Source organism: Marinobacter fonticola (genome assembly GCF_008122265.1).
GTDB lineage: Bacteria > Pseudomonadota > Gammaproteobacteria > Pseudomonadales > Oleiphilaceae > Marinobacter_A > Marinobacter_A fonticola.
Map to the genome: position 1 here is coordinate 3,448,889 of NZ_CP043042.1, position 230,686 is coordinate 3,679,574.

A 230,686-nucleotide genomic window follows, 5' to 3' on the forward strand; every position below is an offset into this window, starting at 1 on the left:
GAGTTTCAGAGGAACCCGCCAATGGATAGACGCCAGTTACTGAAAGGACTTTGCGGTTTGCTGGCTGTGGCGGGGCTTGGTGGCTATGCCCTGCCCGGCATCAGCGCGGTCCGTAGTGGTCCGGTATTGTCGGATAAACTCAGGCACCAACTGGCGGAACTGGCCGATCCACGATTCGGCGAATACGCCCGCACTCTGGAGCTTGAGACGCTCGCGGACGCGCTGGCGGCCAAAGGCATTATCTCGCCGGAATACGGCGTGGACTATGAACGACTCAGATTAGTGGCGAACCAGGAGACCATGACAGTCTATCTGGGTTTCTATTACACCCCCACGGAACTGCAGCTCTATTCCCTGGCCTACCTGGCAGGCGGTGTCTGATTCGCGCCGGGTAAAACGTAAACGAGAGCCCGTAAACGAGAGCCCCTTGAGGCTCCCGTTCACGCCAAGCCGTTTACGTCACTCCGATGTACTAGAGCGATGGGCAGGCAGGCAAGCTCTCTCTGCCAACCGAAGCGGTATTGTCGGTGAAGCGACAGCCAAAGTCCTCTGCCGCGAGCTTTTCCGGATCCAGTATGTCAGCGTCGTCGCCGGCAGGCTTACTACCCCCGTTAACCCATCCCAGGAAATCGGTCATCGCAATCGTGATTTCAGCACCGGAGAAATCACAATGGCTCGGCGCCCGAATCGCGCGCTGAACCAGCAAGTTCTCGTTGTCGCTGGCGATGGCTGCCTCCCGGTATAGCTGCTGATGACGGAACGGCACGTAGAAATCGCCCAGTGTATGCAGCGTCATGACGGGCACGTCGAAGTCGCCCTGGACTAACGGTAACCAGCGTACGCCATCCTCCCGGACCGGATTCACCTCCGGATCGCGCTCGACCCGATCGATAGCCTCGTTAAAGGACTGCTCTTCCGCGGTGATTGCGCCCCCGGTCCAACGGTATTCACGCCCGGTATTGTCGTAGATATTGCGTGCCAGAATGCCGTTAATGGTGCCCGCGCGACCGCCCGTGCCCAATACAGCGCCTTGCCAGGTGCCGTTGCGGAAGCCGTATTCCTCAAATATCGGACGCTCACCGCCGGTCAGATTCATGGCGATGTCCCGCAGCCGCTCGCCGGCCTCGTTAGCTGGCACCCAGGCATTCTCCCCAGTTGTCGCGACGAACAAGTTCTCGGTGATCTGCGGTAACAGCGACTGGAACTCCTCATAGGGCATGTCGCCCAAGCCGGCAAGCTGCTGGGCTGCACGCGGATAGTCACCTAACCACTGGAATTGGTTTTGCTCAGCCTGGCAGAACGGCAAGGCCCCGGCATACTGCACCTGGAAACGGGCGCGTTCGATATTCTCGCGATCGACCGCCGCAGCCGCGGTATGGCCGCCCATGGAAAACCCTGAAATCAGGCGCTGGTCAGGCTCGTCGTATCCCACACTCCAGTCTCTTTCCAGGTAATCCATCAGCTCCAATGCGAGCTTATTGGTATCCTCGATGGCCGCTCTGACATCGTAGTAATTGGCAGAATACGAGGAACCCGCCCAGGCATAGCCAGCGGCGAGCACCGCTGCCCGCCATGCGGCGTTGGGCACCTGACCGCCCAGTGTTTCGCCCTCGCCCCCGTAGCCATGGGTATACATGATCAGGCGCCCATTCCAGCCGCTTTTCGGGAACTCTGCCGCATAAGCGGCTTCGCCCTGTAGCCCCTCGTAGGTTCCGTAGTACGCTGTGGAGGCTGCGGACATCGGCTCGAAAGCGAGCGTTTCGACTGGCGGGACGGAGAACGAACGCGAATCATGTTCTCGCGTGACTTCCGGCGTTTGTCCACCGGAACTTTCATCGTCGTTATCGTCGTCATTGCACCCCGCCAGTAGCAAAGCACTGACCATAACGACACTCAAGGCACTTTTCTTTCTTATCAGGTCCATAAAACACTCCACGTATTGTTGTTCTTAAACTTGGCAGTCTTTTTCGCATTGCAGAATTACATTCCGACTAAATGCGCAAATACAGTTAAGTTTCACGGCGCAGCCATGTCAATTCGTATTTGGGAACAGGTTCAACAAAAAAAGAAACCGTCGTTCGCTTAAACGCAGAAGTCTTTGATTGATTAAGGTTAATTCGATGGCAGGCGGACGCGCGTTAGACTAGCTTTAAATGACCGTTGATAAAGGAGCAAAGCCGATGGATCTATTGCGCGTTCTGATTGCTATTCTGTTGCCCCCACTGGGCGTATTCCTGCAGGTCGGCTTGGGTAAGCATTTCTGGCTCAATATCCTGCTGACCATACTGGGCTACATTCCCGGTATCGTGCATGCCGTCTGGATTATCGCCAAGAAGTAAAGCGCAAAGCCCGGCATCGAGCCGGGCTTCAACGGTTTGAAGTTTTCTCTGGTTAGGCCGTTGCTGCCCAGGCTAGAGCACGCCCTGAGCCTGCATGGCATCGGCCAGCTTAATGAAGGCGGCAATGTTGGCTCCCTTCACATAATCGGTGGCCCTGCCATTCGGGTCATCCTGGCTTTCCCCATAGCGCTGGCAGGCATGATGAATCGACACCATGATCTCATGCAGCTTTGCGTCGACCTCCCCCACGGACCAGTGCTGACGCGTCGAATTTTGCGTCATCTCCAGTCCGCTTACCGCCACGCCACCCGCATTGGCTGCTTTGCCGGGCGCGAAAAGCACATCCGCGCGACGAAACTGCTCAACGGCCCCCGCGGTTGACGGCATGTTGGCCCCCTCCGAAACGCATAGACAGCCGTTGTCGATGAGAGCGCCGGCATCTTCCTCGTCCAATTCGTTCTGCGTCGCGCAAGGCAAGGCAACGTCACAAGCAAAACGCCACGGTTTGGAGCCTTTTGCATACTCCAGGTCGAACTTTTCTGCCAGCTCCGAGACACGTCCGCGGCGTTCGTTCTTCAGTGCTACCAGGAAGTCCCATTGGTCACAGGTAAAACCGTCGGGGTTGTGTACCGTGCCATCGGAGTCCGACACCGTAACCACCTTCGCCTCAAGCTCCATTGCCTTATAGATGGTATGCTGTGCCACGTTGCCCGAACCCGATACCGCGACACGCAGATTATTCAGCGTCTTTTCACGCGCCTTGAGCATTTCTTCCACAAAATAGACCAGCCCATACCCCGTGGCTTCCGGCCTGATGTAACTGCCACCGTAGGCAACACCCTTGCCGGTAAAGGCCCCCGTGACCTGATTGCTCAGCTTACGGTACATGCCGTAGAGATAGCCGATCTCGCGAGGCCCCACCCCGATATCGCCTGCCGGCACGTCCACGTTCTCGCCAATATGGCGATACATCTCCGCCATAAACGCCTGGCAGAAGCGCATCACTTCGGCATCGCTCTTGCCTTTGGGGTCGAAATCGGACCCGCCCTTGGCGCCGCCTAACGGCAACGTCGTCAGAGCGTTCTTGAAAACCTGCTCGAAGGCGAGAAACTTGAGGATGCCCAGATTGACGGATGGATGGAAACGCAGGCCGCCTTTATAAGGACCAATGGCGCTATTCATTTGTACCCGGAAGCCCCGGTTGACCTGAACATTGCCATCATCGTCGACCCAGGCCACGCGAAACTGAATGACCCGCTCTGGTTCCAGCAAACGTTCCAGCAACCCTTGGGAATGGCAGTCGGGGTGCGATTCAATATAGGACGAGAGGCTCGTCAATACTTCTTCCACCGCCTGATGGAACTCCGGCTGGTGCGGATCACGCTCTCGCATACTTTCCAGCACTTTCTTGAGTGACTTGTCCATAAATCTCTCCTCAAACACGCATCGTCTGACTTTCCGTGTTCTACAGCTTTCCGCCCGCTCTCGAATTAACACAGGTTCAATGAGCTGACAGTACACCATGCCATACTGACCATATTGGACAATGGATCAGCCGCAGACAGGCTCGTTCATGAGCCCTGTTCCACGCTCTTTTAAGAAAATTATGCGGCGCAGGTCCAAGCTCTTTTGGTTGCACAAAGTTTTAGCGCAACCCAAAAAGTCCGGTTTCAGCCTTGAATTACGGATTTTCGGCTCCATATTAGATGCCGACGGTAGTTTAACAACTCAGGCTGGCGCTGAATTCTAAACCTGACTTTTTGCGCTCGATGTGTACTCGGCTAAAAATCATGGAAGAGGAAAGCATCATGGAGAACATCGAACAACCTGAAAAACGTTTTACGATTCCATCAGGACAGAACCTTCACCTGGACGGTGTCGCCTTTGCGCTTGCAGCGCTGACGGCTTTGTCCAGCATCGCCGCACTGTTTCTGATCAACCTTGAATACCTGTTACCGGAAATGGCCCGGTCACAGGGGCTGACACTGCCCTACGAGCACAAGCTTTGGCTGGCGCCGATAAGCATTGTCTATCTGCTGGCAAGTGTGGCCTGGACGATGAGCCATCTGACACGAAAAGAACACTAAGGAGGTCACTTGGAAAACGAACCCAGTATCCAACTACAACCCGCCACGGACCTTTGGATGGCCAAGCACAGCGGCCCCCACACCCGGGAACTCGTCGCTCTGTTCGGCAGCAACGTGCTCCCCACTGCCTTCGAAAGCTCCACGCCCAAGGAAAAAGTTATTGCGGCGTTGCGCAAGAGAAATCCGGGTTTTGAGATTTCCTAGCCTTCGAAACGCGGAGGCGTGGTTGCAACGGCATCAAACAAAAAGCCCGGCTCTTTTCAGCCGGGCTTTTTGCTGCCGGACGCTACCGAACAAGGCTGAAAAAAACAGCCTCATGTCCGGGCGACAGGCACCGCCATAGGCCGCGAGCGCCAGGATGACCAGGAGTAAAGCGCCAAGGCCGTCCAGATCAACGCAAAGCTCGCCAACTGAGCATGACTAAGCGGTTCGCCGAATATGAACAGGGCGATAAAGAACTGCAAGGTGGGGTTGATGTACATCAGAAAGCCGACCGTCGATAGACGCAAACGGCGGGCGGCACCGGCAAACGCCAGCAGCGGCAAGGCCGTGACTATACCGCTGGCGACGAGTAGCAATGTTGCCCGTCGATCCACTATAAAGTGGGACGCGCCTTCGACGTTCAGCCAGCTCAGAGCCAGCAAACCCACTGGCAGCAACAGCAGGGTTTCCACGAACAGCCCGGACAAACCATCCAGTTCGACCTGCTTGCGCAAGAGGCCGTAAGTACCAAAACTGACAGCCAGTACCAAGCTGATCCAGGGCACACTGCCCAGCAAGGCGAGCTGGACCAGGATCCCCACACCCGCCAAACCCACCGCCCATCCTTGCAGGCGGGCCATTTGCTCACGCAGCACCAGCATCCCCAAAGCCACATTGACCAGAGGTGTGAGGAAATAGCCCAAACTGGCCTGAAGCACATGGCGGGTTTCAACGGCATAGATATACACGCCCCAATTGGTCGCGATCAGCACCGCGCAGGCCAACACCCGCCACAACTTTCTCGGATGGGCGATCGCGATACGCACCGGCAACCAGCGGCGCAGCACGGTGATCACCACCGCCAGGAAGACGCTGGACCAGATAATGCGGTGGATCAGCACCTCATAGGCCGGCACGCCTTCAAATAGCGCGAAAAAGAGCGGGAAGCAGCCCCATAGCGTGTAGGCGGCCACCCCAAAGGCGACACCTTTGGTTATTTCGGGGGTATTACCAGTCATTGCGCTCTCGAAGATAAGGCTTTCGAACAAAAATAAGCATTGCGTGTCCCTGGAGAAAAGGTTGCCACCTGCTGGAACGCCCTCGTTTTAAGCAGACAAGGCACACTAGCACAGGCAAGCGCAGCACAACCGGGACAGATCGGCAGGGAAACACCGGCACAGATGGATGACGAACAGACTAATAAGTGTTTGGATGTATACGGCTTATTTCGAGTCCGTCTCAACCGCACGCGGCTGAGGCATCAGCTCGGGGCCAGGCATGCTGAAGTATTCGCCCTGGGAGAAGTCGATATCCAGCGCCTCCACCTGCGCCTGTACCGCTTCGCTGTGCACGAACTCGGCAACGGTCTTGATCCCGAGGCTGCGGGCAAACTGCACGATACCTTTGGTGACAAGGAAAGCCGTATGGTCTTGGGCGAGGTAGCGAATCAGACTGCCGTCGATCTTGATGATGTCGATATTGAGCTGCAACAGGTGCGAAAAATTGGAGTAGCCCGTGCCGAAATCGTCGATGGCAATCTGGCAGCCGTAAGGCTTGACCCGCTCGATAAAGCGAAACACCTCGTCGTAATTCTCGATACCGTCAGACTCGAGGATTTCGAAGATGACCCGCGGCCCGACGTCGTTAGCCTGTAGATGCTTGAGTATCAGTTCGAGAATATCCCGATCGACAATATCGGCATAGGTTAAATTAATCGCAAATTCGTAAGGCTCCCGGGCGAAGGCCGCAAAGGATTTTTCGATCATCAGGCGGGTGATCCGGCGATTCAGCCGTAATTTGTTCGCAACGCCGATGAACTGACCCGCGGCAATGACACCGTGCTCGTCGTCCCGCATCCTGACCAGGCATTCGTACTTGACGATACGCCGCCGCCGGTTGTCGTAGATCGGCTGGAAATGGGGCAGCAACTGATCGTTATCGAGCGCGTATTTCAAACGCTGAGCCCAGTAAAGATTTTGCTCGTAACCTTTTTCCACTTCCTGCATCTGGTCGTAGAAGAGGTAATGCCGCATCTGCTGACGCGCTTGATGCACTGCAATCGTGGCTTGGCTGAGCAATCGGTCCGGCGTCGCCTCACGCTCGTCCGCCGTTTGAAAGGCAATGCCGGCGCTGGCGTCGAGACTCAGGGATTGCTCCCGCCAAGAGACCTGCTCTTTGCGCAGCCACTCGGTCAGCCCAGCAGCCAATTCCCGAGCCCGGGGTTCAGGCATATCCGGGCCAAGAATCGCGAATTCGTCACTGGCTAAGCGGTATAGCTGAAGCTGGCTACCCGCATGAGTCTTGATATAGCGCTTAATCCTGCTCGCCAGTGTTAAAAGAATATGATCGCCGCATTCGTTACCGAACAGGCTGTTGATTTCCTTGAAACGGTCCAGGTTGAGGATGAAGAGGCAGGCGCTCTGCCGCTCGCCGGCGTCCTTGAGGAGACGCGTTCTGTTGGGAAGCCCCGTCAGCACATCGGTATATGACGCCTGCAGTTCGCGCATCAGCTGAATAATCCGATACAGCAAGTAAAGGCTCAACACCAGAAGCACGGAACCGATACCGATCAAGATGCGGTAGTTGGTATCGCGCATGGGAATCAGCACCTGATCGATTTCGTCCCGGGGCACCCCCGCGCCGTAGACCATTCCGGCCGGGGTCGCCGCGTAGTAAAGCTCGTAGGTTCGGCCTTGCACGTCAACGGAACGGGTCTGCAAACGCTGCTCCTGAGTTACTGAGCCGGCGATGGTGGATGGCGTGTGCTCTCCACCCACAGACAACTCTTCAGCCAGAATCGCATCGATAATCTTCTGTTCCAGCAACGGATCGGCGTTACCACTCAGGCTTGAGAGGTTGCGGTTGTTGCTGTCGTTGAGGAAGGCAAAGCTGCTTTCCGTCACTTCCACGTGACTGACCAGATCAACGATCTGGTCAGAGCTCCAGTCGGTGGTGACGACGCCCAGCAACCGGCCACCGTCGCTGAACATGGGGCGAGCCAGGGTGAGCATGGCCCGGCGTGTCGTCAAATCGAAATAGACCGGCGACCAGTAGATTCGCTCCGGCTGACCTGCATCCGCGGTCCAGTCCGCCCCCAGAGTCAGACCGAACCAGGGCTCCGCCTGATAGCCGGTGGAACGGGTGGCTTCGTCAACGGGACGGGCAATCAGCGTATTGTCGGCGCGAACCATATAGGGTGAATAGGTTTCTTGCGCCGTAGCAAGGACGCCCGGCTCGTACCAGATGCCCGCTCCGGAAACACCGTCGAAGTCACGTAGGTGTTCGCCCAAAGTCGCTTCAAGCTGCGCCCGCAGGACTTCACGGTCACGCTCAACAGGCTCGCCGCCCGCCTCCTGCGAAAGGCGATAAAACGTCTCGCCGATGATGGCCAGCGTGGAAATATGCCGTTGCAGTTCAATTTGGCGGGCATCGATACGGGTCAGGCTGGAGAAAAAAACGTCCTTGATCTGCTGGCGCCGCAACTCATACATGGCTTGCTGCGAATAGCTCAGGTTCAGGTGAGACAGCAGCAACATTCCCACAAAGAACAGCGCGGTGAGCACCAGCAATAGCACCATGATCGAGTGCATGGCGTAGTTGCTACCCCAGAAGCGAAGATGGGAACCGCTTACTTTAGGCCTGAAACGCCGAAGGAGTGACTTATTGAAGTTCATCACCGGCACTGATTTTCACCGAGTTATCCAGAGCGGCCTGGGCTCCGGCGTGCCCCAGACTAGCGGCTTGCTGATACCATGTTCTAGCCGCCTTCCGATTCGATGGCACGCCATGTCCGGCGGCATGCATCTCACCGAGCAGGTTCGCCGCATCGGCCGACTCCGGCGCTGCTCGGCGAGCCCAATCGTGGGCCGTGGCGTAATCCTGCAGCGCGTAGGCGATCGTCGCCATGTTGGTTTGGGCCTGGACGTTGCCGTTTTCCGCCGGCCCGCGGCAGGCTGCCAGCGCATCGCTGAAGTTGCGTATGGCCGTGAGCAGGTAACAGTCACTCAGCTGCTGAGACACCACTTTACGGCCAGGCTTGGGAGGGGTTTCTTCCGCGGCCTCGGCGACCGCGTCTGGGGGCTCGGCCTTAGCGGCTGCGCTCTCGGCAAGCTGCCGAGCGGCAATGTCCGCCTGTTGCTTTTCGAGCATCGTCGCGTAAGTCTCGACATCGTCAGAACAGGAAAAATTGTAGCCGCCGCGATAGCGCGCCAGCTTTTTCGACGTCGGCGGCTCGGCGCTATAGCGTTTGAAAATAACGTCGCAGCGGCGCTCTCGCTCCTGGCGCACCTCGGTCAAAAGCGCAGCTCGCGACACATCGGCCTCGAAGCGGTGTAGATATTCCGTCAGCGGATCGATGTAGGGCTGGTCAAACAAGGCCTGGCGTTCGGCTTCGTAGTCCACTTGAGGCGTAGGCTCGCCGATTTTGCGCAGGGCATCGCCGGTCCGGCTAAAGAAATCCGACGACGAGGCGAGTAAATTCCGGTCATTGAGACCCGCGCAGCCTGAAATCAATACGACACCCAACAACGTAAGGAGCATTCGGTACATCATCATTCCACCCAAACACCTTGATCCTCTGGCGGCAGCGCAGCCGGCCAACCGGTTTGCATAACGGCCCGTCCACATCCAAAAACAAACAATGCGGCTTATGACATCCAGCTTTGAGTCTTCGGATCGCCGATGCCTGATTTGCCGAACACCGGGAGCGTCCACCACCGTTCAAGCAGCAGAAATCAAGTTACAGTAGCGCCATGCCAGTGAGAATTAACATACAACGACGATAGGACAGGTTTTACTAGATTTTGCGTCCTTTCGACGGCTAGCTTGCAACGCCGCGTTTGTTGAATTGTTCTACGACGGACTTATCCGTAAAACCCTAACCGAGACCGTAACGAATGTCCGGATTAACTTTGTAACTTATTGAAAGCGGGGCATGAGCTGGGACGCGGGACAAGCGCCGCTCAGAAGAATTGCAGTACGCCGAATACGGCGAGCAGCGAGATAGGCATGCTGATTAGAATGACGGCGGCAATATCGTCCTTGGGCCCGTCATAGTGACTTGCCAGGATGTAGCTGATGACCGCGACCGGCATACTGGCCTGGATTAGCAACGTCTTAATGACAACCGGTTCCAAGGGCAGCACGGCCACGACCGCTAGCGCCGCTCCCATGCCCAGAGCAACCCGTGCCAGCGACAAGCCGACAATCCGCCCCAAGTGTCCCAGGTCACGAGGATTGATGGTGGATAACGAACGTCCCAGCAGCAACAACATGACCGGAATGGTCATGCCTGCCAGTATGTCCAGCGTCCGGATGACCGCCTCCGGTGCCTGCCAGCCGGTCGCCACCCATAGGATACCCACCAGCAAGGCGACGATAGAGGCATTGGACAGTATCGCCTTGAGCGAGAAACGCCCCGATAGTAGCCAAACGCCCAGTGTGAAATGGCTAATTTGCACCGCAGTTGAGATCACCACAGCGTGCACCAGAGCCTGCTCACCCAATAGCGAGAATACCAGCGGAATACCGAGGTTTCCGGTATTGGGATTGACCAGCATGGAGAGATAGCCACGAACCTCCAGCCCCGCCAATTTAAGCCCGACCGCACCGATAACCGCCGATAACGCCAATACCGCCAGAATGGCCATGAGCGTATCCGAGACCGACCAGATCGGCGTTTCCATACCCAGGATGGCGTTGAGGATCAGCGCCGGCAGGCCAATCATGGTGACCAGCTTGGCTAGCGCGGGCGAATCCAGCAGCGTTGTCGTTCGCGCCAGGCCGAGGCCCAGTGCCGCACAAAAAACGACGGGGAACAGCGCATTTAAATAAGCCGATAACACGACTGGAACCTCGGAGCGGACAAGCAGTGGATGGAGCAAATCCCGGGGATTGTAACTGTTTGCCGCGGCGGATGTGCGGACTGCGGCGGACGAACATGACCTGCGCGAGGGTAACGCCTCTTGCCGCTGCCTCTTGCCACTACTACAACCCCTCGCGCAGAGACTCCCTAGTCGTAGCTCTCCGTCCTGATCTGAAATCCCTGCGGGGCAAGCTGCCGCTCCACAACCTCGAGCATGCCAGAGTGACCGCAGGCGTAAACTAGCGTGGAGCCGCTCTCCAATGCGGCCTGCTGCAGGTAATCGGCAACCAGCGTATCGACGCGACCGGTGCGTCCGCCCCAGCCCTGGTTGGCTGGCTCTTGCGGACGGCTCACCGTGGACACGTAGCTCACGATCTGGGGATGGTCGGCAGCCATACGCTCAAGCTCGGCGCGGTAGCCGAACTCATCCTGGTAACTGGCGCCCTGCAATACGTGAAACCGATGATTTGAACCTCCGCGATGGAGGTGATCCCGCAGGATGCTGATAAACGGATTGATGCCCGTCACTGTCGAGATCATCAGATGGTTGGGGAAACCTTCGTCGAAGCGTAGACCGCCCTTCGGCGGGCCTAAGGTAACTGAGTCGCCAGCCTTCAGCCGACGCAACTGCTCCGACATCTGGCCGCCCGGAACCAGCTCGACAAAAAACTCCACCACGGGCTCGTGCGGTGCGGAAACAATCGAGAAGGAGCGCCGAACGCCCCCCACACCCACTTTCACCGACTGGCCCGCCACGAAATTAAAGTCTAGCGGCCGGGGCACGGTGAACCGCACGAGATCCGGAGTCACCTGACGGCAATCGAGCACGGCCACACCGTCGACGCCCGTCGCCGGGCGCGAAACCATTTCAGACGCTAACGCCTGCGGGTCTTCGTCGCCGGACGCCGCGGGCTGCTGTTGCGGTAGCGGTGTCCGGTCCTCCCGTTGGCGCGCCCAGTCCAGCAGACGCGCGGCCTGATCCGACCGGCGATGGCTGATTCCCGCCAACAGCGTGCGCAACTCGCCGTCGCTGCAGCTTTCCGACGCGTGGCTGAGAGACTCGAGGTCCACCAGGCTACCCTGCGCACCGCTACGGGCACGTCTTAGGTCTGACTCGCTGGCCATAGCTTAAGCCTTCTTGGCCAGCGTGCAAATCGCGCCAGGCTCTTCCACCTGCAATGCCAAGCTTTCACTAACAAACATCTGATGGTGAATGCCGTCATTGGTGGAATACCCGGTGATCAGGTCCTGGCCGACAATGATCCGCCCGACCCGCGCGTCTACCAGCACGGCGCCCTCGATATCGGCCTTGAACACGCCCAACTCGCACAGCCGCTTGAGATGCTCGAGCTGCAGCATGTCGGTTCCTTCGTAGCGGCGGAACAGGAGGTTATACCAAGCAGGGGAAATGGCCAGCGCGTAGGGACCGTGGAAGCCATTGTCGTCAAGGTGTGTAACCGCACCCAACACATCCTCCAGGGCCTGTTCGATCTTGCTCCAGTCGGCGCATTTTACCTCATTGCGGCCCTTGGCGGTGAGCAGCCCATCCAGGCCAAAGTCTGGCTGGCCGTAATAAATAAACTCTTCCTCACGACGCGCCACGGCCTCGGCAGCGTCTTCCACCGAGCGCAGATCAAGGGGCTGCCCCATGGACTCGTAGCCCTCAATACGGCGCACGCTAAGGCCAAAGCTCTTGCGTAACATGGGAATCGCACTGGCGCGGCTGAGTACGGCCCCGGCTTCGTCCGGCGCGGGTTGCCGGCAGTAGCCTTCCTCGCCGACTTCGATAGCCGTCAAACCGACCCCGTAGGGGCCATCCACTTCAAGAAACCGGCGTCCGGTCAGTACCTCGCGCGCTGCACCGACGGCAGCTTCGTCGATCCGGTCCCAAATCTCCCTGGAGAAGGAGGCATGTTCACGATTGAGATAGTTCATGATGCGTTACTTCCCTTTCAACGAACCAATGGTGAATTTGTTCAAAGGCTGGCTGGCGACTTTGCCTTCGGCTTCACTGATTTCACTGATGTCGCCATCCTCTTCCTCAGCGTCCAGGATCGGCTTATCGGTGAACAGGTAGATCCTCATCTGTTCGGCAAAGTCCGGGCTGTTGCGGCGCAGCCACTCCAACACCATGCAGGCGTGTTCGATCTCCTCCCGCATGTTGTGGAGCAACAGTCCCTTGAGTTCTTCATCGCTACTGGCATCTGCGCGCTGCTGATACCAGTCGACCGCCTCCAGTTCCTCTTGCACGGAAACCAGGGCGCGATGCATTTCCTTGGTCTTTTCCGACAACATCTCTATCGGTTCGTGGTAACTATCGCTTCCTCCGGCCATATCATTCTCCGAAACGAATGGATGATAAGTTCCTTTATAAAGCTCAAAACAGCTTAGCCGCTTTTACCTACCTTATGGCACATCAGTATGATTACAAGGTCGAAACTTCAGGCAGAGCGCTCTTGCTGGGCCAGGCTCCAGATCATTACGCGTTCTCCTGATTGCATCCGTTTGCGCTTGTTTTGAGGTAATAAAGCAAGCGTGCTTCACCAGGCAGACCAGACCGGAGTAATTACAAAAATAGCTCAATTAGGCAGTAGTGAGATTCTGTCAAAATCCGTTACCATCGATCACTATCATCTCTGGATCCGCCCTCTTTCAGGCTAGGTATTACTATGCGCCGCTACGCACGCCTCTGCATCTACTCCATTGGTTTGCTTGCTTTCAGTGCGTCTGCATTCGGCGCCATCGTTGCCACCGCAAGCAGTGACAACGGCTATGTCCCTGCCAATACACTCGATGGCAGTTTGGCGGGCTGGTCCAGATGGACCAGCAAGGGAGACGGCGAATGGATTCGCTTTGACCTGGGGGAAACGCGTGTACTCAAAGCTGTGGACCTCGCCTTCCAACGCGGTGATGTCCGGGAGTACTACTTCGATTTGCAGGCCTCCAGCGACGGTGAGAACTGGACACCGCTAATAGAAGATACGGCGAGCAGCGGCCAAACAAGGAATTTCGAACGTGTGGACGTACCGGACACGCAAACACGTTACGTACGCTATATCGGCTGGGGAAACAACGATAACCTGCTCAACAGCCTGACCGAGGTACGCTTCCAGAGCACCGCAGTTGAGCCGGTCGAACCGCCGGTAACTGGCGACTGGTGGCAGCCGCAGAGCGGGATGTCTTGGCAGTGGCAGCTCCAGGGCACCATTAATACCGGCTATAGCGTGCAGGTTTACGACATCGACCTGTTCGATACTCCGGTAGAAATGATCGAATCTTTGCAGCACTCCGGTCAAAAGGTGGTGTGCTACTTCTCTGCGGGCAGCTTCGAGGACTGGCGCCCGGACGCAGACCATTTCGCAGCCGGTGACCTGGGCGATCCCATGGGTGAGTGGGAAGGTGAAAACTGGCTGGATATCCGCACTCAGAATGTTCGCGACATCATGACCGACCGCATGCTTCTGGCCAAAGCGAAAGGCTGTGACGGCGTCGAACCGGACAACATCGATGGCTACACCAACGCTACCGGCCTGCCTCTAACCTATGCCGATCAGCTTGATTACAATCGTTTTCTCGCAGAGACGGCGCACCGACTGGAGCTAGCCATCGCCCTGAAGAACGATCTTTCCCAAGTGACCGACCTAGTGAGCCATTTCGACATGGCGATCAACGAGCAGTGCCACAAGTACAACGAATGTCACTTGCTTCAGCCTTTCATCGACGCTGGCAAGCCCGTATTTAACGCGGAGTACGGATCGAAATACGTTAACGATCCCGCCGCCCGCGATGCCCTGTGTGCCTCATCCCGTCTGTTCGGAATGCATACGCTGATTTTGCCACTGGCGCTGGACGACGGATTCCGATTGGACTGCGGGATCGATTAGCGTCCCGGGGCGGTACAGGCTTCGCAACAAACGTTTACCCCAACAGTGTCAGGCTAGCCGCCAGCATGCTGGCCACAGCCAGGCCGGTAAACGACAGCGCCAAGCTCCAACGCAATGAGGCATCCCGGGCGCGATAGCCGGTTAAGCGTTCCATGATCAGTGCGTTGGCGGCAAACGGGGTGCCGAACGCGGTAATCCCCCAGCCGGTGACCATCCCAACGCCCAGGCCTAGCAAGGCCTCACTCGGCCAGATGGAACCGAGAATACCGCCGATCAAGGTGCCGATAACGATCGGATTGATGCCAGACAATCCCGCCACGAAGAACGTCCAGGGGACTAGAGCCGCCAACAGCGGCCACGCCCAATCTGGCGGACTGACACTGCCCTGAATCTCACCGAGCACCACGCCACTGATGATCGCACCGATAAAGGCCGATCCGCCGACGATAGCCAGCTCGTTACTCACCCGGTCCATGCTGGCCATCGGAGGGTTTTCGCCTCGACTCCAAGCCAGCAAACGCGCGCCGATCACCACCGCCAGACAACTCAGCGTGACCGCATGGGCATAGCTGACGCCATAGGCGTGACTGAGTACAAAAACGCCGGTACAGATCGCGACAATCAGGCCGCCAAAACGCAGCCAGCTACCGATGTTCGCGGGTTCGTCGCGGATGACCGGCTGATCGGCGGCTTCCGGTTCCCGCCATATCACGCCGAGGAAGACCATAAGCACGGCAAAAGGCAGCGCCGCAGCAATCAGGTGACCGCTAGGTAGCCCGGGCAGAAGGGTTAGGGTAAGTACCACTGAAATCGACAGTGGCGAGAACGAGGGCGCCGTACCAAATCCACGAAGGACCGCCCGGGTGGCATTGCGGGTTGCGGGTGAATCGCCGCCCGCTCGGATCCGCTCGCCTACGAGACTGCCCACCACGGCAACGGAGCCGAAATTCAACGGGATCGAAACCAGCGCAGTACCAAACGCGAGACTCAGGTACCGGGTCAGCGGCTTGCCGCCAAACAAGCTGACGGAAATACGCTGCAGGTCTCGCGATCGCCCGAGCACGATGGACAGCAGCATCACCGCAAGTATCAACCCGGCTAGCCGCGTGACGTTTGCCGCCGCGTCGGGAATCAGCGAGACATCTCGCAACACCGCATAGACCAGGCCGCAGCATGCCACGAGAAAAACCCCTCGCGGCACATAACGCATCTCGCGCCACCCCAGTAGAACGATCACCGCGACCAGCAGCGAACCGGCGTAGGCGGCCCCCGGCAGGAAGGCAAACACCGCCAGTAGCAACGCCAGATAGGCAAGAGCAGAACGGCTAGCCAGGACCTTGCGCAGACCGGACTGTATGAATCGCCCCTGAAACATGAATGCTTCCAAAAAAAGAGTGAGGGGCCATTCTAAGCAAGCTACGTATAACCCGGTATGCGCAATTATGCGAGGTCATGCGTTTCTCTCGTCACGCACAAGCAGACAAATAAAATAAATACATTAAATTCAGTTATTTAAATAATTAGACCCAAGGCCGGTCCGTCAAGAAAGCAAAGCCGCACAAAATTTTTTAGGAAGAGAGGTGACAGGCGCCAAGGCCTTTGTTATTATTTGTAACAGTTCACGGACGATAAGGACGGGAATTGAGCCATAGAAGGCACCCCCGAAGGAACGGGGTCGAGCAAGGAAAAGGAAAAAAGCAGCTTCGGGATTTCCAAATTCCAAAAAACCGGATCGGTTAACGCCGATCCGGTTTTTTTATGCCCATACAATACGCAAACGCCTAGCACCCCGTTAGGGTAACCCGGTGTTCCTTAACACACGTGCCCCCTCCGGGTAATTCGCTATCGACACATCGAAGAATCCAAACGCCTGTGCCAGCAGCCTACGCCGACGATAACCATAAAACCAATCCCCGGCCCGACTGGCGGGTTCTCCTGACGTTATGGCCCTATCTGACCGAGTTTCGCGGGCGCGTCATTGCCGCTTCTGCCTGCCTGGTGCTGGCCAAGCTGGCTACCGTAGCGACGCCGCTTGTTCTCAAATACATCGTCGATTACCTCGACCAGGGCCGAGACGGCGAGAGGCTGCTCTGGATCCCCTTGCTGCTGGTAGCGGGCTACGGCTTGCTGCGATTCGGCAGCACTCTGTTCAATGAGCTACGCGACGCGATTTTCGCCCGCGTAGCCGAACGCGCCATGCGCCGGGTATCGCTACAGGTTTTCCGCCACCTGCACGAACGGGAACTGGCCTTCCACCTGGATCGCAAGACCGGGGGTCTGGCCCGGGACATGGAGCGCGGCACCAGCGGTATCAGCTTCCTGATTCGCTTTATGCTGTTCAACATCATCCCCACGGTGCTGGAAATCATTATGGTATCGGCCATCCTGCTGGCCGCATTCGACCCTGGCTACATGCTGGCCATCGTCCTTGCCGTTACCGTCTACGTGCTGTATTCCGTCAAAGTCACCGAGTGGCGCACCGCTTTCGTACGCGAAACCAACGCCCGGGATAACCAGTCCAACGCCCGTGCGCTGGACAGCCTGCTCAACTACGAAACCGTCAAGTACTTCAACAATGAGGCCCATGAGGCCGAGGTTTACGATCGCGACTTGGCGGAGTGGGAGAAAGCGCGCCTGAAAACCCGCCTATCTCTGGCCACCTTGAACATCGGCCAGGCACTGATTATCGGCGTAGCCATGATCGCGATTATGGGCATGGCAGTGAGCCAGGTCGCCAATGGCGACATCACGCTGGGGGATTTCACCATGATCAACGCTTACCTGATTCAGCTTTTCATTCCCCTCAATGCGCTCGGCTTCGTCTATCGTGAGATCCGCCAGGCATTAGTCAACGTTGAACGGCTTTTTGGTCTTCTGGGGTCGACGCCTCGGATCGTGGACGCTTCAGATGCCGGAGAACTGAACACCGAGGGTGCCGAAGTGCGCTTCGAAAACGTGCATTTCGCCTATCAGCCGAACCGTTCTATTCTGAAGGGCGTCAGCTTTACCGTACCTGCCGGCCATAAGGTTGCCATTGTCGGTGCCAGTGGCGCGGGCAAGTCGACCGTGGCCCGTCTGCTATTTCGTTTCTTCGATGTGAACGAAGGCCGCATTACCGTGGACGGCCAGGACATTCGGTCCGTGGCTCAAGACAGCCTGCGCCAAGCCATGGGTGTCGTTCCTCAGGACACCGTGCTCTTTAACGACACCCTCTACCGCAACCTGGCCTATGGTCACCCCGAGGCGGCTGAAGAAGAGGTCTATCGCGCCGCCAGACTAGCGCACCTGGACCACTTCATCGATGCGCTACCGGAAGGCTACGGCACAAAGGTCGGCGAACGCGGCCTGAAGCTCTCGGGTGGCGAAAAGCAGCGGGTTGCCATCGCCCGGGTGATCCTTAAAAACCCGCCGTTGCTGATCCTCGACGAGGCGACCTCCTCGCTGGATTCTCTATCGGAGCAGGCCATTCTGGGCGCTTTGAGCGAAGTCAGCCGCTCCCGCACCACCCTGGTGATCGCCCATCGCCTATCCACCATCCGGGACGCCGATACCATCCTCGTCATGGCCAATGGACAGATCGCGGAACAGGGCGACCATCAAGCCCTACTCGATGCCGGTGGGCGCTATGCCGAACTTTGGTGGCAGCAGCACCAGGGTTCGGCCTGAGTCGCCAACCCGGCGCTTTTCTGAGCATGACACGTCCTCCCCTGCTCGAACGCAACCCGGCCGCATTCTGGCAGGGCTTATCCGCGCTATTGGCCACCGTTGTCGTAATTCTGCTATTTGCTTAGCACGCGAACATGCCTTCATCGATTACAGAATCGAAATGACGCCCTGCGCCCCGACTTTGTTAAGTTGAATGGTGAACGAACGCCAAAACGCAAGACGTGCGAACGTAGGGCACCAGGCACCCTCGACAGCAACCGGCGTTCGCTCAAGGACCCCATTGACAAGGAAAAGAAGGAGTTAAGGATGCCAATGCAACTTTCAAAGACCTTCAAAATGTCGCTTCTGGCAAGCGGGCTGGCGCTGGGCGCTTCCGCTCACGCCGCCGAAGGGCTCTATTCTGCAGACGATCTGATGGATGCTGACGTTTACGACCAATCCGGTAAAGAAATCGGCGAAGTCGAAGACATCCTGATGGGCAACGGCATGGAGGTGCACTCGCTGGTGATCGAAACGGGTGGCGTGCTCGACATGGGCGGCCGCGAAGTCGTTGTGGAACGAGGCGATTTCACCGTGAAAACCGGCGATAGCAATCAAAGCTGGGACGAGATCGACTATGAAGTACACATCGACGCCTCCCCGGAGGAGATCAAAGGGCTGGACGAGTACAGCGAAAGCTGGTGGAACCAGACACGGCAGTCAATGAACCAAGCTTGGGAAAACACCCAGGAAGGTGCTGCCAGTGCCTGGGAAAACACGAAGGAAGCCTCCTCCCGTGCATGGCAAAATACCAAAGACGCCGTGGAAAACCTGGGCGATGAGGTAGAAAGCGAAACCGACGAGATGTAACCGGCACCCGGCCGTTCAAGTAGAACAAGCCAAGCAAGACAAGGTTGCCACTGGCAACCTTGTTGGCCAAACCGCGTATCTGGCTGGCGCTAAATCAGGCCGAAGTCGAATCGTGCCGGCTAAGCAATTCCTTCATTTTGCTGGCAGAGATAGCATAGCTGAATAGGAAGCCCTGCCCCCCATGACACCCCTTGGATTGCAGGAAGGCCAGTTGTTCGAACGTTTCGATGCCTTCTGCGATCACCTGAAGATCAAGTTCGAGCGCCAAGTTGACGATTGCCGCCGCAATAGCCGAATCGTGGCGATTATGCGGGAGGCCCTGAACGATACTCTGGTCAATCTTGATCGCATCTACCGGCAATCTCGCGAGTTGTCCCAAACCCGATAACCCCGCGCCGAAATCGTCGGCACAGATGCGTAGTCCCAGTCCCTTGAGTTCATGCAATACCGACAGCACCTCGTCCTGATGCTGGATAATTTCACCTTCGGTGACATCGATCTCGATACCGGCCGGATCAACCCCCGTCGACAGCAGCGCCTTGCTGACAAAATCGACGAAGCCAGGCTGCTTCAATTGTTTGAGTGAAAGATTGACACCCAAAACAAAACCCTCGAATCCTTGGGTCTGCCATTCCTTGGCTTGCCGAAAGGCGGCCGCAACGGCCCATTCGCCTAAGGGCACGATCAAGCCGGTTTCCTCCGCCAATGCCATAAAGCGGGAGGCGGGAATCAGCTGCATGTCCGCGTCTTCCAACCGAAGAAGTGCTTCCGCACCGACCGGTCGATTGCTGGTCAGGTCAAACACTGGCTGGTAGCTCAATTGCAGGGCGCCGTGTTGCAAGGCTTGTCGCAGCCCTTCTTCAAGGGTCTTTCGATCCTTCACTTCGTTGTAAAGGTCTTCGGTAAAGAAGCCGAAGGTTTGCCGACCGCTATCCTTGGCGCGGTACAGCGCTAAATCGGCGTGTTTGAACAGCGAAACGGGATCATCGGCATCGCCTGGATAGAGGGTGATACCTATGCTGGTGCCACTATGGATCACCGTGCCATCTAGCCAGTACGGACGCTGCAACTCTTCGACGATTTTCTCAGCGAGCTTAGCCGGAGAGTGGCTTGACGTCACATGGCTCTGGATCACCGCGAACTCATCGCCGCCCAGGCGTGACACCACATCGGTTTCGCGTACGGCGGCTTGAAGGCGCGAAGCCACTTCTTTAAGCAGCAAGTCACCCACATGATGCCCCAGACTATCGTTAACCAGCTTAAAGCGGTCGAGATCCAGCAGCATCAAGGCAAACTGGCCGTCATCTCGCTTGGCATGGGCAATCGCCTCATGGAGGCGATCGCTGAAAAAGGCACGGTTAGGAAGCCCGGTAAGCGTGTCGTGATTGGCCAGGTAGCGATTCCGCTCTTCTGCGGATTTACGCTTGGCAATATCTTCGACAATGGCAATGAAGTGCCGGGGGTTCCGATTACGATCGCGGATCAGCGAGACCGTTAGGTTGGCCCACACCCACGTGCCATCCTTACGTATATAACGCTTCTCCATATTGTAGGTGTCGATCTCGCCGCGCACGAGCTTGTTCAGACGGTCCAGATCGCCGGGCAGGTCTTCCGGATAAGTAATGTCCTGAAAGGTCATGCGACGAAGCTCGTCCCGGCTGTAGCCGAGAATGTCGCATAGCTTGTGGTTCACCCGGACCCACTGGCCTTCAAGTGCCACGTGGGCGACACCCACAGCCGCCTGCTCGAACGTCGCCCGGAACTGCAATTCGCTCTCGCGCAAAGCCGCTTCTGCCTGGGCGCGTTTGATTTGCTCATCCCGTTCGAGCAACAACCGCTTCAAGTCCAATGCGGAGCTTGCATCGAGGCGCGTCCAGCGCGTGGAGTGCCCGCGAACTTTTTCCAGCCAGTGATCGAACGATTTACGCGGATGGATGCGGGCATTGGGATCCTGCGTCACCGGCTTGTTGGGGTTGCCAGCCCAGAGGCGGGACTCAACTTGTTCGCGACGTATCGCGAGCAGCGCGTCGCCGCCCGGTGTCAACCGCACCAGCAAAGCCCCGCTGGCCTCGGCCGCCAGCGACTCAAACCGGGCGTCCAGCGCTGACAGGTTGCGGCTTTGTGCAACATCCTTCTCCACTGACTGATTCGTCATAACGTCAAACAGCACGTCGTCTGCACCCTCTGTCAGCGGCTGCCCGAGCACCGTTTGTCGCCCGCCCAGCCTTACGATGACGGTATCGGCCTGCAAATAGCGCAACAGATCGGGGCTGGCGTTTTCTAGACCTTCAACCACCTCCGACGATTTGGACAGATGTTCTTTGATTCGGCCTTCGCTAATCTTGCGGCTCTGTTCGGCATCGCTGGCAGCGCGTTTCTCCAGAGCGGAGACAGTGTAGGACGCCAGTTCACCCAATACCTTGCAGCGCAAACGAATCGAATGCGGCACATTCCGCGGTGAAGCGTGGTGGCAGGTCACCATGCCCCAAAGTTTGTCGTTGTCCAGCAACGAAATCGTCATCGACGCCGCGACACCCATATTCTCCAGGTATTCCAGGTGAATGGGCGACACGTTGCGCAGCATGGTGTAGGTCATGTCCAGCGGACGGCCGGTAAGCGGATTGTTCGTAGGAATCAGGGGGACCGGCCGATAACCGACATCGGGAATCATCCGCAGACGGGTCAGCGTAAACATGCGACGCGCTTGAGCGGGGATATCCGAAGCCGGGAAGTGGTGGTCGAGGTAGGTCTCGGGATAGCGATCGCTTTTAACCTCGGCGGTCACTTCGCCATGCCAGTCTTCATCGAATTTGTAGGCCAGCACCCGGTCGAAACCGGTCAGTCGCCGAACCTCGCGCACCAGCAACCGGCAAAGTCCTCCGGTATCCTTGCAGTTATTGATGTCCATAAAGGGCATTTCGCCCTCGCTCCAGAAGCCGCGGCTTTGCAAGGCTTTCTCTTGCCGCTGTTCGAACTCGGCAATCAAAAGCTCACCCTGGCTGACATAGAACACATTACAGGGCGTGCGACTTTCGGACAGATGAACCGTGCTCGGCGTCAGGACATGCAACTCGTTGGCGTTAAGCTCCTGTTCCAGTTGCATGAAGTTGGTCTTGCCAATTAACTCGTGCAGTTGACACTCAAGCACTTGGTCTATCGAGCGCCCCATCAACGCTTCGACGTTGGCGCTGGCCTGCATAACCTGAAAATCGGCAAGCCGCACCACGATCAGCGCGCCGAAGGACTGGATGGCACCGGGAATATGGATGGGCTCACGATCGCAATTGGACAGGTCGACAGCCTGGGGAGAGGACGTCTCCATGCTCACTCCTTGCTTATGAGCCAATGATCGAGACAACTGAACGTTTCGATAGCCGAGCTAGTCATCTTCAATGTTTGGGGAGCCCCCATCTCCAGATTCGCCAGCTGCTGACGAAAACAGCCCCACATGCGCCCATTGCCGGGGCCGTAGCCGTCGTAAAAGCGACCGCCCGTCTCCGGCGTAACGCCAAGAGTTGCATGGAGATGGCGTGAAATTAGCGTTCCGCCCATCGTGGCGCCTTCCAGCACATAAAGACAGCCAACGGCTTGGGGAAGATCTTCGATCTGCGGCGTCTCTGCGACTGAGGCGCGCGGAAGCTCGGCAATGGCCTGTTCGCTCAGCCCAAGAACGCTCAGGTCCTGACGCAACCAAGGCGTTTTCCAGCGTTCAGCGGTAGCTCGCTCAACGACGGAACGGTCAGCGACGGCAATACGGGACGGCAAATCGGCCAAGATGAATTCCACAGGCTCGTAAAATCCAAGCAGCCGGGCTAGGAGGTCGCGATAACGCGAGTGTGATAACCCGGGCTCGAACAGCCTGGCCAAACGGGGATTCCGCTCTATTTGCCGATGGCTCTTCAGTGTGGCGCTACGAAGCTGGGTCAACAACGGATTGGCACGAGTGGCCTGGGGCGCTGGGCGTGTTTCCATTGTCTGCATAACTACCGATTCCGTTGCTTAACCGCAGCCCATCGTGTTTTAAGAGACTGGGAACTCGACCGTTGAAGGTGAGCTTTGCAGGGAGATACCCCGCTGAGCGGTCAAGCGCACACCCCGCCGCACGAGATAATTATTCTACACACGGATCGGTCACCCAAAACCCATTAGTTTAGAGAAAGCATAGAGTTATAGAATAAACATAGGTTTAGATCGCGCGAAAATAGCGCACATTGAGGGGGCGGCCAGTTCCGCGGCCGGCAAGCATTGAGTAGTCGCACAATTTTGTGCGGGTTTATTCCAAATTCGCTAACTGGACACCGTGCCCTGCCCAGCCACGCCTTTTTCGGCGCTTCGCTTCAGCGTGAGCGAAGGGCCGGTTCACGCTTCAGCAACGCTCACTTCCAGATATTCCGGGTCGAAGCACGCAAACTGTTCCAACCGTTGCCAGTCTGGCACCTTCAGGTTGCCATGCTTGAGATCGAGAATGCCGTCTTTGCGGAGCTGGCGCGCGACGCGATTCATGTGGACGATGCTGATGCCCAGAGCCTCGGAAAGTTCGATCTGCGTCAGCGATACACTAAATGATGCCAGACTCTTCGCTTTCTCACCATGAGTGCGATAAACAAGCTCGCATAACAGGTGGGCGAGCCGTTGATCTGCCTGGAGGCTCACCAAGTTGACCAGCCACTGATGAGACATGCGCTTTCTCAGCACTTCCTGCTCGCGTACAAACTGCCGGGTCAAACGCCGCGTATCTGCCGCATCGTGCAGGTCGGCCAACGGTATTTTGTAAGCGACGAGAGGTCCCAGGGCCCGGACCGACATGGGCGCCTTGGGCAGCATAAACGTGGAAAGATTGCAGAGGTCTCCCGGCATGAAAAAATGAAGCGTCTGCATGGAGCCGTCAACCAGGAGCTTGTAGCCGCAGGCCAACCCTTTCTCAATCAGGAAGACATGATCAACATTGCTGGACTCGAGGATCAGGTTCTCACCTTTTTCGAGATGAACCTCATTCCCACAACAGCGTAAAAAGTCCGCATTCTTCTCTACGAATCGCTCAGCCAGCATGCCCTCATGAGGCTGCAAAGCTACATTGATCGTCTTCATTATTCGCCCTTGCCTATAACTTTTGTCATTTTATTGGCGTCCATCTTAACTCCGCCAATTAATCGTCACATTAACATACTTTAGCCATACATGACGGATTAGTCAGATTTATTTAATGAACGTCCAATAGAAATTTCAGGTCGTTATAGGAATGACCTAGCGGGCGGCGGGCCAAATACCGGGTTTTGGGCATCGAAGAATGATGCCGCAGTAATACCCCGTTAGAAAAAGTAGTAGCTGAGAATTTGCAGAACGATCAGCAACGCAATCAGCGGGAAGATGTAACGCGCCAGATGACTGTAGTCCTTGGGCTCGGTTTTGGAGGCGTACTTCTCCAAGAACGGCACGAGAACAATCAAGGTAACGAAGAGGATACCCAGTATCGCCAGCAGGGTGCCCATGGTAGCGGCTCCGGTATTAAAAATGATGACGGGGGCTGACCCAACACAAAGCTCCTTATGGTATTCCAGTATGACACCCCAGCAAGGTAAAGCCGACCGTTCCATTAACGCCATCAAATGACACCGTCATCCTGAAGCAAACCTTTGGTTTGGGTGAGATGGCCGAGGCTCTCAGCTATGAGGAGGCGGAACGTCACTTCGGGAAGATTTGTCTGGAATTACGAGCAATCCCGTGAGAAGAGCCTAGACTATAAATAAGGGGGCATAACTGCGGTATGCCCCAATAAATGCAGGGTACTTTTCGGGCAGTTATGCCGCCCTGTTTTTCAACTAGGCTCTTTTTACAGGAATGCGTCCGAAGCCGTTGAGCACCAGAATTCCGGACCCCGGTATCCGACAGCGTGGCGCCCGCAGCCCGCGTAGCGCAACCTGTCAACCAGGTCGGTGTAACCTGAGCCACATGGCGGGAGTAGCATCTCCATGTCCAACTATGAACAAGAGCGCCTGTACACCCTGCGCCAACTGAAGATCCTCGACACACCGCCCAGCGAAAGTTTTGATCGCATCACCCGGACCGCAGCCAAACTGTTTAATTTGCCAGTGTCCGCCATCTCGCTGACGGACGAGAATCGTCAATGGTTCAAATCCCGAGTCGGCACAGAATTCACGGAAGTCGCGCGAAGAAAATCACCTTGCAGCGATATATCCGCCAGTCCCGAGGTGCTGGTCATCGAGGACTTTCAGGCCAACGACTACTATCGAAATGCGCCCCAGGCCGAACTCGGCATGCGTTTTTACGCCGGAGCCCCATTAACGACCTACGACGGCTATACGCTCGGCACCCTTTGCGTGCTGGGACCCGAGCCACGAACAGCATCGAAGGAGGAGTTGGCGGGACTGGTCGACCTCAGTCATATGGTGATGGCCCAGATCGACCTGCAATACGCCTTGGGCCGGGTCGATCCAATCACCTTGCTACCCAACCGGATTCAATTCACCGAAGACCTGGCCGATCTCGCCATCGACTACGGCGGGGAGACACGGCATGCCATTTTTGTCGAGCTGGGCGACGCCCGGGAGCTCAATACACTGAACCGCGTGATGGGCGGCGGCAACACTGAAGAGCTCTCCAGAGAGGCGAGCCGGGCGTTACTGGCCCATCTACATGACGACGACACGCTATACAGCATTGCGCCCGGCCAGTTTATTGTTCTTTGCCGTCCTGGCGTGGAAAGCGAGATCGAGCGAAAAGTCAGCCGCCTACATGACAGGCTCGACTGGATGAACATCGGCTCCACCCGGAACATTATCGTGCGCCCCGCATTGGGTGTGGCGCCAATCCATCTCGGGCGTACCAGCGCCAACGACGCCATTCGCCACGCCCACAGCGCCAGTCACGATGCGCGTCAAAACGAAAGAAACTGGACCCACTACGACCCTCGTATCGATGCCGATCATCAAAGACGCTTCACACTACTGCGAGATATGCGAGAAGCGCTGGTTACCGGCGATGGCCTATGGCTTGTATTTCAGCCGAGGATCGACCTCAAGACCGGGCGCTGCACCGGGGCCGAGGCGTTGTTGCGTTGGAAACACCCCGCGCTGGGTGACGTTTCTCCGACCGAATTCATTCCTTTAATCGAAAACACGCCCCTGGCCCGGCACCTGACACAGTGGGTCTTGCACGCAGCGACCGCACAGGCGGCCCAGTGGTTCCAACAAGGCAAAATCCTCCGAGTGTCAGCGAATGTCATGGCATCGAATTTCGAGGAAGAGGGGTTTACCGATCTGCTGATGCAACGGATGCAACACCTCCAGCTGCCGGCGCAGGCGTTTGAACTGGAACTCACCGAAAGCGCCCTGGTCCGTAACCGAATGGCCGTCGCCAGTCAGCTCAATGCGTTGGCCAACGCGGGCATCCATCTGGCCATCGACGATTTCGGCACGGGCTATAGCAGCCTCGCGTACCTACTGGACATTCCGGCCCACGTCATCAAAATTGACCGAACCTTTACGACCAGTACGCCCACGGTCAGGCCCACCTCCCAGAAAACACTGCTAAAGGCCATGATCGATCTTGCACATGGCATGGGTTTCAGAACGGTTGCCGAGGGCTACGATCCTCCGGATATGCTAGAAACTCTAGGGCAATTTGGCTGTGACGAGGTGCAGAGCTTCGCGATTTCGAAGCCGCTCAGCCCCGATGGCTTTGAAGCGTGGCTACAGACCTTTGATAAGGAACCGAACCGATTCGCGTCGCGGTCTTCTCCATGACGCTCCCTCCCCCTAAACTCACCGTACCGTCCACCTAAATTCAAGTACCGTCCGGCCTTCGTCCGAGCCTTTCTAGAGAGTCCTGGTAACACGATTCCTACAAACCCGCTGATTCTCTCAAGCGGACAAAAGCTTATGATGGAATTGCGAAGGAGCCTCTGAATAACTCCTGAGAGGTTCCTTAAACTAAATAGCGCTGCCATAAAAAGAGCAATGAGAAACAAAAGAATACGCCTGACATCATCGCTGACCTGCCTTCTGCTGATATCGGCGCCGCTATGGGCCGACAGCGTCAAGCGCATCATGCATGCCGACGGGACGGTCGAGTACACCAACGTAAAGAGTGGAAGCCAGAAGCGGGCCTCCACCAAGAATGAGACCGTCTACCGCTACCGGGATAAAAACGGCGTGGTGGCGTTCAGCGAAATTCGTCCGGAAAACATCAATGTCGATGTGATCCACTTCCACTGTTACGCCTGTGACCCGAATTCGAAAGTCGACTGGTATAACACACCCCTATTTCTCAAGCCCTACCGTCAGGAAATAGCGAGCGCCGCGGAGCGGTACGGGGTTGACTCAGCGCTAGTGCGGGCGGTTATCCATGCCGAGTCGGCCTTCAATGCCCAAGCCCTATCCCCGAAAGGCGCCCAGGGTCTGATGCAGCTAATGCCCGCAACCGCGCAGGAACTGGGTGTCAAGAATGCCATGGTGGCCGCCCAGAATATCCAGGGTGGCGTGAACTACCTGGCGAAAATGCTGAGGCAGTTCAATGGCGACATTGGCCTCGCCACCGCCGCCTATAACGCCGGGCCAGGAGCGGTAAGTCGCTATGGCGGCATCCCACCCTACGCTGAAACCAAAGCCTATGTGGAACGGGTAGGCATTCTACGCAACCGCTACGCCGTCAATTCGGACGATTTCGCTGCCGCTAATTAGCCGCGCCTTCGTCAATCTCAAACGAGGCCCCTGGAACCTCAAAATAGGCATCGTAGCGCCCACTTTCCCGGAACTGACTCAACCGCTCATTGAACCGCTCAATCAGCGCTTTGCTTTGCGAGAGGCGAGATGGAAACAGCACAAAACTCTGGTTTTCGAGAATGGGTCTGGGGTGATGGGTAATCCGTTTCGCCTGCTTGGCCGGCAATGCCTGCTCCATTAGGTGATAGCCCACATTGATTTCTTCCGGAAAGGCATCGATGCGGTCGTAAATCAGCCGGTTAAAATTCAGCTTGGAGTATGAAACCCAATCGATGTTCAGCACGTTGTCAGCGACGGCTTGATCAAACTCGGAGCCGTAACTATAACCCAGCGTGCCGCCGAGCCGGAGCTTCGCCAAGTCCTGGATATCGAGCCAGTCGATGGGGTTACCCTTGCGGTAGAACAGGACAAACGTTTCACTCAACACCGCATCGCTGTAAAGAAAATCTTCGGTGCGCTCCGGGGCAAACATCCAGACGGCTGTCGCGTCATGCCGGCCCCGAGCCGCTTCACGATAAGCACGGTTCCACGGCAGGAAATGAAACTCGACGGAAAAGCCTTCTGCGGCAAAAATATCGCGGATCAGGCGGGCCAAAGAGCCTTGGTCCGGCGCCGAGCGATCAAGATAGGGCGGCCAGTCGCCCACACTGATCGAAAGCGACTTGCCAGCTTCCTTCGCGGCGATGGCCGAGGACCAGACAAGAACGAGCAGAGCAAGATAAAGAACAACAGCTTTCAAGGCTTTCCCCAACGCAACAGTATCGCGATCCGACAGTGCAAAGACCGCATGCACAGCAATGCAATGGCCCACCTCCGCCCTGGCTTCTGGGTTGATCTACTGCGCGTCGCTCCCCCGGTTCTCGGGGCTCGCTAGGCCAACGAATGTGCCAGACGGGCACTTGTGTTAAGGGACACTAGATACAGATTGGTAGGGTCTGAAGTAATAAGCAAGCCGAGAAGAGCCGGAGACAGGCAAGTAACGTTTGCGTTGATCAAAGATGCTCGCTCAATAAAGACGGCCCCAAAAAAACCGCCCGGCTGACGACCGGGCGGTTTTTGGTGGCGCTCTGTTGGGAAACGTCGCCGGAGGCTATTCGGACGCCGCGATCAGGCTCGCGTTGCCGCCCGCTGCCGTCGTATCGACGCACAGGTGGCGCTCAATGACGAAGCGTTGGTCGAGCGCCGGTTCGGTAATCAGCGGCAGCAACGCCCCCTCGCGTTTGGCAAGGGCAAGGCGGTACTGCTTCAGTAGATCGCGCTCCGCAACGCTGACGACACCGTCAAAGCCGGATACGGTGGCGAGCGCCTCGGGATCGATCAGTCCATCGATACCCGCGACCGGCAACCCCGCCTTGGCAGCCTCGGCCACTGTTTTTTCGACACCCGGCGCAACCATCACCACTTTGTTGCCTTGGGACAGAGCCACGCCAGCCTGTTTCAACGCCGATTCAGTGTCCGGCCCCAAACAAACGATGACACCGCGGGCGTAATCGGTAAGGCGGTTCAGCTCGCCGGTGGGCCCTGGCAGATCTTCCGAATGGCCGTCTAACGGCGCGGGAACCTCACCGAAAATCGGGTGCAGCAGCTCAGCCCTGGCCGCAGGCCTGGCAGCATGCAAGCCGTCTAGTTCACAGATAAGTTTCTGCAGCCGCTTGGTATCGACCGTCTTGGCGTCGGCGTCCGCCGGCTTCTCGATCACCTCTCCCTTCAGGAACCGGCGGACGTAGTGCGGGCCACCCGCTTTGGGGCCGGTGCCGGAGAGACCCTCGCCGCCGAACGGCTGGGAGCCGACGATGGCACCGATCTGATTGCGATTGACGTAGGTATTGCCCACTTTGATACGACCGGCAAGACGATCCACGCGGCGATCGACCCGGCTGTGAATACCGAATGTCAGGCCGTATCCTTTAGCGTTAATCGCATCCACGACCTTATCGATATTCTTCGCTTCGAAGGTCGCCACGTGCAGTACCGGCCCGAAGATTTCTTCTTCCATTTCTTCGATTCCGCTGACTTTCAGGACCACCGGCGACACGAACAGTCCGTTCTCCGGTACCGGCAGCTTCTTCAGTAGCCGGCCTTTCTGCTCGAACGCATTGCAGTGATCGACGATCTTCTTCTTGGCAGCCTCGTCGATCACCGGCCCGACGTCGGTTGCCAGGCTCCAGGGATCGCCGATGCCGAGTTCCTCCATTGCACCGTAGAGCATCTCCAATAGATGGTCGGCAATATCGCTTTGGACATACAACATGCGCAGCGCGGAACAGCGCTGGCCGGCACTCTGAAAAGAGGAGGCGATTACGTCGCGCACCACCTGTTCCGGCAACGCGGTGGAATCGACAATCATGGCATTCAGGCCGCCGGTTTCCGCCACCAACGGCGCGTCCGGATGCATATTCTCAGCCATGTTCTGGTTGATGCGATGGGCGGTTGCCGTAGAGCCAGTAAAACAGACACCGGCAATCCGCGAATCGGAGGTTAACGGCCCACCGACCGCCGCACCGGTGCCCGGCAGCAACTGCAAAACGTCCTTGGGAATGCCGGCCTCGTGCATCAATTGAACGGCCCGGTAGGCCAACAGCGAGGTCTGTTCTGCCGGCTTGGCGATGACCGCATTACCAGCCGCCAGGTTCGCCAGAATCTGGCCGGCGAAGATGGCCAGCGGGAAGTTCCAGGGCGAGATACAGACCATCACACCGCTCGCTTCACCGGCATCTTTATAACGCAGCCCCTCGTTGGCATAGAACTGGGAAAAATCGACGGCCTCACGAATCTCAGCCACGGCATCCAGCAGTGACTTCCCCGCCTCCCGGGTGGTGATGGCAAACAGCTCGTAGGTGTGCTCTTCGAACAGGTCGCCGACCTTGCGCACGCATGCCGCACGTTCTTCAGCTGGCAGGCGTGACCAGGTTTTGAAGCCATCCTGAGCCGCGACGACCGCAGCCTCGATATCGGCTTCGGATGTCTGAGTCACGTGCCCTACCGTGTCTTCCGGATCGGCTGGATTGCGCACGACCTGGACTTCAGTGCCCGCCGAATCAACCGCCATGACCGGCCCGCCCTTCCAGCGGTGTGTCTTGAATGCGCCGCGGCCTTGTTCAATTTGCTCAATGGTGACTGGATCGGTGATGTCCCAGCCCTTGGAGTTGCGGCGCCCCGCACCAAAAATATCCGCCGGACGCACGATGGCTTTGCTGGCGATGGTGTCACCTAGCGCCTCGACAATGGCGATGGGATCCTTTGCGATCTCTTCGGGAGTAATACGGGTATCGACGATCTGATTGACGAAGGAGCTGTTCGCCCCGTTTTCCAGCAGACGGCGCACGAGATAGGCTAACAGGTCCTGGTGAGCACCCACTGGCGCATAAATCCGGCAAGGAACGCCGCTGTCATGGATCACCTGATCGTGCAGGGATTCGCCCATGCCATGAAGCCGCTGGAACTCGAAGCGCTCCCGACTCACGTTCTTGGCCAATTCCAACACGGCCGAAACCGAGTGCGCGTTGTGAGTGGCGAATTGCGGGTAAATGCGGTCGGTCATGCCCAGAAGTTGTTTGGTGCACGCCAGATAAGACACGTCACTGCAGGCCTTGCGGGTGAACACCGGAAAGTCGCTCAGGCCCATCACTTGGGCGCGCTTGATCTCGGTATCCCAATAAGCACCTTTTACCAGCCGCACCATGATACGCCGATCGAGTCGCTCGGTCAGGGCGTAGAGCCAGTCCAACACGTGCGTTGCCCGCTTGCCGAAGGCCTGCACGACAACGCCAAAGCCCTCCCAGTTCGCCAGCTCCGGGTCGGACAGGATAGCTTCGATGACATCGAGGGACAGATCCAGGCGATCCGCCTCTTCGGCGTCGATGTTGAATCCCATATTCGCTGCCGCCGCCTTCTTGGCCAGCTTGAGGGCGCGGGGCATCAGTTCGTTCATTACCCGTTCCTTTTGCCCATACTCGTAACGGGCCAGTAACGCGGAAAGCTTGACTGAAATACCGGGATTGGTGCGTACATCGCCTTTGCAGTTCTTGGCAATGCTATCGATAGCGTCGGCATAGGACTGGTAATAGCGCAGGGCATCGGCATCCGTCCGCGCCGCCTCGCCCAGCATATCGTACGAATAGGTGTAACCGCGGGCCTCATTGCTCTTGCCCCGCTCCTGCGCCTCTTCGATGTCGCGGCCCAATACGAACTGGCGGCCCATTTCCTTCATCGCCTGACCCGCGACGGTGCGTACCACGGGCTCACCCATACGCTTGAGCATGTGCCGCAGAGTCTCACCAACGGTCTGGCGCTCGGACTCTTTAAGCAGATTGCTGGTCATCAGCAACGCCAACGTCGTGGAGTTAATCAGCGAAGACGAGGCCTTACCCATGTGGGCGCCCCAGTTGCCGGAGGTGATCTTGTCTTCAATCAGTGCGTGAATTGTCATGTTGTCCGGCACGCGCAGAAGCGCCTCGGCCAAACACATCAAGGCGACACCTTCCTTGGTCGTCAAGCCATATTCCGACAGGAACTTTTCCATGATAGAGGGCTTGGCGTTCTTGCGGACATCCCGCACTAAAGCGGCAGCGCGTTTGGAGATGGCATCGCGCTCGGTCTCGGAAAGCTGCGCCTCAGCAATCAGTTCACGAATCACTTTCAGCTCGTCGGCCAGGTAGTAATCGCGGATTGATTGCCGGCGTTCGATAAGTGCGGGGGCTACTGATTGCTGCGGTTTCATATCTATAACCTCGTCGTTGTTTGTCTTCCTCGCATTCTACCGAGACAGACAAAGACGTTTTTCCTATTAAAGCCGCCAGCGCCCAACATTTTGACTTTTTTTGGCCGTAAAAATTCTGTAAATTCCTAGCCTTCGGCCAAAAAACAGCTATTCAGACTTCGAATACTCCAGCACACCGTTTCATGGGCAAGCGTCCTAAGCGCCTTCAATGCGTCGTTTGCCGCGCCATGTACTCCATGGCCGACGGTCTATTCAATCTCCTACGTGGCAACGCCGAATGCAAGGAAAAGACCGAAACTGTCGTTGGCGTCGGCTACCTTTTAAAGTCATGTCGTCCCCATAACTTACTAATCGAAGTCGTTTTATTTACATTCCCCCACCTCCCTAAAGATTACGACTACTAGAGAGCTTAACTTATGGTCGAATTGGACCGCATAGATCACGCTATCATGCGTGAGCTACAGAAGGACGCCCGGCTAACCGTTACCAAACTCGCTTCACGAATCGGCCTTTCGAAAACGCCCTGCCAAGTGCGCATGCGCCGGCTTGAAGAGCAGGGCTATATCACTGGATACACCGCTCTGATCAATCAGACCAAGCTCGGCCTTAACCATATCGCCTTTGCCCAGGTCACCTTAAGTGACACCAGCAGCAAGGCGCTAGCGGCGTTCAATGACGCTATTCGGCAAATATCAGCGGTGGAACAGTGCCATATGATCGCGGGAAACTTCGATTACCTGCTGAAAGTACGGACCCGAAATATGGCGGAGTACCGTCAAGTGCTCGGCGAGCAGATTTCTGCCCTGCCCCACGTGCTACAAACGAGTACATTCGTGGTGATGGAAAACGTCAAGGATGGCGGACTCTAGTGTCCGTTAGCACAACTGTGCGGGCTAGGATTCGAAAGGATTTAAGGCCGTCGAGTCATTGGGAGGGGCAAACATGTCAACGCCTGGCGAAGCCGGAGCCGGGGGACCAAGCCCCCGACGCCTTGAAAAACTGAGTTCAAAGCGAACCCGCGGCCACTAAGATGCCTCCCACCGCAAAGGCGATAGGAATCAACGCAGCCAGTACTTCACCGAGATCTACCTTAGCGCCCCCATTTTCATTACGCTCACCCGCCATACAACAACTCCAATCAACAACGTACAACATGGTCGAAGCGCGCCACTTTAGGGCTCCGGGGGATGGCGCACAATAAGTAGGAAGCGAATATCGGCCAGTGTTTCGGGTATCCACTAGTGCTTTAAGAAAAATAGCTATTCGCCCGCGAATTTTGACCGACCCTGACGTGTTACATCCATAAAACACGAAAGTACGGCATCCGTTAACGCAGGTTAAAGAACGGTTGAAAACTATTCTGCCACCATCATGAAAGACGTAACGGCAGTTCAGATAAACCATTCAACGATCAGCGCACAAGGAGGCAGTCATGCAAGCGAGCATCGATACTGTTGAGCGCAATGTGAAAATGATGAATGTCTGGCTCAAGGAAACGTCCCAAGAACTGGGCGGCATAGATGAAGACGATGCCTGGCGTCGGCTGCGGGCCGTACTGCAAACGATTAGGGACCGGGTGACCATCGATGAAGCAGCGCATTTCGCTGCTCAGCTGCCTATTCTTGCCCGGGGATTGTTCTACGAGGATTGGCGGCCATCCGAATCACCGCAGAAATGGCGAGACCGGGGTGAATACCTCGAAGCGATCAACGCCAAGATCAGCAACGATGGAGCCGCCGACCCGGAAGAAACGCTCCGGGCAGTCCTCAAAGTCATCGAACGCCACATAGATGCAGGGGAGGTCGAAAAGGTCAAGGAGATGCATCCAAAGGAGATGTGGGATCTCTGGCCTTCGTGAACCGCGCATTAAAGTCCATCAATTGTTTTGAAGAAGCCCCGTTCGTATGAGAACGGGGCTTCTTCATTCTCATACTCGGCAAGCCCTATATTTTGGCGCCCTACCAAAACCACGTACGCAACAAACGGTTAATGCTTTGTAACCGAGCCTATTTCCATCCAAACTTTCATTTCCCAACGAGAGCCCGTTAGCTCTACTATTTTTCATGGTGTAGTCACGACTTTCACTATTTAGGACAATTGATGTAGGCACAACTGTCGATGTTGGCTGCCCCAATAAACACCGAAGCTTTTCCTCACGTTTAACACTTTCAGGGAACAGTCCCGTTATGGAAAACCTGTTTACCGCGGATATTGGCGGGAAAGACGCTGAGCTATTATTTCAGCGGCTCGGCGACGAATCGACCTATACGTTGGATGGCCCGTACGCCTCCATCGCCACCAATGGTCGGGTTGTCGAGGAGAGCGACAACGTTTTGGTCATTGTTGGCACGCCACTCCCGTCAGTTTCCCAAGTGCCGAAAAACTGGAGGGAAGCAAAAGAGCAACTCCCCGCCCATGATGGCGTCTTCAGTATGCTCTACTGGGATAGGGAAGCTAACAAGCTCGTTATCATCAGCGATTTCATGGGGTTTTATCCGCTATACGTCAAACGGGACCAAGGGCGCATCTATTTCAGCACCGCAACCCGTGCCTTTGAAGGGGACTTCGATGCCGCTGGCTGGGGCACTTTTATTACCCTCGGTCAAACACTCGGCAACGCCACCCTTACGGCCGGTGTCGAACGGGTCGCACCGGCGAGTCTCATGGTCATTGACCTGGCAACGAGAGAAATGGAAGTCACTCAATATTGGCGGCCCGAACCCCATTCCACTGTCCCGACTGTCGATCAGGTCCACGAGTCGCTACGTTCAAGCACCGACCAAATCATCGCTGCGCATAAGGACGACGACCACTTCGTTTTAATGAGTGGCGGATTCGACTCACGCCTTATCGCTTGCATGTTGACGCGCCAAAATCTCTCTTTTCGAGGTGTATTGGTCTCGCACTATGACGAGAATCTCGACGCCGAAACACGTTTCGGTAGGGCCATGGCAAAAAAGCTGGGTTTTTCCTGTGAGTACCGCACGGCTGATCGGGACTTTTTCTCCAGCGAGGAATTTCTGCACTATCTCTTCGCTTCAGACGCCGAGACGCCTAGCCTGTATCTGTTTATCTCACAAGTGCTGCAGTTTGTCCCACGCGGCGGCGTCGTCTGGGACGGTTTTATCCCAGGCACTTTGCTGAAAAACGCCATTACGGACGCGTCGCCGGCAGATCGAATCGAACTGGCGTTTCAAGACTACTTGAAGCGCCTCGGCACCCCATTCGATGGCAAAACCTGGAAAGCAGCAAGGCAGCTTTTTAAGCCTGAAATAGCCCGGCAGTTCGAGGATGCATTTCAGGCGCAATGGGAGTCGGTCACGTCCGAATATGCCAATGACGAGGACGGAATAAGCGATTTCCATTTCGATCACCGGAATAGGACCAGGACCCTTATCAACCCCTTCAAAGCATTCAGGACCCGCGCTAAAACGGTAACGCCGGGAACGACGAGAGACTTCGTAAATCTCGCCCGATCCGTCCCTGAGCAGGCCAAACGGGACAATGATTTCTACCGAAAACTGTACGAACACTATTATCCTGAAGCTTATACGGTGCCCTTGGTAAAACAAAACAAGCTTGTTCCACCAAAACACTTCAGCCCAAGCTTCGAAGCGTTCAGATTGCTCAATAAACTCCACGGACGACTGAGTGAGCGTCCCCGGCTAATGCGCTACTTGGGAATCGATCCCCATAAATACCGTTTCCGGAACTCCTCGTTCCTGGACGTTCCACAGCTGTATGACACACCAGACCCTGCACTTAATCAGGACTTCCTGAAGAAACTGCAAACCGGCGATGTCGTATCACCTGCGGCAGTGAGACTCCTATTCCATTGGCGGGCCTGGCGGTGGCTGCATGAGCAGCGTCTTTACCAGAATTTCAAAGGGTGATTAATGCAGTCCGTTACCTTATCCGCACGGAAACTCACTGAGCTTCCCAAGAGTTGATCCCCGGCGTGTACGGCACGCCGGACAAACCACAATCTGCACTACCCGACATTGGATCGTTTGAAGTGAGAGCCCGAGATCCGGGCCCAACCTATTTGCTCTGGAAAATAGTCGGTTAGCTCCACTAGCTCCACCCCGCGGATGACACGGCGAGCTTACGACTGATGGCCTAGCTGCCGGGTCGCGAAGTCTACAAAGGCGCGCAATTTAGGAGAGATGTGGCGCGACCGGGGGTATTGCAGGTTTACGCTGCCTTGGTACTTGCCGACCATCGACCAATCGTCCAGTACCGTTACCACGGTGCCCTGCTTGAGTTGGGCATTAACGGTAAAATCGGGAAAGAGCCCGATACCGAACCCCTGACGCACGGCATCCATCCTAATCTCGGTGTGATTGACGATATAGCGTCCGGAGGTTTCAACCGTAACGGTTTCATCGCCCTTTTTCAGCGTCCAGATGTGATCGGTGACGTTCTCGCCGAGCGATAGGCACTCCAAACGCTCAAGGTCCTTAGGATGTTCCGGTTTGCCGTATTCGGCAATGTACTGTGGCGACGCGCACAGCAGCGAGCGCACCACACCCAACCGGGCCGCCACCAATCCCTCTATCGGTTGATCGGTAATGGTGACGACAGCGTCGATATCGTCGTAATGCGGATCCAGCGTCCTGTCGGTAACCACCAATTGGACCTCCACCGTCGGGTGGGCCTTCAAAAAAGGCGGCACCACACGCCTCAACACCTGCGCGCCGTAGGCTTTTGGCACACCGATCGAGAGTCGCCCACTGGGTTCGCCCCGGGCCTGTTCGGCGATATCGAGCACGTCGTGGGCAGAGTCCAGCACTGACTTGCAGTGGGCAAACACTTTCTCCCCCGTCGCATTCAGGCGCAGGCTGCGGGTCGATCGCTCCAACAGCCGCAGCTCAAGCGCATCTTCCAGGCGTGAGACCTGGCGACTGACCGCGGAGGGCGTCGAGCCCAGCTTATGGGCGGCAGAAGTAAACGAGCCGGTTTCCACCACGGTCACGAAGACCACCACGTCTTGCATGATCGACATCAGTTGATTCGCACTCACTGCGCATAACTCCTTTGCTGCGATTCGGCCTAATCCAATTCTGTCTGGTTCGTTAGCATACGTGTATTCAATAAGGAGCCTCTGAATAAAGGCTTGATCGCATCGGGTTTCCAAAGCGATTCAGGCGTTATTCGGAGGCTCCATCATGATAGTTAAAAGGGAATGGATTGCGATGAAAAAGCTGCGTAGCGTGACGGATCTGGAGTTTGTGTGTGACCACGTCGACCACGTTGTCACCCTGTTCAGCGGCGGACTCGACAGTACCTACTTGCTCAAGTTGCTCAGCGAGCGTGGCGTGGAAGTCACCGCCGTTGCTGTCGACCTGGGTGACGAGCCCGACATTCCCGCTTTACATCGTGTGGCTTCGACATTCGGCGCCCATCTACGTGTCGTCGACCTGAAACACACCTTCGCCCGTGAGGCTGCGCTACCGGCTATTCGGGCTCAGGCCCGTTACCTGCACAACTTCCCCATTAGCGCCTCACTGTCACGGCCGTTCATGGCGCAGGCAGCCGTCGATATCGCCGAATCCCTGGGCTGCGGAGCCATTTTTCATACGGCGACCCAGTCGCAAAATAGTCTACGGCGCATTAACGGTGCTATCGAGCAACTAGGCTACGGCGGATTCTACGGGTCGCCGCACGAATATACCTCCGTTTCCCGAAGCGAGAAAATCCGGGCGCTCAAAGCGGCCGGTCTTGCTTCGTTCGAGCAGCGCATCGTCAGCGGAGACAGCAATCTGTGGTGTCGTGAGTTCGAGTCTGGCGTGATTGAGAACCCGGAAGGCTTCGTCATTCCCGAGAGCCTCTTTACCTGGTCGCGTCCGGATGCGGAGCGCCAAACCGATATACCGGGCCATAAATTCTCGATTACTTTTCAAGCCGGCGTTCCCGTGGCCGTCAACGACGGCTCCATGGAACCCGTGCCCTTGATCAATCATCTGAACCGGATTGTGGGCGCATATGGGATCGGACGATTTACCGGCCTCGAGCACCTTCAAGGTGGCGAGAAGGTGCTCGAGGTGCGCGAGGCGCCCGCCGCTCAGGCGTTGATGGACGCCTACCGGCATCTGGAAACCGCGGTCCATAGCTACGAACTAATACGCGAGAAAGCGGCGCTAGAACAGCTTTGGGTGCGTGAAGCGGTTGAAGGGCGCTGGTTTGGCACACTGCGGGATGCCATCGACCACTTTATTCTGAGAACCTCCCAGGAGGTTTCCGGGCGAGTCTGTTACGACGTATCGGGCGGACAATTGAACGTCGAATCGATTCAGGCAGGTTGCCCGCTGTATCTTAAAGAACGAGATCAATGGGAATCGCAAAAGGCCGCGTCCAGCAGCGCCCGGTCGCTGGTCGATATGTCTTCCAGCGAACAGCCTTCGGCCCCAGTGCCCGAACAACTGGCTCTGGGAGCGTAAAATGACTGCCCGGCAATTGCTACCTACGCCTCGCAGCCTATGCCCGACCTCTGAGGAGGCTGCCGCCAAATTGACCATAAATAAATACACGGCTATCTCCGGAAGAGCCCTTAGCAAGGTACTGGGCCTGGCCGCGCTCGACACTGCGGAAGCCGTGCGGAGGAACTACGCCTGGCAAGCCTTCGCCGGCTGCTGGGACCGCCTGACTCTGGATACTTACATGGGCGACAACGGACGCTATCGCTATCGGCGTTACGGTCAGTTCCGATACGACGCACTGACGTCTTCGCTCCACCTTCTGCCCCACGAACCGTACGTGCAACCACGGGCGATCAATCGGCTCAATGGCGATATCCAGCGCCATTTCGATCCGCTGGAAACGGCACTGACGGAAAGCCCTATCCTATTTAACCTGTTGCGGGAAATGGCAGCGATCTATTCGGCTGCGGATGGCTACACGTCGAACTGGCGGATTCGGCTTCACCCTTACCGCATCACCGGCTCGACCGGCGCCCCCGGCAAGCCGACCCCCGAAGGACTTCACCGCGACGGCGTGACCTATATCGCGTCATTGATGGTTGCCCGTCGCAATATTACCGGTGGCATTACCCGTGTCACCACTAACGACAGGCGAATGCTGACCTCCGTGAGACTCACCGAACCGCTTGACCTTCTCATCTCGGATGACGCAAGCACGATGCACGAAGTGTCGGAAGTCCGCTCCCTGGATGGCCACTCACCGTCTTTCCGCGACGTTCTGGTGATCGCCTTCGAACGCATGGATGCGTTCGGCTAACCCACTTCAAAGGCTTTTCCATGTTGATAAACAAACGAACATTCCCGGTCGCCGAGTGTCTTTTGCTGCTAGTCGCCGCCTTCTGGGGTACCAGCTACGGCCTTTCCAAGCAGGCATTGGCCTTCTACTCCGTGCTGGGTTTTATCGCCATCCGTTTTTTTATGGCCTTTCTCACCTTGCTGCCGGCCCTGGTCCGGGAATACCGCCGCGGCGCGGCGAGGGATTGGCGGGTGGGGCTGCCTACGGGCGCAATTCTCTTTGCCATTTTCGTCTGCGAAATCTACGGCGTGCTGCATACCACAGCGGCCAATGCTGCATTTCTGATCAGCCTGTGCGTCCTGTTTACGCCGTATACGGAATGGCTGATCTTCAAGCGCCCCCCGTCGATGGAGAATTTCGTCTTGGCCGGCCTCTCATTCGTCGGCGTAATACTTCTGACCACCGGGAGCACCGTTACGCTCAACATCGGCGATCTGCTGATCCTTGGGGCGGCCATATTGCGTGCTTTTATGGTCACGGTGACCAAGAAGGTCGCGTCGGACAAGGATCTTTCCACCTTGAGCCTGACCTGCATCCAGTCCGGCGTCGTTAGCCTCGGGGCCGCGTTCGTCATCATCCTGTTCCAGCCGGAAACGCTACGCGCACTACCGATGGATATGGAGTTCTGGTTAATTACCGTCTACCTTGTGCTGTTCTGTACTGTATTTGCGTTCTTTGCCCAGAACTACGGCGCTCGCAACATAGCGCCGACCCGGGTGTCGCTACTGATGGGTACAGAGCCTGCCTTCGGTGCGCTTTTCGCAGTCTGGTGGCTGGGTGAGGAGATCGGATTGACCGGCTGGATGGGCGGCGGACTGATCGTTTTTGCGGCGCTCTATTCGGTATTCCCTAAAACGGCGCGCGAAGTGCCGGCAGGTGTCAGAGAGCCGAAAAGTGCGGTTTGACGGCAACGCCGGTACTGTTCGAAGTAATGGGCGCTAGTGTACTCGCTAGTGCACTAACTAGTAGGAGGGTGCCGCGCAGAATGACGGCACCTCTATAGCCCCTTTGGCTGGACAGCACCAACATGCTTCAGCCCACAACACCTGCCTGACGTTGCGTTGAAGGTAGTTTTTCTGCCGCGCTTTGCGCTTTGGATCGCGACAACAGACGCTCCCGGAGGAGCGCTTCAAACTGATCGGCAGGTAACGCCTTGCTGAATAAGAATCCCTGCCATAGATCGCAGCCGTTCTCCCGCAAGAATTCAAGCTGCGCTTCAGTTTCGACGCCCTCGGCGATCACTTTCAGGTTGAGATTATGAGCCAGCACGATAATCGAGCTAACGATGGCGGCATCGTCCGGATCATCGATCACGCCCTGGCTGAAGGCACAGTCCACTTTGATGGTGTCGATCGGTAAACGCCGCAGCTGGCTTAACGAGGAGTAACCAGTGCCAAAGTCGTCGATGGAAATAATCACGCCGGCCTGTTTCAGTGACGTTAGCATGGCCCGGGCGCTTTCGACGTGGTGCAGAAAAACACCCTCCGTAAGCTCCAGTTCGAGCCACCGTGGTTCCAGCCCGGTTTCTTCCAGGATCTGCATGATGTCATCGGCGAGGTCGCTTTGTTCGAACTGGCGCATGGAGAGATTGACGGCAACGGGTATAGGCGCATAACCCGCCTCTTGCCAGGCCTTATTTTGGCTACAGGCTTCGCGGAGTACCCAATGACCGATATCTACAATCAATCCCGTCTCTTCTGCCAGCGGAATGAACTGCTCCAGCGGCATAAAGTGATTGCCCTCGTGCGGCCAGCGCAACAGGGCTTCCATGGACACGATCTTACCGGTGGAGCAATCAATCTGCGGCTGGTAATGCAGGCTGAGCTGTTCGTGCTTGACCGCTTTGCGCAAACTGTTTTCGAGGTCCAAGCGCGCCTTGGCCTGGGCGTTCATATCCGCAGAGTAGAATTGGTGATTGTTTCGCCCGAGCTTTTTGACCTCGTACATGGCCGTATCGGCATTCCGCAACAACAGGTCCACGGTGTGGCCGTCATCCGGATAGACTGCGATACCGATGCTGCTGCCGATATAGAATTCACGGCCGCCAACGAGAAAAGGCTGGGCGATACTTGTGAGGATATTGCGAGCCACCTCGGCCGCAACTTCCGGGTGGGCAATGTTCATCAGGGCCAGGGTAAACTCATCCCCGCCCAGACGCGCCACGGTGTCGCTCTTGCGCACACAGCCGAGCAGGCGCTCCGACACTTCGCGCAACAACTGGTCGCCTTCGGCGTGGCCCACCGTGTCGTTCACATTCTTAAAGTGATCGAGATCCAGAAACATCACCGCCAGCGTCTGCTGCTCGCGTTCGGCTCTCTCAATCGCCTGGGTTACGCGATCTTCAAAACAGGTTCGGTTAGGCAGCCCGGTGATAGCGTCATAGTTCGCCAGCCGCTGTTCGTGTTCGTGGGCTTTTGCCAGCTTGCGGTAGGCTTTCTCGAGCTCTCGGGCTTCCCGGCGTTCGACCTCTGCCACAGCGGCCGCTGCGGCTAGCTCCTTCTCGCGTTCCGCATGCAGTTTCACTTCATCCAGCAATGCGGTCAGCTCGTCGTTCCGTTGTTGCACTTCCTCGAGAAGTTCGGCTTTCGATAGCCTCACCAGACGCTCGCGCTGGTCGACAATAAATCGTTCGGATGGGTCAAAATCGCGGCTGGGTATACGCTTGACAACCGCAAACCCCTCAAGACCATTTTTCAGCTCAAGCGGATAGGCACGATCGAAGAGTTTGCCGGCGTCGTTAGAAGTTAACGGGTTACGCTGGCCCGAAAACACCATCTGCAGATTGAATGCCTGCTGGCTCTTGCCGATGCCGATGGTGATCGATGCCTCGTCACCCTGATGGTAGAGCGTGCGGCACAGGTTTGAGGTCATGGCCGCAAGCCGCGTCGCGGCAAAGACATCAAACTCCAGATCCTCCGCCAGAAACCGCACGCGATTTCGCGCTCCGGTAATGGCAGCCGTGCTATTTATCGGTAGCGTCGCCAGTTCAATCATTTAATTAACCTTGACGACAATACAGCTGCCGTCATCATCCTCTTTGCCGTAATCACGGAGAAGGCGCTCAGCCATCTGCTGCGCAGAGCTTTCATCGGGGCGCAGGGCCTCGCTTAAATCCAGATGCGCCGGTAGCCCATCGCTGTGTAAAACGAGCACCGTCCCGGGTGACAGAATCAGTGTTTCTTCACGGGGACGGCTCATAATGTAGCCCACGATACCATCACGCGGAACGAAGGTAATCGGATTGGGCGCATAGATCTTCACACTGATATTGCCAACGCCCACGTACTGAAGCATCCCGGTACTGGCATCGATGCGGCACAGTGCTACAACCGCGCCGAGTGAGCGACGAAGATGCTCGTGCAAGCCTTGCATCACATCGACCAGATTCAACTTTCGATAGGCCTGCGACAGGTACTTCTTAGCGCGGGACGCCACGTCATGGGCCGCTTGACCATGCCCGAGGCCATCGATCAGCGCGATGAACAGATCCTCGTCCACCGCATTGATTAGACCGGCATCGCCACAGACGCCAGGCTCTTCGTTGGCATGGGACTGCGTCACTAGAGCGTGATCGAGGCGTAGTCTCATCGCAGCCACTTCCGAGCCACAATCCGTGCCCCCGACGTTCGCTGAGCATCGAAAGTAAGCTCATCCATCAATCGCTGGACACCGGGTAGCCCAAGGCCCAACGTGCCGATGGTGCTGTAACCTTCCTGCAGAGCTCTGTCGATATCGTCGATACCGGGACCATTATCTTCAGCGACAACCTCGATGCCCACGCGTCCATCCTGCGTTACCGATCTCAGCGTTACCACACCGCCGCCGCCGTGTAGCGAGGCATTTCGGGCCAACTCGCTTACCGATGTAGCGACCATAAACTGGTCGGTCTTGCCAAATCCCATAGCTGCAGTCAGGTCGTGCGCCTCGTAAACCGCATAGGCGACATCGTTTTCCTGCACAATTTCCACACGCCGCTCGTCGCTATCCATGAACGCTGTTACCATCCGGGGCAAAGGAAGAATTAACCGCCGATTCGGCATCGCCTTCGAGCATCGACAGTGCCGCCTCTTCATCGATACTATCAACGCTGATACTATCAACGCTTCCATCAATACTGTCAGCGCCCCCCTCGATACTATTAGCGCCTTCAGGCTCAGGCATTTTGGGGCGGACAATCGGTTCCAACAACGACAATGCCTGCTCCAGCGTGACCGCCGTGCACATCCCCAGCGGTGGAGACTCCAGATCCATTAGCGCGCTGGCGACCGCTGGCCGAATGCCGACCACCACCGTACGCGCACCCAGCATGTCGGCCATTTGAACCGTCTTAGCGAGACTCTCGGCAATGTGCGCATCCATGAGCTCTACCATCGAGACGTCGAGGATCACGCCCCTGATGCGCGTCTGATGAACTTTGTCGAGAATACCCTGCTGAATCTCACTGATGACATCGTCATAAAGTTCGAGCTGGATCGATACAATCAGACAGCCGCCCATCACGTACATACCTGCCTGCGGAAACTTAGCACTATTGTCCATAGCAATTCTCCTGACAGGAAACCGGTGTTAGGGGATTACCGTACCGGCGCGTTGGCAGACTGACGAATATCCAGCCCGAGCTTTTGCAATGCAAAGTGCACCGCATCGCGCAGCGTCGCGCGGGTCACCACATCGGTCAATGGAATGCCTAGTTGCACCAGAGTTTGCGCAATATTGGGCGAAATGCCGGAAATAACACAGCTACAGCCCATCAACTGCGTTGCCTGGGTAATCTTGATCAGGTGATTCGCCACCGCGGTGTCCACGGTTTCGACACCTTCGATGTCAAGAATAACCACGCGGGCCTCAGTTTCCGATATACGTACCAGCATGGCATCCATAATGGACTGGGCGCGCTGGGAGTCGACGACGCCGACAATGGGAAGCATCAGAACACGGTCCCAAAGCAGCGTTACCGGGGTGTAAATTTCCATCGCTTTGTTGGCCTTGGATGTCATAGTTTCTCCGTACACATCTATTCAACGGTATCGTTGTTGATCTCGTTTTGCTCAATAGTGAGCATACTATTTTGGTCAATGGGTGAGCATATTAAGGGACGGAGGGAGAAAAGAGAACTTGCAGTTTTGGGCCTACCACAGATCAACCAACGCCCGTTAAAACATAAGAATTGATTCTCCTTTATTTGAGGCCGTGCGACGCCCTATGGCTCAAAAGTTTTGCTGCTCTCTCACAGATCTAAGGGGCTACCGGTGCTTCGTTTCGCGATCCATGTGCGGACGACGGCTTTTTATCAGACGGCGCATGTTTATCTTCGGTGCGTGAAACAATCGCCGTACCCACCAGATCTCCAGTGACATTCAGCCCCGTCGCACCCATACCCACGAGGGCATCGATGGACACGAGCAATGCAACGGTTTCAATCGGCAGTCCCACCTGCGCAAAGACAGTGGCGATCATGACAATTCCGGCGCCGGGTACGCCAGCCGTGCCGATCGACGTCAACGTGCCGATCAAAACGATCTCGACCATGGTGATCAGATCCAACGGTACGCCCACGACGTTAGCGGCAAAAACAGCCGAAATCGCGATGCGGATCGCAGCCCCGTCCATGTTGATCGTCGCCCCGAGCGGCAAGCTGAAACCATAGACACTCTTCGGGAACCCCAAACGCTGGGCAGCATCCAGGGTAAGCGGTAAAGTGCCCGAACTGCTCTGGGTTGCAAAAGCCGTCGCCATGGGCGTGCGCGCTTCGCGAAAGAAGCTTCTCAGCCGCACACCGAACAGACGCATCAGGCCGCAATAAACCATCAGATGCACCGCCAGCGCGATGTAAAGCACCAACACCATATCGCCCAACGCCAGGATCGTGTCGATACCCTGCTCACCCGCCGTCTTTGCAACGATGGCAAAAACACCGACCGGCACGTACTGAAGCACACCGGCCATGACCTTCAAGGTGACCGCGCTAAACGCTTCAATCACCCGGTAGAGATGCTGACCGAGCTCGGCATGCGCCTTGGATTCGCGCAGCTTGAGCAATGCGATGCCGAAGACAATCGCGGTAAAGATAATGCCCAGCAGGTTCGGCTCGGTGAAAGCGCCGAAAATATTCGTCGGCACAATGCTGAGCAACACGCTCACGAAGCCGGGATTGTCGGGCACCTCGACGTCGGCATTTTCATCCAGCGTCATGCCGCTTCCGGGCTCCAATAGCGTAGCGACAACCAACCCGACGACGATAGCCAGTGCGGAGGTGACTATATAGAAGCCCAGCAGCTTACGCCCGACTCTTCCCATGCTGCCGATGTTCGCCTGATTGATACCCACCATCAGGGTGAACAGCACAATGGGAACAATGAGAAATTTCAGCAGACGCAACAGCAAATCGCCAAACGGCGCCAGCCAGTCGGCAACGGGTTGGCCGCCCAAGAGGCCCACGACGATACCAAGCACGAGGGCGATCCCGACTCTCAAAATCAACGACGTATTCAAATAGGCGTTCAGCAGAGCTCTCATTCGGTTGTCCTCGTGATAATCGAACATAGAGATGCCATTACGCGGATCCCTGAACTAAGGAGCCTTTGATTGTGTTAGATATTATTGGAAGGGTAAACCGACCGGGCCCATGTTGAGGTAACGATTTCTTCATGTAGGACCGCGCCCAAACGCGGTGTCGACCCAAACGCGGTTTCGAACAGCTATCGCGTGACCACCCGCCAATGAGCCATTGGGCCGCTGAAGCGATGGCCGTAGCTCAACCCTTGAAGTACGCTATTTGATGCGTCGTGGCCAACAAGTCGCCGTCACTGCTCCAGAGCTCAGCGTCCTGATCGTAATAGTTACGGTAGTATCGGCCTCCCCGGGCCTCGGCGAGAATATCTCGATCACCCTGGCGTCGCAGCATCTCGCTATCGGCATGAAAGTAGGTGGTCATTGAAACCGTACCTGCCGGCATGCGTTGCTGACGGCGGATAAAAACTCGCGGAAAGAAGCTGTCGCTGATCGCCATCAGTGAGAGAAAATCCAACGGACGCGGCGGATGATCCCTAACCCACATTCGCGTTAGTGCATTGTCCTGCTCGCCTGTCTGGCCGGAAGGGTCGAAACCGCCCTGCACCATTCGCATTTGATAGTTCTGCACCCACGCCATATACCCCCGGGTGTCCAACGGTTCTATATGACTGGGCGATGGGACCTCCGGCATTGCGGTATCGGCGCCGGTCCAGGAGTCGCGGCGTACCGCCAAAAACACCGTCGCGGTGGCCACGACGGCCTCGTCCTGACATAGCTCCAGGGTCCAGTGCTGAGTTGACCGGTTGGTGCGACTGACCTTGGGAACGACCGCGTACGCCGCCTCGGCCATGGGTGCGGCGAAGTTGACCGTCATAGCCACGGGCTCGCCCTGCCGCTCGGGGTGAGTCAGCACCGCGTTCAAAAGCGTAGCGGCAATCACCCCGCCATAGGGACCGACCATATTGGCGTAAGCATAGGGAAACTGACCTCGCAAAGAGGATCCGTCCAGATTCTCCAAGGCCGTAGCCTGGTCGAGCGGATGCATGCTGGAACTGCCCGTCATGGTGATGCTCTACTCCGTGTGCTTGAATGTTTCTCGCTGCTGCCAGGCGCCTGCGCTCCCAGCTAGAAATTCGATAACTCTTCCTGCAAATCGCGCTTTAGTTCTTCCGGCTCGGTTATCCAAATCGTCTGGTCGAGGCCCGGGAAAACGCCGATATCCAGACCGTCTTTCGTCAGGCCCGGCACCCACTTCTTAAAGAAGTCCGGCAAAGCGATACTTTTCGGTGTCAGATCGCCCGTGTTTTTTGCGTACTCGGCCGCAAGGTCAGCACTGGGCCAAACCGGCAGATGCTCAAATTCGCCATCCTCCGAAGCGATTTTTAGGAAACGGCTTTCCGCATTGATCAGTATCCAGATCTCGCGCTCCTCGACCACCTGACTCAAAAAATAGTCGTACCGCTCCTCACCACTCAACTCGAGCACACGCTTCAATTCACCATCGTCCATAGTTCATCCTGCAATTCCATCCATTTAATAACATGCCAAGAATCGGACGATACCCCAATAACCCTCACGGCCACCATAGCGAATACCCAACCCGCCACACGCATCTATTTATGTATGGGTGCTCAATCCCTCCGGCCGCGTTATGATCACGGACTTTCAAGCCGACGGAGCCCCCATGGCACGCTTTACCGAAATTGGTTCAGCAACGATTCCCGGCAAGGGAACGCAGTTACGCCTGCTACAACGCAATGAGGAATTTTCGATCAAGATTGCCGGTACCACCGGCGAGCTGATGAATAGCCGGATTCACGGCTCCGAAGATGCGCTGGCGACGTTGGCCTGTGAACGTATTGCCGACCAGCCCGAACCTCACGTACTGATCGGCGGACTCGGTATGGGCTTCACGCTTGCCGCAGCGCTAACGTGCCTGAACGACTCGGCAACCGTGACTGTCGCTGAACTGGTCCCCGAAGTGGAGCGCTGGAACCGCGGACCGCTGGGCGCGGCTTCAGGCTATCCGCTGAACGACTCGCGCTCTCACGTTCATATCGGTGATGTAGCTGAGCTACTGAAGCTTGGCGACGGCACTTACGACGCAATCTTGCTCGACGTCGACAATGGTCCCGAAGGCCTTACGCGCAAAGAGAACAACTGGCTATATTCGCCCGCTGGCATCACGGCGGCACAACGAGCCCTCAAACCAGACGGCGTGCTGGCCTACTGGTCGGCGGGGCCGGAACCGGCTTTCACAGAGCGCCTGCGCCGCGCCGGATTTTCCGTGGAACCCGTCACCGTACGCGCCCTTCGGCCCGGCAAAGGCGCCCGCCATGTTATATGGCTGGCCTGGTAACCGCAGGCGCCTTGCAACTTAATCCTTCAGCTCCTCGGCCTTGGGCGGCAGACCGACCTTCACCTCGCTGAGATTCTCCTGACTCAACCCGCGCAGCAGTGCGAACATCATCGCAAAGACCAGGATAAACATTGGTAGGCCTACCACCGTAATGACCTGCTGAAGGGCAGTCAGCCCTGCTTCGCCGGCGAGAACGATCAACATCGCGGCCAAGACGCCTTCGGATACGCCCCAGAAAACCCGTTGATGCCAAGGGCCGGGGTCAGGCGTGCCGGTACACAGCATATCGACGACCAGTGAGGCCGAGTCCGACGAAGTAGCGAAAAATATAGCGACGATGACTACCGCCAACCCCTTAATCAAGGTTGCGGCCGGGAAGTTATCGAAAAACGCGAACATTGCCAGCGGCACGCTGTCTTCGACGGCAGAAGACAAAGAGCCCGCTTGAGCGCCCAGGGCCGCGCGAGCATCCTCGCCGATGCCATCGATCGCCATCGCCGACCAGCCGAAAATGGCGAACCAGATCAGGGTAAAGATGGACGGAGCGAACAGAACCCCAAGGACGAATTCGCGAATGGTGCGGCCACGGGAGATGCGCGCCACGAAAATACCGATAAAGGGCGACCAGGTGACTGTCCAGGCCCAATAAAAAACGGTCCAGGACCCCTGCCAGCCCCACCCACCCTCTTCATGGGTGTACTCTGCCAGCGCGTCGTTCCAGAACGCCATTGGCAGGATGTTGGAGATATAGATACCGAACGTCTCCACCAACGCGCGCAGCAAAAATACCGTAGATCCCGTGAAGAGCACGAAGAACATCAGGCCTACCGCCATACCGATATTAAGGTTGGACAGCCTTTTTACACCCTTATCCAAGCCGGCGACGATCGAGCTGACCGCGACGGCCGTGAGCACAACAATGATAACGACCTTAGTCGTTACCGAGTCAGAAACGCCAAGTAACTCGGTCAAGCCGGCGTTGATCTGCTGCGTACCCAGGCCGATCGATACGGCTACCCCAAACAACGTGCCGAGAATGGCTGCAACATCGAGCGTCTTCCCGAGAGGGCCATAGATCCGGTCGCCAATCAGCGAATAGAACACCGAACTGAAGCGCATCGGCAGATCATAGCGATAGATGAAATAGGCGAACGCGAGTCCCGGTAGGGTGAAGATCGCCCAGGTATGCAAACCCAGATGATAGATCGCGAAGCCTATGGCATCATCGGCGGCGTCCACGGAAAAAGGCTGGACCTCCGGCCGGGGTGGTTGCGAAAAGTGCGAAATCGGTTCGGCGACGCCCCAGAACATCAGCACCGTTCCAATGCCGCCAGCAAAGAGCATTGTGAACCAGGATACCCGCCCGTAGTCCGGGAGGGCGTCGTTGCCGCCCAATCGAATCGCGCCGTAGCGGCTCAGCGCGACCCATAGCAAAAATACGACCCAGGTCGTCACCCCGAAGATAAAGAACCAGCCGAGGTTGGTGACAACCCACGCCCGCCCGGCACCGAAGGCCTCACCTATGGGGCCGGGCGCCACCAGTAAGGCCACCAAGAAGACGACCATGATGCCCGCCGAAACGAAAAAAATGGTCGGATCGGTTCGTAGCCCGAGCTTGCGCGCAAGTTGTTCCATTAGCTATCTCCCTTTGGTCTCCCTAAAAGGTAGGCGCAATCAACGGAATGGGACAAATTACGTTACAATTTATTTGTGTGAGTGCCGTTTTGAATCGAACTGGCAGCACGCCGAGAAGCGTGGCAATCTCAAGAAAACGAGTTGGGCAGTATTCGTTTTTTCCTCAGCACCGTTTTTTATCAGCACCAGAGACCGTTTTCATCAGCACCAAGGAAGGAAAGGATGCTTATGCGCTCAAGCTATCTGCTAACACCGGTCAACGTACTAACCCCCATCAGCCTGGCACTCATGCTAACGGCCTGCGGCGACAAAGCGCAGCTCTCCGTTGAGCAAGGCACGGGTAAAGACCCACAGCTCCCTAGCCCAACCAAATCCTTTATCCCCACGGTCAATATCGCCGAGGCCACCGGCTGGCCTTCCGGCGACAAGCCCGATGCTGTCCAGGGCACCAAAGTGGTCGCCTTTGCCGATAACCTCAAACACCCCCGATGGCTCTATGTGCTGCCCAATGGCGACGTGCTGGTCGCGGAAACCAATGCCCAACCCAAGCCCGACAATAGCGACGACGGCTTCAGCATTCGCGGCTGGATTATGGGGATGCTCATGGAAGATGCAGGTGCCTCCGTGCCCAGCGCCGACCGCATCACCCTGCTCCGGGATAGCGATGGCGACGGGGTCGCGGACCAACGCTCGACACTGCTGGAAGACCTGACCTCGCCCTTCGGCATGGCGCTGGTCGAAAACAATCTTTACGTTGCCAATACCAACGCAGTCATGCGCTTCCCTTATGAAGAGGGCCAGACTCGGATTACCGCCGAGGGCTCCAAAGTCGCTGACCTCCCCGCCGGCCCGATCAATTATCACTGGACCAAAAGCCTGATCGCCAGTCCCGATGGCAGCAAACTCTACGTCGGCGTAGGCTCTAACAGCAACGTCGGCGAAAAGGGGCTGGACAAGGAAGAGGGACGCGCCGCGGTTTGGGAAATCGACTCCCAGACCGGCGAAAGCCGGACGTTTGCCACCGGTCTTCGTAACCCCGTCGGCATGGCCTGGGAAGCGGAGAGTGGCGAACTCTGGGTCGCAGTCAATGAGCGTGACGAGCTCGGCAGCGATCTGGTACCCGACTACATGACCTCCGTGCAGGAGGGCGGTTTTTACGGTTGGCCATACAGCTATTTCGGTCAGCACGTGGATGAGAGAGTGGAGCCCCAGGATCCGGACAAAGTCGCCAAGGCCATCGTACCCGATTATGCCCTAGGCCCTCACACGGCCTCTTTGGGCTTGACCTCAGCGGAGGGCAACGCATTGCCGGAACAGTTCCAGAACGGCATGTTCGTTGGCCAGCACGGCTCATGGAACCGTAAACCTCGCAGTGGTTACAAAGTGATCTTTGTACCCTTCGTCAATGGCGAGCCCGATGGCCGCCCCGTGGACGTCTTAACCGGATTCGTCAACGACGACGAGAAAGCTCAAGGCCGCCCGGTGGGCGTCATCATCGACAATAAGGGCGGATTGCTGGTCGCCGACGATGTGGGCAATGTTATTTGGCGAGTGAGTGGTGCCGAGTAGTGCACTACCTAATTAATAGAGTATGCGTGCTAATTAATGGAGTATGCGTGACCCCGGCTCGTCGCCTGTCAGCGGGACTGTGTGGCTGGCAAGGCGGCCGTCGCCAATTCAAGCGGATGTAACGCCGCTGGGAAGCCGAGAAAGCATGCTCGGAGGGAAACGCTGAGTCGACCGAGCCTTAAACATGTGTCGTTAATTACAACGCGCTAATGTGTCCGCAAAGCACGCACGTATTATCGATGGCAATACGAACTTAACCTAGGTTAATTCGTTTTAATAAATGAACGTTGCCTCATTTATCAAGTTACACCGCCAACCACTTGTTTAGTCTGAGTTTACCTATCTTGCCGCGTTTTCAATGCTGTAACACTACATCATAGTTTTAGCGCGTCCCTCTCCCCTATAATTTCCCCGCTATTAAGGAAGACAAGCTCTTAATAACTTAACACGGCATTAATACAAGTCACCCGCCAAACCGTGGAAGCGCTAGTGAATCATTCCCCCGTCGAATCCGCAATTGCCGAGTGGATCGCTGTTCTAGGCGAAACCGCCGTCGATACCAGTGGATCTGGAAATTTCGGCGCTTGCACTATGGGGACTTCACGCCATATTCCGGCGGTACTTCAACCAACGAACCATGAACAAATCGTAGCGGTGCTACAGATTGCGAACCGCTGGCGGGTAGCCCTTTACCCAATAAGCACAGGACATAATTGGGGCTACGGCAGCGCCAATCCGGTCGAAGATGGATGCGCCGTTCTCGATCTAAGCCGGCTTGACCGCATTTCCGATTTCGACCCCGATCTCGGTGTCGTCACTGTCGAACCCGGCGTCACGCAAGGCGATCTACGAAAGTTCCTCGATCGCCACGATGCCCGCTATCTTGTGCCGGTCACCGGTGCCGGGCCAACATGCAGCCTTCTTGGCAATGCCCTCGAGCGTGGTTACGGCATCACGCCAATTACGGATCACTTCGGGGCGGTGACTAACATCGAGGCGATCTTGCCCGACGGCAGTCTCTACCAGACTCCGCTCACCGAACTTGGCGGAAGAGAAGTAGACGGACTCTTCAAATGGGGCGTTGGCCCCTATATCGACGGCCTCTTTAGCCAAGGGAACTTCGGCGTGGTGGTGAAGATGACCATCGCCCTGGCCCCAGCCCCCGAAACAGTCACCGCCTTTTTCTTTTCCACAAAAGACGACGCCAAACTCGAGGCTCTCGTTCCCACTGTTCGACAGGTGCTGCGGACGCTTGGTGGATCCGTTGTGGCCATTAATTTGCTTAATAGCCAGCGCATGCTTTCCATGATGACGCCGTTCCCAGAAGACAAGGCCATTGATGGCGTGCTGCCCGCCGATGACGTTAACAGCCTCGCCAAAAGCCATGGCATTGCGGCTTGGAGTGGAGTTGGCGCAATTTATGCTTCAAGGGAAGTGGCCCGAGCGGCGCGACGCACGCTACGCCGCCTTCTTGGGCCAGTAACGGATCGACTCGTTTTTGTCGACCGACGAAAAGTTGGCACCGCGCGCAACCTTGCTCGCGTGCTTCCCGGAAAATTATCAACTCGAATCAGAGGGATGGCAGACACACTCTCAGGCGCACTGGACATCATGCACGGCACGCCCAACGACGTTGCGTTGGCGCTGGCATACTGGCGCTCGGGCACAATGCCGAAAGCTAACACGCCGAAGGACCCCGCCAGAGATGGCTGCGGCCTGATATGGTTTGCGCCGCTCGTCCCGATTCGAGCTCAAGATGTGCGCCGATATGTCGATATGATCGAAAGCATTTGTCCACAGCATGGCGTCAACCCACTAATTACCTTAACGACCGTGAACGATCGCTGTTTCGATTCCACGGTTCCCTTGCTCTTTGATCGCACTGATGCGGAGGCAACAGTGCGGGCCAACGCCTGCTATCAGGCGCTTTACGAGGCGGGAAAAAAAGAAGGCTTCTTGCCATACCGCCTTAATATTGACGCGATGGATACGCTTAACGCTCAGGGTTCTGTTTTCACCAGACTTGCCAGGCAGCTAAAAGCTGCAGTCGATCCGAATTTGATTCTGGCACCGGGACGCTATGTTCCCCGCTGTACGAGGTCTGACCAGTAGTGTCCTCGATGACGTTTTACTTTTTTCTGCAGTAGGCCGCCCGTTGCGGTTCAGGCGGTATTTTCACTAAAAACCCTACTTTCACAGTACAACGTTTCCCTTAAGGGAAAGATAGAGGACTTGAAAATGAACGCAGGCTCTTCATTTCATAGAAAAGAAAGAATCTCAGCGCCCCGCGAAGTCACCGAGGACATCAGCAGCATCTTCAACTCCGTTTTCGAGGTTGCAGTCGCGACAACCGAAGAAACGGTCAACAAGGTTCTCGAAGTCCGGTACCAGGTTTATTGTGTCGACCGGTCTTTCGAAGACCCGAACCGTTTTGTCGATAAGAGAGAGCGCGACAGCTATGACCCCCGCTCCGCTCACGCCCTGATCCGGCACCGGACCACAGGAGATAGCGTCGCTGCGGTTCGCCTCGTGCTGGCAGGCGATACACCCGACCAATCGGACTTCCCAATGGAAGAACCCTGCGTTCGGCAGATGAATCAGCAAGCTCAGAACGCGATCGCGGAAACGCCTCGCCAGCATATCGCTGAAATATCCAGAATGGCGGTAAGCCGCGAATTTCGCCGGCGCCTTAACGAGGACCAATCAACCTCCGGCATCAGCGATCAAGCCTGTTATGCCGACGCCGAGGGTGGCAAGCGGGCCATGCCCTACATTAGCCTGGGGCTGTTTGCCGCTATCCTACAGATGTCCGTTAAGCACGGCGTGACTCACTGGATGGCGGTGATGGAACCGGCTCAGCTGCGTCTGCTAAAACGCTTTGGTGTGGAGTTCGATCATGTGGGCCCATTAATGGAGTATCACGGCCGCCGCCGCCCCGCCTTCACAGAAGCAGCATCACTGATCGAAGGCATTCGCAAGCGTCGCCCAGACGTGTGGGCTTTGATCACTGAATCAGGTCGCTATTTGCCAGCCAAACCAGATAGTCATCAGAAAGAAGTGGCTCACCGTCCTCAGACGACTACAGCCAAGTACAGAAAGGTGGCGTAATCTAACGGACCGAACAAACGACTGGCCCGAAAAGATCTACCCCGTCTCAAGCATTATTTCAGTTTTCCAAAAAGCATTTTTGCTTCACGAAGAAAGCTTGAGTAAAAAACCCCCGCCAGAGCGGGGGTTTTTCATGTGCAGAGTCAACTCAATATTATGACTTTGCTGCTTTCCTGCGTGACAGGCCAAGACCAGCGATACCCATGCCTAGCAGGGCAAGAGTGCCGGGCTCAGGTACGTCAACAGGTGAAGACGTGATCCGGAACCGGGTCTCGAAGTTGTTGATCTGGCCTTCCTGGGTCAGAAGACCCACACAGCCGGATGCGGCACCTGCTTGGGCACATGCATCGTCGTCCAACCGAGCCAAACCATCCAACTGAAGGAAAACGGTGTACGAGAAGTCGTCAATGGTGAACGACTCTGACGAGAACTCGAAGCCGTCGTCGCCGACCGGCATGCCGCCCAAGTCATCAATGTTACCAACGGTGAAAATGTCATCGCAGTTCGAAGTGGAAGCTGCAACACAATCTCCATTGTTCAATGTTTCACTGAAAAAGCTAACAAAGGTCCGCATTTGCGGGGGCAGCGGATCGCCAGCCGGAGTAGCTGGAGTCAATGTCAGCGAAGAATTCAGATCAAAGCTGGTCAAAGCTGAGTCGTTGGCACCAATAATATTGTTGGTGTGAGTGAACGTTCCGCCATCGACGTAGTCACCATTAGTCATCAAGCCACTAGAGGCGTTGACATCGGTAATTGAGATGGAAGACTGCTCAGGATGACGATCGTCAACAACACCCCAAGACAGAACGCGATTTTCGTCGGACGCTGTAACGCTGCCAGCACCGTCGCTGCCAGAGAAGTCGGTGAAGGAACTGTTAACTTGATAGCCCCAATCGGTGATCAGCTCTGCACTGGCAGATTGCGCGCCCAAGGCGAAGGGCACAACGAGTGAAGCTAGAAGTGTTTTTTTCATGGCACCTTTCATATTTATCTCTCCTTGATGATGGAAGCTGAAATTGACGCGAGGACATCAGCGGTGTCACACAGCTTAAAGCACCTTCTATGCCACTTTTAAAAGAATATTATTTTCAAATACTTACAACAAAGCACGATAAATGAAAGTAGGTAAGTGTAAGTGTTCTCGACGTCTTCGCCAGCCTAACGGATCGCCTAAAACGCCATATCGCCAGTCGCAAATCGCCCTCCCAGGGCTTTTAATAACAAAACCATCTAACTATTTTTTTTTGATTTGTTTTTAGAACAAAAACGAGCGTAAACGCCAGGGTAAGCTCAAGCAGCGTAAATTATACTGACGCCTGGGAACTGCAAAAAAACCGGACCCAGGCGCCCGCCAGGAAAACGCCTTTCACCTCAATCGTATTCAATTCCCGTAAGCCAACGCAGGCAAGACGCTTCCTTTGCACACAGTCATGTTAGGCTCCCACATTAGACGGCCGGTCGCAGGTCTTTGGGGCACCCAGCCCGCCATAATTAACGGGCATCTGCCGACGAGAAAGCCGTCATGACCCTGTACCTCAGGTTTCATCGTTAGTTACAGTTGCGGTATCTCTCACCAAACGGAAGTCGTTGCTATCCTCCGACAATGACGCACGCCTATTTTCTCGGCTGCCCGCAGTGGCAGGATCCACGCTGGAACACAATGCTACCGCCAGGCGGAAGCCCGCTTGAGCGCTACAGCCACGCGCTCAACTGCGTCGAGGGAAACACGACCTTTTATGCCACGCCCAGCCAGGCGCAATGCCAGCAATGGCGGACGCAGGTACCTGACGGCTTCCGTTTTCTACTCAAGTTTCCAAGGTCGATTACGCACGACCAATTACTGGCTGGACCACGGTCTGACGTCTATGAGTTTCTGGAGATCATCGCCCCACTCGGCGATGTACTCGGCCCCTTCCTCGTACAGCTACCTGCCGTGTTCGGGCCCGAGCATCTGGATCGCCTGTGGCGCTTTGTCGATGGGCTGCCGGCTTCACTGACCTGCACGGTCGAAGTCAGGCACGGCGCCTTCTTTGAAAAAGGAGAGGCAGAGAAAACGCTGAATCGCGGCCTACGAGAAAGGAATATTGCCCGCGTGTCCCTTGATAGTCGTGCCCTTTTCTCCGCCAAGCCGGACAACGAAGCAACCGTAGACGCGCAACGCAAGAAACCGAACTTACCGGTGCACTTACTACCCTTCGACGCGCCGCCGGTGATCCGCTATATCGGCCACCCTGAACTGGAAGCCAATCGCCCGTTTCTGGCGCCTTGGATTGAGCGGGTAGCCGTTTGGATCGAAGAAGGAAGGCAGCCTTTTTTCCTGGTGCATATGCCGGACAACGGCGAAGCCCTTCCGCTTGCTGCGCTTTGGAGTGAAATGCTGAGTGAGCGTGTGGAGGATGTGACGGCCCTGAGTCTTAAGGAGAACCGCCCCCAAATGGGGTTATTCTAGGTTCACCTCTAGGCCCAATTCGTTTCGATTCGCACACAACAAACCGAAACCAACCCATACCGCGACCGCCCTATTTACGCCAACCTTGTTAAGCTGAACCTTGAACCTGCCTGTCCAGCTCCCGAGTCATCTCTGGCGGAAGATCCAGTGCGCGAGCCAACTGATCCAGCCAAGCACGCTCCATCGAATTTTGCTCATCGATAATGGCGGCGCTGACGAGATAGATCTCCCGGCTAGCCTGAGGTGAGTCTGCATTCTTTGCCAGAATAGCCGCATCAAGCGGTGCATCGAACTGCTGCTGTATCCAGGCATGCAGCTCGTCGTCCGGACCCAGCTTTTCTATCTCCTGAGTCAACAAGGCCCGCTCGTCGGCATCGATATGTCCGTCTGCCCGGGCGGCCATGATCATCGCCTGCAAGATTTCCAGCCCCCGCCGTTCCTGCGCCTGGCCCTGCAGTTGCTCCAACGGCTGCCCCTGCCGAGCCTCATTTGCCGGGGCGTCGCTCGAAGCATTGGCCTGATAGCTTTGGTATGCCTTCCACGCCAGCATGCCGATCCCTGCCAGAGCGCCATATTTCAGTGTTGAGCCCCCCATCTTCCGGCCTCGCTTGGAGCCCACCATGGCCCCTAAGGCCCCGCCCACCAGCTTCTTGGCATCGATACCGCCGGCCGAGCCTTTCCCACCTTTTAGCTGAGAGGAGAGACCGTCAACCACCTTGCCAACACTCGTTCCACGTCCTTGTCCTTGTCCTGGACGGGACGAATGGCCAGAAGCCTGTTTAACTAGCTGGTTAAGTATTGAAGATACATTCATGTCGACGCCCCCTGAATCTGAAATTCCTAAAAATTTGGAGTATCTGAACTTGGAATTATCCCAGTCTAATCTGCGGTTCAGACCTGGTTCATTAAACCGGCGTTACGTCGATGTCAGGCATGACACGTAGCCTATAAAGGCACGAAAGTAGCATCCGCGCCTGACAATGCTACTCTTGATTAGGACGCTAGCGTTTCAAACAGTCGGGCGAGAACCGACTTAATAAACTGGAGAGATTTCATGGCCATTGGCGTTTGGATCAGTCTACTACTCTATTTTGCCCTGATGCTTAGCATCGGCTTTTACGCGTGGCGCAAATCGACGGCGTCTTCGGAAGAATACATGCTGGGCGGTCGCCAGCTCAGCCCGGCCGTAGCCGCGCTGTCTGCCGGTGCGTCGGACATGAGTGGATGGCTACTCTTGGGTCTGCCTGGGGCATTGTATGCGACAGGTCTTGTCGAGGCCTGGATCGGTATCGGGCTGTTCGTCGGCGCTTTCGTTAATTGGATCGTCGTGGCGCCGCGCCTGCGCGAGCAGACCGAACGTTACGACAACAGCTTGACCATTCCGCAGTTTCTCTCTAACCGCTTCCCCAGCAGAGCCATGGCGCTCAGGACCATCTCGGCGATCGTCATTGTCGTATTCTTCGCCGTGTATACGGCATCAGGCCTGGTCGCCGGTGGCAAGCTTTTCATGAGCGCCTTCGGCTCTCTAATAGACTCCTCCACCTTCAGCGACTACTCCATTGGCGTCTGGTTAACCCTCGGCATCGTGCTCACCTATACTGTCATCGGCGGTTTCCTGGCGGTTAGCCTCACGGACTTCGTGCAAGGCTCCATCATGATGCTGGCGCTTATCGTCATGCCCGCCGTCGTGCTTTTCGGCAGCGGTGGTGGCGGCTTCGACCAGGCGTCGGAGACGTTGGCCCAAGTCGATCCTAACTTTTTATCCTGGACGAATGGATTGACCTTTATTGGGTTCCTGTCTGCCGTTACCTGGGGCCTAGGCTATTTCGGGCAGCCGCATATCATCGTGCGCTTCATGGCCATACGGACGGTCGGCGAAGTGCCCAAAGCGCGCAACATCGGCATGACCTGGATGGCCATTTCATTGATTGGCGCTATCAGCCTCGGCGTGTTCGGCCGCGCCTATGCTGTTCGTAACGGGCTGGATGTGGGCGACTCGGAAACGATCTTTATCGTCCTAGCCGATCTGCTCTTCCATCCGCTGATCACCGGTTTCCTATATGCAGCCTTGCTGGCGGCGATCATGAGCACGATCTCCAGTCAATTGCTGGTCTCATCGTCGTCACTGACAGAGGATTTTTATCGTTTGTTCCTGCGCAAAGAAGCCACCGATAGCGAGAGCGTCATGATCGGGCGTATCAGCGTGCTGATCGTCGGTGTCATCGCAGCATTCATCGCCAGCAACCCGGATTCACAGGTTCTGGGCTTGGTGAGCAACGCCTGGGCCGGCTTCGGTGCGGCCTTCGGCCCGCTGATAATCCTGTCACTGACGTGGTCGCGTATGTCGGGCACGGGCGCGGTGGCCGGCCTCGTGGTTGGCGCGCTCACGGTGATCGTGTGGATTGCCCTAGGCTGGAACAGCAGCTTCCTGGGCGGACCTGGCGTCTACGAGATCATCCCCGGCTTTGTCGCCGCGTGGGCCGCGATCTACTTCGTGAGCCTCGCAACGGCATCCTCAGGCGAGTTCCGGGCACTTGAGAAAAGCTAAGGGGCAGACCTTCAAACCCCGTGGCTATCACAGCCACGGGGTTAAAAATCTGTTCGTCGTAGACGTTATCCGGCCACCGGTCGGCTAGCGAAACGCACAAGGCATAGACGGCACCCGGTTGCATCAGATGACCGGCCTGATCGTGTTTATTGCGGCAACGGACAAAGCCCACCCGGCACCGCCACGATCCAGTCCCGGATCGCAAGAATCGTCGGATCCTGCCGCCGGCTTTCCGGATACACCAGATAGAACGGCTTGCCCGCCAGCTCCGGCCCAAAGGGCTGCATCAGGCGGCCCTCAGCCAGCTCATCCGCTATCAAGGGACGACTCATTAACGCCACGCCCTGCCCCCCGATGGCGGCGGAAATGGCGTGGGTTTCGTCGGAGAAGACCAGCCCGGCACTGACGTCCAGCCCCGGTATTCGTGCGTGTTTTTGCCAGCCGGCCCAATCGACCGGTGACACGGACGTCGCCTGGGGCCGGAAGTGAATCAGCGGATGCTGCGTCAGATCCGCCGCATCGCGCAGGTCGAGATAGGGACTGCAGGCGGGGATGAAGATATTGTCGAATAGCTTCTCAGCCACCAGCCCCGGCCAACGGCCATCGCCATAGCGAATGGCAAGATCAGCCGTTACCCCATCCAGCGCCACAGCCTCATGTGAGGCGTGGAAGCGCAAGTCGATGCCCGGGTGCGAATCCCGCAACATACACACCCACGAGAGCAACCACCGCACCGCGACTGCCGGCGTCGTGGAAAGCGTGACGGCCTGACGCGCTGGCGTGGTTTTCAGGCGCTCAATAACATTGCCGATGTTGTCGAACGACGCTTCCAAAACCTGCTGCAGCTCCCGGCCCTGGGACGTCAACTCAAGCTGCCTGGGTTTGCGCACGAACAAGGCAACTCCAAGCGCCTCCTCCAGCCCACGGATCTGATGGCTAATCGCCGTGGCTGTCACGGAAAGCTCCTGGGCGGCCTGCTTGGCGCTCTCATGGCGAGCGGCGGCTTCGAAAGCCCGCAGGGCTGAAAGGGATGGCAACCGACGCGGATGCATGGATGAAACCACCTCACCTGTAAAGGAAAGAAATGATCGTTTGTGGCTAATAAACGCGGGGCATTAGGCTGAGTTTGCTGTCAATAACAGATGAATTCAAATTAAGGAGCCTTACCATGACTCACATCCTGAAAATCGATGCCAGCGCAAGACCGGGTTTTGCCGGTACCGACGAACACGGTTCCCACAGCCGTAAACTGACCCATCAGTTTGTCAGCCGGTGGCTAGCCCGACGCCCGGAAGATACCCTCACTTACCGGGACATCGGCACGGCCCCGCCGTCCTTTATCACCCATGAATGGATTCAGTCGGCCTTCACGCCGCGCGAACGTCAGGAGCCTTGGATGGCTCGCGTACTCGCAGAAAGCGACCAGCTGATCGACGAACTGGCCGCCGCGGACATCTTGGTGATAGGCGCTCCGCTGTATAATTTCGGCATGCCCGCCACCCTAAAAGCCTGGGTTGATCTTGTGGTGCGCATGGGCCGCACCGTGGACTACGACCCGGCCACCCCGGAAGCGCCCTTCATCCCCAAACTGGCCGACCGACCGCGCCACGCCGTCATCCTCTCCTCCCGGGGCAGCGCCGGTTTCGAGCCTGACGGAGCGCTGGCTCACATGAACCATCTCGAACCGGGCCTGGCCACTGTCCTCGAGTTTATCGGTATTACCAACGTCCACTCGATCGCCATCGAGAACCAGGAAACCGGCGGTGAACAACTTGCGGACTCGGTAGCAGCTGCAGAGCGTCGGATAGATAAACTCGTGGATGAACTGAATGCCGCTTTCAGCGCCACTCGAGAGCCTGAGCCAGCTTGAGTATATTGTCGCGAATGGCAGAGGGCAGCAGAGGACGCTGTCCTTTTTCACATGGCCACCTATTTTACGGATATTACCCATAGCCACGGACGGCTACAAAGCTAGGCTAGGAATTCTGCTCGATCCTTCACCTTCCGCAAGCAACTAGCCAAGGAGACGGCTTATGGCAACTTATCCCGAACGAACGTCCGCGCCAGACGAGCGCAGTTTCGCTGCATTACTCACCTTTCTCGGGGTTGCCTTTTCCTTCAGCGTGACCATGATCGGCACCACATTGCCTACGCCGCTCTACCCGATATACCAGGACGCCTTCGGATTTTCACAGTTGATGATCACCATAATTTTTGCGGTCTACGCAGGCGGTGTGATTGCGGCGCTGGTGACCACTGGGCGCTGGTCCGATCAATTGGGACGCAGGCCATTACTGTTCGCTGGCCTGGCCTGCTCGCTCATTAGCGATTTGCTGTTCTGGCAAGCCGACGGGCTGGCGCTGATCCTTGCGGGGCGGGTGCTTTCGGGCTTCTCTGCCGGCATTTTCACCGGCACGGCTACCGTGGCTGTTATGGAACTGGCTCCGCCGCACTGGCGTGAGCGGGCAACGTTCATTGCCACAGCCGCCAACATGGGGGGACTGGGGCTTGGCCCGATGTTGGCTGGCGCCCTATCGCAATACTTACCCGCACCTTTGGCGCTACCCTACCTGGCGCATACCGGGCTCGCGGCTCTGGCGTTGCTATGTATCTGGCAGGCTCCGGAAACGGCATCAAGGCCGGCTCATCCAAAGCTGTCCCTTCAACGCTTGAGCGTCCCTCCAGCAGTGCGCGGTGTATTCGTGCCGGCGGCTATAGCCGGTTTCGCCGGTTTCGCTGTTTGCGGTTTCTTCACCTCGATTGCCCCGGCGATGATGGGAAAAGTCCTTGGCTACGATAACCGTCTGCTGATCGGGTTGGTGGCAGGCAGCATCTTTATCGCCTCGACACTCGGTCAGTTCATGCAGGGCAAACTGCCACTCAATCTCCGTCTACCACTGGGAAGCGCTATGCTCGTGGCCAGTGTCATCCCGTTAGCCCTGGGCATTCACCTACAGTCACTCGCGCTGTTCATGCTTGGAGCGATCATCGCAGGCATGGGTCAGGGCGTCGCCTTTCGCGCCGGCATGGGCGCTATTACTGCGGCCAGCCCGCCGGACGAGCGAGCGGCCGTTGCGTCGACTTTCTTTGTTGTGGCCTATGTTGCTATCTCTGTGCCGGTGATTGGTATCGGGTTCATGGCGAGTGTCATTAGTCTTCAGACTACGGGGATTATCTTCGCCATTTTCGTGGGTCTGCTGGCGGTTGTGGCCCTGGTACTTCTGTTGCTACCGGGCCGGAAACAAGAGTGAGATTCACTTACCGCGTGAAAGCACGAGGGTGTCGTATTCCCTAAGCATAAAGAGCGCTGCGCACGCCGCGAGCATGGGCCAGGCGGTGAAGAAAAGCAGGTTATCGAACGGTTGTAGGTACTTGCCGAATGATGAAAACGTTGAAATAGCATGGAACACCAGTATGGCGCCATAGGTCCAGGTTTTCAGAAGGCCACCGGCAAACATCAAGATCAGTACTAACTGAAATCCGCCAATGACATAGAAAAAGAGGTCACCCATCCCCTCAAGGAAATAAAAACCAGCGAATACGCGGGCCGCATGCTCTGGATTAAAGAACTTGTCCAATGTCCAGAACAGGAAAACAACAAAGATCCCCAACCGCAGAAGCAAAAGGGCAAAGGGTAAATTCTTGGGCATGGTAAACAACTCCTTGTTCGTCGACGTGGTTCTTGCGTGACCGCTAGTGACTCTTAACAGGTGAAGAAGTTCCGTAATCGCTTGGCGCGACAGACCATCAAACAACTCCGCCCGGTTATTTCGCCATATGCTCGGCATAAGCCACCAGGAAAGCGTTTTCCTGAAACACCTTTAATCCGGTGTCAGTAAAGTCGATGGGCACGGGGTTGGCGGCAAGCGTCGATTTGATGCTGGAAGGCGGGATTAACGTCACCGCTATATCTGCACCTGATATCAGCTGAATGGCGGCCTCGAGCTTGAAGCTGATGGCGCCACCGGCGAATTTGCCTTTAGGCATGCGCTCTTTGATCGCGACTTTAGTCACGCCGTTAGCCGTCATTAACGCCAGAAAGGAAGCCTGAAACTGCAACAGGTCTTCACGTGTGTGGTTCTTCTTTAGCGAGAGTTTACGGACCTTGCACTCCGGTAGCGTGAACCGCCCCTGCTCAAGACCAAGTAAACAAATAACGGCATCGCTGCCGGCCAGTTCCACACCGCAAATAATCATACTGATGCCTTCCTAGTGTCCCTTAAAACAAGGGTATTCTCGATGGTCGACTGGCGGTAAAACCTGAATACGGGCTACGTCCACCGGTGACTTAGTGTGCCGTGCGGTTAATTCGCTGACCTACTGCGAGCTTCTGAAGGCTTTGGGCAAGGCGCTGCTTTGAAGGCATGGTGGTTCCATGTCGAAGAGCAGCAACGCCGATCCAAAGCCTTCAGAAGCTCGCCCGAAGGGAGGCCCTGAGAATCTGGCTAGCGGCGTTGCAGCGACTCGATGTGGAACCAGCACACCCTCGCCGCCGCTCCTTGCTTTCCAGATTCTCAGGGCCTCAGTAGGTCAGCGAATTAACCGCACGGCACACTAGCCACAGCACTTCTTGAACTTGAGGCCACTTCCGCAACGGCAAGGATCGTTGCGTGACGGCATCCGCGCCTGTTTGACGGTCGTGCCTTTGTTCAGGATGGCGGTCAGTTCCGCAATGGATTCGACGGCCCCCTCGCGGGAGTCGAGCGTAATATCAGCATGCAGCTTTGCGTCTGCAACCAGCGTTTCGATTTCTTTCTGACGGGCCTCGCTGGTGACCACAAGCGTTAACGGGTACTTCTTGCTGCCGCTTTTTTGGCTGGCGCCGGTCTTGAAGCCGCCGTAGGCGGTGTGATGTTGACGCGCATCCTGCCGGCCTTTGTAGAAGAATTTATCTGACATGCTGAAACCCTGGTGGACTGAAAAAGGAAGGCGCGCTCAAGACAGGTTGCCTGCCGCCGGCGCGGATCACCTTTTATCACGCTTAGGGAATTCGTTATATAGCGGTTTGTAGAAAAGCGGCGCGTCACTCGTAACGGCCAGGCAATCCTCGGCTTCGGCCCTTTATTCGGCCGAAGCCGCCTGATTATTCCGCCCGTCCCATACGCTCGTATAGCTCTCGCAGACGCTCCCGGTCTTCATTCAGCAGTGACGCTTCGTTGCTCAACGCTAATGCGCGCCTGGCGTGATGGGCAGCCGCCGCCTGCATAGCCGCGTCTCCTTTGGCATTCAGTGAACCAAACGCTTTTTGCAATCGGGACGCCACTTCGATGGAGCCGGCGCCATCCCGGCCGATGGCGGTAAAGGCGTCATCGAAAAGGTCGCTGGTCTCCAGTGACGGCACCATGACCCGGTCGCACGCTTCTGCAGGCTTTTTGCCTTCTGCCAAAGGCGCCTGCCAGCGGCTGAATAACGCCAGGTTTTCAACAATAATATCAATGGCCGTACCCGGATCGTTGACCGCAGGCGATAAAGCGCGGCTGGCAATCTGCGATAACACGACGAAGCCATAGCGGGGATCTTCATCGAAGGTGCGAAAGCTGCCGATCTGAAACTTGTCGGCAATAGCCTCGTCATCCCATGCGCGGTCGCCGCTTGCACTGCTACCAAGGAGATAGGCAAGGGGTGTATCGGGAGCGATGCAGGCGCCCGGTAGCACCGCCACAGCAATGCGCCCCTGCGCTTTTTCGGCCAGTGCCTGCAAACCATGCACGTCGATATGCTGCAGATAACCCACCCGGCTGGTATAGATCGGCTGCCCTTTATCGTGTTTTTCCAATGGGATGCCCCCAAGGTAGGGCGCTACTTTGCGGTTGGTCAGGGCCCTGCCGGTGGCCTCTGCGACCTTGCTTACGATCGTACCGAGACGCCCCAGCCTGGCAATGCGGTCGATCCAGGTCACAAAGGTAAAGATCACGAAGGTGAACACCAGCACTGTCAGGGAAAACAGCACGAAATGCCCACCCGCGTCGTAGTAGCTGTTTTGGGTGGCGATCAGCCCAACCAGACTAAAGATGAACGTGCCGATGAAGGCGGAGAGCGCAAACTGGGAAACATCGTCAGCCAGCACCAGCGGGAAGGCTCTCGGGGAGGCAGTCGTACTTGCGGAAGAGTAAGCGGCAACCATTGACCCAACGGCCAGCGTCGCAATCACGAGCATGCTGGACGCCATGATCGATAGCAATGTTTCCACCGATTCGCCGGTAATCTTGGGCACGTAGCTGTCCAGACCGGTTTCATTCGCCATCTTGGCCATCAGAGCGCCAAAAATGGATAGCACGCACGCCACCAGCGGCTTCACCCAGAGTTTTTCGCCAAACCGGTTGAGGTAGAAACGTAATTCACCAGCTAATCGACCCAACTGCATTTGGGCTTTCCTTATTCGACGGACGGGGTTGCGGAGACGCCCCGGCGAGGAATCGATCAGCCAGAGGCCGAGAAACGCTGGCCAGAGATCGCCGGATGATAAATAGGTTGAACAACATTACCAGCAGGGTCTGTGCAGTGGAAGCTGCGGGCGCCGTCGCCGTGGTCATGGGGCTCATCCAGCAGGTGGACACCTTCGGCTTTCATATAGTCATACCATTCCTGTAACTGCTCTTTGGTATCGACGATAAAGCCAAAATGGTCGAGATACTGCACGCCGGTACGCTCGCCTTTCCTGTTACGGCTCAGCGACAGGTTGTCGTTGCCGAGGGTCAGGTACAGCAAGTTATCGCTGGCGCGGCGTAACACGTCCATGCCGATAATGTCGGTATAAAAGCGCTCGCATTCTTCCAGGTTGGGTACGGCCAGCGCCAGATGACGCAGGCCATTAAAAGGGGCGGGACGATTCGCCATAGAACATTCCTCTTTGTTGTTGTGAAACCCATTTGTTTTGAGACGCGCTGGCGTTTTGAAGCATGCCGTTTCGGCTTGGCCCGGCGCTGATACCAGCCAGCACGACCCAGGCGCTGGACACCGCCTAGAAGGCGTGATGCTTTAACCGGTTCTGGGGCTTTGCTATGGTACCCGCGCACAATATTAATGCAAACATGTACACAATATGAGGAATGATATGTACTGCATCGTCGTTAAAAACGTCGTCAAAGAGGGCTCGCGGGACAAATACCTTGCCGCCATGCTACCCAACGCCAAAGCCTCGGTCGACAACGAAGAAGGCTGCTTGGTCTTCGACGTACTGGAAGCCAAGGAAGAACCGAACACTTTCTATTTGTATGAGATCTATACTAGCCCGGATGCCCTGCAAATTCACAAGCAGACCGACCACTACCTCAAAAGCCGCCCGCTGATCAGCGATCTGGTGGTGGATCAGTCCGTGCTACGTGCCGATGTTGTGGAAATGAACCCGGCAGCACGTTGATGCTGCCTCGGTTTGTTGCGTAAGCGGCGACGGCCACGCCTAAAATTAAATCGACCTGCCTCTGATAACTCGCAAGACACGTTATAAAATGAACGCTCGGAAAAAGTGTGCTGGTTATCTGCATTGCGGTGTAATGTGTTAGTCACTCACTGAACTGCAGATATACTCGTGCACTAGTCGCCATGTCCATCGCCACATCGTCCGAGCAAAATGTCTCCGAAGCTGACATAGAGCAGGCCGTCCATTCAGGCATTGCACGCTACTTCGACGACTGCCGGGCACGGGTCCCGGCGTTTATTGACCGCCACTTCCGTTATCCCGGTGCCATATCGACCAACCGGATGGCGCGAGTGTGCCGTGCGGTTAATTCGCTGACCTACTGAGGCCCTGAGAATCTGGAAAGCAAGGCGCGGCGGCGAGGGTGTGGTGGCTCCACATCGAGTCGCTGCAACGCCGCTAGCCAGATTCTCAGGGCCTCCCTTCGGGCGAGCTTCTGAAGGCTTTGGATCGGCGTTGCTGCTCTTCGACATGGAACCACCATGCCTTCAGAGCAGCGCCTTGCCCAAAGCCTTCAGAAGCTCGCAGTAGGTCAGCGAATTAACCGCACGGCACACTAGTGTGGGATATGCTGCGGGCGCCCATCAATTTACTTTGGGCGCCAATTTACGCGCTGGCGGGCCTCGTCAAAATTCTGGTTCGAAAACGACCGCGCCTAAAGTGGCTGCACGGTTTGACAGATCGTGTGCCTGCGGGCTTTACCACCCAGGTACAGCAGCACATCTCGAACCTGATCCAGGTGGACCTATTGAACGGCGGCCAGGCAAGCCCGCTGCTGGAGAGCTATCTGATCGAAGCTCTTGAGGCGGTCTATGCGCGCCATAATTCCGAGCCGGTCGATCACCAACGCTTTACCCGACTGATCGAGCCAGTGGTTGCGGACGCACTCAGCCAATACCGGGTGACCCGCACGGCCTCTGCCGATATCACCAACAGCATTTCATGCGCCGTGTTGGGTGCGTTTGCTTTCCAGAAATTTACCCCGGGTGGAATCGGGCTCGGGGTCGTTCTCGCATCCATTCTTGCAAAGGCCATGGCAGCCAGAGACTTCATCCTGGGTGACACAATCGGCGGGTGGTACTACAGCTGGTTCCCACCGGAGCCTTCGCTGGCGATGACGGCCACCGTTATGATCGCTGTCATGGCCTTGTTGGCGGCGTTTGCAGCCCTGTCCGGGGTCGTTTCCGATCCCATTCAGGCGTCTGTGGGTTTGCATCGCCGGCGCCTGCATAAGCTCCTGGATCACCTGGAGAAAGATGTTTCACTCAGCACACAAAGCAGCTTTCGTCCGAAAGACCAGTATGTGGCGCGGATTCTGGATACGTTCGACATGATCAAATCGGGTTTGATCTAGATTTAACGTCGTCGCGCCGTAGAACTCTCCAACACCGGCTGCTATTCCCAGGGCTGCGTGGGCAAGGCCGCGATCGAGCGTGACCTGAGTTAATTTCCTAGGCTCAAAAACATGTTCAATTGGTTAAGTTTGTTTAAAATAACAGTATTCTGAAACTCACACCGACGAAGGATCTCGGTATGTCCACGCCCTTCTCCCGGCGCGCCTTCCTGAAAGGCAGTGCCATCGCAGGCGTTACCGCCTACCTCGCGCCCTTCGGCAGCAACGCTTTCGCTGCACTGTTCGAGGACCGGATACTTTCTCCTACTCGAGAGAGTTGGCAGCTTTCCGAAAGCAGCATGCAATTCCGGTTGGATGGTATCGCCAAGGTTACCGGCGGCAAGGTATTCGCCCGTGATATCCGGGCAAAGGACATGCCCCACTGGCCCGGAAAGCAGTCCCACGCCTTCATTATCCGCGCCACCCGGTGCGACCACCGTTTTCAGGACATCAATCTCAGTCGCCTTGAGCAGGCAGGTTTGATGCCGGACCGGATCGTTACCGCCGAGGACATGGCGCAGGACAATATCGAAGTCCCGCAGTTCTTTGGCCCCGAATTTTTCCTGCCCAAAGGCGAGACGCCCCTGTATCTCGGGTATCCCGTTGCCATGCTGATCTACCATGATTTTGCCCGCTACCGGTTGGCGAAGAACCGTGTGCGCTTCGCCGACGATGTGGTGGTTTATGGCGAACAGACCGGCCTGCCAGAGAAACCGCCCTACGGCGCCTTCCGCTATATCCGTGTCGGTGGCGAAACGCCCTATGCAGAAGACACCTTCTCGGCGCTGCAGGAAACGGTGCTCTATCCGGATTTCCGGAAGCGGCATCCCGTCTGGCCAGAAGCGCTGGAGAACGGCAAAGATGGGCAGCGGGCGATGTTCCACGCCCAGCAGCTGCAGGACAAACTGGACAACGCCCCTGACGATTGGCTGGTATTCGAAGGCGAGTATTATTCGCAGTACACCGATCACTTTGCCATGGAGGCGGACAACACCAACTGCTGGTACGACGACGCCAACGGTGACATGCACGTTGTCTGTGGCACCCAGTCTCCCCACGAGCTGGCCAGCTGGATGCCGGAACTGCTTTCCAAGAGCCGGTTCAAGACGGACCGGTTCTTCCTACATCCCGCTTACACTGTGGGCTACGGGTGCAAGGATGCCTCGATCTTCCCCTACTACGGTCTGATTGCTGCGCTCTATGCTGACGGTCGTCCCGTCCGGTTAGCCAATGACCGGTACGAGCAGTTCCAGGCGACCATGAAACGGCACCCCTTCTCCATCAGAAATCGTTTGGCAGTCGACCGGAAAACCGGCCAATTCCAGGTCTTCAAGCACGACCTGACGGCCAATGGCGGCGGACGCGCAAACTTTTCCAACTCCGTGGCGTTTGTCGGCGCCACCGCGGCCCAATCCATTTATTACATGCCCAACAGCGATCTGACAGCCACGGCGATCTACTCGCGAATGCCGGAAGCCGGTTCGTTTCGCGGATACGGCACCGTGCAGACCATGGCGACCACCGAGCTGATGGTGGATGAAATCGCACGTGAGCTCTCGATTGATCCCATTGACCTGCGTCTGCGCAATGTGTTCAAGAGCGGCATGAAAAACACCCAGGGCGCCATCCCGGCCGGTCACTTGCGGGGCGAGGAAATATTGCTGAAGGCCCAGCAACACCCGATTTGGCAGAACCGCCAGCAGCGCAAGCAGGCCTACGATGCCGAACATCCCCAGCAGAGCTATGGCGTCGGGTTCGCCTGTACCCAGAAAGACTTCGGCCACGGCGCCGAAGGTATGTTCTCCGAGGTCAACCTGACGCGAGACGGGCGCATTGAAGTCCGCAACACCGGTGCCGAGATGGGGACCGGCTATTCCACGGCACAGGCCGCGATCGTTGCCCGGTGGTTAGGTCGCGCTGCGGATAGTGTGCGCACTGCGGAGATCGAATGGGACGACATGCAGATGCATGAAACAGCGAGTCCCTACACCATGTCGCAGGAAGAACAGAACGAGGCATCGTCGAGCCCCCGCTGGACGCCGCTGCTCTTCCAAGCCTCCAGCGCCAGCAATTCCGCCTACTATTTATCCTTCCCGACCCGGGAAGCCGCCCGGGTCATTTTCCGTCACGGACTCTGGCCCGCTGCGGAAACCTATTGGCGCCGCGGTATCGGTGGCGGGCAAGCAGCACCTTATGTCGTGCGCGAGGAGGACGCCCGCTGGGAAGGCGGCTTCCTGACCGCACGCGGCATGGAGCCCCTCTCACTGGAATTTCTGGCACAACGCGCCCATGACATGGGACTGGTGACAGGGGCGATGACTCATGCCTTCAACCGCTGGGAATGGGCCCGGGCGGATTACGCTATCGACGACCGCACCGAGAACCTGCCACTCGACGGCCTCGCCGTGCGATACGGCACAGGCGCGTCCGCCGACAAAAAAGCGTCGATGAAAACCAAGCGCGGTTATCATCTGCTCACCCGCAGCAACGCCTACTTCCCACCCACCCAGCGCAACAACGCCGGCGTCACCTATTACAGTGCCTGTGGCACGCTGGTCGAGTTGGCCGTGCATACCGGCACGGGCAAAGTCACCCTACTGAATCACCATACGTTCCTGGAATGCGGCAACGCCATCGTTGAAGAACTCGTCTCCGGACAGCTCCAGGGCGGCATCGCGATGGGCATAGGCCACGCGCTCTACGAAGAAATGCCGCTCTACGAGGATGGCCCCGGCAACGGTACCTGGAATATCAATCGCTACCACATTCCGCGAGCCAGTGAAGTGGCGGTTTGGCAGCAAACCTCCGAAATACTGCCGGCGCTATCGCGCACCGATCCGCCCAAGGGCATCGCAGAGGTTGTGATGATTCCCATCGTCGGCGCCATAGGTAATGGCGTCGCCCACGCGATCGGCCATCACTTTCGCAGCCTGCCCTTCACGCCGGAAAAAATCAGGAAGGTTTTATGACAACGGAACAGCCCAAGACTGCGGCCATCCCGACACGGGCGCTGAGCGTCACCATCAACGGCAAGTTGCAGCCGGTGGAAGACATCCCGGAAGAGCTGATGATGCTCGACTACCTCCACGAATACCGCAACCTGACCGGCACCCGTTATGGCTGCGGTCAGGGCATGTGCCGCGCGTGCACCGTGATCGTCGATAAACCCGACGGCAGCAGCGAGGAGGTACGTACCTGTATCACCGGCGCCCACTTCTTCGACGGCAAGAAGATCCGCACGATTGAAGGCCACGCCGAACGTGGGGAAGACGGGGAGCTCAAAGGCCTCACCAACGTGCAACAGCAGTTCCTGAAACATTTCTCGTTCCAGTGTAGTTACTGCGCTCCAGGCTTTGTGAACGCCGGGACGGTACTGATCGAACGCCTGCAACGACAGCCCGTTGACCGGTCGCAACTGGAAAGCGTTATTAGCGAGGCCCTGGAGCCCCACCTCTGCCGCTGCACCGGTTATGTGCGCTATTACGAAGCGGTGCGCGACGCCGTGCTGGAAACATCGGGCACTATCGCAGGGAGGGACTGATCATGCTTCTTCGCAGAATCCTCACCGCGCTGGCACTGAACCTCGCCGTCGCTCCCGCCTGGAGTGCGCAACTGGACGAGAACGTGCAGACGGACAAAAATGTGCTCGAGCGCGGCCAGTATCTGGCCCGTGCTGCCGATTGTGCCGCCTGTCATACCGAGGAAGACGGCACCCCCTACGCTGGCGGCCGGCCCATCGAAACGCCCTTCGGAACGGTATTCGGGACCAACATCACGCCCGACAAGGACTACGGCATCGGCAACTACAGCGCAGACGACTTCTACCATGCGCTGACCGAAGGCGAGCTGCCTGACGGTACACAGCTGTACCCGGCCATGCCCTATCCCTCGTACCACAGCATTCCGCGAGAAGACTCGGATGCCATGTACGCCTATCTGATGAGCCTCAAGCCGGTTCATCTCAAGGCGCCTGAAACCGAACTCAGCTGGCCGTTCAGCATGCGCTGGACACTCAACTTCTGGAACGTGATGTTCGCGGGAAAAGACACGGCGGAAGCACAGCAACAATTCGACCAGTGGAAGCGCGGACGCTACCTCGTCGATGTGCTGGGCCATTGCGGAGCATGCCATACACCACGCAACGTCCTCGGTGCGGCACAAAGCGACAAATACCTGCAAGGCGAAGTCATCGCCGGTTACGAGGCGCCGAGCCTTACGCCCGAAGGGCTGGCCAGACGCGGCTGGTCACCGGAAGCCCTGCGCACGTTCCTGCGAGAGGGCCGGAGCGCACAGGGGTCCATGTCCAACGAGATGTATCCGGTATTCCACCACAGCACCCGTTACCTGCGAGACGAAGACTTGAACGCCATGAGTCTGTACCTCATGGGCGAGAACCCGCCGGAGGCCCACGTGGTGGAGGTGGGCGACGAAGCGACGGCCGATAGCCCTGGCCGAAGGCATTACCTGAATGTCTGCGCCGGGTGCCACGGCGCCGATGGCGACGGTATACCCCATGTCGCGATTGGCCTGCAGGGCAACTCTACCTTACGCCTGCAAAACCCGCGCAACCTGGTCAAGGCCATCCACGACGGCATTGAGGCCCGGGCGTTCAACGGCTTCGAACGTATGCAGGCCATGCCGGGATTTGCCAACGAGTTGAGTGACCAAGACACCGCTGAGTTGACCAATTACCTGCGCCAAACCTGGGGCGGACTGGAGACAGCCATCGACGCAAGCAAAGTGCACGAACTGACCCAGGGAGACTGACGGTTGGACACACCGGTGTGCGCGCGAGACAACCGGATGCTCGGGGGTTCGTTATTTTGGTGGAAGATGCAAGGACCGACCTGCCCGAGCGCCGGCCAGTCCAGCGCCCTCAATCCTCTCGTTTACCCCAGGAAGGCGGGATCGGGACTGCTGCACTGACAGGCTGACGTAACGGCTTCGGCCTAGTACATGTGTTAAGATTCCAATACCCTAGCACGCAGGCGTGGTAGGTGATTCGGATAGTGTTCCTGAATGAAGGTGACCAAACCCTCTCGGACACCACAGCGCAGGTTCCAGTTGCTGCTGGAATCTGCGGCGCTCACCAGAAATCGTATTTGCATTGCCTGATCGCTAGCGTCAGTCACCTGTACCGTTGCTGTTTTTCCGTCCCACAGCTCCGAGTTCTCCAATAACCGCATGAATTCCTCCCGCAGCGGTTCCACCGGCATCGTGTAGTCCACCCAGAGAAACACGGTGCCGAGCAGATCGGAATTATTACGGGACCAATTCTGGAACGGATTTTCAATAAACCACTGTAGGGGCACCACTAGCCGGCGCAGATCCCACACCCTAAGCACCACATAGGTAGCCGTCACCTCTTCCACCCAGCACCACTCCCCTTGCACGTACAGCACGTCGTCGATTCGAAAAGGCTGCGTAATGGCAATCTGCATCCCCGCCAGCAGGTTACTCAGTACCGGACGAGCAGCAAAACCCAGAATCAAGCCACCGACACCCGCAGAGGCCAGCAGACTCGCGCCCATGTGCTGCACGGACTCGAACGTCATGAGGGCGGCACCGATGCCAATGATCACGAGCAGGATATTGAGGGCACGCACCAGGAAACGGGTCTGGGTTTCAACCTTGCGGGCGCGTTTCCACTGACCTTCGAGTACCGGGTTCAGCGCAACAATCACCTCGCCAATGGCCGAGGTCAGCCGCACGGCGGCCCAGGTAAAGGCCAGCACCAGAAGCAATTTCGTGAGGTGCTGGAAGGTGGCCATCAGCGGCAGATCATCCGGTGCCGCTTCTAGGGCCCCCGCCACAACCAGCAAACAAAACACCACACTGAGCGCCCGCGCAGCGGCATCCAGGAATAAGCGAGGCACTGTTCTGGACTCGGAGAAGTGACGGACGAGAGCCAGGGCCAAGCGATAGGCGACATAGGTCGCGACCGCTGCGGCGAGCACCGAGAGCCCGGGCCACAACCAGGCCATTATCCCGGTTTTAAGTGCTTCCAGCATCGCCCCTCCGCAACAACCCCGTTACCCTGTTTTCTATTGAAGCCGCCGAAGCCAGCAAGGTTGTGCAGCTCAAGAATGATTACGCCCCGTCAGCTCAACTTTATCTTTTGTCAGCCAAATAACCCAATGTACCATCGCCTTGGGTTCAATATTGATCTTACTGGGAAGCCAAGCAGTGTCGATCAGAATAAATTCGGTTTGACTCACGCCACTACTTATTCCAAGCCCAATTGCTGCCGCAACGTCATCGCCTAGGGCGCAACGCGTATCCATCCAATCGCGCCAAGGTTGGTCAATACCGCCAGCCAGAACACGAACTGATAGCTGCCTTTACGTGTCTTATGCCGGAACACTTGCTGAGCCAGGAGCGCGCCTGGCCAGCCATAAGAGATCGAAGAGATGTAGAGTTTTTTCAGGTGTGCGCTGTGCACCCTGGGTCGCCGCCCGTGGTGCGGAAACAGGGTCGGGGTCAGTTGATTCCGGCCCCGGAACTGGTTTGAGCGGTTTGCCGGAAACCAGACAGCGTGCCTTCAGGAAATCAGGCAACCACCCGCCTGCCATCGTGCTCACGCTCAGTTTCTTCAACAATCCAGGCACGGAAAATCTCGGCATGAGGATGGAGATACTTGTACTCCGGGCGAACCAGGTAGAATGCTTCCGAGGTGGGAACCGAGAGGTCGAAGAGTGAGACCAGCTCTTTCTTGGCCATCATGTCCTTGACCAGGGACGTTCGCCCCAAGGCGATGCCTTCGCCCTGCCGCGCCATTTCCAGCGCGGAGATCAGGGTATCGAATTGCAATTCGTGACCGGACTTAACGTGGTTAAAACCGGTTTGATCAAGCCAAAACCCCCAGCCTTCCTCATACCCAATAACGTGAAGCAAAGTATGGCCCGAAAGCTGCTCAGGAGACTCCGGCAGTTCCTCGGTGCCGGCCAACGTTGGACTGCAAACCGGAAATAGCTCATCCCAGCTCAAACGATCCGCCTCCATGCCGGGCCACTGCCCCTTGCCGTAACGGATCTCCATATCCGACTCCTTGCTATCGTCCTCCAACCAAATATTGCTGGTAAACCTGACACCAATGTCCGGATAGAGCGCCCGGAACCGATGGAATCGCGGTGCAAGCCAGGTTGTGAAAAACACCAGATTCGCGCGTACCGTCAACAACCTCGCCTTGCCCTGGCCAAAGATCTCATCGGTTGCCGTCGCCAATCGTCGGATACATTCATGAACCACTGGCAAATACCCCTTGCCGGCATCGGTCAGTTCGAGCCCGCGGGGGAGCCGCTTGAACAAAGGTGTTCCCAATTGAGATTCCAGGCCTTTGACCTGCTGACTAATCGCAGCCTGGGTCAGATGCAACTCGCCCGCGGCCAGGGTAAAGTTCAGGTGCCGTGCGGTCGCTTCAAATGCCCGTAGCCAGTTCAACGGTGGGAGTTTCTTCTTCATGGTAGCGGCTCTATCTTTGTCGGTCTGGTTCAATTTTCATTGAACTCAAACGAGAGCGCCATAGGCTTTAAGACGAATTTCCAAGTTAAAAAAGGCGACACCACAAGGGTGTCGCCAAAAGACCACTGTGGGTCTGATCCACAGGGGGATCGTGTGATTGCTTCTCGTGATTACTTCATCGTCGGCATGGAAAACTCCACTCCCTCGCGGACACCCGCTGAAGGCCAGCGTTGGGTGACCGCCTTGCGGCGGGTATAGAATCGCACGCCATCCGGGCCGTAGGCGTGGAGATCACCAAACAGCGACCGCTTCCAGCCACCGAAACTGTGGTAGGCAACCGGCACTGGCAAGGGCACGTTCACGCCGACCATGCCGACCTGGATGTGATCCGTGAAATACCGGGCAGCCTCCCCATCCCGTGTAAAGATGCAGGTGCCGTTGCCATATTCGTGATCATTGATCAGGTTCATCGCCTCTTCCATTGTCTTGACGCGAATGACCTGCAACACCGGTCCAAAGATTTCTTCCTGATAACTCGCCATCTCGGGGGAAACATGATCGATCAGGGTTCCACCGACGAAGAAGCCGTTCTCGTAGCCCGCAAGCTGGGGGTTGCGGCCATCGACGACGACGGTGGCTCCGTCCTCCTCGGCACTATTGATATATCCGACGATTTTCTCCCGATGCTCACGGGTAATTACTGGGCCAAAGTCGTTGCCGGCCTCATAGCAGGCTCCCACCTTAAGCGACTTCATCGCGTCACTCATTCTGGCGACCAGGGCATCACCGGCGGCATCACCAACGGCGACGGCTACCGACAGCGCCATGCAGCGCTCACCCGAAGAGCCAAAGGCCGCGCCAACCAGTTGGTTGACCGCGTTATCCATGTCGGCATCAGGCATCACGATAGCGTGGTTCTTGGCGCCGCCAAGAGCCTGGCAACGCTTACCGTTTGCACTTGCCTTGCTGTAGATGTATTCCGCGATGGGCGTGGAACCGACAAAACTCACCGCCTGGACACGTTGATCCTCAAGCAATGTGTCCACGGCCTCCTTGTCTCCATTGACTACGCCCATCACGCCATCTGGCAGCCCGGCTTCCTGCAGCAACTGGGCAATGAATAGAGTGGAGCTGGGATCCCGCTCCGATGGTTTCAGGATGAAGCAGTTCCCGCACACCAGGGCCATTGGATACATCCACAGGGGAACCATCGCCGGGAAGTTGAAGGGGGTAATGCCGGCCACCACCCCCAGCGGCTGGAACTCACTCCAGGCATCAATGTTCGGGCCCACATTCTTGCTATGTTCGCCCTTCAGCAGTTCTGGTGCGCCACAGGCGTACTCGACGTTCTCGATCCCCCGTTGCAGCTCCCCCATGGCGTCGTGCCGAATCTTGCCATGTTCTTCACCGATCAAATCGCAAATGCGGTCGGCATTTTGCTCCAGCAGCTCCTTGAAGCGGAACATGATACGAGCACGCTTAACCGGTGGAGTCGCTCGCCATTCCGGGTAGGCCGCCTGGGCGGCGGCAATGGCCTCCTCCACAGTCGCCCGAGACGCCAGGGCGACGTTCCGTGAAACCTCACCGGTCGACGGGTTGTACACCGGCTGGGTGCGTTCGCCCGCCGTGTAGTTTTGGCCATTGATCAGATGCCCTACTGTGTTCATGTTCATTTCCTCAGTTTCGATGTGTCGCCGGTTAGGGGTGGCGTGTGGTTGTTGAATGCGGTTTGCCGTCGCTGTGCGCTGTCACCAAAGCCTGCGATAAATCTCGATCATCTCGTCAACCGTAGGCACTCGGGGATTGTTACCCGGAGATCCGGACTGCAAAGCCTGCTCGGCCATGGTCGGCATCAAGTCGAAAAATTCGCTGCGATCAATGCCAAACAGCTCGGGTGTTGGCACTTCCAGCTCATCGTTGAGCGTATGCAGCTCATCAAGCAGCTTGCGGTTGGCTTCGTCCGTACTGTCGGATTCGCTGGCGACACCGATGGTTCGGGCGCAGTCGGCATAGCGCTCAGCAGCAGCAGGAATGGAGAACTCAGTCACAGCCGGCAATAGCATGGCGTTGGACAGACCGTGCGGCACATGGAAAGCGGCGCCAATGGGACGACTCATACCGTGTACCAAAGCCACCGAAGCATTGGAGAACGCCATACCTGCCAGGGTCGACCCCAGCATCATGGCTTCACGAGCCTCACGGTCGGCACCATCTCGATAGACCCGCCGCAGGTTCGGACCAATCAAACGCATGGCGGACAGTGCCTGACTGTCGCTGAAAGGATTGGCCTTGCGACTGACGTAAGCTTCCATGGCATGGGTCAGAGCATCGATGCCGGTATCGGCGGTGATTCGCTTTGGCAGACTCAGCGTAAGGCTATAGTCGACCAAGGCTGCCACCGGCATGAAGCCAATGCCGACGCAGAGCATCTTCTCGTCGTTGAGCTCGTCAGTGATGATCGTGAAGCGCGTCACCTCGGAGCCGGTGCCGGCCGTCGTGGGAATGGCGATAATCGGCAATCCTGCCTGATCGACCAGCCGCGGAAACTTGTAATCCCTCATCTCGCCGCCAAATTTGCCGAGGATGCCAATGGCTTTGGCGCTGTCGATGGGGCTGCCGCCGCCCAGGGCGATGATGCAGTCGTAGTTACCGCTTCGAACTCTCTCGACTCCAGCCTTTATCGACCCAACCGTCGGTTCCGGCACGGTGTCGTCGAAGACATCCGCGGTCAGTTGCTGTTCTCGCAGGCAACGCTGAATGTCACCGACATAGCCCAGATCTACCATCATCTTGTCAGTGATGATCAGCGGCCTTGTGCAGCCAAGACTGGCCAGAACGGCTGGCACCTGTGCCGATGCGCCTTCACCAACTTGCAGTATCCGCGGAAGAATTGCTTGTGTAGACATGATTGCTCCTTGAATCAGTTCTGCGACCGCTTTGACACGCGCAGACATTTGTTATCGCTAATTTTGGGCATGCCGGTCCCCTGAACCCCGCTTGCCCGCTGGTAAATGAAGGTGATGAAAAGCGTTGCTACGGACCCGACAGCAGCCGATCTCATTTATGAGCTGGTTACCGCCGGAACCCGTTTGGTGACTTTGGGCACCGCCTCACGGCGCTTACCGGGCCGCTTTGAGAGGCCGGGCACCGCAACGGAGCCGAGTTCTGATCGCAGGGATTTGAGTAATCCATAGATCGCCATGATCAGGATGAAAGAAAAGGGGAGCGCTGCCATCACTGTGGCCGTTTGCAGTGCCTCCAGCCCACCAGCCAGCAATAGGACTGCCGCGACGGCGCCAATGGCCCCGCCCCAGAACACCCGGTAGCGAGCCATCGGATGCTCGTCGCCCATGGAGATCAGGGTGCAAATCACCAGGGTGGCGGAGTCGGCGGAAGTGACGAAGTAAGTCACCAACATCACGGTGCAGATCCCGGCCATTAGGACGACCAGGGCATGGTTATCGGTCATCAGTTCGATCGTGGAAAAGAGCGCCATCGTGGTGTTCTGATTGACCGCTTCAACCACGCCGCCACCGCCGAACAACTCCAGGTACATGGCGGTATTGCCAAAAATGGTAATCCAGATCGCAGCCAGGAGGGTCGGTGCAAAGAGGACGCCCAGAACGAATTCGCGAATCGTACGCCCCCGGGAAATACGGGCGATGAAGATGCCGCAGAACGGGGACCAGGCGATCCACCAGCCCCAGTAGAAGATGGTCCACGCCCCCTGCCACTGTGCCTGCTGATCGGGATCGACCCAGAAGCCCAGCTCGACGGCATGAACCAGGTAATCGCCGACATTAGTCACCAGGGCCCCCAGAAGATAGGCGGTGGGTCCGACCACCACAAACAGCCCCAGAATCAACAGGGTCAGCCACATATTCCATTCGCTAAGCATCCGGATGCCTTTGTGTAAACCGCTCATGACAGAGGCGGTTGCGATCACGGAAATGGTGGCAATCAGGGCGATCTGGGTACCGGTAGAAACCTCCACACCCGTCAGGTAGTTCAGACCCGCATTTATCTGCTGGGCACCGAGGCCGAGGGAGGTTGCGATACCGAAGACCGTTCCGAACACCGCCAGCAGATCCGCAACATGCCCGATGGGCCCGTAGATACGCTCGCCAAAGATCGGGTAAAGGCTGGAGCGAATCGATAGCGGCAATCCCCTGCGGTAGGCAAAGTACGCGAGGATCAATCCGGACAGTCCAAACAGCGCCCAACCATGTAAGCCCCAGTGGAAGATGGCGATCCGCATGGCCGATTGCGCCGCCTCGACGGTTTGCTGCTGGCCCTCACCGACAAACGGATTGCCCTGGAAGTGATAGATTGGCTCAGCAATGCTCCAGAACAGGATGCCTATACCAATACCGGCACCAAACAGCATCGAGAACCAGGAGAATAGGCTGAATTCGGGCCGATCGGTGTCTTTTCCCAGACGAACGTCCCCGTAGCGGCTGAAGACCAGCCAAACCACCAGGAACAACACAAAGCTCATAAAGCCGATGTAGTACCACGAAAGGTCCGCAGCGATGTAATCCTTAAGGCCGGTGTAAACGCTGTTGGCAAACGTGGGATTCGCAATGGTGAACATCAAAAAACCCAGAACCAGCAACCCCGATCCGGCAGACATCACCGGGTTGGTTCCTGCCAGCCAACCGGCATCGCGTTGCATCGATTTATTGTTCATTGTGCCCCCTTCCCTGCGTTTTTGCGGACCGTCACCGAACGCAGGACTTGCCGGGTCACACAGGCGGCATTTGAAATGTCTTGATACTTGTTTTTCATACTTCGTCCTCATCTCATTTTGTTGTTGTGGACTTTGTCCAACAGGCAGTGCGATCTGCCCTGGAAGCGAAGTAGGATCATTTTCAGCAGAACCGCGCCGGGATTAGAAACAATAAAAAACACCCCTTAGGCTAAACTTTACTTATGGCTCGGATAGCCATAAGTAAAACGGGGTCTCAGGGTCATTTTTTATTGCTGGTTCCTCGATCTTTCCTGTCCCTACCATTGGCCCAATCGAGTTTTGAGACTCGATCAAGCCATATACCAACGACAGCGCTTTCGACAGCCGGGCGTTGGAATCCAGGAGAGGAAGGAAAGACTGCGATGAACAACAAAACCCAACTTCCGTTAGCGGGTGTCAGAGTAGTGGACTTCGGACAGCAGATTGCAGGTCCGGCCGTCGCCATGGTTCTGGCGGATTTCGGCGCCACCGTAATCCATGTGGACCCACCCGAGGGCCCGCAGTGGGATCACCCGGCCAACGCAGTGCTGAATCGCAACAAGAGCTGTATTCGCCTGGACCTGAAACAGGACTTCGGTCTGGGCCAGGCTTTGGCGCTGGTCGAGCAGGCCGATATTGTGATCGAGAGTTTCCGCCCCGGAGTCATGACAAAACTGGGCATCGATTTCGGACAACTGCGCGCTGAGCGCCCAGAACTGATCACCTTGTCGATCCCCGGCTTTGCCTCTAACGACGATGTGCGCAAGGAGTGGAAGGCCACGGAGGCGGTCGTTGCTGCAACCTGTGGCGCTTTTACGGACATGGGGTTCAACCGGGTGCTCATGGGCGTAAATCCCAGCTTTTCCCCCCTACCCCTGGGCTCGTCCTACGCCGTCTCTCTGGCCGCCAGCTCGGCCGTGCTGAGCCTGCTTGAGCGGGAAAAAACCGGCCGGGGCGACCGCATCGAAGTCCCGGTGGCCGCCGCCCTGATGGAGGGCCTATCGTATAATTCGTACGTTATCGAGGGCCTGCCTGACCGATACAAGACGATGCGGGAAGAAGAAATCGAGTACCGCAAAGCCAACAGCATCGAAATGGATCTGACCTACGATCAGTTGCAGGAGTACCTGGATCCTTTCTACCGCACCTATGAATGCGCCGATGGCCGTATGTTCTATTGTGTCTGCCCGTCGCACCGAAACCACGCCACACGAGCGCTGAAGCTGCTGGGCATCTACGACGAACTGGTGGAGGAGGGACTGCCGGACGTCAAAGACTTACACATGCCGGTTGCCGAGTGGGAAGGAGAAACCTCCATTGGCGTCTACCCACTGCCGAAGAAATGGGCCGACATCATTTCCGCCAAAATGAAAAAGGTTTTCCTCACCCGCACGTCCGAAGAATGGGGGCGGCTCTTCGGCGAAGGGCAGATCCCGGGCGCACCTCATCGCACCACGCAGGAATGGGTCAACGACGAACACACCAATGCGTCCGGCCTGATTGTAGAAGTCAACGATCCGGAGTACGGCCGGATGAAGCAGGGCGGCCCCATCGCCTGGCTGGAAGACATCGCCGAAAACATGCTAACGCCGAGCCCACGCCGCAACGTGAGCTACGATAAAGCGCTCAATGAGCTGCTGACCACGGCTGTCGAAGAGAACGTGACACGCCCCACCGGGGCTGACATTCAGCCAGCAAGCGGGAGGGGTTGGCTCGACGGCATTCGCATCCTTGATCTAACCAACGTCATCGCCGGGCCCCACTCCACCGCGTTCCTCAGCCGCTTCGGCGCCGAGGTGATCAAGCTGGATCCGGTATCCCCCCTTTACGATCCGCTAATCGGTACTCTCTTTACGTTCCAGACCGGCGTCAGCAAACAAAGCGCCCTGCTCGATATCAATAACCCTGAAGGGCGGGAGGCATTTAACCGTCTGGTGCGTTCGGTCGACATTGTGGTCATCAATGCACCGGAACGACAAATGGAACCCCTGGGGCTGGACCACGACAGTCTGCAGGCCGTGAATCCCGGCGTCCTGTTCTGCAGGCTGGATTGCCTGGGCGGGCCACGCAGAGGCCCCAAAACCGACTACATCGGCTACGACGATATCATTCAGGCAAACAGTGGCATCATGAGCCGGTTTGGTGGCCCCGAAACCCCGGAAGAGCATGCTCACCTAGGAACACTGGACGTCAACTGCGGCTTCGCCGCCGGTCTGGGAATGGCCGTGGCGCTTTATCGCAAACACAAAACCGGCCAGGTATCACGCGCCAGAACATCGCTTTCAGCGGTGACTAATCTGGCACAGGCGCCGTTTGCTTTCGATTACGCCGGACGAGCACCGTTCAACGAGCCCTCCGGCCGGGAAGCCCTGGGGAACAATGAATTGTCTCACTTCTACAACACGGCCAACGGCTGGATCTTCATTGATTCAAACCGAACAGAACTGGAAAAACTGGAGCAGGTAGAGGGCTTACAGGGCATTGCACAAGCCAGCGACATTGGGGCATTCCTCGGACAGGCCCTGAACAAGGCACCCGCAGACTACTGGGCGACCAAATTGCGCGAGGCCGATGTCGCGGCCGCCGTTCCAATGGCCATTGAAGACCTTCTCAATAGCTATAGCCGTGAGGCTGATGACACACCAGGTACCGCGCTAGGTAGTTTCGCCTTCTCAACGTACCGCAATCATCCCAGCGGCCATACCATTACTCAGGTGGATCACTACTCGATTCGTCCGACCGAGTCGTCAATCCGGGCCTTCAAACCGACCGAGCGGTTTGGTCACTCAACCCGCGACGTTTTGAGCAGCGTGGGTTACAGCGCAACCGAAATTGACGCCATGATCGAACGAAGTATTGCTGGACTAGGTTGGGGAAAGGAGTTCTTGCCCAGCTAATCGACAGGTTTGATCGGTCCAAAATGGGCCGGCCTCTCCTTTTGCCTCGGACTGGCCGGGCAAAGGGGGGAGCCCGGCCCTTTTATTTGGTGAAAACGGAAAGATCGGTTTGTGCTCCCGGCACCTCTTTAAATCAATCGCTCCCTCATCAGCCTATAGCGGGAGCTCGATAATGTCCCCAACCACACCGTCTTCAGTCACCTCCAGCCGCCCCACGGTGATCGGCAGCGTAAAACGCCGCGGCCCAGCACCACCGGGATTGAAGTAAAGCACGTCGTCGACCCACTCATTACGGGGTTTGTGGGAATGGCCGGCGACCACCACGCGGTAATGGCCACGCGGATCCAGGTCGAGGGTTTTGACGTCGTGGAGCATGTAAAACGCATGGCCGAGGAATTCCAATTCCTGTACATCGGGCAGATCGGCTGCGCGGCCCGACTTGTCGATATTGCCGCGAATCGCAATCACCGGCGCCAATGCTTCCAGCGCTTCCAGAACCTCGTCCCGCCCCACATCGCCGGCGTGAAGGATCAGGTCCGAGCTTTTCAAAGCCTCCAAAGCTTCAGGACGCATTTTGCTGTGGGTGTCCGCAATGACGCCGATTTTCATGGTTCAGCCTTGTCCTGTTTCTTTCCTCGTAAAGAAAATGCGCTCAGAAAAATGAAAGCTAATCTGCTAACGGATCAATGATGCCCACCCGGCCCGTGCGCGTGGCCGTGCGCGATCTCTTCCGGTTCGGCGGCACGTACTTCGATGATTTCGACATTGAAGGTCAGGGTTCTACCGGCCATCGGATGGTTGGTATCGACATCGGCAAACTTATGGCCGACCTTGACGACGACCACATGGCGCGGACCTTGCTCGGTTTCCACCTGGGCGATCATACCCGCCTTCCAGCGCTTGGCACCGCGTAGATGTTTGATGGGTACGCGCTGCATGGCTTCGGGATTGCGCGGGCCGTAAGCTTTGTCCGGGGTGACGGTGGCGCTGAAGCTGTCGCCGGCGTCGCGACCTTCCAGGGCCTCTTCCAGGCCTTGGATAATACCGCCGTGGCCATGCAGGTAGGCGTTCGGCTCGCCGTCACGGGAGCTTTCGATGGCGTTGCCTTGTTCATCACTGACGCTGTAGTGAAACAAGACCACCTGATTCTTTTCGATTGGCATAAGGTTCTCCGCGCCAGTTAGTTCGGGGCCGCCATTATAGCCAGCTGCCGCGTTGACTCCAGGGCCGATGTGGGAGCACGACGCCAGGTGATTACCGCTACCACGAAGTGAACCGAGTTTAATGGGCCATTTGTGCACCATGTCGCAACATATTGCCCGCATGTTCGGGATCATCTGGTCTGGGCCTGTTCAACGATTAACCTGATATTACAACTTTAACTTATGGTTTGGCCCACTCGTGAGTGTAGCGGTAGCCGGCAACTGGACAGCACTCAGGCAAAGGAGGCACAGCCAATATGCATAAACCGGATTTCTTGCGTCACCTTGCACTGCTCAGCCCGCTGCTGCTAGCGGCTAACGTCGCCCAGGGCGAACTCAGACCCCTGGAAGAGAAGGAAATGCGCGACGTCACCGGCCAATCGGCTATCCAGTACACGGCCACGGACATCAGCTATCAGCTGAGCCAGCTCACTGGCGTCAAATACACCGAGACTGCCAACGGCTACGTGCGGGAGGAAACGCGCACGCCCACCGAGCAGGTCGATGCTACCGTACATCGCGTGCAAATTAACGGTAGCGGTGAGCTGCACGCCTACGCCGAGGAGTTCGTCCTGGGTGACTATAACGGCAGCAACAACTCGATCTACAAGACCGCAGACGGCCAAGGTATTCCCGAGAATGCCCTGCGCAATTTCGGTTTTGGCAACTCAGCCGACGACCCCTTCTACTTCGAAGATCCCTACATCGAAATCCAGAAGCAGCACCATGCCAACGGTCCAGACACGATCCGGGGCATCCGTATTGGCTTTGGCAAGGCTGAAGGCCATGCGCCAGTCACCATCGATTCCAGTTCCGGTTTTATTCAGACCGTGAGCCTGCTGCCCGAAGTCGGAGGCGTCATCCTGTCCCAGCTTTATGGCTCCGGCACCCGGGATACCTTCGTCACGGTCGGCAGCGGACAAATGCCAGACGGCACCGGCAACTATCCCCAGACCCCGGCGCCCGGCGGTGGCGTGCCCAACAACACAAGCGGCCCGCTTGACGCGGCTGCCGGGCCTCTTAACCCGGTCACCGGCCTGCTCGAACCCATTACCGAGCCGCTCGGCATCGGCGCGGCGCTTCAGTCGCCGGGGGGCAAAGAGCTCAACCTGGAACACGTCGTCAGCCTCGACTTCCACAACGTAAAAAACTTCTACATATCGCTGACCCAGGGCGGCGGCAACGCCTTCGTCAACGGCGACGGATCGGTCAATGGCGCCTTGTGGTCTCAGCATCTGGATGGCGTCATTCCCCAGAGTCGTGCAGATCTGCCGGGCTGGAACATGGCGATGCCGTTCAACGACCCCAACGACCGGACTGCGGGCTATGTCGAAGCACACACCAATACCGCAGCAGCCCTGTCCCAGATCCTGTTGGGGATCGGCGACAACAATCCACGGCAGCAATATCATCCCGAATTCTGAGGCCAAAACGTAGGGATTGCTGAGCTGGCAAGACCCAAGGAGAACGTGCATGGGCAGATTGACACGCGTTTTGACTGTGGCTTTGAGCTGCTGGGCCTCGGCAGGCTCCGCAATAGCCATGGAAAAACTCAGCGACGGGCAGATGGGCCAGGTCCAGGCTCAGGGTAACTTCAACTTCGTGCTCGAGAACATCGAGCTCTCCGGTACGCCTGGTCCCGGAGATGCGGAAGCTGGCAGTATCAACGTGGAAGGGGCAGACGGCTCTTCCCTGGGGCTGAAACAATTCCAATTCACCGCTGCCAATATTGGCACCACGGCTTCCCCCCTGACCACCGGCACCGCCACCGCGGATGCCTCGGTCAATTCCACTGTGCTGGGTATCGTCGTCCCCGATGGTAAAAATCTAGGTGAACGGGAATACCTGCGTATCGGGTTGCCTGAGAAAGCCGCCTGGAACAATGTTGACCTGAGCTTTCAGGCCCTCTATGGCAACCCCGATACGGCGGCTCCAGACGACCGCAATATCGCCGCGGGTGGAACGCCGTCGAGCCAGCTGGATTTCGGTCATGTCAGCCTGGACAACGTAGCGCTGACCGGTCATCTGGATATTGGTGCCATTCCCGAGGGCTACAAGATCAGAAGTCGCAAAGTTGAGGACGGCAGCGCGCTGGCTTCCTCGCGGCAGGGTCTGTTGCTCAACATCAACCTGGAGGAAGTGTCCGTCGAGCAGATGCTGTTCGAGCCGGGCCAGGGCGATGGTGTATTCAGCCCCGATCGGGATCTGGTTATCAGGAACTTTTCCCTGGAGAACCTACAGATGACGTCCGCCACGATCGAGACCTCAGCCCAGGGTTGGCGGATTGCCTACAGCGATCCGCAACCATTCACCACCAGTCTTGGGGAAACGTTGCAACCCGGCGCCTCCGGCCATCCTGACACGGCGAGTCTGGCCTACGATGCAAATTTCCCAAAAGCGAATCTGACCATGGAGACTCAGATGACCCAAGGCCAGGCCAGCATGTCGCGCATTCACGGCGTTACACTGGACCACCTTGTGTTCAACCTGGACGGGCAATAAGGAGAATACTGTGGGCGACCAAAAACTGATGGACCAAGGAATGCATCGTCACAGAGCGATCCGGCGCGGTTCACTACCGGCCCTTTGCGCCAGCCTGACGTTGGCATTCTCCACGTCGGTATTTGCGGAGCTGCGCCCCATCGCGGAAAGCGAACTGGCTAAGGTCTCCGGCCAAAGTGGCATCTCCATCGAAATCCCTCACCTGCGGGTTAACGCCCATGGTCCGGACAGCGTCGACGATCCGGACACCGCCGCCGACGAGAGCGACGGACGCCGCACTCAGGGCTTCAAACTGGCTTATGTCACCCGGGAACACGGTGGAGGCGGCGAAGCGCATTACTTCGCCAACGAGGTCTCCCTGGCAATGGACGTAACCGGCGCAATGACCGTGGACATCGAGAAAGACGGCGCCATGGTGGTGGGTCTACCCGAGCGGATTAATTTCGTCGGCGATGGCCTGAGCTTCAAAGATATTTACCTTAACGGCAGCGGCGTTCCCGAAACGGGCACCAAGCTGCTTAATGAAATTAACGTCCAGGGCAACTTCAATACGGCCGGTACAATCCGCATGTGGGGCGACTGATTTGCACGGCCTTCCCTACTCCCACCCTAAAGCATTCAGCTCCCGTCAACCCGCCGTAGCTTAGCCAGCCTGTGCGCAATCCCTGCCTGGCGTCAGATCGATTTAATTTTAAAAATACAAGCCATTGGATCAGCGCTTGCCACTACTAGACGCAGATCCAGGGTTGATCAAAAAATATACGCTCTAACACCTTTAATGGACACTTTTAATACTCGATTCGCCAGACATCACTTCATTGGCAGTGCTCTGACCCCATTCATTAATGCTCTGCAGCTCAGTCGCGCTCGGCAAACGGCAGGACGCTGGACCCGTCACCCATCGACGCCCCCATGATGACGCCCAGGGAGCCGTCCTGTTTCAACACTACGACCTGGATGTCGGTCAAGGACCCCTTGCCTGACTGGCGGGCGGCGGTGTAAACGTCGGCTTCAGTAAGCCGATGCCGACGCAATGCGCGGTGTTGTAGTTCGCCATCGTAGTAGAGCAGCACCGGAGGCGAGTCCAGTACCCGGCGCATAACATACCAACGGGCCCGTGCGGCGGCGAGCACCCACTGCAGAACTACGAGCGAAGTCAGCGCCGCCACCGCCTGGGCGAGGCTGACATCCACTGCCGTCACCGTACGGCCGAAGGTTGATCCCACGGTGACAGCGATCACGAAGTCCAGTGGCGTCATTTTCGACATGGTGCGCGGCCCCGTCGAGCGGAGCAGAATCACCAGCACGAGGTAGCCAACGACGACGATGAGCAGGGTGTGCAACACCGGCTGCCATCCGGTCCAAAAGTAGCTCAAGTCCATTAAATCAGTCTGGCATGTCGGCCTGGCCCAGTTAAATTAAATTGTTCTAACCCCGCCCCGATTAATTGCACCTGAAAATGACGCGGTCCCGGTTTGCCTCAAAGGCTATACGCTGGCGACCGGCCAGCGAAGGAGACCGTCATCAGCTACTCTCTCTATAAACGGGATTTGGCTGTTAACGATATATCCCCTGCGTCTGGCGCCTTCGCAACCCGCTTGGATCGACGAGGTGATTGTGAGCAAAAGAGAACAACGCCCTCTGTACATTCCTTACGCCGGCCCCTCGTTGTTGGAACTGCCGTTGCTGAACAAAGGCAGTGCTTTCTCGCAACGGGAGCGCGTGGAATTCAATCTGATCGGCCTGCTGCCCCATAACGTGGAAACCATCGAGGAACAGGCGGAGCGCGCTTACCGGCAATACGAGCTATGCCAGACCGACATCGACCGGCACATCACGCTGCGCGCGTTACAGGACGACAACGAAACGCTTTTTTTCTACCTGCTGGAAAACCATTTGGAAGAAATGCTTCCGATTATCTACACCCCGACCGTGGGCGAGGCGTGTGAGGCGTTCTCCAAGATCTACCGCAACCATCGCGGCCTGTTCGTGTCCTATCCCGACCGGGAGCACATGGATTACCTCTTGCGCAGCGCCACCAAGGACAACGTGAAAGTGATCGTGGTGACCGATGGCGAGCGCATTCTGGGTTTGGGCGATCAGGGCATCGGCGGCATGGGCATCCCCATCGGAAAGCTGTCGCTGTACACCGCGTGCGGCGGAATCAGTCCGGCGAACACGCTACCCATTGTCCTTGATGTAGGCACCCATAATCAGGCGCTGCTCGATGATCCGATGTACATGGGGTGGCGCCACGAGCGCATCGGCCAGGAAGAATACGACGAATTCGTGGCTGAATTCATGGCGGCTGTTAAGCGCCGCTGGCCCAAAGCCCTGGTGCAGTTCGAGGATTTTGCGCAGAACAACGCCATGCGCCTGTTGAAGCAATACCGCGACGACGCCTGCTGCTTCAACGACGACATCCAGGGCACCGCCTCGGTTTGTCTGGCCACATTGCTGGCTGCGTGCAAAGTGAAGGACGAAAAAGTCAGCGACCAGACCGTTGCCTTCCTGGGTGCCGGTTCCGCCGGCTGCGGCATTGCCGAACAGATCGTCGTGGCAATGACGGATGAGGGACTGCCGGAACGCGAAGCGCGGCAACGCATCTACATGGTCGACCGTGACGGACTGCTGACCACGGACATGACCGGCCTGCAGGATTTCCAGAAAGGACTGGCCACGGATCCAGCGCGGATCAAAGGCTGGGCTGGGCGAGAGTTGATCAATGTGGTGAAAGAGGCAAAGCCGACGGTGCTGATCGGCGTCTCCGGCCAGCGTGGTCTGTTCACTGAAAACGTGATCAAAACGATGCACGCGACCTGTACGAAACCCTTGGTGATGCCGCTGTCGAATCCCACGTCCCGAGTCGAGGCGACACCCGCCGACATCCTGGCCTGGACGAACGGCGAAGCACTGGTCGCCGCCGGCAGCCCCTTCAAGCCGGTCGAGCTGAATGGGTACACCTACCCCATCGCCCAATGCAATAACGCTTACGTTTTCCCGGGCATTGGCCTCGGGGTTGTTGCCGCCGGCGCCAACCGCGTGACCGACACCATGCTAATGGCCGCAGCCAATGCCTTGGCAAAACAGGCCCCCATCGTCCAGCAAACCGGCGAGCGCCTATTGCCAAGCCTGGCCGATATTCAGGACATCAGTCGGATGATCGCCTTCGATGTCGCCAAGCAGGCACAAGAGGACGGCGTCGCCTTGCGTTCCGACGATGAAACGATCCGCCGGGCCATTGATAAGAATTTCTGGCGGCCTCGGTACCGGCGTTACCTGCGGCGGGCGATTTGAAGGGAAAGTCAAAAGTGGTGCGGGGGCTCTGAGTCGGATTGATCAAAATTAAATCGATCTGACCCTCCTCAAAACCCTCCTCAAAACCAAGTGCCAGAGTTGATCAAGAAATGCGTTCAACTCTGACACCATTCAATTATTCTATTTTTCAGCCGGCTTTAACGTTGGCCTGCTTTGAATCTTGAGAGCCGAATTGCCCGCTTTTCCCTTTGCCCACATACTCAACAGTCCCGCCGGCCTTTAAAAAAGCAGCCGTCTGCTCCTCGATCATGGCAGTCGTTAATGTCGCTTTTTCGGGTTTCTTGCTCATCATGTTCTCCCAGTTAACCGTTGGCTTACTCATCAACTTCGAACATCCATGATATGCCAAATAGGAAAAAATTGTATGGAGCAAGAGGCGTTCGTTGAGGAATTAGCCAGTGACGCTTCAGAATGATTGGCTGTCACCTTTCACCGGCTTCAAACGGGGTGGCGGGGTCAGCGCTGGTTAATAAACATGCGCCCTGACACCTTTAACACCCCATCGTTCTTCAGAAATTTAACGTGCTGTTGTCACGTATTTCAATATTTCGACCACTTGATCCGGCGTCTGGGCCCAAGCCATGGCGGACGCATCGACTTCTTTCAAGGGATGGACAATTTCGTCACTGTGAAGCGTGATGTAAGGGGTGCCCGTTGCGGCGCAAAAACCGGCATCGAAAGCCGCATTCCACTGTTTATATTTATCGCCGAAACGAATGACCGCAAGATCGCACTGCTCCAGCAGTGTCTGGGTACGAATACCATTCACTTTCGACGACTGGTGGTCGCGCCAGAAGGGTACGTCCGGTTTGCCCAGTACGTCGCCGGCGGCATCGCTGGCATCGTGATCGGTAACGGGCGCGGTGAACTCGACCGGCAATCCGGCCTCAACCGCCCCGGCTTGAATCTGCTCACGCCAGTCGGTATGGATTTCGCCAGACAAATAAACAGTCCAGATCATGAAGGTCTCCTGATAGGTTAACGGAACGGATCGGTCTACGATCCAAATTGGTGGCGCCTATCATACGCGAGCACCCGCGGTGATTCATCGACCGGTTTGCAGCGAATCAGGACGAAGGTTGTGAGTCAGGCCGCTTGACCGCGGTACTCTAGATCACTGCAAGATCACTGCAAGATCACTGCAAGATCACTGCAAGATCACTGCGAGCTCACTGATAGGGGGGGCGGCGACAGTTAAACGAGCCCAAAATAGGCACGCTGATACCTTTTGATCAGGCACCTTTTGCTCAGACTACGTTCCCTGTAACCGTTAAATACGATCCATAACTGACAGGGTATGAAATTCATCCAACGCAAATTGATCAGTCATTCCGCTCACCATGTCTTGAATAAGACGGCAACGGCAGTAGCGCTCCCAAACTTCCTCTTCTATCCGTTCTGGGGGCCTTTGATCTCGCAACGTCAAATAGGCTTTGACGTGTTTGTTCGGCAGCCGTTTAAACAGGCGGCTCTCTATCAGAAGGCCTTTGGTTTGGTTGTCCACCAGCCGGCTAAATTCAATACTCGATAGAGCTAGTAGGGGTTTGTAGTGCTCCAGCAAACTCGAGATGATCCGATAACCCTGCAATTCTAACGTTTCTACTTCCGGGACGGAAAACACGTGCGCCATGGCTACGCGCTTGAAAGCTTCGATAACAGCATGGCAAGGAGAATTGTCTTCCAACAACGCACGATCCAAACGGCCGTGGTAAACCTCCTCAATGTTGTCGATAAACGCCTGGGCGGCGTGCTCAACCAGTGGATGGATTAGTCCGACACGAAGCCAGACGAAAAACTCATGGTCGCGGTTGATAGGCTCCTTTCCAGCCCGACTTGATGCGTACTCAATAATGCTTCGGAAAGAACGACCCTTGATATGGGACTCGTCCGAACCGCCAGGTTGAGGCTCATCAAATGCTTTTATCAACAATTCGGCCAACACAGGGTATGTCATCAGCCCCTTGTCGACACTATCCTCCAGATCTGCCAGACAATAGGAAATATCGTCTGCCGCCTCCATCACATACGCCAGAGGATGACGATGACCCGGCTCCATTCCTAAAGCCTGCTGCATGCCCTCGACAAACGCATTTTCGGAATAATAGTACCCGGGCTTCTTGCGGAGGTACGCCAGTGCCGTTCCCGCTTTCGGCTTGGCCTCAGTCGCCGGACGCGTGTATTTAAACACCGAGGCTGCCTGCACATACGTCAGATTGAGTTTCTGAAGCTGGCTAATGAGACGAATAGCTTGAGCGTTGCCTTCGAAGCTCTGCAATTCCAGCATCAGCCTATCCGTCAGCGAACCTGCGTCGACTTCCCGGAATGGCGTCAGTTCCCGAAGGTTTTCTTCAAACCAGCGGGACAACGCTGCCTCGCCAAAGTGGCCAAAGGGCGGGTTGCCGATATCGTGCATCAGGCACGCCATTTCCACCAGGGTTTCAGTAGCGCGTTCCAAGCCAGTAAGGCCGTAATCACCGGCCCGATCACCAAGCTTGCGGAAAATGGTGCGCACAATAAATCGACCGGTTTGCTGAACTTCGAGCGAATGAGTCAAACGACTACGCACCGCCGCATTCCGCTCCAAGGGAAACACCTGAGTTTTCTGCTGCAGCCTACGGACCGCCGCCGAGCCGATTATTCTCCCGCGGTCACTCTCCAACTGATCTTCCAGTTTCTGAAGCCCACACGTCTCAACCCGGAATTGGTCGATGTCGTCACCATCAGCTCGTCGGTTGTATGGGCGCTGGATGGAAAACCGAGTCGAGAAATCAATCTTTGGGTTACTACCCATGTTGCCTCCGCAGGGACAGGTGAGACGCCGGGTTGATGAAGCGGAGCGAAGCACAAAGAACAACCCGCGCCCATCATTGCGCCCTCTAATTTCGATTCAAAAACAGCTTAGCTCTATGCTAATTTTCGTCACGTTTCAAGGGAATAACTTATGGGCGATGTTTCAGGCGTCCACCCTACCGATACGGCAACCCACTCAGGACCGATTTCACCGAGGCGCCACTGGCAGCGAGCGTTTATGCTCGGTCTTAAAGTACGCGTCGAAAATGGTCGTATACGCTTTCCCACTGACCTCTCGGCCTTCCAGGAAATCATCAATTTCGTCGTAGCTAATACCCAAGGCAGACTCATCGGTTTTTTGGGGCGACAGAGATTCAAGGTCGGCCGTAGGCTGCTTCTCAATCAGTTCGGAGGGCGCATCGAGGGCTTTGCCAATGGCTCGAACCTGGCGCTTGTTGAGTCCCTCAAGGGGGATCAGGTCGCAGGCGCCGTCGCCGAACTTGGTAAAAAAGCCCATGACCGCTTCTGCGCCTTGATCGGTGCCAATAACCAGCCCGCCACGAGCCCCGGCGACAGCGAACTGGGCCACCATACGCTGCCTGGCCTTGATGTTGCCCAACACAAAGTCCCGGTGGGCTTCATCACTGAACCCAAGACCGCTTTCCTCAAGAGTGACGAGCATGGCATCGCTGGCGGGCCTGATATCAACCGTAAGCGTCTCATCCGGTGCGATGTAGTCGAGCGCCCGTTGTGCATCCGCCTCATCTTTCTGCTCGCCATAAGGCAGCCGCATTGCCACAAAGCGAGCACCCATACCTTGTTCCCGGGCCTCTTCGACTGCGAGCTGGGCAAGTTTGCCTGCAACGGTGGAATCGACTCCGCCGCTTATACCCAGTACCAGCGTATGCTGACCCGAGTTGTTCATATACTCGCAGAGGAATTTGATGCGTCGCCCGATCTCCTCATTCGGATCAATGTTCGGGCTCACATTTAACTGGCTAATAATGTGCTTCTGAATGTCGGTATTGGAACGACTTTCCATCGATGATCCTCCTTGCTATCAGCGCTTTCTCTCGTGCTCCCCACTGGCTTTCTCGCGGTAAACCGGTATTTGCTCCAGCACATAATGGGCAGCCGCCAACCTCACTTCATTACGGTCGCCGTCGAACCGCCGGGTTTCCGCATACTGATATGTGCGATCACCGAGGCGGAACGCCCACGCGAAACAGACGGTTCCGATCGGTATGTCATCGTCGCCACCCCCGGGGCCGGCAATGCCAGTGTTGGCGATAGCGACATCGGCGTTGTTGTTATTCAGCGCACCAATCGACATTTCCAGGGCGACGGCTTCGCTAGTCAACCCATGCTTATCGATGGTCTCGAAGCTGACATTGAGATAACGGTTCTTGGCTTCGGGCGAATAGACCCCGAGACCGCAATCTATTGACTTCCCTACGCCGGGAATGCGGGATAGTTCAGAAATAGCCAAACCTGCAGTGCAGGATTCCGCAGTGGCCAATTTGAGCTCGTTCTCTATCAGATAATTCGCAATGTTCTCTAACATCGCCAAGGCACGTCCTCCTTGTTATCGACACCGAACGTCATGATAACGCCCACTATTGATTTGGTCGTCAGCATAAAGCAACTTACGGCCCGGCGGTCCGGGGTCAGATCGATTTAATTTTGTTCAGCCGACGTCATGACCTCACTGGGCGCCCCCAACCGACCTGCCCCCTTACGCCCAAGTACACTTCAACCTGTCCCTTAAATCGGCCACTGTTCAGTATCCAACTCGCCGAAACACTCGCAGCGATATCGCTTCGCGTCTTCTTAGGCAAGTGGTACCGAAAGAGGTCTCGATAAACAAACCTGCGCTCGGGCTTATCCTTTGCCAACGTCTCAAATAGCGGGTGTGGGGATATCAGGTTGTCCGGCTCAGACAACGCCTTGAAGCGATAACTGCTCCATGGATAGTCCTCTGGCCGCTCCACCATACAAGCCGAAACCGGTTTGGGTTCGATATAGCGATAGCAGCTCAGCAGATAGTTCTCGGCGCCGACAAGACCTCCCCTACGTCGGCCTTCCCAGAGCGTTCCCGACCGACGACAGGTCTTGTTGATGTACTGAATGTATTGACGACCCACATGCTGCATCAACCGCGAGATGCTATCGGTCTCATCCGGCGTGATCAGGAGGTGAACGTGGTTGGTCATCAGGCAATACGTATGGAGCTTGGCGCCGTAGCGCTTCAAGCCCTCACCTAACACCTGGCGATAATAGCGAAAGCCCTCTTCTGCGAAGAAGCAGGCATCCCGGTTGTGTCCGCGCTGGACAACGTGAACGGGGATGCTCGGCAGATACATCCGTGTTTTGCGTGGTATGAGTCAATTCCATTTGTGTGGCTGAGCCAGTCCGTTGGCTCGTGTCGTGTGGATTCCAGCTGATTCGGGAGGCTACGCCGAGTTGATCAAACTTAAATCGATCTGACCCCTCGTTTGGCGGTTTTGGCCCCCTCGTTCTGGACCCAGGCGCCCATCCTACCGATACTGCAACCCACCCAGGGCCGATTTCACCGAGGCGCCACTGGCAGCGAGCGTTTATGCTCGGTCTTAAAGTACGCGTCGAAAATGGTCGTATACGCTTTCCCACTGACCTCTCGGCCTTCCAGGAAATCATCAATTTCGTCGTAGCTAATACCCAAGGCAGACTCATCGGTTTTTTGGGGCGACAGAGATTCAAGGTCGGCCGTAGGCTGCTTCTCAATCAGTTCGGAGGGCGCATCGAGGGCTTTGCCAATGGCTCGAACCTGGCGCTTGTTGAGTCCCTCAAGGGGGATCAGGTCGCAGGCGCCGTCGCCGAACTTGGTAAAAAAGCCCATGACCGCTTCTGCGCCTTGATCGGTGCCAATAACCAGCCCGCCACGAGCCCCGGCGACAGCGAACTGGGCCACCATACGCTGCCTGGCCTTGATGTTGCCCAACACAAAGTCCCGGTGGGCTTCATCACTGAACCCAAGACCGCTTTCCTCAAGAGTGACGAGCATGGCATCGCTGGCGGGCCTGATATCAACCGTAAGCGTCTCATCCGGTGCGATGTAGTCGAGCGCCCGTTGTGCATCCGCCTCATCTTTCTGCTCGCCATAAGGCAGCCGCATTGCCACAAAGCGAGCACCCATACCTTGTTCCCGGGCCTCTTCGACTGCGAGCTGGGCAAGTTTGCCTGCAACGGTGGAATCGACTCCGCCGCTTATACCCAGTACCAGCGTATGCTGACCCGAGTTGTTCATATACTCGCAGAGGAATTTGATGCGTCGCCCGATCTCCTCATTCGGATCAATGTTCGGGCTCACATTTAACTGGCTAATAATGTGCTTCTGAATGTCGGTATTGGAACGACTTTCCATCGATGATCCTCCTTGCTATCAGCGCTTTCTCTCGTGCTCCCCACTGGCTTTCTCGCGGTAAACCGGTATTTGCTCCAGCACATAATGGGCAGCCGCCAACCTCACTTCATTACGGTCGCCGTCGAACCGCCGGGTTTCCGCATACTGATATGTGCGATCACCGAGGCGGAACGCCCACGCGAAACAGACGGTTCCGATCGGTATGTCATCGTCGCCACCCCCGGGGCCGGCAATGCCAGTGTTGGCGATAGCGACATCGGCGTTGTTGTTATTCAGCGCACCAATCGACATTTCCAGGGCGACGGCTTCGCTAGTCAACCCATGCTTATCGATGGTCTCGAAGCTGACATTGAGATAACGGTTCTTGGCTTCGGGCGAATAGACCCCGAGACCGCAATCTATTGACTTCCCTACGCCGGGAATGCGGGATAGTTCAGAAATAGCCAAACCTGCAGTGCAGGATTCCGCAGTGGCCAATTTGAGCTCGTTCTCTATCAGATAATTCGCAATGTTCTCTAACATCGCCAAGGCACGTCCTCCTTGTTATCGACACCGAACGTCATGATAACGCCCACTATTGATTTGGTCGTCAGCATAAAGCAACTTACGGCCCGGCGGTCCGGGGTCAGATCGATTGAATTATCGACGTCGCCTGGGGCCAGGGGTCTTTGGTCCTGACAGCAGAACATGGCTGGTCGAAGCACACCCACCTGCCGTTACCCGAAAGCCTCCCGATATGCCTTCGGGGTCATTCCCGCGACCTGCCGGAAGCTCCGGCGCATGCTCGTATCATCGGAAAAACCCAGCTCATGGCTAACTACGCTGACAGGCTTGGTTGTGCTGATCAGCTCATCGCTGACGTGATTGAGTTTAATCCTGCGCATCAGTTGACCACAGCTGTAGGGGGAGTCCCGTTGAACACGGCGATTGAGGGATCGCACAGACATACTCAGGGCAGCGGCCAGATCGGAGGCATTTAGCCGGGAGGCGGGCGTGTTCTCGACGTGATAAAAGACGGTCCGCATCCAGTTGCTCTGGTTGATCAGGTCGCGCAGCGCCTGAAAAGGCGTATGCCACTCGGTTGGCCGGGGTAAAACCATGTGCCGCCGAATATCCTCGACGACGGCGTCGCCACACAGCTCCCGGATAATCGCCAACCCGCTGCCGTCCGATACGAATCAGTATTTACAGGGCATCACCCATTGCCTGATCACCCACTGTCAGAAAGGCCATTTTGACCATCTGGATAGGGCCGCTGTGAAATGGCTGCGTTCCCAGGACATTCCCATTTTTTGCATGCAGGCCGACGCGGCCTATCTACAACGCAAAAGCCTGAAGATCAATGCCTTGAAGGAAGGTGAAGAGCAGGCCTTTCTGAATGGCCGCATCACGCCGATACCCTGCATCCACGGACGAGGGCTCGTCGGCAGAATGATGGCCCACGGGCACGGCTTCTTTATTGCGCTGCCCGACGAGCCCAGCCTCTACATCGCTGGCGGCAACGCTGGCATCGTGATCAGGGACAGGTGCGGTGACCTCGACCGGTAGCCCGGCCAACCGCACCGGCCTGAATCTGCTCACGGCTGGCTAATAGATGCCCCCATCTATACGACGCCCTGCTCCCGGGCAAGCGCCATTGCCGCCTTCGGTCCCGTCCAGAGCGAAGGCAGGATGATCAACGACACGGGAATAGCCGTCAGCACGATGAACTGCTGCAACACGCCAATCTGCCCCGCCCCCATATAAAGCAGAATGGCCGCCATCAATGCCATCGCGCCCCCCCAAAACACCCTGATCCATGGGTTCGGTTCGTCATGCCCTGCCCCCACCATGGCGATTGAGTAGCTCATGGAGTCGCCGGTCGTGGCGACGAAGATGGTGGTCAGCAGAAGTATCGCAGCGGCCATCCAGGTTCCGCCGGGGAGGGCTTGCGCCACCGTCAGGGTCGCGACATCGAACTGGAAGTTGTTCAAGGCGTCGGTCAGGTCGAACGCCCCGTTCAACTGATAGTAGATTCCGGAACCCCCCAATAGGGTAAACCACACGGTAGTCGCGACAGGCGCAAGCACGGCAACGGCCAGGATCATCTCTCGTACCGTTCGCCCACGGGAGATCCGCGAGACAAAGACCGCCATCAACGGCGTATACCCGATAAACCAGGCAAAGAAGAATACCGTCCACCATTTCATCCACCAGGCAGGTGCGGTTTCCGCGGTCATCGTCGCCATGGCAAAGAACGAGCTGATGTACTCTCCCATCGACTGAGTGTAGGTATTGATCAAAAACAGGGTGGGCCCGAACAGAATAATCACTGCAGCGATGACCAGTGCGAGGATGACATTGAATCGGCTCAGCAACTGAATGCCCTTGTGGAGCCCAGTCATAGCGGACGTCATGTAGATACCGGCAAGCACTATCAGCACCGTCAACTGGGTCGCATACCCGTCGGCGATACCGAACAGTTCGTGCAACCCGAAGCTCATCTGTGTCGCAAGAAAGCCTATGGGACCGACCGTTCCCGCCACCACGGCAATAACGCAAAAAGCGTCCACCAGACCGCCGAACCGGCCCTGGATCGCCTTCTCGCCGAACACTGGATAGAGCAGCGTGCGCGGCTGTAGCGGCTTACCCTGATGATAATGCGCCCGTGACAGGACCAGTGCTGTCAGCGACCCCAATACGGCCCAGGCCAGGAAACCCCAGTGAGTAAATGACTGCGCCATGGCCGGCGCGACGGCCTCGCCGGTTCCCGCTTCAGAATCGAATGCTGGCGGCGTCACCACGAAATGATAGACCGGCTCACCCGCAGCGAAGAATACCCCACCGCCGGCGAGCAGCGTGCACATGATCATCGATAACCAACGAAAACGCCCAATCTCAGGCCGGTCGAGGCCACCCAACCGCGCACGGCCCCCACGGCTGACCGCCGTGCCGATAGCAATAAAGAAAGTCAGCAACAAGAGTATTTGAAAGAAGGAGCCGAGGTACTTCGCTGTCCAGGCAAACCCACTGCCAATCAAAGCAGCGACGCCCTCACTGTCTACGATGGAGGCACCTACGAACAGAAGAATAAACCCCATCGTCAGCCATAACACGATGGGATCGCTATCCCTTAAAAGCCGCGCCGGCCGCGCTCTTTGTTCATGCTCGCTCGCGAAATCGGTTTTAACAGTCATGGTGCTCCAGCCTTAAAGAAAGGCGGCGCACCGTACAGCAGGCAGCGGACAATTGCACCCGCAAAAGCGGACTGAGCCGTGGGCAATTACCGAAACGGGGTCCGGCCTGGGGTCACCCGATATATCAAAAAAAGGGCTGTTTTCCGGCCTTCTTGTCGAACGTTGCCGTCTCTTCCGCACCCGCCGCTTTACCCAGCCACGCGATCAGGCAATCCGGGAAATCCGCGTTACTTTCTCGGAAGTCGGCCACGGCACGCCGGGCCAGCTCACGGTCAGCCACCACCCATTGCTGTGCGTCCAGCAGGTCGGCGATCTGCTCGGCAATCCCTACCCTCGGCACCTTATAAGCCCGCTGCAGCGCCCAGGACAACTCGCAAAGCACAACACTGGACACGTAACACGGGTCATCAACGGTGCAGTGTGTCTGTATGAAGTCAGCCGCGATTTCGTGCTGTTCCGGATCGCCCTCGGCGTCGACCAGAAACCGCACCAGAACGTTTGTATCGAGTCCCTTCACTCCCAGCCGCCCCAACCTTGGCGGCCTTCATCCATTTCTTCGACCAGGTGTCAGACATAGCTATGCGTAAAATGTGCCGCCTTACCTAAAAGTAAGCCAATGCATCTTACCGCAGGTAAGACCACTCCCATGCTTGCATCACCATATCCCGCCTCTCTCGGCCAACAGCCTGCAGGTAAATTTCAGTGGTCTTGATATCGGTATGACCGAGCAGATCGCATAGCACCGTGAGTGGTACCGGCTTCGCCCAAATGAAATCGTTCTGGTCCTCACCGTTCGCCCCGGCATTCGCGATCTACCTGAGAGCTCAGGCAGCCTCCAGAAACCGCGCTTTTTCCGTCGCCAGTGTCGACCTAACGGAGCGGACAAATTCGGCTTCTTTTTCGTGTGCAACGAAAAAAAAGTTGTTCAGGTATTTGCTGAACTCTCTCGCTTCAAAGGCTTCTGGGTTCTGGTCGCGGTTGTGGAAAAGTGCGACCCGCTTCAGCCCATACTCACCGATACTCACAAAATAGCCGGCGTAACCAAGTGACTCTATTTTCCTGAAGATGTCCTCGATAGGGTATTTATGATGCCGGGCCTCTATCTCGACCAACAATAATGGGTGATATTCTGTGATGGTCCTGATTGCGCCCTCGATCACCTGAAGTTCGTGTCCCTCAACGTCAATCTTGATCAGCCCCACAGGCCCGTCCAGCTCTCTGTCAACAACCTCATCCAACGGCTTGAGGCTGATTTCAACCTCCTTGGCTCCCGTCTGGCCCGTCTCCTGATGGTCGTTCAGGGTCGCCCGCGTGTCGTAAAGAGTGCCTTTGATGATGGGCACCCGTATTTTTTGCCGCCCAGTCATATTGGAAAGCGCCAAGTCGAAAACCCGGCTTTTCGGGAAGCGATCCCTCAAGGCTTTATTGAGGCTCGGGAGGGGCTCAAACAGATAGACGTGTTCCGCACCGAAAACATCCTCAAGGGCAGCACTGTAAAAGCCCACGTTTGCGCCGACGTCCAACATGGATGAGTTTCTAAAATCGAGAGCGCGAAGAAGTTTTGCCTCAATCTCAAAGGGGCAGTTTGCGGAAAGCGTCGTGTCAGTTATCTGTTTACGAAGATGTTTCTTTTCCCGGGACGATTTGAATGGTCGGTAGTACCGGTAATACATCTTTTTCAGAAGGGTTCTGAGCGCGGACATGGGAAGACACTCCGTGTTCTCCGGTGGGAAATATTGTGCTGCGCAACGATCACACAGACAGCCTGGATCTGCAATCCAGCCAGATGCTTCACCAGGCTCTCAGATGATAAAGCGGACCTGATCCAGTTGCAGCCCCGGACTAGACGGCGGGAAAAACAAAGTTTCTCACTGTTTTTGTTAGTTTTTTGGGAAGTTAAGGCAACCTGACCCCGTCAAATTGACCGCATCCGTTTCCCTGCATTCCCCCGTAAGTTGCTCTGAAGCATAGTTCATTAAATGAACATATGCAGCTCCGAATCACTTTATCGGGTTGAACCACCCTCGACTTTTCCGGAGGCTCCATATCTTGAGAGAAGGAGTGATGACAAACAGATCACTGGACGCGGTCAGATCGATTTAGTTCTGATGGCCGCGCTGGACCACGTGAACGGGAATGCCCGGCAGATACACGGTGTCTTGCGTGGCATGGAGCAATTCCATTTGTATGGCGGAGGCAGGCCGTTGGGTGGTTTGGGTTCTAGCTGATCACGGGTACCTACGCTGAGTTGATCAACATTAAATCAATCTGACCCTCACCATTTTCAAGCAACTCCGTCAACGCCCAACTGCTAGACGCAGAGCCAAAATTGATTTCGAGTTGGTCAAAATTAAATCGTTCAAATTAAATCGATCTGTCCTCTATCATTCCTCTCATCGTTGCTTAGCCTGCTACGCTTATCGAACGGAAACAATCCCCATACCTCGTCAGAGCGCAGGGCTGGGCGACGCGTCCGTTCAATAAGAAACAATGGCAAGGAGAGTCATTCATGAAAACTGTATGCAAGTCCCTAGCAACGCTGCTCGTCGTCTCGTCCCTGGTCATCAACACTTCCGGCGCGCTGGCCGAAGAGGATTGGCGGACGTCCAAATGGGGTGAAGAAGACACCATCGGTGCTGCCAATTACCTTTCCCCCGACAAGGTGTTAAAGGCCTCAAAGCTCATCAAGGAGGGCAAGACTTATTCACTGGGGGTAGAGCTGAACCGTGATTTCCCGGCTTACGGTAGCCGCTTCTTCGATATTACCGTTATGGAGCCCCGTGCCGGCGGTCAGGCTGTCGGCCCCACAAAGCTCACCAGCACCGACGATGTATTGCATACGTGGTTGGGGATCGGCAGCCAGATTGATGGCTTCGGCCATATTGGCGTCGACCACACCCATTACAATGGACATAAGGCGCAGGACATCATCGCTGTCGATGGACTCAAGAAACTCGGGGTCGAAGGCATTCCCCCCATCGTCACACGGGGCATCCTTCTGGACATGACCGCTTACTTCGAACAAGAAATGCTAGAGGAAGGTCAGGCTTTCAACAGTAAAGAGATCAAGGCGGCGGCCAAGGCGCAGGGAATTTCAATCACCGAAGGCGATGTGGTGCTTTTCCACACTGGTTGGCTCAGCCTAGTAGGTGAAGACAACGAGCGGTTTGGCAAGGCCCAGCCCGGACTGGGCGTCGATGGGGCGAGGTATCTTGCTGATCAAGGCGTCGTCGCCGTAGGCGCTGACACCTGGGGGCTGGAAGTCATTCCTTTCGAGGAGGGAAGCGGCGTTTTCGAGGTGCATCAAACGCTGCTTGCAAAAAATGGTGTCTACATACTTGAGAACATGAACACAGCAGAGCTTGCGGAAGATCGCGTGCACGAGTTCATGTTTGTACTGGGCCAGCCCAAAGTGAAAGGTGCTGTACAAATGATCATTAACCCCATCGCCATTCGTTAACGCTTGCTTCCCGCAGCCACCTGCGCAGTTCTAATAGGGCCTGCGCAGTCGAACCTCCCGCGGGGTCAGATCATTTAATTTTCTGCTGAAACGAGGGATTACGCCAAGTTGATCAAAATTAAATCGATCTGACCCCCATCATTGGACCCCCATCATTGACCACCCGCCTTTCAATCGATTGGAGATTATTCATGCCTGTCGCCCTGTACGCCCATCGTTTGTCCCAGCCCAGCCGCGCCGTGGAGATCCTGCTACGCGAGCTTGACCTGCCCTATGAATGGCATGAAGTAGATTTTGCAAACGGGGAGACCCGCGCATCCTGGTTCACACAACGCATCAATGCCTTGCAAACCATCCCGGCGATCGTCGTTCCGGCGGCAGAACGCGACAGCGGGAAAACGGATTTCACGCTCTGCGAAAGCCATGCGATTCTGCGCTACCTATGCCGGCATGCGCAGAGCGAGAGCGAGAGCGAAGCTACAGTCTGGTATCCGGGCGCAGTCGACGCCGAGCGCGCAGCGGTGATCGATCTCTGGATGGCCTGGCATCACAATCACGTGCGGCGTTACGACATGTTTCACGCCATAATGAACCTGCACCTAACCCTGCCAATGCTGAAATACGAGCTGCAAAGCGACGCGCTCGTGCCGCTGCAGAACGCTCTGCACTTGAGTCTGGCAACGCTCGAGTCGCAGTTGACCACGCAGAACGACAGCGATGCGAACACGCCCACGCTCTGTGGCGGCGCGCAGCCGACGCTCGCCGATCTCACCATCGCCTGCGAACTCTATCAGGCTGTGGCCGTGGGCTATCGCTTCGACCGTTATCCGCGCGTGGCCCACTGGCTGGACACCATGGCCGCGCGGCCACATTTCCGGCAAGTCTCGACCGAGGTCGACGAGCAGGGCCGCACGATTCGCGAGTCCAGTGGGGACTATCTTGATTTCGACGCATTTGCCTAATCGCGATCCCGACCGGGGGCCCCGACTAGGGTCAGATCGATTTAATTTTGATCAACCACCATTGGCAGGCCGCCCCCCGACGAATCTGACCCGCCTTAGGCCCGAGAGCCGCTTCAACTTGTTCTTTAAATCGATCGCTGCCCAGTATCGGAACCAGGAACCAATAGGGTCAGAGTCCTTGGTTCATCGGCTTTGGGTCCAATAGGTCTGATTCAAAGGTAGACCCTATTGATCCCCCGGCCTCCCTCCGTGGGATTCTAGCTGAACAGAGGGGCTACGCCGAGTTGGTCAAAATTAAATCAATCTACCCCTCATCATTCTCATAATTGGGCTGCTATGCTCAAGAAGATTATTGCGATCTGGCCGTCGTCGTTTGTTTTTTTGGCCAGTCATCTTAACAAAGAGGGAACGAAGTTATGAGCGGCGCAGCAGCAAAAGCCCCTATGCCAGAACCCAAGGAAAAAACCGAGTTCATCGAAATTGGAGAGTTCAGCTTTTTGTATCAAATACGTGGGGAGTTCGATTATTCAAATGATAGCCTAAACGAATTACACAATCTCTATATAAAACCACATTTTACAAGGGTTTCTGAAAAGCTGTATAAGCAGTTTGGTGATAGGTTCGAGTTTACTATAGTCAGCATTGATCAGGGTTCTCTATCAATAAAAGGCGTGCTAAAAGTTGCGGCAAAATTTTCAGGAAATACTTTAGCTGCGGGTACACTTTTGTTGCTGATGGGTAATGCAGCAAATATAGAGGATGTTGATGCTAGATACAAAGAGGCAACGCAAAAAATTGAGACTATATTAAAATATGAATCGCAATATATTAAACTATGCCCTGACCCACTAAATAAAGAAGGAATTGCTATGTGGCATCCCAATACCAAAAAATACAAGATGCTTAAGTTCGATTACTGCCCCAACGACAGCCGTGATGTCGTTAAAAAAGTAGAGAAAACAATTAATAACTATCACGCGATAATTAAAAAGGTATAGTTAATAATATAAAGCGGAGAAGCTATAAACTTGGAAGGAGCGCGCTTATACCGATAAACTTTGCGCGAAACTGTAAGCAACGCGGATAGCCTAGCTGAATGAAATAAAGTTAAATCGATCTGGCCTATCATTTGATGGCTCGTAGGTGAGGCTAATGTTTGGGCTTCGGGCGGGAGCAAAACGCAAGACCGGACCCTGGCGTTGCATGGCCATTCCATTTGTGTACTTAAGCCAGTCCGTTGGCTCGTGAGTGTGGGATTCTAGCTAAAACGCGGGGCTACGCCGAGTTGGTCTAAATTAAATCGATCTGACCCTCGTCACTTGGTAATCGGGAGAGTTTCGCTCCATTCCAACAACAACGCAGTCAAAGGAGATAATTCATGCACCTGGTCCTGATCCTAGTGGCGCTGATCGTGTTCATTGTTTTCGCGACCAGCAAGCTCAAGCTGAATCCGTTTATCACCCTTCTCTTGGCCTCCTTCCTGGCCGCGTTTGCCTTTGGCCTGCCGATCGACTCGATCGAAAAAACCATACGCACGGGGTTCGGCAACATCCTCGGCTATATCGGTCTGGTAATCGTCCTGGGGACGATTATCGGTGTTATTCTCGAGCGCACCGGAGCAGCTATCGTCATGGCTGAGAGCATTATCAAGATGCTGGGGCAGCGCTTCCCCACGCTGACCATGTCCATGGTCGGGTTCATCGTGTCCATCCCGGTCTTCTGTGATTCCGGCTTCGTTATCCTGAACAGTCTCAAGCGTTCCATGGCCCGAACCCTGTCCGTGTCTCCGGTGGCCATGACGGTAGCGCTGTCTACCGGGCTGTTTGCGACCCATACGCTGGTACCGCCGACGCCGGGGCCAATCGCGGCTGCCGGCAACCTGGGGCTTGAGAACAACCTTGGACTGGTCATCGCCGTCGGCTTCGTGTTCGCTATCATTGCGGCCGCAGCCGGCCTGTTCTGGGCCGCCAGGTGCAGAAACCTTGAAAGTAAGGAGCTGGAACAGGCGGAAGAAGCCTTCCAGGAAGCCCGTGAGCACTACGGTGAACTGCCTTCCGCGTGGGCGGCCTTTGCACCGATTTTCGTACCCATCGTGCTGATCTGTCTTGGCTCCGTGGCGAGCTATCCCACTGCGCCGCTCGGGCAAGGTGGCCTCTATGAAACGTTGAACTTCCTCGGCAAACCCCTGAATGCGCTAATGATCGGTCTCGGTTTTGCGGTCATGTTGCTAAAGGGCGACAACAAGCTGGAAGAGTTTGCCCGTCACACGCAAAAAGGCCTGGAGGTGTCAGCTCCCATCATCCTGATCACCGGTGCCGGCGGTGCTTTCGGAAGCGTGCTGTCGCAGACGCCATTGGGCGATTACCTCGGCGATACGCTCTCGACGCTGGGGCTGGGTGTCATCATGCCGTTCCTCGTGGCAGCCGCCCTTAAATCGGCACAGGGGTCGTCGACGGTTGCCCTGGTGACCACGTCGGCCCTGGTGGCTCCGCTAATGACACAGCTTGGACTGGATTCCGACTTGGGGCGCGTGCTGACCGTCATGGCCATTGGGGCTGGTGCGATGACCGTATCCCACGCGAACGATAGCTACTTCTGGGTGGTGTCGCAGTTCAGCAAGATGGGGGTTGCCACGGCCTATAAGTCGCACACGACGGCAACACTTATCATGGGGCTGGTGACCATCGTGTGCGTCTGGCTGGTCTCGTTGGTGGCGCTCTGATATGCGCGTCGTCATCGTACCTGATTCATTTAAGGAGTGTCTTTCTGCCAAGTGGTTGCGACATTCATCGCGCGAGGCTGGCAGCAGGGGGCGCCCGATGACGATATTATGCAGGTGCCACTGGCGGAAGGTGGCGAGGGCAGTACGGCGGCCCTCGTCGGGTCCCAGGGTAACCCTCCTGAAAATCGTCCAGAAAGTTGGATGAGGTTCAGCCCTAGGACATCGATTTAATTTTTTATGCCGAGTTAATCAAAATTAAATCGTTCTGACCCTATTGATCTTGGGCACACCCCCGCGCACACCCCCGGGTCAGGTCTTGCCTTTTGCCGCCCGAGTAATCCTGCTGACGCGAGAATAGTGGAGCCCAAAGAAATCACCGATCTCTTTCAGGCTATATCCGCCACTCGCATAGGCTAAATGGATGGCTTCGTTACGCGACGAGGCTCTATCGACGTAAAATTGCAAAGATTTGGCCATAGGACGGCGCTGACTGCTTGGTATTTCACTGAGCCGCTCTGCTCCGTCAATTCGTCTATGCATTTCGTCAACGAATTGATCACTCCCGAGATAGACCTGATTCTTTAGCTTCTCCCATGGAGAAGGCTGGTTCTTGCCTTCAGCAACGAAGCTCTCGTAGCTTTCAATAGCCCTATCACGTCGTTCATCGAAGGCAGACAGAATCCAATCAATATCGAGCGCCTTTATATCACGATCATAGCCCGCCGTTGCGCGGTAACTGCTCCACGGCCATTCCATAGCCGATCGAACCATCGCTGCGCGAACCGGGTTTAGTACGATGTAGCGACACAACTCCAGCAGATAGCTGTCCTTTTCGACCAGGATAGCCTTATAACGCCCCTGGAAAACATGCCCTACCCGGCCGTGGTGTCGGTTGAAAACTTGCGTATAGACACCGTTCAGTTGGCGCATACCTTTCGATAGATTGCCTTCCGGCGTTTCGATCAGCAGGTGGTAGTGATTGCCCATCAAACAGTAGGCGTGGCATACCCAGTTGAAGGTCTCACAGACCTCATCAAGGATCGACAACCATGCGCGGCGATCACCATCTGATTCGTAGATCATCTCTCGTCGATTTCCGCGAGACGTTACATGGTACAACGCACCGGCGAACTCCAGTCGCAACGGTCTGGCCATTCCTTGGCTCCTTCCGTGGTTTTACTTTGGGGGCGAATAGACTGCGGTCATCAGAACGAAATGGCAAGGTGGGGCAAAACGCAAGACTTGACCCCGGCATTTCTCCCATCATTGCTCCTCATCATTCTGCTCATTACTCGACACCACTTCATCGGCAATGTTCTGAATTAATGGCCAGGTTTCATGGGCCGCGTGGGTTCCATAAGCCCTCACAACCTCGTCGAAGCTCAACGTGTCCTTTCGACATTGCGCATTCCGGATGGCTTCAATAGCGCTTTTGAACCTGTTGATAGAGCGTTCCACATCGCGCATTCCATCGACAAACTGAAGACGGTAGTGGAACTCACAAGTCAATTCCACATACCTTTTATACGGGTCGCCAAGCGCGACATCCCGCTCGGTGAATATCCTCATAGCTAGGTCGAAATATGCCTCTGGATTGACGGGGCGCGGACGAGGAAAACTCGGATAAGTCTTAAGTTTAGGGTTAGCAAAAACCGCGAGTGGATCTTCCTCGACGCAAGGATAGATTCGCGATTCAGTAACTCCAAGGCTGTCATCCTCAAATAAGACGCCTTCGTGTTGTCTAAAACGAATACTGGCAGGTACATGTTGTTTATCGAGATAGGGTGCTGGCAGTGCGATAAAGAATCCTTGTTGATTATGTATTCTTGGAACCGAATCGGCTCGGATAACTTGAAGAGATCCGAAGTTGGCGTTTGCCTCGAATAGCTCCTCAAGCTCTTCCAAGAAAAAGCACTGAACCAATCCGACGTCGCCTTGCTCCGCACCATGGCTCGCAAAAAATAAGGCCACCCATGCATTTTGCGTGAGGTCTATAAGCGGCGATCTAATGCCATAATGCTGCGCTATGGCCATGCAGACACTTTCGGATGAATCTTTACCCTCTTTATTTCGAAGTTGCCGCATTGCCTCACAAAACACCGCGAGTTCCTTGTACCGGCGCTCGCATTCGGCAACTTCTTTATCGGGGTCGCCCGGAAGGTTGCGCATAATAGACGGCTCCAGAAGCCAATATTCGTTTCGCGTCCCGCGGAAACCTTTGCGCAGTGGGTTTTGAGGTTTGTGGGGGTCTTCAGGATAAACAAACCAACGCGCCTTAGTTGCGCACGCAGCCGCGTACACATCAGGATAAATCCCGCCAGGTTCTAGTTCCCGGAAAATTTCCCCCAACTCGAACAGACTTTCCACTTCTTCGCTTGAAGGCTGAGCGTTAACTAAATTCGGATTATTTCTATACTTCCGAAAAGCTTCATTGCGTGCCGAAACTGATGCTGTGACTGCAGGCTCGATAAGTGAATGTCTGTAGTCTCCTTTATAGCGTTGCTCAAAGTGCGACCAACGATTCCACAGACCCTTCCATTTTGAAGAATAGCCATTTTCCATGGGCGCCTCCTTTAGGTATCCAAACTCTAAATGAAGGCTGAAATATCTGATTTCATCGAGCCGTTCAATAGGACCTCATAGAAGGATGTAGTCCGAATACTTAAATATTGCAAGAAACGCGACTATTGCGCGACCAATGTCAGATCGATTTAATTTCCTGCTGAAACTAGGGGTTACGCCGACCTGATCAAAATAAAATCGATCTGACCCCTATCATTGGACCCTATCATTTGCTATCATTCATATTTGCTGGCGCGCAACGGCAGGAGAATCGATCACGAAATATCCGCTCTGAAACTATTCGCTCTATTCGCTCGGGCCAGCGGTCCTTAGGGACATGCAGAGCTGATCAAAATTAAATCGATCTGACCCCTATCATACCTAGAGCCGCAATAAAACCGATCAGGCCGATGCTCAACTTCTCGCTCTCTTCGCTTCACGCGTGGACCTCGATCCCTGGCAACCGCCGAGTCCGGCATTGCGAGAGCTGCGCGCACTCGTGGAACGTCTACAGGCCCTCCAAGAGATGCGGCAACAAGAGCTGAACCGCTTGGAGGCTATGGCACATTCACCCCAATCTTCCGTCACCGATATGGTTAAAGACCATCTGAGGTGGCTGGATAAGCAGATTGCCCGAATCGAATCAGACATCAATGATCACATCGATGGCCACCCGGAACTCAAACAGGATGCTGAGCTGATCAGTAGCATCCCGGGAATCGGGCCTAAGACGGTGGCTCGGATACTGGCGTATCTAGGCGATATCAGGCGGTTTAACAGCGCAAAGTCCTTAGCCGCCTTCATCGGAGTCACCCCGCGACAACGGTTATCTGGCAGCTCGCTCAAAGGACGCACGATGATGTCACGGACAGGCCACGGAGGCGCTAGGCGGTCACTCTATATGTCTGGCCTGGTTGCCGTTCGGCACAACCCTGTCGTGCGCGTTATGGCTGCTCGCTTGCGGGAGAGAGGCCTGGCGCCCAAAGCCATCGTTGGGGCAAGCATGAGAAAGCTCGTTCATCTCATCTACGGAGTAGTCTGTTCAAACAAGCCTTTCGATGCACGGATACCGATGCAACAGCTTGCACTTCAAGACGGTATCTGACCCCGGCGTTTCCGTTTGACACCTTTTAATGGTAATTACTGAATTGCCATGTTTATTTTTTCAGCCTACAATGGAGGTCGAAAAAGTAAACATTGCGAGGCGCCCCATGGAGAACCAGCAACAATCAATTATCGTTGATGATGAAATCGGCGTTAATCAGCAACTTGCAGCGATTGGTCTATCAACAGAGCTGATTAGGAAAGTGGCTTTCGCAGCAGCCGCAGGTCGAGCCGAAAGCTTGAGAGTGGATCCTGTAAGTGCTCCTGGGCAGCTGGCGTACATCAATGGAGTACGAGAAATTCGACTGGGGCTGGAACGTGAGGGTTGGAGGATAAGCCGAGAAGGAAATGTTGAGGCGACAGTCAATCATGACCTCGGTATCCAACTTTTCTTTCAAAATGTTGATATCGCTTGCAGCAACCGAAATCCCCAGGCGATTTCCAAGAAAGGCAGGGCGTCACGTGATCTCGTAGCCGCCGGACAAACTGATATGTTTTCAGAGCTATCCGGTGAGGTGAAAAAAACCGTTCACGGAACAGTTCCCGCAGTATGGATCGTCTGCGTTTCATCGGATGGCAGGTCAGTAAAGGCGGAAGTCTCTCACCCTAAGCGTTTTGAAGGTCCACAGTTTGGAGATTTTCATCGTCGTATATTTGTTGTAGACGAAAACTTCGAACCTGGCTTCAACCCAAATGATGACTCAGATACCTTCGATGACTTTGACGTTAATATTTCGAGAAAGCTTTAAATAATGTTCAATCCAACGCGCTTATCAACAGCCAGAAAACGTCGGCAGTTGACCAAAAAACACCTAGCGGAAAGCGCGGGAATATCACAGCTAACCCTGACTCGAATTGAGTCAGGGCAAACAACTGACCCCGGCGAAGACACCGTTAGCGCCTTGGCAAAGGCTCTCTCCTACCCAGTCAGTTTTTTTTACCGTGAAGACTGCGAGGAGCTGCCCGTGGAAGCAGTCAGTTTCCGTAGCCTATCGTCGCTAACAGCTAGGCAGCGAGACGCAGCGTTATCCGCCGGTGCTATCGCGCACCTACTTGACGACTGGATTACTGAACGATTTAACCTTCCGGAGCCCGACCTGTTGGACCTCAGGGATGAAGATCCTGAAACTGCTGCGATAGCATTGAGAAGGCATTGGGGGATTGGGTCCAAACCCATATCTCACCTGCTCAAGCTTTTAGAAGCCAAAGGCATACGAGTCTTTTCTTTGGCAGAAAGCAATAAGAACGTAGATGCATTTTCTTGCTGGAGAAATGGCGTTCCTTACGTCTTCCTGAATACTTTCAAGTCAGCCGAGCGAAGCCGGTTTGATGCCGCTCACGAGCTTGGTCATTTAGTTCTACACCTCCATGGAGGAACGAGTGGTCGTGAGGTAGAGCGCGATGCGGATAAGTTCGCTTCAGCATTTCTGATTCCTAGAGACGATTTTATTGCGAATGTTCCAATGGTTCACTCATTGCAACATCTAATGGCCTCCAAACACCGCTGGGGAGTGTCTTTAGCAGCCATCACTCGAACCGCATACGATGTCGGGAGCTTATCGGAGTGGCATTATCGAGAACTCTGCAAGCAAATTAGCTATCGCGGATTTCGTAAGAACGAGCCGGAGCCGATGAAACGTGAAGAGTCGGTACTATGGAAAAAGGTTTTCGGACAGCTGTGGAAGGAACGTCTCACAAAAGATCATATTGCTGCAGAATTAGGCATTCCAGTCGACGAAATATCAGCATTAATCGATGGCATTCTTGGTGGAGATCAGGAGAAAGCCAAGGCGATTATATCTAGATCGCCGCTGAAAGCTGTCTAACTCGGCGCTCTAACGCCGTTTACAACGCCTATTAACCAACTGGTCATTGATATCGTGAGTGCGTTAAAAAGATCATTCCAGAACCATATTACGCAGATAAGCGCCCTTGGCCTTGCTGCAATTTCAGGCTTCGCACCTGGCATGCCGGAGTGGTCGCCTATCGTTGTGATGGCCATAACGATAGTTGCGGGATTATCTTTGCTGCTAACCGAGGCCGCCCACATAAAAAATTGGCTCCTGGCACGAATGCCCGCACCGAACCTTACGAACAGCCAAGTTTTGCAACTTCAGTCTTTGTTAAATGAAGCGTCAAATATATTGAGCGACTCATGCATCTACAGCCCCTTTTACGTAGCCCAGAGTGCGAGCCGGCGACCTATTCCATCGGCAGCACTGGATCCTGCGCACGCACAAGCAATACGAACCTGGATATTCAGCCTTAAGGACAAAATAGAGACTAAGAAGGTCAAACCAATTTTAGTTGTAGATTTGCTTTCTCTAGCAATCAGCGAATTGACCAAAGCTGCGGAAAGAGCAGAGCGGGATGTTCAATGGATCGTCGACTCTACCGAGATAAGCGAGCAGGACCGTAAAAGGGCACAGAAAGAATGGGATACGGCTAAGCACCATTTCAACAGCTGGATTAGCCAGTTGCGAAGCCTTTTCAAAGAAATCAATCTCAAAACAGACGCAGGTTGCGTGGAATATTATAGAGCCCTTGAGTTAATTTAGGTTTTATCTACCCTTTTGTCACAACAACGCACCCTCTCCGCCAAACTTCCAGCGAATTCTCCCATTACGGAGTGTCAACTAATTTACCCAGTGAGTCCTCAGGCAAGCCATATCCCTTCATAAACCTTTATCTCGCCATGGGAATTCCCCTAATCTCCCCCAGCGCCGGAGAAATAAAACTTTCTCGGATTTGACGCGGTTCTCTGAAATAGGCGGCGCGTAGAGTTTGTCGAAGTGAAATCGATCTGTGCTTCTGCATTGAGGCGAATGTAGCTTCGCTACCTCTTTAGTCAGAATAACTCAAGCAGCTCCCCAACATCCAAAGCGTTCCCTGGCTCCGGTATCTGCTATTAAATACCTGTTTCTTTCAACACAGCCTCTGCAACCTTTAATTCCCTTTCGATATACGAATCTAAAGACTCCTCATCGACCTGCAACTGATCATCTCTATCAGTCAGGATAATACGTCCATCCCTATCCTTTTCTGGCTTTATGTTGCTAAAGAAAACCTGGTACCTACGAGGAGCAATACCTTGAAAAGGAACGACCCTCACCTTTTGGGGGTTGTCAGAATGACACATAGCATCATCGTGAAGTTTTAACGCTAAACTCTTCTCGTATGGCTCTATGTATACAATTTTTTCAATCCCAGCGGCAATAATATGTCGCGCACAGTTATGACACGGATAAGTAGTGGTATATAATGTGGAACCAGATGAAACGCTTCGATCACTTCTTGAAACCGATATAAGAGCGTCCATTTCCGCATGAATTGCTCTCGAATATTCGATAAGCGATTTTATAGGTGTTTTTGAGTGGATATCGTCTGCAATAGCATCGACAACAGTCGAGTCATTAATATATCCAGAAATAACTTCCTTTATCTTATCTTTTAACAACAATTTGTGCATGTCGTTATGACATCTTTGATCACGATGAATACACCTATAGTCCTTTGATAAAGGAGATACGTGATCATCTTCAGAGTAAAGGCCCCCACCGAATTTAGGAACATCGTTCCGACCGGTTGCAAGTAGGGCACCCCTATCATCTAGAATTGCCGCACCCACTTGACGCGAAAGGCACGCGGATTGCATCGAGGCGGAGTAGGCCGCATACATCCCCACTTCTTGTTGGGTGGGTGTAACACTTCTACCACCATGAACCAACTTCAAAAAGCGTTCGAACAATGCAGCGACTGAAGAAGAATTCGGATCAGTATTATTTATAAAAAAATCTGCATCATATAACGTTTTCTCTAATTGCTGGCCGTGTGCAAAATTATCCTTCTTATCTCGCATTATCAGCGTATGAGCTTCCGCTCTATCAATACCCTCTGTCGTTAAGCTAGTTTCTCGACGTTGCTCATCACACAACACACCAATCAAATAGAATATATTCTTATATACGCCTTTCAGCGCACGAACTTCATCAGGATGCTTAAGCTGATCTATAATATAAGCTCTTTTATTCAGCCCAGCTTCTTTACTTTCGCCTATGGTTTTATTACCAGACTCTCCTTTTGCGAGTTCTTCTCTAAGCAAAGCTATTTCTGCAATTGCTATATTTGCGCATATATGTCCCCCGAAGTTCTCACGCAACTTATCTCCAGCATCCATTAAAGTTCGATAACGATGAGCGCGATTAGTAGAGTCAACGACAATATTTGTCGCTGCTTTGTTACAGAATTCTTCTATATGACGACTTAAACGAATCTCAAAGACTTCGTAACCTTCATCTTTCAGCACACGTTGAAGCTGTGTGCCGACGCTGTGAATTCCAGACCCAATAGGACCGCACAGGCCTATGACTAACTCTCGCGACTGGCGACCTTTGATTTTGGCGTTAACTTGGTTTAGGTCAGAGGAGGATTCAGAATTATCGTTGGAAGCAACTCTGGGAGATTCTTGTTTTTTTGCGGGATCAGCCATTGCTCAACCTCAGTAAGTAACAAAACACCAAGGTTAAACAAAATTAACTCTCTAAAAAAGTAGTTTCACCATGAAATTAACGAGGATTTGTTAATTATGGATTTAACAGCAAGCGCCCGCTGTTTTTTTCTTCTCGCGGCTTCGAGGTCAGCAGCTTCCTTTAAAGGAAGATTAACTGAATCGCGCAAACGGTGACCGTTTTGTGACCCTTGAAGAACCTTATGTTTGTCCATAACTTGGGCAGCCTTTTTTCCTAAAAATAGTTCTCTTCGGGGCAACTTGCAAGCCTTCTAAACGCCGATGGCAAAGTATACTGATAATGCTCTCGCAGATAAACGGGACCAATTTATTTTCAACGACGTTTCGAGCTTGTGTGGCATTCGGCTGCCCACCCGCAGCTCGAACCTCCCCTACACAATCCCTCGAACGTTCGTCACACGGTCAATCTGCGCCCCAAGCGCCCCCTTCAACCGCCCAGAACCAACCACCTCTCTAACTTGCTCCGAAGAAAGCACCTCATGGGTATGAGCCCTAACCACCCCCAAATACCCCCACCCCCTAACAACATTCCCCGGCATCTCACTCCGAAACCGCCCTTCCCCCAAAAACACCACCAACGAGTGCACCTGCCCCTCACTCAACCCAAGCAGTCCTTGCAGCGTCTTCACATGCCTGCGGTTCTGAAGCAACGGATTCTCAAACCGATTCACATACCGCCCCGTGCGCTGCAACCAGTCCGGCTGTTCAGCACTCCCATAGATCTCGCCTTTCATATCCCGGGTATCCACCACAAACACGCCGTACGGCGAAACAATAATGTGATCGATCTGAGCGGTACCGCCGTCTCCGGTGGGCAGGGTAACGTTGCGAATCAGGCGATAGGTCTTCTTGTTCAGCAGACGTTTTGAGAGCTTGAAGGCGGCTTTGCTGAACCAGCCCTTGAACTTAGGCGCAAAGAGAATGCCCGCGACGATAACGAACGGGACGATGTACCACAGTACGTCGAGGATTAGCTGGAGAGCGGGCGGAAAATCCATTTTGTTTTATCCCCAGCCAGCAACTTCTCCTCTGCTTGGCTGTTTTGTGGTGACTGTGTGCGTGAAGCGCTAAAGCTTTCTTATCGTTAATGTTGTTTATAGCGGGGGAACAGGACGGGGGGCAAATTTAATAAGTAACAGGAGGGCAAAATTTTGTTAAACGAAGGGCGCGAGGTTACCCGTCGCGCCCTTCTCTATTGCGGGTAGAGCTGGTGATCAGGCAGCCAGGAAGGCTCCAGTCATTGCCAGTGCGGCTCCCAAAGCTTGGGACACGCGGTTGTCTGTCTTCATCAGCAGAGCGCCAAGGCCACGACCTGCGAACGCAATCGCCAGGGTCGCCAGACCGAAGCCAGCCATGTACGCCATAAAGTGAGAGCCAGCCGGCATTTCGGCGCCGTGGGCGAAACCATGGAAGACCATAAAGGCGGCGACCAGGGTGCCACCGACGGCGGTTGGCATTTTAGCCAGGGTCGCGATGAGGACACCGGCCAGCATGACAGACAGGGCGATACCGGTTTCCACGCCGGGAATGCTCACTCCCGCGAAGGCCAGCCCGGCGCCCACAAACATACCGCCGATCATGAACAGAGGCGTGCCGCGCTGCATCCATTTGGACTGGCGCATGCTCCAGAAGCCGATGGCCGCCATCGCCAGCAGGTGGTCGAGGCCGAGTACGGGGTGCATTAGGCCGCTGGCGAAGCCGCCTTCGCCGTGGCCCGGGTGGGCGGATGCGGCGGTGGCGGTCAGCATGAGGCCGGCGGCGAGCAGGGTTTTGGTGAGTTGTGTCATGGGTTGTCTCCGTTTAACTGCAATCCAATTTTTTGTGATTAGGCCAATCTCAGGCTGACGCCTCGATTTTCTCAGGACGCCGCTCCGGCAGCATTCCACGCTCAAGGATGAAAGAGATAATCGTCTCCAGCCCTACCCCGTCATACAGGTTGGTGAACACAAACGGCCGTTCGCCGCGCATCTTCTTCGAATCCCGGTCCATCACCTCCAGCGAGGCGTGAACCTGTTCGGCGATGTCGATCTTGTTGATGATCAGCAGGTCGGACTTGGTGATACCCGGCCCGCCCTTGCGGGGGATCTTGTCGCCGGCGGAGACATCGATGACGTACAGGGTGAGGTCCGACAGTTCCGGGCTGAAGGTGGCGGAGAGGTTGTCGCCGCCGGATTCCACCAGCACCAGCTCCAGGTCCGGGTGACGGGTCTGGAGGTCGTCGATGGCCGCCAGGTTCATGGAGGCATCCTCACGGATGGCGGTGTGCGGGCAGCCGCCGGTTTCCACGCCGAGGATGCGGTCGGCATCCAGCGCTTCGTGGCGCAGCAGGAAGTCAGCGTCTTCCCTTGTATAAATGTCGTTGGTGACCACAGCGATGTTGTAGTGGTCGCGCAGGGCCAGGCAGAGCTGGCGCAGCAGGGCGGTTTTACCGGAACCGACAGGGCCACCGACCCCGACTCGCAGACAATGTTTCATGTGTTGTTCCTCATCATTGTTTCTGTTTGCGCTCTGGCAGGCGCATTAACTACGGAATAAACGCGAATACTGTGTTTCGTGATGTGCCGAAGCGAGAGCAAGTCCCGGCAGTACCGGGCCCAATTCCTCATCTTCCAGCGCCAACGCGGCGTCCACGGCACGGACCAGCGCCGGGCGCAATTTTTCAGTCAGCCGCTGGGCAGCCGTATGGCCTAAGGGCATTGCTTTACAGGCCACGGAGAGCTGGTTTTCCATCCAGGCCCAGGCGAAGCCGAGCAGGGTCTGGCGCACAGGCACGTTGCGCTGGTGCGCGGCCCAGGCGAAGACGGTGACGTAGCCCGGCTCGTGGGGCATCAGGCCGTCTTCCGGCACCAGCTCCAGGTTGGTGAGCAGGCGCACGAGCGCTGAACCGAGACGGGTATCTTCATCGCTCAGTTCGGCGGTTTCCCGGGTGGCGTGGAGCCAGTCGTTCCAATGCGCCAGCGTTGTTGCATCGCTATCGGCCCAGGCCTGTTGCTGGCGAGCCAACAGGGGCAGTTCGCAGCGGGTCAGGCCGTCGTCCAGCACGCCCGCCAGCCACTGGCCCAGTTCGTCCTCGTTGTGCACCCAGTCCAGCTCGAAGGCGCTTTCCAGTCCCTGGGACCAGGCGAAGGCCCCGATGGGCAGCGCCGGGCTGACCAGTTGCAGCAGGCCGAGCAGGCTGATATCGGCCACGGGCATGGGTTCAGTGGACATGGTCTTTACCGTGACCGTGGTGATGGTGTTCGTGCTCATGGCTGTGTTCGTGGCTCTCGCTATGACTATGGGAATGGCTGTGCGAGTGGCTATGGCCGTGAGCATGTCCTTCCTCATGGCTCTCCCCATGACTATGGGAATGCCCCGCCTGGGAATAGGCGCCCGGTTCGGGATCGAAGGGCGCCTGGTGGCGTTTCAGCGTGGCGCCCAGGCGTTCGGCCAGTTCTTCCAGCACGTGATCCGGCGGGAAGCGGACCCAGCCGGTTTGCTCATCAATCGAGCCAATAGCCAGTTGCACGTGGCGGTTGCCCAGGTGATAGCACAGGCGTGCCAGGGGCAGGCCCGCCGGGATCTGGGCGGTGACGACCGGCTCGTCGGCGGCGCGGATGCGGATGACTTCGCCGGCGTTGGATTGCAGGCAGTCTCCGTCTCGTAGCACCGGGCCGCGATCCAGGAACAGGCCGACGTCGGTGCCGTTGTCGGTGGTGGCTCGCAGGCGGCCGCGGATACGTAGTTCGAACGGCAGGGTCAGGCTGTCGAAGATTTCTGCCGACTCCACCGGGGCGATGCGTTGTGTGAGTTCGATCATTTCAATTCTCCTAGACCGCGGAGCTGTCCTTAAAAGAGATGGTAGCGCTGGGCCAGCGGCAGTTCGGTGGCGGGTTCGCAGGTGAGCAGCTCGCCGTCGGCATGGACCTCGTAGGTCTGCGGGTCCACGGTCAGGTGCGGGCAGGCGTCGTTGAGTTTCATGTCGCCCTTGCGCACCTGGCGGACGTTCTTGCAGGCGGACAGCGGGCTGTCCAGTCCCAGTTCCTTGTCGATCCCGGCATCCAGTGCGGCCTGGCTGACGAAGGTCAGGCGGGTGGCACTGGCGGCCTTGCCGAAGGCGCCGAACATGGGGCGGTAATGCACCGGCTGCGGCGTGGGGATGGAGGCGTTCGGGTCACCCATGGGCGCTGCGGCGATCATGCCGCCTTTTAGGATGCAGGCGGGCTTCACGCCGAAGAAGGCCGGGCTCCACAGCACCAGGTCCGCCAGCTTGCCCACTTCCACCGAGCCCACGTCGTGGGCGATGCCGTGGGTGATAGCGGAGTTGATGGTGTACTTGGCGATGTAGCGCTTGGCGCGGAAGTTGTCGGCGCCCCGGTCTTCGTCTTCCGGTAGCAGGCCGCGCTGGACTTTCATCTTGTGGGCGGTCTGCCAGGTGCGGCAGATGACCTCGCCCACCCGGCCCATGGCCTGGGAGTCGGAGGAGATCATGGAAATTACCCCCATGTCGTGGAGGATGTCCTCGGCGGCGATGGTCTCGCGGCGGATGCGGGAGTCGGCGAAAGCCACGTCTTCCGGGATGTTCGGGTCCAGGTGGTGGCAGACCATGAGCATGTCCAGGTGCTCGTCGATGGTGTTCACCGTGTAGGGCCGCGTCGGGTTGGTGGACGATGGCAATACGTTGGCTTTCGAGCACGCGGTGATGATGTCCGGCGCGTGGCCGCCGCCCGCCCCTTCGGTGTGGAAGGTGTGGATACAGCGGTCCTTGAACGCGGCCAGGGTATCTTCGACGAAGCCGGACTCGTTCAGGGTGTCGGTGTGGATAGCGACCTGTATGTCGTACTTGTCGGCGACGGTCAGGCAGTTGTCGATGCTGGCCGGGGTGGTGCCCCAGTCTTCGTGCAGTTTGAGGCCGATGACGCCCGCTTTCACCTGCAGTTCCAGCGCTTCCGGCAGGGAGGCGTTGCCCTTGCCGAGGAAGCCGATGTTCATGGGCAGCGCGTCCACCGCCTGGAGCATCTTGCCGATATGCCAGGGGCCCGGCGTGCAGGTGGTGGCGTTGGTGCCGGTGGCCGGTCCGGTGCCGCCGCCGAGCATGGTGGTGATGCCGCTCATGAGGGCTTCTTCGATCTGCTGGGGGCAGATAAAGTGGATGTGCGGGTCGACGCCGCCAGCGGTGAGGATCTTGCCTTCGCCGGCGATGATTTCGGTGCCCGGGCCGATGACGATGTCGACGTCCGGCTGGGTGTCCGGGTTACCGGCCTTGCCGATGGCGGCGATGCGGCCTTTCTGGATGCCCACGTCGGCTTTGACGATGCCCCACCAGTCGAGGATCAGGGCGTTGGTGATGACGGTGTCCATGACGGCGTCGTCGCAGCGCTGGCTCTGGCCCATGCCATCACGGATGACTTTGCCACCGCCGAATTTTACTTCGTCACCGTAGTGGGTGTGGTCTTTCTCGACTTCGATCCAGAGTTCGGTATCCCCGAGCCGCACGCGGTCGCCCACAGTGGGGCCATACATGTCGGCGTAGGCTTGTCTGCTGATTTTCATTGTCTGCCTCGTATTCTTGAAACCTGTGCCGGAGCCGTGCGGTCAGATCGCTTCGGGACACGCTGTAAATACATCCCTGTACGCTCGACAGCAGCATCCCTGCTGCTGACGGTCCCGAATCGATCTGTCCGCCCGTCTCTTCGAATCATGAGTTGCCGTCAACCTTGCCCATGACTTCGCCCCGGAAGCCGTAGATTTCGCGATTGCCCGCGTAGGGAATCAGGGTGACTTCGCGGGTCTGGCCCGGTTCGAAGCGGATCGCGGTGCCTGCGGCTATATCCAGCCGGTAGCCTTTGGCCTTGTCGCGGTCGAAGGTGAGTGCGGGGTTGGCTTCGGCAAAGTGGTAGTGGGAGCCTATCTGAACCGGGCGGTCGCCGGCGTTGCCTACTTCGACGGTGATGCGTTCGCGGCCGACGCAGAGTTCGATATCGCCGTCCTTGATCTGGAATTCGCCGGGGATCATCTGCGCCTCCTTAAACGATGGGGTTATGGACAGTCACGAGTTTGGTGCCGTCCGGGAAAGTGGCTTCGACTTGCACCTCATCCACCATTTCCGCCACACCTTCCATCACGTCGTCACGGGTGAGCACTTCGGTGCCGGCGGTCATGAGTTCGGCTACGGTGCGGCCTTCGCGGGCGCCTTCGAGGATCTCTGCACTGATCAGGGCGACGGATTCCGGGTAGTTGAGTTTAAGGCCCTTGGCCTTGCGGCGTTCGGCGAGCAGGGCTGCGGTGAAGAGGAGCAGCTTGTCTTTGTCTCTGGGGGTGAGTTCCATTGTTATCACTCCGTTGCGAATTTTTCGGCGGGCGGGGGCCCGGAGTTTCGTGTTTTTTGAGACGGGGTTGTCGGGTTACGCTTTGCTAACCCGACCTACGTTTATGCGTTTTCCGCGAGTCCACCCTCGTAGGTCGGGTTAGCGAAGCGTAACCCGACACCTCTCTCGTTCTTTTTCATGTCATCCAAATCCGGGGGATATGCGCCTCACGGCCCGTCAATTTGGGTCTGAGAATCTCCCAAGCCTGCTGACAAATCGCCCAGGCTTCGTTGCGTTCGTTGCCGAGGTAGCGCAGGAGCAGCACGCCTCGACGGCGGGTGACGGCCCATCGTCGGGATGGCGTGATCTGCTCTCGTAGGGCTTCGATCGCTTCGCTTTCGTCTTCCAATCCAACGACCCACAACGTGCCTTGAACGGTGCTGCCGCCCTGCCCCCAATGACCTTTGAATCTCGGGTGCTTCGGGTCCATGGGTTGGCGTTCGATCCACAGGGGGCGGCCGTCGCGGGTCAGGCGGAAGCGTTGTTCCAGGTGGCCGCTGACAAAGGGCAGATCACCCACCGGTCGGCCGAGGGCCAGGATTTCCCAGCCGATGCAGCGGGCGTTGCCGCTCAGGTCGATGGTGGTGGTCTGTTCGCCTCTCGAGCCATCGAAGGCGAGGGTTTCCTGGGGGAGCCATTCGAGGGTGGCGTTGTCTTCCACGGTCAGGTGGGTGTGCTGGCCCCAAGCGACGCCGTGGCTGTCGGCCTTGTAGAGTTTGGCGGCGGCGGGCGTGGTGAGCAGGGCGTGGGCGCCGGTTTTGATATTCGCCTGGATATGCAGGGCATCGCCGCTGACCAGGCCGCCCGGCGGATGCAGCAGATAGACGTGGCAGCAGCCGGTCTTGCCTTCGGGGTAGAACGGCTTTTGCACTCGCAGGGGGCCGTAGTGTCGGCGGCGGGTCAGGCGGGTGACGGGCTGCAACTGCTCGCGCCGGGACTCGAAATCCAGTTCGATGGACGCCGCCCAGCGGCGCCCGGTATCGAAGCGGTGGCCGGAATCGTTGGCGGATTCGCGGCCCGGGGTCACGTTAGCAGCCAGCGGCGTGAAGATCGTCATACCGTCAGGTGCTGTTTGATGAGTGCATCGGACAGTTCGGCGATATCCCCTTCGGCCACGCGGCGGCCCCGGTCCATGATTGCGAATTTGTCCGCGTACTTGCGGGCGAAGGGCAGCTTCTGTTCCACCAGCAGGACGGTGAGGTTGTCCTCTTCGATCAGGCGGCGGATGACTTCGCCGATCTGCGCCACGATATTGGGCTGGATGCCCTCGCCCGGTTCGTCGAGGATCAGCAGCTTGGGCTCGATCACCAGCGCCCGGCCGATGGCCAGTTGCTGTTGCTGGCCGCCGGAGAGGTCGCCGCCGCGGCGGTTCTTCATTTCCTTGAGGACCGGGAACAGCTCGTAGATGCGCTCGGGGATCTGCTTGCTGCCGTCAGCGCGGGCAGCGAGGCCGACGCGGAGATTTTCTTCCACGGTGAGTAGCGGGAAGATCTGCCGACCCTGGGGCACGTAGCCGATCCCGAGGGAGGCGCGGTCTTCCAGGCGGCGTTTGGTCAGGTCCTCCCCGCCGTTATAGATAAGGCGCCCGGCGCTCACCAGTTCCTCGCCCATGACGCACTTCATCAGTGTGGTCTTGCCCACGCCGTTGCGGCCCATGACGCAGGTGCATTTGCCCTTGGGCACGTCCAGTTCCAGGTCCCAGAGGGTGTGGCTCTCGCCGTAGAACTGGTTGAGTTTTTCGATCTTGAGCATCAGGCGCCCTCCCCCAGATAAACTTCGATGACCTTGGGGTCGTTAGAGACCTGGTCCATGGAGCCTTCCGCCAGCACGCTGCCCTGGTGCAGCACGGTCACCTTGCGGGCGATGGAGCGGACGAAGCCCATATCGTGCTCGACCACCACGACCGATTGTTTACCGGCGAGGCTGGTGAGCAATTCGGCGGTGCGTTCCATTTCCTGTTCGGTCATGCCGGCGACGGGTTCGTCCACCAGCAGCAGGCGCGGCTTCTGCATCAGCAGCATGCCGATCTCCAGCCACTGTTTCTGGCCGTGGGAGAGGATGCCTGCTTCGCGATTGCGCAGGGCGGTGAGGCCGATGGTGGTCAGCACTTCGTCGATGCGGTCCTTGGCCTCGCCGGTCATGCGTGCGGTTAACGTGGGAAACACCCGCTTGTCGGCGGCCATGGCCAGTTCCAGGTTTTCGAACACGGTGAGCGCTTCGAACACCGTGGGTTTCTGGAACTTGCGGCCGATGCCGAGGCTGGCGATGTCCGGCTCGTTCATGGTCAGCAGGTTGTGGCGGCTGCCGAACCAGACCGAGCCCACGTCCGGGCGGGTCTTGCCGGTGATGATGTCCATCATCGTGGTCTTGCCCGCGCCGTTGGGACCAATGATGCAGCGCAGTTCGCCGTCGTCGATGGTGAGGTTCAGGTTGTTGATGGCCCTGAAGCCGTCAAAGCTGACGGTCACATCCTCCAGGTAGAGGATCGGGCCGTGACGGACGTCCACCGGGGACGCCGTCGGGGTGAGAAAGTCGAAGACCCGGTCGCGCTGGGTCAGCGCCGTCATAATGCTCATGCGGTGGCCTCCCGTTCGGGTCCGGTGGTTTTGGGATCGTCATCCTGCTGCTTTTTGTTAAAGCCCGGTAGCAGGCCAGCGATGCCCTTGGGCAGGAACACGGTGACCAGCACGAACAGTGCACCCAGGGCGAAGAGCCAGGCGTCCGGCATGACACCGGTGAACACGGTCTTGGCGTAGTTGACGATCAGCGCACCGATCACTGCGCCGTAGAGCGTGGCGCGTCCACCCAGGGCGACCCACACCACGATCTCGATGGAGAACAGCGGCGAGAACTCGCTGGGGTTGATGATGCCCACCTGCGGCACGTAAAGGGAGCCGGCCACGCCCGCGAGCATGGCGGAGACCACGAACACGAACAGCTGCACCCGCTCCACCCGGTAGCCGATAAAGCGCGTGCGCGCCTCGGCATCGCGGCAGGCGACGCTCACCCGGCCCAGCTTGGAACCGACGATGGCGCGGCAGATGATGTAGCCGATAGCCAGGGCGACGCCCGTTGCCAGGAACAGGCCAAGGCGTGTGGCGTCGGTGCGCAGGTCGAACCCGAGGATGTCCTTGAAGTCGGTCAGGCCGTTGTTGCCACCAAAGCCCATCTCGTTACGGAAGAAGGCCAGCATCAGGGCGAAGGTCAGCGCCTGGGTGATGATCGACAGGTAAACGCCGGTCACCCGGGAGCGGAACGCCAGGAAGCCGAACACCAGGGCCAGAATGCCCGGCGCCAGCAGCACCATGACGAAGGCGAACCAGGCCATGTCGAAGCCGTGCCAGTACCAGGGTAGTGATTCCCAGTTCAGGAACACCATGAAGTCCGGTAGAACCGGGTCGCCGTAAACGCCGCGATCACCGATCTGGCGCATCAGGTACATGCCCATGGCGTAACCGCCCAGGGCGAAGAAGGCACCGTGGCCGAGGCTGAGGATGCCGAGGTACCCCCAGACCAGATCGACCGCCACCGCCAGCAGCGCATAGCACAGGTACTTGCCCAGCAGCGTGACGGTATAGGAGCTCACATAGAGCGCACTGTCCTGCGGCATCGCCACGTGCAGGAAGGTGACCACCGCCATGGCGGTGAAGAGCACCCCCAGGAAGATCTGGGTGGAGCGCTCGGTAAAGGGCCGAGTCAGCCAGGATTGGGAGTAGCTGGATCTAGAATCATGCATGGATCAACCCTCCGCGGCTCGGCCCTTTTGCGGGAACAATCCGCGCGGGCGTTTCTGGATGAACAGGATGATGAAGACCAGTACCAGGATCTTGGCCAGGACGGCGCCCGCCCAAGGTTCCAGCAGCTGGTTGATCGTACCGAGGGAAAGACCGGCGACCAGCGTGCCCCAGAGGTTCCCCACGCCACCGAACACCACCACCATGAACGAGTCGATGATGTAGTTCTGGCCCAGGTTGGGGCCGACGTTGGTGATCTGCGACAGGGCGACGCCCGCCAAGCCAGCCACGCCGGAGCCCAGGGCGAAGGTCATGATGTCCACCTTGGTGGCCTTGATGCCCATGGAGCGGGCCATCGCACGGTTCTGGGTGACGGCGCGAACTTCCAGACCCAGCCGGGTCTTGCGCATGATCAGCATCAGGCCGGCAAAGACCACCAGCGAGAAACCGATGATGTAAAGGCGGTTCAGGGTCAGGAAGAGCCCTTCGTTGACCATGACGGAGCCACTCATCCACTCCGGCGTGATCACGGTGCGGTTGAGCGGGGAAATCACGGTGCGCACCAGTTGCTGGAGGATCAGGCTGATGCCGAAGGTGGCCAGTAACGTTTCCAGCGGACGACCCTTGAGGAACTGGATGACGCTGCGCTCGATGGCGACACCCGCCAGCGCGGCGACCAGGAACCCGGCGGGGATCGACAGGATCAGCGCCAGACCCGGTTGGCCCGGCAGCAGTTGCTGCATGCCCCAGGTGGTGTAGGCGCCGAGCATCATCAGCTCGCCGTGGGCCATGTTGATCACGCCCATGACGCCAAAGGTGATGGCCAGGCCGATAGCCGCCAGCACCAGTACGGAACCGAGGGACAGGCCGAAATACAGGGTTTCGGCGGCGCGGTTCATTTTCAGTTTCTGCTCAATGCTCACCAGGGCTTCTTTCGCGGCCTTGGCCAGGGCGGCATCGTCGCTGCGCGAGGCGCTGTTCAGGGCGGCCCGCGCTTCGGAATTCAGGCTGCCGGAGAGGGTTTCGACGGCGTCCACGTCGCCCAGCTCCTCCACACGGTAGATGGCGATGGCTTCTTCCAGCGCGGCTTTCACGCTGTTGTTTTCTTCCTCGGCCATGAGCGCGTTGAGATTTTCGGCCATGGCTTCGTCGACGCTGCCGCGCAGTCCGCGGGCGGCGGCCAGACGCTGATCAGGGTCGTCCACCTTCAGGTCGATAACGGAGAGAATGCTGTCCAGTTCGCCGCGCAGGGCGTTGTTGATGCGGATGGAATCGAGGTTACGCCGTGAGATCTCGCCGATTGCTTCACCCGTCAGGGCATCGGCCACCGTCCAGTCGCGACCGCGGTTGTTCAGCACAATGACGAAGGTATTTGCCGGCGCGACGTCGGTGTCCTCTTCCACGCGGGCCAGTTTGCCGTCGGCGAAGGCTTCGAGCCATTGCCGGGCCCGTTCGTCGCCGCTGCTTGCGATGTCGTTGATGACGCGGACCTTCTCCGCGTACGAGGCGTCGGCCAGTTGCTGCAGGAAGGACTGCGCCTGCTCCTCGTTGGTCTGGGCATAAACCAGGGCGGGCAACATCAGTAAGCAGGCAATAAGCAGCTGTTTGAGCGATCGGGGGATGCTCATGGGTGCGTCCTATCGTTAGTTATTCTGTCGTGTCTAAATCCGGGTTGGCGCCGGAGTAGCGGGCGCCGTAGCCGACGCCCGCTGTTGGTCACACTGTTTTAACGGGCTGCGACCTTATTGCGCAGCGACTTCAGCCTTGCCGCCGCAGGTCTTGTCGACCACGTTGTAGTTGCCGCAGAACAGCGGCTTGCGCCAGTCGCTGATCAGGTCCTTGGAACCCGGCAGGAAGTCGGACCAGGCATCGCCGGCCACGGTGGACGCGGTCTGCCAGACCACGGAAAACTGGCCGTTGTCCTGGATTTCGCCGATGAGCACCGGCTTGGTGATGTGGTGGTTGGGCATCATGGTGGCGTAGCCGCCGGTCAGGTTGGGTACGGAGACACCGATGATGGCGTCCTTGACCGCGTCCACGTCGGTGGTGCCGGCTTTCTTAACCGCTTCGATGTACATGTTGAAGCCAATGTAGTGGGCTTCCATCGGGTCGTTGGTGACGGCATCTTCCTTGCCGGTGTACTCGACCCATTGGTCGATGAAGTCGTAGTTGGCGTCGGCATCCACGCTCATGAAGTAGTTCCAGGCCGCCAGGTGACCGACCAGCGGGCCGGTGTAGATACCGGACAGTTCCTGCTCACCCACGGAGAAGGCAACGACCGGGATGTCGGAGGCTTCGATGCCCTGGTTGGCCAGTTCGCGGTAGAACGGCACGTTGGCGTCGCCGTTGATGGTGGAGACCACGGCGGTCTTCTTCCCGGCGCTGCCGAACTTCTTGATGTCGGAGACGATGGACTGCCAGTTGGAGTGCCCGAACGGCGTGTAGTTGATCATGATGTCTTCCTGCGCCACGCCGTGATCCTTCAGGTAGGTCTCGAGGATCTTGTTGGTGGTGCGCGGGTAGACGTAGTCAGTGCCTGCAAGAACCCAGCGCTTAACGCCGATTTCGTTCATCAGGTAATCGACTGCCGGAATCGCCTGCTGGTTGGGCGCGGCGCCGGTGTAAAACACGTTTTCGGACGATTCTTCACCTTCGTACTGGACCGGGTAGAACAGCAGCCCGTTCAGCTCTTCCACGACCGGCAGGACCGACTTGCGGGAAACGGAAGTCCAGTTGCCGAAGATCACATCGACTTTTTCTTTCGCCAGCAGTTCGCGGGCCTTCTCGGCGAACAGCGGCCAGTTGGAGGCCGGGTCGACCACCACCGGCTCGAGCTGACGGCCCATAACGCCGCCTTCGGCGTTCTGCTTCTCGATCAGCATGAGCATGGTGTCTTTCAGGGTGGATTCGCTGATGGCCATGGTGCCGGACAGCGAGTGCAGGATACCGACCTTGATCGGATCGTCTTCAGCGGCGGTTGCTGTCGCGGAAAGGGAAAGAGAGAGCGCCAGTGCGGAGACCCCAGCCTTGAGGTGTTTTTTAATAGTCATGTTGTGCGTCCTATTCCTGTCACGGTTGGTTTCCAGTGTTTCAAAACGCACAGTCGGGTGAGCATCCGCCATTCCAAACCTGTTTTTCTTCTTTAAAAACAAATAGTAATAAATTAAACAGAGCTTCAATTGAACAAAAAAACCGCCCGTACGGCCCCAACTTGAAACATGAGACGGATAGCCGCACCAATATCGCGCAATGCTCTGTCACACCATGGCGGGGCAAGCGGAGGCCGGGATCGCAGGACCTGTTGGAACGGGGGTGAGGCAACATCGGCGCACAACGTCAGGCCGCCCCTTAATAGCGCTCACGCCGTGACAGAGCCCGCATTCGGTGCCTTGTCTTTCTGAACTAATGCACCAGCATCAAGCATTTACTCTTTTCCATAGCCCGGCGCTGTCCCCAAAGCATGGCGCGCTTTGGTCGCGATAGACGTCCAAGTCCTCTGGCCCGACATTGAAACTGACAGATTAACTTTCCAAATGATTACGTGCCTGTAATCCATATCGCACACGCAGCAGTGAGAATGTCGGATTTGCCAAACCCCGAATTCCAGTAAACTTGTTTTCAGCAAGGACGCAAAACTGCAAGGAAGCAGGACAAGGACGTGCTGGCCTGAAGGATCAGGCAACGATAGGGACGCACTCACCTGAAGGATCGGGTGATCAGGGAGGAACGGCCTGACGGATCAGGCACAATAATAGGGAAGCATTCACCCAATGGACCGGGTGATCAGGGATGAGCCGTCTGAAGGATCAGAAATCGCCGAGGAATAAATCGCTCGATGGATTGGGCGATCAGGGACGAACAGCTTGAAGGATCAGGCAATCAGGGAAGACAGCCCGAAGGATCGGGCGACATAGGGAAATATCCGCCTAAGGGACAGGGCAAGATAGGGATATGCAGGCCTCAGGGACAAGGCTGGTAAAGCCACGGAACGGGCGCACAAGGATTGTGGGCCCCACTCCGTGACTTTAACCCTCTACTCTTTTCCCCCTTATTCTTCTCATTGCTACTTCTTCTCATTGCCACTTTTCCTATATCCGCTTTCCAGTACGCCATCGGCACACCTGAACGTCTGCCCAGCACGTGTTTTCCATTGCAGGAGGACCTTCTGCGGTCCGTTGTGGTCGCGATGAATTCCTGCGCTGACACAAAAGAAAATCAACCAGAGAATAATGTCATGAAAATGCTAATTAGCGCGTTCTTCGTCATCGCCACCCTGGCTTCCGGCTTCGCCCTGGCCGATGCCACGGTGCCCGCCGAACCGGTTGCAGCCACTACCGCTCAGGTTAATATCAATACAGCGGATGCGAAGACCCTATCCGAGCAACTCGAAGGTATCGGCGAGGTCAAGGCGCAAGCGATTGTGGACTTCCGCGAGGCTAACGGTCCCTTCGTCTCCGCTGCGGACCTGGGCAAGGTGACGGGTATTGGCGCGCGCACCTTGGAGCAGAACCGGAAGCTGATCACTGTTCAGTAAAAATATAACGTCGTAGAGACGCACCAGCTTCCGTCAGACCGGCGGGCACTCCGAGTGCCCGCCGGTCGCCTTTCATTGAGACTTCCCTTTTTTTCGGCCTGCCCTCCCCTTTAATTGCTCAATTCCTAAATTGCTCAATTCCTACCCCATCTACTCTCGAAGGTTGCCGCTTTTCGACTTTCCCGTTAACCTCGCCAACATGACGACACACACGCTTATCTTCGGAAAACGCACACCACCCCCCGTCCGGTCCTGAACCGGAGGTGTTTTCCTACCGACGAAATGCTGGCTCTATGGAGCCTCAGTGCACTAGGCATTCGTCGATTCACCCGCCTGTCCGGTTCTCCAGTTTTTCTATCGTTTTCTTTCTTTAACCGGACACGAGACCCATCATGAAATTTCTTAGTCAACGTTCCGCGGCTGCTCGCGGAGCCCTGCTGATTGCTACAGCCGCGGCTCTTTGGGCAACCACCAGTATTGCCGCCAAGACCCTGTTCACGGAAACACACCTCGAGCCCATCGTGCTGGCTTTCCTGCGACTGTGCATTGCCTTTCCGTTCTTCTTTTTGCTGATGCTGACCGAGGGACGTAAACGGCGCGTACCGTTAGACCGAAGAGTGTTGTTTGGCTTGGTTGTGCTGGGATTTTTCCAGGCCGGCTACCAAGGGACTTACCTTCTGGCGGTCGACCTCACCGGCGCCGGTATCGCCACGCTGATTGCCCTGTGCCTGTCACCGGTCCTGGTCGCCTTAGTGGCAGCGCCTTTGCTGGGAGAGCGGCCCAACCGTACGACGGTGCTGGCGTTGGTCGCGGCCATCATCGGCACGCTGATGCTGGTGTCGACCGATATTCGCAGCCCGGATGCCGCCCGAGTCAGCGGCGTGTTGATTGCCGTATTGGCTGCGGCGATCTATGCCGGGTTTACGCTGACCAGCCGGCACCTGTCTGGCGGCTCATCGGTGTATGCCACGGCTTTCGTGTGTTTCATGACCGGCGCTATCGTGCTTGCGCCCATCGCCGGGTTCAGTGGCGGGCTCAGTGGGCTCGCAAACCTGGATCTGAAAGCCTGGCTGCTGATCGGCTATATCGGCATCGTGCCCACCTGCGTGGGTTACGTGTGTTTCTTTCGAGGTATGCAGAGTACGCCGGCAACCACGTCGAGCATTATCGTGACCTTGGAGCCGCTATTTGCAGCCATGTTGGCGTGGATGATTCTAGGGGAAGCGTTGGGGATGCTCGGGGTGATGGGAGCGATCGTGCTGACGGTGTCGGTCCTGGTGGCTTCGCGGAGCGGGTCGCCGTCCGGGGATGGCGGCGAAGGGCGTTCAACGCCGGACGAGTGAACACCGTCTGCGGCGCCAAAAAAGAGGCCGGGCATCCCGGCCTTCGGTTTCTATCGCAATCAGGCCTCAGATGCTCTCCGCTGCCGCTCGAACATGTTCGGCTGGAGAATTTCGATCCAGTACCCGTCCGGATCCTTGATAAAGGCCAAGCCTTTCATTTTGCCGTCGTCCGGGCGTTTGACGAAGGGCACACCCAGCGATTCGAAACGCTCTGCCGCCTGATAGACATCCGGCACGGCAATACCGATATGGCCAAAGCCCTGGGGTTCGTCATTGCCATTGTGATACTCGAAATCGGCATCATCTTCCGTACCCCAGTTATGGGTCAGTTCGAGCATGGCCTCGCGAGCGAAGATATACGTAGTGCGATGGGCGTCACCGGGCGGCACCGTGACCGCCTGACGATCATCCAGGTAACCCAAAAAATAGAGGGTAAATTTCATTTCCGGGAAGTCGAGCTTGCGAATCAACCGCATACCCAGCACACGCGTATAGAAATCCAGACTGCGCTCGGGGTCTTTGATACGCATCATGGTTTGGTTAAAAACGTAACCTTCCGTCGCCGGATCAATCTCCTCCGAAAGGCCGGGCGCTTCCTCAAAATGGGGGGACATGCCTGTTCTCCTGTAGGGCTATTTCTGTCGGTGCGCGCAACGGCACACCACGAGGGAATGGATGGGAAATCGCAGGGGGAGCCCTGTTGGGTACGAAATGGCTGAATCAACCTGCTCCTGCAAAGCACATGGCAAAGCACACGAATAGGTTTACCCAACAACTCCGTATCACCACGATGGGGCGTCTATATCGAACTTTCAAGCCACGCTATGCGCCAAAGCGCATAAACTAATGGACAATAGCCGGTTCGACATCCGGGCATACCCTGGCCTGGCGTCCTCTTAACACCGTGCATCAGCATAAGGATTCGAATGAGCCCACTCGGTCAACTTGTCGTTCTCTTCCTGGTGGCTGTCATCGCCGTCCCCCTTTTCAAACGGGCCGGTCTGGGGGCGCTACTCGGGTACATTGCCGCCGGTATGCTGATAGGTCCTTATGGCCTCGGCGTGGTGGGCGACGCGGACAACATGCTGCATTTCTCCGAATCCGGCGTTGTGTTGCTGATGTTCGTGATCGGGTTGGAGCTGCAATTCTCGCGCTTGCGGGCGCTACGAAAACCCATTTTCGGGCTGGGGTCGCTGCAGGTGCTGTCGGCCATGGCGGTTATCGGCGGACTGGTACTGATGGCCGGCCAAACGACGACCCTGGCTATTGTGCTGGGTTGCGGTCTGGCCTTGTCCTCGACGGCGTTCGTACTCCAACTTCTAGCCGAGAAGAAGGAACTGGCCACCGGCCATGGTCGCCTGGCCTTTACCATTTTGCTGTTCCAGGATATGGCTGCGGTGCCTATGCTGGCCTTCCTGCCGTTTCTCGCCAGTGGTGGCAATGCGGACGATATGTCCTGGCAGGATATGCTGGTGGATGCCGGGCGCATTGCGCTCACCTTCGGCGCCATCATAATCGCCGGGCGCTACCTGTTACGCCACTGCCTACGTTTTATCCACGCGGCCCGGGTGCGGGAGGTCTCGATTGCGGCGGCTCTGCTGGTGGTTTCCGGCACCGCCTATTTGATGGAGATCGCGGGACTATCCATGGCCCTGGGCGCTTTTGTCGCCGGTGTATTGCTGGCCGATTCGGAATTCCGGCACCAACTTGAAGCGGATATCGAACCCTTCAAGGGCCTGCTGCTCGGCCTGTTCTTCATCTCGGTGGGGATGACGCTGAACCTCAACCGGGTGCTGTCGGATCCACTTGTCCTGTTCGCTTGCGCAGCCGGTCTGATGCTGATCAAGACACTGCTGATCGCGTCCATCGGACATTGGGGCGGCAAGCTGGGTGGCGCCAGTGCGCTGCATCTGGGGCTGCTGTTGAGTCAGGGCGGTGAATTCGGCTTCGTGATCTTTTCCCTGGCGGGCCAGCTGGATTTAATCGAGCGCGACTTGCGCGAACAACTGGTGGCTGTCGTTACGATATCCATGGTGCTGACGCCGCTGGCTCTCTTTGTGTTCGAGCGGCTGGTCGTCCGCTTCGCGCCCTCCGACAAAAAGCCCTTCGATGAAATCAATGACGGCCGCACCGGCGCGGTCATTGCGGGCTTTGGCCGCTTCGGACAGATCAGCGGGCGGGTGTTGGGTTCGCTCAAAATCCCGTTCACTGCGTTGGATGTCAATCCGGAACAGGTGGACGTGGTGCGCCGTTTCGGCAACAAGGTTCATTACGGCGACGCCTCGCAGATCGATGTCTTGAATGCGGCCCGGGTGGCCGACGCCAAGGTGTTCATTCTGGCCATCGACGATATCGACGCGTCGGTTCGGGCGGCGCGCCTGGTCAGGCAGAATTTCCCCGAGGTACGCATCCTCGCCCGTGCCCGTAACCGCCGGCACGCCCACCTTCTTATGGACGCGGGCGTGCGCTGGCTAGTCCGGGAAACCTATCATTCATCGCTGTTCATGGCGGAGGAAATGTTGGTCGGTCTAGGTAAAGAGCGCCAAGAAGCCGGGGAGCTGATTGGCCTGTTTCGGGACGCCGACGAGCGCAACCTGGCCCGTCAGCACGGCATGCACCACGATCCCGCCAAGATTCTGCAGTCCGCCAAGGAAGCTGCAGACGAGCTACGTCAACTCTTTGAACAGGATCAGGAAGAGCGCGGCAAAGACTGAGCCGCCGGCCCCTGCGAGTATCGGGTCCAGTCTATGCTGACATGGGCCCCGTTTATTCTGATTAAGTGCCTAAAAAAGCGTCAGTTGTTTTTACAACATTTCACATCAAACCATGTCTATCTCCGCTAACTACCTGTTTTGTATTACTACGGTCTGAATCTTGCTGGTAGCGGTTTGCCGAGATTACGCGGCCCGGGAAAAAACAAACTTTTAGAGCGAGACAAGGTAACCGAACATGAACGGACTCAAAACGCTATTAGTCGCTGGCAGCCTCGCCTTCGCCAGCAGCCAGGCTTTCGCACTGGCCATTACGCCCTCCAATAGTGGCATTGCGCTCGCCAACTCTATTGCTGGCTCTGGAGTCACCATTGAGCCGGGAACTGTTAATTACGTGGGTGCGGACGGCCAGGCTGGGCTGTTTTCCCAAGGTGGCGTCATCGGTATCGGCAGCGGTATTCTTCTTACTACCGGACTCGCCGAAAATGCCCTGGGCCCTAACGAGTTTTTTGATCTCAGCACTGATGTCGAGATGATGGGTGACAGTCAGATGGACACGCTGGCGGAAATCGAGACCTTCGATGCCAATGTGCTGGAGTTCGACTTTACCTCGAATGGCGGCACCCTCTCTCTAGACTATGTGTTTGCCTCTGAAGATTACCCAGATTCAATCAATACGTTCTTGGCCGACTACTTTGCGGTGTTTCTGGATGGCATCAACATCGCGACTATCGGCGGTGAACCAATATCAGCTAACAGTGTTAACTGTGGCCGCATCAATCCTGATGTCCCCCCCAGCAACTGTGACGTCTTCAACGATAACAACGCTCCACCCTTTCTAGACATCGAATACGACGGCTTTACCGACGTCCTTACCGCTTCGGTTCTGGGCCTGTCCGCAGGGACGCACTCGCTTAAATTGGCTATCGCCGATAGCGGAGACCATATCTTTGATTCGGGGGCTTTCATCAGGGCCGGATCGCTATCCGTCAGCTCTACGCCACCCGTGGAAGTCCCGGAGCCCGCGACATTTGGGCTTTTAGTTGCCGGAGTTGCCGGCATGGCATTGCGCCGGCGCCGGCACTGAATCGCAAGGCATTCAATGCACAACAGGACAGATCGACGGCACCTGTTGTGCATTACCAATTTAATGCCGCTTATTATAGCAACTGGTACTCCTCCCCTTGGTAATAAGCCTCCACCCTCGGGTTCATTACCTTCCTCCAAAGCGGCGGGAATAACGCCAGCACCACCATTGCGGCATAGCCGGCAGGCAGTTGCGGTGCAATCTCATGGTGGCGCAGCACCTGGTAGCGTCGTTTGGCATAGGCGTGATGATCGCTATGACGCTGCAGGTGGAATAGGAATACGTTGGTCAGGAAGTAGTTGGAGTTCCAGCTATGCTCCGGCAGGGTCCGTTCATAACGTCCGTTGTCCAGCTTGCGGCGATGCAGGCCGTAATGCTCCAGGTAATTGACGATCTCCAGCAATGTGAATGCAATAAAGCTCTGACCCAGGAAGTAGATCGCGCCCAACCACCCATAGCCGGCGGTCAATCCCAGCAGCACCAATGCCGAGAGGCTATACCACCAGATCAGCTCGTTGCGCCAGCTCCAGGGCGAATGGCCCTTGCGCTTAAGGCGTACTGCTTCCAGCCGCCAGGCATTAAGAAAATTGCGCACATACGCCTTGGGCAGGAAGTCGTAGAGCGACTGGTTATAGCGGGACGACGAGGCGTCCTCCGGCGTGGAAACATGAACATGATGGCCCCGCAGATGCTCGACCTTAAAGCCGCCGTAGCAGACCAGCGACAATAGAGCGCCGCCCGCCCAGGGTTCGAGCTTTCCGTCCTTGTGAATCAACTCGTGGGCGACATTGATTCCTAGCCCGCCAACGATGCCGATCGAAACCACCCAGCCCACCGATCCGAACGCATCGAACCTACCGCTGGCTAACAGCTGTATGCCCCAAACCAGGATCGCCGCATAAGCGGCCACCCAGCCCAAGGTCATAACACGGTAGAACGCTTCGTTATTCATGTGAGGGACATCCGCCTGCTCGTCAGGATTCAGCGCGTCCTGTCCGAGCACCCGGTCGAGCAGCGGAATAATCCCGAACACCACAAACGGAACGCCCCAGGCAAACAGATTAACCAGGCCGGTGGCTTCGCCGGCAGTTAAAAGCAGAGGTGGCAGAGCCAGGGGCAGCATGGCGATCAGAAAGCTGTACTTCTTCAGACGAAGCAACAAGCGGCGACGGGTAGACGCGCTGCGCTGTATAGCGTGCTGTGAATTCATGAGGGCCTCGTTTCGTAGGAATGACGTTGTTATTTGACTAATCCAGTTATTTGACTAACCCAATCAAAGGCATGACACCTTCTCGATATATTGTCCTACAATACAACAATCGTCAACTTGCGTTCTGGTCCCGCTTCAAGGTTGCGGAAAGCGACCGATGTGAATGACCGCTAACCTTGAAACGCTGTGCTATTATGAGCCGGCTCGAAAGCCCTTGATGAACAAGCGCTCCGGTTAAGACCGGCGCATGCAAGGGAGCGCTATTCGGTTAATGAGGGTTTGTCGGCGTACCGCTCACAGACCCGTGGACCCACTTGGAAGGACAGCATGGAGTTTCAGGCGCCTAATACCCTGGCCGAGCAAATCGCCCATTACCTGGCCGATCGCCTGATGACCGGCGATATAAAGCCCGGCGAACGCTTGCAGGAAGCAACCATTGCGGCAGAGCTGAATGTCAGTCGCGCTTCGGTGAAGGAGGCGTTCTATACGCTGGAGCGCTGGCATCTGATAGACATCACGCCGCGTAAAGGTGCAAGCGCCAGCCGGCTTGACGCCGACCTCACCTCGGAACTCTACGACGTTTATATGCATCTGCTGATCATGCTAACCCGTCGTCTCAGCGAACGTTGGCAGGAAAAGGATCGCGAATCGTTGTTGGCCGTCGTCCATAAGGCCACGTCCAAGTCGCATGCGGATTCACCGAACATTTCTGCCGTTGTGCAGGCCAGCTTCGACGTGATGGCGGTCTGTTGCGCGGTGGTCAACAACCCCTACCTCACCGAAGCGCTGACCAACTTCAAGCCAGCGGTGAGCCGGACGTACTATTTCTGTGCTGACCGGTATCGGCAGGATCTGGATCAAACGGGGTTATTTTTCGAGCAATTGATGCAGGCCGTGCTGGCCCGGGACGCGGACGCAGCCGAGGCTCGGATCGTAGACTTTGTGTCGCACCAGAAAGCGTTGGTTCTTCAGGCATTGAAACCGGAGGACGCCTTCACGTCCTGAGTGGCTAGCGTCGCTTAACACCTGTAAGTGCTAGATGCCCAAAAGTGCTAGATACCCAATTCACGCGGCTTCAGGACCACACCGCCGATACGCCACGCACCGTCCTGCTGCTCCATCCGGTAGAACGCGTCCCAGTAGAGGCCTTTGGGGCCCACCAACAGGACTCTCTGCACGACAAACCCCGGGTGCGGGACCTGTTCGCGAAAGCGCACGGTCGAGGCGCCATAAACGGCGGGATATTTCTTGCGCACCATATCGCCAAAAGCCTCGGCATTGGAGAACCCGTGCTGAATAGCGGGGGAAGCGTAACTGAAGGCGAGCGCATCGTTCCGTTGGGCAAACGCGTCGAGCTGCGCATTGATAACAGCTTGCACGGCCTCGTGGCTCTTCTCGTCGGCTTGCGCACCCACAGCGAATATCAGAGCAACTACTGTTAAAGCCAGCCAGTGTAAAAAGCTGTTCCGGGACTTCATGTTTCTATCGCCCTCACCGTTCATGTCTTGCCCAGCGCCCAATGAAGCAGGCATGCCTATTGGGCAATACGCGTCCGTGCCCCTCATGGATGCCCCGCACGTCATAAGGAGTACATAACTTACAGAATAGACGTTTTCAAAAAGGAGCTTTCAGTCAGGCTGTTATGGTAATAATATGACGAAAACATAAGAGCGAGACCGTCGCCCCATGATCCAGCGCCACATTGTGTTGTTGCTGACGCTTTTTTTCGCATTGCCAACGTCAGCAACGCTATCTGCGCAGACCCTCCCCGAAACAGCCGGCCATGATCACTCGGTCCTGCGGCTGAACGTTGCCACCGGCGGTTATCCACCCTATACCATCATCGACGAAGGCGGGGCTGTTTCGGGCATCATGTGGGATGTCATGAGCGCTATCGCCAAAGCCCATAATCTGGCGTTGGACGCTCGCGAAATCCCCACCAAGCGTGTCGACGACTTTCTGCTCTCCGGCCAGCTGGACGCAACAATGCGCGCCCTTGAATGGAGCACCCAGCCGGAGCAATTTGTATTCAGTGACAGCGTGCTCAAGGTTCAGGACGTTATCTTCACTCAGGCAGACAACCCGTTGCAGGTGAATGAAATCGAAGACCTTGCTGGAGGGACCCTACTGGCGCGCTTCGGCTACCATTACCCCACGCTGGAGCCGTACTTCGACACCGGGGAAATTACCCGCTTAAATGTGCCGGATGCGCAATCCATGTTTCAACGTCTGCACAGCGCCGATCGCTTCGACGGCCTGGTGAGCGACTTACGCAGTGGTCGCTGGCTGATCCAGGTCCATGGCTGGGATGACAAGTTCAAGGTGGAGCCCTTGATCATTGACGAAACCGACTTTCGCTTTATGTTTGCGCCAGAGTGGGCGCCTTTCGTTGAGGGATTTAACCAGACGCTTCAAGCTATGCGCGAGTCCGGCGAATTCGACGCTATTGTCGCCAAGTACTAATTGTCGCCAAGTACTAGTCGTTCCCCAAGGTCCAGTCGTTTTTCTCACGTTCTCCTCATTCACCGCGGACGTGACTTCGGTCACAGACCCGGCCGTTCCCAACCACTACTGTAACTCCATGTCATCCGCTTCGCCCCAGCAGTCCGAACCGGACCCATCACAACACGGAACTCGCAACATTTTGTTGCTATAACAAAAAGATAAGACGGCATGACCACCTTGCCGCGACCAAGGACTGACATCATGATGACCGGACTGCAGCGCACAGCCTTTTGCCTGCCGTTGCTCCTCGCACCCCCGTTGGCATCGGCAGAAATCCAGACCCTCGATGACCGAAGCCTGAGCCAGGTGACCGGCCAGGCCGGCGTGACCATCGAACTGGAAACCCGAATCGACCTGGACCGCTTCTCCTATATCGATGAGGGTTCGGTTAGCATTTATGACCTCTCCCTTTCCGATCCGGACGGAACAGCCCTCGATAACATGAAGGTGACCGTCGATGTGGCTGGCGATGGCGAAGTACTGGAACACGGCTTCTCCGAGATTGCCCGTCGCGCGAATGCCGGGCTGATCTCCCGCTCCGATCCGGATGTGACCGACGCCCTGGACAAATACGCCGTGGGCGGCAGCTTCGGCAAACAGTTCAATAGTGGCGATGCCGTGATTCACATCGGCCCAACGAATGCCGGCGACCCGACGTCGATGCGGGACTACCTGCAAGCCGTCGACTTTCGCCTCGCTATCGGCGAGGTCCGCGCTGAAGGACCGGAAGACAGCGCCACCCTATTCTCCAACATCCAGCTCGAAGGCTACCTGGGGCCCACCGACATTGTCGTGCGCAACGCGGGCGACGCCACCCGCACCCTGGCCAACGGCAACACCGTATCCAGCTCCGAGTTGCAGTTCGATACACACTTCGAAATCGCCGGCGGCTCCTTGGACTGGGACGTGGGCAACGTCATCCTGCTGTTCAGTTTTGCCGGTGTCGGTATCGAAGGCCTCGCCATCCACAATCGCTGGGGTGAAGACACTTTGGGTCACTTCGGCATGGCCAGCGCGACGGCCAAGCTGTCCAACGGGACCGGAGCCGATTCCGGCAAAGAAGGGTTATCCATTCACGATGTCGAATTCCGCGCCGATATCGACATGCCGGTATTCAAGGTCGGCGGCACCAGTATCGGTTCCGTGCAGTTCGAGGACTTTGTGATCAGCAACACCAACATGTTGGTGTACGGGCATTGAGTCATCAGCCGACGAAGCTGGACTACGCATAAATGTAGCCGAAGATTCATCTTCGGAGGGCCCATCAGGGCCCCGGGTTAACCCCGGCAGGCCGGCGGCCTGCTCCGACGCTGAAGCGCCGGCTACATTGTTACGACGCCCTCTCCGCAAAACCCTATCTCACCGCCGGTTACTCAGCCAGATAAACGCATAAGGCTTCAACGTCACCGGCTTCATCCGGTCCTCGAAGGTCTGTCCACTGACCAGGTCGGTCCACTCGTCGGTCATGATCAGATTCAGTTCCGACAGGTTGAAGACCTGCGCCTGTCCACTGATGTTGTGGATCGCGAAAACGCTTTGACGGCGGTCGATACTCTGTCGCCAGAAGGCAAACAGACCATCGCCCAGGTGCAGCGTGTACTGAGTCGCGTTGGGGTGGAAAGCGGACTGCTTGGTGCGAATGGCCAGCAGCCGGCGCAATGCGGTGAAGACGTCCCGGTGATGGGTTTCCGTCTCCAGTAATTCGTCCAGCTCGTCGGCATTCCACACATGCCGGTTGATGGAGCGGTTGACGCCGGTGTGTTCGACCCGGGCCTCGTCGTTTTCGGTGGCCAGCAGGCTATGAATGTAGAACGCCGGCACCCCTTCCAGCGCCATCATGACCGCATGGGCGCAGATAAAGCGGGCAAACTGCAGCCCATCCTGGTCGCCGGAGGCTTCCGTGCGCGCCATGGCGTTCCATAGGCTGATGTTGATCTCGTAAGGCCGCACCTCGCCGGTGAGACCGGTACGGCTGCTGATCCGCGCGCCCGAAGCCACCAGCGTCGCGATCATCCGGTCCAGTTCCTCGTCGGTGAGCAGGCCCTCGACCGGGCGCAAGCCGATACCGTCGTGAGAGGCAATGAAATTCAGGTAGGCCGTGCCCTGCTGAGCCGGCGGCATGGTCATCAGCCAGTGCTTGAGGTGTTGGCAATTGCCACTGATCATCGCGTGCAGCAGTAACGGCGGCAACGAGAAGTTGTAGATCATGTGGGCTTCGTTGGCATTGCCGAAGTAGGTCAGGTTTTCCTGGTTGGGAATATTGGTCTCGGTGATGACCACCGCTTCGGGATCGCGGTGCTCGATCAGCAGGCGCAGCAACCGGATGATCTCGTGAGTTTCCGGCAGGTTGATGCTCGGTGTGCCCAACACTTTCCACAGGAAAGCGACCGCGTCGAGCCGGAACCAGCGCATACCGCGATCCATATACAGCTTCATGATCCCAATAAACTCCAGCAGCACGTCGGGGTTGGAAAAATCCAGATCCACCTGGTCGTGGCTGAAGGTGCACCAGACATGCTTTTCTCCCTCGACGGTTTCCACCGCCCTTAGCAAGGGCGACGTTCGCGGCCGGACCACCGCACGGACATCCTCATCCGGCGACACCTCGATGAAATAGCGCCGGCCCGGCTCCCGGCAAGCCTTGAAGTTCTCGAACCAGAGGCTGCGACTGGAGCAATGGTTGATCACCAAATCCGTCATCACCATGAAATGACGGGACAGCTCGGTGAGGTCCTCCCATTGCCCCAGCGACGGATTGACCGTGGTGTAATCCATTACCGCAAAGCCGTCGTCGGAGCTGTACGGAAAGAATGGCAGCACATGGACCGTAGAGATCATGCCGGTGAAGTGGGCTTTGCAGAACTCGGTGAGCGTATGCAGCGGCGCCTCGTTGTCCCGCCTGACCGTATCACCGTACGTGATCAGCATGGCGCTGCCGGCGCTCCAGTTATTGCGATGGGACGACGGCGTCGGCGAATCCGGCGCCTGCCCGAAGGCGTCCAGGCAACGCCGGGACAGCGCCGGGATATCCTCATGGGGGTAAAGGCAGTGCAAGTGCGCTTTCACGCGTTGTTCCAGCGATGGTAGTCCCTCTGGGTCTGACATAACGTGGATGCCCTCTACAGCGTTCTACAGCGTTCTACAGCGTTGGTCGTTCACTGGCCGCCATCATTGCGAGTGCGTGTCAGCCGCTCGCGGCCTATGGTCTATCAGATCATCCTCCACGGCGTCGTGCAGCTGTTGCATGACGCCAGGGAACGCACTGGCAACGCGGCTCCAGGAGGAGATAAACGGCGCTTCCATGGGATTTTCCAGGAAATAGACACCGGCTTTCATGATATTGCGGGCAAACAGCTCCACGGCCTGCTCTTCCTGATGCACGTCGAACTTCAGCCCGTTGATTTCCGCATCGTTGCGATAGGTTTCGACAAAATCCAGGGCGACGCGGAAATAGGTCGCCTTGATGGTGCGGAACGATTCGTGATTGAAAATGATGCCGTTGGTGGCCAGCTTGCGAAATATCGCTTTGGCAATATCGATGGACATCTTGGACAGCCCGCCGCTGTCGTCGTCCGGCGACAGATTCTGGTGTTTGTGATCGTAGCAATCGGCGATATCGACCTGACATAACCGGTTGGTGCTGTAGTTGCGTTTCATCTCGCTCAACACACCGATTTCCAGTCCCCAATCACTGGGTATGCGGATATCGGTCATCACATCCTTGCGGAAGGAAAACTCACCGGACAGCGGATACCGGTAGCTATCCAGGTATTCGAGATAGTCGAGGTTTCCCAATGTTTTTTTCAACGCCCGCAATAACGGAGTGACCAGCAATCGACTAACCCGGCCGTTGAGCTTGCCGTTAGCCACCCGGGCATAGAAGCCCTTACAGAACTCATAGTTGAAGTTGGGATTGGCGACCGGGTAAATCAGCCGGGCCAGTAGCTCCCTATCGTAGGTGACGATATCGCAGTCGTGCAGGGCAATGGACTCGGCGCGCCCGGAAGCCAGCACGTAGCCCATGCAGAACCAGACATTACGGCCCTTACCGGGTTCGGTGGGTGCCAGCTCCTCTCCCTTCAATTCACGGTCGATCTGGCGCAGGCGCGGCCCGTCGTTCCACAGCACACGATGGCGCTGGGGTAACGCCGAGAAAAATTCGAGCGCATGGTGGTACTGGGATTCGGTGGCCCGGTCCAGCCCGATGACGATTTCACTCAGATACGGCACCTGTTTGAGGTGTTCGAGAATGCGAGGCATCGCCTCGGTTTCCAGTTCCGAATACAGGCACGGCAGGATCAGGGCCATCGGTCTTGATTTGGAGAAGCGGACCAACTCGGCTTCAAGGTCCTCAAGGGGACGGCGTGACAGGTTATGGAGCGTCGTTACAATGCCGTTCTGGTAGAAATCACCCATTGCGTTTTCCTCTCGTCGAAGCGCCCCAGGCGTTGCATCAGGGTTGTTCGGGGGCTGCGGTAATGCCCTCTCGGCTGAGGATGGAAGACACCGCCTCCGCCCAGCCTTCGGGACCACAGGAAGATGTAATGCACACATCGGGCCGACCCGGGATCACCGGTGGTGCATTGACCGGCGAGCGCACCAGAACCGGGATATCCGAGGCCGACAGCATATCCACATCGTTCTCGCCATCGCCCAGCGCCACCGATGTCATCGCGCCCTCAAATGCATTTTGGTAGACGGCGAGAAGCCAGCTCATCGCCTGCCCCTTATCGCAGGTGCCAATAACATGATGGAAACGACCGCCCCGCAATAATCGCAAATTATGCCGTGCCAGATCAGATGCGCACTGTTTTAGTGCATCATCGGAGTCTTGCCAGACCAGCGGCTCGCTGAACTCCCGCTGGGACGCAAGCTGAGCCTGGCGGCGTTCCAGCCCCGTACGTTCCACAAGCTCTGCCAGGCCCATTTCCGACAGTCCCCGAAAACGGTAACGCTGACGCAGCGCATAAAGGTGTTCAAGAATCTCGACCCGCGGAACGGACAGCGATTTGCAAAAGTAACCGTCCTGGGCGCGGGCATCCGGCGGCAGGGGTAAGGTCGTATCCGGTGGAAACCAGACGGCGGCCCCGTTTTCGACGATGAAAGGTTGCCGGATGCCCAGCTTCTCCTGCAGGTGCTCTACTTCTACCCGGGTCTTACTGGTATTGAAGATAATAGGAACGCCGGCTGCAAAGGCTGCGTTCCATACCGGGCGCGCCGGTTCCGCGGAATAGGTATGATGGTCGAGCAGTGTGCCGTCCAGGTCGGTAAAAATGACCAGCCGTGCCATGGGCTTTCTCCATGCGTGTCGCCCAACGGGCGTGTTGTTTCTCCTGGGTGGTAGCCACCGTGCCTGATTGCTTTTATGCAGATATGCAGACTGAACCTATGCAAGGGGGGAGCCACAATACCTGACGATTTTGTAACCCCATGATCCCGGGTAACGCGCTATTTGCCTGGGCCGCCACTTGCCAATGCCCCCTGTATTCACAGTACACTGCCGCAGCAACCCGAACGAGAGCCCCTGATGGCCGGTCATAATCAGCCTAGACAACAACAGCCCGATACGTCCGGTTGGCGCTTGGTTGGCTTCATAGTTCTTTTCCTGCTCTTTAGTGGTGCCGGCACCTGGACCATTTACACCCAGTTCGCTGGACGCAACTTCCAGTTCGACGAGCGGCTACTGAATCCCTGGTTTATCCTCTGCGCCGTCATTCTGCTGGGCGTCTATTTCGTGTCTGACGGGCTGCGCCTGCATTACACCCTTAGAGCCTTGGGCCATTGCCTGCCGTTCAAACACATTTTCCGGCTGGTCTTCATCAATATTTTCTTTTCCAACGTCACACCCATGGCGACCGGCGGCGGTGTCGCGCAAATTTGGTACCTGCGCCGGCATGGGGTGCGCCTCGGCACCGCAACGGCGGCGACCACCATTCGTACAGTGCTTGCGATTGCCTTTATTTTTACCGTGACACCGGCCTGCCTGCTCTGGCTCGATGCCTTGCAGGGGATGGCCATTCTGGATCGCATCGCAGGACTGCTGGCGCTGTTCATCGTGCTTTATCTGGGTTTTTTCGCCGTGGTTCTGCTCCGTACCCGCTGGCTGATACTGCTATTGAGCCGGCTGTTGCGCACGTTGCGACGGTTTCACCTGCTAAGCCCCCGGCGCCATTCCCGCTGGCAATACCGCATGATGCGGGAGATGACCCGATTCTCCCGCAGCTTCATGATTTATGTCCGGGGGCCTCGCCGTTTCGTTCTCCTATCGATCCTGTTTACGTTGGTATTTCTGGTCAGCTTGTTCAGTTTTCCAGCCGTAATCATGGTCGCGCTGGGTTACGACGTGGACTACATCTCCACGCTGGGGCTTCTTTTTGTGACCACGTTTGTGATGTACTTTGCCCCAACACCGGGCGCTTCCGGCATTTCGGAGGGGGTATTCGGCACCTTCTTCCGCAGTATGCTGGCACCCGGGCACTTAGTACTGGTCACCCTGACCTGGCGCTTCCTGACGATATACCTGGGCATGTTCATTGGGCTGATACTGATGCAGGTAGAACTGTCCTCGGGCCGACGCCGGGCCAAAGCGGAGACCCGGCCGTCAGTCACAGGGACACGTGATGATCCGACGTAAACCGCTCAAGCTGTTGTTCTACCTTTGCCTGCTCGCGATCATTCTACTGGTGGGTTACAAGATCTACCTCGACTACTTCGAGCCCGATTACGAGGCGGTCCACACCGAGCAGATCGACCGGCTGCATGCCGACCTGGACGACACCAGTGAGTTCAGCTTCGCGGTGGTGGGCAACATCAATAACTCGGTCGGTGTGTTCGAGCGCAAGATTATCCCCATGCTCAACAACACCAACCTGGATTTTGTCATCTCGGCGGGCAATGCGGTCAGCAGTGGTGGCGAAGACAAATACCGGGCGATTTACCGCACCCTGAACCAGTTGAACATGCCGTACTTGCTGACCTTCGGCGATAATGAGTTCAGCAACTTCGGCAGCTTCCGCTTCTACGAGCATTTCGGGCCGTACTTCTATTCGTTCCGCACCGGCAACAGCCTATTCATCTTCCTCGATTCCACCGGTAAAACCCCCTACCGTTGGCAATTGCGCTGGCTCAGCGATCTGCTGAGCCAGGACGAAAGCAAGCACCGCTTCGCGTTCATTGCCGACCCGCTGCAGAAGATCCACCAGGAAACCCTGTTCGACAACGAAGACGAGTACCTGAACAACTTCAAGTTCCGCGACGCCTTGGTCAAGCTGTTCCGCCAGCACAATGTGGATGCGGTGTTTTCGGCGAATCTGCCGTTATTCTCCGAGCAGCGTCACGGCCCCACGCTCTATGTTGCCACCGGCGGCGCCGGCGGACTGGTGCTGAACAACGAGACCAGCTTCTACCATTTCGTCCGGGTCGACGTGAGTGCAGACCATATCGAGACCAGCCTAAAGCGCTTGAATATCGGCCAGCATCCGGTCTTCAAGCAGCTAGAGAGCTTCTGGTTCTTCATTCACTCGCTGTTCTACGTGGGCTACGTCAATTTTCTTCTGATGGTGTGCGTGCTGGGCCTGATCATCATCAAGCTCTACTCGGCGATTTTCGTCGATAAGAACTACTATCCGGATTTCGACCTCGATCCCACGCCCTGGCGCGGCAAGACCCTGCGGGTTGCCATGTTCACCAACAACTACCTGCCATTCATCGGCGGCGTACCGTTGTCTATCGAGCGATTGCGGCGGGGACTCACCGCCCTAAAGCATGAGGTAAAGGTGGTGGCGCCCAGCTACCGCGATCAGGCGCCAGAAGAAACCAACGTCCTGCGGGTGCCGTCACTGATCAGCATGGGCGCTCAACGCGAGTTCCGTCTGGCCAACATCTTCGTCACACGTATCCGGCGTAGAATCCGCGCGTTCCGTCCGGACGTCATCCACGTGCATCACCCCATCTGGCTGGGATCGCTAGGGCTCTGGATGGCGCGCCGCTTAAAGGTGCCGGCGATCTATACCTACCACACCCGGCTGGAACACTACGCCCATTTCGTTCCCCTGCCGGGGCTCATCTTTCGCAACCTGATCTCCCACGCGCTGATCAAGCGGTTTGCCAACAAGTGCGACGGCGTGATCATCCCCACCTACTCGGCCGAGGAATATCTGCGGATGATCGGGGTAAAAACCATGGCCTTCGTTCAGCCGACCGGAATTGAGTTCGATGCGTTCCAACAAGTCACGGACGAACAGATCATGGCCTTGCGCAAAGAGCTCGGCATCGGGTCAGACGAACATGTGTTCATCAGCGTTTCGCGGCTGTCGACCGAGAAGAACATCGACTTCATGGTCGAGGCTATCGCCGGTCTCAAGAACGCTGCCCGCAAACCCTTTCGCTTCTTGATGATCGGTGACGGCCACGAGCGCGAGCGGCTGCAGCAAAAAATCAATGAACACGGTCTGCAGAACAATTTCATTCTCTTGGGCTCTGTCCCGCCGGAGGACATGGCCCTCTACTATCGTCTGGGAGATACCTTCCTGTTTGCATCGGTGTCGGAAACCCAGGGCATGGTGATTCTCGAAGCCATGGCGGCAAGCCTGCCGGTTGTCGCAGTGCGCTCGTCCGGCATTGACGATGTCGTGCGCGACGGCTACAACGGCTTCAAGACGCCGGAAAATCGTGAACGCTGGAGTGAGGCCGTGCTGAAGCTGATGGACGACGAGACGCTTCACCGGCAGTTGGCAGACAATGCGCTGGATTTTGCCAAAGGCTATTCCATCGACAGTTTCGCCCGGGATATGGAAGGTATTTACGGTATGGTTTTGGCGGGATACCACAAACAGTCGGGTAAAACGGTCCCGCAACCAGAAGCCGATTAGATCGGATTTCAATTTCCAAACGTAAAACGCTTCAAACGCAATCTTTAAACCGAGCAAGAGCCAGACAGGAAGCGTCCGTCATGAGCAACATCCCCGTTGGCATCAGCGCCTGCCTACTGGGCAATCCCGTCCGCCACGACGGCGGTCACAAGCATTCACGGTTTTGCACCGGTGTACTTTCACGCTATTTCGAGTTCCGCTCGATCTGTCCGGAACTCGAAGCCGGTCTGGGCGTACCGCGCCCGACCATCCACCTGCGCGAACTGGATAATGGCTTGCGGTTGACGGAGTCAAAGGGCGACGCCGACCATACGGATACCATGCGCGACTGGATCGAATCCAGGCTCCCTCAACTTGCCGATTTGCGCGGCTACATTCTCATGGCCAAATCACCCAGCTGCGGCATGGAGCGCATCAAAGTCCACAATGAGAAAGGCCGCGTGATTCACCGGGAGGGCCGCGGGCTGTTTGCCGATGCGCTGATGCAGGCTTATCCACTACTACCGGTAGAGGAAGAAGGCCGCCTCAATGACAGCCATCTACGAGAGAACTTTATCGAGCGCGTTTACGCTTACGATGATTGGATGCGCATGCAGGACGAAGGGCTCAGCCGCTCGGCTCTGGTCGCATTCCATACCCGCCACAAATTCCAGCTGATGGCTCATTGCGAGAAAACCTACCGCATTCTGGGCCGTCAGGTCGCCGATCAGAAATCCGAGCCCATCGAAACCGTGGCGAACCGCTATATTCGTTTATTCATGGAGGCGATGAGTCAGAAAATCCACCGGGGCGCCCACGCCAATGTCATGCAGCACATGATGGGGTTTCTGCGCGAGAGCCTCTCGGCCTCGGACCGGCAGGTCATCGGCGAGCAAATCGAAGCCTACCTGCGTGAGGAAGTACCGCTCGTGGTGCCCATGACGCTACTACGCATGGCGCAGCGCCGCGAGCCGGTCGATTATCTTGCCCGTCAGGATTACCTCAGCCCCTACCCGGAAGACCTGGGCTTACGTAACCGCGTTTGATGGGAACTGAACCAGCATATTCAATCCGAACGGAAGAAAGACAAACGGCGACAGACGGGGAGTCGATAAAGGCGGACCTAAGCGCCCGCCTGGGGTCAGGAGATGGATAATCAGAAACCGTAGAGCACCGTGAGGGAGGTTTCGGTATCGGTACTTTCGGCTTCGGAAGGCGCGTTTGAATTGTGCTTGAGGCGATAGGCGACCTTCATCGACAGGTTGCCAATGATGTCGGCCTGAACGGCCGTCAATGATTCGGTGATCGTATTGTCATCTTCCAGACCCACTTCCGAACCCACTTCCTGAATGAACACCGCGTTAGGCGACAACGCGTAGTGGAAGGCCCCGGCGAAGCGCAATACGGCGCCATCCTCGGCATCTTCACCGTCGTCGTTGGGCTCTTCCAGTTTGTTAAAGCGATAACCGGCACCCGCCTTCAGATCCAGGTAGGAACGCTCGCCGTCTTCCCATACACGATTACCATAACCGGCCGTGCTGGATGACTGGAAATCGTAGGCGGCGAATCGATCGTTTTCATAAGCGCCCCGCAAGAACAAGAACTGCGTCGGATCGAACTTATAGTTGGTTTCGGCCTCGGCCTGATATTTCTCCGCTGTCGCCTCTTCTTCGCCGGTATCGGGATCTTCCCCTTCGGAGTAAAGCGACCGCACCATAGCCGTGTTGCGCCAGGTTTCTACTTCATGCTTTACCGCAAGCCGGACGTTGAAGTTGGTTTCTTCGGTATTGCCCTGGGTGATCAGCAAGCCTAGCTCGCCCTCACCTTCCCATTCATCGCCCGCATCCTGTGCCATGGCCAGTGGCGTCACCAATGCTGCGGCCCAAACAAACGAACTTCTTACTCGCATGCCTACTCCTTAAATCCTATACAACGATATGCACCAACCGCGCCCATACAACACGATCGGTGCATAACAAAAAAGGTCGTTATTCCAGACAGGCAGCGAATCTGAGCAGGTTGTTAGCGCCGTTTCTTACCGTTTTTTTGCACAGCTGTAACGACGCTACCGGTTTTCCCCCAGGCGGCTCCGCTCAGTTTGACGGGCGCGGGCGGTCTGCTTAGCCCGTTTGCGCTGGGCAATGACGCTCGCAGCCTCGCCACCGACGTGAGTTTCGCCACGGGCTTCGGCCAAACGTATTTGCTTTTCGCGCTCGGCAAATCGGGCTTTTTGTTCCGGTGAAAGCTCATCGATACACTGATGGCAGCTTACGCCCTGTTCATACTCCGCCCGCTGCTTATCCATTTCTGTAATGGGACGGCGGCAGGCATGACACTGATCGTAGCCGCCACGCTCCAGTTTGTGGTTGACCGTTACCCGGTCATCGAACACAAAACATTCGCCTTCCCAAAGACTCTCGTCCTGGGGTACGTCCTCGAGGTATCTAAGGATGCCTCCCTTGAGGTGATAAACCTCGTCGAAGCCCTGCTCCTTGAGGTAGGCCGTTGATTTTTCGCAACGAATACCGCCGGTACAGAACATGGCAACCTTGCGGTGGCGGGACGGATCCAAGTGCTTTTCCACGTAGTCCGGAAATTCGCGGAAGGTTTCGGTAGCCGGGTTAACCGCATTGCGGAAGGTGCCAACCTCGACTTCGTATTGGTTACGCGTGTCGATGAGCAGTACATCGGGATCGGAAATCAGCTGATTCCAGTCCCTGGGTTCGATATAGGTGCCGACCGTACGGCGCGGGTCGACCGTTTCCACACCCATCGTCACGATCTCTTTCTTGAGCTTGACCTTGGTGCGTTTGAACGGCTGGACATCGACAAAGGATTCCTTGAAATCCACGCCCTCGAAACGCGCGTCTTCGGCAAGCCACGCCTTGATCGCGTCGACCCCTTCGCGGGAACCGGCAATCGTGCCGTTGATGCCTTCATGCGCCAGCAACAGGGTGCCGCGAACGTCCCGCTCAGCCAGCAGTGCCAGCAACGGCTCGCGCAAACGCTCGTAATCGTCGAGCGCGGTGAACTTATACAGCGCGCATACCACAATATCGTTCATTGAATGTCTCCTGCGGGCCGGACCGTAAATCCGGAGCATGGTTTTTAAAACGCCGGTGAGTACCGGAAACGGAGCGGATTTTAACCAATGCGGGGAAGGGAAAGAAGGGGGCTTCGGAAGACACCGATGCCGTAGCACTTGTGCAGCACCTCGCATGGATTTTTTCACCAATACACTTTTTGCTCTCAACTGCACAGGCGGCAGCCCCAGCTCTTTCAGATACTGGTTGTGCGTATCGGCGACCTCGGCAAGGCGTTTTGCAATGTCATTTATCCGAGCATGAACGGCGCGGAGTATTCCTCTGCAGGTGGTTCAAAGCTCGTCTTGCTTATCCGCTGCTGTCGTCATGAGTTGTCAAGGGTTAGTCGACAACTGCACTCCGCTCTTTTGCCGTGGCCTGCTTAGTCTCCAGTTTCATCGTGTGGCGGCAGAGCTTTGGTACCTTTCGCCAGTTTTTTCTCTTCCGATTTCACGCGACGCTCCAGTTTCTTCAGGTCTTCCTCGGCGGAAAGGCGCTCTGGTTTGATGCCGCGCTGGCCTAACATATCCCGAACGCTGTTGTTGTTCTGAATATGCTCGCCCGTAATGGCATGCTCTCCCTGAAGGTCAGACTGCTCCACGTTGTGATTCGTCATCTCCGTGGCGAGGTTTTTGGCGGCGATCGTTAACGTGGGCAGAAAGTCTGCCAATGGGCGGTTTTTGACAATGCCGTAGTGATCTTTCATGGCCTGAGTCGTGTGGCCACCAAAGAGTGCCTTGTCACCTTGCGAACGGATTCGTCCAAAACCGGCCTCATCCACTCCGCGCTCGAATATGTTTTGTGACAGCGCCTTTTCCGACTCCCTTAGCCGGTCACGGGCTTCCAACCGGGCTTGCAGACGCATGCGGTCTTCTATCAGCTCCTGCCTGCGGGTCTGTACGGCAAAATAGCTTTGGGCAAAGGCGATTTCGGATTTACGTGGGTCGCCGTTTTGAGCGATCAGATAGCAGGCGTAGCGTGTGAGCATAAAATCATCGACTTCACGCTTGGAACCGCTACCGAGCGTGACCATTTTCGTGACGCCACGGAAATGGTCCGAGGCAGGGTGACCACTGGCCTCGCAGGATTCCACCGCCCGCTGAATGGCGGTCTGAAAATTCTCCCACCGGGCATAGCCCAGTAATTCCTGCAAATCACGGGCAAACCAGAATTCGATGCCCTGAGCATCCGCACGTTGCGCGGCAGATTCCAGATGGTCTCGCAGGGTCTGAAGTTGCTTATCCATGGCTCAAGTCCTTTTGGTGATTCCGGCTCTGCCTGTCTTCGCTGGTATAAAATGGGTTTTGTCGGCCAACTCTTTCCGATTGCTCACAACCGCAAGCGATCTAATTTCGCGTAGGTCCTAGTGCACTGTTTGGTTAATTCGCTGACTTACTGCGAGCTTCTGAAGGCTTTGGGCAAGGCGCTGGTCTGCAGGCATGGTGGTTCCATGTCAAAGAGCAGCAACGCAGATCCAAAGCCTTCAGAAGCTCGCCCGAAGGGAGGCCCTGAGAGTCTGGCTAGCGGCGTTGCGGCGAATCGATGTGGAACCACCACACCGTCATCACCGCGCCTTGCTATCCAGATTCTCAGGGCCTCATTAAGTCAGCGAATCAACCAAACAGTGCACTAAGGCTGCGCGGCCAACTCCCGCTCGATCACCGCCTGCATCTGAGCCCAGCCCGGCCGGGTCAGGCGGATGTTGTCGACGTAGACGGTCGGGGTGCTCGCCACGCGCAGCTGCTGGGCCACACCGACACTTTGACTGATGTCCTGGCGATGCAGCTCGGTTTCGACACAGCGCTCCAGACGCCGGCTGTCCAGTCCGAGTTCGTCGGCATAGCGGGCGAAGGTGCCCACCGGGTCGGAGGAGCTACTCCACTCGCCTTGGTGTTCGAACAAGCGGTCGTGCATGGGCCAGAAGGCGTCCTGATCTGCCGCGCAACGGGCCGCCAGAGCCGCTTCCTGCGCGTATTCATGCTGAGTCAGGGGTAAATCGTAGAATACCAGGCGAACCTGGCCGCTCTTCACGTACTCGTCGCGCAGGCGTTTGGACGCCGGGGCAAAACGCGCGCAGGCCGGACACTGGTAATCGGCGAACTCGCGAACCACTACCGGTGCATCGGCATCCCCGATCGACACGCCCACGGAATCGAACGTGGCCGGGAAAGGTTCGGCATCGGCAGACACATCCGGCAACGCATCCGATGTCGGTTCCGGCGGCTGCGTGACCCACCAAACCACCATAACTACCAGCAGCAGGGCGACAATTCCGCCGATCATCATCCACTTGCCGCCCTTATCGGACTTATCGGTCCTTTTGCGCGGCACATTCTCCCCGCTCGTCTTACGGCGTTTTGCTTCGCCCATGCCTTTCTCCTGAAAAACAGCCTTAATCAACAATGCTGGCAGCTTACACTACCGGCAGCGAGCAGCAATAGACGCTTTAGCCCGCTTTCGATAACGTGTTTGTCTGCATCGTAGATGCGACAGTCACCCTTAACGAGAGGACGCACCCGTGGCCTTGCCCGCACAATTGGAACACCGCCTGACCCTGCCCTTGATTGCCGCGCCGATGTTCTTGATATCAGGTCCCGAACTGGCCTTGGCGTGCTGCCGCAACGGCATCGTCGGCAGCTTCCCGGCACTTAACCAGCGCACCAGCGAGGGCTTCGAACAATGGTTGATTGAGATGAACAGCGGTCTCGACGCCATGCGCAAAGCGAACGCTAACGCCGTCGCCCCTTACGCGGTGAATTTGATCGTCCACAGGACCAATCCCCGCTGGCAAGCCGACCTGGAGCTATGCCAGAAGCATCGGGTGCCGATTGTGATTACCTCATTGGGCGCCGCCAGCCATGTGGTGGAAGCGGTGCACAGTTACGGCGGGCTGGTATTCCACGACGTGACCAACCAAAGGCACGCGCGTAAGGCGGCGGAAGCCGGAGTCGATGGCATTATCGGGGTAGCAGCGGGCGCAGGCGGCCATGCGGGCACGATCAGTCCGTTTGTGCTAATGAAGGAAATCCGCGACGTCTTCGACGGCACGATTATTCTCGCCGGCTGTCTGTCTCAAGGCGACGATATCCTTGCGCTCCAAGCCATGGGCGCCGATCTGGGCTATATGGGCACTCGATTTATCAATACCGAGGAGTCCCGTGCCGACAGCGCCTACCAAAGCATGATCCTGGAGGCGATCTCCGGCGACATCATTCATACCCCTGCCGTATCCGGCATACCCGCCAACTTCATGCGCCAGAGCCTGGAAGCCGCAGGCTATCCCATGGACAAACTGAACCAGCCCGGGGCCATCGATTACGGCGAAAAACTCAAACCGGTGGATGACGAGGCCAAGGCATGGAAAACGGTCTGGTCCGCCGGCCAGGGGGTCAGCACCATCCATGACGTGGTACCGGTCGATACCCTAGCATCGCGGCTGCTCGCGGAATACCGGCAGGCGCTGACTCGGCTCGAAGGCATGGCGTTCAAGCCGTGAGCCTCAGGGTGCCCCCAAGCCCAAACGAAGTTTCGTAAGCTGGCATTGGCCGACACTGCACCGGTAAACTAGGCCCCCTTAACACGAGTGCCGCCCTGATTACCGGGTGTTCTTCGCAGCCATTTCCCAACGAACGACCAACCATGAGCCAAGGCATTTCTGCCGATCCCGGGTCTTCTCCGGCCCGATTGCTGCAGTCGCTGACTGCCGCTGGCACACAAGCGCGCAAAGAGTCACTGCCGTGTTTCGCCGAGCGGCTGAGCCGTCTGTTCGGACTCGGGGACACCATGAAGCTGGATGACGCGCTCGCTTTTCGCAGCCGGCAGCCGGGCATCCCGCAGAGCGCGGTCCTGCAAGGTCTGGTGCAGGAGTTTGCCAGGAACCGGCGGCTACTGGCTAAGCGGATTCATACGTATGGGACGGACGTCGACCCCGGAGACCACCCCACTGCGGAACCTTATGTCCATGCGTTGCTGGCCACACAACGAAAGATAGCGGCCACGACCCGGCAACTGCGGGACAAGGTTCGAAAGGCCATGCAAGATCAGGGACAGAACCTGGCCCGGCTGGCAGAGCTGGATGCGGTGTTTGACCACACGATGGCCAGCTACACCGCCCAGTGTTTTGCCCGGGTTCCCAAGACGCTGGAACAGCGCTTCCGGGCTCTGGAAACTGAACCCGGGGGCGCATCCCGTTCAGGGTCAGCGCCCGGCAACTGGCTGCACCGTTACTGCGAGGAGGCGCAGAGCCTGTTGCTCGCCGAACTGGATGTCCGGTTGGAGCCGGTACTGGGTCTGCTGGAGGCCTTCCACAACGAGGTTAGCCATCACCATGAGTAAACTGTTTTTCACCCTCGCCTTTGCCATCGGCATTGCCGTGGTGGTTTGGGTCGGCGCGGGCTTTATTGGAACAAACCCGTTGGCGCTGGCCTTCACTGGCCTTATTGCCCTGATATTCGGCCTGGGATTCACCGAACTTGCCGGATTCCGCGGTACCACGGCGCGGCTTTCAGAGCGGCTGGACGATACGCCCACCCGCGAGGACCAGCTCGGCAGTTGGCTGGATGGGCTGCCAGAGCCAATCCAGTTTGCGGTTCAACGGCGGCTGGAAGGTTACGATGCCGCCCTGCCGGGTCCTCAACTAACGCCGTATCTCACCGGCTTACTGGTCATGCTGGGCCTACTGGGCACGTTTGCCGGAATGATCGTGACCCTGGGGGGAGCCGCTTCCGCCCTGGATGGCAGCACTGAGCTCAGCGCTATCCGGAGCGCCCTCGCCGCCCCCATTGCAGGGCTCAGCTTGGCGTTCGGCACCTCCATCGCGGGCGTTGCAGCCTCGGCCATGCTGGGTCTGGCCTCAACCCTGAGTCGCCGGGATCGCCTGCAAATCTCCCGTAAGCTGGACCGCAATCTTCGCCAGAAGCTGCATCACCTGTCTGCAGACTTCCAGCGTCACCAGGCGTTTACCGCGCTGCAATCCCAGGCCAAGGCGCTACCTGAACTGGCCACCACCATGGGGTCCCTGTTGGACCGAATGGAACACGTTGGTCAGCGGCTGGAGCAGTCCCTGACCCAAAACCAGCAAGAATTTCACGATACCGTCGGCAATCAATACCGGACCCTGGCGGATACCGTGGCTCAATCCCTGAAGGACGCATTGGACGCCAGCTCACGCCAAGCAGCGGAACGCATCGAACCGATTGTAAGCGACGCCATGATACGGCTACGTGACGACGCCGGGGAGCTCCACCGGAGTTGGTCATCGGCTGCGGAAAGCAAAATCGGCCACTTAGCTGAAGCCTTCCAGACCACCACGATTAAGGCCGGCGAACGCTGGCAGCACAATCTGGAAGCCCAACAGCAGGCGAGCGAAGAACACCGCCAGGCCCTTGAGGAAAGCAGCGAGCAAAGCCGGAGGCAGATGCTGGAGCTGATACAGCAATGGCTGTCCGACATGCAACGGCATCAGCAGGAACAGCAGGACCAGTTCCACGAACAGGTCAAGGCGGCAGGAGAGCAGCTCCAGAGAGCCAACGAGCACAGTGCCGAACAGTGGCGCAGCGGCCTCGAGCGTCTGCAGACCGCCAGCGAATCGCTGTTGCAGGACCTCGGCCAGACGCTGTTGGACTATCAGAACCGTTTCAACGAGAACACGGACATACTGATCGGCAACCAGAAAACCGGCCTTGAGCGTCTGACCAGCACTATTAGCGAACAGCTGAGCGCCCTCCACGCCCAAGAGGCCGATCAAGCGCAAGTGACCCACGACCGCCTTGAAACGCTGGAAGCTACTGCGGCGAGACATCTCACCGAGTTGGGCACAGCGCTTGAGGTGCCGATGACCCGGCTGATCGAAACCGCGTCGGAAACCCCCAAGGCAGCGGCGGAAATCATCAGGCAACTACAGACGGAAATTGCCCGTAACAGCGAGCGGGAAAACGAACTTTTGGAAGAACGGCAGCGGCTCCTTCAGCAACTGGATAGCCTATTGGAGACCCAGCGCACCCAGGCGGAAAGCCAGCGCGACGCGGTGGATACACTGATCACCGGGGCCAGTGAAACCCTTGATGGTATCAGCGGCCGCTTCAACGCGTTGGTCCAGGAGCAAAGCCAGCAGTTGGTTAAATTGGCTGAAGACGTCACCGGCAGCAGCCAGGAAGTTGGCGCCCTCAGCGAGGCTTTCCAGACTGCGGTCGAACTGTTCAGCACCTCGAACACCCAACTTCAGCAAACCCTGGCCGACATGCAGCACGCCCTGGGTCATGCCAGCAGCCGCCATGACGAACAGCTCGCCTATTATGTTGCCCAGGCCCGGGAAGTGATCGACCTGAGCGTCAGCTCCCAGAAAGACGTTATCGATGCCGTGGCCGCCCTGCAATCGGCGTCTCCCGCCAGCAGCGAGGCCCGCTGATGGACGTGCTTAACGACGGCGAACAACAGTCGACGCCGGTCTGGGCGATCTTCTCTGACCTGATGGCCGCCCTTGTTGGCATACTGGTGCTGATACTGGTCTGGGTCATTGGCGTCCAACTGGAGCTAAGCCAGTCCCTGGCTGCGGAAAAGGAACGCCGGGTGGCGGAACAACAGAAGCGCCAGGCCCTTGAGCAGGCACTCGAAGACCCGTTGACCAAGGGTCTCGTCACCTTCCGTGATGGCCGCATCGGGATCAGCGGCAATGTGTTATTCGGGCTGAACTCCGACCAGCTCCAGAAAGACGGCGAAGAGGTGCTGCAATCCCTGGTTGAACCGCTTGATACGTACCTGAAGAACCATAACGAGCTGCTGATGGTCAGCGGTTTCACCGACGATCTGCCGATCCATACCGGGAATCGTTATGGCGACAACTGGGGGCTCTCTGCACAGCGGGCCCTAAATGTAACCCGTGCGCTGATCGATGAAGGCCTGCCAAAGGATCGCGTCTTTGCCGCGGCCTTCGGCGAGCAACATCCTGTCGTGCCTAATGAGGACGCCGAGTCCCGCGCCCGCAACCGGCGAGTGGAGATCAGCACGGTTCCCCGGCCGGAACCGGCCGAATCCGAAGCCAAGCGATCCGGCAATGACGACTGAAACCGCAACTCACGAATCCCCACGGCAGCGGCTCGACCGATTAAGACACGCCAGCCAGCAGGCTGTCGATCCGGTCCGATTTCGCTACCTGGACGCACTGGAACGGCGGCTCCGGGAACGCGACCTGCAGCACGGCCGACACTGGGTTAAGTTGCAGCAGGCGCTGGATGATTACGAGAGGACACACCTGCGGACCACGCCTCGGGTGTCGGACCGCCACCCATCGCCGGTCAGTCTTGCGCCCTTGTCCCAACTCTCCGATCTGCTGAATGGCCAGTCACCGGCAGCAACGGCTGAAAGCACATCGCCACTGGCCGAGCTGTTCGCCGGCGATGGCGCCGAACCCGCAGATACAGCACCCGCCTATTCACCCCGGCCCCTCAAGGCCGTGATGCGTGCCCGAGCGCTCCAAAGTGAGCGGACATTGGAGCGCCGAATCCAGTCGGCTATCGAACAGTCGCCTGAAAACGCAGGCCCGATGAACGCGCACCGGCTGGTGAGTCGCGCCGTCGGGGAACTTAAGCGGCTTTCACCGGATTATCTGAAGCGGTTTGCGAGCTATACCGACCTGTTGCAGTCGCTAGAGAGGCTCAACATCAAAGGCTGATTTGGCAGGAAAAATAAGCGACCGGGTGAAAAGCGGGAGAGACAGCCCCCGGAACGGTTCCGGGGGCTGGATACTGCGGTTTACTTCACTTTCGGATCCAGTTCGCCAGCGGCATAACGCTCGAACATACGTTCGAGGTTCACCGGCTTTATCTTGCTGGCGTTGCCCGCGGTGCCGAACGCTTCGTAGCGCGCCATGCAGATGTCGGACATGGCTTTGACGGATTCCTTCAGGTATTTGCGCGGATCGAATTCGGCGGGGTTCTGCGCCATGAAACGACGGATCGCGCCAGTAGAAGCCAGACGCAGGTCGGTATCGATATTGACCTTACGCACACCGTGCTTGATGCCCTCGACGATTTCCTCGACCGGTACGCCGTAGGTTTCCGGAATCTCGCCGCCGTACTGGTTGATGATTTCCAGCCAGTCCTGGGGTACGGAGCTGGAACCGTGCATGACCAGATGGGTATCCGGGATACGGGCATGGATGGCCTTGATCTGGTCGATGGCCAGGATGTCGCCGGTGGGCGGACGGGTGAACTTGTAGGCGCCGTGGCTGGTGCCGATGGCGATGGCCAGGGCGTCCACGTGGGTCTTCTTGACGAAGTCGGCGGCTTCTTCCGGATCGGTCAGCATCTGGCTGTGATCCAGGGTACCTTCCGCACCGATGCCGTCTTCCTCGCCGGCCTGACCGGTTTCCAGAGAACCCAGGCAGCCCAGTTCGCCTTCCACTGACACGCCACAGGCGTGAGCCATTTCCACGGTACGACGGGTGACATCGACGTTGTATTCGTATTCGGTCGGGGTCTTGCCGTCTTCACCCAGGGAGCCGTCCATCATGACCGAGCTGAAACCCAGCTGAATGGAACGCTGGCACACGGACGGGCTGGTGCCGTGGTCCTGGTGCATAACCACTGGAATGTGCGGAAATTCTTCGACCGCCGCCAGAATCAGATGGCGCAGAAAGGGTGCGCCAGCGTATTTGCGTGCACCCGCAGAGGCCTGGACGATGACCGGAGAATCGGTCTTGTCGGCGGCTTCCATGATCGCGCGCATCTGTTCCAGGTTGTTGACGTTGTATGCGGGTACGCCGTAACCATGCTCGGCGGCATGGTCCAGCAGCTGGCGCATTGAAATAAGGGCCATCGGGTACTCTCCTTCGTGAAACGTTTCTAAATCAATGTTAAGCGCCGCGCTCTTCCAGTACCGCGACTGCAGGCAGGGTCTTGCCTTCAACAAACTCGAGGAAGGCGCCGCCGCCCGTCGAGATGTAGGATATTTTCTCACTCACGCCATACTTATCGACCGCGGCTACAGTATCGCCACCGCCCGCGAGAGAGAAAGCATCACTCTGGGCAATAGCGTCGGCCAGGGCCTTGGTGCCGTTGCCAAACTGGTCAAATTCGAAGACGCCCACCGGACCATTCCACAGGATGGTTTTTGCATTTTTGAGGAGCTGTGCAAATTGTCCTGCAGTTTCCGGGCCGACATCGAGAATCATGTCGTCGTTAGCGACGTCCGAAATATTCTTGGTGGTGGCGGTCGCGTTCTCGTCGAATTCCGGGGCCACAACGACGTCCACCGGCAGCGGAATCTCAACCCGTGCGGCGATGTCCTTGGCGGTATCCAGCAGGTCGTGCTCGCAGAGCGATTTGCCCACCGGATGCCCGGCAGCGGCCAGGAAGGTATTGGCGATGCCGCCACCCACAATGATTTGATCGCACACTTGGGACAACGAATTGAGGACATCCAGCTTGGTGGACACTTTGGAGCCCCCAACGATGGCCACAACCGGCTTGGCCGGATTGTCCAGCGCCTTACTCAGAGCTTCCAGCTCGGCCGCCAGCAGCGGGCCGGCGCAAGCTTCCGGGGCGAACCGGGCGACACCGTGGGTCGACGCTTGGGCGCGGTGGGCCGTGCCGAAAGCATCCATAACGTAAATATCGCACAGAGCGGCGTACTTACGGGACAACGCTTCGTCATCTTTCTTCTCGCCCTTATTGAAACGGACGTTCTCGAAAAGCACCACTTCGCCGTCGGCCACCTCGACACCGTCCAGGTAATTTTCGATCAGGCGCACCGGCTGGCCCAGCATCTCACCCAGGCGATCAGCCACCGGCTTCATGGAAGACGCCTCGTCATAGACGCCTTCTTCCGGGCGGCCCAGATGGGACATTAGCATGACCTTGGCCCCTGCATCGCGCGCCGCCTCAATGGTGGGCAGGGAGGCACGGATACGGGCATCGCTGGTCACTTGGCCGCCCTTAACCGGAACGTTCAGATCCTCACGGATCAGGACACGCTTACCGGCAAGATCCAGCTCGGTCATCTTCTTGATGGTCATGAAAATTTTCCTTTTCCAAGTCGTTATCAGGATCAGTGAAAATCGATCGCTAGTGAAAATTGTTATTCAGTAAAAATCGTCAGATAGTAAAAATCGATGGCCAGTGAGTATCGACGCCCGTTAGGCATCAGCAAAGCGGGACAGCCAACTGCGACTGACGTCGAGCATACGGTTGGCGAAGCCCCATTCGTTATCAAACCAGCACAGCACTTTTACCATCCGGCCCCCGCTGACCCGGGTCTGGCCGCCATCCACGATGACCGAATGGGGGTCGTGGTTGAAATCGGCACTGGCCAGCGGCTCGTCGGTGTAGCCGACGATGCCCTTGAGGGCACCTTTGGAGCATTCACGAATAATGCGATTGACCGTTGCAACATCCGTGGCGGTAGATACATTAACGGTCATATCAATGGCGGAAACATTCAGCGTGGGCACGCGCATGGCCACCGCACTGAAGCGATCCTTCATGTTGGGTAGCAGCCGCTCGATACCCCGCGCCAGGCCGGTGTCCACGGGCACGATGTTGTGCAGCGCGCTGCGGGTGCGGCGCAGATCGTGATGGTGATAGGCGTCGATCACCGGCTGATCGTTCATGGCCGCATGGATGGTGGTAATGGCCCCCTGCTCCACGCCGAACGCCCGATCCAGCTCCTGAATCACCGGCACCACACAATTGGTCGTGCAGGACGCGTTGGACACGATGCGATCCTCCGCAGCCAAGTCGCCCTCGTTGATTCCGAACACGACGGTGCGGTCCACATCCGGCTCGGCGGGCTGGGAAAACAGCACCCGTCCGGCTCCGGCACGCAGATGCTCCTGAGCGGTATCGCGGTCACTGAAGGCGCCGGTACACTCCAGCACCAGATCCACTTGAAGATCCGACCAGGGCAGCTCCCCCGGCTGGCTCGCCCGTAACACCTGGATCTCGTCGCCGTTGACCACCATGCCGCTCATGGTGGTGTCCACATCGCCGCGGAAACGGCCATGGGTGGAGTCGTACCGGGTTAGATGAGCAATGGTTTCCAGGCCTGACAATTCATTGATTGCCACAACCTGCAGCGCGTCCCGGTAGCCATTTTCATAGAGCGCACGCAACACGCACTGGCCGATACGGCCATAGCCATTGATTGCCAGACGATGTGCCATGACGTGGAGCTATCTCCCGCAGTAAAAAGAACGGCCGCCGAACCGGCGACCGTATTAGACTTAATTGTCGAGCAGTTCCTGAGCGGTAGAAACCACGTTGTCGACCGTAAAGCCAAAGAGCTTGAACAAATCCCCCGCCGGGGCGGATTCGCCAAAGCTACTCATGCCGATGATGCGACCGTCGAGGCCCACATACTTGTACCAGTAATCCTCGAAACCAGCCTCGATGGCGATGCGATTGGTCACATCCAGCGGTAATACCTGCTGTTTGTACTTGGCGCTCTGGGCCTCGAACACTTCCGCAGACGGCATGGAGACCACGCGAATGCTACGGCCCTGCTCGCGCAGCGCACTCGCGGCCTCTTGGGCCAGACTCACTTCAGATCCGGTAGCGATCAGGATCAGCTCGGGCTGGCCCTCGTCATCGGACAAAATGTAGCCGCCCTTGGCCGCATCCTTGAGTTGATCGTCGGTGCGATCCTGGTGCGGTAGACCCTGCCGGGAAAAGACCAAAGCGCTGGGGCCGTCGGCACGCTCCAGCGCGCTCTTCCAGGCGATGGCGGATTCCACCGCATCGGCGGGCCGCCACACGTGCATGTTCGGTGTGGTGCGTAGCGCGGTGAGCTGCTCGATAGGCTGGTGAGTGGGGCCATCTTCGCCCAAACCGATGGAGTCGTGGGTAAAGACGAAGATCGAGCGCAGCTTCATCAATGCCGACATACGCACCGCATTGCGGCAATATTCCATGAAGATCAGGAAGGTGGCGCCATAGGGCGTAAAGCCGCCGTGCAGAGCGATCCCGTTCATGATGGCCGCCATGCCGAATTCACGCACACCGTAATAGATGTAGTTGCCGCTGGCGTCATCCTTGTTAACACCCTTGCTGCCATCCCAGATAGTCAGGTTCGAACCGGCCAGGTCGGCAGAACCGCCAAGCAGTTCCGGCAGCATCGGCCCGTAGGCGTTCAGGGTGTTCTGGGACGCCTTGCGGCTGGCCACGGTTTCGCCTTTTTCCTGGCATTCGCGGATGTAGGCGTCGGCCTTTTCCGAGAAGTCCACCGGCAGATCGCCCTTCATGCGACGCTCGAACTCAGCGGCCAATTCAGGGTGCGCGCTCTTGTAGGCCGCGAAGGCTTCGTTCCAACTCTTCTGCGCCGCCGCACCTTTCTCCCGGGCGTCCCAGGCGTTGTAGATCTCGTCCGGCACTTCGAAATCGCCGTAGTTCCAACCCAGGTTCTCTCGGGCGGCAATAATTTCAGCCTCACCCAGCGCGGAACCGTGGCAGCTCTCGGTGCCCTGCTTGTTAGGCGCGCCGAAACCGATGATGGTCTTGCAGCAGATCAGCGTGGGCTGGTCAGTGTTGGCCCGGCCTGCGTCGATGGCACGACGGATTTCTTCGTCATTATGGCCGTCAACATCGGCGACCACGTGCCAGCCGTAGGATTCGAATCGTTTGGGCGTATCGTCGGTGAACCAGCCGTCCACCTCCCCGTCGATGGAGATGCCGTTGTCGTCGTAGAAAAAGATCAGCTTGCCCAGACCCAGGGTGCCGGCCAGGGAACAGACCTCATGGGAGATACCTTCCATGAGGCAGCCGTCGCCCAGGAAGGCATAGGTGTAATGGTCGACGATATTGTGGCCGTCACGGTTGAATTGCGCGCCCAGGGCCTTCTCGGCGATAGCGAAGCCCACGGCGTTGGCGATGCCCTGGCCCAGCGGTCCGGTGGTGGTCTCAACACCCGGCGTATAACCATACTCCGGGTGACCCGGCGTCTTGCTATGGAGCTGACGGAAATTCTTGATGTCGTCGAGGGAAACGTCATAGCCGCTCAGGTGCAGCAGGGAGTACTGCAGCATGGAGCCGTGGCCGTTGGACAGGATGAATCGATCCCGGTTGGGCCACGTCGTATCCGCCGGATTGTGGCTCAGATAATCGTTCCAGAGCACTTCGGCGATGTCCGCCATACCCATCGGTGCGCCGGGATGGCCGGAATTAGCCTTTTGGACCGCATCCATGCTGAGCGCGCGAATGGCATTGGCAAGGTCTTTACGGGACGGCATCAGTAATCTCCAGAGATGTACAACGGCTTGAAATAAAGCGCAAACGAACCACGCGACCGGTTCGCCAACACAGCCAGGAATCGAGAAGGCGCATATTTTCGCCGATTAGGGAGGCTGTGAGCAAATGCGTATAGCTGCCGGTACCGGAAATTCCGTAGCTGGCAAGCCTCGCGAGAAGCTGCGTGAAGAATAAGCCCTTTGACTTCAGTGCCTTTGGCAAACACCCGCTGGAAATTCAGCACCCTTTAATAACGAGTGGGATAGCAAGAAGCCGTCGCGAGCAAAGCCATGCAAACCTATATCAAAGTTTTTTGATATTGTTATTGACCGTCATACTTCAGCTCCCTACACTTCGCCTTTATGAACAACCTAGCCGAAGTTCCGACCCCCTCCAGCGCACTGGACTCCTTGGCCGCCGTCTATAAGGCGAGCGGCGATCCGTTGCGGCTGGAAATCCTGCGCGTTCTGCAGCGGGATACGTTCGGCGTGCTGGAGTTGAGCCAGATTTTCGAGATGCGCCAGTCGGGCATGAGCCACCACCTGAAAGTGCTGAGCAAGGCCGGGCTGTTGGAGCCGCAGCGGGAAGGCAATGCCATCTTTTATCGCCGCCCGTTACAACCGGCGGAAGACTCGCTGGAAAGCCAGGCGCTTCAGCAGTTGTTTGCGACCATCGATCAGGCGCCGTTACAACCGCACCGGGCGGCGGCCATCGATGCGATTCGCCACCAGCGGTCAGAACAGTCCAAGGCGTTCTTCGCCCGCTACGTGGACGAATTTCGCGAGCACCAGGAACTGATTGCCGAGTTCGAGCGCTATGCCGACCCCGTGGCCCAGCTGATTCGTTCTCGTGTCGACGGCCACTTCGACCACGTGCTGGAAGTCGGACCCGGTGAAGGCGGCTTTCTGCCGGCGCTGTCGCAACTGGCCCACCGAGTGGTTGCGGTAGACAACTCCGACGACATGCTGCGCCGAGCGAAAAGCCGCTGCGAAGACGAGGGTCTAAGCAATATCGAACTGATAGCGGGCGAGACGGATACCTTGCTGAGCCGGGGCGACACGTTCGATCTGATCGTGGCCAACATGGTGATGCACCACGTGCCCAGCCCGGCGGATATTTTTGTGGATGCAGCCGCTCTGTTGAAAGACGGCGGTGTGCTGGTGATCAGCGACCTTTGCAGCCACGACCAGAATTGGGTCAAGGCCAACTGCGGCGACCTCTGGCTCGGCTTCGAGCCGGAAGAATTGTCAGCCTGGGCCCAGGATGCGGGCCTCGCCACCGGTGAGACGCTTTTTATTGGTTTACGTAATGGCTTCCAGATTCAGGTACGGGAGTTCTGGAAGCCATTTAACGCTCAAAAGAACCCCCAAACACACCCACAGCCAACGCTGAACCATTAACCGGGCGCGACATCGCCACATCCGTCGCCGGAACACATAAGGAATTCCGATACATGTCTGACTACAACATCTTCACGTCCGAGTCTGTTTCCGAAGGCCATCCGGACAAACTGGCCGATCAGATCTCCGATGCCGTCCTCGACGCCATCCTGACTGAAGACCCCAATGCCCGCGTGGCCTGCGAAACCCTGGTCAAGACCGGCGTGGCCATCATCGGCGGCGAAGTCACCACCTCGGCGTGGGTCGACCTGGAAGATCTGGTGCGCTCGGTGATCAAGGACATCGGCTATACCTCCTCCGACGTGGGTTTCGATGGCGATACCTGCGGCATCATCAACATCATCGGCAAGCAGTCCGTGGACATCGCCCAGGGTGTAGACCGGACGAAGCCGGAAGACCAGGGCGCCGGTGACCAGGGCCTGATGTTCGGTTATGCCAGCAACGAAACGGACGTGCTGATGCCAGCACCGATCTGCTATGCCCACCGTCTGGTGGAGCGCCAGGCCGAAGCACGCAAGAACGGCTTGCTGCCGTGGCTGCGCCCGGATGCCAAGAGCCAGGTGACCTGCCGCTACGAAAACGGCCGCGTGAGTGGTATCGATGCAGTTGTACTGTCCACCCAGCACGACCCCAGCGTCAGCCAGGAAGACCTGAAAGAAGCGGTGATGGAGCTGATCGTCAAGCACGTGATCCCCGAGGAACTGCTGACCAAAGACACCAAGTTCCACATCAACCCGACCGGCAAATTCGTCATCGGCGGCCCGGTGGGCGACTGCGGCCTGACGGGCCGTAAGATCATCGTCGACACCTACGGCGGCATGGCCCGTCACGGTGGCGGCGCCTTCTCCGGCAAGGACCCGTCCAAGGTGGATCGTTCCGCCGCGTACGCCGGTCGCTACGTGGCCAAGAACATCGTGGCCGCCGGCCTGGCGGACAAGTGCGAGATCCAGGTGTCCTACGCCATTGGCGTGGCCGAGCCCACCTCCATCTCCATCAACACGTTCGGTACCGGCAAGATCGCCGACGATAAAATCATCGCCCTGGTGCGCAAGAACTTCGATCTGCGTCCCTACGCCATCACCCGAATGCTCGACCTGCTGCACCCGATGTACCGCGCCACCGCAGCCTACGGCCACTTTGGCCGCGAACCGTTCGAGATGACCGTTGGCAACGAGTCTTTCACCGCGTTCCCGTGGGAGAAGACCGACAAGGCGGCTGCGCTTAAGGATGCAGCAGGGGCTTAACGGCTAAAGCCCCTCTCCCGCCAGGGGCGAGGGGAGCATAAACACAGAATTTTTACGTCTCCGCCATTCCGCGGCGGCGACCAACAGATCCAGGAGCACAGAACATGAGCACACCGGCTGAACAACTGAACACCAACGAAGACTTCAAGGTTCGCGATATCTCCTTGGCAGATTGGGGGCGCAAGGAAATCATGATCGCCGAGAGCGAAATGCCGGCACTGATGGCCCTGCGCAACAAGTACAAGGGTGAGCAGCCGCTAAAAGGCGCGCAGATCATGGGCTGTATCCACATGACCATCCAGACCGCCGTGCTGATCGAAACCCTGATCGAGCTGGGCGCCGACGTGCGTTGGTCATCGTGCAACATCTTCTCCACCCAGGATCATGCCGCGGCGGCCATTGCGGCCAAGGGCATCCCGGTGTTCGCCTGGAAGGGTGAAACCGAGGAAGAGTACGAATGGTGCCTGGAGCGCACCGTCGGCGCCGACGTGGAAGGCTGGGAGCCGAACATGGTGCTGGACGACGGCGGCGACCTGACCGCGCTGCTTCACGACACGTTTCCGGAGATCCTCAACAAGTGCCACGGCATCACCGAAGAAACCACCACCGGGGTCCATCGTCTGCAGGAAATGATGCGTGAAGGCACTCTCAAGGTGCCGGCAATCAACGTCAACGACTCCATCACCAAGTCCAAGAACGACAACAAGTACGGTTGCCGTCACAGCCTCAACGACGCCATCAAACGCGCCACCGACCACCTGATGTCCGGCAAGAAAGCGCTGGTCATCGGTTACGGCGATGTGGGCAAAGGCTCCGCCGCCTCCCTGCGTCAGGAAGGCATGATCGTGAAGGTCACCGAAGCCGACCCGATCTGCGCGATGCAAGCCTGCATGGACGGTTACGAAGTCGTCTCTCCGTTCGTCGACGGCGTTAACACCGGGACCGAAGCCGGCGTCAATGCCGAGCTGCTGGGCAACACCGACCTGCTGGTCACGACCACCGGCAACGTCAATGTGTGCGATTCCAACATGCTCAAGGCCCTGAAGGCCGGCGCGGTGGTCTGCAACATTGGCCACTTCGACAACGAAATCGACACCGCCTACATGCGCAAGCATTGGGAATGGGAAGAGGTCAAACCGCAGGTGCACCTGATCCATCGTGACAAGGCTGCCGGCGACTACCTGCTTCTATTGTCCGAGGGCCGTCTGGTGAACCTGGGCAACGCCACCGGTCACCCATCGCGGATCATGGACGGCTCTTTCGCCAACCAGGTGCTGGCACAGATGCATCTGTTCGAGCGTCGCTTTGCCGATCTGCCTGTCGAAGCTCGGGAAAAGGGCATTTACGTTCACGTCCTGCCCAAGCACCTGGACGAGGAAGTCGCCCGGGCGATGGTCGAAGGCTTCGGTGGCACCATCACGACGCTGACCCCGGATCAGGCCAAGTACATCGGCGTTGCGGTCGAAGGCCCTTACAAGCCGGACAGCTACAAATACTGATAACCCGATGCTTTCAACCTCGGCACACACATTCCCCCTGCAAGCTGCGGGGAATGGTAGGTTGGGCTGAGCTTGCGAAGCCCAACATTCCGACCTCCGGTTACGATGTTGGGCTTCCTTCGTCAACCCAACCTACTGTGCTTCCGTGCTTATGTTGATAGCGCTACAAACCAGCGGGGCGGGAAGACCAGCCGCCCGATTTATGACGCGCGGTGCTCGTATACACGGGCGCCGATAGCAACAGAGCCAGACCATGGAAACCCAGAAACAATTCAAGCGTCGTTTCAGCTTCGAGTTTTTCCCGCCCAAGACCGACCAGGGCAAGGAAAAACTGCAGGGCGTGCGCGACAAGCTCGCCGCTGTGAACCCGGACTTTTTCTCGGTCACCTTCGGTGCCGGTGGCTCAACCCGCGACCGCACCATCGACACGGTATTGAGCCTGCATCAGCAGGGGATCTCGACCGCCCCGCACCTTTCCTGTGTCGGCGGCACCCGCGAGAGCATCGCCGAGCTGCTGGACCTGTATAAGGAAAACGGCATCAACCGCATCGTTGCCCTGCGCGGCGACCTGCCCTCCGGGATGGGCGCGGCCGGCGAGCTACGCTATGCCAATGAACTGGTGAGCTTCATCCGTGAGCACTCCGGCGATACCTTCAACATCGAAGTGGCGGCCTATCCGGAATTTCACCCCCAGGCGCGCACCGCCGAGGATGACCTGGAGAATTTCGCCCGCAAGATCGAAGCCGGCGCCAACAGCGCCATCACCCAGTACTTCTTCAACGCCGACAGCTATTTCTACTTCATCGACCGGCTGGAGACCATGGGCATCACCATTCCGGTGGTTCCGGGCATCATGCCCATCGTGAACTATTCCAGCCTGGTGCGTTTCTCCGACATGTGCGGCGCCGAAATCCCCCGCTGGATCCGCAAGCAACTCGATGCCTACGGCGACGACAGCGACAGCATCCGCAAATTCGGCGAGGAAATGATCACCACCATGTGCGAGAAGCTGCTTGCCGCCGGCGCGCCGGGCCTGCACTTTTACACCCTCAACCAGGCCAACGCCAGCCTCAACATCTGGAACAACCTGGGCTTGGCCAATCGGGACAAGATTGCGTTCTGAGCCCACAAACCGTTTTGGCCAAACCGAGGCGGTAGGGACTTGTCGCTGAAAAAGGGGGCATGGACGCCCCCTGTCCGTTTTGGCTGGCCACGGACGGCCATCCAAAATGGTGTAAGCGACAAGTCCCTGCCGCCTCGGACTCGAGCTAAAATTCTAAATCGTTGTCATACCTACTGTTTTAAAACTCCTTCCAGCGAGGTCAATTAGACCTCTAGCCAAGTCGTCAAAATTGACTTCCGGCCCTATTTAACGCCATGGTCTAAACTAGTTCGGTTATGGCATTACGAAAAACTGCAACCGTAGTGCCTGTGCTATCGACGAACAGTCACAAGCAAAACTGCCACAAGCAGAAATCGGACGACTAAAAAAAGAAACCAGGAGGTTATATGAGCAGCAAATGGCTGAAGACCGTAAGTGCAACGCTCGCCCTTACCGTGGGCTCCACTATGGCCAGCGCAGAGACCCTGCGGGCCGTCACCGACCCCAGCTTTGTTCCGTTTGAAATGATGGACCAGGAATCGGGCGAAATGGTCGGATTCGATATGGACATCCTCGCCGAAGTCGCCAAGCGCGCCGGCTTCGACTACGACCTCAATACCATGGACTTCAACGGTATTATCCCGGCCCTGCAGACCGGCAACGTCGATATCGCCCTCGCCGGCATTACCATCACCGAAGAGCGCGAGAAAATCGTCGACTTCTCCGATCCGTATTATGACTCCGGTCTGCGCCTGATGGTCCGCGCCGACAACGAGGAGATCAAGGAGTTCGATGACCTCGAGGGCAAGAAAATCGGCACCAAGATCGGCTCTACCAGCTACGACTACCTCACCAAGAACCTCGACGAAAATGAAGGCGTGACGCCCTACCCTGGCAGCGCTGACATGTACATGGCCCTGATGTCCGGCAGCGTCGACGCCGTATTCTACGACGCCCCGAACGTCGGCTACTTTGCCCGCACCAAGGGTGAAGGCCGCGTAGAAACCGTAGGCCCACTGTACGAAGGCCAGCAGTACGGCATTGCCCTGAAGAGTGGCAGCGAGCAGCTGGAAGACGTCAACAAGGCCCTGGCTTCCATGAAAGAAGATGGCACCTATAAGGACATCTACGAGAAGTGGTTCGGCAAGATGCCGGAAGACCAGTAAATCCTTGTTCGATGATGCAGGCTCTCCGTTGGAGACCTGCGTCATCGATCCCTTCCAATTGGAGAACTGACACGTGGAATCCGGCTTTCAGTTTGACTGGGGCGCGGCGATCGAGTCCGTGCCCTACCTGCTTAAAGGTATTCCCTACACCCTGTTGATCTCGTTCGGCGGCCTGTTCATCGGTTTCTTGATCGGTATCGTCATGGGGCTGCTGAGCATCAACCGTAACCGCCTGCTGCGCTGGCCTGCGACGGCCTACATCGAGATCTTTCGCGGCACCCCGATCCTGGTCCAGGTCCTGTTCATTTTCTATGGCCTGCCCGATCTCGTGGGCGGACCGATCGACGCTTTGACCGCAGGTATCGCGGCCATCGCCCTCAACTCCGGCGCCTATATCTCCGAGGTCGTGCGCGGCGGTGTGCAGTCCATCGACAAAGGCCAGACCGAGGCCGGCTTGTCCCTGGGGCTGTCACGCTCCCAGACCTTCAAGTCCGTCATCTGGCCCCAGGCGCTACGCCGCATGATCCCGCCGCTCGGCAACCAGGCCATCGTCAGCATCAAGGACACCTCGCTGTTCTCCGTCATCGGCGTGGGCGAACTGGTCCGTCAGGGCCAAATTTACATCGCCACCACCTTCACGGCGTTTGAGGTCTACTTCATGGTGGCCATCATGTATCTCGCCATCACCCTGACCCTGTCTTTCCTGCTGCGTCTGATGGAACGGCGCGGACTGGCATCGACCTGACGGAGGCTGATAATGGACAAGATCGTGCGCATGCAGCGCCTGAACAAGTATTTCGGCGAGCACCACGTCCTCAAGGACATCGACCTCTCCGTGGACTCTGGCGAAGTCGTGGTCGTGATTGGGGCCAGTGGCTCGGGAAAATCCACGCTCATCCGCTGCGTGAACGGCCTGGAGGAATATGAATCCGGCGAACTGAGCGTCGACAGTCAGACACTGGCGCCCAAGGGTGGCAACCAAAAAGCCCTGACGGAAATCCGCAAAGAAGTGGGCATGGTGTTCCAGCAGTTCAATCTGTTCCCCCACCTCACGGTGAAGGAGAACATCATGCTGGCGCCGCGAAAGGTGAAAAGCGCCGACAAATCACAGGCTACCGACATTGCCATGAAGCTACTGGAGCGGGTGGGCATCGCCAATCAGGCCGAGAAGTATCCATCCCAGCTCTCCGGCGGCCAGCAGCAGCGGGTGGCTATCGCCCGGGCGTTGGCCATGGAGCCGCGCTTGATGCTGTTCGACGAACCCACCTCGGCCCTGGACCCGGAGATGATCGGCGAAGTGCTCGACGTCATGCGGGAACTGGCAAAGGAAGGCATGACCATGATGGTGGTCACCCACGAAATGGGCTTCGCCCGGGAAGTGGCGGACCGGGTGATCTACATTCACGGTGGCCAGATTGTCGAGGAGGGCAAGCCGGCGGATGTGTTCGACAACCCGCAGAACGAACGGACCCAGTCTTTCCTGTCTCGGGTTTTGAAGCACTGACGGTTGGTTGGGGACGAAAAGGGGAGCCAAACGGGCTCCCCTTTCATTTTCCGGAAGGTTACCGGGGCGTCAAAGCAACCCACGCGTCGCGTCGTATTCCTGTTCCATCTTGTACCGCGAGTCATCGACCAAAAACTGAGCAATCTTCTTGCCCAATAGCGGAATATCGCAACGCACGTCGAGCGACACACGATTGGTACAGGCAGTCCCGGCAGACTTCAGCTGCATGTTGCCCTTTATCTTCGCCGGCACACCGTCGATCCGCACCCGGAACTCGCAGTGCCATTCCGAATCGTCCTTACGGAACCAATGCTCTTCCTGACGCACTGAATTCCACGGCCGGTGAAAGCTGGTGAGCGTGGCAGGCACCTTGACCGAGGTCGTCATTTCCCGCTCTACCACCAACTTTCCGGCGGCGTCGTCGCGCGTGAGTTCCAGGACCTGGACATTGCGATGTCCAAGCCGGTCGTTCTTGGCATAGATATGCTGCCTGTCGAAAAAGGTAGCCAATAGCTTGTCCAGGCTGACATCGTACGGGTGGACAACATCAAACTTCATGCCGTGTCTCCTGTCTTGTTATGCCCGCCATGATCCGCCAACTCAACGGCTCGGCGCATTGGCCGCGTCTCCTCGGCGGCAAGGCAAAAAAGTCAGGGGCCGGTGACTGGTACAGGAGGCACCGGGACCAGTATCATTGCGATCCAAAGAGCCGCCCCGACCGCCGCACAATAAAACCGGCGCCGCCTGAACCCTTGCGGCCCAAGAGGAGACATTCATGCGCAATGCTGACCTGGTCAAACGCGACCTTAAATCTGTCTGGCACCCTTGCACCCAGATGAAAGATCACGAATCCCTGCCGCTGATTCCTATCAAGCGTGGCGAAGGGGTGTGGCTGGAAGATTTCGAACAAAATCGCTATATCGACGCGGTCAGTTCCTGGTGGGTGAACCTGTTCGGCCACGCCAATCCGCGCATCAATGCCGCGATCCGCGAGCAGACCGAGCAGCTTGAGCACGTCATCCTCGCCGGCTTCAGCCACGAGCCGGTGGTCAACTTGTCCGAGCGGCTGATCGACGTCACCCCGGACGGCCTCAACAAGTGCTTCTATGCGGACAACGGGTCGTCGGCCATCGAAGCCGCCCTCAAGATGAGCTATCACTACTGGCGCAACCAGGGCCAACCGGCCAAGAAGAACTTCGTCAACCTGGGCAACAGCTATCACGGTGAAACCCTCGGCGCCCTCGCGCTGGGCGACGTCTCCCTCTATAAGGACACCTACGAGCCGCTGCTGATGCAGGTGATCACCGCGCCGTCGCCGGATGCGTTCAACCGCGAAGCGGGCGAAAGCTGGGAAGATTACGCGTTGCGCCAGTTCGAGGGGATGGAGAAGATTCTTGCTGAGCGCCACGACGAAATCTGCGCCGTGGTGGTCGAACCGCTGATCCAGTGCGCCGGTAACATGCGCATGCATCACGCGATCTACCACAAGAAACTGCGCGAAGCCTGCGACAAATACGGCGTACATCTGATCGCCGACGAAATCGCCGTCGGCTTTGGCCGCACCGGGACAATGTTCGCCTGTGAGCAGGCAGGCATTACGCCCGACTTCATGTGCCTGTCCAAGGGCCTGACCGCCGGTTACCTGCCCCTGTCCGTCGTGCTCACCACCGATACGGTTTACGACGCCTTCTACGACGACTACGAAACCATGCGCGCCTTCCTGCATTCCCACAGCTACACCGGCAACCCGATTGGCTGTGCCGTAGCCCTGGCGACACTGGATATCTTCCGCGACGACAACGTCATCGAGAACAACAAGCGCCTGGCCCAATGCATGAGCGAGTCCGTCGCCCACCTTTCAGATCACCCGCATGTGGGCGATATTCGCCAGCATGGCATGACCCTGGCCATCGAAATGGTTAAAAACAAAGCCAGCAAAACACCGTTTCCTTGGCAAGAGCGCCGCGGCATCAAGGTCTACCGCCACTCGCTGACGCGCCAGGCCCTGCTGCGTCCGCTCGGCAACGTGGTCTACTTCATGCCGCCGTACGTGATCACCGAGGAGCAGATCAAGCATCTGGCCCAGGTGGCTACCGAAGGTATCGAAATCGCGGTCAGGGACTAAGGAATCAGAGGTTCCCCAATGCGCATCCCCCGAATCTACTCTCCGGTGGCCCTGGCCGCCGGCAGCGAAGTCGACCTCGAAGACCAGGCCGCCAACCACGTGGGCCGGGTGTTGCGTATGCAAACCGGGCAGCAAATTGAACTGTTCAATGGCGACGGCCACGACTATCCTGCAACCCTGACCGACGTCAGCAAGAAGCGCGTGCAGGTGCGCCTCGGCAAACCGGTTGCCAACGTCAGCGAATCGCCCTTGCAAGTCCATCTGGGTCAGGTGGTGTCCCGGGGGGATCGCATGGATTATGCGATTCAGAAGAGTGTGGAAATGGGCGTTGACCGCATCACACCACTGGTCAGCGAGCGTTGCGAGGTGAAACTCAAGGGCGATCGTGAAGACAAGCGCCTGCGCCACTGGCAGCAGGTGGCGATCAGTGCCGCCGAGCAATGCGGGCGGGCGCGTGTGCCGGCTATCGAACCCGTGTCCACACTTGCCGACTGGTTCGCAGCGACCGAGGCCACAGACCTTAGACTAGTGCTGCATCATCGCACCGCGCAGTCGCTGGCCGGACTGGCCAAGCCTGAGACACTGGCATTACTGGTCGGACCGGAAGGCGGGCTGAGTGACGAAGAAATCCAGGCCGCCGAAGAGGTGGGTTTCCTGCCCGCCGCGCTGGGGCCTCGCGTGCTCCGAACCGAAACGGCGCCAGTCGCCGCCCTGGCCGTTTGCCATTGGCTTTGGGGCGACGGCCAGGCTGGATAAAATCAGTTTCCGACAGACATCCCTATAACGATAACCGTTCCAGAGAGTACCGGTCGTGCGAGATTCCAGCCGTTCAACGCGCATCAGGCGCCGTCTGTTGCCTATCATCCTCATTATCCTTGCCGTTGCGGTTGTGGCGGTGCTGTTTATGAGGAAACCCGCACCGCCCGAATCCACGGCGGAAGAAAAGACCTGGCCAATCCAGACGACGGTCGTTGAATCGACTGCCCGGGCGCCGCAACTACGCTTGCTAGGCCGGATCGAAACCCCCTACCAATCCACCTTGAGCGCCGCCGTCACCGCAGACGTCGCCGCCCTGCCTGTCCTTGAAGGCCATACGGTAGCCGAGGGCGAGGTGATCGTCGAACTGGACGACACCGAAGTGAAGCTGCTGCTCGACCAGCGCCAGGCGGACGTCGATGAGCTGCAGAGCCAGATCCGTCAGGAACAGAACCAATTCGAAGCCGACCGGCGCCTGCTCGAACGGGAGAAATCCCTGGTGGCCCTGGCTGAGCGAGCCCTGGACCGCGAGCGACGCCTGGAAGCCTCAAATCTCAACAGTCAGGCCCGCATCGATCAGGCACGGCAGTCATTACAGGCCGCGGAGATCTCTCTGGTTAATCGGGAGCTGGCGGTGGCCAATCACGAGAGCCGCCTGCAATCCCTCAAGGCGCGGCTCGCGCGCGCTCAGGCGCTGCAAGAGCAAGCCCGCCTCGATTTACAGCGCACGGAAATTCGCGCCCCGTTTGCCGGAGTGGTAACCGATCTCCAGGCCAGCCCTGGCGAGCGCGTGCGGCCCGGCGAAGTGCTGGCCAGTCTCTACGCCACCGGCAACCTCGAAGTCCGCGCCCAGATCCCCATGCAGCGTATTGGCGTGGTCCAGCAAGCACTGGCGGACGAAGCGGTGATTACCGCGACCACACTGGTCGATGACCAGACCTACCGGCTCCAACTCGCCCGTCTTTCCGGTCAAGTCAATCCAGGCGCGGGCGGTGTCGATGGACTATTCCGGTTTACCGACGACACACCGCCCGCCGCCCTGAATCGCACACTGGATATCACTCTGGAGCTACCCGCTCAGTCGAACCTGTTCTCGGTACCCGTCTCCGCGCTCTACGACGAACAGACCCTGTTCCGTATTGCCGACGGCCGCCTGGAGGCTCTACAGGTCACCGTGGTGGGTGACCGCTTCGGTGAGCATGGGCAGCGCCTGCTCGTACGCGCCAAGGCACTGAAGACTGGCGACCGCATTCTCACCACCCAGTTGCCCAATGCAATCAGCGGTCTCAAGGTCACGGTGACGAACCCGGAGTCCGACCATGGCTGACAGCCCCGGCCAGCATCGCAACGATATTCTCGGCCGGTTCGCCCAGCACCGGGTTGCCGCCAACTTACTGATGCTGATCATGCTGATGGCCGGCATCTATGCGCTTACCGGGCTCAATCGCCAGTTCCTGCCCAATTTCGCGACCGACTTCATCACCGTAACTGTGGTCTGGCCGGGTGCCAGCGCCGAGGACGTGGCGCGGTCGATCACCACCCCGCTGGAGCAGGAACTGCGCAATCTCGACAACGTGAAGGAGATGAAGTCCACCTCGACACTGGGTTACGGCAATATCGTGATCGAGTACGAGGAAGGCACGGACATGGGCATTGCCCTGGACCAGGTCAACGAACACGTCGGTCTGGTCCGCAACCTGCCCAGCGACGCCGAACGCCCCGAGATCAGCAAATACATCCGCAACGAGCCGATAGCTACCGTGATCCTCACCGGTCAGGCACGGCTGGAGGCCTTGCGCCCCATGGCCTACCGCTTTGAAGACGCGCTCCTAGGCCGGGGCGTGGCCAAGGTGGAGCTGACCGGCCTGCCGGAGCGGGAAATCGCCATCGAGGTGGACAGCGAGAACATTGCCAACCTGGGGATGTCACTGCCGCAACTGGGGCAGCGCATTGTCGGCCAAAGTCAGGATATTCCCGCCGGTACCGTGGGCGACGAGGAGTCCGCCCGGGAAATCCGCAGCCTGGAAAAAGGCCGCACCGCCAGCCAGTTCGCCAACATGGCGATCATGACGACCGCCGACGGACGCCGCCTGACCCTGGGCGACGTCGCCGAGATCTCACTGCAGCCCAAGGACAATGCGGTTGAAGTCTTCTACCGGGGCCAGCCGGCGGTACTGATGCAACTGCAGCGGGCCGAAACCAGCGATGCGCTGAAATCGGCAGAGATTATGCAGGGCTGGCTGGAAGACACGCGCCCCACCCTGCCCAAGAACATCCAGCTCATCGTCTTCGACGAGCAGTACGAGCTGATCGTCGACCGCATTAACTTGCTGCTCAAGAATGGGATTGGCGGCTTGATCCTGGTGGTCGGCATCCTGTTCGTGTTCCTCAACGGCCGCATCGCCTTTTGGGTCGCCGCAGGCATTCCTATCTCCTTTATGGGAACACTGGCGATCCTGTGGTTTAACGGCGGCAGCATCAACATGGTGAGCCTGTTCGCGCTGATTATGGCCTTGGGTATTATTGTCGACGATGCCATCGTGGTCGCAGAGGACGCCATGACCCACTACCAGCGAGGCGAGCGCTCGTTGCAGGCGGCAGAAGGCGGGGCCCGGCGCATGCTGGTACCGGTGATGAGTTCCTCGCTCACCACCATCGCCGCCTTCCTGCCGCTGATGCTGGTGAGCGGAATCATCGGGCAGATCCTGCGGGATATACCGTTCGTGGTGATCTGCGTGATCATCGCCTCGCTAATCGAAAGTTTCCTGATTCTGCCGGGCCACCTGCGGGCTTCGTTCCACAAACACCATCATCGCGAAGAAAGCCCCTTGCGCCAGAAACTCGACCGGGGGTTCAACCGCTTTCGCGACCATTGGTTCCGGCCTATGGCCGAATGGAGCCTGGACAACCGGGGTACGGTGATCGTAGCGACCGGCTGCGCTCTGGTCGTCAGCCTGGCGATCGTCATGTCCGGCCACGTGCGCTTCACCTTCTTTCCAACGCCGGAATCTTCGCGCATCGTTGCCGCGGTGAAATTCGCGGCCGGCACGCCGCCGTCGGACGTCAAGGCTTATGGGCGAGTGATGGAAAATGCACTATGGCAGACCAGCAGCGCACTAAAAGACGATAGCGAGCTGGTCAAGATGGCGGTCCTCCAATTGAACCGGGCCTCTTTCGATGGTGGCGTCTCTATCGAGCGGGGCGAACAATACGCCATGGTGTCGGTAGAACTGGTGACGCCGGACGCCCGCACGGTGCGCAACCCGGCGTTTATCGCGGCCTGGCGCGACGCCCTGCCGCAACTGGCAGGTGTGGAACAGCTGTCGATTACCAGTCCCCAGGGCGGTCCACCGGGCAAGCCACTGGATATTTTCATTTCCGGCGCCGAGGCCGGCACGCTCAAACAAGCCGCCGAATCCCTGAAGGAATCCCTGCGCAGTTACGAGGGCGTGACCGATATTCTCGACGACCTGCCCTATGGCAAGCAGCAATACATCTTCTCTCTAACACCGCTGGCCCAGTCCCTCGGCCTGACCATCGACGACGTGGGGCGCCAGATGCGCGCGGCGCTAGATGGCCAGCTGCTGCAAGTGTTCTACGATGCCCACGACGAGGTCGAAGTGCGCATCATGCTGCCCGAAGCAGAGCGCAACCTGCAGCGCACCCTGGATACCTTGCCCATCGTGACACCCAGCGGCAACACCACGCCCCTGGCCAATGTAATCAACCTGGAATCCAGACGCGGTCTGTCGTTGCTGCGCCACACCGACGGCCAACTGGGTGTGCACGTCACCGCCGACGTGGACACCACCGTCACCAATGCCAACCAGGTGGTTGCCGACTTGCAACAGGATGTGATTAGCAATCTGCAAAGCACCTTCGGCGTGAATACCCGCTTCGAGGGCAAGGCGGAGGAACAGCGGGAAACCGGGCAGGATATGATGGCCGGCGCCCTGATCGGCCTGGCGCTGATCTACATCATTCTCGCTTGGGTATTCGGCGCCTACAGTTGGCCTCTGGCCGTGATGATCGCCATTCCGTTCGGCCTGTGCGGTGCCATTTTGGGCCACCTGCTGCTGGGCATCGATCTCACCATACTGTCGCTGTTCGGCATGTTCGGCCTGTCGGGAATCGTGATCAACGACTCGATTATCCTGGTCACCTTCTATAAGGAGCTGCGCGAGGGCGGCATGGCGATCCGGGAAGCCCTGGTGGAAGCGGCTTGCCAACGTCTTCGCGCGGTTCTGCTCACCTCGCTGACGACGATCAGTGGCCTGCTCCCCCTGCTATTCGAGACCTCGCTACAGGCACAGTTCCTGATCCCCATGGCCGTCAGCATCGCTTTTGGTCTGGCCGTGGGTACGTTCCTGATCCTGTTGGTGGTGCCGGTGCTGTTATCGTTGATCGAAGGCGTTTCGAACCGGCTGCAGCGGGCCCGTCTCCGCCCGGCGGATGCCCCGGGCCAGGGGGACTGAGGGCGGACGATGGGCTGGCAATGATCCTGGTGACCGCCGGTCGCTGCGCGGCTGTCATTGACAGCATCCGGGCCGGCAAAGATGATGCGTGAAACCGCTCGGCCTCAGATCCGCGCCCATAACGATAACGGACACCACGAGTAGTCATACCCATGAGCGAGCTGCTGCACAACGTTGAATTCTGGCAATACCTCAGCATCCCGGTCATTGCCGCCCTGATCGGTTGGGTGACCAACTGGCTGGCTATCAAGATGACCTTTTACCCGCTGGAGTTCACCGGCATTCGCCCGATTTGGGGCTGGCAGGGCATCATTCCGTCCAAAGCGCGCAAGATGGCCGCCATAAGCGTCGACGCCACCATTGCCAAGATAGGCACGGTGCAGGAAATCTTCGACCAGATCGACCCCCATGTATTGGCCGAATACGTCATCCACAACGTCGAGCCTCGCACCGAGGAATATGTCGACGAGTTGATGCTGAAAGAGTACCCCACCTTTTGGGAAAATCTACCCGCTTCGGCCCGCAACATGGTGTACGAGCGGGTGCGCAAGTCCACGCCTCATCTGGTGGACAATCTGGTGGATGACCTGTCCCAGAACATCGAGGGCCTGTTGGACATCAAGGGCATGGTCATTGACCGGCTGGCGGCCGACAAGCGACTGCTGAACCAGATCTTTCTGGAGTGCGGCGACAAAGAATTCCGCTTCATCGTCAACTCTGGCTTCTACTTTGGCTTCCTGTTCGGCCTGATCCAGATGGTCGTGTGGTACTTCCATCAAGCTTGGTGGGTACTGCCTTTCTTCGGTCTACTGGTCGGCTGGGCCACCAACTGGATCGCCCTGAACGTGATCTTCCGCCCGCTGGAACCCCGGAAAGTCGGCCCCTTCGAGCTCCAAGGCCTGTTCCTCAAACGCCAGCGGGAAGTGGCCGAATCTTTTTGCCACATCGTCACCCACGAGATCCTGACGGTCGCCAACATTGTCAACGCCATCCTCAACGGCCCTAACGGCGATCGCGCCAAAAACATGGTTAAAAAGCATATCAAGCCGCTGGTGGATGAAACCGCGGGCATGGGGAAGGCCCTGACGCAAGTCGCATTCGGCCCCACCGGCTTTGCCACTCTAAAAAATCAGGTGGGGGAAAAAGCACTGGAGATCTCGTCCACCTCGTTCACCAATCCGGTGTTCGAAAAAGACCGCGCCGAAGCCGTCGAAAAGATCATGGTGGAGCGGATGATTGCGCTATCCTCCGCGGAGTTTCAGGACCTCCTGCGGCCCTGTTTCCAAGAAGACGAGATCAAGCTCATCCTGGTCGGTGGTGCACTGGGCTTCGCCGCCGGGGCGGCTCAGTTTGTCTTCGTTTTCGGCCAGAACCTGTTTTAGGGGCTCGGCCACAGTGTGTAACCTCGTAAAATCATCAGCTACCCTCTTATGGGGAGAGCCGAACCTGCCGTAAACTTTGGCATAAGTAACGCGAGACAGGCGCGCCGGCGGTGTAACGTTTAGGTGCTATGTTTAGTGGATAACCGCCCGAGGGCCGTAGGATGTGGCGCCTGTTTAATTGGCTAAAACCGAAAGACGCTGATCAACCCGCTACGTTACGCCGCGAGTCCGGGTTGCTGAATTCCGCACGCCCTAACGAAGACGCCGAGGATGCGACCCGCCATGCGCTACGTCAGCTCGAAAGCCACCTCTTCAGCTGGCTACTGGATGCAACACCCGCCCAGATAAATCAGGATACGCCCCACGAGCCGGTGATACGCCAGGCACTGCAGGAACGCATCGCCGATAACGCCTTGGTGGAACTGCCACGCCAGCCAGCCGTTCTCCCCAAGCTGATACGGGCGCTCTCGGACGAGAACGTCAGTCGTCACGAGCTGTCCGAGATCGTCCTCGCCGATCCGGCGCTAACCGACCAGCTCCTGCATGTGGCCAACAGTCCGTTCTTTCTGCCTGGCGAGCAACATATCGAATCGGTCGAACAGGCGATTTTTCTTTTGGGCATTAACGGCGTGCGCAGTGTTGCCTCGGCCGCCGTGCTGCGACCGATGATGACCGCCCGCAACAGCCAGGAGGCGCTATTCGCTCAGCGTGTCTGGCGCTGGGGTTTGGCGTGCGCCCGGGCGGCGGAACTGATCGCCAATACACGCGGCGCCGACGGCAATACGTTCTTTATGGTGGGACTGATGCCGTCGCTGGCGTACATCACCCTACGGCGCGAAGTCGCGCGACTGTACAAAAGCGAGTATCCGGGTGAAGTGATGGATCCGGCGGTAGTTCGCAGTGCCCTGCGCCACTGCAGCTGGGCAACGGCGCAGATCATTGCCACGAAGTGGGACTTGCCGCCACGCTACCACGCCTATCTGCTAGCAGCAGAGCGGCCTGCGCCACACACTGAGCACACGCCACTGAACGATGGCATCATTCTTGGCACGCGCGAAGTGCTGCGACATGCTCATCAGCGCAATCTGCCCGAGGAGCACTTAATCACAGCACTGCAGCTGGATAAGAACCAATTCCAGTCCATCCGCGACGCATTGCTCAACATGCTGCGGGACCCGTCCCGCCCCAACGCAGGCTGACCTTCAGTCCCGGTGGGGCTTAAGCAGCTCCGCCATGGTGCGGGGGTCGCTGCAATTGGGCAACGGTGAGAGATCCTCCGGCAGCACCTTGGGCAGGCGCCGGATCAGCCGTTCCTCATCAGCCCGGATAACCGAGAGAATATCTTCGACGCTGATCAGATCCAGCGAGCGCGCCGGCACCAGGCCGTCCCCCGCCGGACCGGCCAGCATCAGCAACCCGCCACGAATCAACTTGTCGCTGATCTTGCGCGAGACTTCCGCCGGCACCCCCATGTTCTGCTCCAGCCGCTCCTGCTGAGGTGCTGCCTTACCTTCACTGAACGGCTTGCACACCAGCCACATCAGCACCAGCGCCACCTGCTCCTGCAACGCCGGCGAAACGCGCACCCGGTGCCGCTTGGCGATAGCACTGGGGTTCTGGATGTAGAACACAATGCTTGAACCCAGCAGCAAGATCAGCCAGTTCAAGTAGAGCCAGATCAATAGAATGATACCGATGGCGAAGCTGGAGTAGATGGCCTCGTAACGCGCCGAGCCAGCTACGAACGAGGCGAAGAGCATGCCGCACCCTTGCCAGGTCACACCGGCAATAAGGCCACCAATCAAGGCATATTTCGGCTTCACCTTGGTGTTCGGCATGAACACGTACATGAAGGTGAAGGCCAGCACCACCAGGAAGAACGGCGTAAAGCGGCTTAGAAAGAGGACCACCGTGCCTAGCGGCTCAATGGCAATCAGGGTCTGAACCACGGTTGAGGAAAAAATGGTGGCGCTGATCCCAATCGCCAGCACCATCAGCAATGGCCCGATCATGATCACGCTTAGATAATTACTAAAACGCTGGGCGAGGGAGCGCATCTGCGGTACGCGCCAGATGGTATTGAAGGAAAACTCGATCTTCTGCACCAGAGAAATAACGGTATAGATCAGCAACGCCAGGCCCACAGACCCCAGCACGCCAACCTTAATATTATCGACGAACTCGAGCACCTTGTTCGCCATATCGATGCCCTGTGGACCCATGGGCTCGAAAAACTGGTAGAGAAAGGGCTGGATGCGCTGATGCACGTCCATGGCCTTGAGTACCGAAAAACTCAGCGCCAGCAGCGGCACGATGCTCAGTAGCGTTGTATAGACCAAGCTCATCGCATGTAGCGTGAGCAGGCCGTTGATCACATCGCGGGCGACCGCATAAATGATTCGGCAAGCTTTGTAGAGCCCGATCCAGGGCCAGTGTCGCGGCGGGTTGGGATTTGCCAGGATCCATTGTTCCAGTGCATTTAAACGTTCCTTGAACTGGATGGAAGTCACACTCGTCCTCTTGATGTCTGTCCTCGATGCCCCGCTGGGCTGTGAGCTACTGCGATACTATACGTCCTGTATAGCTCTGCCGATTCCCAGTATGGCGCATTTTCACGGGTGGCAGATATGCCTGATGCCACCCCGTAGTCCAAACAGTAGCCCAAACCGTTACGCTGCCTCCTTGTCAGGCCTATCCATTCGCTCGAGATACCATCTCGCCAGAAACGCACCCACGATGATCTGGATCTGGTTGTAGCACATGATGGGCAGCACGATCATGCCAAAGCCAGGATGACCGGCAAACAAGACTTTTGCCATGGGCAACCCGGATGCCAGACTCTTCTTCGAGCCGCAAAATACCACGGCGGCCTCGTCAGCCGTATCCAAACCCCAGGCCATCGCAGCGAGTCGCGCCAGCAGAATCACGACGAATAACAGCGCGATACACAGGCCAATGGCCAGCACAATCGACGTCACTGGCAGTCGCTGCCACAGACCACTGACCACCGAGTGGCTAAACGCCGAATAGACGATAAGCAGGATCACCCCCTGATCGTACCGGCCCATCAGCGACTTGTGTCGCTCCATGAAGCCGCCTAACCAAGGACGCAAACCATGCCCGACACCAAACGGTAGCAACAACTGGAAGACGATGTCCTTCAGGGCATCGCCGACGGAGAAGCCGTCGCCCGCAACGCTCACCAGCAACATCAGCAGAAACGGGGTGAGCATCATACCGAAGACATTCGAAGCTGCGGCGCTGCAAACAGCGGCCGGCACGTTTCCTCGCGCCATGGCGGTGAACGCAATCGAAGACGAGACCGCTGATGGCAGGACGCCCAGATACAGGAAACCAAGCACCAGGTCTGCCGGCACCCAGCTTGAGGGCAGCTTCGAGATTGGCCATACGAGAATCGGAAAGACCAGAAACGTCATCGCGGTGATGATGACATGCAACCTCCAGTGGCTTGCCCCCGCCACCACCTGCTCCCGGGACAGGGCGGCGCCATGGAAGAAGAACAACAAGGCAACGGCAACACTGCCGGCCACCCCGAAAAACGCGGCCGCATCCCCTCGCGCCGGAAGGAAGGTGGCCACGCCAATCGTCCCGAGCAGGACCAAGGTAAATCTATCGAGCGGAATACGCATCACTTGCCCTCCAGCGCGTCCAGGCTTGGCTTTAGCAGCGCCCGCGCCACATCGTGTGCCGCCTCCGCATCGCGGAATCGGATAGCCTCTAGCAAGTGTTCGTGATCCGCATGGGTGGGCTCCGGCAGGCTGACATCCTTCTCCGTTTGATGAATGGTCTTGCTAATGCTGGACGAGAAGTAGGTATAGAGCTCGATGAGCGCCTGATTGCGAGACGCTGCAACAATGGCTCGGTGGAACTGCTCGTCGTGCTGGATTCGCGCGTCGATGTCGTCACCGGCGGCGGCGCGACGATCAAGCGCTGACTTCATGTCGGTCAGGTCCTGATCGCGCCTATGCTGCGCCGCCAGCCGCGCAGCTTCGGCTTCCAGCATCATGCGCACTTCCAGCTGATCGCGGAGTTCCGTTCGCTCGATGCGCCGGAACACCTCCCCGGCGTCGAGCATCGCCCGAACGTAGGTCCCGTCTCCCTGACGGGTTTCCAGAATACCGACGTGAACCAGTACACGAACGGCCTCGCGCACGGTGTTGCGGCTGACGCCGAGGTTCTCGGCCAACGTCGCCTCGTTGGGGAGTCGTTCCCCGACACCCCAAACCCGTTGTTCGACCGCCTGCCGTAAGTCTTCAATTGCCGATTCGACCAATGAGCCACGCTTGATTTTCTGCAATGACATCAACTTTCACCCAATCAACCAGTCATCCTATGAATTTAATCGAAGTGGATTGGAATGCCAAGAGCGAAGTAGCCCGATGAGCAGGTACGGCTGTGTATCCGAGAGTCCCGGGAAGACCCGTCCATCGATAACCGTTAAACTGGGCTATACATGCAAGGCGAAGACACCGAAACCATGAGCCCCAGCCTGATTGGATATCGTATTCTGACCTACACCAGCCTGGGGCTGGCCATTATCGGCATCGTGCTGCCACTGCTGCCGACCACCCCATTCGTGCTGCTGGCGGCGTGGTCAGCAGGGCGCAGTTCGCCGGAGTTCCGCCGCTGGCTCGAGAATCATCGCACGTTCGGGCCGATCATCGACAACTGGAGGACACGCCGCGCCGTACCATTGAGAGCTAAATGGTTGGCTTGCCTCATGCTAATGACCAGCTGGGGCATTCTGTTCGCTTCCGGAGCCTCGACATGGCTTTTAGCGGGACTGGCCATTTTCTTCTGCGGACTGCTCGTATTTCTTTTTACCCGGCCATCCTGCTGAACTAACGAACACTAGTGTACCGCGCAGTAGATCAGCGAATTAACCGCACGGCACACTAGCTGCAGTCTATTAGAGATTCTCGTACCGATTGACGTCAAAGATGCCCGCCTGAACGGGATCGGTCTCTTCCACGTAGGCCCGAAAGTCCGCTATCACCTCCCAGAACCTCGGATGAGTACGGCGGATGCCCCAACGGGAAGCCAGCGCGTGCAGATCCTCCGCCGTTTCAATAGCACGGAACGAAGCGACAAAGGCGTCAAGCTCCGCCAGCGGTATGTCAAAACTGAAGTTGGGATAGCTGCCCAGGGTGCCGTCGAGCACCGTGACGGTATCCTCCTCGGGTAACAGCCGGCTATCTTCACCGAACATGAACGCCACGTTGGAGTGGGCGCGATTGTGGACCAGCGTATAGATCCAACGCTCGCTGCCGCTCGTCACACGCAGGAAAGTGACTTCAGGTAGCCGCTGGATGGCTGGCAACGTCGCGCCGGTTTCCGCGGCCAATGGTCGCAGCAACGCTTCTGCCCGGCGCTGACCTTCACTCATCCCGGAACGGTCGCAAGAAGCGCCGGTGCAGCGATTCAGGGTATCCGGCGGGCCCATCACTTCGCTCGCGTGTTGCATCAGAAGCTGGGCGAACTGGCCCATCACGGCCTGCTCGTCATGCGGATCGGTCGCAACGCCATAATCCATGGCCACCGGCGTGTGGGTGTCGAGATCGGTATAGGTAATCGCGTTCTTGATCTTGCCGGAGCCTTGATACCAGCGGTCGTAGATCGGTTGGCGAGCTTTAGCGGGAACGTAACGCAGGAAGTTGTGCTCGGCGCCATTGCGAATCAGATCGAAATAGAGCCGCGTCTGGGCCTGATGCGACACACTGCCGAACACGTTGAAGTTCACCACCAATTCGTAATAGGTCCGTTCCAACAGCGGGTAGTCCATGACCCAGATCGTGCGCGGCACCTGCCCATGCAGTCCGCGCCGCACCGACGCGCTGTCGTGATGGCGGAAGATCGTCAGCAACGCATCCCGGTTCCAATTATCGCCATCCCAGAGTTCGTCGACAGTGGCGCCGCCCGTCTTGCGCTCGGCATAATATTTCTCGCGTATTTTGAGGTAGTCGTTGCGATTGCCTTTGTAGCCCAACCATTCGGGGCTCAACGCAAGGATATCGCTGTCCTGCCCCGGCAAGCCCAGCAGCGGCGTGACCTTATCGCGATAAGTCGCGTCGTTGACGTAGGCTTCCTGCCGAGGATCCTCGAACAGTGTCCAGAATTGGTCGCGAATCACATCGGTGGCAATCTGGCCACGACAGACCGGCCCGCGGATAAAGTTTCGGACAAAGTATTCGGCATCGTCGAGCATGAACTGATAGCGGGATTTTGCGGGAATGGCGGCGAACGTCTCGAATGGATTGGATCGTTCGTGGTAACCGTAGCCCGGCATTTCCCGGACCTGCCAATCCGGTTCGAAAAATAGCGACTGGTAGCGCTGCATGCGCGTGTCACCGAGGGCATAGGTGATGTGGGTCTTGTCGACAATAGTGCGCGTCACCGGCTGCAGCCGGTAGTAGAAACGCCCGTCGGGATCTTCGTTCGGCCTCACCGTGGCCACCGGCAGAATGCGCTCGCCAGGCGGCGTCCAGGACCGGACCAATTCGTAGAACCGACGACCGTCGATATCCGGAAAATGAAGGTGGGCCGCGAACAGGTGCTCGAATAGATAGCGAGACACCAGTTGCTCACGCTGTCCGGATTGGTTGAAGAACGTTTCCCACCGCTTTACAGCCCCTCGTTCCGCATTGCCGGGCGTGTAGTCCGCGGGCTGGGTCACGGCGCCTTCGGCGATCCAGGTACTCAGCGTGTGGTATTCCACGTCTGTCAGGCCGGTCGTCGCGAACGGCATGCCGCCATGGGGGTTAGCCTCGGCATAATCCGCAAAGGCGGGTAGCGCCGGACAACTCTGTGGCCGGCCGATACCAATAACGACATCGTCCGGAAGCCGGCTGTTGGCCGGTAATGGGTGCTGGCGGCCCAGCTCGATCATTTGGAACAGCATGGAAGTGTCCCGTGCATCCAGGGCACCTTCGACATTACCGTGCAGCACCGAGAAAAAGCCCTTCTCGCGCCAACCCGCAGCGTTGACCGCATCGACGCCCAAGCGTGTGGGCATCATGTCCTCCAGGCGGCTACCGTCATAGACCGGCAGCGGCGAAGCGCCCCGTTCGACACCCTCGGCGCTGGTCAGCTTGAGTTGGCAAGGTGCGTCGTAACAGCCATGGCAAGCCACGCATTTGGCTTCGAAGATAGGCCGTATATCGCTCTGGTAATCATACGACTGGTTTAAAGCCACGATAGGCTGCGGTTTGTCGTAGGTCGGCACCTGGCTGCAGGCGTAAACGACGAGAATACACATCAGAACCAGCACAGCGGCCTGGAGCGGACGACGACGTCGGTCGGATTTGACCATTAAGACATCCTTTTCGACAGAAGCGGAAGCGGTACTCGGCCGACAGTTACGTGCCGGCGCCGCAAAGCGCCCATTATAAGGCGTTTTGCGGGCGCACGTAGGGCCGCTTCATTACGGTTCAGTCCGTTATCGCGGCGCCATCCACGAGTCGCAAAGTGGTCATCACGTTCAGGTTCACGTTCAGGTAAACAGGGTCAGCCTGGCGACGGCGTCCTGCGAGCAAACAGCATGGCGACGAAACCCAGAAAGACCAGCCCCGCCAGCGCATAAACGCCCGCATGAAGCCCGGCCACACCGCCGCCGGCCAAGTGCCATGCCAGGGCCGCTATTGCCGGTCCGATGGTGGATCCGAGCATCCGTGCGACACCGGCCAGGCCACTTGACGTGCCCATCTGGCCCGCCGGCGAAGCCTGTAACATCGCAGCCATGACGGGCGCATTGAATACTGCCATCCCCGCCCCTGTGGCCGCCGAGGTCAACACCAGCTCTATCACGGTGGCATCCGCGTCGAGCGTCGCCATGGTCAGCACGCCGAGGGTGGTCAGCGCAGCACCGACGGTCGCAATGGTGGCCGCGCCGAAACGGTCGGCCAGCGTTCCCGCCACGGGTGAAATCAGCGCGGCAATACTGACAAAACCCAGCATGGCGTAACTCAGGGTTTCCGGGCCTTGGCCCAGCACGTCATTGACGAAAAACGGCAGGGAAAAGGACATCAGACCAATAATGCCGGCGACCAGCGTCAACGCCAGTGCGGCCAAACCAAAGGAGCGGTGCTTGAGCAGCCGCACAACTGGCTGGGAGGTTCGCAACCGGCACCAGACCCCCACCGCCAGACCCGCATACATCAGCAAGCCAAGCGAGGTAGCGCCGAACCCCGAGCTTCCCTCGAGGACAAGCATCAGGGCCGTCATCGCGCTTCCGATCAATAGCGTATCGCGCAGCATACCCCAGGTGGGTAACGGCAGAAGCGGCTTCGAAGCATGGGCATCCGCCGGCGGCAGGACGCGGTAGCCCAGCAACAGCACGACGAGCAGCAGCGGCATCTTGACCAGAAACACCGCCCGCCAGCCCCACAGATCAGCAACGAAACCGCCCAGGGGAGCCAACCCCACACTGCCTAGCATCATGATGGTGGCCACAATACTGATCGCCCGCCCGCGCTCCGCAGCACGAACGGTTTGGGAGATGACCGGCATATAGACCGTCAGGTAGAGCGCCGCCGCCAGGCCTTGCAGAACCCGGCCCAGCATCAGCAGCTCAAAGGAGGGTGCCCACGCCGAAATCAGACTAGTGAGCCCTACCGCCAGCAGCGAGACGAGGAACACCAGCCGGGTGTCGGCCTGATCGGCCCAGCGGCCCGCGGGAATAGCCAGGGCGACGAGCGGCACGGTGTAGGCCAGCAGAACCCAAGCGGTTGCGGTAGAGCGAATCCCCAGGTCACTGCTGATCAGCGGCAGGGCAAACGCCGATAACGTCAGCTCGCTGGCGATAACCAGGGTCGCCAGCGCCAGGGCGACCACCGACGCCCAGCTCGTGTGCCGAACGTCTTCCCGTATTGCCGTAACGTCCCTTTGCGAAGCGACGCCGACGGATTGTGCTGAAGTCATGCCATCTTCCTTGTGCTGACGAATATCCGGTTATGCCGATCAAGCGGACTCGCTCTAGGGCAGATTCTGACGGGCATTGCGCGTAGCCAAGGCCCACCACCGTAAGCGATCGATCATACGTTTAGTGGCTGCTCAGCCATGACATTCTCCACTCGTGTTTACAGGAACCGAAGTGCTTGCCCGACCCTAAATGGATGCACCTCGGAAAGTGGAACTGAGCTTAAAACCTCAAGTAAACTTGAGGTCAATTAAAAAGATCATTGGAAGAAACGATGGCAAAAATAGACGCAGCCAATATCCGCAAGCCTTTGTCCGTCGGCGAGCTAAGTCAGCGTAGCGGCGTCGCCGTATCGACCATCCACTTCTATGAACATAAGGGACTGATCGGCAGTTGGCGCACCGAGGGCAACCAGCGACGTTTCCACCGGGACGTCTTGCGCCGGATCGCCGTTATCAAAGTCGCCCAGCGGCTGGGCATTCCCCTGTCGGAGATCGCTGAAGCCCTGGCTACCCTCCCGGAAGGCCGCACGGTAACCGCCAACGATTGGCAGCGGCTGTTTGTCTATCGATGCCTGTAAGCTGCGCAATCCCCGGGACGACCTCGGTGACGAGGGACCGGGACCGAGGCTGCTGGATCCAGATTGATCGCCGGCTCACGCTGCTTTGGCCAAGGGTGATCGAAAAGCCACTTCGCGATATGCTGATGCGCTGAAGTTCATGAACTTCCAATCGGGAGTATCGCTATGAAAACCCTGAAAATAGATATCGTGTCCGATGTTGCCTGCCCGTGGTGCGCTATCGGTTACGCGCGCCTGAAGCAGGCAATGGACGACGTCAAAGACGAACTGACGTTCACCCTCGACTGGCACGCGTTCGAGCTCAACCCGGACATGCCGCTGGCTGGCGAGCCAATTCTCGAACACCTCAGCCGCAAGTACGGTCGCAGCGCCGCCGATATGGAGGCGACCCAGGCACAGATGATGGAGATCGCGCACAGCCTTGGCCTGAACTTCAGCAAGCTGCAGGAGCGCCACGCCCGCAACACGTTCGATGCTCATCGCCTGCTGAAATGGGCAAAAACCGAAGACCGCCAGACCGAACTCAAGCTGGCCCTGTTCGAGGCCTATTTCGGCCGCGCGGAGAATGTTTCGGAGCAAGCAGTGCTACGGCGATGCGCTGAGGCCGTTGGGCTGGATGGCGATGCGGCTCAACGCGTACTGGATTCGGATGACTACGCCGTTGCCGTTCGCGCCGACGAAGAGCGCTATCAGCAAGCCGGCGTCACCGCCGTGCCCGCCTTTATCGTCAACCAGCGCTACCTGATCGCCGGAGCCCAGGAACCCCACACCCTCGTGCACACCTTTCGGGAGATTGCCGAGGACCGGGTCGAGATATCGCCGGTATGATGCAGGGTGAGTAGCCTGAAGCCGTAACGGACCTCAGGCTGCTAGCTGCGCTGCTACCGGTTTGCGGTCAAGGCCTCACGGCCCCTCCGAAGCTGAAGAGGGTGTTGCAAAACTACTGCGCTCGGCCATGCGGCGTTGAAAATCCGCTCGTGCGCGAGTCCGATCAAAATGCTCATTTACTACTAGTAAACTGCGCTTTTTCGCGGATTTCCGCCTTGCCTGGCTTTCGCTCGCTACGTTTTGCAACACCCTCTGAAGCTCCGGCTACATTTAGTGCGGATAGTGCGGAAACCCGAGTGGATGGGAGAGGGCCCTCAGGCCGGCGCCGGCATCCACTGCTCCCCCCGCAACTTGATCACATCCGCGCGTGGCGGCGCGCCGAACAGGCGGCTGTACTCGCGGCTGAAATGGGACGGACTTTCGTAGCCCACCCGATAGCTCGCAGTGGCCGCCTCGAGGCCTTCCGAGAGCATCAATCGGCGAGCCTCATGCAACCGCAGTTTTTTCTGGAACTGCAACGGCGACATACGGGTGACCTGCTTGAAGGTGTGGAACAGCGCGGATTCGCTCATGTTGACCTGTTCCGCCAGGTCCTTCACCCGCAGGCTCTCGGTATAACGATCCTTGAGCACTGCGATCACCCGTGAAACCCGGTGCACGGAGGAATCCGCCACCGCGAACTTGCGCATACGCGGGCCCATCTCGCCAATCAAGGCACGGTAGATGATTTCCCGTCGGGCCAGGGGCGCCAACACGGGGATATCGTGGGGCGCATCCAGCAGACTGGTCAGTCGATTGACCGCATCCAGCATGCCCTTGTCCATGTGCGCCAGGCACAGGCCGCAGGCACTTTCCGGACAGGCGTCGGCCTCCGGGTCGAACTTGAGCTGGCTACCCATCTCCAGCACCAGATTGCTGACCTCCTGCGGGTCGACCGTGATCTTCATCGCCAGGTAAGGCTCATCGGGCGACGCGGTCACGATGCGACCCAGCACCGGGATATGCACGGAGGTCACCAGATAGGACAACGGCTCATAAACCAGCTCCCGGTCCCCGAAGTTCACGGTTTTCTGGCCCTGGACGAGGAAGCACAGGGACGGGTCGTAAACCGAAGACACGCAACTGGTGGGCGAGTCGGAGCGAAAAATCTCCAGTCCCGGCACCGTTGTTTGCTGAATTTTCTGATCCTCCGACCAACGTTGCAGCGTTTGAGCCAACTGCAGGCGCGTGGCTTCGTGACTTTTTTCCAGAGTCGCCTGGTCGTCCATGGGGAAGCTGAGATTTCGTACTAGCACGGTCGCTCTCCTGCCGTTTGCTGCCGACAAAAACGGCCTTCAGTATACGCATGGACAAAAAAGCGTCAGCGTCTAAACACAGAATTTAGCAGGAATAGGCAATCACGTGACAGAAACGGGCAAACGGGATAGCCCTGCGCGTTTATCCCGTACTCTTTCTGTTTCAGCAATCCGGATGCATCCAGGTGCGCCCTGACTTTTCCCCGCCTTCAAGAAAAGGCGGTGAGAGCCCTCATTGTCACATCCGTGCAATAGTGTGCAACCCTCTATGGTTTTAGCCAGATCACTTTCATACCGCGCTGTATAAGCCCGAAGCCAGCCTCCGCCGCGGGTCCGCCACGTCCGCCCTACCACCAAAACTTCAAACCTCTGTAGAAATGGGCAATCTCCGCGCAGAAACCGGATACCGCCGGTTTGGCACCGGCCCTTACATTAGCCTCACGTCTTCGATGGAATTCATCCGACGCCACGCCCATCGCCTGATTGCCCATATTCCTTCGGGGCGGCGATACGAATAACCGCTCGCGAGGAGAACGCGCTTCATGGACTTGTTGCTGAAAAAACACGCGCTTGTGAAAGAAAGGGCCAGGACCCGAATATCTTATCGGACTGTAGCCCTTTCATTGTTGATGGCCGTTGGTCTGGCAGGTTGCGATGTGCACAGTGAGGAAGCAGCCACCCCTCCGCCACCGCCCGCTGTGGATGTTGCCCAGGTCAAACCGGAACCCGTCACCCTTTGGGACGGCTTCACCGGACGCGTCGCCGCGCCCGAATCGGTCGAATTGCGCCCACGAGTCAGCGGCTATATCGACAAGGTGGCCTTTGAAGAGGGCGAATGGGTGCATCAGGGCGACCTGCTATTCCAGATCGACGCGCGCCCCTACCAGGCGGCGGTTAACGCGGCTAAGGCAGAACTCAACCGCGCCCGCAGCCAATACGGGCTGGCCCAGAGCGAGGCAGGCCGCGCCAAGCAACTGCTGGACAGCCGCGCCATCTCCCGGGAGGAATACGACCAGCGCGAGTCTGCCATGGCCACCGCACAGTCTGCCGTGCTGGCCGCCGAAGCGTCGCTGGACAGTGCCCAGCTGAACCTGGAGTACACGCAGATCCGCTCACCCATCGACGGTCGCGTCAGCCGGGCCTTCGTGACCCGGGGTAATCTGGCCACCAACGACCAGACCCTGCTAACCCGTGTGGTGTCCGTCGACCCGGTCCACGTCTATTTCGAGAGCGACGAGCAGACCGCCTCGGCTGCACTGAACCGATTTAATGAGGGACAGATGCCGACAGTCAAGATAAGCCTGTCAGGCGACGAGGAGCGTTTCGCGCACACCGCCATAGTGGACTTCGTGGACAACCAGCTGGATGCCAGCACCGGCACCCTACAGTACCGGGCCGTGATGGCGAATCCTGATGGCATCGTTCGCCCCGGTCAGTTTGCCCGCGTGCAAATGCCGGTAGCCGAACTGGATCATGCACTGCTGGTGGACCAGCAGGCGGTGCTCACCGACCAGGACCGTCGCTACGTCTATGTGGTGGCGGACGACAACACCGTTAGCCGCCGCTATATCGAACCCGGCCAGCGCTCCAACGGCCTGCTGGTCGTGCATGAAGGCCTCAAGGCCGACGACCGCATCGTGGTGAACGGCTTGCAGAAAATCATGATGCCCGGCATGCAAGTGGCGCCGGAACAGGTCGCCATGCGACCCAGCGAGCGCGAGCAGCCGCAGGTCGCCAGCACGCAGTAGGCGTTAGCTAGCCAGATAGATGGCTAGATTAAAAAACCCCCGAACCATTTAGTCCCGATTAATGCCTGTCTGGCGCGGTCTCCAAGACCGCGCTCTGGGAGAGTTATGCCATGAACTTCTCAAGATTCTTTGTCGATAGGCCGATCTTCGCCTCGGTGCTGTCCATCATCATCTTCGTCGTGGGGCTGATCAGCATCCCCGGTTTGCCGGTCAGCGAATACCCGGAGGTGGTGCCGCCCAGCGTGCAGGTGACGGCCCGCTATCCGGGCGCCAACCCGAAAACCATCTCGGAAACCGTCGCCACGCCCTTGGAAGAGTCGATCAACGGCGTGGAAGACATGATCTACATGAAATCCGTCGCCGGCAGTGACGGCACCCTCGCCCTGACCGTGACCTTCAAGCTGGGCACCGATGCCGACCGGGCCCAGGTGCAGGTACAGAACCGGGTGTCCCAAGCCCTGCCGCGCCTGCCGGAAGATGTGCGGCGCCAGGGCGTGACCACCCAGAAGCAGTCGCCGAACCTGATGATGGCAGTACATCTGCTGTCGCCGGATAACACCTTCGACGCCACCTATATCCGCAATTATGGCGTGCTGCACATTCGTGACGAACTGGCGCGCATACCCGGTGTGGGCGAGGCGGGCCTGTTCGGCGCCGGCGACTATGCCATGCGTCTGTGGGTCGATCCGCAGCGGGCGGCGTCCTATGGCCTCACCGCGGGCGATGTCGCCAACGCCATCCGTGAGCAGAACATCCAGGTCTCGGCTGGCCAGATCGGTGCCCAGCCGATGCCGGAAACCAACGATTTCCTGATTTCCATCAACGCCCAGGGGCGTCTCGAGAGCGCCGAGGAATTCGAGAACATCGTGATCAAAACCGGCAACGGTGGACGCGTGGTGCGCCTGCGGGATATCGGCCGTGCAGAACTGGCGGCGTCCGAGGATTCCCTGCGCGCCCTGCTCAACGGCAAACAGGCGGTGGCGCTGCCGATCTTCCAGTCGCCGGGCTCCAACGCGTTGGAAGTGTCCGCCGCCGTGCGCGCCAAGATGGCCGAGTTGGACGATAATTTCCCCGCAGGCCTGGAGTGGGAAGTGGCCTACGACCCCACGGTGTTCGTCAGCACCTCGATCAAGGCCGTTATCACCACGCTGCTGGAAGCGGTAGCACTGGTAGTGCTTGTGGTGATCCTGTTCCTGCAGACCTGGCGGGCGTCGCTGATCCCGTTGCTGGCAGTGCCGGTCTCGATTGTCGGAACCTTTGCAATCCTCTCGCTGCTGGGGTTCTCCATCAATACGCTGACCCTGTTCGGCATGGTGCTGGCCATTGGTATCGTGGTGGACGACGCCATCGTCGTGGTGGAAAACGTCGAACGGAATATCGAGGAGGGTCTCCCGCCTCTCAAGGCCGCCCATCAAGCCATGCGCGAAGTCAGCGGCCCCATCGTGGCGATCAGCCTGGTGCTCTGTGCGGTGTTCGTGCCCATGGCCTTCCTTGACGGCATCACCGGCCAGTTCTATCGCCAGTTTGCGGTGACCATCGCCATCGCCACGGTGATCTCGGCGATTAACTCCCTGACCCTGTCACCGGCGCTCGCGGCCACCTTGCTGAAACCCCACGGTGCCAAGCCGGATCTACCGGCGCGGGTTATCGACAAGCTGTTCGGCTGGCTGTTCCGTCCGTTCAACCGCTTCTTCAACCGTAACGCGGAGCGCTACCAGGGCTTCGTGCGCCGTAGCCTGCGCACCCGCGGGCTGGTGTTCGGCATCTACGTGTTGTTGCTGGGCGGTACGGTGTTCATGTTCAACCAAGTGCCGGGCGGCTTTATCCCGACCCAGGACAAGACTTACCTGGTCGGCAGCATTCGCCTGCCGGAAGGCGCGTCCCTGGATCGCACGGAAGAGGTGGCTCGACGGGTCAGCGAGATCGCCCTGGAGACCGAGGGCGTTGCCCACGCAGCCGCATTCGTTGGCTTCAACGCCTTGCAGGGCACCAACACCCCCAACATCGGCACAGTGTTCATCCTGTTCGATGACTTCGAGGTGCGCGAGAAAACCGCGCTGGACCTCGCCGGCGAGATCAACGGCAAGCTAGCGGGCATCAAGGAAGGCTTTGCGGTGACCTTCATGCCGCCGCCGATCTTCGGCCTGGGCGCGGGTTCGGGCTACTCCGTGTACGTGCAGGATCGCGCCGGCGCCGGCTACGGCGTGCTGCAAAACGCCACCAACCAACTGGCGGGCGCCTTGAGTCAGGAACCGGGACTGAGCTACCCGTTCAGCTCCTACCAGGCCAACGTGCCCCAGTTGGATGCTGAAGTGGACCGGCGCCAGGCCAAGGCCCAGGGTGTGCGGCTGGACGACTTGTTCGGCACGCTACAGTTCTACTTCGGTTCGCTCTACATCAATGACTTCAACCTGTTCGGCCGCACTTACCGCGTGGTCGCCCAGGCGGATGCACCCTACCGCGACGACGTCAGCGATCTGGAGCATCTGTTCGTCAGCAACGACCAGGGCGAGATGGTGCCTCTGAGCACCATGGTCGAACTCAAGCGCAGCTTTGGTCCCGATCCGGTCATCCGCTACAACGGCTATCCCGCAGCGGATCTGATCGGGCAGTCCGACCCGACCGTGCTGTCCTCTGGCGAAGCCCTGGACGCGGTGGCCCGCGTGGCGGAACAGACGCTGCCCCGGGGCATGGATATCCAGTGGACCGACCTGAGTTACCAGCAGATTACCCAGGGCAACGCGGCGATGATCGTGTTCCCGCTGGCACTGCTGCTGGTGTTCCTGGTGCTCGCGGCACTATACGAAAGCTGGGTGCTGCCACTGGCCGTCATCCTGATCGTGCCCATGTGCCTGCTGGCCGCCCTGTTCGGCGTTTGGCTCACCGGTGGCGATAACAACGTGTTCGTTCAGGTCGGACTTGTGGTGCTGATGGGCCTCGCCTGCAAGAACGCGATCCTGATCGTGGAGTTCGCTAGGGAAAAGGAAATGGAAGGCATGGACACCGTCCGCGCCGCCCTGGAAGCCTGCCGCCTGCGTCTGCGCCCGATCATTATGACCTCCGTGGCCTTCATCGCGGGCGTGGTGCCGCTGGTGCTGGCTTCCGGCGCCGGTAGCGAAGTGCGCAACGCCATGGGGATTACCGTCTTCACCGGCATGATCGGCGTCACCCTGTTCGGCCTGCTGCTGACACCGGTGTTCTATGTCGCCTTGCGCCGGCTCGCCCAGCGTGGCGAAAAGGCGCCCGCACAGCCTCAGTTGGACGATCAAACGGGAGAGAGCCATGCTTAAACGCTTGTTACCGCTGTTTGTTGCGCTGCTCGCGGGTTGCGCCGTGGGGCCGGATTACGAGCCCCCGGTTATCGACTCGCCGGCTCAGTTCACCGAAGTTCACGACGATCACCCGTTCGACCGGGCCCAGGAGGCCCGGTTCTGGGGCGGCTTCGACGATCCGATGCTGGCGGTCCTGATCGATCAGGTGCTATCCGCCAACCAGAACCTGCGGGTGGCGGTGGCGCGCTATGAGCGGGCCGACGCCCTGCTGCGAGGCAGCCGCCGTGAGCAGTTACCCACTATCGGCGCCAATGCCTCTGCAGCCTCGCAACATTTGGCTGCCGCCGAACGCCCACCGGCGGGCCGTGGTGACGACGATATCGAGCTGTACCAAGTCAGCGCCACTGCTAGTTGGGAGCTGGACCTGTTCGGCCGCCTGCGCCGCGCTTCCGAAGCCCAGGCCGCCCGCCTCGAAGCGGCCGGCGCAGAACTCGATGCTCTGCAGGTCGCTCTGGTCGGCCAGGTCGCCAGCAGCTACTTCGAGCTGCGCGGTTTGCAGCAGCAACTGGATGTCGCGCAGCAGAACGTCGCTATCCAGCGGGATTCGCTCGGCATCGTCCAAGCGCGATTGAATGCAGGCCGCAGCACGAACTTCGATGTCATGCGGGCGCGCTCACAACTGGAAAGCACCCGCGCAGCCATCCCGGAACTGCAGGCCGAGATCCGTACCCGCATGCACCGAATTGCCGTGTTGACCGGTCAGGCACCGGGCAGCCTAATCGGCCAGCTTTCCACCGCCGTTGCCTTGCCGACAGCAATGCCGGAGATTCCGGTGGGCAGTCCCGGTTCGGTGCTGCGCCGGCGTCCCGACATCCGCGTCGCGGAACGGACACTGGCCGCCGCTACCGCTGACATTGGCGTCGCCACCGCGGACCTGTTTCCCCGCTTCAGCCTGGACGCGCTGATCGGCTCCGTCGCCGTCGACAGCAGTGACCTGTTCACGGGCTCATCGGAATCACGCCGGGTGGCACTGGGGATCGACTGGACCTTCCTCAACTTCGGCCGTGTCCGCGCCCGGATCGACGCCCGGGATGCCGAAGCCCGCGCTGCCCTGGCGGAATACGAACAGGTCATTCTCGAGGCGCTGGAAGAGACCGAAAACCTGCTGGTGCGCTACCACCGGTTCCAGGACCGTACCGAACGTTTAACCGAAGCGTCCGATGCGGCACGCCGCGCGGCGGAACTGGCCCGCATGCGGTACGAACGCGGCTACATCGGCTATTTCGAAGTGCTGGATGCGGAACAGGAGTTGCTAGAGACCGAGAACGCGCTGGAAAGAAGCCGCACCGCTACGGTGTTATCCATGGTCAACCTGTACCGGGCCCTGGCCGGCGCACCACGGGAACCGGAGACTACGGCAAGCGTCCAATAGCCAGGTTTGCCCAAACGAACCAACCGGGCATCGCTCGGTTGATTCGTCATCAAAAGCGCCTACTATGAATGAAGCCTCACCGCTCTCAAGGAGGAGCCGCATGTCGTCATTCCATCTCGCCCAGCTCAATATCGCCCAGCTGTCTGCGCCCATCGACTCGCCTCAACTCGCCGATTTCGTCAACAATCTGGACCGTATTAACACCTTGGCTGACGACGCGCCCGGCTTTGTCTGGCGCCTGCAGACCGAGGAAGGCGATGCCACCAGCATCGACTACTTCGGCCCCGAAGTGATCACCAACATGTCGGTCTGGGAAAACGTGGATGCGCTGCACGACTACGTCTACCGTACCGCCCACATCGAGGTACTCAGGCGTAAAAAGGAATGGTTCGAGAAGATGCGCGGGTCGCACATGGTGCTGTGGTGGATTCCTGCCGGACACCGTCCGACGCTGCCTCAGGCCGATGCCCGGTTGCGTTATTTGCGTAAATACGGCTCCTCCCCGGACGCCTTCACCTTCAAACAGGCTTATCCGGCGCCGGATGCCCAGAACATGCCGGCCACCCAGAGCTTTGACGAGGCTTGCCCCGCACCATAAGCATCGATTTCTCAGGTATGAATCAGCCTCAAATCCAATGGAAGAACCCGCAAGGCGCGGGCTCTTCCTATATTCGACAGCAACTTAGGCCGGCTTGACCGACGGCGTGACGGTCTCCCCCGCACTGTCCAGGTCCTGAGCGGCGTCCAGCACCAGCGCCAGCTCTTCCTCGGCCGTCTTGGCGACCAGATGATGCCGGGCGTAAAGGAAGTAGTAGGCCGCACCCACGACGAACAGCACGATGGTGTAGGCGAAGGCACGGGGGTCAAAGGCGTAGACCCCGGTCATTGCAATCAGAGACAGCACCAGGGCGATGACCGAAGTGACCATCCCGCCCGGCGTGCGATAGGGCCTGGCCAGCTCCGGCTGACGCAAACGCAGCAGAATGTGGCTGACCGACATCAAGGCATAGGAAATCGTGGCACCCACGACCGCCATGCCCAGGATCAGGTCGCCCTCGCCGGTCAGCGATACCAAAAACCCGAAGATACCGGGCACCACCAGCGCCCAGACCGGGGCCTTGCGTTTGCTGGTCAGTGACAATGCCTTGGGCAGGTACCCCGCCCGTGAGAGTGCGAACACCAGCCGGCTATAGCCATAGATGATGGAGAAGAAAGAGGCGATCAGGCCCGCCAGACCCAGTACGTTGATCACGGTAGCCAACGTCGTGCTGCCCGTCGCCTTGAGGGCATCAACCAAGGGGACGCCGCTGGCCCCAATCATCTCCGCACCGGCGGCGCCCGCCAGCAGCACCACGACCAAAAGCGCGGTGAACAGCAGGAACACCATCGCGCCGATAATACCGCGAGGCATATCCCGGGCCGGGTCCTTGGCTTCTTCCGCGGCCAGCGGCACGCCTTCGACCGCCAGGAACAGCCACATGGCGAACGGCAGTGCCGCCCATACGCCGTACCAGCCGAACGGCAAAATTTCGCTGGCGCCGGCCGCCTCCGTCGGGGCGATATCAAACAGGTTGGCCGTGCTGAAGTCCCCCACCAGCGCCACCGCCGTGGCGAGGATGGCAAACACTGCCAGGCCGCTGATCACCATCATGACTTTCAGCGCTTCCCCGACACCAGCCAGGTGAATCCCCACAAACACCGCATAGAACACGGCGTAGACCCAAGGCCCGTTGATACCGAGCAGCTCTTCTACCGCGGCACCGATAAATATCACGATCGCCGCGGGGGCCAACGCGTACTCAATCAGTACCGCCAGCCCGGTAAGATAACCGCCGGTCGAACCCATAGCGTGGCGGGCGAAACTGTAGCCGCCTCCCGCGGCCGGGATTGCGGCGGACATTTCCGCCAACGATAGCACCATCGCAAAATACATCAGGGCCATCAGGCCCATAGCGATGGCGAAGCCACCCCACCCGGCCTCGCCAATGCCGAAATTCCAGCCGGCAAAATCACCTGAAATCACATAGGACACACCGAGCCCGGCGAGCAGGAACCAGCCGGCGGTCCCTTTCTTCAACTGACGCTTGGCCAGATAGCTGTCATCCACTGAAGGCGTTGTCATTGAACTTCTCTCCTTGAATCCCGGTTTTAATGGCCGAACGTCAGTTGGCCAGGAAATTCCTGTTGGTTTGGGTGTTATCGACCACGACCTCCTCGGTCCGATCCTTCAGCCCTACCCCAGACAACTTCAATCGATGGGCTTCATGTAGCAGGTAGAGGAGGCGCTGACTGGCCTGTTCGAAGCCCAGGCCAGCGGGTCGCACGTTGGAAATACAGTTGCGGTTGGCGTCGGTCATGGCCGGTCCCGGCGCCCATGTCAGGTAGATACCCAGACTATCGGGTGCGCTGAGCCCGGGACGCTCGCCGATCAGCACCGCCACGGCGCGCGCTTTAAGACTGGCGCCAATCACGTCGCCGATGGCGACCCGGCCCTGCTCGACAACGGTAACGGGTGCCAGGGTCCAGTCGCGTTCGTCCTGCTCCAGCGCCTGGAGAAAAGCCGTCAAGAACGGTACGGCGTTGCTCTGGACCGCCGATGACGACAAACCGTCGACGACGACCAACGCCAGATCAAACCCCTTATCGCGATCAGCGACCGCACTCAGTTGCTCTTGAGCCTCATCGGATAGGACCCGCCCCAAATCCGGCCGCTGCAGGTAGGTATAGCGATCTTCCGCCTCGCTGTGCAGGACTATGGGATCGCCGGGTAACTTGGGCGCCAGGATGGGCTTCAACTCATCCACCAGGGCGGCCACGTCGAGCGGGAAATGCACCGCGTCCCGGGCACGGGCGTGGGCGAGCTGAAATTCGAGCAACTCCCGGGTTGGCAGGCTGATACCGGCCCGTCCCAGCCCGATGCGGGCATCGGTGTACTCGCGCAGCCGGCGCCAGGGATTTTCAATCACCGTCGGAGCTGCGTTATCCGACACCGGTTTGTTGTCAGGCATCGCGCACCTCTCCGATCAGGCCTTTCAGACTGGGATGGAAGATGCCCGGCAGCCGGGCGCTGGGTTCGTGGCGCTGCACGTCGTCGAAGATACCCATACGCTCAAGCCAGGCCTCGAATTCCGGCGCGGGCTTGAGATCCAGGACACGCCGGGCATAAAGCGCATCGTGGAACGACGTGGTCTGGTAATTGAGCATGATGTCATCCGACCCGGGGATACCCATGATGAAGGTGCAACCGGCCACGCCTAGCAGGGTCAGCAGATTATCCATATCGTTCTGGTCGGCTTCGGCGTGGTTGGTGTAGCAGATGTCGCAACCCATAGGCACGCCGAGCAGCTTGCCGCAGAAGTGATCCTCCAGTCCGGCACGGATAATCTCCTTGCCATCGAACAGGTACTCGGGGCCGATAAAGCCCACCACCGTATTCACCAGCAGGGGGTCGAACGCCCGGGCGACGGCGTAGGACCGCGCCTCGCAGGTCTGCTGGTCGAGGCCGTGGTGGGCATTGGCGGAAAGCGCGCTGCCCTGGCCGGTTTCGAAATACATCACGTTAGTGCCCACGGTGCCGCGCTTAAGGGAGAGCGCCGCGTCGCGAGCCTCGCGCAAAGTCGACAAGCTGAAGCCAAAACTGCTGTTGGTGGCCTCGGTGCCGCCAATCGACTGGAACACCAGATCGACCGGCGCCCCCTGCTCGATCGCTTCCAGGGTGTTGGTCACATGGGTCAGCACACAGGACTGGGTCGGTATCTCGTACTTGCGGATTACCTCGTCCATCAGGGTCATCAGCTTCACTGACTGAGACACGTTGTCGGTCGCCGGGTTGATGCCGATCACCGCATCGCCGTTCCCGTAGAGCAAGCCATCGAGGAGACTCGCCGCGATACCGGTGACATCGTCCGTCGGGTGGTTGGGCTGCAGCCGGGTGGAGAGGTGCCCCGGCAGACCGATGGTATTGCGAAAGGCCGTCTGAACCCGGCACTTGCTGGCGACGAGAATGAGATCCTGGTTGCGCATGATTTTGCTGACCGCCGCTACCATTTCCGGCGTCAGGCCCGGGCGCAGGCGAGTCAGCACCTCACCGCTCGCCGCATCGCCGAGCAGCCAGTTGCGGAAATCGCCGACCGTAAGGTGGGACACCGTTTTGAACGCGGCTGCGTCGTGACCATCGAGAATCAGCCGGGTTACCTCATCCTCTTCGTAAGGGACCAGGGCTTCGGTCAGGAACGTTTTGAGCGGAACCTCGGCGAGGCACATCTGAGCCACCACACGCTCTTCGGCGGATTCGGCAATAACGCCCGCCAGACGGTCCCCGGAACGCGCAGGCGTGGCCTTCGCCATGAGTTCGGCGAGATCCCGGAAGTGCCACGTCTGAGTCCCCAGCGTGAATGAATATCGGTGCTTCATAGGCTTACCTGCCTTGCTGAGTCTTTCGGCTTTGCCGAGAGCGTCGAGACGGGCGCGGCCCGGACTCTCCGGCCATAAGGTATGGATCTTGCTCCACGCCATACCGACCTCTTTACTCTAGCGCTGGCACAAAACACCGGTTATCGAATTTTGGCAAAAGGTGATCGGCGCCAAAGCCGTAATAAATCAGCAGGGCGTTCAGGTGGCGCGACGCCGGATTAAGGGCCAAGCTTGGGAAGGGAAACGACACTTCGGAGGTGATCGTGAACCACGAACAACAAAAAAATGCACCATTACGATGCACGACGATCACCGATGATGCCCACGCGCAAGCGGACCACCTGACCAACTGGACCCAGGAGTACGACCAGGTCAGTCCGGGTCGCTTTTATGGCCGCATCGACGAGCTGCATCTGGGTGGCGTTCAGGTCTACAACGAACACAGCAGTCATGCCCTACGCCAGCAATGCATGGTCTGGCCCGATGCCATCTGGTTCGGCCTGCCCAGTCAGCGGGCGGAATGCCGTGTGGACGGCCAGAGCCTGGACGCCACGGACATTATCTGCCGGCCCGGCAGCACCCCGTTCGAGCTGGTCACGCCCGCGGCGTTCGATATGCTGGGCATTGTGGTCAGAGAACACGACCTGCTGGCCGCGTCTGCATCCCAGGGTATCGCTATCAGCGCCGACGATGCCCGCCGGGTTGTCCGGCTGAGCCTGCCGGAACAGACGCTGCATAACCTCCATTACCTGGTCAGCCGTATTGTCCACTCAACCACCGACCGGCTGGACAGCCACATCCACCGGGATCTGCTGATGCTGGCGCTATTGGAGACCCTGGAGCGCGAAACGCCAAACCGTTCCGTGGCGCCCAGTTACCTGCACCGCAAAGCGGTTGTCGAACGCATCAAGGACTACGTGGCGCACGCCCGGGACCTGCCGGTGACCATGACCGAGCTTTGCGAGTTGGCTTGCGTCAGTCGCCGCACCCTCCAGTACAGCTTCGAGAGCATCCTGGGCATCAGTCCGCTGCAGTTTCTGAGAGTGACCCGGCTTAACCGGGTCAAGCGACTGCTCAGCGCCGGCCACCCAACCTCCGTGTCCGATGCGGCGGCTTACAACGGCTTCTACCACCTGAGCCAGTTCTCCGCAGATTATAAGCAGCTGTTTGGCGAGTTGCCGTCCCAGACACGGGCGCGACATCCAGTGCCGGCTTAACTGTTCCCCTGCATAAGGGTTCAACTGTTCCTTAACCCGGAGCCAAGCCGTCCCTATACTGGTTAGCCAGCCAATGGTGTTCAGCCAGCAACCGAGAGCGTTAGATGTACACCCCAAAGCATTTTGCAGAACAAGACACGGCGCGGATGCACGCACTGATCCGCAGCCGCGGCTTCGGCACGCTAGTTACCGCCGGGCCGGACGGTCCCGACGCCAATCACGTCCCGTTCTATCTGGACGCATCCGGTAAGCTCCAGTGCCATGTCGCGCGCAGCAATCCCCTCTGGGAGCAAGTGCGGCAATCGCCGCAGGTCCTGGTGATCTTCCATGGCCCGGATGCTTATATTTCTCCCAACTGGTACGCCACCAAGAAGGAAACCGGCAAGGCTGTACCCACCTGGAACTATCAGGTCGTTCACGCCCATGGCCGCGCCGAACCCATCGAAGATCCGGCCTGGCTGCGCGAGCACCTGGATAACCTGACCCATCACAACGAGCACATGCGTCCCGATGCCTGGGCGGTCAGCGACGCGCCGGCGGACTACATCGAGAAGATGATGGGCGCGATTGTGGGCCTGGAGATCACCCTCGACCGCCTGGAAGGCAAACTCAAAGCCAGCCAGAACCAGCCTGAAGCCAACCGCGCGGGGGTAAAAGCAGGGCTCGATGCTGAAGGTACCGAGTCGGCCAACGCCATGGGCAACCATGTACCCTGACGGGACCGGCGCATAGCAGCGCCCCCATATTTTCACCTTTCCTTCATATCTTCGACATATTCCAGTGCCATGGTGTCCCTGACCTAAAAACAAGCTCGCAGATGGGAAGTCGCGGGCCACTAAAGAGAGAGGGACATCAAATGGGCCTGAGTGTCTGGCAAATCGTTCTCGTGGTTATCCTATTCCTGCTCCTGTTCGGCCGCGGCAAGATTCCCGCGTTGATGTCCGACCTGGCGCAGGGCATCAAGAGCTTCAAGACCGGCATGCGTGACGAGCCGGAAAAAGACGAAGCCCATACCCCGGTGTCTGAATCCGTCAAGACGGCTGAGCCAGCTGCGCAAACCCGCACTACGTCCTGACCAAGTGAGGCCTCGGCTATGTTTGACCTGAGCTGGGTAGAACTCCTGTTCTGCGGTGCGCTGGCGCTGATCGTTATCGGTCCCAAAGACATGCCGCAACTCTTCCGTGCCGGCGGCCGCCTGCTGAGCAAGGGACGTCGTTTTTATAGCGACGTGGTCGGCAGCATGCATCAGCTTGAGCGCGAGGTGGACATCGCCTCGGGCAAGGGGCCCGCCCATGAAAACTGGCGCAATCTGATTCCCGAAGACCTGCGCAACCTGCCCTCGGATTTTCGTCCCGGTGCGTTCTCGGCCGAAGACCATCAACGCCGGCGCGCTGCCATCGAGCAAGCTAAACGCGACGCGGAAGCGGCGCGGCAGGCCGAAGCGGATCGGGCAGCAACGCTTACCGACGAGGCCAAATTCAACGACACAGCGCCTACGGATAACCGGTAACCCGCCATGAGCCAAGACGATCTCGACCTTTCCAAGGCCCCGCTGCTGACGCACCTGCTGGAACTGCGGACCCGACTATTGTATTGCCTGGGTTTCTTCGCGGTGGTATTCGGCGTTTCATACCTGTTCGCCGAGGATATCTATCGGTTCCTGCAGCAGCCCCTGCTTCAGATTTTCGGTCCCGAGAGTGGCCGGCGCATGATCTATACCGGTCTGCACGAAGCCTTTTTCACCTATCTGAAGCTATCCTTTTTCATGGCGATGTTCGTCACCCTGCCGCTGGCGCTGATTCAGGTCTGGAAGTTCATTGCGCCGGGGCTTTACCAGCGCGAACAGAAGGCGCTATCGCCACTATTTGTTATGACCCCGGTTCTGTTTGTATTGGGTGCATCACTGGCGTTCTACGTGGTGATGCCCCTAGCCTGGGATTTCTTTATCAGCTTCGAACGGCCCAGCGTGGAACAGGGTATCAGCGTCGAACTGGAAGCACGAGTGAGCGAATACCTGGGACTGGTGATCAAGCTGATCCTGGCGTTCGGCCTGAGCTTCGAGCTACCCGTACTGCTACTTGTGATGGCCAAGGGGGGCCTGGTGACCGCCGATTCCCTGCGGCGGCATCGCCGCCACGCTATCGTCGTCACCTTTCTGTTTGCTGCACTGATTACCCCGCCAGACCTGATTTCACAAATCGCTTTGGGGCTACCTATCGTGATGCTTTATGAGCTCTCCATCCTGCTGATTCGCTGGACGCGGTCGGATGAGACGTCCATGGAGCGCGCGGCCGCCAGCCAGGTTTAGTCCGTCGTTCGGTTATGGCGAACGCAGGTCGGCCTCACCCATACCCTGCTTATTTCTCACCCATACCCTGCTTATTTCTCACACATACCGGCTATTTTTCACACATACCCACTATCACGAAAGGTTCATCCAACCGTAAAAAGCCTTACCTCCGACTGTCACAGGAGCGCTGCATTGTATTTCGGGACGACTCAACGGAAGTCCCCGAGAGCAGATCGGGAGATGAGTCCACAACCTCAAAAAAACCTAAAAGCAAGGAGCGTCCTGATGACTCACCTGTTCAAGCCCCAGTTCGAGGGCGACACCGAAATCCAGCCGGTGTTCAATCGTCGCGATTTCATGAAAGGCAGTTCAGCCGTCGCTGCAAGTACCGCCTTCGCAGCCATGGCCAGCCAGGCACAGGCTGCCAGCTTCCCTTACACTGACGGCTACGGTCCATTGATACCCACTGCGGACAAGGCCACTGGCCTGGAACTGCTCGCCCTGCCTGAAGGCTTCGAATACACCACCTACGGCTGGACCGGCATGATCCAAACCGACGGTCTGCCTACCCCGACCGATCACGACGGCATGGCGGTCGTTGCGGCCAAGAACAACATCATCTCTTTGGTCCGCAACCACGAGAATTCGGAAGGCGAAGGCGCACCCTGCCTGCCCCGTGGCAACCGCGGGGTCTACAATCCAGCCCAGTATGGCGGCACGACCAACCTGATGTTCGACGTCATGGAAGGCAAATTCCTGTCGTCCTACAACAGCCTTGGCGGCACCATTCGTAACTGCGCTGGCGGCCTTACACCGTGGGGCACCTGGCTGTCCTGCGAAGAAACCTTCAACCCATGGAACCAGGGCCCGCAGGGTTATAACCATGGTTACGTGTTCGAGGTTCCCGGCTTTGGCTTCTCCGACGGCCAGCCCATTCGCGAGATGGGCCGTTTTGCCCATGAAGCCGTCGCAGTCGATCCCGCCACCGGCATCGTTTATGAAACCGAAGACACCGGCGCTTCTGCCTTCTATAAGTTCGTACCTGAAGGCAAATGGGGTGACCTGAAATCCGGTGGCAAGCTCTACGCCATGGTACTGGACAACACCACCCGCCTGGACCTGCGCGGTGGGCTCGCAGCCGGCACGACCTGGGACGTCTCCTGGCAGGAAATCGCCGACCCGGACGCCATGTCCCAGACCTGCTTCGATCAGGCGACTAACGCTGCCATCATCGAGCGCGGCGAAGGCTGCTGGTACGACGACGGCAAGATCTACTTCGTCTCAACCTCCGGCGGTGCCGCCAGCCTGGGTCAGATCTTCGTTTACGACCCGCGCAAGGAAATCTGCACCTTGCTGTTCGAATCCAGCGACACCAGCCAGGTGGACGGCCCGGACAACATCGCCATCAGCCCGCGCGGCTCCATCCTCATGTGCGAGGACGGCGGCTCCAACCCCAAGCGCCTGGTTGGCCTGACTCAGGCTGGCATCACCTTCCCCTTCGCTGAAAACCGCATCGCGCTGGACCAGGGCGATCTGAGCACCATCGATGCCGCGTTCCCCGGCGCGCGCGAGTTCTTCTGGGACGAGGTGGGCCCCTCAACGAATGGTTCCAACCGCCTCAGCTTCACCAGCAGGGAATGGTGCGGCGCCACGTTCTACGGCCGCTGGCTGTTCGTGAACATCCAATCCCCGGGCGTGACCTTCGCCATCACCGGTCCCTGGGAGAAGGGCGCGCTATAAGTCTTGATCGACGCACAGGCTTCATCGACCCACAGGGAGGTGGGCACTCAGAAAAAGAATACTCAGGATCCACAACAAGCGGGTAGTCCCGTCAGCCGGCGGGCACCCGACTCAAAAATGACGAAACAAGGAGAAAGTGAAATGCGTTCATTGATTCAATCCACCGGTCTGGCGCTGCTGGTTATGCTGCCTTTTACCGCCAACGCCGGCATCATGGAACTGTCTGGCGATGGCGGCTATTCCGAGGCCGTGGACAGCAGTAACGGCTGGGTGACAGAAGATACCTTTACCGGCGATAACGTTGATTTCTGGACCTTCGAAATCAGCGAGCCGACCACGCTTTCGGTCGACATCGAGTCGGACATCGCCTTCGGCATCAGCGTCTATATGGGCCAGATTGCCGATGAATTCGCCACGATGTTTTTCAGCAATAGCGGCGATTTCACCGATGGGTCGCTGACCTACGCCGGCGGCACCCCAGCGATCCCCGGCGGCAATAGCAGTCTGTCCAGCCTGTTTCTGGATTCCGCAGGCTTCTTCACCATCGCCGTAGGCGGTGCAGAAGGCTTCGATTTGTCCGGCCCCTTCAATTACACCATGAACGTCGCAACCGCTGCGGCTGTTCCCGAGCCCTCAACCCTGGCCTTGATGCTGGCCGGTGGCCTTACTCTCGTCGCCCGTCGCCGGTCTGCCAAAAACGCCTAGCCGGTCACCCGACAGTCCGGCACCCAATCCGCGCCGGCCTGTTCCCTTTGCCGCCTGCCCGGTCCCCAGCCGGACCAGGCGGCCTTTTCTTGTCAGTGCCACGCCGATTAATGACTGGCAAAAACGCTTAAAGCACCTTTTTAAAGCCCTCGAACTGCGGCGGTCCGAGATAGATTCCCTTCGCGGGTTTGGCGTTAGCGTGGGCTTTGCGAAAAGCGTCCGATTTAGTCCAGCTCACAAATGCGTCTTCGGACTCCCAAACGCTATGGGAGGAAAACAGCGTATGGTCGTCGTAGCTGGGGCCCTGCAGCAAGTTGAAGCTCTTGAAGCCAGGGACTTCATTCAGGTGGGTCTCGCGGTTACGCCAGATTTCGATAAAGTCCTCTTCCTTGCCCGGTGCGATTCGGAATCGATTCATCGCGATATACATGGTCTGACTCCTTCTTATAGACGTATTGAACCGTCGTATTACGAATATAGACGTATTGGACGAGACGTATTGGACACCCACTATATAGCAGCGCCGCCGCTTACACCCCATGCGATTGTCACTGGTGCCCACTCAACGCAAACGTCATGGATAGAGAGGCCAAGTTGCCGGTTTATTGCCCGAAAAGTTTTGAAATTATCAAAGGCTGGTGATTGCGGCGCAAACTCCGTGTATCGTCGGTCGTTCATTTAAATGGCTGAAGAGATGTCCATGTCCGAGCTGATCCTGCACCAGTACGCCATGTCCCCGTTTTCCGAGAAGATCCGCACCATGCTGGGCTACACCGGCCAGAGCTGGAAAGCAGTTACTGTACGCGAGATGCCGCCGCGCCCAGACCTCGAACCGCTGGCTGACGGCTATCGCAAAATTCCCGTGGCCCAGATCGGTGCCGACGTGTTCTGCGATACACGTACCATCAGCCGTGAAATCGCCCGCATGTCCGGCAAGCCTGAACTGGCCCTGGAGAATAATTCGCAAGAGGTGCAAGACTTTGTCCGCGAAGTGGATCTGCAGATCTTCCTGGCGTGCATTGTCTCGTCCAGTGGCGGCGGCCTGCTGATCAAGCTGATCCGCAATACGTCCATAATCGATGCCTACAAGTTCTTGAAGGACCGCATCGAAATGGGCAAGAAATCGAAGGTCCGTTCCGTCAGCCCCAAACAGGCCAAAGCGCGAGTAGCCGAGCATGTGGCCGATCTTGAGAAGCGCCTGACACGGGATTTCCTGTTTGGCGACAAGCCATGCATTGCCGATTTTTCGGCCTATCACGGCTTATGGTTCGTGTGCGATGTTGCGGAAAAAGACGTGCTCAAGAACGCGCCAAGAGTAAGCGCCTGGATGGAGCGCATTCGCGCTTTCGGACATGGGTCGGTGGAAGAAATCAGCGGCGACCAGGCGCTGGAAGTCGCGCACGCTACGCTACCGCGCCCGTTACCGTCATCGAACGCCAACGGCTCGATCGGTCAGACAGTCCGTGTGGCGCCTGACGATTATGGACGCGAACCGATAACCGGAACGCTGGTGGCCGATGATGGAACGAGTTGGATTATCGCCCACGAGCACCCCCGCGTCGGTACCGTGAACATTCACGTCCCGCAGCAGGGGTTCAGCCTGAAAGACCGCTAAAGCGCGGCTACCAAGCCACCGCGTCGTTCGATCCCCGTTTGATAATCGGGGTTTCGTTCTCCCACACAGCCAGACCGTTCTGCAGGTCGGTCAGGCTGAGCTGGAAATAGTATTCCACCTGCTGCTCGTCCTCGACTTTGTGGTTACGCTGGATGATCTTGCCGGACAGACTCAGGTCCGGCGCTTGGAGCGTACCTTTGCGCTGCACGCCGGACTGGTCGAACTCTTCGTTGTTACGAAGTTCACGGGCCTGCTGGTTCATCGGGTCTTCGGCGCCCTCCACACCAACAGCCGTCGTGGTCAACACCTTGCCCGAACGCAGCAGGGCGACCCGTATTTTCTTGGTAAGCTGATCGGTATCGATACGCTGCATGGTGTCATTGACGATGCGGCTGACCACCATGACGTAACGCTGGCCGGAGGGATTGGAGACGGCACCGCTGGCCAGCAGATCCTGCACTGCGTCGTCTGCAGCGCGCTCGAAGTCCCGGTAGTCGAGTGTCATGGCTACCGGGCCCGTATCTGCCGCCGGGTCGACATAGCGGGTAGGCGTGGCGCAGGCCGTCAACAGCAACGATACAGCGGTTATGACGATCAGCTTTTTCATGGCTCTCGATCCTCGCGCAGGTGCAACTGATAGCTGACGGCCCGCTCATGCGGGGCCGTTGCCGAGAAGAAACGGGTCTGATTGCGCAGCACGCGTGCGGTTCGATAGCCCTCGCCAACACCGGGCACGATCATGCCGTCCCCGTCGAACCAAGTGACATCCCACTCCATATCCGTGTCCTGATATGCCTGAACCGAAAACTGGATACGTAGCAGGGCGCTGTCGTCTGCCAGTTTGACCCGTTGAGACAGCAAGTCCTGAACCGTCAATGACTGGCGGATTTCCGGGTCGACCTTCAGGTCGTCGCGGGGTACGTATTCCCGCTTGGGCTGGACCGGTGCGCAGGCGGCGATCACCGCACTCGCCAGCGCCAACGTCAGCATGAATACCGTTTTACGCATAATAAGCTCTCCTATAGCGCGTCCATCGCCGAACATGGCCGCGACCCGTCGTCATCCCCTGCAAGGGTATAACACTGGCCGGGGCGCTCGCCCTTAAGGTCCAGCAACATTACCGTAGCAGGCGCCTGGGCGGTAGGTCGCTTAACGTAAACCAGGGTAAAGGGTTGATCCGGAACGTCCACCGTTCCCAGACGCCCCCGAACAGTGTCACCCAGAACGATCCGGCCATCGGCGGGCCGTTCCATGCGCGCGACCTCCCAGTGGTCCGGCAGTGCTTGCCAGCCTCGCAGGTCTGCCTGGGTGGTCGCGAGGGTGTAGATAATCGACCCCAACTGGCCTGCGATACCAAGGGACTCCGTAGCCTGATATTGGATGATGCCCTTGACCACCGCGCCGGAAATGGCGCGGGTCAGCACGCTGGAGAAACGGGCCTGCATCTCGGTGCGAATAACCTTGCCCATCTGGGCAACAGGTTCTGTTTTGACACTGCCCGCCGGCGATTGAGCCATCAGACTACCCGCAACCGCTGTGCGTTCCCGGTAGCGCGGCAACGCTATGCTGGTAAATATCACGGACGCCCTGTCGCCACCATGGGACAGGAATAACGGTATATCAAACCGGGCTTCTTCCAGTACCGGGCCCAAGCCATTCTCGTAAAGTATCCACACCATCGGCGGCAGCTCATTTCGCCTCGTGCGGCCCGCGGCCAAGTCAGCCGCCAGCTCGGCGTCAGCTTGCAACGTCGCATGGCCCGGCGTCATGGCAGCCACCCGGCGTAAAGAGTTGGCGCCCCGTTCCGTATCCGCTCCGCCCTGGCCGCTGGCCAAGAAGAACAGCCCGTGCAGGTAGGTGCTGGAAGGCACGATGTAATCGGGATAGACGCTCCAACCGGACGGGTCGCCATAATGGGCTTCCAATACCGAGCGCATGCCGTCGCTCTGAATACTTCGCTGAACCATTCGAGCGTTCTGCGGATCGTTCTGCAGCGCCCGGCGTTGCTCGGCGATTTCCTCGGCGAAGAAATCCACCGCCCGCCGCGTGCGGTCGTCGGCGCGATTGAACTCCACCCGCGCATACTCAGCATTGGCCTCGGCCAAAAATGACAAGCCTTTGTAGGTGTTCACCATGATGGCCTCGGACATCAGGGCGCGATAGTCCCGAGAGGATTCATTGACCAGCACCGACATTACATTTTCGGTCGCGGAGGACGCGAAGCCCTCAGTATCCAGATATTTCATCTCGGCTTCGGCCTTGTCGAACGCCGCAATCGAGTCCTCAAAGTCCCCTTCCAGGCGATAGGCTTCGCCCTGGTGCAGCAGTTCAAGCACGTGATTACCTTTGCCGGGATCGCCCTCGTCCTGATAGTTCATGACGCTGGCAGCAACGGCGTAATTGCCCTGGCTGAAAGCACTGTTGAACTGGGCCATCCGGTCTCTTTGCTGGAACGCAGAGCAGCCGGCGAGACTTAACGCGGCGAGGAGTGCGAGACTGTTTCGGGTCAATCGATGCGCGGTACTAAAAATCAACACTCGATTCCTGGTCCGAGAATACGCCATCATATTTACAGTGCACTAGACAGTAACGGTGAGGATGAGTTCATGGGAGAAAACGCTTGCCATGTTACCGCGTGGCGGGCAGCATTTCCCGCTCACCCAACGAGCATGAACAACGAAGAGGACTTTACAATGGCACAAGCAACCGCACGCCACATTCTGGTAGACAACGAAGCGAAGTGTGAAGAGCTCAAGCAACAGATTGCCGATGGCAAAGACTTTGGCGAAGTGGCCCGCGAACATTCCAGCTGCCCCTCCGGGCGCAACGGCGGCGACCTCGGTTCCTTTGGCCCCGGCCAGATGGTCCCGGAGTTCGACAAGGCCGTGTTCAACGGTGACGTCAATGTCGTGCAGGGCCCGATCAAGACCCAGTTTGGCTATCACCTCCTAGAGGTCACCAGCCGTACCTGATTAGGTGGGCTACTTTGAAAACCCCGGAGATCGTCGATCTCCGGGGTTTTTTAATGCGAGCTGGAACCCAGGCAATTGTGTGCCGTGCGGTTAATTCGCTGATCTACTGCGCGGCACACTAATACCTGAACTGCGAAACCGCTGCCTGCAATTCATCCCCCATGCTCGCCAGCCGATCCGTGCGTGACCCTGTATCCGACGCATGGTGATTGATCCGATCGATCTGCTGAGTCAGGTTGGCGAGGTTGCGGTCAATACTCTGAATCGCTTCGCTCTGCTCCGCCGTGGCCTGGGCCACCTGTTGATTCAGCTCCTGCATCCGGCTGGCCTTAGTCTCGATACTCTCCAGACTGTTGCTGCAATGGCGGATACAATCCACCGTATGGCGACTTTCCTCCAGGCTCTGACGGATTTCGGCTACCGCCCGGCGCGCATCGGTTTGCAGGTTTTCCACCAGGTTCTGGATTTCCACGGTGGAATCGCCGGTGCGGCTTGCGAGTCCCCGGACCTCGTCGGCCACGACCGCAAAGCCGCGACCGGACTCCCCGGCCCGTGCCGCCTCGATGGCGGCATTCAGCGCCAGCAGATTCGTTTGTTCGGCGATACCGCGAATCACATCGAGCACCGTACCGATGCTGTCGCTTCGCTCGGCCAACTGATGGATGACGCCGCTGGCCATATCGATCCGGCCAGTGAGCGCGTCCATGGCTTTTACCGATTCACTGGCCGCGGAGCCGCCCTCTCGGGTGAGGCGACTGACTTCGTCGGCCAACCGGGCCGCATCTTCGGTGCTAGCCTGAATACCCGTAGCCGAGGCTGACATCTGGGTCGTCGCCGTGGCAACCAGCCCCGTCTCCTGCTGTTGCTGACCGACCTGCCCCGCCAGTTGCTGACTACCCTGCTTGCCCTGAACCGCCACCTGCCCCAATTCCTGGGTGGAGTCCCCGAGGCGATGGATGAGTTCGCGGAAGCGCCCCAGCATGCTATCGAACGCGCGGGTGATGACCTGCAGCTCATCGTCACGCCGGTAATCCAGGGACGCCGTCAGATCGCTGTTGGCGTGAATCTGCTCGATGCGCTGGCCCAGCATGCGGATCGGTCCCAGCACGGAGCGCAGGAAGATCGCCCCGAGGACCACGGCCAATGCCGCGATAACAGCCATCATGCCCAAACTCACCCGGGTTGCCTGCCGAATATCGCCGCGAATAGCCGCGACCGACTCAGCCACCTCGGCACCGGCCCCCTCGACAGCATCGCCCGCCTCAAGCACACCATCCCCCAGCGCCTGTTCCTGTTGACGATAAGCCTGCCTGACGGCATCCAGCCGGGCGCCAAGCAGCACTGCGCGCTCACGGGACGCCTCGCCCATCGAGCGCCCCATCAGCATCATGGAGTCCTCGAAGAAGGTGAACATCTTCTCCGCCAGCATGCGGTACTCGTCCAATGTTGAGGTCATCTCCGCCACGAGATCGGCCAAATCGGGGTTTTCGTCGACCAGTCGCGTCAGTGCCGCACCGAAGGCGTCGAATGCGACATGCGCCTTGTCGAGGGATTCGGGGTCGGCATTCAGGGCGGCGTGGGAATACCAGTATTGCAAGCTGTCGAGTTGGCGCTGGGCGTCGTTGACGCCTTGGGCCAGCGCGGCCAGTCGGCGCTGCTCGCGGATCAAGTCGGCCTGGCGCCGGGTCGCCTCCACCTGACCGTCGATGCTGGCCTGCTGACGGTCGACACTGTCGCCAATGGCATCGATACGGTGGATCACCAGGCTGGAGGCGCCAACCGCCACGGCAGTCAGGATCGCAAACAGCAGGATCACCTTGGTCCGGATCGTCAGGGAAAAGGAACGCGCTCGACTGCGCTGGATTGAGTTCTGGCTAGAGGACATCGGGCTATCCCTCCGTTTGTAGGGCCGTTAAAGAGAATCGAGGAATCAAGGCAGCACCCTCAGGGCAGGTAGTGGCGGCGGGTCCAGCCTCGCATCTCGTCGAGCCGTCTCAGACGGTGCGCGGCCTCGTCCAGCGTCGGGCGGATAGGGCTTCCAGCCGTCAGCATGTCGGCGAAACGCCGGGTCATCAGATCCCAGAAGCGCTTCATCTCAGGTATGTTGGGCATCATTTCGCCCTTGCTGGCCGACAGGAAAGTATGCTCGATAAAGGGATCGTCACTGAGATCGCGAACCAATCCCAGGTGGGCCACCGCGCCCAGAGGTTTGTCGTCGTTGACGGTCGCGAGACCGTCTTTGGTCAGCAGGTAATCTTCCAGGAAGCGTTTTGCCATCACCTTGTTCGGCGTTGCCGAACTTATTCCCGCCGCCAGAACACCGACAAAGGGTTTACCGGGATGCTCCGGTTCCACCGCCGGCACGTCGGCGATACCGATATCGATACCCGCCTCGCGCAATTCGCTCCAGGCCCAGGGACCGTTGATGATCATGGCGGTATCGCCTGCCTTGAATGAGGTCATCATGCTGCCGTAGTCGGTGCCCTTATCCAGAGCCCCTTGCTCCAGTAGCCGGCGAATGGCCACCGTGGCTTCGACCGAACCATCCGTCGCCACGCCGACATCCGTCAGGTCATAGACACCATCGGTCTTGCCAAAACTGTAACCACCGGCACCGGCGAGAATCGGCCAGGAGAAATAGACATTCTTGTAATCCCAGGCCAGCGCGTGCTTGCCGTCCTTACGCAGCTCCCGGTCCAGTACCAACACATCGTCCATGGTCGCAGGCGGCGTGCTGACCAGAGCGCGGTTGTAGATCAAGCTGACCACCTCCGTTGCGATGGGATAACCGTAGACTTTGTCGCCCACAGTCACGGCCTGCCAAGCGAATGGCGCGAGCGCTTCCCGTACCGAAGCCGAGGGTTCGACGGGTTCCAGCAGGCCTTCGTTGATCCAGGAGCCGAAGCGGTCATGGGGCCAGATAATGATGTCCGGCGCCTGGCTGGTGTAGCCGGAGTGATCGAACTTGCCCGTCAGGTCATCCGGCGTTTCCACCACCACCGGTACGCCGGTGTCCCCCTCGAAGCGTCGCCCGACCTCGGCCAGGCCGTTGAATCCCTTGTCGTGATTGATCCAGATATGCAGCGTACCGGCCTCGAAGGCGAGTACCTGGCTGCCTGGAAGAGCGAGAAGAAAAGCAGTAAAGAGTGTTTGGAGAATTGATGTGATCCGCATGACTGACTCCACCGTTTGTGGCCGGCGTGCCGTCTCACCGAAAGCGGACGGGCGGCAGCGGTGGGCTGGAGCCTGAAGCCGGAGAAACAGTCGCCGCGGACATACTTAAGCAACTCTTTGAGTATGCCCTTGTTGTTATTGTGTCGAGTGGGCGCACCGGGAGTGCGCCGAGATTCAGTCTATGGCAGCGGGCTGTTGGGACGGGTCATTCTAGGGGTAGGTTTCTGAGGATGAGTATTCCGGCGTAGAAGGGAGGCTCCAGGGCGCCCCACTACCACCCCTCGGTGGGCACACCATGTTGTTCGAGGTAGTCGCCGTGTTCTTCCAGATAGTTTTCGATACCGACTTTGTAGGGAGAGACATCTTTGTCGACTTCGTTTGCCTGCAGACGAGCGACTTCGATTTCATTGCCGATCTGATTTTTGATCCACAAAACAATCGTACCGCCAGGAGCCAACCCTATGGTCAGCATGTCCCGCGGTCGTTGGAAGGAACCCAAACTGGTTGTATATGTAGCGGGCTGACGCATCTTTTCGAGTAGACCATCTGGCAATGAAAACAGGCGTTGATACGTTTTTTGTTCGGCGAAAGAAAACCATTCTATGCCGATGTAATCCGGAAACGGCTCGAGTGAACCTCCTGAGCCCCTCGGTCCATTAGGACCTTTCCAGCAACACTCAACCATCCCAATGGGCATTCGCCAGTGCCTCACTCCAGATGCCTCAAGTTCAAAGTGCCTCACCCACACACTGTAGTGCTTGGGGGCAGCCACACCGACATACCAAGTTGAATCATTCTCGGGTGTGGAAGCACATCCAGATATGAGCCCGCCGACCAGGATTAACAGGAAAAAACCCAGGCTTCTCATGCTTCTGCACCCCTCATATTGAAATGAATTATCCGTTTCCGATCTTTCGCAGGACGGAAGGGCGAAAGGCTATCGAACGGAACTTCAATCGCGATAAATGTGTCCCACGCCAGGAATTCTGCAAGATTGTAGTGGTCGGAACGATGTGTGTAGCGTTGTTTAATGAGAGCCCGATCACCAGCAGAAATCTCCAGTGCATCATTACCTTGACTTACTTCTTCAAACCATTTTTTGTAGATGGGATCCAAATCTTTAGGCAAGTCGTCATCAAATGTTGCTGTGCTAATCGCATTGATCGGCACACCCGCAGTCTCAGCCAACGAGTGCATAAGTTTCAAACTGATCCGGGAATAATCTCCGCGCACTTCGCGCTTCATCCTCAGGGATAAATCGACCCGACCGTAAGGTGTGGGGTGTTTATCCACGGCTTTTTGAATCTCCACTATAGGTGGCTCGCCTGGCGGTAAATTCAGGCTATAGTCTCCAATCCAGCCTTCGGATTCAGCGACCTGTTTAAGAGTCGCCAAGTTGTCCCATTCCAGTGTTTGCTCGGGCCATTCTGTGCGACTGTCATCCAGCGTCAGTACTGGGCTGAGCAACAGATCTTCGGTCTGGCTATCTTGGTAGCCCCCGCCAATGTCAGAGTGCGCGCCGGGTAATTCGATTTCACGGAAGTTGGTCGGCAAACTGCCGTCCGGGTTTTGCAGACTATTGAGAGCGAAGTTCGCACGGCGTTCATCGAGGGCAGTGAGATGGACAGCGGTTTGTACCTTTACCGGGTCAAGGTACAGATTGACCGGGGCATTGCGAGCGTTACCGGCGGCGAAATCACCCTCCGCGATATTAACGATGCCGGCGACGGTATCGAACAGGCCAACGAAGCGAATATTCACCTCCGAAGGCCATCGAATGCCGTAACCTGCCAGCGAGCGCCCCAGTTCACCATTCGACCCACGCCCAATCTCGAATGCAGCATGGCGCGCCGCTGCTGCGCCTCGGCTGAAGCCAAACAAGTCCAACGTCAAACAATCGATGGCAGCACCGCCGGCCGCATCTGCGGCCAGCTTAGCCAACTCTGAAAAAGCTTTCTTGACCTGCGCGATTACACCGGTTTCACCAAGGCCGGTAGCCATGCCCGCCAATGAATCGCTACCGCCTGTTTTCGAACCCGGTCCAGGTACGTATACACGAAAGGAACGAGTGGTTACGTCCCTACTTTCAAGTTCCCTTTCCACATATAGGTCTCGCAGCTTGGCAATATTGCTCTCCGCATTCGCATAGCTCGCCCCCAACAACAACGCTAGCCGCCGCTCACACTCAGCATCGTCAATCTCACCATTACGCCGCGGTGCCAGACATTCCTCTTCCACCTGCTGCCGATATATCTCGACGTTGCCGGCGTTATTCAGGGTCCCATCGGTGAATAGACCCACCTCCAAGTAAATGGCCTTCGGCGTGTCCGCTTTCGCCTGCGACGACTGGTCTTCATTGCCGGTGGCTGCGGAAACGGGAATTGGCGCGACGCTGGCCATTTCGCCAATCGGCGTACTGAGCTGGCTACGGGCCTCCTGCTGAGCCAGGTACCGCTCGTCAGCCCGGCGTTCGCGCAGGTCCATATCGAAGCCACTGACAGTCAGTTGGCCCACGGCGCCAGGCCCGGATATTTCGATAGCCTCAGGCGTGATCGCCCATTCATTGAGTCGGGCAACCTGACTTTTCAAATGGCTCAGACCGATGGGATCCCATTGTATGAAGCGCCAGTGTCCACCATCGGATGCGTCGGCCGTCGTCTCCCACACCACCAGCGGCGAAAAAGGCTTACCGTCGGAAATGCCGTAGACCAGAAAAAATTCGCCTCTTTCAAGGCATCGTCTTAGCTTATCGCGGTCGATTCCTCCCCGGCAGCCGATCCCGGAACCTGAAAACGGATTAAGAAGGTTACGTATCTTGGCTTCGAAGAAGGTATCCGAACCCAACTGGGATTCGACTCTGGACACAGCAAAAAAGGGGGATTCAATACGGGGCAGGTCGCGGAGCTTAAGCTCTCGACTCGTTTTAACGTCCATGTAGGCAGTCCTTTGCAATCTAACGGATGACAACGAGCGACCTTGACTCATCCTGAGTACGCCGCCCGTTGTCATGGCAATGTAATGAATGGCCGGAGCCAATGCAATCCCGAGGGCTGATCGTTGACACTCAGCACTTTGGAACCTCTACCGTTACTTACGGGCCAACGCTGCAAGACTCAAGACGGAGGGTTAAGCGACCCAGCGCTCCAGGGTTCCGTTTTTCATGCCCTCCAGATTCTGGGCAGTCAGTTGCACCATTCGCTGACGAGCCTCCTTACTGGCCCAAGCGCAGTGCGGGGTCACGATCAAATTGGGAATATCCGAGGATAGCAGCACATTGCCGTTCGCCGGGGGCTCTTCGGTAAGCACATCGAAGCCCGCCCCACCGATCCGGCCTTTACGCAAGGCGTCGGCCAGAGCCTTCTCGTCTACGAGACCGCCACGGCTGGTGTTGATGAGCAATGCGTGCTTCTGCATTTTCGACAGAGCTTCTGCGTCGATAAGGTTATGGGTTTCCGAAGTAAGCAGGCAATGCAACGACAACACATCCACCTGCGGCAGGAGTTCTTCAAGCGGAATACGTGGATAGCCATCAACCTCCCCCGGCTCCTGCCCCGGACGGGCAGCGACCAGAATCTTCATCCCGAAGGCTTTGGCCAACTCCACCAAGCCCTGCCCCAGATCCCCGTAGCCGACAATGCCCAGCGTACGGCCGTTCAGCTCTATGATCGGGTGGTCCATCAAGCAGAATTGGGAGCTTTGCTCCCAGCAGCCGGCGGTCACGTCCTGATGGTAGTCAATCAGCCGGGTCGCCAGTGCAAGGATCAGCATCATGGCGTGCTGGGAAACCGTTGTCCGGCCGTAGCGGATAGCGTTGACCACGCGAATACCGGCTTCTTTCGCCGCGTCCAGGTCGATGTTGTTGGTGCCGGTGGCGGTGACGACGATGCGTTTGATATCCGGGTTAGCCGAGAAATGCTCTTTACCCAGCACCACCTTATTGACGATCACCGTATCGAAGCCGGCGATACGCCCCTGCACCTGCTCGGCGGTGGTGCGGTCGTGCAGAACCAATTCATCGACGACGGATCGAATCGGTTGTAGATCGACGTCGTGTCCCAACGTGGAGGCATCGAGGAATACGGCTTTCATCTTGGGCATCCTTTGCTGCAAGCATCAGTGATTCCAACAGCTTACACCCTCTTAGCCCACTGATCACACTGACAAAAATGAAAGGAACTGCACTCGTTTGCAGGTAGCCGAGTTGATCTGAATCGCTGGCGCACGCTTACACTGGTACCTTTCAGGGTCCATACTTTAAGGATATTCAGGCGCGAAAAGAGGTCCAGACGATGGAACACGAATTCTGGCACACCCGCTGGAAGAAGCAGGAAATTGGCTTCCACGAAGGTACGGTGAATCGCTACCTCCACGAGCACTGGCCGGAGATGGTGCAAACCGGCAACGAGGCCGTTCTGGTTCCCCTGTGCGGCAAGGCCAAGGACATGTGGTGGCTGTACGACCGCGGCCATCCGGTGCTGGGCATCGAGTTGAGCCCTATCGCTTGCAAGGATTTCTTCGAAGAAGCCGAAGCCAAGGCCCGGGTCCAACCCAGCCAGCCTTTCATCCGCTACATCCATGACGAACTACAGCTGTGGTGCGGCGATTTCTTTCAGCTGGTGCCGGACGATCTCAACCACATAAGACTCGTTTACGACCGCGCAGCCTTGATCGCCCTGCCGCCGGATATGCGGCGCGAGTACGTTGGACACCTGACAGCCGTCCTGCCCGATCAAGCGCGCATTCTCCTGATCACGCTGGATTACGATAGCGGGGAAATGAAGGGCCCCCCGTTCAATGTGAGCGATGAAGAGGTCCACCAGCTTTACGGCGACGACTTCGACATCGAGCATGTCCTGACGAACCCGCTGGAAAAAGATCATCCGTTTGCCAAGCGCAAGGGGCTGACAAACGGCGTCGAAAGCGTGTTCAAGCTAACCCGGAAGGGCTAGGAGGGCTAGAAGCGCTAACGATTGCCGAGCACCTGATCTAACAACTGGGCGGTATGTAGTGCCGTTCGGCCGCTGCCGTGACGGATCTGCTCGCGGCAGCTGAAGCCGTCGGAAATCACATAGGTCTCGTTCGATGTGTTTCGCAGCGAAGGCAGCATCGCCGACTCCGCGATCCGCATCGAGACCGGGTACTTTTCCGCATCGAAACCGAACGCGCCGGCCATGCCGCAGCAGCCGTTATCCGGCAGGCTCACCTCAAGTCCCATACGCTCCAGCAAGGTTTGGGTTCCCGCCATGCCAGCGCCCGATTTCTGATGGCAATGCCCATGGACCCATGCCTGACCTTCGACTCGGGGAAATTCCAGGTCCTCCCGCTGCGCCAGAAAATCCGCCAGCAGCCAGCTGTTCCCGGCAAGCCAGCGAGCCCGGCGATCATCTGGGAAAAAGTTCAGTAGTTCATCGCGAAAGGTACTCATGCAGGACGGCTCCAATCCCACCAGCGGAATGCCCGCCTCGATTGCCTGCGTCAGGGTGTCCAGCACCTGCTTCAGTCGCCAGCGGGCACGCTCGAGCATGCCGTGATCGTACAATGGCCTACCGCAACAAACCGGGCGCCCCGGCAGTTGCACCTCGAAGCCCAGCCGGTCCAGAACACGTGACGCCGCCCTGAGAGCATCGGATTGCAGGAAATTGTTGAAGGTATCCGGCCAAAGCACCACAGCCGGGCGGTTGCCCGACGGGGTACCCGTGCGATAATGCCGCGTAAACGGCTGACTGGAGAACTGCGGCAGGGCTCGCTCCGCTGTCATGCCGGTTAGGCTGCGGGCCAGCGCAGCAGCCCCGGGCAGCTTTGTCAGCCCATTGAAGAGTTTCGGCGCGCGCCCGGCAATCCGTGACCATTCGTGGATCAGACCCAGAGTCCACGCCTGACGCGGACGACGATGGTGCGCGTAATAGTGGGCCATAAACTCGGCCTTGTAGGTGGCCATATCCACCTGCACCGGGCACTCCTGGCTACAGGCCTTGCAGGCCAGGCACAGGTCCAGCGCCTCATGCACCGCGTCGTTGTTCCATACGCCTTCGAGCGTGTCGCCCTGCAGCATCTCGAACAGCAACCGCGCCCGCCCCCGGGTCGAGTGCTTCTCCTCCATTGTTCCCCGGTAACTCGGGCACATGGTGCCGCCCGCATAGCTGCGGCATTTGCCCACGCCCACACACCGGTGCGCCGCCTGGGAAAAGCTGCCCTGGTCTTTGTGGAAACTAAAGTGCAGCGGCTGCGGTTCGATGGGATCGTGGTCCGGCCCGGTCCGCAGGTGATCGACGATGCGGTACGGGTCGATTAACTTGTGGGGGTTCAACCGCCCGTTGGGATCCCAGATTTCCTTGAACCGGCGAAAAGCCTCCATCAGTTCGGGGCCGAACATCCGTGGCCACAGTTCCGCCCGGGCCTGACCGTCGCCATGTTCGCCGGACAGCGAACCGCCATACGCGACGACCAGATCGGCCGCTTCGTCGAGAAAGCGCCGCCACTTGGCCACGCCCTCATGACTGGACAAGTCGAATGTCATACGTCCGTGGATACAGCCGTCGCCAAAATGGCCATAAAGCGAGGCGCGATAGCCGTACTCGTCGAGTAGCTTGCGGAAGTCTCGAAGGTAGTCGCCCACCCTGGCCGGATCGACAGCGGCATCTTCCCAACCCGGGTAGCTTTCGTCTTCACCTGGCAAGGCATTCGTAGCTGCCGAGCCACTCTTGCGCACCGACCAGACCAGATTCGCTTCCTTTGGATCGGTGTAGAGCCGGCTATCGATGCAGCGGCCGCGCTGGCTGTCGATCGCTTTCTGGGCGGCGCTAGTCGCTTCCTCGACCGTATTCCCGCCAAACTCCGACAGAATCCAGCCATTGCCCTCCGGCAAGCCTTCAATCGCCTTCAGGCCCCAGCCTTTTTTGCGCATATCTCCGACAATACGTTCGTCGAGGCCTTCCACGGAGAGCGGGCCAGTTTCCAGGATCGCCGGCGCTTCGTCGCCGGCCTGACAGATATCCTCGTAGCCCAATACGACAAGCACCCGGTGTGGCGGGCTATCCACCAGCTTTGCCCGCGCCGATAGGGTAATCGCGCAAGTGCCTTCGCTGCCGACGAGCGCGCGAGCCACGTTGAAGCCGTTCTCCGGTAGCAGGGCGTCCAGGTTATAGCCCGACACGCGGCGGCGAATGCCGGGAAAGCCTTGGCGGATGTGATCGGCATAACGGTCCCGCAGGTGTCGCAGGCCGGCATAGATTTCGCCCTTGCGGCCGCCGGAGCGGATGATGGCCTCCAACTCTGCTTCGGATGTGGGGCCGACCGTCATGCGCACGCCGTCATAAGTGAGAATGTCCAGCGACTCGATGTTGTCCTCGGTCTTACCGGCCATCACTGAATGGGCACCGCAGGAGTTATTACCGATCATGCCGCCCAGGGTGCACTGGGTGTGCGTCGAGGGATCCGGGCCGAAGGTCAGGCCGTGCTCTTCCGCGGCATCCCGCAGCACATCGCAGACCACGCCGGGTTCGACCACAGCGGTGCGGTGTGAAGGATCGACCTCAAGCACGCGGTTCATGTATTTGGAGGTATCGAGAATGACCGCTGCGTTGCAGGTCTGGCCGGCGAGGCTGGTACCTGCGCCACGCATCAGGATGGGCGCGTCGAACCTGCGGGCCAGGGCAACGGCTGCTTCAATGTCTCTCGCGTGGCGGGGAATCACAATGCCCGTCGGCACTTGGCGGTAGTTGGACGCATCGGTGGCGTAGAGCGCACGCGAGCCCATTTCGAAGCGGACCTCTCCCTCGATGGCCTCGCGCAACTGGTTTATCAGTTGATCGATGTCGCTTGCGTTAGGCTCCGCCGTCGCCGTCCCATGCTTCATGCGCAACTCCCTGCTCCGCGTGCTCGATAGGTCTTGTCTTTACCACCATTGTGTACAGCTTGTATCACAGGGTATGGCCAATAAAAACTCCAAGCAGTGACCACACGCTCATCGCACGACTGAGCCTCAACCCAGAAGTAGCTGACGCGTATGAGACGATCATAGCCAGCCCTCCGCTCTAACCCCCCGCGGCAACTGTAATACTTCTGTAACAACTACTTAGGTTAGATATATACGTTAAGAGGGTTTAACCCAACCGTAGGGCAAAACGTCTTCCCATCAGCTCAGCAAGTTTGCTTTACTTTTTTATAAAGACCGTGACCTGCACTCAACTCATCGAAAAAGGGATATCCATGCCCTCTCTGCCCCGTATTCGCGTTCCCGCACTAGCCCCTCTCTTGCGTCAGGCCTTGGGACAGGTCAGACAAGTCACCGAACACGGGCCCTGGCTCCTGATCGAGCTACGTGACAAAGCGGGTGAGGATTCGAAGCTGCTGGAGAGTCTGGAATCGGCTTTGGCCCGCGCAGGTGGTTGCAAGCTGGCGCGTTATATCCCCGAATTCGAACGCTTGGTCGTGCTTCGCGATGATGAAGACAGCTTCGATAGGCAAGACGCCTTAGCCATCATCGAAAAGCAGGAACGCCGCCACGGTTGGGCTCACCGTTTTTACGCCACGAAGACGCAATTCCCCGGCGAACACGCGGCCCGGTACCGCACCCTGCTGGAAATGGGCCTGGATATCGCCGGTTTTGGTGGTGGTCTGCTCGTGCGCCGCGTCAGCACCCGTGGCCACCGGTTTTTTACCGATGTGCTCGCGCTGTCCATTCTGGCCGAGAATACGCCGGAGATTCGTCAACCCATCGAGCATATTCTGGGCGGTGAAGAGAACACCGACCTGGCCCTGCGCTTTGTCAACGTGATCAGCGAATCCTTCAGCCAAGGGGGCATGGGCTCGCTGGTCGACCTGGTTCACCGGACGCAGGACTGGCAAGCCTCCCAAGAGCGCCAGCAAAGCTGGGAGCGCCTGCGCGACCGCTGTTTCGATCACATCGAACACGACGCATCGCCACGATTCGAGCCCCTTGAGCGCGCATGCCCTGTACCCGCGGGACTGATCGAGCAGCATCAGAGCGCTTCGGAGAAGTGGTCGTTGGCCGCCTTCAGCACCGGTATGGCCTTCACCCATAACCTGACCCAATCGATGTCCACCCTGTTGTCCTCGGTGCCCCGTCCGGCGCTACTGGGGCGAAAGTCGTTCTGCGCGACCCTGGTGCGCGACCTGGCCCGGAAAGATACGTTGCTGTTCAACCCCGAAGTACTGCAGTTGCTCGATCGCGTTGACCGTATCGTGCTGGATGCCGATATCGCCCGCACCACGCAACTGACGATCAGCACCCGGTTCCACACCGGACGCATCCGGGTCCCGCTGGAGGTGCTGGATGCTCTGTTGGAACAACCGTCTGTGCAGCACGGCAAACATACCTTCACCTGGCGGGAAGTCCGCAAGGCGTCTGGCCTGACGGAGCGTGTTCGCAAATGGTGGCAGGCCTCGGGCCAGCCCATCGAGAGCCTGCGCCTCGTCCGTCGCAATGGCCGCACCTGCGCCGCCGTGCTGGTTCACGAAGTGGTGGACAAGACGGTGGAATCGATCATGGCCCGCATCCGCAAGCTCGACTTGAAGGTCACCGTTCTTTCCGCCGAGAAAGACGATATCGATGTCGCCGTTCGCAAATACCAGCGCCGCGGCGAAACGTTGATGGCCATCGGCCAGCCCGCACTACTGCGGGGCGCAGATATTGCCGTGGGTATTCTGGGCGAGGAGCGCGGTTGGCCGTTCGGCGCGCATCTGGTCACCGACAACCCGCTAGACACCCTGTGGCGCCTGCTCACCGCGGTGCACCTGGCCAGGACGGTGGCCAAGCAGGGCGTGGAGCTGGCCAAGATCGACGCTTTCAGTGGTTTGATTCTGTCTCTGGAAAAAGTCGACCGGCGCGTGATCTCACGCATCCGCCTGGCCAGCAATCTGGCCAACATCATCAGCGTCGCCAACGGCTACCGGCTTGGACGCAGAGTCAAGGCCATGCCCGAGAATGTCCTGCGGGATTTAACGCCCTGGCACGCCCTGGATACCGACGCTGTTCTGGAGCGGCTTGAGCAACGCGTCGCCGCTAACGGTCATGAGCCAGACGCACAGGACGACCGGGCCGCCATGCGTCTGTGGAAGCTCTGGCTGGAGGAGATGTCCAGCCCGTTGATGCCTGTCCTTTTCTCCGGCGCTGGCCTGGCCGCGCTGACCGGCGCGCTGGGCGACGCGATCATGATTGGTTCGGTGATCAGCCTGAATGGTTTGGTCGGCAGCCTGCAGCGCCGTCGCACCGAGAAACAGCTGGAACAGCTGGCCATGACCACCGAAGAACTGTACAGCGTCGAGCGTGGACAGGAGACGGTGCAGGTCGAGGCCAACCAGCTGCAACCCGGCGACATCATCACTGTGGAATTTGGCGATGTCATTCCCGCGGATGCCCGGCTCCTGGCCGCCAAAGGGCTGGAAATGGATGAGTCATCGCTGACGGGCGAGTCGCTGCCGGTCAAGAAGAATGCCAAGCCCTGCTACAGCACGAATCTGGCAGAGAGAACCTCCATGCTCTACGAGGGAACCAGCGTTGTCCTGGGCACCGGCCAGGCCGTCGTCGTCGCGGTGGGCCCGTCTTCGGAGGCGCGGCGCGCCCATACCATGGTGTCCGAAGCGTCCAGCGGCGTGGAAAAACGGCTGGAGCACCTGTCGGAAATCACCGTGCCGATGGCGGCCTTCTCGGGACTGGCATTGCTGGTATCCGGCCTATCCCGGAATCAGCCGATCCGGGATGTCATCGGGTCCGGCATCAGCATGGCCGTCGCCGCCGTACCCGAGGGCTTGCCGATCATGGCTACTCTGGCACAGCTGGGTTCTGCCGGTCGCCTGAGCCGCCAAGGGGCCCTGGCACGGAACCCCCGGGCCATAGAAGCATTGGGGCGGATGTCCGTGCTCTGCGCCGACAAGACCGGCACGCTTACCGAAGGCCGCCTGGCGCTCAAGTTCGTCGCCATCGATAACGATATCGTCGCCGCCGATGACATGAACGAGCGCGCCCTGGATGTCCTGATGGTCGGCATGCTGGCCAGTCCGGAGGATGCCCTCAACGGCGACGCCGCTCACTTTACCGATCGCGCTCTGGCGACCGCGGCTCTCGACCACCGGGACGAAGTGCAAAAAGACCTGGAGCGCTGGAAACGCATCAAGGATCTACCGTTCAAGTCCGAGCGTGGCTACCATGCGGCGCTTTTCGAACACGATGGCGTCAAGCGTCTGTGCGTTAAGGGCGCGCCGGAAATCCTGCTGGAACGCTGCAACCGCTGGCATCGTCCCGACGGACGGATCGTAAACCTGGATAAAGAAAACCGGGCGCGTCTGACCGAACTCTCCCACTCGCTGGCGAGCCGCGGCTATCGGGTCCTCGCGGTGGCCGAACGGCCAGCGCGCAGCGACACCCTGAACCGGGACAAGGTTAGCCGCCTGGTCTTTCGCGGTTTCCTGGCCCTGGCCGATCCAGTCAGACCCGCCGCCCAGGATGCGGTAGCGAAGCTGATGGCGGCTGGCATCCGGGTTTCCATTATTACCGGCGACCATCCGGTCACTGCTGCAGCCATTGCCGAAGAGCTGGGCATCAACGGTACCGAAAAGGTCGTGACCGGCGCCGACATCGACGCCATGAATGACGATGCCCTCAAAGAGAGCGCCCGCAAGGCCAGTGTATTTGCCCGCGTCACACCGGAACAAAAGGCACGCATCGTCACCGCTTTGCAACACGCCGGCGAAGTAGTGGGAATGACCGGCGATGGCGCCAACGACGCTGCAGCCTTGCGCCTGGCGGAAGTGGGTATCGCCCTCGGCGAGAACTGCTCTGTCGTGGCCCAGCAGGCGGCGGATTTACAAGTGGTGGATGGCCGCATTGAAACCATTGTCAGTGCCGTGCTCGAAGGCCGGGCACTGTGGACCTCGGTACGGGACGCCGTGAGCCTCTTGGTCGGCGGCAACCTGGGTGAAATCGGCTTCACCCTGGTGGCGGGGCTGCTTGAAGGACGCTCACCCCTCAACGCTCGTCAGTTGATCCTGATCAACGTGCTCACCGACACGGTGCCCGCGTTGGCGGTCGCGCTGGGCGAGCCTACGGACTTGCAGGCCAAACAGCTGATGAGTGAAGGTCCGGAAGCGTCGTTGGGGGATGCGCTGACCCGCGAAATCCACTGGCGCTCCGGCCTGACCGGCGGCATCACCACGGCGGTCTGGGCGCTGGATCGTAAACTTTGGGGACCCGAACACGCCTCCACCGTGGCCATGCTGACCTTGATCGGTACCCAACTGAGCCAAACCGTACTGGTCGGCAAGGGATCCCGCCAGGTCAATTTGGCCGCGGCCGGAGCCTTTGCCGGTCTCTGCGCATTGGTGGAAACACCGGGGCTCAACCGCTTCTTCGGTTGTCGCCGCCCCGGCATTACAGGCTGGATGACGGTCGCCGGTTCGCTGGGTGTCTCTTTCGCGGGTGCCTGGTTTCTGCCGAGGCTGCAGGAAACATCGAAGGAAGTTCAATCGGAATGGAGCGGCAAACTACGCCGTTGGCTCACCCGTTCCGAGCGCGAGGAGCAACCACGCCAGGCTGCACTACCCGAAAAAATCGAAGCGGCTCAGTCGTCGTCTTCGCGGTCGTGAGTACGGCGAACTTCGTCCAGCGCGCTGGCGGGAATCAGCGCCTGCTCAACCGCGTGCCGGGCCATACCCATCGTGTCTGACGCCAGCATCAAATCGCTGCCCGCGTCCTTGACCTCGCGGGCGAGTTCGGCGATGGCTTCTTCACGGCGGGAATCATTGCTGACGTCGCGGATATAGATCCCCAGGATGCGGCCCGGATGCTCCTGTAGGACGCGGGTATAGACTTCCGGATCCCGCTGGCCCGAGTCGCCGATCAGGATAAACGGCATATCCTTGTAGAGAGCGAGAATCTGGCGAATGGCGTCGAGCTTGTGGTCCTTCGCGCGCCGCGGCATCAAACTTCCCCGCTTCATGCCCCACTCCCGCAGGATAAGGATCGGCCCGTTGGGAATACGGTGCATGCGAAAAAACTCGACCAAGACCTGGTAGATGCTCCAGGGCGCGCGAGACACATAGAATAGCGGGTTGCCTTGAGCCCCACTGTCGCCGTTATAGAATGCCTGATACAACGCCGACACACCGGGAAAAACCGCCCGGCTTTCCGCGCCCTGGGCGAACAGTCGCCACATCATCTTCATCGTGTTCGCCACACCGGTGTAGACCACCGTGTCGTCGATATCGCTGATTACGCCATAGCGGGCTCGGGACGTAGGCGTGAAAAACTCGCCGGTGGTGGTGGCACGCTCATCCCTGGGATTGACCAAAGACAACTCCATGGAGTGCCAGATCACGTCCGACGGCATGGTGGAGAGGTCCATATGCACCCGGAAGAAGCCATGCCGATCGGTGCGCACGATGGTGTCCGCGTCCTTATAACGCACGCGTACCTGGGCGTCGACAATGGGTTTGCGTAGTAGGCGCCGCAGCAGGTCGATCAAATCCCGGCGCAGCATATCCTCACGTAACCTGGCGCCGAAACCGGGTTGGTGGAAGACCCGTCCCATGAGAAACAACCGGCTCTGGGAGCCAAATCCTCGGTATGCCTGGATAAACAGCCCGCCACGGCCGTTATCACCTTTAACCGGCGCCGCCAGGATATGGAGTCCCTTGCGTAAAGAACGCACGTATTGGCGGTAGCGACGGCGAAGTGACATTGAATCCTCTGTGAAGGCCCGGCTTAACTTGCTGGTGGCAAGACTATTTATTCTGCAAGCCGACACCG

198 protein-coding genes and 1 pseudogene (1 of these 199 only partly in view) are annotated in these 230,686 nt (G+C 57.9%); 91 read left to right on the top strand and 108 right to left on the bottom strand.

Features of this window, described 5'->3' with window-relative positions:
• Both FXO11_RS15385 and FXO11_RS15390 read left to right on the top strand, forming a co-directional pair.
• Nucleotides 1–29, top strand: partial view of a GMC oxidoreductase gene (locus tag FXO11_RS15385; protein ID WP_148863805.1) — the end only. The gene continues 1,351 nt to the left of window position 1, outside the view; the window shows 29 of its 1,380 coding nt (coding positions 1,352–1,380); its start codon lies off the left edge, out of view; its stop codon occupies nucleotides 27–29.
• Nucleotides 22–381: a hypothetical protein gene (locus FXO11_RS15390; protein WP_148863806.1), complete on the top strand. Its 360-nt coding sequence runs from the start codon at nucleotides 22–24 to the stop codon at nucleotides 379–381. The genes FXO11_RS15385 and FXO11_RS15390 overlap by 8 nt, the downstream gene beginning before the upstream one ends.
• 91 nt (nucleotides 382–472) lie before the next feature.
• Here the strand turns inward: FXO11_RS15390 and FXO11_RS15395 are convergent, their stop codons facing one another.
• A complete protein-coding gene (locus FXO11_RS15395) occupies nucleotides 473–1,924 on the bottom strand; it encodes an alpha/beta hydrolase (RefSeq protein WP_148863807.1) in 1,452 nt (483 codons plus the stop codon).
• A gap of 256 nt (nucleotides 1,925–2,180) precedes the next feature.
• On the opposite strand from FXO11_RS15395, the gene FXO11_RS15400 reads away from it, so the two are divergent.
• On the top strand, nucleotides 2,181–2,339 hold the full coding sequence (locus FXO11_RS15400) for a YqaE/Pmp3 family membrane protein (RefSeq protein WP_148863808.1): 159 nt from the start codon (nucleotides 2,181–2,183) through the stop codon (nucleotides 2,337–2,339).
• 72 nt (nucleotides 2,340–2,411) lie between these two features.
• Here the strand turns inward: FXO11_RS15400 and gdhA are convergent, their stop codons facing one another.
• On the bottom strand, nucleotides 2,412–3,764 hold the full coding sequence (gdhA, locus tag FXO11_RS15405; RefSeq protein WP_148863809.1) for an NADP-specific glutamate dehydrogenase: 1,353 nt from the start codon (nucleotides 3,762–3,764) through the stop codon (nucleotides 2,412–2,414).
• Nucleotides 3,765–4,147: 383 nt separating this feature from the next.
• Here gdhA and FXO11_RS15410 point away from each other — a divergent pair, with 383 nt between their 5' ends.
• Nucleotides 4,148–4,426, top strand: coding sequence for a hypothetical protein (locus tag FXO11_RS15410; RefSeq protein WP_148863810.1), 279 nt, complete (start codon nucleotides 4,148–4,150; stop codon nucleotides 4,424–4,426).
• Between the two features lie 9 nt (nucleotides 4,427–4,435).
• A complete protein-coding gene (locus FXO11_RS15415; RefSeq protein ID WP_148863811.1) occupies nucleotides 4,436–4,630 on the top strand; it encodes a hypothetical protein in 195 nt (64 codons plus the stop codon).
• A 110-nt stretch (nucleotides 4,631–4,740) separates the two neighbouring features.
• Here the strand turns inward: FXO11_RS15415 and rarD are convergent, their stop codons facing one another.
• The 7 genes from rarD to FXO11_RS15450 all read right to left on the bottom strand — a co-directional run bounded on the left by rarD (nucleotide 4,741) and on the right by FXO11_RS15450 (nucleotide 12,824).
• Nucleotides 4,741–5,646, bottom strand: a complete 906-nt coding sequence (gene rarD, locus FXO11_RS15420; protein WP_148863812.1) for an EamA family transporter RarD — start codon at nucleotides 5,644–5,646, stop codon at nucleotides 4,741–4,743.
• 204 nt (nucleotides 5,647–5,850) lie between these two features.
• Nucleotides 5,851–8,217 (bottom strand): EAL domain-containing protein, encoded by a 2,367-nt coding sequence (locus FXO11_RS15425; RefSeq protein ID WP_227545924.1) that lies wholly within the window; start codon nucleotides 8,215–8,217, stop codon nucleotides 5,851–5,853.
• Between the two features lie 70 nt (nucleotides 8,218–8,287).
• Nucleotides 8,288–9,166, bottom strand: a complete 879-nt coding sequence (locus FXO11_RS15430) for a tetratricopeptide repeat protein (RefSeq protein ID WP_227545925.1) — start codon at nucleotides 9,164–9,166, stop codon at nucleotides 8,288–8,290.
• A 422-nt stretch (nucleotides 9,167–9,588) separates the two neighbouring features.
• Complete coding sequence (locus FXO11_RS15435; RefSeq protein ID WP_148863815.1) at nucleotides 9,589–10,470, bottom strand: AEC family transporter; 882 nt, start codon at nucleotides 10,468–10,470, stop codon at nucleotides 9,589–9,591.
• A 167-nt stretch (nucleotides 10,471–10,637) separates the two neighbouring features.
• The gene (locus FXO11_RS15440; RefSeq protein ID WP_148863816.1) at nucleotides 10,638–11,615 is read right to left on the bottom strand and encodes an FAD-binding oxidoreductase; all 978 of its coding nucleotides are present in this window, start codon (nucleotides 11,613–11,615) and stop codon (nucleotides 10,638–10,640) included.
• A gap of 3 nt (nucleotides 11,616–11,618) precedes the next feature.
• Nucleotides 11,619–12,425 carry a family 1 encapsulin nanocompartment shell protein gene (locus tag FXO11_RS15445; protein ID WP_148863817.1) on the bottom strand — a complete coding sequence of 269 codons (807 nt, stop codon included), beginning with the start codon at nucleotides 12,423–12,425 and terminating at the stop codon, nucleotides 11,619–11,621.
• Between the two features lie 6 nt (nucleotides 12,426–12,431).
• Nucleotides 12,432–12,824, bottom strand: coding sequence for an encapsulin-associated ferritin-like protein (locus FXO11_RS15450; RefSeq protein WP_148863818.1), 393 nt, complete (start codon nucleotides 12,822–12,824; stop codon nucleotides 12,432–12,434).
• Nucleotides 12,825–13,159: 335 nt separating this feature from the next.
• On the opposite strand from FXO11_RS15450, the gene FXO11_RS15455 reads away from it, so the two are divergent.
• Nucleotides 13,160–14,374: an endo alpha-1,4 polygalactosaminidase gene (locus FXO11_RS15455; RefSeq protein ID WP_148863819.1), complete on the top strand. Its 1,215-nt coding sequence runs from the start codon at nucleotides 13,160–13,162 to the stop codon at nucleotides 14,372–14,374.
• 34 nt (nucleotides 14,375–14,408) lie between these two features.
• Here the strand turns inward: FXO11_RS15455 and FXO11_RS15460 are convergent, their stop codons facing one another.
• Nucleotides 14,409–15,749, bottom strand: a complete 1,341-nt coding sequence (locus tag FXO11_RS15460) for a hypothetical protein (RefSeq protein WP_148863820.1) — start codon at nucleotides 15,747–15,749, stop codon at nucleotides 14,409–14,411.
• A 497-nt stretch (nucleotides 15,750–16,246) separates the two neighbouring features.
• Here FXO11_RS15460 and FXO11_RS15465 point away from each other — a divergent pair, with 497 nt between their 5' ends.
• On the top strand, nucleotides 16,247–18,040 hold the full coding sequence (locus tag FXO11_RS15465; protein ID WP_148863821.1) for an ABCB family ABC transporter ATP-binding protein/permease: 1,794 nt from the start codon (nucleotides 16,247–16,249) through the stop codon (nucleotides 18,038–18,040).
• Between the two features lie 306 nt (nucleotides 18,041–18,346).
• On the top strand, nucleotides 18,347–18,889 hold the full coding sequence (locus FXO11_RS15470; RefSeq protein WP_148863822.1) for a PRC-barrel domain-containing protein: 543 nt from the start codon (nucleotides 18,347–18,349) through the stop codon (nucleotides 18,887–18,889).
• Nucleotides 18,890–18,983: 94 nt separating this feature from the next.
• Here the strand turns inward: FXO11_RS15470 and FXO11_RS15475 are convergent, their stop codons facing one another.
• The 4 genes from FXO11_RS15475 to FXO11_RS15490 form a co-directional block, all read right to left on the bottom strand.
• On the bottom strand, nucleotides 18,984–22,211 hold the full coding sequence (locus FXO11_RS15475; protein WP_148863823.1) for a bifunctional diguanylate cyclase/phosphodiesterase: 3,228 nt from the start codon (nucleotides 22,209–22,211) through the stop codon (nucleotides 18,984–18,986).
• Nucleotides 22,212–22,213: 2 nt separating this feature from the next.
• Nucleotides 22,214–22,870 carry a biliverdin-producing heme oxygenase gene (locus FXO11_RS15480; protein WP_148863824.1) on the bottom strand — a complete coding sequence of 219 codons (657 nt, stop codon included), beginning with the start codon at nucleotides 22,868–22,870 and terminating at the stop codon, nucleotides 22,214–22,216.
• A gap of 378 nt (nucleotides 22,871–23,248) precedes the next feature.
• Entirely contained in the window at nucleotides 23,249–23,977 is a 729-nt protein-coding gene (locus FXO11_RS15485) for a Crp/Fnr family transcriptional regulator (RefSeq protein WP_148863825.1), read from the bottom strand.
• Between the two features lie 221 nt (nucleotides 23,978–24,198).
• Nucleotides 24,199–24,378 (bottom strand): hypothetical protein, encoded by a 180-nt coding sequence (locus FXO11_RS15490; protein WP_148863826.1) that lies wholly within the window; start codon nucleotides 24,376–24,378, stop codon nucleotides 24,199–24,201.
• 480 nt (nucleotides 24,379–24,858) lie between these two features.
• On the opposite strand from FXO11_RS15490, the gene FXO11_RS15495 reads away from it, so the two are divergent.
• Both FXO11_RS15495 and FXO11_RS15500 read left to right on the top strand, forming a co-directional pair.
• Entirely contained in the window at nucleotides 24,859–26,652 is a 1,794-nt protein-coding gene (locus FXO11_RS15495; protein WP_148863827.1) for a sensor domain-containing phosphodiesterase, read from the top strand.
• Between the two features lie 213 nt (nucleotides 26,653–26,865).
• The gene (locus FXO11_RS15500) at nucleotides 26,866–27,588 is read left to right on the top strand and encodes a lytic transglycosylase domain-containing protein (protein WP_148863828.1); all 723 of its coding nucleotides are present in this window, start codon (nucleotides 26,866–26,868) and stop codon (nucleotides 27,586–27,588) included.
• On the opposite strand, the gene FXO11_RS15505 is transcribed toward FXO11_RS15500, so the two are convergent.
• Together FXO11_RS15505 and putA are read right to left on the bottom strand one after the other, a co-directional pair.
• On the bottom strand, nucleotides 27,581–28,369 hold the full coding sequence (locus FXO11_RS15505) for a substrate-binding periplasmic protein (RefSeq protein WP_148863829.1): 789 nt from the start codon (nucleotides 28,367–28,369) through the stop codon (nucleotides 27,581–27,583). The genes FXO11_RS15500 and FXO11_RS15505 overlap by 8 nt on opposite strands.
• A 351-nt stretch (nucleotides 28,370–28,720) precedes the next feature.
• Nucleotides 28,721–32,350, bottom strand: a complete 3,630-nt coding sequence (gene putA / locus FXO11_RS15510) for a bifunctional proline dehydrogenase/L-glutamate gamma-semialdehyde dehydrogenase PutA (protein ID WP_148863830.1) — start codon at nucleotides 32,348–32,350, stop codon at nucleotides 28,721–28,723.
• A 416-nt stretch (nucleotides 32,351–32,766) separates the two neighbouring features.
• Here putA and FXO11_RS15515 point away from each other — a divergent pair, with 416 nt between their 5' ends.
• The 3 genes from FXO11_RS15515 (at nucleotide 32,767) to FXO11_RS15525 (ending at nucleotide 36,243) form a co-directional block, all read left to right on the top strand.
• Entirely contained in the window at nucleotides 32,767–33,219 is a 453-nt protein-coding gene (locus FXO11_RS15515; RefSeq protein WP_148863831.1) for an Lrp/AsnC family transcriptional regulator, read from the top strand.
• A gap of 563 nt (nucleotides 33,220–33,782) precedes the next feature.
• Entirely contained in the window at nucleotides 33,783–34,208 is a 426-nt protein-coding gene (locus tag FXO11_RS15520) for a DUF2267 domain-containing protein (RefSeq protein ID WP_148863832.1), read from the top strand.
• A gap of 328 nt (nucleotides 34,209–34,536) precedes the next feature.
• Nucleotides 34,537–36,243, top strand: coding sequence for an asparagine synthetase B family protein (locus tag FXO11_RS15525; protein WP_148863833.1), 1,707 nt, complete (start codon nucleotides 34,537–34,539; stop codon nucleotides 36,241–36,243).
• A gap of 212 nt (nucleotides 36,244–36,455) precedes the next feature.
• Here FXO11_RS15525 and FXO11_RS15530 read toward each other — a convergent pair whose 3' ends face one another.
• Complete coding sequence (locus FXO11_RS15530; RefSeq protein WP_148863834.1) at nucleotides 36,456–37,373, bottom strand: LysR family transcriptional regulator; 918 nt, start codon at nucleotides 37,371–37,373, stop codon at nucleotides 36,456–36,458.
• 145 nt (nucleotides 37,374–37,518) lie between these two features.
• On the opposite strand from FXO11_RS15530, the gene FXO11_RS15535 reads away from it, so the two are divergent.
• From FXO11_RS15535 to FXO11_RS15545, 3 genes are all read left to right on the top strand, one after another.
• Nucleotides 37,519–38,790 carry an argininosuccinate synthase-related protein gene (locus tag FXO11_RS15535; protein ID WP_227545926.1) on the top strand — a complete coding sequence of 424 codons (1,272 nt, stop codon included), beginning with the start codon at nucleotides 37,519–37,521 and terminating at the stop codon, nucleotides 38,788–38,790.
• A gap of 70 nt (nucleotides 38,791–38,860) precedes the next feature.
• Complete coding sequence (locus tag FXO11_RS15540; protein WP_168203185.1) at nucleotides 38,861–39,586, top strand: 2OG-Fe dioxygenase family protein; 726 nt, start codon at nucleotides 38,861–38,863, stop codon at nucleotides 39,584–39,586.
• Between the two features lie 20 nt (nucleotides 39,587–39,606).
• Nucleotides 39,607–40,530 (top strand): DMT family transporter, encoded by a 924-nt coding sequence (locus tag FXO11_RS15545; protein WP_148863836.1) that lies wholly within the window; start codon nucleotides 39,607–39,609, stop codon nucleotides 40,528–40,530.
• A gap of 127 nt (nucleotides 40,531–40,657) precedes the next feature.
• Here FXO11_RS15545 and FXO11_RS15550 read toward each other — a convergent pair whose 3' ends face one another.
• The 8 genes from FXO11_RS15550 to FXO11_RS15585 all read right to left on the bottom strand — a co-directional run bounded on the left by FXO11_RS15550 (nucleotide 40,658) and on the right by FXO11_RS15585 (nucleotide 47,647).
• Complete coding sequence (locus tag FXO11_RS15550) at nucleotides 40,658–42,619, bottom strand: putative bifunctional diguanylate cyclase/phosphodiesterase (RefSeq protein WP_148863837.1); 1,962 nt, start codon at nucleotides 42,617–42,619, stop codon at nucleotides 40,658–40,660.
• Nucleotides 42,620–43,213 carry a SpoIIE family protein phosphatase gene (locus tag FXO11_RS15555; protein ID WP_148863838.1) on the bottom strand — a complete coding sequence of 198 codons (594 nt, stop codon included), beginning with the start codon at nucleotides 43,211–43,213 and terminating at the stop codon, nucleotides 42,620–42,622.
• Nucleotides 43,210–43,614 carry an anti-sigma regulatory factor gene (locus FXO11_RS15560; protein ID WP_148863839.1) on the bottom strand — a complete coding sequence of 135 codons (405 nt, stop codon included), beginning with the start codon at nucleotides 43,612–43,614 and terminating at the stop codon, nucleotides 43,210–43,212. The genes FXO11_RS15555 and FXO11_RS15560 overlap by 4 nt, the downstream gene beginning before the upstream one ends.
• Nucleotides 43,607–44,164, bottom strand: coding sequence for an STAS domain-containing protein (locus FXO11_RS15565; protein WP_148863840.1), 558 nt, complete (start codon nucleotides 44,162–44,164; stop codon nucleotides 43,607–43,609). Before FXO11_RS15565 ends, FXO11_RS15560 begins: the two co-directional genes overlap by 8 nt.
• A gap of 35 nt (nucleotides 44,165–44,199) precedes the next feature.
• The gene (locus tag FXO11_RS15570) at nucleotides 44,200–44,622 is read right to left on the bottom strand and encodes an STAS domain-containing protein (RefSeq protein WP_227545927.1); all 423 of its coding nucleotides are present in this window, start codon (nucleotides 44,620–44,622) and stop codon (nucleotides 44,200–44,202) included.
• Between the two features lie 238 nt (nucleotides 44,623–44,860).
• A complete protein-coding gene (locus FXO11_RS15575; RefSeq protein WP_148863841.1) occupies nucleotides 44,861–46,141 on the bottom strand; it encodes a dicarboxylate/amino acid:cation symporter in 1,281 nt (426 codons plus the stop codon).
• A gap of 238 nt (nucleotides 46,142–46,379) precedes the next feature.
• A complete protein-coding gene (locus FXO11_RS15580; protein WP_148863842.1) occupies nucleotides 46,380–47,201 on the bottom strand; it encodes an acyl-CoA thioesterase in 822 nt (273 codons plus the stop codon).
• Between the two features lie 62 nt (nucleotides 47,202–47,263).
• A complete protein-coding gene (locus tag FXO11_RS15585; RefSeq protein WP_148863843.1) occupies nucleotides 47,264–47,647 on the bottom strand; it encodes a DUF2750 domain-containing protein in 384 nt (127 codons plus the stop codon).
• Nucleotides 47,648–47,822: 175 nt separating this feature from the next.
• On the opposite strand from FXO11_RS15585, the gene FXO11_RS15590 reads away from it, so the two are divergent.
• Nucleotides 47,823–48,497 (top strand): spermidine synthase, encoded by a 675-nt coding sequence (locus FXO11_RS15590; RefSeq protein ID WP_148863844.1) that lies wholly within the window; start codon nucleotides 47,823–47,825, stop codon nucleotides 48,495–48,497.
• Nucleotides 48,498–48,515: 18 nt separating this feature from the next.
• On the opposite strand, the gene FXO11_RS15595 is transcribed toward FXO11_RS15590, so the two are convergent.
• Entirely contained in the window at nucleotides 48,516–50,132 is a 1,617-nt protein-coding gene (locus FXO11_RS15595) for a BCCT family transporter (RefSeq protein ID WP_148863845.1), read from the bottom strand.
• 228 nt (nucleotides 50,133–50,360) lie between these two features.
• Here FXO11_RS15595 and FXO11_RS15600 point away from each other — a divergent pair, with 228 nt between their 5' ends.
• The 3 genes from FXO11_RS15600 to FXO11_RS15610 all read left to right on the top strand — a co-directional run bounded on the left by FXO11_RS15600 (nucleotide 50,361) and on the right by FXO11_RS15610 (nucleotide 54,809).
• Nucleotides 50,361–51,701: a PQQ-dependent sugar dehydrogenase gene (locus FXO11_RS15600; RefSeq protein WP_148863846.1), complete on the top strand. Its 1,341-nt coding sequence runs from the start codon at nucleotides 50,361–50,363 to the stop codon at nucleotides 51,699–51,701.
• 489 nt (nucleotides 51,702–52,190) lie between these two features.
• The gene (locus FXO11_RS15605) at nucleotides 52,191–53,813 is read left to right on the top strand and encodes an FAD-binding oxidoreductase (protein ID WP_148863847.1); all 1,623 of its coding nucleotides are present in this window, start codon (nucleotides 52,191–52,193) and stop codon (nucleotides 53,811–53,813) included.
• A gap of 126 nt (nucleotides 53,814–53,939) precedes the next feature.
• Nucleotides 53,940–54,809, top strand: coding sequence for a PEP-CTERM/exosortase system-associated acyltransferase (locus tag FXO11_RS15610; protein ID WP_148863848.1), 870 nt, complete (start codon nucleotides 53,940–53,942; stop codon nucleotides 54,807–54,809).
• Between the two features lie 154 nt (nucleotides 54,810–54,963).
• Here the strand turns inward: FXO11_RS15610 and FXO11_RS15615 are convergent, their stop codons facing one another.
• Nucleotides 54,964–55,794 (bottom strand): THxN family PEP-CTERM protein, encoded by an 831-nt coding sequence (locus FXO11_RS15615; protein ID WP_148863849.1) that lies wholly within the window; start codon nucleotides 55,792–55,794, stop codon nucleotides 54,964–54,966.
• Between the two features lie 675 nt (nucleotides 55,795–56,469).
• On the opposite strand from FXO11_RS15615, the gene FXO11_RS15620 reads away from it, so the two are divergent.
• On the top strand, nucleotides 56,470–57,258 hold the full coding sequence (locus FXO11_RS15620; RefSeq protein ID WP_227545928.1) for a DUF72 domain-containing protein: 789 nt from the start codon (nucleotides 56,470–56,472) through the stop codon (nucleotides 57,256–57,258).
• An 88-nt stretch (nucleotides 57,259–57,346) separates the two neighbouring features.
• On the opposite strand, the gene FXO11_RS15625 is transcribed toward FXO11_RS15620, so the two are convergent.
• Complete coding sequence (locus FXO11_RS15625) at nucleotides 57,347–57,973, bottom strand: tellurite resistance TerB family protein (protein ID WP_227545929.1); 627 nt, start codon at nucleotides 57,971–57,973, stop codon at nucleotides 57,347–57,349.
• A gap of 339 nt (nucleotides 57,974–58,312) precedes the next feature.
• Here FXO11_RS15625 and putP point away from each other — a divergent pair, with 339 nt between their 5' ends.
• A complete protein-coding gene (putP, locus tag FXO11_RS15630) occupies nucleotides 58,313–59,806 on the top strand; it encodes a sodium/proline symporter PutP (RefSeq protein WP_148863852.1) in 1,494 nt (497 codons plus the stop codon).
• A gap of 146 nt (nucleotides 59,807–59,952) precedes the next feature.
• Here putP and FXO11_RS15635 read toward each other — a convergent pair whose 3' ends face one another.
• A complete protein-coding gene (locus tag FXO11_RS15635; protein ID WP_148863853.1) occupies nucleotides 59,953–60,858 on the bottom strand; it encodes a LysR substrate-binding domain-containing protein in 906 nt (301 codons plus the stop codon).
• A 116-nt stretch (nucleotides 60,859–60,974) separates the two neighbouring features.
• Here FXO11_RS15635 and FXO11_RS15640 point away from each other — a divergent pair, with 116 nt between their 5' ends.
• Both FXO11_RS15640 and FXO11_RS15645 read left to right on the top strand, forming a co-directional pair.
• On the top strand, nucleotides 60,975–61,676 hold the full coding sequence (locus FXO11_RS15640; protein WP_148863854.1) for an FMN-dependent NADH-azoreductase: 702 nt from the start codon (nucleotides 60,975–60,977) through the stop codon (nucleotides 61,674–61,676).
• A gap of 163 nt (nucleotides 61,677–61,839) precedes the next feature.
• A complete protein-coding gene (locus FXO11_RS15645; RefSeq protein ID WP_148863855.1) occupies nucleotides 61,840–63,057 on the top strand; it encodes an MFS transporter in 1,218 nt (405 codons plus the stop codon).
• Between the two features lie 3 nt (nucleotides 63,058–63,060).
• Here FXO11_RS15645 and FXO11_RS15650 read toward each other — a convergent pair whose 3' ends face one another.
• The 5 genes from FXO11_RS15650 to FXO11_RS15670 all read right to left on the bottom strand — a co-directional run bounded on the left by FXO11_RS15650 (nucleotide 63,061) and on the right by FXO11_RS15670 (nucleotide 66,643).
• Nucleotides 63,061–63,456, bottom strand: a complete 396-nt coding sequence (locus FXO11_RS15650; protein WP_148863856.1) for a hypothetical protein — start codon at nucleotides 63,454–63,456, stop codon at nucleotides 63,061–63,063.
• A 115-nt stretch (nucleotides 63,457–63,571) separates the two neighbouring features.
• Nucleotides 63,572–64,003: a DUF3010 family protein gene (locus FXO11_RS15655; RefSeq protein ID WP_148863857.1), complete on the bottom strand. Its 432-nt coding sequence runs from the start codon at nucleotides 64,001–64,003 to the stop codon at nucleotides 63,572–63,574.
• Between the two features lie 357 nt (nucleotides 64,004–64,360).
• On the bottom strand, nucleotides 64,361–64,705 hold the full coding sequence (locus tag FXO11_RS15660) for a PBPRA1643 family SWIM/SEC-C metal-binding motif protein (RefSeq protein WP_148863858.1): 345 nt from the start codon (nucleotides 64,703–64,705) through the stop codon (nucleotides 64,361–64,363).
• 184 nt (nucleotides 64,706–64,889) lie between these two features.
• Nucleotides 64,890–66,170 carry a DUF2254 domain-containing protein gene (locus tag FXO11_RS15665; protein WP_148863859.1) on the bottom strand — a complete coding sequence of 427 codons (1,281 nt, stop codon included), beginning with the start codon at nucleotides 66,168–66,170 and terminating at the stop codon, nucleotides 64,890–64,892.
• A gap of 56 nt (nucleotides 66,171–66,226) precedes the next feature.
• Complete coding sequence (locus FXO11_RS15670; protein WP_148863860.1) at nucleotides 66,227–66,643, bottom strand: VOC family protein; 417 nt, start codon at nucleotides 66,641–66,643, stop codon at nucleotides 66,227–66,229.
• A gap of 217 nt (nucleotides 66,644–66,860) precedes the next feature.
• Between FXO11_RS15670 and FXO11_RS15675 the strand changes: the two genes are divergently transcribed.
• The 6 genes from FXO11_RS15675 (at nucleotide 66,861) to FXO11_RS15700 (ending at nucleotide 73,383) form a co-directional block, all read left to right on the top strand.
• Nucleotides 66,861–67,166 carry a putative quinol monooxygenase gene (locus FXO11_RS15675; RefSeq protein ID WP_148863861.1) on the top strand — a complete coding sequence of 102 codons (306 nt, stop codon included), beginning with the start codon at nucleotides 66,861–66,863 and terminating at the stop codon, nucleotides 67,164–67,166.
• A 182-nt stretch (nucleotides 67,167–67,348) separates the two neighbouring features.
• The gene (locus FXO11_RS15680; protein ID WP_148863862.1) at nucleotides 67,349–67,549 is read left to right on the top strand and encodes a hypothetical protein; all 201 of its coding nucleotides are present in this window, start codon (nucleotides 67,349–67,351) and stop codon (nucleotides 67,547–67,549) included.
• Nucleotides 67,550–67,896: 347 nt separating this feature from the next.
• A complete protein-coding gene (locus FXO11_RS15685; RefSeq protein ID WP_227545930.1) occupies nucleotides 67,897–68,577 on the top strand; it encodes a DUF6635 family protein in 681 nt (226 codons plus the stop codon).
• Nucleotides 68,578–68,756: 179 nt separating this feature from the next.
• Nucleotides 68,757–71,585 (top strand): xanthine dehydrogenase family protein molybdopterin-binding subunit, encoded by a 2,829-nt coding sequence (locus FXO11_RS15690; RefSeq protein WP_148863863.1) that lies wholly within the window; start codon nucleotides 68,757–68,759, stop codon nucleotides 71,583–71,585.
• Between the two features lie 26 nt (nucleotides 71,586–71,611).
• Nucleotides 71,612–72,157, top strand: a complete 546-nt coding sequence (locus FXO11_RS15695) for a (2Fe-2S)-binding protein (RefSeq protein WP_227546160.1) — start codon at nucleotides 71,612–71,614, stop codon at nucleotides 72,155–72,157.
• Nucleotides 72,158–72,159: 2 nt separating this feature from the next.
• Nucleotides 72,160–73,383 carry a c-type cytochrome gene (locus FXO11_RS15700; RefSeq protein ID WP_148863865.1) on the top strand — a complete coding sequence of 408 codons (1,224 nt, stop codon included), beginning with the start codon at nucleotides 72,160–72,162 and terminating at the stop codon, nucleotides 73,381–73,383.
• Nucleotides 73,384–73,577: 194 nt separating this feature from the next.
• Here FXO11_RS15700 and FXO11_RS15705 read toward each other — a convergent pair whose 3' ends face one another.
• The 7 genes from FXO11_RS15705 to FXO11_RS15735 form a co-directional block, all read right to left on the bottom strand.
• Nucleotides 73,578–74,627 carry a mechanosensitive ion channel family protein gene (locus FXO11_RS15705; protein ID WP_148863867.1) on the bottom strand — a complete coding sequence of 350 codons (1,050 nt, stop codon included), beginning with the start codon at nucleotides 74,625–74,627 and terminating at the stop codon, nucleotides 73,578–73,580.
• Nucleotides 74,628–74,696: 69 nt separating this feature from the next.
• Nucleotides 74,697–74,900 carry a hypothetical protein gene (locus FXO11_RS15710; RefSeq protein WP_148863869.1) on the bottom strand — a complete coding sequence of 68 codons (204 nt, stop codon included), beginning with the start codon at nucleotides 74,898–74,900 and terminating at the stop codon, nucleotides 74,697–74,699.
• Nucleotides 74,879–75,058, bottom strand: coding sequence for a DUF1294 domain-containing protein (locus tag FXO11_RS20670; RefSeq protein ID WP_406565631.1), 180 nt, complete (start codon nucleotides 75,056–75,058; stop codon nucleotides 74,879–74,881). The genes FXO11_RS15710 and FXO11_RS20670 overlap by 22 nt, the downstream gene beginning before the upstream one ends.
• Nucleotides 75,059–75,165: 107 nt before the next feature.
• Nucleotides 75,166–76,077 carry a LysR substrate-binding domain-containing protein gene (locus FXO11_RS15720; RefSeq protein ID WP_148863871.1) on the bottom strand — a complete coding sequence of 304 codons (912 nt, stop codon included), beginning with the start codon at nucleotides 76,075–76,077 and terminating at the stop codon, nucleotides 75,166–75,168.
• 170 nt (nucleotides 76,078–76,247) lie between these two features.
• Nucleotides 76,248–77,744: a CoA-acylating methylmalonate-semialdehyde dehydrogenase gene (locus tag FXO11_RS15725; protein ID WP_148863872.1), complete on the bottom strand. Its 1,497-nt coding sequence runs from the start codon at nucleotides 77,742–77,744 to the stop codon at nucleotides 76,248–76,250.
• Between the two features lie 81 nt (nucleotides 77,745–77,825).
• Nucleotides 77,826–78,983 carry an iron-containing alcohol dehydrogenase gene (locus tag FXO11_RS15730; protein ID WP_148863874.1) on the bottom strand — a complete coding sequence of 386 codons (1,158 nt, stop codon included), beginning with the start codon at nucleotides 78,981–78,983 and terminating at the stop codon, nucleotides 77,826–77,828.
• Nucleotides 78,984–79,138: 155 nt separating this feature from the next.
• On the bottom strand, nucleotides 79,139–80,767 hold the full coding sequence (locus FXO11_RS15735) for a BCCT family transporter (protein WP_202980235.1): 1,629 nt from the start codon (nucleotides 80,765–80,767) through the stop codon (nucleotides 79,139–79,141).
• A gap of 422 nt (nucleotides 80,768–81,189) precedes the next feature.
• Here FXO11_RS15735 and FXO11_RS15740 point away from each other — a divergent pair, with 422 nt between their 5' ends.
• A complete protein-coding gene (locus FXO11_RS15740; RefSeq protein WP_148863876.1) occupies nucleotides 81,190–83,703 on the top strand; it encodes a CoA transferase in 2,514 nt (837 codons plus the stop codon).
• A 153-nt stretch (nucleotides 83,704–83,856) separates the two neighbouring features.
• On the opposite strand, the gene FXO11_RS15745 is transcribed toward FXO11_RS15740, so the two are convergent.
• Nucleotides 83,857–84,312: a metallophosphoesterase family protein gene (locus FXO11_RS15745; RefSeq protein WP_148863877.1), complete on the bottom strand. Its 456-nt coding sequence runs from the start codon at nucleotides 84,310–84,312 to the stop codon at nucleotides 83,857–83,859.
• Nucleotides 84,313–84,386: 74 nt separating this feature from the next.
• Complete coding sequence (locus FXO11_RS15750; protein ID WP_148863879.1) at nucleotides 84,387–84,866, bottom strand: FKBP-type peptidyl-prolyl cis-trans isomerase; 480 nt, start codon at nucleotides 84,864–84,866, stop codon at nucleotides 84,387–84,389.
• A gap of 296 nt (nucleotides 84,867–85,162) precedes the next feature.
• Between FXO11_RS15750 and FXO11_RS15755 the strand changes: the two genes are divergently transcribed.
• The 3 genes from FXO11_RS15755 to FXO11_RS15765 are packed head-to-tail and all read left to right on the top strand — an operon-like array spanning nucleotide 85,163 to nucleotide 87,990.
• The gene (locus tag FXO11_RS15755; RefSeq protein WP_148863881.1) at nucleotides 85,163–86,329 is read left to right on the top strand and encodes a hypothetical protein; all 1,167 of its coding nucleotides are present in this window, start codon (nucleotides 85,163–85,165) and stop codon (nucleotides 86,327–86,329) included.
• A 49-nt stretch (nucleotides 86,330–86,378) separates the two neighbouring features.
• Complete coding sequence (locus FXO11_RS15760) at nucleotides 86,379–87,407, top strand: hypothetical protein (protein ID WP_148863883.1); 1,029 nt, start codon at nucleotides 86,379–86,381, stop codon at nucleotides 87,405–87,407.
• A 10-nt stretch (nucleotides 87,408–87,417) separates the two neighbouring features.
• On the top strand, nucleotides 87,418–87,990 hold the full coding sequence (locus FXO11_RS15765) for a DUF6160 family protein (RefSeq protein WP_148863885.1): 573 nt from the start codon (nucleotides 87,418–87,420) through the stop codon (nucleotides 87,988–87,990).
• A 274-nt stretch (nucleotides 87,991–88,264) separates the two neighbouring features.
• On the opposite strand, the gene FXO11_RS15770 is transcribed toward FXO11_RS15765, so the two are convergent.
• Entirely contained in the window at nucleotides 88,265–88,783 is a 519-nt protein-coding gene (locus FXO11_RS15770; RefSeq protein ID WP_202980236.1) for a DUF421 domain-containing protein, read from the bottom strand.
• A 235-nt stretch (nucleotides 88,784–89,018) separates the two neighbouring features.
• On the opposite strand from FXO11_RS15770, the gene FXO11_RS15775 reads away from it, so the two are divergent.
• Nucleotides 89,019–90,704, top strand: coding sequence for an NAD-dependent malic enzyme (locus tag FXO11_RS15775; protein ID WP_202980237.1), 1,686 nt, complete (start codon nucleotides 89,019–89,021; stop codon nucleotides 90,702–90,704).
• A 148-nt stretch (nucleotides 90,705–90,852) separates the two neighbouring features.
• On the opposite strand, the gene FXO11_RS15780 is transcribed toward FXO11_RS15775, so the two are convergent.
• From FXO11_RS15780 to FXO11_RS15820, 9 genes are all read right to left on the bottom strand, one after another.
• Nucleotides 90,853–91,047, bottom strand: coding sequence for a hypothetical protein (locus FXO11_RS15780; protein WP_148863890.1), 195 nt, complete (start codon nucleotides 91,045–91,047; stop codon nucleotides 90,853–90,855).
• A 195-nt stretch (nucleotides 91,048–91,242) separates the two neighbouring features.
• Nucleotides 91,243–91,686: a YtoQ family protein gene (locus FXO11_RS15785; protein WP_148863892.1), complete on the bottom strand. Its 444-nt coding sequence runs from the start codon at nucleotides 91,684–91,686 to the stop codon at nucleotides 91,243–91,245.
• A gap of 309 nt (nucleotides 91,687–91,995) precedes the next feature.
• Complete coding sequence (gene dgt, locus FXO11_RS15790; RefSeq protein WP_148863893.1) at nucleotides 91,996–93,516, bottom strand: dGTPase; 1,521 nt, start codon at nucleotides 93,514–93,516, stop codon at nucleotides 91,996–91,998.
• 207 nt (nucleotides 93,517–93,723) lie between these two features.
• A complete protein-coding gene (gene nadE / locus FXO11_RS15795) occupies nucleotides 93,724–94,557 on the bottom strand; it encodes an ammonia-dependent NAD(+) synthetase (RefSeq protein WP_148863895.1) in 834 nt (277 codons plus the stop codon).
• Nucleotides 94,558–94,575: 18 nt separating this feature from the next.
• A complete protein-coding gene (locus tag FXO11_RS15800; RefSeq protein WP_227545931.1) occupies nucleotides 94,576–95,079 on the bottom strand; it encodes a CinA family protein in 504 nt (167 codons plus the stop codon).
• Between the two features lie 133 nt (nucleotides 95,080–95,212).
• Nucleotides 95,213–95,878, bottom strand: a complete 666-nt coding sequence (locus tag FXO11_RS15805; protein ID WP_227545932.1) for a transposase — start codon at nucleotides 95,876–95,878, stop codon at nucleotides 95,213–95,215.
• Nucleotides 95,879–96,084: 206 nt separating this feature from the next.
• Complete coding sequence (nadE, locus tag FXO11_RS15810; RefSeq protein WP_148863895.1) at nucleotides 96,085–96,918, bottom strand: ammonia-dependent NAD(+) synthetase; 834 nt, start codon at nucleotides 96,916–96,918, stop codon at nucleotides 96,085–96,087.
• 18 nt (nucleotides 96,919–96,936) lie between these two features.
• Nucleotides 96,937–97,440, bottom strand: a complete 504-nt coding sequence (locus tag FXO11_RS15815; protein WP_227545931.1) for a CinA family protein — start codon at nucleotides 97,438–97,440, stop codon at nucleotides 96,937–96,939.
• Between the two features lie 194 nt (nucleotides 97,441–97,634).
• Nucleotides 97,635–98,018: a helix-turn-helix transcriptional regulator gene (locus tag FXO11_RS15820; protein ID WP_148863900.1), complete on the bottom strand. Its 384-nt coding sequence runs from the start codon at nucleotides 98,016–98,018 to the stop codon at nucleotides 97,635–97,637.
• Between FXO11_RS15820 and FXO11_RS15825 the strand changes: the two genes are divergently transcribed.
• Nucleotides 98,017–98,466 carry an MBL fold metallo-hydrolase gene (locus FXO11_RS15825; RefSeq protein ID WP_148863901.1) on the top strand — a complete coding sequence of 150 codons (450 nt, stop codon included), beginning with the start codon at nucleotides 98,017–98,019 and terminating at the stop codon, nucleotides 98,464–98,466. The two genes, FXO11_RS15820 and FXO11_RS15825, sit on opposite strands and share 2 nt — an antisense overlap.
• A gap of 56 nt (nucleotides 98,467–98,522) precedes the next feature.
• On the opposite strand, the gene FXO11_RS15830 is transcribed toward FXO11_RS15825, so the two are convergent.
• The 3 genes from FXO11_RS15830 to FXO11_RS15840 all read right to left on the bottom strand — a co-directional run bounded on the left by FXO11_RS15830 (nucleotide 98,523) and on the right by FXO11_RS15840 (nucleotide 101,797).
• Nucleotides 98,523–99,998, bottom strand: a complete 1,476-nt coding sequence (locus FXO11_RS15830; RefSeq protein WP_264766233.1) for a BCCT family transporter — start codon at nucleotides 99,996–99,998, stop codon at nucleotides 98,523–98,525.
• A gap of 220 nt (nucleotides 99,999–100,218) precedes the next feature.
• On the bottom strand, nucleotides 100,219–100,611 hold the full coding sequence (locus FXO11_RS15835; RefSeq protein ID WP_168203186.1) for a PIN domain-containing protein: 393 nt from the start codon (nucleotides 100,609–100,611) through the stop codon (nucleotides 100,219–100,221).
• A 307-nt stretch (nucleotides 100,612–100,918) separates the two neighbouring features.
• On the bottom strand, nucleotides 100,919–101,797 hold the full coding sequence (locus FXO11_RS15840; protein WP_148863904.1) for an FkbM family methyltransferase: 879 nt from the start codon (nucleotides 101,795–101,797) through the stop codon (nucleotides 100,919–100,921).
• A gap of 806 nt (nucleotides 101,798–102,603) precedes the next feature.
• On the opposite strand from FXO11_RS15840, the gene FXO11_RS15850 reads away from it, so the two are divergent.
• From FXO11_RS15850 to FXO11_RS15870, 5 genes are all read left to right on the top strand, one after another.
• The gene (locus FXO11_RS15850; protein ID WP_148863908.1) at nucleotides 102,604–103,554 is read left to right on the top strand and encodes a cyclase family protein; all 951 of its coding nucleotides are present in this window, start codon (nucleotides 102,604–102,606) and stop codon (nucleotides 103,552–103,554) included.
• A 191-nt stretch (nucleotides 103,555–103,745) separates the two neighbouring features.
• Nucleotides 103,746–104,516, top strand: coding sequence for a glutathione S-transferase family protein (locus FXO11_RS15855; RefSeq protein ID WP_148863910.1), 771 nt, complete (start codon nucleotides 103,746–103,748; stop codon nucleotides 104,514–104,516).
• 416 nt (nucleotides 104,517–104,932) lie between these two features.
• Nucleotides 104,933–105,514 carry a hypothetical protein gene (locus FXO11_RS15860; RefSeq protein WP_148863912.1) on the top strand — a complete coding sequence of 194 codons (582 nt, stop codon included), beginning with the start codon at nucleotides 104,933–104,935 and terminating at the stop codon, nucleotides 105,512–105,514.
• Between the two features lie 380 nt (nucleotides 105,515–105,894).
• A complete protein-coding gene (locus FXO11_RS15865) occupies nucleotides 105,895–107,238 on the top strand; it encodes a GntP family permease (RefSeq protein WP_148863913.1) in 1,344 nt (447 codons plus the stop codon).
• Nucleotides 107,239–107,289: 51 nt separating this feature from the next.
• A complete protein-coding gene (locus FXO11_RS15870; protein WP_227545933.1) occupies nucleotides 107,290–107,469 on the top strand; it encodes a glycerate kinase in 180 nt (59 codons plus the stop codon).
• A 78-nt stretch (nucleotides 107,470–107,547) separates the two neighbouring features.
• Here FXO11_RS15870 and FXO11_RS15875 read toward each other — a convergent pair whose 3' ends face one another.
• Nucleotides 107,548–108,393, bottom strand: coding sequence for a transposase (locus FXO11_RS15875; RefSeq protein WP_148863915.1), 846 nt, complete (start codon nucleotides 108,391–108,393; stop codon nucleotides 107,548–107,550).
• A 108-nt stretch (nucleotides 108,394–108,501) separates the two neighbouring features.
• Nucleotides 108,502–109,800, bottom strand: coding sequence for an FRG domain-containing protein (locus tag FXO11_RS15880; protein WP_148863916.1), 1,299 nt, complete (start codon nucleotides 109,798–109,800; stop codon nucleotides 108,502–108,504).
• A 442-nt stretch (nucleotides 109,801–110,242) separates the two neighbouring features.
• Here FXO11_RS15880 and FXO11_RS15885 point away from each other — a divergent pair, with 442 nt between their 5' ends.
• The 4 genes from FXO11_RS15885 to FXO11_RS15900 all read left to right on the top strand — a co-directional run bounded on the left by FXO11_RS15885 (nucleotide 110,243) and on the right by FXO11_RS15900 (nucleotide 113,462).
• Nucleotides 110,243–110,905: a transposase gene (locus tag FXO11_RS15885; RefSeq protein ID WP_227545934.1), complete on the top strand. Its 663-nt coding sequence runs from the start codon at nucleotides 110,243–110,245 to the stop codon at nucleotides 110,903–110,905.
• A 106-nt stretch (nucleotides 110,906–111,011) separates the two neighbouring features.
• Nucleotides 111,012–111,653 carry a hypothetical protein gene (locus FXO11_RS20345; protein ID WP_202980239.1) on the top strand — a complete coding sequence of 214 codons (642 nt, stop codon included), beginning with the start codon at nucleotides 111,012–111,014 and terminating at the stop codon, nucleotides 111,651–111,653.
• A 3-nt stretch (nucleotides 111,654–111,656) separates the two neighbouring features.
• A complete protein-coding gene (locus tag FXO11_RS15895) occupies nucleotides 111,657–112,730 on the top strand; it encodes a helix-turn-helix domain-containing protein (protein WP_148863919.1) in 1,074 nt (357 codons plus the stop codon).
• Nucleotides 112,731–112,784: 54 nt separating this feature from the next.
• Nucleotides 112,785–113,462, top strand: a complete 678-nt coding sequence (locus tag FXO11_RS15900) for a hypothetical protein (RefSeq protein ID WP_148863921.1) — start codon at nucleotides 112,785–112,787, stop codon at nucleotides 113,460–113,462.
• A gap of 350 nt (nucleotides 113,463–113,812) precedes the next feature.
• On the opposite strand, the gene FXO11_RS15905 is transcribed toward FXO11_RS15900, so the two are convergent.
• The 15 genes from FXO11_RS15905 to urtA form a co-directional block, all read right to left on the bottom strand.
• Nucleotides 113,813–115,393: an anti-phage dCTP deaminase gene (locus FXO11_RS15905; RefSeq protein WP_148863923.1), complete on the bottom strand. Its 1,581-nt coding sequence runs from the start codon at nucleotides 115,391–115,393 to the stop codon at nucleotides 113,813–113,815.
• Between the two features lie 410 nt (nucleotides 115,394–115,803).
• On the bottom strand, nucleotides 115,804–116,430 hold the full coding sequence (locus FXO11_RS15910; protein ID WP_148863925.1) for a nuclease-related domain-containing protein: 627 nt from the start codon (nucleotides 116,428–116,430) through the stop codon (nucleotides 115,804–115,806).
• Between the two features lie 216 nt (nucleotides 116,431–116,646).
• Entirely contained in the window at nucleotides 116,647–117,219 is a 573-nt protein-coding gene (locus tag FXO11_RS15915; protein WP_148863927.1) for a HupE/UreJ family protein, read from the bottom strand.
• 49 nt (nucleotides 117,220–117,268) lie between these two features.
• Nucleotides 117,269–117,907, bottom strand: coding sequence for an urease accessory protein UreG (ureG, locus tag FXO11_RS15920; RefSeq protein ID WP_148863929.1), 639 nt, complete (start codon nucleotides 117,905–117,907; stop codon nucleotides 117,269–117,271).
• A gap of 45 nt (nucleotides 117,908–117,952) precedes the next feature.
• On the bottom strand, nucleotides 117,953–118,642 hold the full coding sequence (locus FXO11_RS15925; protein WP_148864948.1) for an urease accessory protein UreF: 690 nt from the start codon (nucleotides 118,640–118,642) through the stop codon (nucleotides 117,953–117,955).
• Nucleotides 118,632–119,231: an urease accessory protein UreE gene (gene ureE, locus FXO11_RS15930; protein ID WP_148863931.1), complete on the bottom strand. Its 600-nt coding sequence runs from the start codon at nucleotides 119,229–119,231 to the stop codon at nucleotides 118,632–118,634. The genes FXO11_RS15925 and ureE overlap by 11 nt, the downstream gene beginning before the upstream one ends.
• 29 nt (nucleotides 119,232–119,260) lie before the next feature.
• Nucleotides 119,261–120,964, bottom strand: a complete 1,704-nt coding sequence (gene ureC, locus FXO11_RS15935) for an urease subunit alpha (RefSeq protein WP_148863932.1) — start codon at nucleotides 120,962–120,964, stop codon at nucleotides 119,261–119,263.
• Nucleotides 120,965–121,109: 145 nt separating this feature from the next.
• Complete coding sequence (locus tag FXO11_RS15940; protein WP_148863934.1) at nucleotides 121,110–121,427, bottom strand: urease subunit beta; 318 nt, start codon at nucleotides 121,425–121,427, stop codon at nucleotides 121,110–121,112.
• A 10-nt stretch (nucleotides 121,428–121,437) separates the two neighbouring features.
• Nucleotides 121,438–121,740, bottom strand: a complete 303-nt coding sequence (gene ureA, locus FXO11_RS15945; RefSeq protein WP_004580901.1) for an urease subunit gamma — start codon at nucleotides 121,738–121,740, stop codon at nucleotides 121,438–121,440.
• Nucleotides 121,741–121,915: 175 nt separating this feature from the next.
• On the bottom strand, nucleotides 121,916–122,836 hold the full coding sequence (locus FXO11_RS15950; protein ID WP_148863936.1) for an urease accessory protein UreD: 921 nt from the start codon (nucleotides 122,834–122,836) through the stop codon (nucleotides 121,916–121,918).
• Nucleotides 122,833–123,531, bottom strand: coding sequence for an urea ABC transporter ATP-binding subunit UrtE (gene urtE / locus FXO11_RS15955; protein WP_148863938.1), 699 nt, complete (start codon nucleotides 123,529–123,531; stop codon nucleotides 122,833–122,835). Before urtE ends, FXO11_RS15950 begins: the two co-directional genes overlap by 4 nt.
• The gene (urtD, locus tag FXO11_RS15960; protein WP_264766234.1) at nucleotides 123,531–124,346 is read right to left on the bottom strand and encodes an urea ABC transporter ATP-binding protein UrtD; all 816 of its coding nucleotides are present in this window, start codon (nucleotides 124,344–124,346) and stop codon (nucleotides 123,531–123,533) included. The genes urtE and urtD overlap by 1 nt, the downstream gene beginning before the upstream one ends.
• Nucleotides 124,347–124,351: 5 nt before the next feature.
• Entirely contained in the window at nucleotides 124,352–125,515 is a 1,164-nt protein-coding gene (gene urtC, locus FXO11_RS15965; RefSeq protein WP_148863942.1) for an urea ABC transporter permease subunit UrtC, read from the bottom strand.
• 3 nt (nucleotides 125,516–125,518) lie between these two features.
• Entirely contained in the window at nucleotides 125,519–127,141 is a 1,623-nt protein-coding gene (gene urtB / locus FXO11_RS15970; protein ID WP_148863944.1) for an urea ABC transporter permease subunit UrtB, read from the bottom strand.
• Nucleotides 127,142–127,255: 114 nt separating this feature from the next.
• On the bottom strand, nucleotides 127,256–128,563 hold the full coding sequence (gene urtA, locus FXO11_RS15975) for an urea ABC transporter substrate-binding protein (protein ID WP_148863946.1): 1,308 nt from the start codon (nucleotides 128,561–128,563) through the stop codon (nucleotides 127,256–127,258).
• Nucleotides 128,564–129,747: 1,184 nt separating this feature from the next.
• Between urtA and FXO11_RS15980 the strand changes: the two genes are divergently transcribed.
• Together FXO11_RS15980 and FXO11_RS15985 are read left to right on the top strand one after the other, a co-directional pair.
• Nucleotides 129,748–130,047, top strand: a complete 300-nt coding sequence (locus tag FXO11_RS15980; protein ID WP_148863948.1) for a ComEA family DNA-binding protein — start codon at nucleotides 129,748–129,750, stop codon at nucleotides 130,045–130,047.
• A 392-nt stretch (nucleotides 130,048–130,439) separates the two neighbouring features.
• A complete protein-coding gene (locus tag FXO11_RS15985) occupies nucleotides 130,440–131,390 on the top strand; it encodes a DMT family transporter (RefSeq protein WP_148863951.1) in 951 nt (316 codons plus the stop codon).
• Between the two features lie 59 nt (nucleotides 131,391–131,449).
• Here the strand turns inward: FXO11_RS15985 and gloA are convergent, their stop codons facing one another.
• Nucleotides 131,450–132,004, bottom strand: coding sequence for a lactoylglutathione lyase (gene gloA, locus FXO11_RS15990; protein WP_148863953.1), 555 nt, complete (start codon nucleotides 132,002–132,004; stop codon nucleotides 131,450–131,452).
• A 312-nt stretch (nucleotides 132,005–132,316) separates the two neighbouring features.
• Between gloA and FXO11_RS15995 the strand changes: the two genes are divergently transcribed.
• Together FXO11_RS15995 and FXO11_RS16000 are read left to right on the top strand one after the other, a co-directional pair.
• Nucleotides 132,317–134,104 (top strand): monovalent cation:proton antiporter-2 (CPA2) family protein, encoded by a 1,788-nt coding sequence (locus FXO11_RS15995; RefSeq protein ID WP_148863955.1) that lies wholly within the window; start codon nucleotides 132,317–132,319, stop codon nucleotides 134,102–134,104.
• A gap of 235 nt (nucleotides 134,105–134,339) precedes the next feature.
• Nucleotides 134,340–135,188, top strand: a complete 849-nt coding sequence (locus FXO11_RS16000; protein ID WP_148863957.1) for a choice-of-anchor L family PEP-CTERM protein — start codon at nucleotides 134,340–134,342, stop codon at nucleotides 135,186–135,188.
• 73 nt (nucleotides 135,189–135,261) lie between these two features.
• Here FXO11_RS16000 and FXO11_RS16005 read toward each other — a convergent pair whose 3' ends face one another.
• Nucleotides 135,262–136,398: an alkane 1-monooxygenase gene (locus FXO11_RS16005; protein ID WP_148863959.1), complete on the bottom strand. Its 1,137-nt coding sequence runs from the start codon at nucleotides 136,396–136,398 to the stop codon at nucleotides 135,262–135,264.
• A 327-nt stretch (nucleotides 136,399–136,725) separates the two neighbouring features.
• Between FXO11_RS16005 and FXO11_RS16010 the strand changes: the two genes are divergently transcribed.
• Entirely contained in the window at nucleotides 136,726–137,403 is a 678-nt protein-coding gene (locus FXO11_RS16010; protein ID WP_148863960.1) for a GntR family transcriptional regulator, read from the top strand.
• Nucleotides 137,404–137,450: 47 nt separating this feature from the next.
• Here the strand turns inward: FXO11_RS16010 and FXO11_RS16015 are convergent, their stop codons facing one another.
• Nucleotides 137,451–137,876, bottom strand: a complete 426-nt coding sequence (locus tag FXO11_RS16015; RefSeq protein WP_227545936.1) for a DUF4864 domain-containing protein — start codon at nucleotides 137,874–137,876, stop codon at nucleotides 137,451–137,453.
• Nucleotides 137,877–138,084: 208 nt separating this feature from the next.
• Here FXO11_RS16015 and FXO11_RS16020 point away from each other — a divergent pair, with 208 nt between their 5' ends.
• Nucleotides 138,085–138,861, top strand: a complete 777-nt coding sequence (locus tag FXO11_RS16020) for a substrate-binding periplasmic protein (RefSeq protein ID WP_148863961.1) — start codon at nucleotides 138,085–138,087, stop codon at nucleotides 138,859–138,861.
• 243 nt (nucleotides 138,862–139,104) lie between these two features.
• A complete protein-coding gene (locus FXO11_RS16025) occupies nucleotides 139,105–140,103 on the top strand; it encodes a DUF6160 family protein (RefSeq protein ID WP_148863962.1) in 999 nt (332 codons plus the stop codon).
• Between the two features lie 159 nt (nucleotides 140,104–140,262).
• Here FXO11_RS16025 and FXO11_RS16030 read toward each other — a convergent pair whose 3' ends face one another.
• From FXO11_RS16030 to FXO11_RS16040, 3 genes are all read right to left on the bottom strand, one after another.
• The gene (locus FXO11_RS16030; RefSeq protein ID WP_148863963.1) at nucleotides 140,263–142,008 is read right to left on the bottom strand and encodes an alpha-amylase family glycosyl hydrolase; all 1,746 of its coding nucleotides are present in this window, start codon (nucleotides 142,006–142,008) and stop codon (nucleotides 140,263–140,265) included.
• A gap of 63 nt (nucleotides 142,009–142,071) precedes the next feature.
• The gene (locus tag FXO11_RS16035; protein ID WP_148863964.1) at nucleotides 142,072–143,319 is read right to left on the bottom strand and encodes a glycosyltransferase family protein; all 1,248 of its coding nucleotides are present in this window, start codon (nucleotides 143,317–143,319) and stop codon (nucleotides 142,072–142,074) included.
• Nucleotides 143,320–143,356: 37 nt separating this feature from the next.
• Nucleotides 143,357–144,193 carry an HAD-IIB family hydrolase gene (locus FXO11_RS16040; RefSeq protein WP_148863965.1) on the bottom strand — a complete coding sequence of 279 codons (837 nt, stop codon included), beginning with the start codon at nucleotides 144,191–144,193 and terminating at the stop codon, nucleotides 143,357–143,359.
• A gap of 237 nt (nucleotides 144,194–144,430) precedes the next feature.
• Here FXO11_RS16040 and FXO11_RS16045 point away from each other — a divergent pair, with 237 nt between their 5' ends.
• The 3 genes from FXO11_RS16045 (at nucleotide 144,431) to FXO11_RS16055 (ending at nucleotide 148,798) form a co-directional block, all read left to right on the top strand.
• A complete protein-coding gene (locus FXO11_RS16045) occupies nucleotides 144,431–145,537 on the top strand; it encodes a lysylphosphatidylglycerol synthase transmembrane domain-containing protein (RefSeq protein WP_148863966.1) in 1,107 nt (368 codons plus the stop codon).
• Nucleotides 145,524–147,773, top strand: coding sequence for a glycosyltransferase (locus tag FXO11_RS16050; RefSeq protein ID WP_148863967.1), 2,250 nt, complete (start codon nucleotides 145,524–145,526; stop codon nucleotides 147,771–147,773). Before FXO11_RS16045 ends, FXO11_RS16050 begins: the two co-directional genes overlap by 14 nt.
• Before the next feature lie 80 nt (nucleotides 147,774–147,853).
• A complete protein-coding gene (locus tag FXO11_RS16055; RefSeq protein ID WP_148863968.1) occupies nucleotides 147,854–148,798 on the top strand; it encodes a YbgA family protein in 945 nt (314 codons plus the stop codon).
• A 110-nt stretch (nucleotides 148,799–148,908) separates the two neighbouring features.
• Here the strand turns inward: FXO11_RS16055 and FXO11_RS16060 are convergent, their stop codons facing one another.
• From FXO11_RS16060 to FXO11_RS16075, 4 genes are all read right to left on the bottom strand, one after another.
• Nucleotides 148,909–149,661 carry a DUF481 domain-containing protein gene (locus FXO11_RS16060; protein ID WP_148863969.1) on the bottom strand — a complete coding sequence of 251 codons (753 nt, stop codon included), beginning with the start codon at nucleotides 149,659–149,661 and terminating at the stop codon, nucleotides 148,909–148,911.
• A 156-nt stretch (nucleotides 149,662–149,817) separates the two neighbouring features.
• Nucleotides 149,818–150,816 carry an oxygen-dependent tRNA uridine(34) hydroxylase TrhO gene (gene trhO / locus FXO11_RS16065; RefSeq protein WP_148863970.1) on the bottom strand — a complete coding sequence of 333 codons (999 nt, stop codon included), beginning with the start codon at nucleotides 150,814–150,816 and terminating at the stop codon, nucleotides 149,818–149,820.
• A 401-nt stretch (nucleotides 150,817–151,217) separates the two neighbouring features.
• Complete coding sequence (gene dinD / locus FXO11_RS16070; protein WP_148863971.1) at nucleotides 151,218–152,081, bottom strand: DNA damage-inducible protein D; 864 nt, start codon at nucleotides 152,079–152,081, stop codon at nucleotides 151,218–151,220.
• Between the two features lie 383 nt (nucleotides 152,082–152,464).
• The gene (locus FXO11_RS16075; RefSeq protein ID WP_148863972.1) at nucleotides 152,465–153,205 is read right to left on the bottom strand and encodes a DsbA family protein; all 741 of its coding nucleotides are present in this window, start codon (nucleotides 153,203–153,205) and stop codon (nucleotides 152,465–152,467) included.
• 148 nt (nucleotides 153,206–153,353) lie between these two features.
• Between FXO11_RS16075 and FXO11_RS16080 the strand changes: the two genes are divergently transcribed.
• The 5 genes from FXO11_RS16080 to FXO11_RS16100 all read left to right on the top strand — a co-directional run bounded on the left by FXO11_RS16080 (nucleotide 153,354) and on the right by FXO11_RS16100 (nucleotide 158,504).
• On the top strand, nucleotides 153,354–154,331 hold the full coding sequence (locus tag FXO11_RS16080; RefSeq protein WP_148863973.1) for an NAD(P)H-dependent flavin oxidoreductase: 978 nt from the start codon (nucleotides 153,354–153,356) through the stop codon (nucleotides 154,329–154,331).
• Nucleotides 154,332–154,474: 143 nt separating this feature from the next.
• Nucleotides 154,475–155,170 carry a DUF3348 family protein gene (locus tag FXO11_RS16085; RefSeq protein WP_148863974.1) on the top strand — a complete coding sequence of 232 codons (696 nt, stop codon included), beginning with the start codon at nucleotides 154,475–154,477 and terminating at the stop codon, nucleotides 155,168–155,170.
• Complete coding sequence (locus tag FXO11_RS16090) at nucleotides 155,163–157,241, top strand: DUF802 domain-containing protein (protein WP_148863975.1); 2,079 nt, start codon at nucleotides 155,163–155,165, stop codon at nucleotides 157,239–157,241. The genes FXO11_RS16085 and FXO11_RS16090 overlap by 8 nt, the downstream gene beginning before the upstream one ends.
• On the top strand, nucleotides 157,241–157,897 hold the full coding sequence (locus FXO11_RS16095) for an OmpA family protein (protein ID WP_148863976.1): 657 nt from the start codon (nucleotides 157,241–157,243) through the stop codon (nucleotides 157,895–157,897). The genes FXO11_RS16090 and FXO11_RS16095 overlap by 1 nt, the downstream gene beginning before the upstream one ends.
• Complete coding sequence (locus FXO11_RS16100) at nucleotides 157,887–158,504, top strand: DUF2894 domain-containing protein (RefSeq protein WP_168203187.1); 618 nt, start codon at nucleotides 157,887–157,889, stop codon at nucleotides 158,502–158,504. Before FXO11_RS16095 ends, FXO11_RS16100 begins: the two co-directional genes overlap by 11 nt.
• An 80-nt stretch (nucleotides 158,505–158,584) precedes the next feature.
• On the opposite strand, the gene fba is transcribed toward FXO11_RS16100, so the two are convergent.
• The 4 genes from fba to tkt all read right to left on the bottom strand — a co-directional run bounded on the left by fba (nucleotide 158,585) and on the right by tkt (nucleotide 164,054).
• Nucleotides 158,585–159,649, bottom strand: coding sequence for a class II fructose-bisphosphate aldolase (fba, locus tag FXO11_RS16105; RefSeq protein WP_148863978.1), 1,065 nt, complete (start codon nucleotides 159,647–159,649; stop codon nucleotides 158,585–158,587).
• A gap of 37 nt (nucleotides 159,650–159,686) precedes the next feature.
• A complete protein-coding gene (locus FXO11_RS16110) occupies nucleotides 159,687–160,847 on the bottom strand; it encodes a phosphoglycerate kinase (RefSeq protein WP_148863979.1) in 1,161 nt (386 codons plus the stop codon).
• A 120-nt stretch (nucleotides 160,848–160,967) separates the two neighbouring features.
• Entirely contained in the window at nucleotides 160,968–161,993 is a 1,026-nt protein-coding gene (gene gap, locus FXO11_RS16115) for a type I glyceraldehyde-3-phosphate dehydrogenase (RefSeq protein ID WP_148863980.1), read from the bottom strand.
• Nucleotides 161,994–162,053: 60 nt separating this feature from the next.
• Nucleotides 162,054–164,054, bottom strand: a complete 2,001-nt coding sequence (tkt, locus tag FXO11_RS16120; RefSeq protein ID WP_148863981.1) for a transketolase — start codon at nucleotides 164,052–164,054, stop codon at nucleotides 162,054–162,056.
• A 360-nt stretch (nucleotides 164,055–164,414) separates the two neighbouring features.
• Between tkt and FXO11_RS16125 the strand changes: the two genes are divergently transcribed.
• The 7 genes from FXO11_RS16125 (at nucleotide 164,415) to FXO11_RS16155 (ending at nucleotide 171,967) form a co-directional block, all read left to right on the top strand.
• Nucleotides 164,415–165,452 (top strand): ArsR/SmtB family transcription factor, encoded by a 1,038-nt coding sequence (locus tag FXO11_RS16125; RefSeq protein WP_148863982.1) that lies wholly within the window; start codon nucleotides 164,415–164,417, stop codon nucleotides 165,450–165,452.
• Between the two features lie 53 nt (nucleotides 165,453–165,505).
• Nucleotides 165,506–166,696, top strand: a complete 1,191-nt coding sequence (metK, locus tag FXO11_RS16130; RefSeq protein WP_148863983.1) for a methionine adenosyltransferase — start codon at nucleotides 165,506–165,508, stop codon at nucleotides 166,694–166,696.
• A 104-nt stretch (nucleotides 166,697–166,800) separates the two neighbouring features.
• Nucleotides 166,801–168,195, top strand: coding sequence for an adenosylhomocysteinase (ahcY, locus tag FXO11_RS16135; RefSeq protein ID WP_148863984.1), 1,395 nt, complete (start codon nucleotides 166,801–166,803; stop codon nucleotides 168,193–168,195).
• A gap of 253 nt (nucleotides 168,196–168,448) precedes the next feature.
• The gene (gene metF / locus FXO11_RS16140) at nucleotides 168,449–169,318 is read left to right on the top strand and encodes a methylenetetrahydrofolate reductase [NAD(P)H] (protein ID WP_148863985.1); all 870 of its coding nucleotides are present in this window, start codon (nucleotides 168,449–168,451) and stop codon (nucleotides 169,316–169,318) included.
• A 386-nt stretch (nucleotides 169,319–169,704) separates the two neighbouring features.
• Nucleotides 169,705–170,463 (top strand): transporter substrate-binding domain-containing protein, encoded by a 759-nt coding sequence (locus FXO11_RS16145; protein ID WP_148863986.1) that lies wholly within the window; start codon nucleotides 169,705–169,707, stop codon nucleotides 170,461–170,463.
• Nucleotides 170,464–170,536: 73 nt separating this feature from the next.
• Nucleotides 170,537–171,208, top strand: coding sequence for an amino acid ABC transporter permease (locus tag FXO11_RS16150; protein ID WP_148863987.1), 672 nt, complete (start codon nucleotides 170,537–170,539; stop codon nucleotides 171,206–171,208).
• 12 nt (nucleotides 171,209–171,220) lie between these two features.
• Nucleotides 171,221–171,967: an amino acid ABC transporter ATP-binding protein gene (locus tag FXO11_RS16155; protein ID WP_148863988.1), complete on the top strand. Its 747-nt coding sequence runs from the start codon at nucleotides 171,221–171,223 to the stop codon at nucleotides 171,965–171,967.
• 69 nt (nucleotides 171,968–172,036) lie between these two features.
• Here the strand turns inward: FXO11_RS16155 and FXO11_RS16160 are convergent, their stop codons facing one another.
• Nucleotides 172,037–172,525 (bottom strand): DUF2505 domain-containing protein, encoded by a 489-nt coding sequence (locus FXO11_RS16160; RefSeq protein WP_148863989.1) that lies wholly within the window; start codon nucleotides 172,523–172,525, stop codon nucleotides 172,037–172,039.
• A gap of 217 nt (nucleotides 172,526–172,742) precedes the next feature.
• Between FXO11_RS16160 and FXO11_RS16165 the strand changes: the two genes are divergently transcribed.
• The 6 genes from FXO11_RS16165 (at nucleotide 172,743) to FXO11_RS16190 (ending at nucleotide 181,904) form a co-directional block, all read left to right on the top strand.
• Nucleotides 172,743–174,092: an adenosylmethionine--8-amino-7-oxononanoate transaminase gene (locus FXO11_RS16165; RefSeq protein ID WP_148863990.1), complete on the top strand. Its 1,350-nt coding sequence runs from the start codon at nucleotides 172,743–172,745 to the stop codon at nucleotides 174,090–174,092.
• Nucleotides 174,093–174,110: 18 nt separating this feature from the next.
• Nucleotides 174,111–174,848, top strand: a complete 738-nt coding sequence (locus tag FXO11_RS16170) for a 16S rRNA (uracil(1498)-N(3))-methyltransferase (RefSeq protein WP_148863991.1) — start codon at nucleotides 174,111–174,113, stop codon at nucleotides 174,846–174,848.
• 97 nt (nucleotides 174,849–174,945) lie between these two features.
• Entirely contained in the window at nucleotides 174,946–176,175 is a 1,230-nt protein-coding gene (locus FXO11_RS16175; RefSeq protein ID WP_148863992.1) for an efflux RND transporter periplasmic adaptor subunit, read from the top strand.
• The gene (locus FXO11_RS16180; RefSeq protein ID WP_148863993.1) at nucleotides 176,168–179,323 is read left to right on the top strand and encodes an efflux RND transporter permease subunit; all 3,156 of its coding nucleotides are present in this window, start codon (nucleotides 176,168–176,170) and stop codon (nucleotides 179,321–179,323) included. The genes FXO11_RS16175 and FXO11_RS16180 overlap by 8 nt, the downstream gene beginning before the upstream one ends.
• Before the next feature lie 152 nt (nucleotides 179,324–179,475).
• A complete protein-coding gene (locus tag FXO11_RS16185; protein ID WP_148863994.1) occupies nucleotides 179,476–180,705 on the top strand; it encodes a DUF445 domain-containing protein in 1,230 nt (409 codons plus the stop codon).
• A gap of 161 nt (nucleotides 180,706–180,866) precedes the next feature.
• Nucleotides 180,867–181,904, top strand: a complete 1,038-nt coding sequence (locus tag FXO11_RS16190) for an HDOD domain-containing protein (RefSeq protein ID WP_148863995.1) — start codon at nucleotides 180,867–180,869, stop codon at nucleotides 181,902–181,904.
• 3 nt (nucleotides 181,905–181,907) lie between these two features.
• On the opposite strand, the gene FXO11_RS16195 is transcribed toward FXO11_RS16190, so the two are convergent.
• The 3 genes from FXO11_RS16195 to FXO11_RS16205 form a co-directional block, all read right to left on the bottom strand.
• Entirely contained in the window at nucleotides 181,908–183,215 is a 1,308-nt protein-coding gene (locus FXO11_RS16195) for a YihY/virulence factor BrkB family protein (protein WP_148863996.1), read from the bottom strand.
• 159 nt (nucleotides 183,216–183,374) lie between these two features.
• Nucleotides 183,375–184,355: a bile acid:sodium symporter family protein gene (locus FXO11_RS16200; RefSeq protein ID WP_148863997.1), complete on the bottom strand. Its 981-nt coding sequence runs from the start codon at nucleotides 184,353–184,355 to the stop codon at nucleotides 183,375–183,377.
• A complete protein-coding gene (locus FXO11_RS16205; protein WP_148863998.1) occupies nucleotides 184,355–185,029 on the bottom strand; it encodes a FadR/GntR family transcriptional regulator in 675 nt (224 codons plus the stop codon). The genes FXO11_RS16200 and FXO11_RS16205 overlap by 1 nt, the downstream gene beginning before the upstream one ends.
• A 150-nt stretch (nucleotides 185,030–185,179) precedes the next feature.
• Between FXO11_RS16205 and FXO11_RS16210 the strand changes: the two genes are divergently transcribed.
• The gene (locus FXO11_RS16210; RefSeq protein ID WP_227545937.1) at nucleotides 185,180–185,566 is read left to right on the top strand and encodes a YbaN family protein; all 387 of its coding nucleotides are present in this window, start codon (nucleotides 185,180–185,182) and stop codon (nucleotides 185,564–185,566) included.
• Nucleotides 185,567–185,635: 69 nt separating this feature from the next.
• On the opposite strand, the gene FXO11_RS16215 is transcribed toward FXO11_RS16210, so the two are convergent.
• Both FXO11_RS16215 and FXO11_RS16220 read right to left on the bottom strand, forming a co-directional pair.
• Complete coding sequence (locus tag FXO11_RS16215) at nucleotides 185,636–188,035, bottom strand: fatty acid cis/trans isomerase (protein ID WP_148863999.1); 2,400 nt, start codon at nucleotides 188,033–188,035, stop codon at nucleotides 185,636–185,638.
• 194 nt (nucleotides 188,036–188,229) lie between these two features.
• Nucleotides 188,230–189,642: an MFS transporter gene (locus FXO11_RS16220; protein WP_148864000.1), complete on the bottom strand. Its 1,413-nt coding sequence runs from the start codon at nucleotides 189,640–189,642 to the stop codon at nucleotides 188,230–188,232.
• Between the two features lie 272 nt (nucleotides 189,643–189,914).
• On the opposite strand from FXO11_RS16220, the pseudogene soxR reads away from it, so the two are divergent.
• Both soxR and FXO11_RS16230 read left to right on the top strand, forming a co-directional pair.
• Nucleotides 189,915–190,287, top strand: a pseudogene (gene soxR, locus FXO11_RS16225) (redox-sensitive transcriptional activator SoxR).
• Between the two features lie 98 nt (nucleotides 190,288–190,385).
• Nucleotides 190,386–191,048, top strand: coding sequence for a DsbA family oxidoreductase (locus FXO11_RS16230; protein WP_148864001.1), 663 nt, complete (start codon nucleotides 190,386–190,388; stop codon nucleotides 191,046–191,048).
• A 314-nt stretch (nucleotides 191,049–191,362) separates the two neighbouring features.
• On the opposite strand, the gene FXO11_RS16235 is transcribed toward FXO11_RS16230, so the two are convergent.
• Entirely contained in the window at nucleotides 191,363–192,343 is a 981-nt protein-coding gene (locus FXO11_RS16235) for an AraC family transcriptional regulator (RefSeq protein WP_202980240.1), read from the bottom strand.
• 656 nt (nucleotides 192,344–192,999) lie between these two features.
• Between FXO11_RS16235 and FXO11_RS16240 the strand changes: the two genes are divergently transcribed.
• The 4 genes from FXO11_RS16240 to FXO11_RS16255 all read left to right on the top strand — a co-directional run bounded on the left by FXO11_RS16240 (nucleotide 193,000) and on the right by FXO11_RS16255 (nucleotide 199,393).
• Nucleotides 193,000–194,091 (top strand): efflux RND transporter periplasmic adaptor subunit, encoded by a 1,092-nt coding sequence (locus FXO11_RS16240; RefSeq protein ID WP_227545938.1) that lies wholly within the window; start codon nucleotides 193,000–193,002, stop codon nucleotides 194,089–194,091.
• 110 nt (nucleotides 194,092–194,201) lie between these two features.
• A complete protein-coding gene (locus FXO11_RS16245) occupies nucleotides 194,202–197,381 on the top strand; it encodes an efflux RND transporter permease subunit (protein ID WP_148864003.1) in 3,180 nt (1,059 codons plus the stop codon).
• On the top strand, nucleotides 197,374–198,795 hold the full coding sequence (locus tag FXO11_RS16250; protein WP_148864004.1) for an efflux transporter outer membrane subunit: 1,422 nt from the start codon (nucleotides 197,374–197,376) through the stop codon (nucleotides 198,793–198,795). The genes FXO11_RS16245 and FXO11_RS16250 overlap by 8 nt, the downstream gene beginning before the upstream one ends.
• A 100-nt stretch (nucleotides 198,796–198,895) precedes the next feature.
• On the top strand, nucleotides 198,896–199,393 hold the full coding sequence (locus tag FXO11_RS16255) for a DUF3291 domain-containing protein (RefSeq protein ID WP_148864005.1): 498 nt from the start codon (nucleotides 198,896–198,898) through the stop codon (nucleotides 199,391–199,393).
• Between the two features lie 84 nt (nucleotides 199,394–199,477).
• Here FXO11_RS16255 and eat read toward each other — a convergent pair whose 3' ends face one another.
• From eat to FXO11_RS16270, 3 genes are read right to left on the bottom strand one after another with little or no spacing between them, the layout of a single operon-like run.
• Complete coding sequence (gene eat / locus FXO11_RS16260) at nucleotides 199,478–200,917, bottom strand: ethanolamine permease (protein ID WP_148864006.1); 1,440 nt, start codon at nucleotides 200,915–200,917, stop codon at nucleotides 199,478–199,480.
• A 40-nt stretch (nucleotides 200,918–200,957) separates the two neighbouring features.
• Nucleotides 200,958–201,803 (bottom strand): ethanolamine ammonia-lyase subunit EutC, encoded by an 846-nt coding sequence (gene eutC / locus FXO11_RS16265; RefSeq protein WP_148864007.1) that lies wholly within the window; start codon nucleotides 201,801–201,803, stop codon nucleotides 200,958–200,960.
• Nucleotides 201,796–203,208: an ethanolamine ammonia-lyase subunit EutB gene (locus FXO11_RS16270; RefSeq protein WP_148864952.1), complete on the bottom strand. Its 1,413-nt coding sequence runs from the start codon at nucleotides 203,206–203,208 to the stop codon at nucleotides 201,796–201,798. The genes eutC and FXO11_RS16270 overlap by 8 nt, the downstream gene beginning before the upstream one ends.
• 263 nt (nucleotides 203,209–203,471) lie before the next feature.
• Between FXO11_RS16270 and FXO11_RS16275 the strand changes: the two genes are divergently transcribed.
• From FXO11_RS16275 to FXO11_RS16305, 7 genes are all read left to right on the top strand, one after another.
• Entirely contained in the window at nucleotides 203,472–204,425 is a 954-nt protein-coding gene (locus FXO11_RS16275; protein ID WP_148864008.1) for a helix-turn-helix domain-containing protein, read from the top strand.
• A gap of 146 nt (nucleotides 204,426–204,571) precedes the next feature.
• The gene (locus FXO11_RS16280; protein ID WP_264766180.1) at nucleotides 204,572–205,141 is read left to right on the top strand and encodes an FMN-binding negative transcriptional regulator; all 570 of its coding nucleotides are present in this window, start codon (nucleotides 204,572–204,574) and stop codon (nucleotides 205,139–205,141) included.
• Nucleotides 205,142–205,281: 140 nt separating this feature from the next.
• Nucleotides 205,282–205,500: a twin-arginine translocase TatA/TatE family subunit gene (tatA, locus tag FXO11_RS16285; RefSeq protein WP_148864010.1), complete on the top strand. Its 219-nt coding sequence runs from the start codon at nucleotides 205,282–205,284 to the stop codon at nucleotides 205,498–205,500.
• Nucleotides 205,501–205,518: 18 nt separating this feature from the next.
• Nucleotides 205,519–205,935 carry a Sec-independent protein translocase subunit TatA/TatB gene (locus FXO11_RS16290; protein ID WP_148864011.1) on the top strand — a complete coding sequence of 139 codons (417 nt, stop codon included), beginning with the start codon at nucleotides 205,519–205,521 and terminating at the stop codon, nucleotides 205,933–205,935.
• 6 nt (nucleotides 205,936–205,941) lie between these two features.
• A complete protein-coding gene (gene tatC / locus FXO11_RS16295) occupies nucleotides 205,942–206,733 on the top strand; it encodes a twin-arginine translocase subunit TatC (RefSeq protein WP_148864012.1) in 792 nt (263 codons plus the stop codon).
• A gap of 267 nt (nucleotides 206,734–207,000) precedes the next feature.
• Entirely contained in the window at nucleotides 207,001–208,455 is a 1,455-nt protein-coding gene (locus FXO11_RS16300; protein ID WP_148864013.1) for an alkaline phosphatase PhoX, read from the top strand.
• Between the two features lie 141 nt (nucleotides 208,456–208,596).
• Nucleotides 208,597–209,160 carry a PEP-CTERM sorting domain-containing protein gene (locus FXO11_RS16305; RefSeq protein WP_168203188.1) on the top strand — a complete coding sequence of 188 codons (564 nt, stop codon included), beginning with the start codon at nucleotides 208,597–208,599 and terminating at the stop codon, nucleotides 209,158–209,160.
• 127 nt (nucleotides 209,161–209,287) lie between these two features.
• On the opposite strand, the gene FXO11_RS16310 is transcribed toward FXO11_RS16305, so the two are convergent.
• Entirely contained in the window at nucleotides 209,288–209,590 is a 303-nt protein-coding gene (locus FXO11_RS16310) for an antibiotic biosynthesis monooxygenase family protein (protein WP_148864015.1), read from the bottom strand.
• Between the two features lie 270 nt (nucleotides 209,591–209,860).
• Between FXO11_RS16310 and FXO11_RS16315 the strand changes: the two genes are divergently transcribed.
• The gene (locus FXO11_RS16315) at nucleotides 209,861–210,775 is read left to right on the top strand and encodes a glutathione S-transferase family protein (RefSeq protein ID WP_148864016.1); all 915 of its coding nucleotides are present in this window, start codon (nucleotides 209,861–209,863) and stop codon (nucleotides 210,773–210,775) included.
• Between the two features lie 7 nt (nucleotides 210,776–210,782).
• Here FXO11_RS16315 and lpoB read toward each other — a convergent pair whose 3' ends face one another.
• Genes lpoB through FXO11_RS16330 form a run of 3 tightly spaced genes read right to left on the bottom strand, consistent with a single transcriptional unit; the run spans nucleotide 210,783 to nucleotide 213,210 of the window.
• Nucleotides 210,783–211,382, bottom strand: a complete 600-nt coding sequence (lpoB, locus tag FXO11_RS16320) for a penicillin-binding protein activator LpoB (RefSeq protein WP_148864017.1) — start codon at nucleotides 211,380–211,382, stop codon at nucleotides 210,783–210,785.
• On the bottom strand, nucleotides 211,379–211,783 hold the full coding sequence (locus tag FXO11_RS16325) for a YcfL family protein (RefSeq protein ID WP_227545939.1): 405 nt from the start codon (nucleotides 211,781–211,783) through the stop codon (nucleotides 211,379–211,381). The genes lpoB and FXO11_RS16325 overlap by 4 nt, the downstream gene beginning before the upstream one ends.
• 11 nt (nucleotides 211,784–211,794) lie before the next feature.
• Nucleotides 211,795–213,210 (bottom strand): COG3014 family protein, encoded by a 1,416-nt coding sequence (locus FXO11_RS16330; protein WP_148864018.1) that lies wholly within the window; start codon nucleotides 213,208–213,210, stop codon nucleotides 211,795–211,797.
• Between the two features lie 258 nt (nucleotides 213,211–213,468).
• Between FXO11_RS16330 and FXO11_RS16335 the strand changes: the two genes are divergently transcribed.
• The gene (locus FXO11_RS16335) at nucleotides 213,469–213,747 is read left to right on the top strand and encodes a peptidylprolyl isomerase (RefSeq protein WP_264766181.1); all 279 of its coding nucleotides are present in this window, start codon (nucleotides 213,469–213,471) and stop codon (nucleotides 213,745–213,747) included.
• Between the two features lie 118 nt (nucleotides 213,748–213,865).
• On the opposite strand, the gene FXO11_RS16340 is transcribed toward FXO11_RS16335, so the two are convergent.
• The 5 genes from FXO11_RS16340 to FXO11_RS16360 form a co-directional block, all read right to left on the bottom strand.
• Nucleotides 213,866–215,632: a methyl-accepting chemotaxis protein gene (locus FXO11_RS16340; protein ID WP_148864019.1), complete on the bottom strand. Its 1,767-nt coding sequence runs from the start codon at nucleotides 215,630–215,632 to the stop codon at nucleotides 213,866–213,868.
• Between the two features lie 59 nt (nucleotides 215,633–215,691).
• Nucleotides 215,692–216,921 (bottom strand): maltose/maltodextrin ABC transporter substrate-binding protein MalE, encoded by a 1,230-nt coding sequence (gene malE, locus FXO11_RS16345; RefSeq protein WP_148864020.1) that lies wholly within the window; start codon nucleotides 216,919–216,921, stop codon nucleotides 215,692–215,694.
• A gap of 271 nt (nucleotides 216,922–217,192) precedes the next feature.
• Nucleotides 217,193–217,789: a DUF2931 family protein gene (locus FXO11_RS16350; RefSeq protein ID WP_148864021.1), complete on the bottom strand. Its 597-nt coding sequence runs from the start codon at nucleotides 217,787–217,789 to the stop codon at nucleotides 217,193–217,195.
• Nucleotides 217,786–219,855, bottom strand: a complete 2,070-nt coding sequence (locus tag FXO11_RS16355) for a T6SS phospholipase effector Tle1-like catalytic domain-containing protein (protein WP_168203189.1) — start codon at nucleotides 219,853–219,855, stop codon at nucleotides 217,786–217,788. The genes FXO11_RS16350 and FXO11_RS16355 overlap by 4 nt, the downstream gene beginning before the upstream one ends.
• 192 nt (nucleotides 219,856–220,047) lie before the next feature.
• Nucleotides 220,048–221,010: a D-2-hydroxyacid dehydrogenase gene (locus FXO11_RS16360; RefSeq protein WP_148864023.1), complete on the bottom strand. Its 963-nt coding sequence runs from the start codon at nucleotides 221,008–221,010 to the stop codon at nucleotides 220,048–220,050.
• Nucleotides 221,011–221,210: 200 nt separating this feature from the next.
• On the opposite strand from FXO11_RS16360, the gene tmpT reads away from it, so the two are divergent.
• Complete coding sequence (tmpT, locus tag FXO11_RS16365) at nucleotides 221,211–221,870, top strand: thiopurine S-methyltransferase (protein WP_148864024.1); 660 nt, start codon at nucleotides 221,211–221,213, stop codon at nucleotides 221,868–221,870.
• 14 nt (nucleotides 221,871–221,884) lie between these two features.
• Here the strand turns inward: tmpT and FXO11_RS16370 are convergent, their stop codons facing one another.
• Entirely contained in the window at nucleotides 221,885–224,776 is a 2,892-nt protein-coding gene (locus FXO11_RS16370) for an FAD-binding and (Fe-S)-binding domain-containing protein (protein WP_148864025.1), read from the bottom strand.
• 353 nt (nucleotides 224,777–225,129) lie between these two features.
• On the opposite strand from FXO11_RS16370, the gene FXO11_RS16375 reads away from it, so the two are divergent.
• Nucleotides 225,130–229,524 carry a cation-translocating P-type ATPase gene (locus FXO11_RS16375; protein WP_148864026.1) on the top strand — a complete coding sequence of 1,465 codons (4,395 nt, stop codon included), beginning with the start codon at nucleotides 225,130–225,132 and terminating at the stop codon, nucleotides 229,522–229,524.
• Here the strand turns inward: FXO11_RS16375 and FXO11_RS16380 are convergent.
• The gene (locus tag FXO11_RS16380; RefSeq protein ID WP_148864027.1) at nucleotides 229,500–230,618 is read right to left on the bottom strand and encodes an App1 family protein; all 1,119 of its coding nucleotides are present in this window, start codon (nucleotides 230,616–230,618) and stop codon (nucleotides 229,500–229,502) included. The two genes, FXO11_RS16375 and FXO11_RS16380, sit on opposite strands and share 25 nt — an antisense overlap.
• Nucleotides 230,619–230,686: the final 68 nt, after the last annotated feature.

Bases quoted from the DNA above. Each gene is read 5' to 3' on its own strand.
- FXO11_RS15390 (WP_148863806.1), top strand. From the start codon at position 22: ATGGATAGACGCCAGTTACTGAAAGGACTTTGCGGTTTGCTGGCTGTG.
- FXO11_RS15395 (WP_148863807.1), bottom strand. From the start codon at position 1,924: ATGGACCTGATAAGAAAGAAAAGTGCCTTGAGTGTCGTTATGGTCAGT.
- FXO11_RS15400 (WP_148863808.1), top strand. From the start codon at position 2,181: ATGGATCTATTGCGCGTTCTGATTGCTATTCTGTTGCCCCCACTGGGC.
- gdhA (WP_148863809.1), bottom strand. From the start codon at position 3,764: ATGGACAAGTCACTCAAGAAAGTGCTGGAAAGTATGCGAGAGCGTGAT.
- FXO11_RS15410 (WP_148863810.1), top strand. From the start codon at position 4,148: ATGGAGAACATCGAACAACCTGAAAAACGTTTTACGATTCCATCAGGA.
- rarD (WP_148863812.1), bottom strand. From the start codon at position 5,646: ATGACTGGTAATACCCCCGAAATAACCAAAGGTGTCGCCTTTGGGGTG.
- FXO11_RS15425 (WP_227545924.1), bottom strand. From the start codon at position 8,217: ATGCACTCGATCATGGTGCTATTGCTGGTGCTCACCGCGCTGTTCTTT.
- FXO11_RS15430 (WP_227545925.1), bottom strand. From the start codon at position 9,166: ATGCTCCTTACGTTGTTGGGTGTCGTATTGATTTCAGGCTGCGCGGGT.
- FXO11_RS15440 (WP_148863816.1), bottom strand. From the start codon at position 11,615: ATGGCCAGCGAGTCAGACCTAAGACGTGCCCGTAGCGGTGCGCAGGGT.
- FXO11_RS15445 (WP_148863817.1), bottom strand. From the start codon at position 12,425: ATGAACTATCTCAATCGTGAACATGCCTCCTTCTCCAGGGAGATTTGG.
- FXO11_RS15450 (WP_148863818.1), bottom strand. From the start codon at position 12,824: ATGGCCGGAGGAAGCGATAGTTACCACGAACCGATAGAGATGTTGTCG.
- FXO11_RS15455 (WP_148863819.1), top strand. From the start codon at position 13,160: ATGCGCCGCTACGCACGCCTCTGCATCTACTCCATTGGTTTGCTTGCT.
- FXO11_RS15460 (WP_148863820.1), bottom strand. From the start codon at position 15,749: ATGTTTCAGGGGCGATTCATACAGTCCGGTCTGCGCAAGGTCCTGGCT.
- FXO11_RS15470 (WP_148863822.1), top strand. From the start codon at position 18,347: ATGCCAATGCAACTTTCAAAGACCTTCAAAATGTCGCTTCTGGCAAGC.
- FXO11_RS15475 (WP_148863823.1), bottom strand. From the start codon at position 22,211: ATGGAGACGTCCTCTCCCCAGGCTGTCGACCTGTCCAATTGCGATCGT.
- FXO11_RS15480 (WP_148863824.1), bottom strand. From the start codon at position 22,870: ATGCAGACAATGGAAACACGCCCAGCGCCCCAGGCCACTCGTGCCAAT.
- FXO11_RS15485 (WP_148863825.1), bottom strand. From the start codon at position 23,977: ATGAAGACGATCAATGTAGCTTTGCAGCCTCATGAGGGCATGCTGGCT.
- FXO11_RS15490 (WP_148863826.1), bottom strand. From the start codon at position 24,378: ATGGGCACCCTGCTGGCGATACTGGGTATCCTCTTCGTTACCTTGATT.
- FXO11_RS15495 (WP_148863827.1), top strand. From the start codon at position 24,859: ATGTCCAACTATGAACAAGAGCGCCTGTACACCCTGCGCCAACTGAAG.
- FXO11_RS15500 (WP_148863828.1), top strand. From the start codon at position 26,866: ATGAGAAACAAAAGAATACGCCTGACATCATCGCTGACCTGCCTTCTG.
- putA (WP_148863830.1), bottom strand. From the start codon at position 32,350: ATGAAACCGCAGCAATCAGTAGCCCCCGCACTTATCGAACGCCGGCAA.
- FXO11_RS15515 (WP_148863831.1), top strand. From the start codon at position 32,767: ATGGTCGAATTGGACCGCATAGATCACGCTATCATGCGTGAGCTACAG.
- FXO11_RS15520 (WP_148863832.1), top strand. From the start codon at position 33,783: ATGCAAGCGAGCATCGATACTGTTGAGCGCAATGTGAAAATGATGAAT.
- FXO11_RS15525 (WP_148863833.1), top strand. From the start codon at position 34,537: ATGGAAAACCTGTTTACCGCGGATATTGGCGGGAAAGACGCTGAGCTA.
- FXO11_RS15535 (WP_227545926.1), top strand. From the start codon at position 37,519: ATGATAGTTAAAAGGGAATGGATTGCGATGAAAAAGCTGCGTAGCGTG.
- FXO11_RS15545 (WP_148863836.1), top strand. From the start codon at position 39,607: ATGTTGATAAACAAACGAACATTCCCGGTCGCCGAGTGTCTTTTGCTG.
- FXO11_RS15550 (WP_148863837.1), bottom strand. From the start codon at position 42,619: ATGATTGAACTGGCGACGCTACCGATAAATAGCACGGCTGCCATTACC.
- FXO11_RS15555 (WP_148863838.1), bottom strand. From the start codon at position 43,213: ATGAGACTACGCCTCGATCACGCTCTAGTGACGCAGTCCCATGCCAAC.
- FXO11_RS15560 (WP_148863839.1), bottom strand. From the start codon at position 43,614: ATGGATAGCGACGAGCGGCGTGTGGAAATTGTGCAGGAAAACGATGTC.
- FXO11_RS15565 (WP_148863840.1), bottom strand. From the start codon at position 44,164: ATGGACAATAGTGCTAAGTTTCCGCAGGCAGGTATGTACGTGATGGGC.
- FXO11_RS15570 (WP_227545927.1), bottom strand. From the start codon at position 44,622: ATGACATCCAAGGCCAACAAAGCGATGGAAATTTACACCCCGGTAACG.
- FXO11_RS15575 (WP_148863841.1), bottom strand. From the start codon at position 46,141: ATGAGAGCTCTGCTGAACGCCTATTTGAATACGTCGTTGATTTTGAGA.
- FXO11_RS15580 (WP_148863842.1), bottom strand. From the start codon at position 47,201: ATGACGGGCAGTTCCAGCATGCATCCGCTCGACCAGGCTACGGCCTTG.
- FXO11_RS15585 (WP_148863843.1), bottom strand. From the start codon at position 47,647: ATGGACGATGGTGAATTGAAGCGTGTGCTCGAGTTGAGTGGTGAGGAG.
- FXO11_RS15590 (WP_148863844.1), top strand. From the start codon at position 47,823: ATGGCACGCTTTACCGAAATTGGTTCAGCAACGATTCCCGGCAAGGGA.
- FXO11_RS15595 (WP_148863845.1), bottom strand. From the start codon at position 50,132: ATGGAACAACTTGCGCGCAAGCTCGGGCTACGAACCGATCCGACCATT.
- FXO11_RS15600 (WP_148863846.1), top strand. From the start codon at position 50,361: ATGCGCTCAAGCTATCTGCTAACACCGGTCAACGTACTAACCCCCATC.
- FXO11_RS15610 (WP_148863848.1), top strand. From the start codon at position 53,940: ATGAACGCAGGCTCTTCATTTCATAGAAAAGAAAGAATCTCAGCGCCC.
- FXO11_RS15615 (WP_148863849.1), bottom strand. From the start codon at position 55,794: ATGAAAGGTGCCATGAAAAAAACACTTCTAGCTTCACTCGTTGTGCCC.
- FXO11_RS15620 (WP_227545928.1), top strand. From the start codon at position 56,470: ATGCTACCGCCAGGCGGAAGCCCGCTTGAGCGCTACAGCCACGCGCTC.
- putP (WP_148863852.1), top strand. From the start codon at position 58,313: ATGGCCATTGGCGTTTGGATCAGTCTACTACTCTATTTTGCCCTGATG.
- FXO11_RS15635 (WP_148863853.1), bottom strand. From the start codon at position 60,858: ATGCATCCGCGTCGGTTGCCATCCCTTTCAGCCCTGCGGGCTTTCGAA.
- FXO11_RS15640 (WP_148863854.1), top strand. From the start codon at position 60,975: ATGACTCACATCCTGAAAATCGATGCCAGCGCAAGACCGGGTTTTGCC.
- FXO11_RS15645 (WP_148863855.1), top strand. From the start codon at position 61,840: ATGGCAACTTATCCCGAACGAACGTCCGCGCCAGACGAGCGCAGTTTC.
- FXO11_RS15650 (WP_148863856.1), bottom strand. From the start codon at position 63,456: ATGCCCAAGAATTTACCCTTTGCCCTTTTGCTTCTGCGGTTGGGGATC.
- FXO11_RS15655 (WP_148863857.1), bottom strand. From the start codon at position 64,003: ATGATTATTTGCGGTGTGGAACTGGCCGGCAGCGATGCCGTTATTTGT.
- FXO11_RS15660 (WP_148863858.1), bottom strand. From the start codon at position 64,705: ATGTCAGATAAATTCTTCTACAAAGGCCGGCAGGATGCGCGTCAACAT.
- FXO11_RS15665 (WP_148863859.1), bottom strand. From the start codon at position 66,170: ATGCAGTTGGGTCGATTAGCTGGTGAATTACGTTTCTACCTCAACCGG.
- FXO11_RS15670 (WP_148863860.1), bottom strand. From the start codon at position 66,643: ATGGCGAATCGTCCCGCCCCTTTTAATGGCCTGCGTCATCTGGCGCTG.
- FXO11_RS15675 (WP_148863861.1), top strand. From the start codon at position 66,861: ATGTACTGCATCGTCGTTAAAAACGTCGTCAAAGAGGGCTCGCGGGAC.
- FXO11_RS15680 (WP_148863862.1), top strand. From the start codon at position 67,349: ATGTCCATCGCCACATCGTCCGAGCAAAATGTCTCCGAAGCTGACATA.
- FXO11_RS15690 (WP_148863863.1), top strand. From the start codon at position 68,757: ATGTCCACGCCCTTCTCCCGGCGCGCCTTCCTGAAAGGCAGTGCCATC.
- FXO11_RS15700 (WP_148863865.1), top strand. From the start codon at position 72,160: ATGCTTCTTCGCAGAATCCTCACCGCGCTGGCACTGAACCTCGCCGTC.
- FXO11_RS15705 (WP_148863867.1), bottom strand. From the start codon at position 74,627: ATGCTGGAAGCACTTAAAACCGGGATAATGGCCTGGTTGTGGCCCGGG.
- FXO11_RS15710 (WP_148863869.1), bottom strand. From the start codon at position 74,900: ATGGATACGCGTTGCGCCCTAGGCGATGACGTTGCGGCAGCAATTGGG.
- FXO11_RS15720 (WP_148863871.1), bottom strand. From the start codon at position 76,077: ATGAAGAAGAAACTCCCACCGTTGAACTGGCTACGGGCATTTGAAGCG.
- FXO11_RS15725 (WP_148863872.1), bottom strand. From the start codon at position 77,744: ATGAACACAGTAGGGCATCTGATCAATGGCCAAAACTACACGGCGGGC.
- FXO11_RS15730 (WP_148863874.1), bottom strand. From the start codon at position 78,983: ATGTCTACACAAGCAATTCTTCCGCGGATACTGCAAGTTGGTGAAGGC.
- FXO11_RS15735 (WP_202980235.1), bottom strand. From the start codon at position 80,767: ATGAACAATAAATCGATGCAACGCGATGCCGGTTGGCTGGCAGGAACC.
- FXO11_RS15740 (WP_148863876.1), top strand. From the start codon at position 81,190: ATGAACAACAAAACCCAACTTCCGTTAGCGGGTGTCAGAGTAGTGGAC.
- FXO11_RS15745 (WP_148863877.1), bottom strand. From the start codon at position 84,312: ATGAAAATCGGCGTCATTGCGGACACCCACAGCAAAATGCGTCCTGAA.
- FXO11_RS15750 (WP_148863879.1), bottom strand. From the start codon at position 84,866: ATGCCAATCGAAAAGAATCAGGTGGTCTTGTTTCACTACAGCGTCAGT.
- FXO11_RS15755 (WP_148863881.1), top strand. From the start codon at position 85,163: ATGCATAAACCGGATTTCTTGCGTCACCTTGCACTGCTCAGCCCGCTG.
- FXO11_RS15760 (WP_148863883.1), top strand. From the start codon at position 86,379: ATGGGCAGATTGACACGCGTTTTGACTGTGGCTTTGAGCTGCTGGGCC.
- FXO11_RS15780 (WP_148863890.1), bottom strand. From the start codon at position 91,047: ATGAGTAAGCCAACGGTTAACTGGGAGAACATGATGAGCAAGAAACCC.
- FXO11_RS15785 (WP_148863892.1), bottom strand. From the start codon at position 91,686: ATGATCTGGACTGTTTATTTGTCTGGCGAAATCCATACCGACTGGCGT.
- dgt (WP_148863893.1), bottom strand. From the start codon at position 93,516: ATGGGTAGTAACCCAAAGATTGATTTCTCGACTCGGTTTTCCATCCAG.
- nadE (WP_148863895.1), bottom strand. From the start codon at position 94,557: ATGGAAAGTCGTTCCAATACCGACATTCAGAAGCACATTATTAGCCAG.
- FXO11_RS15800 (WP_227545931.1), bottom strand. From the start codon at position 95,079: ATGTTAGAGAACATTGCGAATTATCTGATAGAGAACGAGCTCAAATTG.
- FXO11_RS15805 (WP_227545932.1), bottom strand. From the start codon at position 95,878: ATGTATCTGCCGAGCATCCCCGTTCACGTTGTCCAGCGCGGACACAAC.
- nadE (WP_148863895.1), bottom strand. From the start codon at position 96,918: ATGGAAAGTCGTTCCAATACCGACATTCAGAAGCACATTATTAGCCAG.
- FXO11_RS15815 (WP_227545931.1), bottom strand. From the start codon at position 97,440: ATGTTAGAGAACATTGCGAATTATCTGATAGAGAACGAGCTCAAATTG.
- FXO11_RS15825 (WP_148863901.1), top strand. From the start codon at position 98,017: ATGTGCCGCCGAATATCCTCGACGACGGCGTCGCCACACAGCTCCCGG.
- FXO11_RS15820 (WP_148863900.1), bottom strand. From the start codon at position 98,018: ATGGTTTTACCCCGGCCAACCGAGTGGCATACGCCTTTTCAGGCGCTG.
- FXO11_RS15830 (WP_264766233.1), bottom strand. From the start codon at position 99,998: ATGGGGTTTATTCTTCTGTTCGTAGGTGCCTCCATCGTAGACAGTGAG.
- FXO11_RS15840 (WP_148863904.1), bottom strand. From the start codon at position 101,797: ATGTCCGCGCTCAGAACCCTTCTGAAAAAGATGTATTACCGGTACTAC.
- FXO11_RS15850 (WP_148863908.1), top strand. From the start codon at position 102,604: ATGAAAACTGTATGCAAGTCCCTAGCAACGCTGCTCGTCGTCTCGTCC.
- FXO11_RS15855 (WP_148863910.1), top strand. From the start codon at position 103,746: ATGCCTGTCGCCCTGTACGCCCATCGTTTGTCCCAGCCCAGCCGCGCC.
- FXO11_RS15860 (WP_148863912.1), top strand. From the start codon at position 104,933: ATGAGCGGCGCAGCAGCAAAAGCCCCTATGCCAGAACCCAAGGAAAAA.
- FXO11_RS15865 (WP_148863913.1), top strand. From the start codon at position 105,895: ATGCACCTGGTCCTGATCCTAGTGGCGCTGATCGTGTTCATTGTTTTC.
- FXO11_RS15875 (WP_148863915.1), bottom strand. From the start codon at position 108,393: ATGGCCAGACCGTTGCGACTGGAGTTCGCCGGTGCGTTGTACCATGTA.
- FXO11_RS15880 (WP_148863916.1), bottom strand. From the start codon at position 109,800: ATGGAAAATGGCTATTCTTCAAAATGGAAGGGTCTGTGGAATCGTTGG.
- FXO11_RS20345 (WP_202980239.1), top strand. From the start codon at position 111,012: ATGGAGAACCAGCAACAATCAATTATCGTTGATGATGAAATCGGCGTT.
- FXO11_RS15895 (WP_148863919.1), top strand. From the start codon at position 111,657: ATGTTCAATCCAACGCGCTTATCAACAGCCAGAAAACGTCGGCAGTTG.
- FXO11_RS15905 (WP_148863923.1), bottom strand. From the start codon at position 115,393: ATGGCTGATCCCGCAAAAAAACAAGAATCTCCCAGAGTTGCTTCCAAC.
- FXO11_RS15910 (WP_148863925.1), bottom strand. From the start codon at position 116,430: ATGGATTTTCCGCCCGCTCTCCAGCTAATCCTCGACGTACTGTGGTAC.
- FXO11_RS15915 (WP_148863927.1), bottom strand. From the start codon at position 117,219: ATGACACAACTCACCAAAACCCTGCTCGCCGCCGGCCTCATGCTGACC.
- ureG (WP_148863929.1), bottom strand. From the start codon at position 117,907: ATGAAACATTGTCTGCGAGTCGGGGTCGGTGGCCCTGTCGGTTCCGGT.
- FXO11_RS15925 (WP_148864948.1), bottom strand. From the start codon at position 118,642: ATGTCCACTGAACCCATGCCCGTGGCCGATATCAGCCTGCTCGGCCTG.
- ureE (WP_148863931.1), bottom strand. From the start codon at position 119,231: ATGATCGAACTCACACAACGCATCGCCCCGGTGGAGTCGGCAGAAATC.
- ureC (WP_148863932.1), bottom strand. From the start codon at position 120,964: ATGAAAATCAGCAGACAAGCCTACGCCGACATGTATGGCCCCACTGTG.
- FXO11_RS15940 (WP_148863934.1), bottom strand. From the start codon at position 121,427: ATGATCCCCGGCGAATTCCAGATCAAGGACGGCGATATCGAACTCTGC.
- ureA (WP_004580901.1), bottom strand. From the start codon at position 121,740: ATGGAACTCACCCCCAGAGACAAAGACAAGCTGCTCCTCTTCACCGCA.
- FXO11_RS15950 (WP_148863936.1), bottom strand. From the start codon at position 122,836: ATGACGATCTTCACGCCGCTGGCTGCTAACGTGACCCCGGGCCGCGAA.
- urtE (WP_148863938.1), bottom strand. From the start codon at position 123,531: ATGCTCAAGATCGAAAAACTCAACCAGTTCTACGGCGAGAGCCACACC.
- urtD (WP_264766234.1), bottom strand. From the start codon at position 124,346: ATGACGGCGCTGACCCAGCGCGACCGGGTCTTCGACTTTCTCACCCCG.
- urtC (WP_148863942.1), bottom strand. From the start codon at position 125,515: ATGCATGATTCTAGATCCAGCTACTCCCAATCCTGGCTGACTCGGCCC.
- urtB (WP_148863944.1), bottom strand. From the start codon at position 127,141: ATGAGCATCCCCCGATCGCTCAAACAGCTGCTTATTGCCTGCTTACTG.
- urtA (WP_148863946.1), bottom strand. From the start codon at position 128,563: ATGACTATTAAAAAACACCTCAAGGCTGGGGTCTCCGCACTGGCGCTC.
- FXO11_RS15980 (WP_148863948.1), top strand. From the start codon at position 129,748: ATGAAAATGCTAATTAGCGCGTTCTTCGTCATCGCCACCCTGGCTTCC.
- FXO11_RS15985 (WP_148863951.1), top strand. From the start codon at position 130,440: ATGAAATTTCTTAGTCAACGTTCCGCGGCTGCTCGCGGAGCCCTGCTG.
- gloA (WP_148863953.1), bottom strand. From the start codon at position 132,004: ATGTCCCCCCATTTTGAGGAAGCGCCCGGCCTTTCGGAGGAGATTGAT.
- FXO11_RS15995 (WP_148863955.1), top strand. From the start codon at position 132,317: ATGAGCCCACTCGGTCAACTTGTCGTTCTCTTCCTGGTGGCTGTCATC.
- FXO11_RS16000 (WP_148863957.1), top strand. From the start codon at position 134,340: ATGAACGGACTCAAAACGCTATTAGTCGCTGGCAGCCTCGCCTTCGCC.
- FXO11_RS16005 (WP_148863959.1), bottom strand. From the start codon at position 136,398: ATGAATTCACAGCACGCTATACAGCGCAGCGCGTCTACCCGTCGCCGC.
- FXO11_RS16010 (WP_148863960.1), top strand. From the start codon at position 136,726: ATGGAGTTTCAGGCGCCTAATACCCTGGCCGAGCAAATCGCCCATTAC.
- FXO11_RS16015 (WP_227545936.1), bottom strand. From the start codon at position 137,876: ATGAAGTCCCGGAACAGCTTTTTACACTGGCTGGCTTTAACAGTAGTT.
- FXO11_RS16020 (WP_148863961.1), top strand. From the start codon at position 138,085: ATGATCCAGCGCCACATTGTGTTGTTGCTGACGCTTTTTTTCGCATTG.
- FXO11_RS16025 (WP_148863962.1), top strand. From the start codon at position 139,105: ATGATGACCGGACTGCAGCGCACAGCCTTTTGCCTGCCGTTGCTCCTC.
- FXO11_RS16030 (WP_148863963.1), bottom strand. From the start codon at position 142,008: ATGTCAGACCCAGAGGGACTACCATCGCTGGAACAACGCGTGAAAGCG.
- FXO11_RS16035 (WP_148863964.1), bottom strand. From the start codon at position 143,319: ATGGGTGATTTCTACCAGAACGGCATTGTAACGACGCTCCATAACCTG.
- FXO11_RS16040 (WP_148863965.1), bottom strand. From the start codon at position 144,193: ATGGCACGGCTGGTCATTTTTACCGACCTGGACGGCACACTGCTCGAC.
- FXO11_RS16045 (WP_148863966.1), top strand. From the start codon at position 144,431: ATGGCCGGTCATAATCAGCCTAGACAACAACAGCCCGATACGTCCGGT.
- FXO11_RS16050 (WP_148863967.1), top strand. From the start codon at position 145,524: ATGATCCGACGTAAACCGCTCAAGCTGTTGTTCTACCTTTGCCTGCTC.
- FXO11_RS16055 (WP_148863968.1), top strand. From the start codon at position 147,854: ATGAGCAACATCCCCGTTGGCATCAGCGCCTGCCTACTGGGCAATCCC.
- FXO11_RS16060 (WP_148863969.1), bottom strand. From the start codon at position 149,661: ATGCGAGTAAGAAGTTCGTTTGTTTGGGCCGCAGCATTGGTGACGCCA.
- trhO (WP_148863970.1), bottom strand. From the start codon at position 150,816: ATGAACGATATTGTGGTATGCGCGCTGTATAAGTTCACCGCGCTCGAC.
- dinD (WP_148863971.1), bottom strand. From the start codon at position 152,081: ATGGATAAGCAACTTCAGACCCTGCGAGACCATCTGGAATCTGCCGCG.
- FXO11_RS16075 (WP_148863972.1), bottom strand. From the start codon at position 153,205: ATGGGCGAAGCAAAACGCCGTAAGACGAGCGGGGAGAATGTGCCGCGC.
- FXO11_RS16085 (WP_148863974.1), top strand. From the start codon at position 154,475: ATGAGCCAAGGCATTTCTGCCGATCCCGGGTCTTCTCCGGCCCGATTG.
- FXO11_RS16090 (WP_148863975.1), top strand. From the start codon at position 155,163: ATGAGTAAACTGTTTTTCACCCTCGCCTTTGCCATCGGCATTGCCGTG.
- FXO11_RS16095 (WP_148863976.1), top strand. From the start codon at position 157,241: ATGGACGTGCTTAACGACGGCGAACAACAGTCGACGCCGGTCTGGGCG.
- FXO11_RS16100 (WP_168203187.1), top strand. From the start codon at position 157,887: ATGACGACTGAAACCGCAACTCACGAATCCCCACGGCAGCGGCTCGAC.
- fba (WP_148863978.1), bottom strand. From the start codon at position 159,649: ATGGCCCTTATTTCAATGCGCCAGCTGCTGGACCATGCCGCCGAGCAT.
- FXO11_RS16110 (WP_148863979.1), bottom strand. From the start codon at position 160,847: ATGACCATCAAGAAGATGACCGAGCTGGATCTTGCCGGTAAGCGTGTC.
- gap (WP_148863980.1), bottom strand. From the start codon at position 161,993: ATGGCACATCGTCTGGCAATCAATGGCTATGGCCGTATCGGCCAGTGC.
- tkt (WP_148863981.1), bottom strand. From the start codon at position 164,054: ATGCCGTCCCGTAAAGACCTTGCCAATGCCATTCGCGCGCTCAGCATG.
- FXO11_RS16125 (WP_148863982.1), top strand. From the start codon at position 164,415: ATGAACAACCTAGCCGAAGTTCCGACCCCCTCCAGCGCACTGGACTCC.
- metK (WP_148863983.1), top strand. From the start codon at position 165,506: ATGTCTGACTACAACATCTTCACGTCCGAGTCTGTTTCCGAAGGCCAT.
- ahcY (WP_148863984.1), top strand. From the start codon at position 166,801: ATGAGCACACCGGCTGAACAACTGAACACCAACGAAGACTTCAAGGTT.
- metF (WP_148863985.1), top strand. From the start codon at position 168,449: ATGGAAACCCAGAAACAATTCAAGCGTCGTTTCAGCTTCGAGTTTTTC.
- FXO11_RS16145 (WP_148863986.1), top strand. From the start codon at position 169,705: ATGAGCAGCAAATGGCTGAAGACCGTAAGTGCAACGCTCGCCCTTACC.
- FXO11_RS16155 (WP_148863988.1), top strand. From the start codon at position 171,221: ATGGACAAGATCGTGCGCATGCAGCGCCTGAACAAGTATTTCGGCGAG.
- FXO11_RS16160 (WP_148863989.1), bottom strand. From the start codon at position 172,525: ATGAAGTTTGATGTTGTCCACCCGTACGATGTCAGCCTGGACAAGCTA.
- FXO11_RS16165 (WP_148863990.1), top strand. From the start codon at position 172,743: ATGCGCAATGCTGACCTGGTCAAACGCGACCTTAAATCTGTCTGGCAC.
- FXO11_RS16170 (WP_148863991.1), top strand. From the start codon at position 174,111: ATGCGCATCCCCCGAATCTACTCTCCGGTGGCCCTGGCCGCCGGCAGC.
- FXO11_RS16180 (WP_148863993.1), top strand. From the start codon at position 176,168: ATGGCTGACAGCCCCGGCCAGCATCGCAACGATATTCTCGGCCGGTTC.
- FXO11_RS16185 (WP_148863994.1), top strand. From the start codon at position 179,476: ATGAGCGAGCTGCTGCACAACGTTGAATTCTGGCAATACCTCAGCATC.
- FXO11_RS16190 (WP_148863995.1), top strand. From the start codon at position 180,867: ATGTGGCGCCTGTTTAATTGGCTAAAACCGAAAGACGCTGATCAACCC.
- FXO11_RS16200 (WP_148863997.1), bottom strand. From the start codon at position 184,355: ATGCGTATTCCGCTCGATAGATTTACCTTGGTCCTGCTCGGGACGATT.
- FXO11_RS16205 (WP_148863998.1), bottom strand. From the start codon at position 185,029: ATGTCATTGCAGAAAATCAAGCGTGGCTCATTGGTCGAATCGGCAATT.
- FXO11_RS16210 (WP_227545937.1), top strand. From the start codon at position 185,180: ATGCAAGGCGAAGACACCGAAACCATGAGCCCCAGCCTGATTGGATAT.
- FXO11_RS16215 (WP_148863999.1), bottom strand. From the start codon at position 188,035: ATGGTCAAATCCGACCGACGTCGTCGTCCGCTCCAGGCCGCTGTGCTG.
- FXO11_RS16220 (WP_148864000.1), bottom strand. From the start codon at position 189,642: ATGACTTCAGCACAATCCGTCGGCGTCGCTTCGCAAAGGGACGTTACG.
- FXO11_RS16230 (WP_148864001.1), top strand. From the start codon at position 190,386: ATGAAAACCCTGAAAATAGATATCGTGTCCGATGTTGCCTGCCCGTGG.
- FXO11_RS16245 (WP_148864003.1), top strand. From the start codon at position 194,202: ATGAACTTCTCAAGATTCTTTGTCGATAGGCCGATCTTCGCCTCGGTG.
- FXO11_RS16250 (WP_148864004.1), top strand. From the start codon at position 197,374: ATGCTTAAACGCTTGTTACCGCTGTTTGTTGCGCTGCTCGCGGGTTGC.
- FXO11_RS16255 (WP_148864005.1), top strand. From the start codon at position 198,896: ATGTCGTCATTCCATCTCGCCCAGCTCAATATCGCCCAGCTGTCTGCG.
- eat (WP_148864006.1), bottom strand. From the start codon at position 200,917: ATGACAACGCCTTCAGTGGATGACAGCTATCTGGCCAAGCGTCAGTTG.
- eutC (WP_148864007.1), bottom strand. From the start codon at position 201,803: ATGCCTGACAACAAACCGGTGTCGGATAACGCAGCTCCGACGGTGATT.
- FXO11_RS16270 (WP_148864952.1), bottom strand. From the start codon at position 203,208: ATGAAGCACCGATATTCATTCACGCTGGGGACTCAGACGTGGCACTTC.
- FXO11_RS16280 (WP_264766180.1), top strand. From the start codon at position 204,572: ATGCACGCACTGATCCGCAGCCGCGGCTTCGGCACGCTAGTTACCGCC.
- tatA (WP_148864010.1), top strand. From the start codon at position 205,282: ATGGGCCTGAGTGTCTGGCAAATCGTTCTCGTGGTTATCCTATTCCTG.
- FXO11_RS16290 (WP_148864011.1), top strand. From the start codon at position 205,519: ATGTTTGACCTGAGCTGGGTAGAACTCCTGTTCTGCGGTGCGCTGGCG.
- tatC (WP_148864012.1), top strand. From the start codon at position 205,942: ATGAGCCAAGACGATCTCGACCTTTCCAAGGCCCCGCTGCTGACGCAC.
- FXO11_RS16300 (WP_148864013.1), top strand. From the start codon at position 207,001: ATGACTCACCTGTTCAAGCCCCAGTTCGAGGGCGACACCGAAATCCAG.
- FXO11_RS16305 (WP_168203188.1), top strand. From the start codon at position 208,597: ATGCGTTCATTGATTCAATCCACCGGTCTGGCGCTGCTGGTTATGCTG.
- FXO11_RS16310 (WP_148864015.1), bottom strand. From the start codon at position 209,590: ATGTATATCGCGATGAATCGATTCCGAATCGCACCGGGCAAGGAAGAG.
- FXO11_RS16315 (WP_148864016.1), top strand. From the start codon at position 209,861: ATGTCCGAGCTGATCCTGCACCAGTACGCCATGTCCCCGTTTTCCGAG.
- lpoB (WP_148864017.1), bottom strand. From the start codon at position 211,382: ATGAAAAAGCTGATCGTCATAACCGCTGTATCGTTGCTGTTGACGGCC.
- FXO11_RS16325 (WP_227545939.1), bottom strand. From the start codon at position 211,783: ATGCGTAAAACGGTATTCATGCTGACGTTGGCGCTGGCGAGTGCGGTG.
- FXO11_RS16330 (WP_148864018.1), bottom strand. From the start codon at position 213,210: ATGGCCCAGTTCAACAGTGCTTTCAGCCAGGGCAATTACGCCGTTGCT.
- FXO11_RS16335 (WP_264766181.1), top strand. From the start codon at position 213,469: ATGGCACAAGCAACCGCACGCCACATTCTGGTAGACAACGAAGCGAAG.
- FXO11_RS16340 (WP_148864019.1), bottom strand. From the start codon at position 215,632: ATGTCCTCTAGCCAGAACTCAATCCAGCGCAGTCGAGCGCGTTCCTTT.
- malE (WP_148864020.1), bottom strand. From the start codon at position 216,921: ATGCGGATCACATCAATTCTCCAAACACTCTTTACTGCTTTTCTTCTC.
- FXO11_RS16350 (WP_148864021.1), bottom strand. From the start codon at position 217,789: ATGAGAAGCCTGGGTTTTTTCCTGTTAATCCTGGTCGGCGGGCTCATA.
- FXO11_RS16355 (WP_168203189.1), bottom strand. From the start codon at position 219,855: ATGGACGTTAAAACGAGTCGAGAGCTTAAGCTCCGCGACCTGCCCCGT.
- FXO11_RS16360 (WP_148864023.1), bottom strand. From the start codon at position 221,010: ATGAAAGCCGTATTCCTCGATGCCTCCACGTTGGGACACGACGTCGAT.
- tmpT (WP_148864024.1), top strand. From the start codon at position 221,211: ATGGAACACGAATTCTGGCACACCCGCTGGAAGAAGCAGGAAATTGGC.
- FXO11_RS16370 (WP_148864025.1), bottom strand. From the start codon at position 224,776: ATGAAGCATGGGACGGCGACGGCGGAGCCTAACGCAAGCGACATCGAT.
- FXO11_RS16375 (WP_148864026.1), top strand. From the start codon at position 225,130: ATGCCCTCTCTGCCCCGTATTCGCGTTCCCGCACTAGCCCCTCTCTTG.
- FXO11_RS16380 (WP_148864027.1), bottom strand. From the start codon at position 230,618: ATGTCACTTCGCCGTCGCTACCGCCAATACGTGCGTTCTTTACGCAAG.